Source organism: Streptomyces sp. GSL17-111 (genome assembly GCF_037911585.1).
Taxonomy (GTDB): domain Bacteria; phylum Actinomycetota; class Actinomycetes; order Streptomycetales; family Streptomycetaceae; genus Streptomyces.
The window spans coordinates 3,167,250-3,396,711 of the sequence record NZ_JBAJNS010000001.1 but is presented as its reverse complement, the minus strand read 5'-3'; the positions used below and the strand labels follow the sequence as shown (position 1 = coordinate 3,396,711).

At 72.8% G+C, this 229,462-nt stretch carries 199 protein-coding genes, 4 tRNA genes, 1 other RNA gene, 5 pseudogenes and 1 riboswitch (1 of these 210 running past the window's edge); of the genes and pseudogenes, 89 read left to right on the top strand and 120 right to left on the bottom strand.

What is annotated here, in order from left to right; genetic code table 11:
* Positions 1-68 precede the first annotated feature (68 nt).
* On the top strand, positions 69-1,232 hold the full coding sequence (locus tag V6D49_RS15185; protein ID WP_340560260.1) for an ABC transporter ATP-binding protein: 1,164 nt from the start codon (positions 69-71) through the stop codon (positions 1,230-1,232).
* Positions 1,233-1,284: 52 nt separating this feature from the next.
* The gene (locus V6D49_RS15180) at positions 1,285-1,899 is read left to right on the top strand and encodes a methylated-DNA--[protein]-cysteine S-methyltransferase (protein WP_340560259.1); all 615 of its coding nucleotides are present in this window, start codon (positions 1,285-1,287) and stop codon (positions 1,897-1,899) included.
* Here the strand turns inward: V6D49_RS15180 and V6D49_RS15175 are convergent.
* From V6D49_RS15175 to dacB, 12 genes are all read right to left on the bottom strand, one after another.
* On the bottom strand, positions 1,788-2,441 hold the full coding sequence (locus V6D49_RS15175) for a hypothetical protein (protein ID WP_340560258.1): 654 nt from the start codon (positions 2,439-2,441) through the stop codon (positions 1,788-1,790). The genes V6D49_RS15180 and V6D49_RS15175 overlap by 112 nt on opposite strands.
* Positions 2,442-2,492: 51 nt before the next feature.
* Positions 2,493-2,981 (bottom strand): DUF3180 domain-containing protein, encoded by a 489-nt coding sequence (locus tag V6D49_RS15170; protein WP_340560257.1) that lies wholly within the window; start codon positions 2,979-2,981, stop codon positions 2,493-2,495.
* Positions 2,982-3,003: 22 nt separating this feature from the next.
* Complete coding sequence (gene folK, locus V6D49_RS15165) at positions 3,004-3,600, bottom strand: 2-amino-4-hydroxy-6-hydroxymethyldihydropteridine diphosphokinase (RefSeq protein WP_340560256.1); 597 nt, start codon at positions 3,598-3,600, stop codon at positions 3,004-3,006.
* Positions 3,597-3,956 (bottom strand): dihydroneopterin aldolase, encoded by a 360-nt coding sequence (gene folB, locus V6D49_RS15160; RefSeq protein WP_191209452.1) that lies wholly within the window; start codon positions 3,954-3,956, stop codon positions 3,597-3,599. Before folB ends, folK begins: the two co-directional genes overlap by 4 nt.
* Positions 3,957-4,217: 261 nt before the next feature.
* Positions 4,218-4,733: a nuclear transport factor 2 family protein gene (locus V6D49_RS15155; protein WP_340560255.1), complete on the bottom strand. Its 516-nt coding sequence runs from the start codon at positions 4,731-4,733 to the stop codon at positions 4,218-4,220.
* Positions 4,730-5,599 carry a dihydropteroate synthase gene (gene folP / locus V6D49_RS15150; protein WP_340560254.1) on the bottom strand — a complete coding sequence of 290 codons (870 nt, stop codon included), beginning with the start codon at positions 5,597-5,599 and terminating at the stop codon, positions 4,730-4,732. Before folP ends, V6D49_RS15155 begins: the two co-directional genes overlap by 4 nt.
* 67 nt (positions 5,600-5,666) lie before the next feature.
* Positions 5,667-6,272, bottom strand: coding sequence for a GTP cyclohydrolase I FolE (folE, locus tag V6D49_RS15145; RefSeq protein WP_340560253.1), 606 nt, complete (start codon positions 6,270-6,272; stop codon positions 5,667-5,669).
* Positions 6,273-6,407: 135 nt separating this feature from the next.
* Positions 6,408-8,429 carry an ATP-dependent zinc metalloprotease FtsH gene (gene ftsH, locus V6D49_RS15140; protein WP_340560252.1) on the bottom strand — a complete coding sequence of 674 codons (2,022 nt, stop codon included), beginning with the start codon at positions 8,427-8,429 and terminating at the stop codon, positions 6,408-6,410.
* Between the two features lie 214 nt (positions 8,430-8,643).
* Positions 8,644-9,183 carry a hypoxanthine phosphoribosyltransferase gene (gene hpt, locus V6D49_RS15135; RefSeq protein ID WP_340564038.1) on the bottom strand — a complete coding sequence of 180 codons (540 nt, stop codon included), beginning with the start codon at positions 9,181-9,183 and terminating at the stop codon, positions 8,644-8,646.
* 98 nt (positions 9,184-9,281) lie between these two features.
* Complete coding sequence (gene tilS / locus V6D49_RS15130) at positions 9,282-10,382, bottom strand: tRNA lysidine(34) synthetase TilS (protein ID WP_340560251.1); 1,101 nt, start codon at positions 10,380-10,382, stop codon at positions 9,282-9,284.
* A 188-nt stretch (positions 10,383-10,570) separates the two neighbouring features.
* On the bottom strand, positions 10,571-11,707 hold the full coding sequence (locus tag V6D49_RS15125) for a zinc-dependent metalloprotease (protein WP_340564035.1): 1,137 nt from the start codon (positions 11,705-11,707) through the stop codon (positions 10,571-10,573).
* A 167-nt stretch (positions 11,708-11,874) separates the two neighbouring features.
* The gene (dacB, locus tag V6D49_RS15120; protein ID WP_340560250.1) at positions 11,875-13,401 is read right to left on the bottom strand and encodes a D-alanyl-D-alanine carboxypeptidase/D-alanyl-D-alanine endopeptidase; all 1,527 of its coding nucleotides are present in this window, start codon (positions 13,399-13,401) and stop codon (positions 11,875-11,877) included.
* Between the two features lie 86 nt (positions 13,402-13,487).
* Here dacB and V6D49_RS15115 point away from each other — a divergent pair, with 86 nt between their 5' ends.
* Positions 13,488-13,982, top strand: a complete 495-nt coding sequence (locus V6D49_RS15115) for an inorganic diphosphatase (RefSeq protein WP_340560249.1) — start codon at positions 13,488-13,490, stop codon at positions 13,980-13,982.
* 86 nt (positions 13,983-14,068) lie between these two features.
* On the opposite strand, the gene V6D49_RS15110 is transcribed toward V6D49_RS15115, so the two are convergent.
* The 5 genes from V6D49_RS15110 to V6D49_RS15090 form a co-directional block, all read right to left on the bottom strand.
* Positions 14,069-15,814, bottom strand: a complete 1,746-nt coding sequence (locus V6D49_RS15110; RefSeq protein ID WP_445330644.1) for a threonine/serine ThrE exporter family protein — start codon at positions 15,812-15,814, stop codon at positions 14,069-14,071.
* Positions 15,815-15,853: 39 nt separating this feature from the next.
* On the bottom strand, positions 15,854-16,639 hold the full coding sequence (locus tag V6D49_RS15105) for a MerR family transcriptional regulator (RefSeq protein ID WP_340560247.1): 786 nt from the start codon (positions 16,637-16,639) through the stop codon (positions 15,854-15,856).
* A gap of 77 nt (positions 16,640-16,716) precedes the next feature.
* Complete coding sequence (locus V6D49_RS15100; protein ID WP_340560246.1) at positions 16,717-17,304, bottom strand: DinB family protein; 588 nt, start codon at positions 17,302-17,304, stop codon at positions 16,717-16,719.
* A gap of 100 nt (positions 17,305-17,404) precedes the next feature.
* Positions 17,405-18,862, bottom strand: a complete 1,458-nt coding sequence (locus tag V6D49_RS15095; protein WP_340560245.1) for an aldehyde dehydrogenase family protein — start codon at positions 18,860-18,862, stop codon at positions 17,405-17,407.
* 74 nt (positions 18,863-18,936) lie between these two features.
* The gene (locus tag V6D49_RS15090) at positions 18,937-19,782 is read right to left on the bottom strand and encodes a helix-turn-helix domain-containing protein (RefSeq protein WP_340564033.1); all 846 of its coding nucleotides are present in this window, start codon (positions 19,780-19,782) and stop codon (positions 18,937-18,939) included.
* A 288-nt stretch (positions 19,783-20,070) separates the two neighbouring features.
* On the opposite strand from V6D49_RS15090, the gene V6D49_RS15085 reads away from it, so the two are divergent.
* Positions 20,071-20,580 (top strand): ATP-binding protein, encoded by a 510-nt coding sequence (locus V6D49_RS15085; protein WP_340560244.1) that lies wholly within the window; start codon positions 20,071-20,073, stop codon positions 20,578-20,580.
* Positions 20,581-20,704: 124 nt separating this feature from the next.
* Here V6D49_RS15085 and V6D49_RS15080 read toward each other — a convergent pair whose 3' ends face one another.
* From V6D49_RS15080 to rpmG, 5 genes are all read right to left on the bottom strand, one after another.
* Entirely contained in the window at positions 20,705-20,944 is a 240-nt protein-coding gene (locus tag V6D49_RS15080) for a DUF397 domain-containing protein (protein ID WP_340560243.1), read from the bottom strand.
* Between the two features lie 226 nt (positions 20,945-21,170).
* On the bottom strand, positions 21,171-21,407 hold the full coding sequence (gene rpsR, locus V6D49_RS15075) for a 30S ribosomal protein S18 (RefSeq protein ID WP_340560242.1): 237 nt from the start codon (positions 21,405-21,407) through the stop codon (positions 21,171-21,173).
* A 68-nt stretch (positions 21,408-21,475) separates the two neighbouring features.
* The gene (locus V6D49_RS15070; protein ID WP_340560241.1) at positions 21,476-22,657 is read right to left on the bottom strand and encodes a CobW family GTP-binding protein; all 1,182 of its coding nucleotides are present in this window, start codon (positions 22,655-22,657) and stop codon (positions 21,476-21,478) included.
* Positions 22,657-22,911, bottom strand: a complete 255-nt coding sequence (locus V6D49_RS15065; protein WP_340560240.1) for a type B 50S ribosomal protein L31 — start codon at positions 22,909-22,911, stop codon at positions 22,657-22,659. The genes V6D49_RS15070 and V6D49_RS15065 overlap by 1 nt, the downstream gene beginning before the upstream one ends.
* A gap of 75 nt (positions 22,912-22,986) precedes the next feature.
* Positions 22,987-23,151, bottom strand: coding sequence for a 50S ribosomal protein L33 (gene rpmG / locus V6D49_RS15060; RefSeq protein WP_340560239.1), 165 nt, complete (start codon positions 23,149-23,151; stop codon positions 22,987-22,989).
* Between the two features lie 58 nt (positions 23,152-23,209).
* Between rpmG and rpmB the strand changes: the two genes are divergently transcribed.
* The 4 genes from rpmB to V6D49_RS15040 all read left to right on the top strand — a co-directional run bounded on the left by rpmB (position 23,210) and on the right by V6D49_RS15040 (position 26,980).
* Entirely contained in the window at positions 23,210-23,446 is a 237-nt protein-coding gene (gene rpmB / locus V6D49_RS15055) for a 50S ribosomal protein L28 (protein ID WP_340560238.1), read from the top strand.
* A gap of 9 nt (positions 23,447-23,455) precedes the next feature.
* Positions 23,456-23,761, top strand: a complete 306-nt coding sequence (rpsN, locus tag V6D49_RS15050) for a 30S ribosomal protein S14 (protein ID WP_340560237.1) — start codon at positions 23,456-23,458, stop codon at positions 23,759-23,761.
* 147 nt (positions 23,762-23,908) lie between these two features.
* The gene (locus tag V6D49_RS15045) at positions 23,909-25,789 is read left to right on the top strand and encodes an ABC transporter ATP-binding protein (protein ID WP_340560235.1); all 1,881 of its coding nucleotides are present in this window, start codon (positions 23,909-23,911) and stop codon (positions 25,787-25,789) included.
* A gap of 147 nt (positions 25,790-25,936) precedes the next feature.
* On the top strand, positions 25,937-26,980 hold the full coding sequence (locus V6D49_RS15040) for a rod shape-determining protein (RefSeq protein WP_340560234.1): 1,044 nt from the start codon (positions 25,937-25,939) through the stop codon (positions 26,978-26,980).
* A gap of 80 nt (positions 26,981-27,060) precedes the next feature.
* Here the strand turns inward: V6D49_RS15040 and V6D49_RS15035 are convergent, their stop codons facing one another.
* The 6 genes from V6D49_RS15035 to V6D49_RS15010 all read right to left on the bottom strand — a co-directional run bounded on the left by V6D49_RS15035 (position 27,061) and on the right by V6D49_RS15010 (position 33,465).
* Entirely contained in the window at positions 27,061-27,639 is a 579-nt protein-coding gene (locus tag V6D49_RS15035; RefSeq protein WP_340560232.1) for an SRPBCC family protein, read from the bottom strand.
* Positions 27,640-27,903: 264 nt separating this feature from the next.
* The gene (gene egtD / locus V6D49_RS15030; protein WP_340560230.1) at positions 27,904-28,887 is read right to left on the bottom strand and encodes an L-histidine N(alpha)-methyltransferase; all 984 of its coding nucleotides are present in this window, start codon (positions 28,885-28,887) and stop codon (positions 27,904-27,906) included.
* Positions 28,884-29,729 carry an ergothioneine biosynthesis protein EgtC gene (gene egtC, locus V6D49_RS15025; protein ID WP_340560228.1) on the bottom strand — a complete coding sequence of 282 codons (846 nt, stop codon included), beginning with the start codon at positions 29,727-29,729 and terminating at the stop codon, positions 28,884-28,886. The genes egtD and egtC overlap by 4 nt, the downstream gene beginning before the upstream one ends.
* Positions 29,729-31,195, bottom strand: a complete 1,467-nt coding sequence (gene egtB, locus V6D49_RS15020) for an ergothioneine biosynthesis protein EgtB (protein WP_340560226.1) — start codon at positions 31,193-31,195, stop codon at positions 29,729-29,731. Before egtB ends, egtC begins: the two co-directional genes overlap by 1 nt.
* Positions 31,195-32,565: an ergothioneine biosynthesis glutamate--cysteine ligase EgtA gene (gene egtA, locus V6D49_RS15015; protein ID WP_340560224.1), complete on the bottom strand. Its 1,371-nt coding sequence runs from the start codon at positions 32,563-32,565 to the stop codon at positions 31,195-31,197. The genes egtB and egtA overlap by 1 nt, the downstream gene beginning before the upstream one ends.
* 126 nt (positions 32,566-32,691) lie before the next feature.
* Positions 32,692-33,465 (bottom strand): VOC family protein, encoded by a 774-nt coding sequence (locus V6D49_RS15010; protein WP_340560223.1) that lies wholly within the window; start codon positions 33,463-33,465, stop codon positions 32,692-32,694.
* A gap of 242 nt (positions 33,466-33,707) precedes the next feature.
* Between V6D49_RS15010 and V6D49_RS15005 the strand changes: the two genes are divergently transcribed.
* A complete protein-coding gene (locus V6D49_RS15005; RefSeq protein ID WP_445330643.1) occupies positions 33,708-34,604 on the top strand; it encodes a SigB/SigF/SigG family RNA polymerase sigma factor in 897 nt (298 codons plus the stop codon).
* Positions 34,605-34,680: 76 nt separating this feature from the next.
* On the opposite strand, the gene V6D49_RS15000 is transcribed toward V6D49_RS15005, so the two are convergent.
* Complete coding sequence (locus tag V6D49_RS15000) at positions 34,681-35,049, bottom strand: STAS domain-containing protein (RefSeq protein WP_340560221.1); 369 nt, start codon at positions 35,047-35,049, stop codon at positions 34,681-34,683.
* Between the two features lie 177 nt (positions 35,050-35,226).
* Here V6D49_RS15000 and V6D49_RS14995 point away from each other — a divergent pair, with 177 nt between their 5' ends.
* The 4 genes from V6D49_RS14995 to V6D49_RS14980 all read left to right on the top strand — a co-directional run bounded on the left by V6D49_RS14995 (position 35,227) and on the right by V6D49_RS14980 (position 40,592).
* Positions 35,227-37,377: a protein kinase domain-containing protein gene (locus V6D49_RS14995; RefSeq protein ID WP_340560219.1), complete on the top strand. Its 2,151-nt coding sequence runs from the start codon at positions 35,227-35,229 to the stop codon at positions 37,375-37,377.
* A gap of 175 nt (positions 37,378-37,552) precedes the next feature.
* Positions 37,553-39,817, top strand: a complete 2,265-nt coding sequence (locus V6D49_RS14990; RefSeq protein ID WP_340560218.1) for a heavy metal translocating P-type ATPase — start codon at positions 37,553-37,555, stop codon at positions 39,815-39,817.
* A 117-nt stretch (positions 39,818-39,934) separates the two neighbouring features.
* Entirely contained in the window at positions 39,935-40,345 is a 411-nt protein-coding gene (locus tag V6D49_RS14985; RefSeq protein WP_340560216.1) for a four-helix bundle copper-binding protein, read from the top strand.
* 118 nt (positions 40,346-40,463) lie between these two features.
* Positions 40,464-40,592, top strand: coding sequence for an LPFR motif small protein (locus V6D49_RS14980; protein ID WP_340560215.1), 129 nt, complete (start codon positions 40,464-40,466; stop codon positions 40,590-40,592).
* A gap of 66 nt (positions 40,593-40,658) precedes the next feature.
* Here the strand turns inward: V6D49_RS14980 and V6D49_RS14975 are convergent, their stop codons facing one another.
* Entirely contained in the window at positions 40,659-40,865 is a 207-nt protein-coding gene (locus tag V6D49_RS14975; protein ID WP_340560213.1) for a hypothetical protein, read from the bottom strand.
* Between the two features lie 461 nt (positions 40,866-41,326).
* Here V6D49_RS14975 and V6D49_RS14970 point away from each other — a divergent pair, with 461 nt between their 5' ends.
* Positions 41,327-41,590 (top strand): acyl carrier protein, encoded by a 264-nt coding sequence (locus V6D49_RS14970; RefSeq protein WP_340560212.1) that lies wholly within the window; start codon positions 41,327-41,329, stop codon positions 41,588-41,590.
* Positions 41,591-41,651: 61 nt separating this feature from the next.
* Here V6D49_RS14970 and V6D49_RS14965 read toward each other — a convergent pair whose 3' ends face one another.
* From V6D49_RS14965 to epsC, 6 genes are all read right to left on the bottom strand, one after another.
* Positions 41,652-42,464, bottom strand: coding sequence for a VOC family protein (locus tag V6D49_RS14965; RefSeq protein WP_340560210.1), 813 nt, complete (start codon positions 42,462-42,464; stop codon positions 41,652-41,654).
* Between the two features lie 74 nt (positions 42,465-42,538).
* Positions 42,539-43,864 (bottom strand): MDR family MFS transporter, encoded by a 1,326-nt coding sequence (locus tag V6D49_RS14960; protein WP_340560208.1) that lies wholly within the window; start codon positions 43,862-43,864, stop codon positions 42,539-42,541.
* Complete coding sequence (locus tag V6D49_RS14955; RefSeq protein ID WP_340560206.1) at positions 43,861-45,141, bottom strand: ATP-grasp domain-containing protein; 1,281 nt, start codon at positions 45,139-45,141, stop codon at positions 43,861-43,863. The genes V6D49_RS14960 and V6D49_RS14955 overlap by 4 nt, the downstream gene beginning before the upstream one ends.
* A complete protein-coding gene (locus V6D49_RS14950; RefSeq protein ID WP_340560204.1) occupies positions 45,138-46,436 on the bottom strand; it encodes an ATP-grasp domain-containing protein in 1,299 nt (432 codons plus the stop codon). The genes V6D49_RS14955 and V6D49_RS14950 overlap by 4 nt, the downstream gene beginning before the upstream one ends.
* Positions 46,433-47,422: a PLP-dependent cysteine synthase family protein gene (locus tag V6D49_RS14945; protein WP_340564027.1), complete on the bottom strand. Its 990-nt coding sequence runs from the start codon at positions 47,420-47,422 to the stop codon at positions 46,433-46,435. The genes V6D49_RS14950 and V6D49_RS14945 overlap by 4 nt, the downstream gene beginning before the upstream one ends.
* Before the next feature lie 74 nt (positions 47,423-47,496).
* Positions 47,497-48,135 (bottom strand): serine O-acetyltransferase EpsC, encoded by a 639-nt coding sequence (gene epsC / locus V6D49_RS14940; protein WP_445330526.1) that lies wholly within the window; start codon positions 48,133-48,135, stop codon positions 47,497-47,499.
* Positions 48,136-48,556: 421 nt separating this feature from the next.
* Here epsC and V6D49_RS14935 point away from each other — a divergent pair, with 421 nt between their 5' ends.
* The 7 genes from V6D49_RS14935 to V6D49_RS14905 all read left to right on the top strand — a co-directional run bounded on the left by V6D49_RS14935 (position 48,557) and on the right by V6D49_RS14905 (position 56,020).
* On the top strand, positions 48,557-48,961 hold the full coding sequence (locus tag V6D49_RS14935; RefSeq protein WP_340560202.1) for a DUF6875 domain-containing protein: 405 nt from the start codon (positions 48,557-48,559) through the stop codon (positions 48,959-48,961).
* Between the two features lie 152 nt (positions 48,962-49,113).
* Positions 49,114-49,923, top strand: coding sequence for a transposase family protein (locus V6D49_RS14930; protein ID WP_340560201.1), 810 nt, complete (start codon positions 49,114-49,116; stop codon positions 49,921-49,923).
* A 6-nt stretch (positions 49,924-49,929) separates the two neighbouring features.
* The gene (locus V6D49_RS14925; RefSeq protein WP_340564021.1) at positions 49,930-50,964 is read left to right on the top strand and encodes a tryptophan 2,3-dioxygenase; all 1,035 of its coding nucleotides are present in this window, start codon (positions 49,930-49,932) and stop codon (positions 50,962-50,964) included.
* 50 nt (positions 50,965-51,014) lie between these two features.
* Positions 51,015-52,457 carry an aspartate aminotransferase family protein gene (locus V6D49_RS14920; protein ID WP_340560200.1) on the top strand — a complete coding sequence of 481 codons (1,443 nt, stop codon included), beginning with the start codon at positions 51,015-51,017 and terminating at the stop codon, positions 52,455-52,457.
* Positions 52,454-53,851 (top strand): amidase family protein, encoded by a 1,398-nt coding sequence (locus V6D49_RS14915; protein WP_340560199.1) that lies wholly within the window; start codon positions 52,454-52,456, stop codon positions 53,849-53,851. Before V6D49_RS14920 ends, V6D49_RS14915 begins: the two co-directional genes overlap by 4 nt.
* Positions 53,848-54,738, top strand: a complete 891-nt coding sequence (locus tag V6D49_RS14910; protein WP_340560197.1) for an arylamine N-acetyltransferase family protein — start codon at positions 53,848-53,850, stop codon at positions 54,736-54,738. The genes V6D49_RS14915 and V6D49_RS14910 overlap by 4 nt, the downstream gene beginning before the upstream one ends.
* A gap of 4 nt (positions 54,739-54,742) precedes the next feature.
* Positions 54,743-56,020 carry a pyridoxal phosphate-dependent aminotransferase gene (locus V6D49_RS14905; protein ID WP_340560195.1) on the top strand — a complete coding sequence of 426 codons (1,278 nt, stop codon included), beginning with the start codon at positions 54,743-54,745 and terminating at the stop codon, positions 56,018-56,020.
* Positions 56,021-56,146: 126 nt separating this feature from the next.
* Here V6D49_RS14905 and V6D49_RS14900 read toward each other — a convergent pair.
* Positions 56,147-56,220 (bottom strand) — tRNA-Met (locus tag V6D49_RS14900).
* 118 nt (positions 56,221-56,338) lie between these two features.
* Between V6D49_RS14900 and V6D49_RS14895 the strand changes: the two genes are divergently transcribed.
* Both V6D49_RS14895 and V6D49_RS14890 read left to right on the top strand, forming a co-directional pair.
* A complete protein-coding gene (locus V6D49_RS14895) occupies positions 56,339-56,956 on the top strand; it encodes a TOPRIM nucleotidyl transferase/hydrolase domain-containing protein (protein ID WP_340560194.1) in 618 nt (205 codons plus the stop codon).
* 289 nt (positions 56,957-57,245) lie between these two features.
* Complete coding sequence (locus V6D49_RS14890) at positions 57,246-57,665, top strand: PIN domain nuclease (protein WP_340564019.1); 420 nt, start codon at positions 57,246-57,248, stop codon at positions 57,663-57,665.
* Between the two features lie 56 nt (positions 57,666-57,721).
* Here the strand turns inward: V6D49_RS14890 and V6D49_RS14885 are convergent, their stop codons facing one another.
* The 3 genes from V6D49_RS14885 to V6D49_RS14875 form a co-directional block, all read right to left on the bottom strand.
* The gene (locus tag V6D49_RS14885; RefSeq protein WP_340560192.1) at positions 57,722-58,972 is read right to left on the bottom strand and encodes a hypothetical protein; all 1,251 of its coding nucleotides are present in this window, start codon (positions 58,970-58,972) and stop codon (positions 57,722-57,724) included.
* A gap of 622 nt (positions 58,973-59,594) precedes the next feature.
* Entirely contained in the window at positions 59,595-60,152 is a 558-nt protein-coding gene (locus V6D49_RS14880) for an HNH endonuclease (protein ID WP_340564017.1), read from the bottom strand.
* Positions 60,153-60,626: 474 nt separating this feature from the next.
* A complete protein-coding gene (locus V6D49_RS14875) occupies positions 60,627-62,234 on the bottom strand; it encodes an IS1182 family transposase (RefSeq protein WP_340555948.1) in 1,608 nt (535 codons plus the stop codon).
* Positions 62,235-62,759: 525 nt separating this feature from the next.
* Here V6D49_RS14875 and V6D49_RS14870 point away from each other — a divergent pair.
* The 7 genes from V6D49_RS14870 (at position 62,760) to V6D49_RS14840 (ending at position 77,390) form a co-directional block, all read left to right on the top strand.
* A complete protein-coding gene (locus tag V6D49_RS14870; RefSeq protein ID WP_340560191.1) occupies positions 62,760-66,215 on the top strand; it encodes a helicase-related protein in 3,456 nt (1,151 codons plus the stop codon).
* On the top strand, positions 66,215-68,113 hold the full coding sequence (locus V6D49_RS14865) for a hypothetical protein (RefSeq protein WP_340560189.1): 1,899 nt from the start codon (positions 66,215-66,217) through the stop codon (positions 68,111-68,113). The genes V6D49_RS14870 and V6D49_RS14865 overlap by 1 nt, the downstream gene beginning before the upstream one ends.
* Before the next feature lie 998 nt (positions 68,114-69,111).
* Positions 69,112-69,765 carry a hypothetical protein gene (locus V6D49_RS14860; protein WP_340560188.1) on the top strand — a complete coding sequence of 218 codons (654 nt, stop codon included), beginning with the start codon at positions 69,112-69,114 and terminating at the stop codon, positions 69,763-69,765.
* A gap of 299 nt (positions 69,766-70,064) precedes the next feature.
* Positions 70,065-71,540 (top strand): ATP-binding protein, encoded by a 1,476-nt coding sequence (locus V6D49_RS14855; RefSeq protein ID WP_340560186.1) that lies wholly within the window; start codon positions 70,065-70,067, stop codon positions 71,538-71,540.
* A gap of 72 nt (positions 71,541-71,612) precedes the next feature.
* Complete coding sequence (locus V6D49_RS14850; protein ID WP_340560185.1) at positions 71,613-74,381, top strand: Z1 domain-containing protein; 2,769 nt, start codon at positions 71,613-71,615, stop codon at positions 74,379-74,381.
* Entirely contained in the window at positions 74,378-75,388 is a 1,011-nt protein-coding gene (locus V6D49_RS14845; protein WP_340560183.1) for a PD-(D/E)XK motif protein, read from the top strand. Before V6D49_RS14850 ends, V6D49_RS14845 begins: the two co-directional genes overlap by 4 nt.
* Positions 75,381-77,390, top strand: a complete 2,010-nt coding sequence (locus V6D49_RS14840; protein WP_340560182.1) for an AIPR family protein — start codon at positions 75,381-75,383, stop codon at positions 77,388-77,390. Before V6D49_RS14845 ends, V6D49_RS14840 begins: the two co-directional genes overlap by 8 nt.
* A 63-nt stretch (positions 77,391-77,453) precedes the next feature.
* Here the strand turns inward: V6D49_RS14840 and V6D49_RS14835 are convergent, their stop codons facing one another.
* The gene (locus tag V6D49_RS14835; protein ID WP_340560180.1) at positions 77,454-77,642 is read right to left on the bottom strand and encodes an AbrB/MazE/SpoVT family DNA-binding domain-containing protein; all 189 of its coding nucleotides are present in this window, start codon (positions 77,640-77,642) and stop codon (positions 77,454-77,456) included.
* A gap of 53 nt (positions 77,643-77,695) precedes the next feature.
* Between V6D49_RS14835 and V6D49_RS14830 the strand changes: the two are divergent.
* Positions 77,696-78,067: pseudogene (locus tag V6D49_RS14830) on the top strand (very short patch repair endonuclease); the annotation flags it as partial.
* Between the two features lie 94 nt (positions 78,068-78,161).
* Here V6D49_RS14830 and V6D49_RS14825 read toward each other — a convergent pair.
* Positions 78,162-80,111 (bottom strand): DNA cytosine methyltransferase, encoded by a 1,950-nt coding sequence (locus tag V6D49_RS14825; RefSeq protein WP_340560178.1) that lies wholly within the window; start codon positions 80,109-80,111, stop codon positions 78,162-78,164.
* A gap of 514 nt (positions 80,112-80,625) precedes the next feature.
* Between V6D49_RS14825 and V6D49_RS14820 the strand changes: the two genes are divergently transcribed.
* The 3 genes from V6D49_RS14820 to V6D49_RS14810 all read left to right on the top strand — a co-directional run bounded on the left by V6D49_RS14820 (position 80,626) and on the right by V6D49_RS14810 (position 83,360).
* Complete coding sequence (locus tag V6D49_RS14820) at positions 80,626-81,654, top strand: radical SAM protein (protein WP_340560177.1); 1,029 nt, start codon at positions 80,626-80,628, stop codon at positions 81,652-81,654.
* A complete protein-coding gene (locus V6D49_RS14815) occupies positions 81,651-82,556 on the top strand; it encodes a radical SAM protein (RefSeq protein WP_340560176.1) in 906 nt (301 codons plus the stop codon). The genes V6D49_RS14820 and V6D49_RS14815 overlap by 4 nt, the downstream gene beginning before the upstream one ends.
* A 207-nt stretch (positions 82,557-82,763) precedes the next feature.
* A complete protein-coding gene (locus V6D49_RS14810; protein WP_340560175.1) occupies positions 82,764-83,360 on the top strand; it encodes a hypothetical protein in 597 nt (198 codons plus the stop codon).
* 58 nt (positions 83,361-83,418) lie between these two features.
* Here the strand turns inward: V6D49_RS14810 and aspS are convergent.
* A pseudogene (aspS, locus tag V6D49_RS14805) lies at positions 83,419-84,729 on the bottom strand (aspartate--tRNA(Asn) ligase).
* Between the two features lie 340 nt (positions 84,730-85,069).
* Between aspS and V6D49_RS14800 the strand changes: the two are divergent.
* The 5 genes and pseudogenes from V6D49_RS14800 to V6D49_RS14780 form a co-directional block, all read left to right on the top strand.
* Positions 85,070-85,420, top strand: coding sequence for a hypothetical protein (locus tag V6D49_RS14800; RefSeq protein ID WP_340564356.1), 351 nt, complete (start codon positions 85,070-85,072; stop codon positions 85,418-85,420).
* Positions 85,345-85,554: a GNAT family N-acetyltransferase gene (locus V6D49_RS14795; protein WP_340564015.1), complete on the top strand. Its 210-nt coding sequence runs from the start codon at positions 85,345-85,347 to the stop codon at positions 85,552-85,554. The genes V6D49_RS14800 and V6D49_RS14795 overlap by 76 nt, the downstream gene beginning before the upstream one ends.
* A 92-nt stretch (positions 85,555-85,646) precedes the next feature.
* Positions 85,647-86,102 carry a hypothetical protein gene (locus V6D49_RS14790; RefSeq protein ID WP_340560174.1) on the top strand — a complete coding sequence of 152 codons (456 nt, stop codon included), beginning with the start codon at positions 85,647-85,649 and terminating at the stop codon, positions 86,100-86,102.
* A gap of 157 nt (positions 86,103-86,259) precedes the next feature.
* Positions 86,260-86,499, top strand: a complete 240-nt coding sequence (locus tag V6D49_RS14785; RefSeq protein ID WP_340560173.1) for a hypothetical protein — start codon at positions 86,260-86,262, stop codon at positions 86,497-86,499.
* 120 nt (positions 86,500-86,619) lie between these two features.
* Positions 86,620-87,397 (top strand): annotated as a pseudogene (locus V6D49_RS14780) (amino acid permease); the annotation flags it as partial.
* A gap of 55 nt (positions 87,398-87,452) precedes the next feature.
* Here the strand turns inward: V6D49_RS14780 and V6D49_RS14775 are convergent.
* Positions 87,453-88,190 carry a transposase gene (locus V6D49_RS14775; protein ID WP_340564012.1) on the bottom strand — a complete coding sequence of 246 codons (738 nt, stop codon included), beginning with the start codon at positions 88,188-88,190 and terminating at the stop codon, positions 87,453-87,455.
* Positions 88,191-88,269: 79 nt separating this feature from the next.
* Between V6D49_RS14775 and V6D49_RS14770 the strand changes: the two are divergent.
* Positions 88,270-89,343: pseudogene (locus V6D49_RS14770) on the top strand (tyrosine-type recombinase/integrase); the annotation flags it as partial.
* A 127-nt stretch (positions 89,344-89,470) separates the two neighbouring features.
* Here V6D49_RS14770 and V6D49_RS14765 read toward each other — a convergent pair.
* The 5 genes from V6D49_RS14765 to topA form a co-directional block, all read right to left on the bottom strand.
* Positions 89,471-89,544, bottom strand: a tRNA-Thr gene (locus V6D49_RS14765).
* A 58-nt stretch (positions 89,545-89,602) separates the two neighbouring features.
* Entirely contained in the window at positions 89,603-91,174 is a 1,572-nt protein-coding gene (locus V6D49_RS14760; RefSeq protein WP_340560172.1) for an alpha/beta hydrolase, read from the bottom strand.
* 58 nt (positions 91,175-91,232) lie between these two features.
* Positions 91,233-92,498 (bottom strand): DNA polymerase III subunit delta', encoded by a 1,266-nt coding sequence (locus V6D49_RS14755; RefSeq protein WP_340560171.1) that lies wholly within the window; start codon positions 92,496-92,498, stop codon positions 91,233-91,235.
* Between the two features lie 357 nt (positions 92,499-92,855).
* Positions 92,856-96,011, bottom strand: a complete 3,156-nt coding sequence (tmk, locus tag V6D49_RS14750) for a dTMP kinase (RefSeq protein ID WP_340560169.1) — start codon at positions 96,009-96,011, stop codon at positions 92,856-92,858.
* 127 nt (positions 96,012-96,138) lie between these two features.
* The gene (gene topA, locus V6D49_RS14745; protein WP_340560168.1) at positions 96,139-98,979 is read right to left on the bottom strand and encodes a type I DNA topoisomerase; all 2,841 of its coding nucleotides are present in this window, start codon (positions 98,977-98,979) and stop codon (positions 96,139-96,141) included.
* Positions 98,980-99,488: 509 nt separating this feature from the next.
* On the opposite strand from topA, the gene V6D49_RS14740 reads away from it, so the two are divergent.
* From V6D49_RS14740 to V6D49_RS14730, 3 genes are all read left to right on the top strand, one after another.
* The gene (locus tag V6D49_RS14740; protein WP_340560167.1) at positions 99,489-99,890 is read left to right on the top strand and encodes a TM2 domain-containing protein; all 402 of its coding nucleotides are present in this window, start codon (positions 99,489-99,491) and stop codon (positions 99,888-99,890) included.
* 7 nt (positions 99,891-99,897) lie between these two features.
* Positions 99,898-100,317: a DUF2752 domain-containing protein gene (locus tag V6D49_RS14735; protein ID WP_340560166.1), complete on the top strand. Its 420-nt coding sequence runs from the start codon at positions 99,898-99,900 to the stop codon at positions 100,315-100,317.
* A 242-nt stretch (positions 100,318-100,559) separates the two neighbouring features.
* Entirely contained in the window at positions 100,560-100,808 is a 249-nt protein-coding gene (locus tag V6D49_RS14730) for a TM2 domain-containing protein (protein WP_191209399.1), read from the top strand.
* Positions 100,809-100,950: 142 nt separating this feature from the next.
* On the opposite strand, the gene V6D49_RS14725 is transcribed toward V6D49_RS14730, so the two are convergent.
* The 6 genes from V6D49_RS14725 to V6D49_RS14700 all read right to left on the bottom strand — a co-directional run bounded on the left by V6D49_RS14725 (position 100,951) and on the right by V6D49_RS14700 (position 107,430).
* Positions 100,951-101,157 carry a hypothetical protein gene (locus V6D49_RS14725; RefSeq protein WP_340560165.1) on the bottom strand — a complete coding sequence of 69 codons (207 nt, stop codon included), beginning with the start codon at positions 101,155-101,157 and terminating at the stop codon, positions 100,951-100,953.
* A 156-nt stretch (positions 101,158-101,313) separates the two neighbouring features.
* Positions 101,314-102,846, bottom strand: a complete 1,533-nt coding sequence (locus tag V6D49_RS14720) for a DUF7059 domain-containing protein (protein ID WP_340560164.1) — start codon at positions 102,844-102,846, stop codon at positions 101,314-101,316.
* A gap of 170 nt (positions 102,847-103,016) precedes the next feature.
* A complete protein-coding gene (locus tag V6D49_RS14715) occupies positions 103,017-103,592 on the bottom strand; it encodes a small secreted protein (RefSeq protein WP_340560163.1) in 576 nt (191 codons plus the stop codon).
* Positions 103,593-103,789: 197 nt separating this feature from the next.
* A complete protein-coding gene (locus V6D49_RS14710; RefSeq protein WP_340560162.1) occupies positions 103,790-106,180 on the bottom strand; it encodes a sodium-translocating pyrophosphatase in 2,391 nt (796 codons plus the stop codon).
* Positions 106,181-106,529: 349 nt separating this feature from the next.
* Positions 106,530-106,970 (bottom strand): ATP-binding protein, encoded by a 441-nt coding sequence (locus V6D49_RS14705; protein WP_340560161.1) that lies wholly within the window; start codon positions 106,968-106,970, stop codon positions 106,530-106,532.
* Between the two features lie 118 nt (positions 106,971-107,088).
* Complete coding sequence (locus V6D49_RS14700) at positions 107,089-107,430, bottom strand: STAS domain-containing protein (RefSeq protein ID WP_191209393.1); 342 nt, start codon at positions 107,428-107,430, stop codon at positions 107,089-107,091.
* An 81-nt stretch (positions 107,431-107,511) separates the two neighbouring features.
* Here V6D49_RS14700 and V6D49_RS14695 point away from each other — a divergent pair, with 81 nt between their 5' ends.
* Entirely contained in the window at positions 107,512-109,995 is a 2,484-nt protein-coding gene (locus V6D49_RS14695; protein WP_340560160.1) for a DEAD/DEAH box helicase, read from the top strand.
* A gap of 108 nt (positions 109,996-110,103) precedes the next feature.
* On the opposite strand, the pseudogene V6D49_RS14690 reads toward V6D49_RS14695, so the two are convergent.
* The 7 genes and pseudogenes from V6D49_RS14690 to ssd all read right to left on the bottom strand — a co-directional run.
* Positions 110,104-110,400: pseudogene (locus tag V6D49_RS14690) on the bottom strand (Rv3654c family TadE-like protein); the annotation flags it as partial.
* The gene (locus V6D49_RS14685) at positions 110,384-110,725 is read right to left on the bottom strand and encodes a TadE family type IV pilus minor pilin (protein WP_340560159.1); all 342 of its coding nucleotides are present in this window, start codon (positions 110,723-110,725) and stop codon (positions 110,384-110,386) included. The pseudogene V6D49_RS14690 and the gene V6D49_RS14685, both read right to left, overlap by 17 nt.
* Positions 110,712-110,912 (bottom strand): DUF4244 domain-containing protein, encoded by a 201-nt coding sequence (locus tag V6D49_RS14680; protein ID WP_340560157.1) that lies wholly within the window; start codon positions 110,910-110,912, stop codon positions 110,712-110,714. Before V6D49_RS14680 ends, V6D49_RS14685 begins: the two co-directional genes overlap by 14 nt.
* A gap of 93 nt (positions 110,913-111,005) precedes the next feature.
* Positions 111,006-111,824, bottom strand: a complete 819-nt coding sequence (locus V6D49_RS14675; RefSeq protein WP_340560156.1) for a type II secretion system F family protein — start codon at positions 111,822-111,824, stop codon at positions 111,006-111,008.
* Positions 111,814-112,692, bottom strand: a complete 879-nt coding sequence (locus V6D49_RS14670) for a type II secretion system F family protein (RefSeq protein WP_340564010.1) — start codon at positions 112,690-112,692, stop codon at positions 111,814-111,816. The genes V6D49_RS14675 and V6D49_RS14670 overlap by 11 nt, the downstream gene beginning before the upstream one ends.
* 62 nt (positions 112,693-112,754) lie before the next feature.
* On the bottom strand, positions 112,755-113,963 hold the full coding sequence (locus V6D49_RS14665) for a TadA family conjugal transfer-associated ATPase (RefSeq protein ID WP_340560154.1): 1,209 nt from the start codon (positions 113,961-113,963) through the stop codon (positions 112,755-112,757).
* A complete protein-coding gene (gene ssd, locus V6D49_RS14660) occupies positions 113,960-115,081 on the bottom strand; it encodes a septum site-determining protein Ssd (protein ID WP_340560152.1) in 1,122 nt (373 codons plus the stop codon). The genes V6D49_RS14665 and ssd overlap by 4 nt, the downstream gene beginning before the upstream one ends.
* A gap of 475 nt (positions 115,082-115,556) precedes the next feature.
* Here ssd and V6D49_RS14655 point away from each other — a divergent pair, with 475 nt between their 5' ends.
* The gene (locus V6D49_RS14655) at positions 115,557-116,378 is read left to right on the top strand and encodes an HAD family hydrolase (RefSeq protein WP_340560150.1); all 822 of its coding nucleotides are present in this window, start codon (positions 115,557-115,559) and stop codon (positions 116,376-116,378) included.
* Positions 116,379-116,771: 393 nt separating this feature from the next.
* On the opposite strand, the gene V6D49_RS14650 is transcribed toward V6D49_RS14655, so the two are convergent.
* Complete coding sequence (locus V6D49_RS14650; RefSeq protein WP_340560148.1) at positions 116,772-117,593, bottom strand: oxidoreductase; 822 nt, start codon at positions 117,591-117,593, stop codon at positions 116,772-116,774.
* 113 nt (positions 117,594-117,706) lie between these two features.
* Here V6D49_RS14650 and V6D49_RS14645 point away from each other — a divergent pair, with 113 nt between their 5' ends.
* Positions 117,707-118,708 carry an ATP-binding protein gene (locus tag V6D49_RS14645; RefSeq protein ID WP_340560147.1) on the top strand — a complete coding sequence of 334 codons (1,002 nt, stop codon included), beginning with the start codon at positions 117,707-117,709 and terminating at the stop codon, positions 118,706-118,708.
* A gap of 100 nt (positions 118,709-118,808) precedes the next feature.
* Here the strand turns inward: V6D49_RS14645 and V6D49_RS14640 are convergent, their stop codons facing one another.
* Positions 118,809-120,065, bottom strand: coding sequence for a hypothetical protein (locus V6D49_RS14640; RefSeq protein ID WP_340560145.1), 1,257 nt, complete (start codon positions 120,063-120,065; stop codon positions 118,809-118,811).
* A 329-nt stretch (positions 120,066-120,394) separates the two neighbouring features.
* Between V6D49_RS14640 and V6D49_RS14635 the strand changes: the two genes are divergently transcribed.
* From V6D49_RS14635 to V6D49_RS14615, 5 genes are all read left to right on the top strand, one after another.
* Complete coding sequence (locus V6D49_RS14635; RefSeq protein ID WP_340560143.1) at positions 120,395-122,809, top strand: bifunctional SulP family inorganic anion transporter/carbonic anhydrase; 2,415 nt, start codon at positions 120,395-120,397, stop codon at positions 122,807-122,809.
* A gap of 221 nt (positions 122,810-123,030) precedes the next feature.
* A complete protein-coding gene (gene acs, locus V6D49_RS14630; protein ID WP_340560141.1) occupies positions 123,031-124,995 on the top strand; it encodes an acetate--CoA ligase in 1,965 nt (654 codons plus the stop codon).
* A gap of 294 nt (positions 124,996-125,289) precedes the next feature.
* Positions 125,290-125,796, top strand: a complete 507-nt coding sequence (locus tag V6D49_RS14625) for a phage holin family protein (protein ID WP_340560139.1) — start codon at positions 125,290-125,292, stop codon at positions 125,794-125,796.
* Positions 125,797-125,809: 13 nt separating this feature from the next.
* Positions 125,810-126,748: an alpha/beta fold hydrolase gene (locus V6D49_RS14620; RefSeq protein ID WP_340560137.1), complete on the top strand. Its 939-nt coding sequence runs from the start codon at positions 125,810-125,812 to the stop codon at positions 126,746-126,748.
* Positions 126,749-126,872: 124 nt separating this feature from the next.
* Positions 126,873-127,076, top strand: coding sequence for a hypothetical protein (locus V6D49_RS14615; protein WP_340560136.1), 204 nt, complete (start codon positions 126,873-126,875; stop codon positions 127,074-127,076).
* A gap of 110 nt (positions 127,077-127,186) precedes the next feature.
* Here V6D49_RS14615 and V6D49_RS14610 read toward each other — a convergent pair whose 3' ends face one another.
* The 3 genes from V6D49_RS14610 to nth form a co-directional block, all read right to left on the bottom strand.
* Positions 127,187-128,386, bottom strand: coding sequence for a MarP family serine protease (locus V6D49_RS14610; protein WP_340560135.1), 1,200 nt, complete (start codon positions 128,384-128,386; stop codon positions 127,187-127,189).
* A gap of 168 nt (positions 128,387-128,554) precedes the next feature.
* Positions 128,555-129,259 carry an NUDIX hydrolase gene (locus V6D49_RS14605; RefSeq protein ID WP_340560133.1) on the bottom strand — a complete coding sequence of 235 codons (705 nt, stop codon included), beginning with the start codon at positions 129,257-129,259 and terminating at the stop codon, positions 128,555-128,557.
* Positions 129,256-130,143, bottom strand: a complete 888-nt coding sequence (gene nth / locus V6D49_RS14600; protein WP_445330525.1) for an endonuclease III — start codon at positions 130,141-130,143, stop codon at positions 129,256-129,258. The genes V6D49_RS14605 and nth overlap by 4 nt, the downstream gene beginning before the upstream one ends.
* A gap of 226 nt (positions 130,144-130,369) precedes the next feature.
* Between nth and V6D49_RS14595 the strand changes: the two genes are divergently transcribed.
* Positions 130,370-131,044 carry a Crp/Fnr family transcriptional regulator gene (locus tag V6D49_RS14595; protein WP_191209374.1) on the top strand — a complete coding sequence of 225 codons (675 nt, stop codon included), beginning with the start codon at positions 130,370-130,372 and terminating at the stop codon, positions 131,042-131,044.
* A 55-nt stretch (positions 131,045-131,099) separates the two neighbouring features.
* Here the strand turns inward: V6D49_RS14595 and V6D49_RS14590 are convergent, their stop codons facing one another.
* A complete protein-coding gene (locus V6D49_RS14590) occupies positions 131,100-131,930 on the bottom strand; it encodes an MBL fold metallo-hydrolase (RefSeq protein WP_340560129.1) in 831 nt (276 codons plus the stop codon).
* On the bottom strand, positions 131,927-132,802 hold the full coding sequence (locus tag V6D49_RS14585) for an NUDIX hydrolase (RefSeq protein ID WP_340560127.1): 876 nt from the start codon (positions 132,800-132,802) through the stop codon (positions 131,927-131,929). Before V6D49_RS14585 ends, V6D49_RS14590 begins: the two co-directional genes overlap by 4 nt.
* A gap of 104 nt (positions 132,803-132,906) precedes the next feature.
* Between V6D49_RS14585 and V6D49_RS14580 the strand changes: the two genes are divergently transcribed.
* From V6D49_RS14580 to V6D49_RS14560, 5 genes are all read left to right on the top strand, one after another.
* On the top strand, positions 132,907-133,080 hold the full coding sequence (locus V6D49_RS14580; RefSeq protein ID WP_340560125.1) for a hypothetical protein: 174 nt from the start codon (positions 132,907-132,909) through the stop codon (positions 133,078-133,080).
* Between the two features lie 370 nt (positions 133,081-133,450).
* The gene (locus V6D49_RS14575; protein WP_340560124.1) at positions 133,451-134,911 is read left to right on the top strand and encodes a conjugal transfer protein; all 1,461 of its coding nucleotides are present in this window, start codon (positions 133,451-133,453) and stop codon (positions 134,909-134,911) included.
* A gap of 184 nt (positions 134,912-135,095) precedes the next feature.
* A complete protein-coding gene (locus tag V6D49_RS14570) occupies positions 135,096-135,404 on the top strand; it encodes a hypothetical protein (protein WP_340560122.1) in 309 nt (102 codons plus the stop codon).
* Positions 135,405-135,459: 55 nt separating this feature from the next.
* Positions 135,460-136,101 carry a hypothetical protein gene (locus V6D49_RS14565; RefSeq protein WP_340560120.1) on the top strand — a complete coding sequence of 214 codons (642 nt, stop codon included), beginning with the start codon at positions 135,460-135,462 and terminating at the stop codon, positions 136,099-136,101.
* Positions 136,102-136,104: 3 nt separating this feature from the next.
* The gene (locus V6D49_RS14560) at positions 136,105-138,792 is read left to right on the top strand and encodes an ATP-binding protein (protein ID WP_340560119.1); all 2,688 of its coding nucleotides are present in this window, start codon (positions 136,105-136,107) and stop codon (positions 138,790-138,792) included.
* Between the two features lie 37 nt (positions 138,793-138,829).
* Here V6D49_RS14560 and V6D49_RS14555 read toward each other — a convergent pair whose 3' ends face one another.
* Both V6D49_RS14555 and V6D49_RS14550 read right to left on the bottom strand, forming a co-directional pair.
* Positions 138,830-139,414: a hypothetical protein gene (locus tag V6D49_RS14555; RefSeq protein WP_340560117.1), complete on the bottom strand. Its 585-nt coding sequence runs from the start codon at positions 139,412-139,414 to the stop codon at positions 138,830-138,832.
* 52 nt (positions 139,415-139,466) lie between these two features.
* The gene (locus V6D49_RS14550) at positions 139,467-140,126 is read right to left on the bottom strand and encodes a hypothetical protein (protein ID WP_340560115.1); all 660 of its coding nucleotides are present in this window, start codon (positions 140,124-140,126) and stop codon (positions 139,467-139,469) included.
* Positions 140,127-140,308: 182 nt separating this feature from the next.
* Between V6D49_RS14550 and V6D49_RS14545 the strand changes: the two genes are divergently transcribed.
* The 3 genes from V6D49_RS14545 to V6D49_RS14535 are packed head-to-tail and all read left to right on the top strand — an operon-like array spanning position 140,309 to position 144,275.
* A complete protein-coding gene (locus tag V6D49_RS14545) occupies positions 140,309-143,179 on the top strand; it encodes a hypothetical protein (RefSeq protein ID WP_340560113.1) in 2,871 nt (956 codons plus the stop codon).
* Positions 143,176-143,775, top strand: coding sequence for a hypothetical protein (locus tag V6D49_RS14540; RefSeq protein ID WP_340560111.1), 600 nt, complete (start codon positions 143,176-143,178; stop codon positions 143,773-143,775). The genes V6D49_RS14545 and V6D49_RS14540 overlap by 4 nt, the downstream gene beginning before the upstream one ends.
* Positions 143,776-143,792: 17 nt before the next feature.
* Complete coding sequence (locus tag V6D49_RS14535; protein WP_340560109.1) at positions 143,793-144,275, top strand: hypothetical protein; 483 nt, start codon at positions 143,793-143,795, stop codon at positions 144,273-144,275.
* On the opposite strand, the gene V6D49_RS14530 is transcribed toward V6D49_RS14535, so the two are convergent.
* Positions 144,263-145,450, bottom strand: a complete 1,188-nt coding sequence (locus V6D49_RS14530) for a hypothetical protein (RefSeq protein WP_340560107.1) — start codon at positions 145,448-145,450, stop codon at positions 144,263-144,265. The two genes, V6D49_RS14535 and V6D49_RS14530, sit on opposite strands and share 13 nt — an antisense overlap.
* Positions 145,451-145,628: 178 nt before the next feature.
* Between V6D49_RS14530 and V6D49_RS14525 the strand changes: the two genes are divergently transcribed.
* From V6D49_RS14525 to V6D49_RS14510, 4 genes are all read left to right on the top strand, one after another.
* Positions 145,629-146,501, top strand: a complete 873-nt coding sequence (locus V6D49_RS14525) for a hypothetical protein (protein WP_340560106.1) — start codon at positions 145,629-145,631, stop codon at positions 146,499-146,501.
* 220 nt (positions 146,502-146,721) lie between these two features.
* Positions 146,722-147,258, top strand: a complete 537-nt coding sequence (locus V6D49_RS14520; protein ID WP_340560105.1) for a hypothetical protein — start codon at positions 146,722-146,724, stop codon at positions 147,256-147,258.
* 174 nt (positions 147,259-147,432) lie between these two features.
* Positions 147,433-147,855: a hypothetical protein gene (locus tag V6D49_RS14515; protein WP_340560104.1), complete on the top strand. Its 423-nt coding sequence runs from the start codon at positions 147,433-147,435 to the stop codon at positions 147,853-147,855.
* Between the two features lie 96 nt (positions 147,856-147,951).
* Positions 147,952-149,292, top strand: coding sequence for a MinD/ParA family ATP-binding protein (locus tag V6D49_RS14510; RefSeq protein ID WP_340560103.1), 1,341 nt, complete (start codon positions 147,952-147,954; stop codon positions 149,290-149,292).
* A gap of 56 nt (positions 149,293-149,348) precedes the next feature.
* Here the strand turns inward: V6D49_RS14510 and V6D49_RS14505 are convergent, their stop codons facing one another.
* Entirely contained in the window at positions 149,349-149,969 is a 621-nt protein-coding gene (locus tag V6D49_RS14505; RefSeq protein ID WP_340560101.1) for a hypothetical protein, read from the bottom strand.
* Positions 149,966-151,189: a C40 family peptidase gene (locus V6D49_RS14500; RefSeq protein ID WP_340560099.1), complete on the bottom strand. Its 1,224-nt coding sequence runs from the start codon at positions 151,187-151,189 to the stop codon at positions 149,966-149,968. Before V6D49_RS14500 ends, V6D49_RS14505 begins: the two co-directional genes overlap by 4 nt.
* A 169-nt stretch (positions 151,190-151,358) precedes the next feature.
* Between V6D49_RS14500 and V6D49_RS14495 the strand changes: the two genes are divergently transcribed.
* On the top strand, positions 151,359-152,048 hold the full coding sequence (locus tag V6D49_RS14495; protein ID WP_340560098.1) for a hypothetical protein: 690 nt from the start codon (positions 151,359-151,361) through the stop codon (positions 152,046-152,048).
* Between the two features lie 107 nt (positions 152,049-152,155).
* On the opposite strand, the gene valS is transcribed toward V6D49_RS14495, so the two are convergent.
* Positions 152,156-154,741 (bottom strand): valine--tRNA ligase, encoded by a 2,586-nt coding sequence (valS, locus tag V6D49_RS14490; RefSeq protein ID WP_340560096.1) that lies wholly within the window; start codon positions 154,739-154,741, stop codon positions 152,156-152,158.
* 333 nt (positions 154,742-155,074) lie between these two features.
* On the opposite strand from valS, the gene V6D49_RS14485 reads away from it, so the two are divergent.
* A complete protein-coding gene (locus tag V6D49_RS14485; RefSeq protein ID WP_340560095.1) occupies positions 155,075-155,725 on the top strand; it encodes a CBS domain-containing protein in 651 nt (216 codons plus the stop codon).
* Positions 155,726-155,760: 35 nt separating this feature from the next.
* Here V6D49_RS14485 and V6D49_RS14480 read toward each other — a convergent pair whose 3' ends face one another.
* The 3 genes from V6D49_RS14480 to V6D49_RS14470 are packed head-to-tail and all read right to left on the bottom strand — an operon-like array spanning position 155,761 to position 159,943.
* Positions 155,761-156,420 (bottom strand): potassium channel family protein, encoded by a 660-nt coding sequence (locus V6D49_RS14480; protein WP_340560093.1) that lies wholly within the window; start codon positions 156,418-156,420, stop codon positions 155,761-155,763.
* Positions 156,417-157,076, bottom strand: a complete 660-nt coding sequence (locus V6D49_RS14475; RefSeq protein WP_340560092.1) for a potassium channel family protein — start codon at positions 157,074-157,076, stop codon at positions 156,417-156,419. Before V6D49_RS14475 ends, V6D49_RS14480 begins: the two co-directional genes overlap by 4 nt.
* A complete protein-coding gene (locus V6D49_RS14470) occupies positions 157,073-159,943 on the bottom strand; it encodes a cation-translocating P-type ATPase (protein WP_340560090.1) in 2,871 nt (956 codons plus the stop codon). Before V6D49_RS14470 ends, V6D49_RS14475 begins: the two co-directional genes overlap by 4 nt.
* 344 nt (positions 159,944-160,287) lie before the next feature.
* Between V6D49_RS14470 and metG the strand changes: the two genes are divergently transcribed.
* Entirely contained in the window at positions 160,288-162,009 is a 1,722-nt protein-coding gene (metG, locus tag V6D49_RS14465; RefSeq protein ID WP_340560089.1) for a methionine--tRNA ligase, read from the top strand.
* A 40-nt stretch (positions 162,010-162,049) separates the two neighbouring features.
* Here metG and V6D49_RS14460 read toward each other — a convergent pair whose 3' ends face one another.
* Positions 162,050-162,754: a nucleotidyltransferase domain-containing protein gene (locus tag V6D49_RS14460; RefSeq protein WP_340560087.1), complete on the bottom strand. Its 705-nt coding sequence runs from the start codon at positions 162,752-162,754 to the stop codon at positions 162,050-162,052.
* A 122-nt stretch (positions 162,755-162,876) separates the two neighbouring features.
* On the opposite strand from V6D49_RS14460, the gene V6D49_RS14455 reads away from it, so the two are divergent.
* On the top strand, positions 162,877-163,479 hold the full coding sequence (locus tag V6D49_RS14455) for an isochorismatase family cysteine hydrolase (RefSeq protein WP_340560086.1): 603 nt from the start codon (positions 162,877-162,879) through the stop codon (positions 163,477-163,479).
* Positions 163,480-163,508: 29 nt separating this feature from the next.
* Here the strand turns inward: V6D49_RS14455 and V6D49_RS14450 are convergent, their stop codons facing one another.
* From V6D49_RS14450 to V6D49_RS14430, 5 genes are all read right to left on the bottom strand, one after another.
* Positions 163,509-163,910 (bottom strand): hypothetical protein, encoded by a 402-nt coding sequence (locus V6D49_RS14450; RefSeq protein ID WP_340560085.1) that lies wholly within the window; start codon positions 163,908-163,910, stop codon positions 163,509-163,511.
* Positions 163,911-164,382: 472 nt separating this feature from the next.
* Positions 164,383-164,456 (bottom strand) — tRNA-Pro (locus V6D49_RS14445).
* A gap of 61 nt (positions 164,457-164,517) precedes the next feature.
* Complete coding sequence (locus V6D49_RS14440) at positions 164,518-165,447, bottom strand: metallophosphoesterase (RefSeq protein WP_340560084.1); 930 nt, start codon at positions 165,445-165,447, stop codon at positions 164,518-164,520.
* A gap of 70 nt (positions 165,448-165,517) precedes the next feature.
* Entirely contained in the window at positions 165,518-166,213 is a 696-nt protein-coding gene (locus tag V6D49_RS14435) for a 4'-phosphopantetheinyl transferase family protein (RefSeq protein WP_340560083.1), read from the bottom strand.
* Positions 166,214-166,331: 118 nt separating this feature from the next.
* Positions 166,332-167,057, bottom strand: coding sequence for a dienelactone hydrolase family protein (locus V6D49_RS14430; protein ID WP_340560082.1), 726 nt, complete (start codon positions 167,055-167,057; stop codon positions 166,332-166,334).
* A 283-nt stretch (positions 167,058-167,340) separates the two neighbouring features.
* Here V6D49_RS14430 and V6D49_RS14425 point away from each other — a divergent pair, with 283 nt between their 5' ends.
* Positions 167,341-167,796, top strand: coding sequence for a GatB/YqeY domain-containing protein (locus V6D49_RS14425; protein ID WP_340560081.1), 456 nt, complete (start codon positions 167,341-167,343; stop codon positions 167,794-167,796).
* Positions 167,797-167,870: 74 nt separating this feature from the next.
* Here the strand turns inward: V6D49_RS14425 and V6D49_RS14420 are convergent, their stop codons facing one another.
* On the bottom strand, positions 167,871-170,255 hold the full coding sequence (locus V6D49_RS14420) for a transglycosylase domain-containing protein (protein WP_340560080.1): 2,385 nt from the start codon (positions 170,253-170,255) through the stop codon (positions 167,871-167,873).
* Positions 170,256-170,814: 559 nt separating this feature from the next.
* Between V6D49_RS14420 and V6D49_RS14415 the strand changes: the two genes are divergently transcribed.
* Positions 170,815-171,171 carry a WhiB family transcriptional regulator gene (locus tag V6D49_RS14415; RefSeq protein ID WP_340560079.1) on the top strand — a complete coding sequence of 119 codons (357 nt, stop codon included), beginning with the start codon at positions 170,815-170,817 and terminating at the stop codon, positions 171,169-171,171.
* A 45-nt stretch (positions 171,172-171,216) separates the two neighbouring features.
* Here the strand turns inward: V6D49_RS14415 and V6D49_RS14410 are convergent, their stop codons facing one another.
* Positions 171,217-172,410: an ArsA family ATPase gene (locus tag V6D49_RS14410; protein ID WP_340560078.1), complete on the bottom strand. Its 1,194-nt coding sequence runs from the start codon at positions 172,408-172,410 to the stop codon at positions 171,217-171,219.
* Entirely contained in the window at positions 172,407-173,456 is a 1,050-nt protein-coding gene (locus V6D49_RS14405) for an ArsA-related P-loop ATPase (protein WP_340560077.1), read from the bottom strand. Before V6D49_RS14405 ends, V6D49_RS14410 begins: the two co-directional genes overlap by 4 nt.
* 96 nt (positions 173,457-173,552) lie before the next feature.
* Here V6D49_RS14405 and V6D49_RS14400 point away from each other — a divergent pair, with 96 nt between their 5' ends.
* Together V6D49_RS14400 and V6D49_RS14395 are read left to right on the top strand one after the other, a co-directional pair.
* The gene (locus V6D49_RS14400) at positions 173,553-173,711 is read left to right on the top strand and encodes a DUF4177 domain-containing protein (RefSeq protein WP_003967454.1); all 159 of its coding nucleotides are present in this window, start codon (positions 173,553-173,555) and stop codon (positions 173,709-173,711) included.
* Complete coding sequence (locus V6D49_RS14395; RefSeq protein ID WP_340560076.1) at positions 173,708-174,184, top strand: RidA family protein; 477 nt, start codon at positions 173,708-173,710, stop codon at positions 174,182-174,184. The genes V6D49_RS14400 and V6D49_RS14395 overlap by 4 nt, the downstream gene beginning before the upstream one ends.
* Before the next feature lie 38 nt (positions 174,185-174,222).
* Here V6D49_RS14395 and V6D49_RS14390 read toward each other — a convergent pair whose 3' ends face one another.
* From V6D49_RS14390 to V6D49_RS14350, 9 genes are all read right to left on the bottom strand, one after another.
* Positions 174,223-174,852: a GPP34 family phosphoprotein gene (locus tag V6D49_RS14390; RefSeq protein WP_340560075.1), complete on the bottom strand. Its 630-nt coding sequence runs from the start codon at positions 174,850-174,852 to the stop codon at positions 174,223-174,225.
* Positions 174,849-176,501 carry a rhodanese-like domain-containing protein gene (locus tag V6D49_RS14385; RefSeq protein WP_340560074.1) on the bottom strand — a complete coding sequence of 551 codons (1,653 nt, stop codon included), beginning with the start codon at positions 176,499-176,501 and terminating at the stop codon, positions 174,849-174,851. Before V6D49_RS14385 ends, V6D49_RS14390 begins: the two co-directional genes overlap by 4 nt.
* Positions 176,498-177,841, bottom strand: a complete 1,344-nt coding sequence (ectB, locus tag V6D49_RS14380; RefSeq protein WP_340560073.1) for a diaminobutyrate--2-oxoglutarate transaminase — start codon at positions 177,839-177,841, stop codon at positions 176,498-176,500. Before ectB ends, V6D49_RS14385 begins: the two co-directional genes overlap by 4 nt.
* 6 nt (positions 177,842-177,847) lie before the next feature.
* Entirely contained in the window at positions 177,848-179,218 is a 1,371-nt protein-coding gene (gene purD, locus V6D49_RS14375) for a phosphoribosylamine--glycine ligase (RefSeq protein ID WP_340560072.1), read from the bottom strand.
* The gene (locus V6D49_RS14370) at positions 179,215-180,504 is read right to left on the bottom strand and encodes a fatty acid desaturase (protein ID WP_340560071.1); all 1,290 of its coding nucleotides are present in this window, start codon (positions 180,502-180,504) and stop codon (positions 179,215-179,217) included. Before V6D49_RS14370 ends, purD begins: the two co-directional genes overlap by 4 nt.
* Positions 180,497-181,282, bottom strand: a complete 786-nt coding sequence (locus tag V6D49_RS14365; RefSeq protein ID WP_340560070.1) for a HalD/BesD family halogenase — start codon at positions 181,280-181,282, stop codon at positions 180,497-180,499. Before V6D49_RS14365 ends, V6D49_RS14370 begins: the two co-directional genes overlap by 8 nt.
* 9 nt (positions 181,283-181,291) lie before the next feature.
* Positions 181,292-182,602, bottom strand: coding sequence for an ATP-grasp domain-containing protein (locus tag V6D49_RS14360; protein ID WP_340560069.1), 1,311 nt, complete (start codon positions 182,600-182,602; stop codon positions 181,292-181,294).
* Between the two features lie 12 nt (positions 182,603-182,614).
* On the bottom strand, positions 182,615-183,931 hold the full coding sequence (locus V6D49_RS14355) for an MFS transporter (protein ID WP_340560068.1): 1,317 nt from the start codon (positions 183,929-183,931) through the stop codon (positions 182,615-182,617).
* Positions 183,932-184,232: 301 nt separating this feature from the next.
* Complete coding sequence (locus V6D49_RS14350; RefSeq protein WP_340560067.1) at positions 184,233-184,415, bottom strand: hypothetical protein; 183 nt, start codon at positions 184,413-184,415, stop codon at positions 184,233-184,235.
* Positions 184,416-184,778: 363 nt separating this feature from the next.
* On the opposite strand from V6D49_RS14350, the gene V6D49_RS14345 reads away from it, so the two are divergent.
* Complete coding sequence (locus V6D49_RS14345) at positions 184,779-185,774, top strand: helix-turn-helix transcriptional regulator (RefSeq protein WP_340560066.1); 996 nt, start codon at positions 184,779-184,781, stop codon at positions 185,772-185,774.
* A 71-nt stretch (positions 185,775-185,845) separates the two neighbouring features.
* The gene (locus V6D49_RS14340; protein ID WP_340560065.1) at positions 185,846-187,723 is read left to right on the top strand and encodes a S9 family peptidase; all 1,878 of its coding nucleotides are present in this window, start codon (positions 185,846-185,848) and stop codon (positions 187,721-187,723) included.
* Here V6D49_RS14340 and V6D49_RS14335 read toward each other — a convergent pair.
* The 8 genes from V6D49_RS14335 to V6D49_RS14300 form a co-directional block, all read right to left on the bottom strand.
* Positions 187,605-188,459 carry an SURF1 family protein gene (locus tag V6D49_RS14335; RefSeq protein ID WP_340560064.1) on the bottom strand — a complete coding sequence of 285 codons (855 nt, stop codon included), beginning with the start codon at positions 188,457-188,459 and terminating at the stop codon, positions 187,605-187,607. The genes V6D49_RS14340 and V6D49_RS14335 overlap by 119 nt on opposite strands.
* Positions 188,460-188,551: 92 nt before the next feature.
* Positions 188,552-189,808, bottom strand: a complete 1,257-nt coding sequence (locus V6D49_RS14330; RefSeq protein ID WP_340560063.1) for a hypothetical protein — start codon at positions 189,806-189,808, stop codon at positions 188,552-188,554.
* Positions 189,805-190,437: a SigE family RNA polymerase sigma factor gene (locus V6D49_RS14325; RefSeq protein WP_445330642.1), complete on the bottom strand. Its 633-nt coding sequence runs from the start codon at positions 190,435-190,437 to the stop codon at positions 189,805-189,807. The genes V6D49_RS14330 and V6D49_RS14325 overlap by 4 nt, the downstream gene beginning before the upstream one ends.
* A gap of 434 nt (positions 190,438-190,871) precedes the next feature.
* Entirely contained in the window at positions 190,872-192,146 is a 1,275-nt protein-coding gene (locus tag V6D49_RS14320) for an aspartate kinase (RefSeq protein WP_191209323.1), read from the bottom strand.
* A 217-nt stretch (positions 192,147-192,363) separates the two neighbouring features.
* Positions 192,364-193,272, bottom strand: coding sequence for a hypothetical protein (locus tag V6D49_RS14315; protein WP_340560062.1), 909 nt, complete (start codon positions 193,270-193,272; stop codon positions 192,364-192,366).
* Entirely contained in the window at positions 193,269-194,156 is an 888-nt protein-coding gene (locus V6D49_RS14310) for a hypothetical protein (protein ID WP_340560061.1), read from the bottom strand. The genes V6D49_RS14315 and V6D49_RS14310 overlap by 4 nt, the downstream gene beginning before the upstream one ends.
* Entirely contained in the window at positions 194,153-194,926 is a 774-nt protein-coding gene (locus V6D49_RS14305) for a hypothetical protein (protein WP_340560060.1), read from the bottom strand. The genes V6D49_RS14310 and V6D49_RS14305 overlap by 4 nt, the downstream gene beginning before the upstream one ends.
* Before the next feature lie 131 nt (positions 194,927-195,057).
* Complete coding sequence (locus tag V6D49_RS14300; RefSeq protein WP_340560058.1) at positions 195,058-195,474, bottom strand: nuclear transport factor 2 family protein; 417 nt, start codon at positions 195,472-195,474, stop codon at positions 195,058-195,060.
* 218 nt (positions 195,475-195,692) lie between these two features.
* Between V6D49_RS14300 and V6D49_RS14295 the strand changes: the two genes are divergently transcribed.
* On the top strand, positions 195,693-195,920 hold the full coding sequence (locus V6D49_RS14295; RefSeq protein ID WP_340560056.1) for a DUF5133 domain-containing protein: 228 nt from the start codon (positions 195,693-195,695) through the stop codon (positions 195,918-195,920).
* Here the strand turns inward: V6D49_RS14295 and V6D49_RS14290 are convergent.
* A complete protein-coding gene (locus V6D49_RS14290) occupies positions 195,910-196,311 on the bottom strand; it encodes a hypothetical protein (protein ID WP_340560054.1) in 402 nt (133 codons plus the stop codon). The two genes, V6D49_RS14295 and V6D49_RS14290, sit on opposite strands and share 11 nt — an antisense overlap.
* A gap of 280 nt (positions 196,312-196,591) precedes the next feature.
* Complete coding sequence (locus V6D49_RS14285; protein WP_340560053.1) at positions 196,592-197,329, bottom strand: DUF4232 domain-containing protein; 738 nt, start codon at positions 197,327-197,329, stop codon at positions 196,592-196,594.
* 165 nt (positions 197,330-197,494) lie between these two features.
* Here V6D49_RS14285 and V6D49_RS14280 point away from each other — a divergent pair, with 165 nt between their 5' ends.
* Positions 197,495-197,860, top strand: a complete 366-nt coding sequence (locus V6D49_RS14280; protein WP_340560051.1) for a nuclear transport factor 2 family protein — start codon at positions 197,495-197,497, stop codon at positions 197,858-197,860.
* Positions 197,861-197,872: 12 nt separating this feature from the next.
* Here V6D49_RS14280 and V6D49_RS14275 read toward each other — a convergent pair whose 3' ends face one another.
* Positions 197,873-198,343 (bottom strand): ATP-binding protein, encoded by a 471-nt coding sequence (locus tag V6D49_RS14275; protein ID WP_340560048.1) that lies wholly within the window; start codon positions 198,341-198,343, stop codon positions 197,873-197,875.
* 175 nt (positions 198,344-198,518) lie between these two features.
* On the opposite strand from V6D49_RS14275, the gene V6D49_RS14270 reads away from it, so the two are divergent.
* Positions 198,519-201,371 (top strand): helix-turn-helix transcriptional regulator, encoded by a 2,853-nt coding sequence (locus V6D49_RS14270; protein WP_340560046.1) that lies wholly within the window; start codon positions 198,519-198,521, stop codon positions 201,369-201,371.
* A 399-nt stretch (positions 201,372-201,770) separates the two neighbouring features.
* Entirely contained in the window at positions 201,771-203,642 is a 1,872-nt protein-coding gene (locus tag V6D49_RS14265) for a S8 family serine peptidase (RefSeq protein ID WP_340560044.1), read from the top strand.
* 94 nt (positions 203,643-203,736) lie between these two features.
* Here the strand turns inward: V6D49_RS14265 and V6D49_RS14260 are convergent, their stop codons facing one another.
* From V6D49_RS14260 to ffs, 6 genes are all read right to left on the bottom strand, one after another.
* Positions 203,737-204,261: a pyridoxamine 5'-phosphate oxidase family protein gene (locus V6D49_RS14260; RefSeq protein WP_340560042.1), complete on the bottom strand. Its 525-nt coding sequence runs from the start codon at positions 204,259-204,261 to the stop codon at positions 203,737-203,739.
* Between the two features lie 159 nt (positions 204,262-204,420).
* Entirely contained in the window at positions 204,421-205,125 is a 705-nt protein-coding gene (locus V6D49_RS14255) for a DUF5063 domain-containing protein (protein WP_445330524.1), read from the bottom strand.
* Positions 205,118-205,717 (bottom strand): recombination mediator RecR, encoded by a 600-nt coding sequence (gene recR, locus V6D49_RS14250; protein ID WP_340560040.1) that lies wholly within the window; start codon positions 205,715-205,717, stop codon positions 205,118-205,120. Before recR ends, V6D49_RS14255 begins: the two co-directional genes overlap by 8 nt.
* Positions 205,718-205,748: 31 nt before the next feature.
* Positions 205,749-206,063 carry a YbaB/EbfC family nucleoid-associated protein gene (locus V6D49_RS14245; protein WP_445330641.1) on the bottom strand — a complete coding sequence of 105 codons (315 nt, stop codon included), beginning with the start codon at positions 206,061-206,063 and terminating at the stop codon, positions 205,749-205,751.
* 97 nt (positions 206,064-206,160) lie between these two features.
* Positions 206,161-208,353: a DNA polymerase III subunit gamma and tau gene (locus V6D49_RS14240; RefSeq protein ID WP_340560037.1), complete on the bottom strand. Its 2,193-nt coding sequence runs from the start codon at positions 208,351-208,353 to the stop codon at positions 206,161-206,163.
* A gap of 45 nt (positions 208,354-208,398) precedes the next feature.
* Positions 208,399-208,497, bottom strand: an RNA gene (ffs, locus tag V6D49_RS14235) — signal recognition particle sRNA small type.
* Between the two features lie 73 nt (positions 208,498-208,570).
* On the opposite strand from ffs, the gene V6D49_RS14230 reads away from it, so the two are divergent.
* Positions 208,571-208,655, top strand: a tRNA-Ser gene (locus V6D49_RS14230).
* A gap of 268 nt (positions 208,656-208,923) precedes the next feature.
* Here V6D49_RS14230 and V6D49_RS14225 read toward each other — a convergent pair.
* Positions 208,924-209,925, bottom strand: coding sequence for an asparaginase (locus tag V6D49_RS14225; RefSeq protein ID WP_340560035.1), 1,002 nt, complete (start codon positions 209,923-209,925; stop codon positions 208,924-208,926).
* Between the two features lie 407 nt (positions 209,926-210,332).
* Between V6D49_RS14225 and V6D49_RS14220 the strand changes: the two genes are divergently transcribed.
* A complete protein-coding gene (locus V6D49_RS14220) occupies positions 210,333-211,754 on the top strand; it encodes an ATP-binding protein (RefSeq protein ID WP_340560033.1) in 1,422 nt (473 codons plus the stop codon).
* Between the two features lie 150 nt (positions 211,755-211,904).
* Positions 211,905-212,813 (top strand): phosphorothioated DNA-binding restriction endonuclease, encoded by a 909-nt coding sequence (locus tag V6D49_RS14215; protein ID WP_340560032.1) that lies wholly within the window; start codon positions 211,905-211,907, stop codon positions 212,811-212,813.
* Between the two features lie 87 nt (positions 212,814-212,900).
* Here the strand turns inward: V6D49_RS14215 and V6D49_RS14210 are convergent, their stop codons facing one another.
* Positions 212,901-213,647: a restriction endonuclease gene (locus tag V6D49_RS14210; protein WP_340560030.1), complete on the bottom strand. Its 747-nt coding sequence runs from the start codon at positions 213,645-213,647 to the stop codon at positions 212,901-212,903.
* 180 nt (positions 213,648-213,827) lie between these two features.
* On the opposite strand from V6D49_RS14210, the gene V6D49_RS14205 reads away from it, so the two are divergent.
* Together V6D49_RS14205 and V6D49_RS14200 are read left to right on the top strand one after the other, a co-directional pair.
* A complete protein-coding gene (locus V6D49_RS14205) occupies positions 213,828-214,505 on the top strand; it encodes a dienelactone hydrolase family protein (RefSeq protein WP_340560028.1) in 678 nt (225 codons plus the stop codon).
* Complete coding sequence (locus V6D49_RS14200) at positions 214,502-215,200, top strand: phosphoribosyltransferase (protein ID WP_340560026.1); 699 nt, start codon at positions 214,502-214,504, stop codon at positions 215,198-215,200. The genes V6D49_RS14205 and V6D49_RS14200 overlap by 4 nt, the downstream gene beginning before the upstream one ends.
* A gap of 5 nt (positions 215,201-215,205) precedes the next feature.
* On the opposite strand, the gene V6D49_RS14195 is transcribed toward V6D49_RS14200, so the two are convergent.
* Together V6D49_RS14195 and V6D49_RS14190 are read right to left on the bottom strand one after the other, a co-directional pair.
* Positions 215,206-215,703, bottom strand: coding sequence for a hypothetical protein (locus V6D49_RS14195; RefSeq protein ID WP_340560024.1), 498 nt, complete (start codon positions 215,701-215,703; stop codon positions 215,206-215,208).
* Positions 215,704-215,801: 98 nt separating this feature from the next.
* Positions 215,802-217,886, bottom strand: coding sequence for an APC family permease (locus V6D49_RS14190; protein WP_340560022.1), 2,085 nt, complete (start codon positions 217,884-217,886; stop codon positions 215,802-215,804).
* Positions 217,887-218,070: 184 nt separating this feature from the next.
* Between V6D49_RS14190 and V6D49_RS14185 the strand changes: the two genes are divergently transcribed.
* Positions 218,071-218,562, top strand: a complete 492-nt coding sequence (locus V6D49_RS14185) for a hypothetical protein (protein ID WP_340560020.1) — start codon at positions 218,071-218,073, stop codon at positions 218,560-218,562.
* Between the two features lie 306 nt (positions 218,563-218,868).
* A complete protein-coding gene (locus V6D49_RS14180; RefSeq protein WP_340560018.1) occupies positions 218,869-219,813 on the top strand; it encodes a LuxR C-terminal-related transcriptional regulator in 945 nt (314 codons plus the stop codon).
* Between the two features lie 46 nt (positions 219,814-219,859).
* Here the strand turns inward: V6D49_RS14180 and V6D49_RS14175 are convergent, their stop codons facing one another.
* Positions 219,860-221,017, bottom strand: a complete 1,158-nt coding sequence (locus tag V6D49_RS14175; protein WP_340560016.1) for a winged helix DNA-binding domain-containing protein — start codon at positions 221,015-221,017, stop codon at positions 219,860-219,862.
* An 84-nt stretch (positions 221,018-221,101) separates the two neighbouring features.
* Positions 221,102-224,710, bottom strand: a complete 3,609-nt coding sequence (gene cobN / locus V6D49_RS14170) for a cobaltochelatase subunit CobN (protein ID WP_340564004.1) — start codon at positions 224,708-224,710, stop codon at positions 221,102-221,104.
* Positions 224,711-224,764: 54 nt separating this feature from the next.
* Positions 224,765-224,861: riboswitch (cobalamin riboswitch) on the bottom strand.
* Between the two features lie 106 nt (positions 224,862-224,967).
* Here cobN and cobG point away from each other — a divergent pair.
* From cobG to cobJ, 3 genes are all read left to right on the top strand, one after another.
* Positions 224,968-226,377 (top strand): precorrin-3B synthase, encoded by a 1,410-nt coding sequence (gene cobG / locus V6D49_RS14165; RefSeq protein ID WP_340560015.1) that lies wholly within the window; start codon positions 224,968-224,970, stop codon positions 226,375-226,377.
* Positions 226,378-226,388: 11 nt separating this feature from the next.
* Positions 226,389-227,015: a precorrin-8X methylmutase gene (locus V6D49_RS14160; protein ID WP_340564001.1), complete on the top strand. Its 627-nt coding sequence runs from the start codon at positions 226,389-226,391 to the stop codon at positions 227,013-227,015.
* A gap of 136 nt (positions 227,016-227,151) precedes the next feature.
* A complete protein-coding gene (gene cobJ, locus V6D49_RS14155; RefSeq protein WP_445330640.1) occupies positions 227,152-228,591 on the top strand; it encodes a precorrin-3B C(17)-methyltransferase in 1,440 nt (479 codons plus the stop codon).
* Here cobJ and V6D49_RS14150 read toward each other — a convergent pair.
* Positions 228,576-229,328, bottom strand: coding sequence for a cobalt-precorrin-6A reductase (locus tag V6D49_RS14150; RefSeq protein WP_340560010.1), 753 nt, complete (start codon positions 229,326-229,328; stop codon positions 228,576-228,578). The two genes, cobJ and V6D49_RS14150, sit on opposite strands and share 16 nt — an antisense overlap.
* Before the next feature lie 11 nt (positions 229,329-229,339).
* On the opposite strand from V6D49_RS14150, the gene V6D49_RS14145 reads away from it, so the two are divergent.
* A protein-coding gene (locus V6D49_RS14145) for a cobalt-precorrin-5B (C(1))-methyltransferase (RefSeq protein ID WP_340560009.1) crosses the window boundary here: on the top strand, positions 229,340-229,462 show its beginning. 990 nt of this gene lie beyond the right edge of the window; the window shows 123 of its 1,113 coding nt (coding positions 1-123); it begins with the start codon at positions 229,340-229,342; its stop codon lies off the right edge, out of view.

The window sequence follows — 229,462 nt, the reverse complement described above, 5'->3', positions numbered from 1 at the left end:
CCCGGCGACCCTAACGCGCACGAGTGACAGAATGTCCAGCCGACGAACCGGTCGGCGAAGGGGTGGTGATGATCCGATTCGAACGGGTGACCAAGCGGTACCCGGACGGCACGACCGCCGTGGACGACCTGTCCCTCGACGTGGCCGAGGGCGAGCTCGTCACCCTCGTCGGCCCGTCCGGGTGCGGCAAGACCACGACGATGAAGATGGTCAACCGCCTCGTCGAGCCCACCTCCGGACGCGTCCTGCTGAACGGCGAGGACGTCGCCGCGTCCGACCCGGTGCGACTGCGGCGGCGCATCGGCTACGTGATCCAGCAGGTCGGCCTCTTCCCGCACCGAACCGTCCTGGACAACACCGCGACGGTGCCCGCGCTGCTCGGTGCGTCCAGGACGGCCGCCCGGCGCCGGGCGGCCGAGCTCCTCGACCTCGTCGGCCTCGACCCGGCCGTGCACGGCGGGCGCTACCCCGACCAGCTCTCCGGCGGGCAGCGGCAACGCGTCGGCGTCGCCCGCGCGCTGGCCGCCGACCCGCCCGTGCTGCTGATGGACGAGCCGTTCGGGGCCGTGGACCCGGTGGTGCGCGAGCACCTCCAGAACGAGTTCCTCCGGCTGCAGTCGGAGGTGCGCAAGACGGTGCTCTTCGTCACCCACGACATCGAGGAGGCCGTCCGGCTGGGCGACCGCATCGCCGTCTACGGCGCGGGCCGCGTCGAGCAACTGGACTCCCCCGCCCGCATCCTCGGCGCGCCCGCCACGCCCTACGTCGCGGAGTTCGTCGGCGCCGACCGGGGGCTGAAGCGGCTCTCCGTCACGCCCATCGAACCCGCCGACCTGGAGCAGCCCCCCGTCGTCCACCTCGACGACCGGCTCGACCGGGCCGCCGCCCGGCTGCGCGCCGACGACGCCCGCTGGGCCGTCGTCCTCGACGACCGGGACGCGCTGCACGGCTGGGTCGCTGCCGAGGCCCTGGCGGACGCGGCGGACGGCACCGCGACCGTGCGCGCCCACGCCCGCCGCATGGACGCGTGGCTGCCGCTCGGGGCCTCGCTCAAGCAGGCGTTCGCGACCATGCTGCAGTACGACGCCGGCTGGGTCGCCGTCCTGGACGGCGAGCGGTTCGCCGGGGTGCTCACCCCGTCCCGGCTGCACGAGGCGCTGCGCCGCTCCGTGGCCACCGGGGACGGCGACCGGCCCCGGGACACCGTCACGCTGGACAGCGTCCACCCATGACGGTGTCCGAAACCCGCCGGTCCGCTCGCTCCGGCGGGCGCAGACTGGAGCCGTGAACACCTACGCGCACCGCACCCACACCGTCCTGGACAGCCCCGTCGGCCCGCTGACCCTGGTGGCCGAGGACGGCGTCCTGTGCGGGGTCTACATGGAGGACCAGCGGCACCGCCCGGCGCGGGCGAGCTTCGGCGTGCCCGACCCCTCGGGCTTCTCCCGGGCCGTCGAGCAGCTGGAGGAGTACTTCGCGGGCGGCCGGACGGCGTTCTCCCTGCCGCTCGCCCTGCACGGCACCCCGTTCCAGCGGACCGTCTGGGCGGCGCTGACCGAGATCCCCTACGGCGAGACGGTCTCCTACGGGGAGCTGGCGCGCCGCATCGGCCGCCCCGGCGCCTCCCGGGCCGTCGGCCTGGCCAACGGCCGGAACCCGGTCGGCATCATCGTGCCCTGCCACCGCGTCGTCGGCTCGTCCGGCGGTCTCACCGGCTACGGCGGCGGTCTGGAGCGCAAGCGCCACCTCCTCGACCACGAGCTCCGCACCGCCCTCGTCCGAGCCGGTCAGCCGGAGGCGGACGACAGCAGCGGGCGTACGTCCCGCGCCGACCGGCCGGGGACGGACAGGTGCTCGGCCACGGTGTCCTCGGCCGGCTGCTCCACGGCGTCCCGGTAGGCGTCCGGGGCGACGGTCCGGCCCTCGAACTCGCCGGCCCCCACCGTCCCGCCGTCGTACGGGACGACCGCGTCCACGCCCACCGGTTCGGCCGTCCGTCCCTTCACCACGAGGGCGACGACGTAGCGGTGACCGGGCTCGATCCGGGGCGCGGCCTCGACGCCGGCCTCCCGGCGTCCGTCGCCGTCGGTGCCGTCGGCGCCGTACCAGCCGTCCACCCGCATCGTGACGTCCTTGGGCAGGGCGGGAGCCCCCTCGCGGGCCCACAGCCCCTCCGCGACCCGCGCCGTGACCGAGCGCCCGAGGCAGCCGAACGCGTCCGGGCCACCGCGCGGCTCCTCGCCCGTGACGTCGAGGACGACGACGTGGTCGGCGTGCGCCACCCAGTCCGCCGCCGAGGCGGAGGCCCGGACGGGGTCGTACACCGCACGGGGGACGAGTCGCGGCCCGGTGTCCGGGGAGGGCAGGGCCACGTACGCGGTGGCGGCGACCGTGGCGGCGGAGGTGAGGCCCAACAGGAGGCGGGTGCGTGCAGGCTGCATGCCCCTACGACCGACGGACCGCCCGTGGGGTTGCCCCCGGGCGGGTGCGGGTCAGGAAACGGTCGCGGTGGAGGTCGGGTCCTCGTCCTCCGGCAGGCGGCAGATGTGCTGGAGCCACAGCGCGACGGCGACGACCCCGGCGGCGGTGACGACGGAGAGTCCGGCGTACAGGGCCTGGTCCCGGCGCGGGTCGACCTGGAAGAGGTCGGAGGTCAGCAGGAAGAGCCCCGTGCCGCCGTAGACCCCGGCGGCGAGCGCGCCGACGAGGGCGCTCGCCTGGCCGAAGAGCACGGCGCGGGCCGCCATCATCGGCTCCACACCCCGGGCGCCGGGCCGCCGTTCGCGCTGGGCCTTCAGCCGGGACCGCAGCGAGAGGGCCGTGGCCAGCAGCACGGCCGCGATGCCGCCGAGGACGACCGGGGCCAGTACCGGGACGGCGGGCAGCGAGCCCAGGTTGTGCCACAGGCGCGCACCGGCCCAGGCCGGCACCCCGCTCGCCAGGAAGACGCCGACGAGGGTGCGGAGACGAAGCTGCTTCACGGGGGTTCCGGCCTCCGGCGGGCTATTCGGGCAGGACGAGGGCGACGTCGGTGCGGACGGTGACGCCCTCCCGGGGGACACCGCGCAGCAGGTCGCCCACCCGTCCCACCCCCGGCACCTCGGCCTCCGGGTCGACGTCGTGCCACGGCACGAGCACGAAGGCGCGCTCGTGGGCGCGCGGGTGCGGCAGCGTCAGCCCCGGGTCGCCGGAGACGACGTCCTGGTAGGCGACGATGTCGACGTCGATGGTGCGCGGGCCCCAGTGCTCGGAGCGCTCGCGCTGGAACGCCTCCTCGATCGCGTGCCCGCGCTCCAGCAGCGACGCGGGGGGCAGCGTCGTCTTGATGAGGACCACGGCGTTGAAGTACGAGGGCTGCGACTGCGGGTCCACGCCCCAGGGCTGCGTCTCGTAGACCGGCGAGACGGCCTTGACCCGGACACCGGGGGTGTCCTCCAGGGCGTCGACGGCTCCCTGGAGGGTCTCCAGGCGGTTGCCGAGGTTGCTGCCGAGGGAGATCACGGCGCGCTGGGGGTTCGCCAGCGTGGAGTCGGCGGCGTCCACCTGCCGCACCACGGAGGCCGGTACCGGCTGCACGGTGGGGTCACTGTTCGGCGTCATGAGCGGCTCCGCTTGATGGTGATGGTCACGTCGTCGAAGGGCACGGTGATGGGGGCCTCCGGCTTGTGCACGACCACCTCCACCTCCCGCACCGCGTCGTGGCTGAGGCACTGGTCCGCGATCCGCTGGGCCAGCGTCTCGATGAGGTCCACCGGCTCCCCCGTGACGATCGCGTGGACCTCCTCGGCGACGACGCCGTAGTGCACGGTCTTCGCCAGTTCGTCCCCCGCGGCGGCGGCCCGGGTGTCCACGGCCATGTCCACGTCTACGACGAAGAGCTGGCCCTCGGCGCGTTCGTGCTCGAAGACCCCGTGATGCCCGCGCGCCCTCAGCCCGCGTACGGCTACCCGGTCCACGCGTGCGTCACCCCGTCCGCCTCTCTCGTCCTGCCGTCCGTGTCGTTCGTCCGGTGGTGCCGTGTCCGCCGCGGCGTGCCGGAGCACGGACGCCCAGCGGCACCGCGTCGAATCTACCCGCGCCGACCCCGCGCCCGTGCTCGCGGGGGCCCACAGCGAGGCCGACCGGGCGCGTCTACCCCTAACCGACCGCACGAACGCCGGTATTCCCCGCTTCCACCCCTGTGGGTGACGGCCGGAGCGTTTCCGACGACCCGGCCGTCAGTCCGCCGGGCCGCCGGAGTGCTCCGGCCCGTCGCCCCGGGCGTCCTCGTCCAGGCCGCCCTCGGCGTCGTCCTCGCCGGTGATGACCGGGGAGCCGTGGTGCGACCAGACGCGCCAGGCGCCGTCGGTGTCCCGGCGGAAGACGTTGGTGGCCACCACCAGACCGCCCACCAGCTCCCCCGCCGACCCGTCGGCCTCGGCCGGGCCGCCGCTGAGGATGTTCTCGGTGCACGTCACCAGCGCGGCGTCACCGACGACGGAGACCTCCACGTCGGTGAGGAAGAACTGGATGTAGTCCGTGTTGGCCATGATCAGCGCGTAGGACCGCAGCACCTCGCCCCGGCCGCGCAGCACCGGCCAGCCCGGGTGCACGACGCTGACGTCGCCCTCCAGCCACAGCTCGGCCAGCGCGTCGTAGTCGCCGCTCTCCACCGCGTCGTACAGGGCCGTGTTGGCCGCTTCCACCTCCTGGAGGACGGCCTCCGCGTCCTCCCCCGACAGCCCCTCGCTCACCGGGCGGCCCGCTCGACGGCGTGCGCCACCCGGACGGCGTCGGCGCTGGCCCGGACCTCGTGGACGCGGACGGCCCACGCGCCGTCCCGCGCCGCCAGGGCGGTCACGGCCGCCGTGGCGGCGTCCCGCTCCCGGGCGGGCGGCGGCGTCGCCCCCGGCTCACCGGCCAGCACGCGGCCGAGGAAGCGCTTGCGGGAGGCGGCGACCAGCAGCGGCCGTCCGAGCTCGGCGAGCTCCCCCAGCGCCGCGACGAGCGCGAGGTCGTGCTCGGCGTTCTTCGCGAAGCCCAGGCCCGGGTCCACGACGATGCGTTCGGCGGCGATGCCGCCCGCCACGGCCCCGTCGAGCGCGGCCCGCAGCTCATCGGACACCTCGCGCACGACGTCGCCGTAGACCGCGCGGTCGTTCATGTCGGCCGACTGTCCGCGCCAGTGCATGACGACGAACGGCACCCCGGCCTCGGCGACGACCGGCACCATGCGGGCGTCGGCACGGCCCCCGCTAACGTCGTTGACCAGCCGCGCCCCGGCCGCGACGGCCCGCTCCGCGACGGAGGCGCGCATCGTGTCGACGCTCACCAGCACGCCCTCGCCGACGAGGCCGCGCACGACGGGCAGCACCCGCCGCAGCTCCTCCTCCTCGTCCACGCGCTGCGCGCCGGGGCGGGTGGACTCGCCCCCGACGTCGACGAGGTCGGCGCCCTCGGCCGTCAGCTCCAGGCCGCGTTTGACGGCGGCGGCCGGGTCGAAGAAGCGGCCGCCGTCGGAGAAGGAGTCCGGGGTGACGTTGATCACGCCCATGACCGCGCAGCGGTCCCACCTCGGGAGGCCGGACACGCTTCTCCGTGGACGCCGGTTCGCACTCATGCGTCCAGCGTATGTGCTCCCCCGGAGCGGGCCGCCGCGCCGGGTGCGGCGGCGGCCGGCGCGCGGCTCAGCGGGCCATGATCAGGCTCATGGCCTCCGAGCGGGTCGCCGCGTCACGGAGCTGGCCGCGCACGGCGGAGGTCAGCGTCTTGGCGCCGGGCTTGCGCACCCCCCGCATCGTCATGCACATGTGCTCGCACTCGACGACGACGATGACGCCGCGCGGTTCGAGGATGCGCATCAGCGAGTCGGCGATCTGCGTCGTCAGCCGCTCCTGCACCTGCGGGCGGCGGGCGTAGACGTCCACCAGCCGGGCCAGCTTGGAGAGACCGGTGATCTTGCCCTCGGCCGACGGGATGTAGCCGACGTGCGCGAAGCCGACGAAGGGCACCAGGTGGTGCTCGCAGGAGCTGAGCACCTCGATGTCCTTGACCAGCACCATCTCGTCGTGCCCGAGGTCGAACGTCGTCGTCAGGACGTCCTCGGGGCGCTGCCACAGCCCGGCGAATATCTCCTGGTAGGCCCGGGCGACGCGGGCCGGCGTCTCGCGCAGGCCCTCCCGGTCCGGATCCTCGCCGACGGCGATGAGCAACTCGCGGACGGCGTTCTCCGCCCGCTTCTCGTCGAACTCACCGATCTCGCCGTCTCCTGCCAGCCTCACCGGGTCGGTCATGGGTCTGCCTCGTTCCTTGCCTGTGCGCGGTGCTCACGTCCGCACCGTTCGAATACACGCACGAAAGCGTCCGCGCCCCTCAGGGTAGAACCCGAGGGGCGCGGACGGCATTCCGGGGCGGCACGGCCCGCACACTCAGCTCTCCGTGCGGCGCTCCGCCTCGGAGGGGGCTTCGACGGGGCCGATCTCCTTGCCCTTCTCCAGCACCGGGGCGCTGCCGTTGGTGACGGCCAGCTCCTTCGGTGTGGACACCGGCGGGCGGCTCGACGGCGTGCGCCGGGTGGACCCCGTCCACGCCGGGCGGGCCGGACGCTTGACGATGTGCCGGAAGATCTCGGCGATCTCCTCCTTGCCCAGCGTCTCCTTCTCCAGGAGCGCGAGGACCAGGTTGTCGAGCACGTCGCGGTTCTCGACCAGGATCTCCCACGCCTCGTTGTGCGCGGTCTCGATCAGCTTCTTGACCTCTTCGTCGACGAGGCCCGCGACCTCTTCGGAGTAGTCCCGCTGGTGGGCCATCTCCTTGCCGAGGAAGGGCTCGGACTGGTCGGAGCCGAACTTGATGGCACCGAGACGTTCCGTCATGCCGTACTTCGTGACCATCGCACGGGCCGTCGCCGTCGCCTTCTCGATGTCGTTGGCGGCGCCGGTCGTCGGGTCGTGGAAGACCAGCTCCTCGGCGGCCCGGCCGCCGAGCATGTAGGCGAGCTGGTCGAGCATCTCGTTGCGCGTGGTCGAGTACTTGTCCTCGTCGGGCAGGACCATGGTGTAGCCCAGCGCCCGGCCCCGGGACAGGATGGTGATCTTGTGCACCGGGTCGGAGTTCGGCGAGGCCGCCGCGACCAGGGCGTGCCCGCCCTCGTGGTACGCGGTGATCTTCTTCTCCTTGTCGCTCATGATCCGGGTCCGCTTCTGCGGCCCGGCCACGACACGGTCGATCGCCTCGTCGAGGTACTTGTTGTCGATCATCTTCGCGTTGGAGCGGGCGGCGAGCAGCGCCGCCTCGTTCAGCACGTTGTTCAGGTCCGCACCGGTGAAGCCCGGGGTGCGACGGGCGACGGCGCCGAGATCGACGTCCTGGGCGACCGGCTTGCCCTTCTGGTGCACCTTCAGGATCTCCAGGCGGCCCTGCATGTCCGGGCGGTCGACCGCGATCTGGCGGTCGAAGCGGCCGGGGCGCAGGAGCGCCGGGTCCAGGATGTCGGGGCGGTTGGTGGCGGCGATGAGGATGACGCCGCCCTTGACGTCGAAGCCGTCCATCTCGACCAGGAGCTGGTTCAGCGTCTGCTCGCGCTCGTCGTGGCCGCCGCCCATGCCGGCGCCGCGGTGGCGACCGACGGCGTCGATCTCGTCGACGAAGACGATGGCCGGGGCGTTCGCCTTGGCCTGCTCGAAGAGGTCGCGCACCCGGCTGGCGCCGACACCGACGAACATCTCGACGAAGTCGGAGCCGGAGATCGAGTAGAAGGGCACGCCCGCCTCACCGGCGACGGCCCGGGCGAGCAGCGTCTTACCGGTACCGGGCGGGCCGTAGAGCAGCACGCCCTTGGGGATCTTCGCGCCGACGGCCTGGAACTTCGCCGGCTCCTGGAGGAACTCCTTGATCTCGTGGAGCTCCTCGACGGCCTCGTCCGACCCGGCCACGTCCGAGAACGTGGTCTTCGGCGTGTCCTTGGTGATGAGCTTGGCCTTCGACTTCCCGAAGTTCATCACCCGGGAGCCGCCGCCCTGCATCTGGTTCATCAGGAACAGGAAGATCACGATGATCAGCAGGAACGGCAGGAAGGAGAAGAGCATCCCGACGAACGGGCTCTGCTCCTTCGGCGAGACGGTGTAGCCCCCTTCGAGCTGACCGTCCTGGTACTTGGCCTGCAGGTCACGGGCCAGCTCGACGCCCTGGTCGTCGATGTAGCTGGCCTTGATCTTGTCGCTGTCCTCGACCTTGACGTCGTCCTTGAGCTCAAGCTCGACCGTCTGTTCGTCGCCGGTCGTCAGCTTGGCCGACTCGACCTGGTTCTCTCGGATCGCCTTGACCACTTGGCCGGTGTCAACGGTCTTGTAGCCCTCGGATGACCCGACGACCTGCATCAACACGACCACAGCGAGGACGGCCAGCACGATCCACATGACCGGCCCACGGAAGTATCGCTTCACGTCCATCCATACGAGGCGGTGACGCCCCGTCCCTCCTGCCATCGTGAGTTGAAAAGACCGACCTTCGGACGGTACCCCAGCATTGTCCCCCACCGCTCGCGGGCGTGGTAAAGAGAGCCGCCCTCGCCTGCTCCAACGGAGAGGGCGGCTCCGGTGTTCCCGGCGGCCCGCACGGCCTGCTCACGGCCCACCGGGAGCGCCCGCGCGGCGGCCGACGTTCTCAGCCGCCGTAGACGTGCGGGGCGAGCGTGCCCACGAACGGCAGGTTGCGGTACTTCTCCGCGTAGTCCAGGCCGTAGCCGACGACGAACTCGTTCGGGATGTCGAACCCGACCCACTTGACGTCGATCGCGACCTTCGCGGCGTCCGGCTTGCGCAGGAGCGTGCACACGTTGAGCGACGCGGGCTGGCGCGAACCGAGGTTCGACAGCAGCCAGGACAGCGTCAGCCCCGAGTCGATGATGTCCTCGACGATCAGGACGTGCTTGCCCTGGATGTCGGTGTCCAGGTCCTTCAGGATGCGCACCACACCGGACGACTGGGTGCCGGCACCGTAGGAGGACACCGCCATCCAGTCCATCGTGACGGGCGTCGACAGACACCGCGCCAGGTCCGCCATCACCATCACGGCGCCCTTGAGGACGCCGACGATGAGCAGGTCCTGCCCCGCGTACTCCCTGTCGATGAGCTCGGCCAGCTCGGCCAGCTTCGCGTCGATCTCTTCCTTGGTGACGAGTACCGACTTGAGGTCGGTGCCCATGTCCTTGTCGTCCACCCTGCTGCTCTCGCCTCGTGGTTCGCCGGACGCCCGGTCGCCCTGGGGGCGCCTCCCAGCACCGGCCGGGGAGACCGCGCGGCTCAGCTCTCGCTCTGCCGGATGACCAGTGTGCCACCCTGCCGCAGCGCCACCACGCGGCCGGGCAGGTTGATGGCGCGCTGACCGCGCCAGCCGGTGACGAGCCGGTCCGTCTCCTCCACGTGCCGTGCGAAGAGGGAACCCGAGGGGGCGCCGGCGTCCACGGCGGCCCGGCGCAGCACCCGGCGCCGGACGGCGGGCGGCAGCGCGCCCAGCGGTGTGACGTCCAGCACGACGGCGTGCGCCTGTCGCGTCGCGCCGCCGTGCTCGGGCCCCCCGGAGGGGGTGACACGGACGGTCCGTTCGGCCTGCGCGGCCCAGGCGTCCAGGGCGTCCGCGTCGTCCCGGGAGAGCTGGGCGGTGCGCGCCAGCGCCTCGATGACGCCCTTGCCCAGGGCCTTCTCCAGCGTGGGCATCGCCTCGTGACGTACCCGCGAACGGGTGAACGCCGGGTCGGCGTTGTGCGGGTCGTCCCAGACGGGAAGCGACTGGACCATGCACGCGCGGCGTGTCGTCTGCCGGTCGACGGCGAGGAACGGGCGGCGGTAGCGGCGCTCGGCCCCGGAGCCGCCCGCCGGTGAGGCGGAGACGGCGGCCATCCCGGCCAGCGAACGGGTGCCTGAGCCGCGGGCGAGGCCGAGCAGCACCGTCTCCGCCTGGTCGTCCCGGGTGTGCCCGAGGAGGACGCAGACGGCGCCGGAGCGGAGGGCGGCGGCGTCCAGCGCCGCGTAGCGGGCCTGCCGGGCGGCGGCCTCGGGCCCGGCGCCGCGCCCCACCGTGACGGCGACCGTCTCCACGGGCGCGAGACCGAGGGCGGTGAGGCGTTCGGCGACCTCGTCGGCCCGGACGTCCGAACCGTCCTGCAGCCCGTGGTCGACGGTCACGCCGCCGGCCCGCAGGCCGAGCCGGGGCGCCTCGAAGGCGAGGGCGGAGGCGAGTGCCATGGAGTCCGCACCGCCGGAGCAGGCCACCAGCACGAGGGGGGCGGGCGGGGGTGGGGACGCGGCGGGGACGGCCGTGCCGTCCGCCGTGTCGGCGAGCACGTCCTGAAGGGTGCGGCGGACCGCCAGGCGTATCGCGGCGACCGCGGGATGAGGACCCATGTCCGTTCACTTCCTCAAGGCTCTGGGAGCTGCGGAACAGCGAGACGCTGCCGTCAGCGGGGACGCCGCCCACCGACCCGGTCACTGATCACGCTGGGTGTGTCGATGGTGACAGAGGTGGACGGCGGCTCCGAGCATCGCACGCGGCCACACCCGCCCACGGTCCCTCGGACGGGTGATTTCCCGGCTCAGGAGTCCGCAGGCCGGTGCACCCGGGCCACCCAGGCGGCCGGTTCGGCGATCTCCGCGCGCGTCGGGAGCGTGTTGGGGGACGTCCACACCCGGTTGAGGCCGTCCATGCCGACCCGGTCCACGACGGCCCGCACGAAGCGGGCGCCGTCCCGGTACTGGCGCAGCTTGGCGTCCAGGCCGAGCAGCTTCCGCAGCACGAGGTCGAGGCGGCTCGCGCCCGTCTGGCGGCGCTTCTGGAACTTCTCGCGGATCTCCCCCACCGCCGGGACGACCGACGGCCCGACGCCGTCCATGACGTAGTCGGCGTGCCCCTCCAGCAGCGACATGACGGCGGTGAGGCGGTCCAGGACCTCCCGCTGGGCGGGCGTCTGCACGAGGTCGACGATGCCGCGACCGCCGTCGTCGTCGCGGAGCCCGCCGTCGCCGCCCTCGCCCGCGCCGTCGCCGCGGCCGCTCGCGAAGGCCTGGCCCACCTCCCGCAGCCGCTCCAGCAGCGTGGACGGGTCGATGTCGGCCTCGGACAGGAAGGCGTGGATCTCGCCCTCCAGGTGCTCCCGCAGCCAGGGCACCGCCGTGAACTGCGTGCGGTGGGTCTCCTCGTGCAGGCTCACCCACAGCCGGAAGTCGTGCGGCGGGACGTCCAGCTCGCGCTCGATGTGGACGATGTTCGGGGCGACGAGCAGCAGCCGCCCGCCGCCGCCGGGCGCCGAGGGCAGCTCGGCCGAGGGCGGCGCGAACGTCTCGTACTGGCCCAGCACTTTGGAGGCCATGAAGGAGAGCAGCATCCCGATCTCGACACCGGCGAGCTTGCCGCCGACCGCGCCGAGGACCATGCCGCCGGGGGCCTTGCTGCGGCGCTCGTGCATCTTCTCCAGCAGCGGGACGAGCAGCTGGCGGAAACCGGCCACGTTGGCCCGGATCCAGCCGGGCCGGTCGACGACGAGGACGGGGACGGGGGTGTCGGCCGCCGGCCCCTGCGGGGTCAGACCGGTGAAGGAGCGCACGTGCTCCTCCGACGCCTTGGCGTGCCGGCGCAGCTCCGCGACGACGGCCCGCGCCTCCTGGCGGCTCACCTCCGGGCCCGGCCGCACGAGGCGGGTCGCGGTCGCGGCCGCGAGGTTCCAGTCGACCATGCGGTCGGGGCTGTCGGGGCTGCTCAGCGGGTTCACGGGCTCTCCACCGTCCGGGGGCCGGGACTCGTCATGCCTTCACCGTACGGCGTCCGTGGTGCCGGGCACAGCCGATCAAGGGCGGCACCCCCCGGGGGGACGCCTCCGGAGCGGCCCCCCCCCGAGCGGCGTCAGCGGCAGCCGCAGGCGGCCACGGTGGCCGCGAGCCGGTCCAGCGCGGCGTGCGCGGCGGCACGCTCCTGGGAGCCGGTGGTGAGGAAGGCGAAGGACAGCAGCCGCCCGTCGGCGTCCACGACGGTGCCCGCCAGGGCGTTCACCCCCGTGAGGGTGCCCGTCTTGGCGCGGATCAGCCCGGCGGCGTCCCGGGTGGTCTCACCGGTGTACCGGCCGCCGAGGGTGCCGGTGAAGCCGGCGACGGGCAGGCCGGTGAGGACGGGACGCAGCTCGGGGTGGTCCGGGTGGGCGGCGGTGGCCAGCAGCGAGGCCAGGAACGTCGCCGTCAGCCGGCTGTCCCGGCTGAGCCCGCTGCCGTCCGCGAACCGCGCGCCGTCGACGGGCAGCTCCAGGCCGCCGAGGACGTCGGCGGTGGCCGCCCGGGCGCCGTCGAAGTCGGCGGACTCGCCGACGGCGGTGGCGGTGTGCCGGGCGAGGGCCTCGGCGAGGTCGTTGTCGCTGCGCGTGAGCATGCGCTCCACCAGGGCGGACAGCGGCGCCGAGCGGGAGACGGCCAGCTCCCGGGCGTCCCGGGGCGCCTTCGCTTTCGCCGTCGTGCGCGTGGTGACGTCCCGCTCGGCGAGCAGGGCGGCGAAGCGGTCGGCGGCCGCCTCGGCCGGGTCGGCGGCGCGGGGCGCCGGGCCGCTGGTCGAGTCGTCGGTGCGGGCGGCGTTGAGCATCAGCGGGCTCAGCGGCGCGATGTTGGTGTTGACGCCGATGGGGTGCCGGGCGGGGCCCGTCCAGCGGGAGACGTCGTAGGCGACGGCGCGTGGCTTCAGCCCGGCCTCCCGGACGGCCTCGGCCGTGGCGTCGGCCAGGGCGGCCAGGCGCTTCTCGTCCAGGGTCGGGTCGCCGCCGCCGACCAGGACGACGCGGCGCTCCTCCTCGTCCCACACCGTGCGGGTCGCCAGCCGGTGGTCGGGGCCGAGCGCCGTGAGCGCGGCGGTCGCGGTGGCCAGCTTGATGGTGGACGCCGGGACGACGGGCCGGTCGCCGCCGGACCGGAACAGCACCCGGCCGGTCGCCACGTCGACGACGGAGGCGGTCACCGTCTTCCCCAGGGCCTCGTCGTCGAGGCCGTCCTCCAGCGCCTCGGCCAGCCCCGCGCGGGTGGGCGGGGCGCCCTCCGGCCCCACCGGGCCCAGGACGGGGGCGGCGCTCGGGGCCGGTTCGGGGGCGTTCGCCCCGGCCCGGCCGGGCGGGCGGGCGTCGTCGGTGTGGCGCACGCCACTGTCCGGCTCCTGGCTGACCGCGCGGGAGCGTTCGGCCGTACGCTGACCCGAGTCCCACGGTCCCGCGGCGGCCACCGCGCCCAGGGACACCGCGAGGCCGACGGCGGCCGAACCCGCCGTCAGCCCGAGGGTCCGCCGCTCGGGCGGCACCGTCCGCCAGCGCCGTCGGACGCGCCGGGCCCACGCCGTACCGGCCCGCCAGGCCGTGCCACGGAACGTGCTGTTCGATCCGTCACCGGCCGTACCGCGCACCTCGGACCAGCCCCTTTCGCGAGCACACACCTGCGTGGGGGACACTTAATCACCAGAGAATGTGTTGATCACGGAGGAGCCTCCCAGTGGAGTTCGACGTCACCATCGAGATCCCGAAGGGTTCGCGGAACAAGTACGAGGTGGATCACGAGACCGGGCGCATCCGCCTGGACCGTCACCTGTTCACCTCGACCGTCTACCCGGCCGACTACGGGTTCGTCGACGGCACCCTGGGCGAGGACGGCGACCCCCTCGACGCGCTCGTGCTGCTGGACGAGCCGACGTTCCCGGGCTGCATCATCAAGTGCCGTGCCATCGGCATGTTCCGGATGACGGACGAGGCGGGCGGCGACGACAAGCTGCTCTGCGTCCCCGCGTCCGACCCGCGCATGGAGCACCTGCGCGACATCCACCACGTGTCGGAGTTCGACCGGCTGGAGATCCAGCACTTCTTCGAGGTCTACAAGGACCTGGAGCCCGGCAAGTCGGTGGAGGGCGCCAACTGGGTCGGCCGGACCGACGCGGAGGCCGAGGTCGAGGCGTCGGTGAAGCGGCTGGAGGCCAGCGGCGGCGCGCACTGACGCCACCGGCCAGCGCGGCCGGCCGAGGCGGCCGACGCGCGACGCGCACGGGCGCGTCCCCTCGCGGGGGCGCGCCCGTCGTCGCGTCAGAAGCCCCGGGTGCGCTTGGCGGCCCGGCGGCCCGGGAGCGGCGTCTCGACGCCGGGTGAGGTGATGAACAGCCGGGCCAGCTCGCCGCCGAGGTTCACCCCGATGGCGATGGCCAGCGCCAGTGCCGCCGCCGTGGAGAGGTACTGGACGCCGCCGTTGACGTTGCCCTGGGCGATGTTGAGCAGCCCGTAGTACGTGGCGCTACCGGGCAGCAGCGGACCGATCGCGGCCGTGACGTACGGCAGGGCGGACTCCCACTGGTAGCGGGACATCAGCTGGCCGAACAGCCCGACCAGCCCGGCCGCCGTGACGGTGGCGAAGACGGGGTCGAAGTCCGCCGTGTGCGCGAGCACGCCGTAGACCAGCCAGGCGACGCCGCCGTTGAGGGTGGCCCACACGACCGTGTCCCGCTGCTGCTGGAGCATCACGCAGAACGCCAGCGCCAGCAGGGTGGCCGCCATCAGCTGGACGCCGGGCCGTTCGACGCGGACCGAGTCGACCGGCGGGAAGTCGCCGCCGAACTGGTCGCCCACGTAGAGGATCATCAGGACGCCGCAGACGATGCCGACGACGAGGTACACCACTTCGAGCAGGCGGGCCGACGCGGTGATGTAGAAGCCGGTCAGCCCGTCGTGGACGGCGGCGACGAGTGCCCGCCCGGGGATGAGCGCGAACAGTCCACCGGTGACGACGGCCGCCGCCCGCGCGCCCTCCAGCAGGGGGTGCTGGACGAGCATGACCATGACGCCCATCGCGGCGGGCGGCATGGCCGCCGCCGCGAACTGGTAGAACTCCGGCAGACCCCGGCTGGAGCAGATCCAGGCCAGCCGGTCGCCGAGCATCGCCCCGATCGCCGCGAGCACGAACACCGTGGGGCCGCCGCCGACGAGCGTCGACGCCGCGCCGGCCAGGACTCCGCTGGCGAGGGTGAGGGCGTTCTTGGAGTACGGGTGCCGGTTGCGCCGCATGTCGGCCAGGCGCCGGTACGCCTCCTCCAGCGAGATCTCCTCGCTGGAGGAGGTGATGTCCGAGACCAGCCGGTAGACGGCCGCCAGCCGGGTGTAGTCGGTGCCGCGACGCCGCACCGTGCGGCTCAGCGTCACCGGGTCGTCCACCAGCGACGGCTGGTGGGTCATGGAGATGAGGGTGAAGGTGACGGTCGGCTCGCAGCGGTCGAGGCCGTAGGCGTGGGCGATGCCGAACATGGCGGCCTCCACGTCCTCGGCGCCCTCGCCCCCGGCGAGCAGCAGCTCGCCGATGCGGAGCGTGAGGTCGAGCACGCGGGGCACGGAGACGGCCGGCTCGTCCTCGCTCTTCGGCCGCCGCTCGGGGGGCGCGGGACGCTCGCCGAGCGGCAGCCGGACCATGGTGCGCATCCGGTCCTGCCAGGGCGCGTTCTGCTTCACGAGCGCGCCGAGGATCGGGATGCCGGTGGCGGGGGTGAAGTGGCCGTACTCGGCGGTGCGGAGGTCCCCCGGCTCGCGGAAGGCACTGCCCGGCTGCTCCTGGGCCGGCGGACGGAAACCCTCGGGCAGGGCGAACTCCGAGGTGGGGTGCTCACTCTCGGGGGGCGAGGGGGGCAGGGGGACGCCCAGCGGCGGGGTGAACGCGCTGTGTGCCTCGTCCGACTGCGGCTTGGTGTCCTCGGGCTCCTCACCGTTGCCGGGGTGCTGCTGCCTCCTGTGGTCCGCGGCCACGTCCCTTCGTCTCCCTCCTCTCTTCGGATCGTCCTCCAGCAGCATAGGCACGTGGCGTGCGGAACCGCCGGGCCGGTGGGGTGGTCAGCGCGAGGGCGCACCGGGGGGAGTGTGGCCGTGACGGACGGCGTTGGCCACGATGGCGTCGCGCACGTAGGCCGCCATCCCCGGGCGGATCGCCTCGTAGTAGGCGGTGAAACGCGGGTCGGCGACGTACATCTTTCCCAGCCCGGTGTGGATGTCGTAGGTGCAGTCGTAGCTGGTGCGGCACAGGAAGAGCCGGTGCTCCTCCGCGAGGTCCAGCACCTCCGCCGCGTCCGGGGGCGTTCCGGCGTCGAGGTGGGCGGCGATCCTTCCGTGGATGCCGTCGAACTCGGCCATGAAGGCCTTCCAGTCCTCCTTCGTGGAGGACGCCGCGCGGCGCTGCGACTCCGCCCAGGCGTCGGTGTCGCCCCAGCGCTGCTCGGCCTCCTCGGCGTACTGCTCGGGGTCGAAGTCCCCGAAGACCTCGAACTTCTCCTCGGGGGTGAGGTTGATGCCCATCTTCCGTGCCTCCATGGCGTGCTGGACGGCGTCGGCCATCTGCCGCAGCCTCTCGATGCGCCCGGTCAGCAGCGCGTGCTGCCGCCTCAGGTGCGCGCTCGGGTCGGCCCGCGGGTCGTCGAGCAGCACGGCGACCTCCTCCAGCGGGAAGCCGAGCTCCCGGTAGAAGAGGATCTGCTGCAGCCGGTCGAGGTCGGCGTCGCTGTACTTGCGGTGCCCGGCGCGGGTGCGCTCGCCGGGCACCAGCAGGCCGATCTCGTCGTAGTGGTGCAGCGTGCGTACGGTGACGCCGGCGAATCCGGCGACCTGCCCGATGGCGTAGCTCACAGCCGTCTCCTGGTGTGGTTGACGCCTCCACCGTGCCGCCTCACGTCGCGTGAGGTGCAAGCCCGGGCACGTCCGGATCAGCCGGCGGCCGCCTCCGAGCGCTCGGCGTGGGCCTCGCCCCGGGCCTCGGGCTGGGCCTCGGCGACCAGATCGAACGCGCTCTTGCCGTCGATCGTCTCCCGCACGACGTCGGCGTGGCCCGCGTGCCGGGCGACCTCCTCGATGAGGTGCAGCAGCGCCCAGCGCCACGAGCGGGGGCCGCCGGCGTCCCACGGCGCCTCGGGGAGCAGGAAGGTCTCGTCCATCGACGCCACCCCCCGCACCGCCTGCTCCGTGTCCGAGGCGATCCCGTCGTACAGGGCCAGCACCCCCGCGACGGTCTCGCCCTCCTCGCGCTGGAAGCTCCTCGACCACTCCGCCAGCACGGCGGGGTCGGTGTAGTCGACGGGCTCACCCGTCATCGTCCGCAGCCAGCCGCGCTCGCACAGGGCGACGTGCTTGATGAGCCCCGCCACCGAGCACGCGCTCGCCGAGGGGGCGGACCACGCCTGCTCCTCGGTCAGGCCGAGCACGGCCCGGCGGACGCCGCCGCGCTGGGCGTCCAGGTAGGACAGCAGGGCGCCGCGTTCGTCGCCGTGGGCCTCGGGAGCAACAGGGGTGGGCATAGCGCGTCACCTTTCGGAGGAAGTCGGGGGCCGCCCGGTGCGGGCGGCCCCTCCGACAGGAAGAACGCTACGGACCCTTGCGGTCAGCTCCTGTCCTCGATCAGAACGGGAAGGTGCTGCGGCCGTGCTGGACGCCGACCCACTTCTCCACGGTGAACGCGTGGACGAAGTGGTCGCCGTTGAGCCGTCCGAGACCGGAGCTCTTCTCGCCGCCGAACGGCACCACGGGCTCGTCGGCGACCGTCCCGTCGTTGACGTGGACCATCCCGGTGCGGATGCGGCGGGCGACGGCCACGCCCCGCTCGACGTCGGCCGTGTGCACCGCGCCGCTCAGCCCGTAGCGGCTGTCGTTGGCGACGCGGACGGCCTCGTCCTCGCCGTCCACCGGGATGATCACGGCCACCGGGCCGAACATCTCCTCGGTGAGCACGGGCGAGTCCGCCGGCACGTCGGTGAGGACGGTGGGGTGGACGAGGTTCCCCTCCACCCGGCCGCGCACGAGCGCGGTGGCGCCCGCTGCGACGGCCTGCTCGACGAGGGTGTTGAGCCGGTCCGCCTGCGAGGAGTTGATGAGCGGGCCGATGACGGTGCGCGGGTCGCTCGGGTCCCCGCAGGCGAGGGTGCGCACCTTGGCGGTGAACTTCTCGGTGAACGCGGCCGCCACGGACCGGTCGACGATGATCCGGTTGGCGGCCATGCAGACCTGGCCCTGGTGGACGTAGCGGCTGAAGACGGCAGCGTCCACGGCGTAGTCGAGGTCGGCGTCGTCCAGCACGACGAAGGCGCTGTTGCCGCCCAGCTCCAGGACGGCGTGCTTGAGGTGGGCGGCGGCGACGGTCGCCACGTGCCGGCCCACCCGGTCGGACCCGGTGAAGGAGATGACCTTCGGGACCGGGTGCTCCAGGAGGGCGTCGTCGATCTCGGCCAGGTCGGTGACGACGACGTTCAGCACGCCGCCCGGCAGGCCGGCGTCCTCGAAGATCCTGGCGAGCAGCGTGCCGCCGACGACGGGCGCGTCCTCGTGGGGCTTGAGGACGACCCCGTTGCCCAGGGCCAGCGCCGGGGCGACGGACTTCATGGCCAGGAAGAGCGGGAAGTTGAAGGGGGCGATGACCCCGACGACGCCGACGGGTTCGCGGTAGAGGCGGTTCTCCTTGCCGTCGACGGGCGAGGGGAGGATGCGGCCGTCCGCGCGCAGGGCGATGGCCATCGCCTCGCGCAGGGCTTCCTTGGTGAGGTGGAGCTCGAACGCCGCCTTGAGCCGGGTGCCGCCCAGCTCGGCGATGATCGCTTCGGTGATCTCCTCCTCGCGCTCCTCGATGAGGCGTACGGCCCGCTCGAAGACGAGACGCCTGGTGTAGGGGCTGATGCCGGCCCAGGTCACCTGGTGGCGTTCGGCGGCGCGGTACGCCTGGTCGATCTCCGCGGCCGTCGCCACGGTGATGGAACACAGCTTCTCGCCGTTGTAGGGGTTGAGGTCGATGACGTCCCAGGAACCGCTCCCGGACCGCCATTCACCGTCGATGTACTGCTGCGCCAGGTCCGTGAAGTAGGGCATGTCGTTCCTTCGTGGGGTTCCTTCATGCGTAAGGAGAGAGAACGCCTCTGATGCCACGTCATCGTACGTGCAGCTCAGGGGAGTTGGCGGACCTTGTGCAGATGTTCCCGGGTGTCGCGCGGGGAGAGACTGCCGTCCTCGATGAGCCGGTCGAGGACGGCGCCGTAGGCGGCCACCTCTTCCGGCTTGTCCAGATAGAGCGAGCCGGTGAGCTGCTCCAGGTAGACGAGGTCGGGGATCTCCGGCTCGGGAAAGCGCAGCACGGTGAAGGCGCCGGACTCGGCGGGGTGGCCGCCCAGGTCGAAGGTGACCACCTGGAGCTGGATGTTGGGCCGTTCGGAGAGGTCGATGAGGTGCTGGATCTGCTTGTCCATGACGGCCGGGCCACCGAAGGGCCGGCGCAGGACGGCCTCGTCGAGGACGCAGCGCAGGACGGTCGAGTTCTCCTGGAAGAGGATCTTCTGCCGCTCCATGCGCAGGGCGACGCGCCGCTCGATCTCGGCCTTCGACAGCCGCGTCGCCCTGTGGCCGCTGGACACGACGGCGTGGGCGTACTCCTCCGTCTGGAGCAGGCCGTGCACGAACTGGACCTCGTAGGTGTCGATCTGGGAGGTGGCGCCCTCCAGCCCGACGTAGGTCTGGAACCAGGACGGCAGGACGTCGTTGTAGCTGTGCCACCAGCCCGCGACGCTCGAGTCCTTCGCCAGGTTGAGCAGCGGTTCCCGTTCGGCGTCGTCCGTGACGCCGTAGAGCGTCAGCAGATCCGCGACGTCCCGTGCCTTGAAGCTCACCCGACCCAACTCCATCCGGCTGATCTTGGACTCGGAAGCGCGGATGGAGTACCCGGCGTCCTCCCTCGTGACGCCGCGACTCTCGCGCAGGCGCCGCAGCTGCGAGCCGAGCAGTATCCGGCGGACCATCGAGCCGTTGGACCCGCCTGCCCCATTTGATCCGCTTGCCACCGGAAAACTCCTTATCTGATCAGACAAGCACCCCCGCCCGGGGATCAGTCTGCCATCTTCGGGCTTCATTGCGTGCCCAAGTGGTTACACAGAATCGAAAGTTCTTCGTGCACGTGCATCTGCCCTTGCATCCGCCGCAAGCATTCGGAACCATGGACATTGCCCAAGTGCACTAAGTGCCAACAGATTTGGGTTCCCGCGCCATCCGGGGACGCAACAGCCGTCACAGTCAGGGGGACCTCGTTCATGGGGACTGAAGGAACGACGGTGCTCGATCCGTTATGGCGTAGCCTCCCTCCGCAGGACGCCGGAACCCTGTCCGGGTCGGCCTCCTGCGCCCTTCCCCCACACTTCGAAGCCGTACGCGCGGCGCGCGAGTTCACCCGCGTCACGCTGTCCGGATGGGGACTGGACGGGGAGTGCGACAACGTCACCCTGGCCGTCTCGGAGCTCGTGACGAACGCCCTGCGGCACGGCCTGCCGTGCGCGGCGGCCACCCCGACGGACCCGCCGGTGCGGCTGCACCTGATGCGGTGGGCGTCCCGGCTGGTGTGCGCCGTGCGCGACCCGAGCCGGGAGGCGCCCGTCTCCGGCAACCCGGACGCGGCGGGCTTCTCGGAGGGAACCGCCGAGTCGGGCCGGGGCCTCTTCCTGGTCGAGGCGTTCAGCGACAGCTGGGGCTGGCAGCCCCTGCACGGGACACTGCCGGGCAAGGTCGTCTGGGCCCTGTTCCGGGTGGCGTCCCCCGCGACGTAGCGGGCCGCCCGGAAGGGACCCGAGGCGACACGACAGCAACGGCACGCGGGAGGGGCCGGACGGCGGACGTCCGGCCCCTCCCGCGTGCAGCGATCCGCCCCCGGCCGGTCGGTCAGCCGACCGGTCAGTCGCGTATGAGGTGGTCGAACTCCCCGTCCTTGATGCCGAGCAGCATCGCCTCCACCTCGGCGGGCGTGTAGACGAGCGCCGGGCCCTCGGGGAAGCGGGAATTGCGCACCGCGACGTCACCGCTGGGCAGCTTGGCGAACTCCACGCACGTGCCCTGCGAGTTGCTGTGTCGGCTCTTCTGCCAGCTGACCCCGGACAGGTCCGCTGCGGCCATGCCGTTGTACGCCTGCTGCATAGGACTCTCCCGGGTAGGTCAATGCCGGTTGCGCGGTCAACTATGCGGGATCATAACGTCGTTCAATTGCATCTGCATGTGCCGATGCACGTGCACGACAGCGGGTTGCGGCCCGGCTACCGCCTGAGACCTGAGAAGGGCGCGCAGGGTCACCCGTGGGCCTACGCACCGGTAGACGCAGTGAGCGCGCGCCGGGTTCCCCCGTCGGCGGCCCGCAAACCGGCCGTCAGCGCGAGCCGTACGGCAACAGGGCCACCTCCCGGGCGTTCTTGATCGCGCGGGCCAACTGCCGCTGCTGCTGGGCCGTGACCCGCGTCACCCTGCGGCTGCGGATCTTGCCGCGGTCGGAGAGGAACCTCCGCAGCAGGTCGGTGTCCTTGTAGTCGATGTAGACGATGCCCGCCGCGTCCAGCGGGTTCGGACGCGGCCGGGCGGGCTTGCGGGGTTCGTGGCGACGGGGCACTGGGACGGTCCTTCGGTTCGGGTTCGCGGCCGGGAGGGGCCGTGCGGGGCGGGACGGTTCGGCCCCGGTCAGGAGACGGGGTCGAGGAGGGCGTCGAACGCGCGGGGCAGCGCCTGCCAGGCGGCGGGCCCGGCCGCGTACTCGGCGTCCGTCAGGAGGCAGGAGTCCAGGACGGCGACGAGATTCTCGCGGTCGAGGTCCGGTGAGGTGAACACCAGGTGCTGGCAGCGGTCACCGTGGACGGGGTGCCAGTCCAGGGCGGCGGCCGCGCGGCGGGTCGCGGGCACGAGCTCCCAGGCGGCGTCCGGCAGGGACGCCAGCCACGGCCCCGCGCTCTCCACGCACAGGGCTCCCCCGGCGGCGTCCCAACTCAGCAGCGTGTCGGGGCGGTCGGCCAGCCAGAACCGGCCGCGGCTGCGCGCCGCAGCACAGCACAGGTCCTCCAGCGCCGCGTACAGCCGCCCGGGGTGGAACGGCCGGGCCCGGCGCCAGACGAGCGTGCCGACGCCGCCGTCCCCGTCCTCGGCGCCGGTGCGCTCCGGGCCCTCCGTGTCGTGCGGCAGCAGGGCGGAGGCCGGGTGCTGGCGGGCCGCCGCCGCCTCGACGTCGAAGGGGCGTCCGGCCGAGGTGACGGCACCGGGGAACGCCGCGTCCTCGACGCGCACCCGCCGGGCGCCCGGGGTGAGCTGGGCCAGCAGCGCGTGGTCCTCCGCGTCGCCCGGCTCCGGCCCGTCGGCCAGCACGAGGAGCTCCGGGTACTCCAGCTGCCGGGCGAAGGTGTCCGCGACCGTGCGGCGGTCGCTCGCGGCGGCGGCGAGCCCGGCCTCGGCGAGGTCGTCGCCGTTGCCGAGGCACGGCAGCATCAGCGCCGGGTCGACGGCGGTGACGACGCCGGTCAGCCGGACGTCCGCGCAGCCGCAGCCCGCGACGACCTCCGCCATGGAGCGCGGCTCGACGGAGTCCCACAGCTCGACGACGGCCAGCCGGTGCGCGCCCGCGCGGGCGAGCCGCTCCAGCTCGGGGACGAGGTCCTCGCGCAGGGCGCAGCAGGCGCAGTCGCCGACGAGCGGTGTGTGCCCGGCGTCCAGCACGCCGCCGTGCTCGCGGACGGTGCGGCGCACCGTTCCCCCGGGGGCGTCGGTGAGGTCGTGGTGGAGGGCGACGCTGCCGGGGACGGTGGCGAGCATCCGGTCGACGGCGGCCCGGCGGGCGTCGGCGTGCATGCCGGCCACGATGACGACGGGCAGCATCAGCGGGCCTCGCGACGGGCGTAGCGGCGCTCGAAGCGCTCGACGCGGCCGGCGGTGTCCAGGACGCGGGCGGTGCCGGTGTAGAAGGGGTGGCTCGCGGAGGAGATCTCCACGTCCACCACCGGGTAGGTGGCGCCGTCCTCCCAGGTGACGGTCCGGTCGCTGGTGGCGGTGGACCGGGTCAGGAAGGCGAATCCGGCGGCGCGGTCGCGGAAGACGACGGGCCGGTACGGGGGGTGGATGCCGGGCTTCACGGGGGGGGGTGCTCCCTTCGGGAGGGCGGGCGGGACCGGCAACGCCGGTCGGGGTCGGTCGGGGTCGGGCGGGGATCAGCGCTCTTCGCGGAACTCGACGTGGCGCCGGGCGACGGGGTCGTACTTGCGCAGCCGGAGCCGGTCGGGGTCGTTCCGGCGGTTCTTGCGCGTCACGTACGTGTAGCCGGTGCCGGCGGTGGACCTGAGCTTGATGACGGGGCGGACGTCGGTGCGTGGCATGCGGGGTACTATACACAAACGAAAATCATGTTCATTAACGCTGCGAAGGAGCTCCGCCTTGTCCGCTCACTGCCAGCTCACCGGCCGCGCGCCGGTCTTCGGCCAGCAGATCTCCCACTCCCACCGGCGCTCGTCGCGCCGCTTCGACCCGAACATCCAGCGCAAGCGCTACTGGCTGCCCAGCGAGCGCCGCCACGTGCGGCTGACGCTCAGCACCAAGGGGCTGCGCACCGTGGACGCCATCGGCATCGAGGCCGCCGTCGCCCGCATCCGGGCCCGCGGCGGGAAGGTCTGAGGGAACACCGTGGCGAAGAAGAGCAAGATCGCGAAGAACGACCAGCGGCGGGCCGTCGTCGCCCGGTACGCCGCCCGGCGGGCCGAGCTGAAGCGCGTCCTCGCCGATCCGACGACCCCGGAGGAGGAGCGGACGGCCGCGCGGCGGGAGCTGCGGCGCCAGCCGCGTGACGCCAGCGCCACCCGTGTCCGCAACCGCGACTCCGTCGACGGCCGCCCGCGCGGCCACCTGCGGGCGTTCGGCCTCTCCCGGATCCGGCTGCGGCAGATGGCCCACGCCGGGGAGCTGCCCGGGGTCCGCAAGTCGAGCTGGTGACGGACCGCCCCGGGCCCGGCCTCCTCGCACGCCCGGGCCCCGGGGCGCCCGCGCCACGCCACGCCACACCGGAACACCTTGACCTGAAGTCCGGTTGAACTCCTAGCGTCGGGACCCCACTCACCACCCGCCGCGCCGGAGGCCCGGATGTCGATGCACATGACCGCGTGGAACGCCCTCTACAACGCCCGCCACGCCAGCGAGGACCGACGCCCCTTCTCCCGGGCCACCCTGCGGCGTATCGCGGTGTTCGCCCGGCCGCACCGGCGGCTCATCGGTTTCTTCCTGGTCTTCAGCACCGTCGCCGCCGTGTTCGCGGTGGCGACGCCCCTGCTGGCCGGCCGGGTGGTGAACGTCATCGTCGCCGGGGAGGACCGCCGCACCGTCGTCCTGCTCGCCGTCCTCATCGCCCTGATCGCCGTCGCGGAGGCGGCGACGGGGCTGCTGACGCGCTGGCTGTCCGCCCGCATCGGCGAGGGCCTGATCCTGGACCTGCGCGGCGCCGTCTACGACCACGTGCAGCGGATGCCCGTCGCCTTCTTCACCCGCACCCGCACCGGGGCCCTCGTCAGCCGTCTCAACAACGACGTGATCGGAGCCCAGCGGGCCTTCAGCGACACCCTCTCCGGGCTCGTCTCCAACCTCGTCACGCTGCTGCTGACGCTCGTGGTGATGCTCCAGCTGTCCTGGCGCGTCACGCTGTTCGCCCTCGTCCTGCTCCCGCTCTTCGTCCTCCCCGCGCGGCGTATGGGGACCCGGCTCGCCCGGCTGTCGCGGGAGGCCGCGAACCACAACTCCGTGATGAGCACCCGGATGACCGAGCGGTTCTCCGCCCCGGGCGCGACGCTCGTGAAGCTGTTCGGGCGGCCGGAGGAGGAGTCCGCCGAGTTCGCACGGCGGGCCGCGGAGGTGCGGGACATCGGTGTGCGCATCGCCATGCTCCAGATGTCGTTCGTCACGGCGCTCACCCTCGTCTCCGCCCTGGCCCTCGCCCTCGTCTACGGACTCGGCGGCTGGCTCGCCGTCGGGGGCGGGCTCGCCGCCGGCACCGTCGTCTCGCTCGCCCTCCTGCTCACCCGCCTCTACGCCCCGCTGACGGCGCTGGCCGGGGCCCGGGTCGAGGTGATGACCGCGCTGGTGAGCTTCCAGCGCGTCTTCGAGGTGCTGGACCTCAAGCCGCTGATCGAGGAGGCGCCTGACGCCGTCCCGGTCCCCCCGGGCCCGGCCTCGATGGAGTTCGACGCCGTCGACTTCGGCTACCCCGCCGCGACGGCGGTCTCCCTCGCCTCACTGGAGGAGGTCGCGACGCTGGACGCGCGCGGCGGTGAGCGGGTGCTGCACGGCGTCTCCTTCCACGCGCGGCCCGGGGAGATGGTCGCGCTCGTCGGTTCCTCCGGTGCGGGCAAGTCCACCGTCGCCCAGCTCGCCGCGCGGCTGTACGACGTCGACGGCGGCGCCGTCCGCGTCGGCGGAACGGACGTGCGCGACCTGACGGCCGAGTCCCTGCGGCGGACCGTCGGGATGGTCACCCAGGACGGCCACCTCTTCCACGACACGATCCGCGCCAACCTCCTCCTGCCCCGCCCCGACGCGAGCGAGGAGGAGATGTGGGACGCCCTGCGCCGCGCCCGGATCGACGCGCTGGTCGCCGCCCTGCCCGACGGCCTGGACACGGTCGTCGGCGAACGCGGCTACCGGCTCTCCGGCGGGGAGCGGCAGCGCCTGACGATCGCCCGGCTGCTGCTCGCCCGGCCCCGCGTCGTGATCCTGGACGAGGCCACCGCCCACCTCGACTCGACCTCCGAGGCGGCCGTGCAGGAGGCCCTGACCGAGGCGCTGAGCGGACGCACCGCCGTGGTGATCGCCCACCGGCTCTCGACGGTCCGTCAGGCCGACCAGATCCTCGTCCTGGAGGCCGGCCGCATCGTGGAACGCGGCACCCACGAGGAGCTGCTGGCCCGTGCCGGGCGCTACGCCGAACTGCACCGCACCCAGTTCGCCGCGTCCGCCCCCGCCGTAGGCGGGTGACGGCCCGCCACCCCGGCCCAGCGCCCCGGCCCAGCACCCCGGCGCGAGCGCCGGGGTGCTGGGCCGGACGGCGCAGCCGCGCGCGCGGGGTTGCGGGAACCGGCCGACGATGGTGGGACCTACAGCCTCGCGCGGGGAGAAAGCGCCGTGAACTTCAGCTACGAGCAACTACGCCGCTGCACCGTCGCCGTCGACCTGGGCGCGGACCGGACGCGGGTGTACCTCAAACACGCCGGGGTCGTCGTCGACGAACCGTCGGTCGTCGCCGTCAACACCAGGTCCGGCGCGCTCATCGCCGTCGGCACTCCGGCCCAGCGGATGTACGGGCGGACGCCGCCGCAGATCCGGGTCGTCCGGCCCGTCGCCGACGGAACCGTGCACGACGTCCAGATGGCCCAGCGCATGCTGCGCGCCATGGTCGGGGAGAAGGTCCGCCGGGCCTGGCGCCGCCGTCCGCTGCTGCGGGCGGCCGTGTGCGTCCCCCACGACGCCGACCCCCTCGCCCAGCGGGCCGCGGTGGCGACCCTCACCGGGCTCGGCTGCCGCCGGGTGGAGCTGGTCGACACGCTCTTCGCGGCGGCCGTGGGGTGCGGTCTGCCGGTGGAGCGTCCCGAGGCGACCATGGTCGTGCTCTGCGGGGCGGACACCACGCAGGTCGCCGTCCTCTCGCTGGGAGCGATCGTCGCCGCGGCACAGGTCGGCGTCGGCGGCGAGACCCTGTACGGCGCGGTCGGCCGTCACCTGCGCAACCGCTACGAGCTCTCCATCCCCTCCGAAGCCGTGCGCGGCCTGCACGCCGAGGTCACCGCCGGCGGCACGGGCGGGCTGCCCGGCGACCCCGGCGGCCTGGTCGTGCACGGTCGCGACGCGGCCACCGGGCTCGCCCGCACGGTGCAGATCGACGCCCACGAGGTGGACGCGGCGACGCACGGCCCGCTCATGGCGGTGCTGGACACCATCCGCGGCGTGCTGCACCGCTGCCCGCCCGACCTCGTGGCCGACCTCGCCGACCGGGGCGTCATGCTGGCCGGCGGCTACGCCGACCTTCCGGGGCTGGCGGACCGGTTGCACCGGGCGACGTCCATGGCGGTGCACGTCGCCGACGCCCCGGCGGCCGCGGCGGTCAGCGGCGTCACGGCGATGATCGAGGGCCGGGTGCGCCCCCTGCTCTCCCTCGACGCCCTGCCCTGACCCCGCGTGCGCCCGACGGAACGGGCCCGGTCGCCATGTCCGCATGGCGACCGGGCCCGCGCCGTGCCGAGGGCGGCCGGTCAGCGGGTCGCGGGGAGCCGGAAGCGGCGGGCCGGGCGGCGGGGGCGGTGCTGTGTGGGCCGCGGCGGCCGCGGGTGCTGGGGGCGGATGACGCCCGGTCCGGGGTCAAAGCCGATGTCGGCCGGCTCCTCGGATCCGGTCAGCACCTCGTGGAGCCGCTGGACGTCGTCCGGCAGGTCGCGGCGCCAGCCCACCGACACCACCGGCCACAGCGCGAGCATGCCGCCCGTGAGCCAGGACGTGACCTGCACCCCCACCCGGCAGCCCGGGCCCTGCGGCCACAGCCGGAAGTCGTAGCGCGGCACCTGGGTGCCCAGCGGGGTCCACATGCGCTGGCCCAGGAACCCGATCAGGCGGCCGGGCTCGAACGCGCAGCACTCCAGCCGGAAGTCGCGGTGCCGGCCCGGGAAGCGGTAGCGGTAGACGCACCCTTCACCGCACCGGGGGCCGAAGGGATCGGTGCCCCGGATCTCCATGACCCCGGAATGCCAGCGCGGCAGATTCCGTCCGTCGGCCAGGAAGCCGAAGACCTCGTCGACGGGCAGGGGGATAGAGACGTAGACCTGCACCTGCGGCATAGCGGCACCTCCTACGAGCGGGCCACGCGGCGATGCGCGCGCACCCGCTCCCCGGCCCGGGTGTACCTGTGTGCTTTCAGGCTGAGGTGATTTGTAAGCAATGTCCCGTCTGGTTGACCCATTCGGGCGATGACTCCCGGTTCGTATACCCCACCCGGCGGGACGCACGCGCCACAAACCGCGCGAATCGCCGCGACGCCGACACCGGGCGGGACCGGTGCCGGCGTCGCGGCGAACAGCTGAGGTGACGGGGGCTCAGGAGCCCTACGGAGCGGGGGTGGCGAGGAGGAGGGCGAAGCGCCCGCCCTCGTCCGTCCACCAGTGGCGGACGTCGAACCCCGCCCGTGCCAGCTCGGCGGTGAGGCCGTCGCGGCGGAACTTCACCGAGATCTCCGTGCGCAGCTCCTCCCCGCGTTCGAAGTCGACGGTGAGGTCGAGCGCGGGCACCGGCACCGTCTGCGCACGGCGGGAGCACAGCCGCATCTCGATCCGGGACTCCTGCGCGTTCCACAGGGCGCGGTGGTCGAACGCGTCGGGGTCGAAGCCCGCGTCCAGCTCCCGGTTGAGCACGTGCAGGACGTTCTTGTTGAACTCGGCGGTGACCCCCTGCGCGTCGTCGTAGGCGGGGACGAGGACGTCGGCCGGCTTCACGAGGTCCGCGCCCAGCAGCAGCCCGTCCCCGGGCCCGAGCTGCGGGCGCAGCGCGGCGTAGAAGGCACGGCGGCCCGCGTCGTCCAGGTTGCCGAGGGTGCCGCCGAGGAAGGCCACGAGCCGGGGCCCCTTCCCCGGCAGCGTGAGGTCCACCTCGTAGTCGGTGACGGCCGCCGCGACCGTGAGGCCGGGGTAGTCCGCCGTCAGGGCGCCGCCCGCCGCGACGAGCGCGTCCTCGCTGACGTCCAGTGGCGCGTACAGCCGCAGGGTGCCGCGCGCGGTGAGGGCGTCCAGCAGGAGCCGCGTCTTGCGGGAGGAGCCCGAACCGAGCTCGACGAGGGTGGCCGCCCCGGCCGCCCCGGCGATCTCGTCGGCCCGCTGCCGGAGGATCGCGTGCTCGGCGCGGGTGGGGTAGTACTCGGGCAACCGGGTGATGCGCTCGAAGAGTTCGCTGCCGCGCCCGTCGTAGAACCACTTGGGCGGCAGGGTCTTGGGCTGCCCGGTCAGGCCCTTGAGGACGTCGGAGCGCAGCGCCTCGGCCTGGTGGTCGGCGGGAAGGCGGCGGGTGAGGCTGAAGCGGTCGGAGCTGCTGGTCATGCCGAGGTGGTCCTCTCCGGGGCGGGGGCTGCGGGCTGCGGACGGCCGTCCGGCCGCCCGGCGGTTCCGGGCGGCGGCTCCGGCCGCCGCGCGGCGGCGTCGAGCGGAGCGGTGCGCACGGCCGTGGGCGTGGCCCGCAGCACGGACCCCTCCGGCACCTCCTGCCACCCGTCGCGCGCGTCCGGCTCGGAGGCGACGGTGACGCCGCCCTCGGCCGTCCGGTACCACAGCGTGTCGCCGTGCCGGGTGGCCGTGACGGTGCGGCCGTCGGTGACGAGGAGGTTGAGCCGCGCCCCGGGGCGGACCGCCGCGACGCGCAGCACCAGGTCGGCCAGGACGGCTCCGGCCGGCTCGCCCGCGCGCAACCGGGCCCGCGCCAGCGTCCACAGCAGCGCGGAGTCGCAGCGGGACTCCAGCGCGAGCAGCTCGGCGGCGGGCGGACGCACCGACGGCGCGAGGTCGTCCACGAGATGGGTCCAGTCGGGCACGGCACCGTTGTGGCTGTAGAGCCACGGGCCGTCCGCGTAGGGCGCTGCGGCGCTCTCGTCCTGCGTCGTGCCCGCCGTGGCGTCGCGGACGGCCGCGAGCACCGCGTGGCTGTAGACGGCGCGGCCCAGGTCCGGCAGGTTCCCGTCGGCCCATATCGGCACCGCACGCCGGTAGCGGGCGGGCCGCTCCCCCGCGCCGGGCGGGTACCAGCCGACGCCGAACCCGTCGGCGTTGACCGTGCCGTACCGCTGCCGGCGCGGCGCCCACGCCTGCTCGTACAGCCCGTGCCGGACGCCGGTGAGCAGCCGGGCCAGGGGAACGGGAGGCCCCAGGTAGGCGAGATGACGGCACATCAGGCACGCTCCGGCCGCCGGGCGGCGGTGGCGTCGGCGGTATCGGTGGCACGGGCCGTGCGGAAACCGGCGAAGATCTGCCGCCGGACCGGGTAGTCCCAGTTGCGGAACGTCGTCCGGCAGGCCACGTGCGCGGTACCGAACGAGCCGCCGCGCAGGACCTTGTAGTCAGCGGCCCCGGCGCTCCCGGCCGAACCCGCCCCCGCCGGGAAGAAGACCTCCGAGTACTCCGGGTACGGGTACGCCTCGAAGCCGGGGTAGGGCGTGAAGTCGGAGGCCGTCCACTCCCAGACGTCGCCGAGCAGCTGCCGCGCGCCGCAGGGCGCCTCGCCCAGCGGGTAGGCCCCGGCCGGCGCGGGCTCCAGGTGACGCTGGCCGAGGTTGGCGTGCTCGGGCCCCGGATCGGCCTCGCCCCAGGGGTAGCGGCGGGAACGGCCGGTGGCGGGGTCGTACCGGGCGGCCTTCTCCCACTCGGCCTCGGTGGGCAGCCGCCGCCCGGCCCAGCGGGCGTAGGCGTCGGCCTCGTACCAGCTGACGTGCAGCACCGGGCTGTCCGGCGGCACGGGCTCGACGCGGCCGAAGCGCCGACGCGTCCAGCCGTCGCCGTCGCGGCGCCAGAAGAGGGGCGCGCGCAGCCCGGTGCGAAGCACGTGGGCCCAGCCGTCCGGGTGCCACCAGCGCGGCTCGTCGTAGCCGCCGTCGTCGATGAACGCGGCGTAGGCGCCGGCGGTGACGGGCGTGGTGTCCAGCCAGAAGGCGGGGACGTCGACGCGGTGGGCCGAGCGCTCGTTGTCCAGGGCCCAGGGGTCGTCGTCGGTGCCCATGGTGAACGGGCCGCCGGGCACGAGGACCTCCGGCGGCGGGGTGCCGTCCGGCACGCCGGGCGGGGGCGGCGCGTGCAGCACGGCCGGGCCCCGGCGCAACTGGTGCGTGGCCAGCATCGTCTCGTCGTGCTGCTGCTCGTGCTGGGCGATCATGCCGAAGACGAACGCCGAGCGGGTGAGCCGTTCGGCGTCCGGCGGCGCCTTCTCCAGCACCTCCAGCGCCTGGGCGCGGACCTCGGCCACGTAGCGGCGGGCCTCCGTCGGCGGCAGCATCGGCAGCCCCGGCCGGTCGGCGCGCGGGGTGAGGAACGCGTCGTAGACGGGGTCGAGGTCCGGGCGGACGCCGGGACGGCCGCCCGCCCGGCGCAGCAGCCACAGGTCCTCCTGGTTGCCGATGTGGGCCAGGTCCCAGGCCAGGGGGGACATGAGAGGCGAGTGCTGGGCGGTGAGCCCGTCCTCGTCCAGGCAGTCGACGAGGCCGAGGGTGCGCGCCCGGGCCGCCTCCAGGGCCGCGAGCGCACGGGCGGCGCAGGCCTCGGGGGCGGTGTCCGGGTGCGGTGAGGGGACGACGGCGGGCGTGGCCACGGGCGCGCCCGCGACCGCGTCGGTCGGCGTCGCGTGGCGGGCGGGTACGGCGGACATCAGGCGGCTCCTCGGTGGACGTCGGCCGGGCAACGGCCACGATCGGCGTAACGTTCGGCGAACTCGGCGACGGCCCGGTGCGCGGTGCCGCCGTCCGCCGTGGTGGCGAGCGCGGACTCGGCGGCGGCCACGCAGGCCCGCACCGCCGGGCCGAGCAGCGGATCGGCGGGCCCGTAGCGGGCGGCGCGCAGCCACAGGGCCGGGCCGGGCGGTCGGGCGGCCAGGGGTTCGGTGGCCGCGAACGCGGCGGCGGCGGCGCGCGGATCGTCCAGCAGCGTCGCGGCGACCGCCGTGGCGGCGACCCAGCCGTCGCCCGGCTGGGCGTCCATCATGCGCAGCTCCAGCCAGCCGCGCGGGCGGACGGGCGGGAAGAGGGTGCTGAGGTGGTAGTCCAGGTCGGCCCGCGTGGGCGGCCGTTCGGCGCAGTCGCCGCGCAGCCAGTCGCGGAAGGTCAGCCGGGGTGGCGCCGTCCAGTCCGCGCCCGGGCCGTCGTGTTCGCGGCGCAGGCACAGCAGCGGGGCGTCGAGCGCGTAGCGGGCCCACTCGCTCCGCGGCGGGCCGCCCAGGCGCGGCGGACGGGTGCGTCCGGGGTCGGTGTGGTACCAGATGCGCTGCCGGGTGGAGGCCCAGCCGGTGCGGCGGCCGTTCCAGCGCGGCGAGTTGGCGAAGGCGGCGACCAGGACGGGGCCGAGCCGGTGGACGAGGTCCCAGCGCCGCCGGTAGCCGGTGGGGCCGTCACCCTCGTCCCCGGCGTCGAGGCTGACCTGCACGGCGGCGGTGCCGCGCATCATGGCCCGCCCCCAGGGGCCGAGCCGGTCGAAGTGGGCCTCCATGGCCCGGTACCGCGGGTGGTCGAGCACCCTGGGCGGTGTGCGGAAGGGGTTGAGCCCGTGGCCGTGCAGCCCGGCCCCGGCGGCGGCCAGCGCCTCGCGGACGACGGCGAGGTCGGTGGCGGCGAGGCTGAGGCAGGCGGCCAGCGAATCCCCCGGCGGGCTGCTCAGCTCCAGTTGGCCGCCCGGCTCCCGGGTGATGCGGCTGCCGCCGGGCAGCCGCCCGGGGGTGCCGCCCGGCAGGAACGGGGCGAGCGCGGCGTCGATCAGCCGGACGGGCACCGCGCGGGCGGGGTCCTCCCGGTCGCGGACGTGCCACTCCAGTTCCACCCCGACCCGTCGGGGCGGGCCGGTCTTGAAGCAGATGCCCCCGATGTACGACGCGGCCTGCGCCTCCGTCAGCCCGGCGGCGCCGGGGTCGGGTGCGGTCCGGACGGGCCCGGGGCGGGCGGCGTCGCCGGTGTCGGTATCGGTGGGGATGCGCGGTCCCTCGGAACGGGGATCGGGACCACTGTCGGCGTTCTGTACCACGGTGTCCACGGCAACTCCTCCCGGAACGGCGGACCACGGGACGGGGCACACAATCACCCTTACTGCCCGTCCCAGCTGTCCGGTGAAACCTGTGTCCGAAACCGGTCGCAGCAGGCGACCGGAGTGCGCCGGCGGCTACTCCGCCCGGCGCGCGGGGTCGATGACGGAGAAGGGCGAGCCCCACGGGTCGACGACGGCGGCCACCCGTCCGAAGGGGCTGTCGGCGGGGCCCGCCCGCACGTCCCCGCCGAGCCGCTCCACGACGGCGACGGCCTCGTCGCAATCGCGAACGCCGAAGTGCACGTCGACGTAGGCCGGGGGCTCGGCCGGCCGGTCAGCCGTCGTGCGGCGGCGGGCGGCGACCAACTCCCCGTCCGCCTCCCACCCGGCCACGTCGCCCCCGGCCTGTGGCAGCGGACGCGCCGTGAAGGGAAAGACGGCGGGGTAGAACGCGTCCGCCTCCTCGGGTTCGCCGGTGCGCACCTCGGCCCACGCGAACGCGCCGGGCACCCCGCGCTTGCCGAACCCCGGGTGCCGCCCGGCCTGCCACGCGCCGAACACGGCGCCGCCCGGGTCGCGGGCGACGCACATCCGGCCGATGTCGAAGATGCTGGTGGGCCCCATCACGACGGCGCCGCCCCCGGCGCGGACCCGCTCGGCCGTCGCGTCGGCGTCCCGGGAGGAGAAGTACAGCGTCCAGGTGGTCGGCCAGTCCTCCTGGCCCGGCAGCAGCGGTGCCAGCGCGGCGACGGCGGCCCCGTCCGAGCGGGCCTCCGTGTAGTTGCCCAGCGCGTCGCCACCGTCGACGAACGTCCAGTCGAGGAGCTCGCCGTAGAAGTGCTCGGCCGCGTCCAGGTCCGCCACCATCATGTCGGCCCAGCAGGGGACGCCCTCAGGTCGTGCGGGCATGACCTTGCCTTCCGCTCGCCGGCTCCTGGTCCGGAGCCCTCACCGGATCACGCTAGCGGCGAACCGGCCGCCCCGCAGGCCGGAAACCCCCGCCCGGGCGGCCCGCACGGCGGCACGGTCCGGTGCGGAGATTCTGTGATGCTTCCGTGAAGGTGGCCGCTCGGGGACGTGTGGTCATGGAAATGGCGGGTAGGCGGACCGCCGTCCACGGAACGAATCCAGGGAGGGCTCGCGTGAGCACCATGGCAACGGCCGGACAGTCGACGCACGCGGTCCAGGAGGGCACCGTCGCGGCGCCGGCCGCGCAGGACGAAAGCGTGGCGGCGGAGGCGGGTCTGCCGTGCGTCAGCGAGGCGCAGGCCGTCGCCCCCATGGACGCCCGGGACCTCACCCGGCTCTTCATCGACCGGCTCCAGACGCTGGAAGAGGGCACCCCCGAGTACCAGTACGCCAGGAACACGCTGATCGAGATCAACCTGTCCCTGGTCCGTTACGCCGCCCGCCGGTTCCGCAACCGCGCGGCCGAGACGGAGGACATGATCCAGGTCGGCACGATCGGGCTGATCAAGGCCATCGACCGGTTCGACCCGGCGCGCGAAGTGGAGTTCACCACCTTCGCCGTGCCCTACATCATGGGCGAGATCAAGCGCTTCTTCCGCGACACGAGCTGGTCGGTGCGCGTCCCCCGGCGGCTCCAGGAACTGCGCATCGACCTCGCCAAGGCCGGCGACCAGCTCTCGCAGCGCCTCGGCCGCGCCCCGACGACCGCCGAGCTGGCCCGGCACCTCGACCTGAGCGAGGAGGAGGTCATCGAGGGCGTCGTCGCGAGCAACGGCTACACGGCCGGCTCGCTGGACGCCGGCGGCGACGAGACCGGTGAGGCCGGCGGCGGCCCGAGCGTCGCCGAGCGCATCGGCGAGATCGACCCGGCCCTGGAGGGCGTGGAGAACTTCGAGTCGCTGCGGCCGCTGATGGCCGAGCTGGACGACCGCGAGCGCCGCATCCTGCAGATGCGCTTCGGCGACGAGATGACGCAGGCACAGATCGGTGCCGAGCTGGGCCTGTCCCAGATGCACATCTCCCGGCTGCTGTCCCGCACCCTCGGGAAGCTGCGCAAGGGGCTGCTCACGGAACGCTGACCCACCGCGCGGAGCGGCCGCCTCAGGTGGCCCGCGCACGGACCACCACCTGCGACGGCGGCGGCCGGGGCCCGTGTCAGCCCCCGGCCACCGCCGTCGCCACGTCCGGGTAGAGGCGCAGGACGGCGTCCGCGCCGGTCAGCTCCAGCAGCCGGGTGACGGACGGCGGCGGGCCGGCGATCCGCAGGTCCCCGCCGTGGTGGGCGCGGAGCAGCACGTTGAGCCCCGTGGAGTCGCAGAACGTCACCCGGCTGAAGTCGGCGACCACACAGGACGCCGGGCCCGCCAGCCCGTCCTCCAGCGCCCGGCCGAGCTCCTGGGCCGCGTCCAGGTCCACCTCACCGGTCACGACGACGACCAGAGCCCCGTCCCGCGGGTGTCCGTCCGCGACGACCTTCGCGGGGCTGGGCCCGCCGGCCGCCGAATTCTCGTGCGCGGTAGTCATGGCTCCCATGATCCCCGGTCGGTCCCCACAGCGGAAGACGGGGGTCTCCCCGACCGCCCCGGCCGGACGCGCCCCCGCCGGGCGCGCGGGTTCCACTACAGTGACCCCGCGCCGACAGGGGCTTACGGCCAGGGGGAGTTGGAGAGGCTCCGCCCTGAGATCAGCTACGGGGGAGAGTTGGACACCAGTCTCTACATCGGTCCTGAGTCAGCGCCGGACCGCTACCGCTTGCTGCGGTCCATCGGGCGGGGCGGCGAGGCCGTGCTGTACCTGGCGGAGATCCAGCTCGGGGGCGCGGCGGAGCCCGTCGTGGTCAAGGTGCTGGACACCCAGGAGACCATGCGGCCGCAGGAGTTCGCGAAGATCAGCGCGCGCTGGAGCGAGCAGGCGGAGCTGCTGCGCTTCGTCCACCGGCTCGGGGTCGTCGGCATCCGCGAGCACTTCGAGGGACTGCCCCCGCATCGGGCCGGGGAGGCCGGGAACCCACCCGGCCGGGCCCTGTGCCTGGTGATGAACCACGTCGAGGGGCTGGACCTGCGCGACTGGCGGGCCGAGCACACCCTGGAGACGGTCACCGAGCGCCGCGAGGCCCTGCGCTACCTGGAGCAGCTGGCCGAGGTGCTGGACTGGCTGCACCTGGGCAAGGGCACGCCCTCGGGGCGCGTCGTCGTACACGGCGACCTCTCCCCCGGCAACGTCATGATCGACGCCCACGGCCAGGCCACGCTCGTCGACTTCGGGCTGAGCAAGCTGACCGCCGAGCACCGGACGGCGGAGGTGTGGTTCACCCCGGGCTTCGCGGCGCCCGAGGTCTTCGAGGGCCGTCGGACGCCCGCCACCGACCGCTACGCCTTCGGGGCGATCGCCTACTTCCTGCTGGCGGGCGAGTCCCCGGCAAGCACCCCCGAGCAGGTGCGCGGCCAGTTCCGCGCGCTGCCCGCCCTGACGGCGCTGGACGAGGAGAGCCGGGAGGAGGTGCTGGCCGTCTTCGCGGCCGACCCGGCGGCGCGGCCGGATTCGCTGTCCTCCTGGGTCAAGCGGCTGCGGCAGGCGGTCTTCACCACGACGTCGTCCACCTCGCGGGCGGCGGACGCGGCGGGCGCGGCGGCCGGTGCGGCCGTCGCCGGTCAGGCCGCCGCGCCCGCGCGGCCCGACGCACCGCCGCCGCCGAACGCCGCCCCCGCGCCGGCCCGGCCCACCGCTCCCCCGACCCCGTCCCACGCCCCGGCACCCCAGGACGCCGGGCCCCAGGACGCCGGGCCGGTCGACGCGGGCCCCCAGGACGCGGCGCCGGTGGACGCGGCGCCGCAGGACGCCGGTCGTCCGGCCACGCCCCCGGCCATGCCGACGCCACAGGCGGGGCAGCCGGTGCCACCGGCGGGGCAGCCGGTGCCGACCTCGGCGCCGGGCCCCCAGCCCGATCACCCGACGTTCGCCCTCGGCGCCGCAGGGGGCCCACCCGCCCCCGCACACGTCGCCACCCAGGCGGCCTCTCCGTACGCCACAGGTACGGGGTACGGGTACCCGGGCGCGCCCGGCGGGCAGCAGCCGAACCCCTACGCGACCGCGCCGACGCCGGTCCCCGGCCCGGCGGGGCACGGCGCCCACCCCCCGGCCCCCGCGAAGAAGAAGTCCCGCCGGGCCCTGCTCGTCACCTCCGTCGTGCTCGCCGTGGCCCTCCTCGCCGGCGCGGGCACCTTCGCGGCGACGACGTACCTGGGCGACGACAAGGAGAACGCCGCAGCCTCCCAGGACGGCGAGGACACCACCTCCGACGGCGAGGACGCCACCGAGGAGACCGCCCCGGAGGAGACCGACGGCGCCGAGGACGTCCCGGCCGACGTGGCCCCGACGCCCTCGGGCCCGGAGGAGGACACCGAGGCGGAGAGCCCGGACCCCGCCGCCAGCTCGGAGCCGCCCGTCGTTCCCGAGGACCAGGACGAGATCCCGTTGACGCTCCTCCAGCCGATCGAGGAGAACGGCGGGTTCGAGCAGGCCACGGCCACGCTGGACACGACGTTCTACGCGGACGCGCTCCTGACCCGGCACAGCTGCGGTTCGGTCACCGAGTACGACCTCCAGCGCGGGTGGCGGAAGCTGACCTTCGTCGCGGGCGTCACCGACACCTCGACGGCGGGCAAGCAGCTGCAGCTGACGATCAGCAACGCGGAGGGCAAGCAGCTCGCCACCCGCGCCCTCACGCTGGGCCGCCCGCAGGAGATGAGCGTGGACGTCACCGACGTGCTGCGTGTCCGCATCGACATGGAGCCCAGCGGCTGCGACAACAACCTGGTCGGTGTCCTCGCCGAACCGACGCTGGAGAAGTAGCCCTCAGCCGTTCACCCCCGCGCCCGCCCGGTCGGCCCCGACCGGGCGGGCGTTCGCGTTCCCCGGCCGCCCCGGGCTCCCGTGCTTGCGTTTCATACCCCCTAGGGGTATGAATGAAGGACGGGTTACCCCTCCCGGGTACCCTGGACCTGTTCAGCCGACGTCCGGAGCCGTGATGACCACCGCCGCCTCCCGCACCGCCGAGGTCGAACTCGCCATCGGCGGCATGACCTGCGCCTCGTGCGCCGCGCGGATCGAGAAGAAGCTCAACCGCATGGACGGGGTCGAGGCCACCGTCAACTACGCCACCGAGAAGGCCAAGGTCACCTATGCGGGTGACGTGGCCGTGGCCGACCTCATCGCCACCGTCAAGGCCACCGGCTACACCGCAGCCGAGCCCCCACCCCGCAGTCCGGCCCCCGACACCGGCGGCCCCGACACCGGGGAGGCCCCGGGCGGCCCCGACGCACTGGCGGCGCTGCGTCAGCGGGTGATCGTCTCCGCCGTGCTGTCCGCCCCGGTCATCGCCCTGGCCATGATCCCGGCCCTGCAGTTCACGTACTGGCAGTGGCTGTCCCTGACGCTGGCCGCGCCCGTCGTCGTGTGGGGCGGGCTGCCGTTCCACCGGGCCGCCGTGACCAACGCCCGGCACCGGGCGGCCACGATGGACACCCTGGTCTCGGTGGGCACCTCGGCCGCGTTCCTCTGGTCGCTGTGGGCGCTGTTCCTCGGAACCGCGGGGACGCCGGGCATGACGCACCCCTTCGAGCTGTCGATCTCGCGCAGTGACGGGGCGGGGAACATCTATCTGGAGGCCGCCGCCGGCGTCACCACCTTCCTCCTGGCCGGCCGCTACTTCGAGGCCCGCTCCAAGCGGCGCGCCGGTGCGGCCCTCCGGGCGCTGCTGGAGATGGGCGCCAAGGAGGTCACCGTCCTGCGCGACGGCCGCGAGCACCGCGTCCCGACGGCGGAGCTCGCCGTCGGGGACCACTTCCTCGTCCGCCCCGGCGAGAAGATCGCCACCGACGGCGTCGTGGTGGAGGGCTCCTCCGCCGTGGACGCCTCGATGCTGACCGGCGAGTCCGTCCCGGTGGAGGTGTCCGTGGACGACGCCGTCACGGGCGCCACGCTCAACGCCGGGGGGCGGCTCGTCGTCCGGGCCACCCGCGTCGGCGCGGACACCCAGCTCGCGCGCATGGCCCACCTGGTGGAGGAGGCGCAGAACGGCAAGGCCGCCGCGCAGCGGCTGGCCGACCGCATCTCCGCCGTGTTCGTGCCCGTCGTCATCGTGCTCGCGGTGGGCACCCTCGGCTTCTGGCTGGGCAGCGGCGCCGGGCTGACGGCCGCCTTCACCGCCGCCGTCGCCGTGCTGATCATCGCCTGCCCCTGCGCGCTCGGCCTGGCCACGCCGACCGCCCTCATGGTCGGCACCGGGCGCGGCGCCCAGCTCGGCATCCTCATCAAGGGCCCCGAGGTCCTGGAGACGACCCGCAGGGCCGACACCGTCGTCCTGGACAAGACGGGCACCGTCACCACCGGCAGGATGACGCTGCTCGCCGTCCGCACCGCCGAGGGCGAGGACGAGGAGCGGGTGCTGCGGCTGGCCGGCGCTCTGGAGCACGCCTCCGAGCACCCCGTCGCCCGGGCCGTCGCCACGGCGGCGGCCGAGCGCGTCGGGGAGCTGCCCGCGCCCGAGGACTTCAGGAACGTCCCCGGCCTCGGCGTCCAGGGCGTCGTGGAGGGGCACGCCGTCCTCGTCGGCCGGGAGAAGCTGCTCACCGCGTGGTCGCTCGACCTGCCGGAACCGCTGGCCGCCGCGAAGGCCGAGGCCGAGGCGGGCGGCCGGACGGTGATCGCCGTGGCGTGGGACGGCGCGGTCCGGGCGTTGTTGGAGGTGGCCGACGCCGTCAAGCCCACCAGCGCCGAGGCCGTGCGGCGGCTGCGCGCGCTCGGCCTCACCCCCGTCCTGCTGACGGGCGACAACACCGCCGTCGCCCGCGCGGTCGCCGCGGAGGTGGGCATCGACGAGGTCATCGCCGAGGTCATGCCGCAGGACAAGGTCGACGTCGTTCGGCGACTCCAGAGCGAGGGACGCTCGGTGGCGATGGTGGGCGACGGGGTCAACGACGCCGCCGCCCTCGCCCAGGCCGATCTGGGGCTGGCCATGGGCACCGGCACCGACGCCGCCATCGAGGCGGGCGACCTCACCCTCGTCCGGGGCGACCTGCGGACCGCCGCCGACGCCGTCCGCCTCTCCCGCCGGACGCTGGCCACCATCAGGTCGAACCTCGTCTGGGCCTTCGGTTACAACGTCCTGGCCCTCCCGCTGGCCGCGGCCGGTCTGCTGAGCCCCATGATCGCCGGGGCCGCGATGGCGTTCTCCTCCGTCTCCGTCGTGGCCAACAGCATGCGGCTGCGCTCCTTCAGGGCGGAGCGCTGACGGGCGGATCCCGTCCGGCACGAGGGGGCGGTGCGAGGTGTCACGGACCGCCCCCTCGGTTACCCGCCCGGTGCGCCCCGGCGCCCGCCGGGGCCCGTACCGAAGGAGGCGATGATCATGGCCACCCCGGCGAAGGACATGCTGGAGACGTACCCCGCGTCGCTGGGCGAGGTCGACCGGGTGGCGCTCGCGCGCTGCATCGAGGAGTGCTTCGCCTGCACGGAGGCCTGTACCGCCTGCGCGGACGCCTGCCTCTCCGAGGACGAGGTCGCCCAACTGCGGAAGTGCATCCGCACCAACCTCGACTGCGCGGACATCTGCGACACGACGGGCCGGGTCCTCTCCCGCCACACCGAGTACGACGCGAACATCACCCGCGCCATGCTGGAGGCCTGTGCGACGGCCTGCGCGGCGTGCGCCGACGTGTGCGAGCGGCACGCCTCCGGCCACGCGCACTGCCGCGTGTGCGCCGACACCTGCCGTCGCTGCGAGTCGGCCTGCCGCGACCTGCTGGCCACGCTCGGGTAGGCGGCACGCTCGGGTAGGCGGCACGCTCGGGTAGGCGCCGCGCGAACGGGTTTCCGTGCGGCCGCGCCGGGCACGCGCTGTGCACGGACCCCTTGCGGACCAGGACGGAGGCACCATCATGCTGAGGGCCATCGCAGACGTTCTGCGCTCCATCGGCGGAGCGCTCGCGACCCTCGTCACCCTGCCCTTCCGGGCCGTCGCCCGGCTGTTCAGCGGAGCGTCGAGCAGCGCCCGCGGCCGGCACTGACCCGGAGACGAACGCGCGGCTGCCCCGGACCGTCCGGTCCGGGGCAGCCGCGTGGTGCGCGGTACGTCAGTCGAAGTCGACGCAGACGTTGCCGCCGGAGAGGTTGATCAGGCCGTACTGGTCGCCGTACGAGTTGCAGGCGTTCACGACGGTCGTGATCTCCGTCTCGTATTCGTCGCCGCCACGGTCGCAGGCGGCGGCGGTCCCCGCGCCGGCCATCACGCCGAAGGCGGCGATGGCGGTGGCGGCGGCCAGGGTACGGATGCGGGTCATGTCTCTCCTCCAGGTTGAGGGGGGTAAATGTGATCAACTGCAATTTCGCACCGAACCGCCCTTTTCACACCTGGAGTGAGCCATCTGCGCGAGCCGCCGCCCCACACCCCCGCACCGCTCGGACGGCCGAGGACGATAGACAACTCCACGCGGGAAAAGGGAAGTTCCACCCCCGTGCCCCGGGCCCGGACCGCCCGACCCGGGCCACTCGATTACCTCGGGAGGCGCACACGGGAGGACCCGACGCCCGCCCACCCGCAGCGCCCGCACCGTGACGGCGATCGCCGTCCCCGCTGCCGCGCGGAAGCCACCGGCCCGTGGCGGATGGCCCACGAGGGTGAAGACGGCGGGACGGGGACGGCACGCTACCGGGACGGCGGTGCGGCGGCCTGCATCGTGGACCCCGCGCGTCGGCCCACCGCCGTCGCGCCGCCGTCGGACCGTCCCGGAAGGGGAATGCGATGTCTGTGGCCCTGAACCTGCTCGTGGAGATCCTGCACGAGACCTTCGGCCTCCCGCGGATGAACCTGCATCCGCACGCGACGTTCGCCGAACTCGACATGGACTCCCTCGCCCTGACCGAACTGGGCACGATCATCGAGGAGCGCACCGGCCTGCGCATGGAGCGCTTCGCCGTCACCTGCAACCTGACGGAGGCCGCCGACCTCCTCGACCGCGCCGCCGACGCCTATCTCGACTCCCTCGCCACGGGCGAGACGGTCTGAGACGCGGGCGAGACGGTCCGAGGCGCGGGCGAGACGGTCCGCGGCGCGGGCGGGCGGCGCCTCACTGCGGCGGCTGCGGCTTCAGCAGTACGAAGTCCGCCCCCGCGCCGTCCACCACGACCGCCATGCGGCCGACGCCCTCGGCGTCGTCGGGCCCCGTCCGGAGCGTGCCGCCGTTCTCCTGGGCGCGGGCCACGGCGGCGTCGACGTCCTCCACCGCGAACACGGGGTGCCAGTAGGGCGTGCCGCCCATCTCCGCGAAGGCGTCGGCGGGCAGCTCCATCAGCCCGCCGTGCATCCGCTCCTCCGGCTGACCGGCCGGCGTCAGGCACGTGTAGGTGCCCTCCGCGTCCCCCGGGAGCGGCATGTCGTCGAAGCGCCAGCCGAAGACCTCGCCGTAGAAGCTCCGGGCCCCGGCGGCGTCCGTGGTCATCAGCTCCGTCCAGCACAGGCTGTTGGGGTCGTCCGTCATCTGCAGGCCGGAGGACCCGCTCGTCCCGGGCTGCCAGGCGGCGAACTGCCCGCCCTGCGGGTCGGTGTACTGGGCCATCCTGCCCTCGCCCGGTACCTCCATCGGAGGGACGCGGACCGTACCGCCGAGCCGCTCCACCGCCCGCGTCGTGACGTCGATGTCGTCGGTGCCGAAGTAGATCATCCAGGCCGGGCGGGTGCCCTGCTCCTCCAGCTTGCCGACGGCGCCGACGTACTTGCCGTCCTCCTGGAACATGGCGTACCCGATCTCGCCGTCCTCGCCCTCCATCGTTTCGGTGCCCCAGCCGAACACGGAACGGTAGAAGGCGGTGGCGGTGTTGATGTCCGGAGCACCCAGGTCCAGCCAGGACGGCGAGCCGGGCACGAAGTCGGTAGTGATCATGGCGATGTCCTTTCGCGTCGATCCCCTCCGCGTCAGGTTCGCACCCGCCTCTGACAGTCGCCTCCCGACACGGTTCAGGTCCGAACGCGCCGCTTCCTGCCCGCCGGAGGGCCCGGTGGTGCGGTGGGCGCCGGGACCGCCGAACCCGCCCGGTCTCCCGCCGGGGCCGCCGGCTCGGCGGGCGCCGGCACGTCCGGCCGCACCGCGTGCGCCGGCAGCCGGGGCTCCAGCCGCACCATCCCCACCGCCGAGACGGTCACCCCGGCCGCCAGCAGCAGCCACATGCCCGTCGGGGACAGCGTCAGCAGGGCCGTCAGCACCGCCGGGGCCAGCGCGATCGGCACCGCCCAGGAGAGCTGATAGACCGCCATGTGACGGCCGCGCGTCGCCTCCGGGGCCGCCTGGGCGACCAGCGCGGAGGCCGTCGCCCCGTGCATCAGCTCACCGGCGGTGAACGCCGCCGTCGCCACGAAGACGCCGACGATCAGCGTGGTGCCGTTCGACAAGGCGCCGAGCAGCGCGAAGCCGCCGAAGGAACCGGCGAACACGACCGCGCCGAGCGCCACCGCGCGCGTCCTGCGGTACCGCACGAGGAAGCGCGTCACCGGGATCTGGAGCAGCGCGATGCACACCGTGTTGACCGCGTACAGCACCCCCACGAGCGAGTGGGACGCGTCGAGTTCCTGCGTGATGTAGACGGGCAGGCTCACCGACAGCACCATGTAGCCGAACGCCGTCGGCACGTTCAGCGCCGTCAGCCCCATGAACGGCCGGTTCCGCATCACCGTGCGGAAGCCGCTGCCCGGCACGGGCGGGCGTCCGGCGGCCGACGCGGCCCTGCTCCCCGTCCCGATGGTGCGGATGAGCAGCGCCGCCGAGACGTACCCGGCGCTGACGACCAGCACGATCACCGTGTACGCCGAGTCGCTGCCGAGCGCCAGCAGCCCGCTGGCGACCAGCCCGCCCACGCCCAGCCCCGCGTTGCGCAGGCTGCGCTGCGCGGCGAGCAGCGTGTCGCGTTCCGTGCCGCGCGCGATCTCCGCCACGAAGGACTGCACGGCGGGCGGGAACGAGACGTCCCCGAGGCCGACGAGCAGCAACACCCCGAACATCGCGTACCCGTCGTCGACCAGCGGGTAGGCGCAGAAGCCGACCGCCCGCAGCAGGTAGCCGCCGACGAGGACGGCCCGCGCCCCGAAGCGGTCGATGAGGACGCCGGCCGCCGGGTTGCTCAGCAGCGCGAGGACGGCCGCGGCCGTCATGATGGTGCCGACCTGCGTCAGGGGCAGGTCGGTCACGTGGTGGAAGTACAGCAGCGACAGTGGCAGGAACATGCCACTGCCGGTGGCATCGACCACCATGCCCAGCATGTACCGGGCCCTGGTCGACGGCCGCTTCACGAGGCGCCCTCCAGGGCCGCTTCCACCACGGTTTCGGCCAGAACGCGTTCGCCCAGCGCCCGCAGCCGACGCTCGGCCTCGGCCCGTGACGGCCCCGAGGCCACCGCCGCCGACAGGAAGTCCGACGACGTGGCCGCCCGGGGAATCACCTGGCCCGGCCGGACGTACACCCAGAAGCCCTCCACCCACGGCTCGTCCGGCACGCCGGGTACCGCACGGACGCGGCCGGGCCGCTTCATCGTCAGCACCTGGCCCGCCATGGCGCGCGGCCGGGGCCGCTCACTGCCCGCCGGGCCCGTCAGGCCCGCCAGCGGCAGCCCCGCCTCGGCGCGGGAGGCGTACGCCCCCAGGTGCATGCCGAACAGCACCTCGAACACCTCCCGGATCTTCGCGCCCCCGGGGCGGCAGGCGATCTCGCACAGCACGAGCCGGTCGTCGGGAGTGTGGAAGATCTCGGCGTGGAACGCGTGGTCACGCAGCCGCGAGCCGCCGCCCGTGAGCGCCGCCAGCGTCCGGTCCGTCAGCTCCAGCAGCCGGGGCGTCAGCGGGTCGTCCTCATCGAGCGTCAGGTCGACGCGCGGGCCCGGGTCGGCGCCGAAGGAGGACAGGTCGTACTGGTACTGCGAAGGCCACGCCACCGCGACGCGGCCGTCCACGACGAGTCCGTCCACGTGGCACATCCGGCCGGGCACGAACGCCTCCAGCAGGACGTCCTCGCGCGGCGCGGCGCCGGTGAACAGCGCGGCCAGGCAGTCCGCCAGCTCCGCCTCCTCCCGGACGACGCGCAGCCCGATCGCGTTGAAGCCGTCGCGCTCCTTGAACACCAGCGGCAGCCCGTGCACGTCGGCGAACGCCCGGGCCGCCCCGGCCGTCGCGGGCACGGCGTGCGGGGCGACCTCCACCCCGTGCTCCGCCGCCAGCCGCTTCATCAGCAGCTTGTCCCGGAACGGCAGGACGTCCCGCGGCCACGCCCCGGCCAGCCCGAGGCGTTCGCGCAGCCACGCCGCCCGCGCGACGTCCGCCTCGTGGAAGGCGATCACCGAGGTGACGCGGTGCCGGACGGCCAGCTCCAGGGCCCGTTCCAGGACGTCGGGGGCGTCGAAGTCGTCGAAGACCTCCAGGCGCGCGTAGCCGAGGTCGCCCTCCGGGGGCTCCTCACCGGCCGCCAGGATCTTCCCCCGGTCGGCGAGCACGACGACGTCGCCCTCCAGCCCGGTCAGCCACTCCCGGTAGGGGAAGGGCTCCAGCGGATTGCGGTGCAGCACCAGGACGCTCACGCCGGGCTCACCGTCCGCTCCACGATCTCCGCCACCCGCGCCCGGCGGGAGACGCCGTCGGCCGCGCGCACCCGCACGTCGACGACCTCCTCGACGACCTCCGCCCCGCGCAGCACGGCGGCGGTCGTGTCCTCGGCGGTGACGGCCACCAGGCCCAGCCGGTCCCAGTTGTCGGCCACGTCCCGGACGGTCTGACCCGGCCGCGCGGTGAGCCGCACGTCCAGGACGTCGTCCCGGTGCAGCGCCTCCTCGACCCCGCCGACGGACTCCACCTCCCCCGGCTCGCCCACCACCGCCCGCACCGCCGCCCCGGCGTGCGCCTCGGGCCGGTCGGGCAGCTCCTGAACCAGCCGGAACGGCCAGCCGAGGGCCAGCGTGCCGAGGTCCACCCCGTACGCGGCCCGCACCAGCTCCGGAATGGCGTCACCGGCGATCCGGTTGTGGCTCTCGATGACCCGCACGCCCCGCTCACCGATCCGTATCTCGGTGTGGCAGACCCCGTCGCGGAAGCCCATCAGATCCAGGAAGCGGCCCACGTCGGCCCGGACGCGCTCCTCCGTCGCGGGCGCCAGCCGTGCGGGCAACGCGTGGCCCAGCTCGGCGAAGTGCGCCGGATGCGTGAACTTCTCCGTGATCGCGACCACGACGTGCCGGCCCGCGAAGCTGAACGACTCGACGCTGAACTCCGGCCCGTCGAGGTACTCCTCCATCAGGAAGTCCCGCAGCAGGAACAGCGACGTCACACGGTCGGTCCGGGTCCCCGACAGCGCGCGCACGCGGGCCCACACCCGGTCCGCGTCCTGCGGCCCGTCCACGCGCTGCACGCCGATGCTCGCCGTCGCGTCCGTCGGCTTCACGATGAACGGGTAGCCGCACCGCACACCGAACTCGTCCAGCTCCGCCCGGCTCCGCAGCGGCGCCGCCGCCACCGCCCCCGGGTCGACGGCCGCCAGGTGGGCCCGCATGACCTGCTTGTCGCGGAAGCGCAGGGCGACCTCGTGCCCCGTACCGCCCAGGCCGAACAGGTCGTTGACGCGGGCCGCGTTCTCCAGCCCCGGCTCGGTCAGCGAGGTGGCCGCCGCGAACCCCGGCGACGCGAACAGCTCGCGCACGACAGGCTCCACCAGCTCCCACCGCGTGTAGTCCACGACCGTCAACGACGCGGCCAGCCGCCGCTGCTCCTCGCTCGCCTTGGTCGGATGCTGGAGCAGCAGCACGTGCAGCCCCAGCTCCACCGCCTGACGCACGGTCTCGTCGGTCGCCCCGACGAGCAGCACGGTCCGTTCCGTCCTCACCGGCCCTCCCCCTCCGTCCGGCCCGCGCCGGGATCACCGGCGGCGTGCGACCAGATGCTCAGATACCGCTCGCCCGTGTCGGGCAGCACGGTCACGATCGTCCTGCCCGCGCTCTCCGGCCGACGGGCGACGCTCAGCGCCCCGCAGACGGCCGCCCCAGAGGAGATGCCCGCCAGGACCCCGACCCGCGCCGCCAACCACCGCGCCGTCGCCAGGGCGTCCTCGTCGGAGACGACCAGCACCTCGTCGATGAGGCCGACGTCCGTCGTCGGGGCGACGAAACCGCCGTTGAGCCCCGGAATGGCGTGCTCCCCGGCCCGCCCCCGCGTCAGCAGCGGCGACGAGGCCGGCTCCACCCCGATCGCCCGGACCCCCGGGTCGCGCTCCTTCAGGTACCCGGCGGTGCCGCACAGCGTCCCGCCCGTCCCGATCCCGGCCAGGAACACGTCCACCCGGCCCTCGGTGTCGGCCCAGACCTCCGGGCCCGTGCTCTCCCGGTGCGCCGCCACGTTCGCGGCGTTCTCGTGCTGCCGGGCGAACCACGAACCCCGCGTGCGCTGGTGCAACTCCCACGCCCGGTCGATGGCGCCCTGGTAGAGCAGCTCACGCGGCGTCAGCACGACCTCCGCGCCCAGCGCCTCCAGCAACGCGATCCGCTCCCGCGTGACGCTGTCGGGCAGCACGATCACGCACCGGTACCCGCGCACCGCGCTGAGCGCTGCCAGCGCGATCCCGGTGTTCCCCGACGTCGCCTCGATCACGGTCCCGCCGGGCGCGAGCCGCCCGGACTCCTCGGCGGCCCGCAGCATCCACAGCGCCGTCCGGTCCTTGACACTGGAGAGCGGGTTCGCCGCCTCCAGCTTGCCGAGCACCTGGACGCCGGGCGCCCCGTTCTCGACGGGGATCCTGAGCAGGGGGGTGTTGCCGATCAACTCGTCGATGCCGTCGACGACCCGTGGCGCGACGGTCAGCGGCTCCAGTGACATGCGGTGGGACACAGGCGGTCTCCGTTGCTGGTGGGGTGTGGACGAATGCGGCGCCGTGCGCGGACCCACCGGGGTCACCACGAGCCCATCGTTGCGGTCTGACGGAGCAGTTCGAGGCGGTGCCGGGGCACGTCCCGGTCGGCCAGGGAGGCGCCGGGGGCCTGCGTCGTCGCCCCGGGCGGCACGTCCCTCAGCACCATGGAGTGCGCGCCGATCAGCGCGCCGTCCCCCACGGTCACCGGGCCCAGGACGGAGGCGCCCGTGCCGAGGACGACACCGTCCCCGATCACCGGGTGACGGCGCTCCCCCGGCGCCCGCAGGTTGTCCTCCCACCAGCCCCGGGCGCCGAGCGTCACCTGGTGGTAGATCGTCACGTCGTCACCGACCACGGCCGTCTCACCGACCACCACGCCCGAACCGTGGTCGACGAACACCCGCCGCCCCAGCACGGCGCCCGGATGCACCTCCACCCCGGTGGCGAAGCGGGCCGGCAGGCTCACCAACCGCGCGGCGATCCGCCGTCCCCGCCGGTGCAGCCGGTGCGCGACACGATGGGACCACAGCGCCGGCAGCGCCGGATGCAGCAGCGCCTCCCGTCGGTTCCGGATCGCGGGGTCCCGCTCCACGACGGTCCGCAGATCCTCCGCCAGCGTGCGCCGCAAACCGAGCGGCGGGGGCGTTCCGGCGCCCCCGCGCACGCGCCGACCCGTCACACCTCTCGGCACATTCCTGACGTCCACATCCGGCACGACGGCTCCTCGCTCGCCTTCGGGGTAACGCCCCTCACGCTGCCACCCGCCGCCCGAGCCCCGCTCGAACCCGCCGCACGCCCCTCTTCCCCGAGGAGGCCCCAACGCCCGCCGTGCCGTGTCCGCACCGAAGCGTGGCCCTCTCCGCGCCACCGATCGATGCCGGATTCCGAGGGGCGTCGGGCCGCTCTGTTTTCCGCCACTCGACGTCCGCCCCGCAAACCTCTCCGGGATTCGCGGGGGCCCAGCGGGGCGCACGTGACCGAAAGAGCATCTCACGCGGCCCATTATTCCCGGTTTCACCCTGAACACCTGTCCGGAAAAAGCCCGTCCTTTCATGCCCAGGCCGGGTACCCGTCCGGCCCGACCGATCAGAAGGACCTCAGTGAGAAAGACATCAGACGCAGACTCCGCCGCCGTACCCACCGAAGTCGACGAGGTCCGGGAATGGCTTGCCGTATTCCTCTCGGAGCCGCACGAGGACCTCGGACGAAAGGGCAGCGTCTGCCCCTTCGTCGAGCCCGCCCTGCGAGCGGGGTCCCTGTGTATCGAGACGATCAGGTACGACACCGACAACCACTGGCACGGCATAGCGGATGCCATGCGAAGCCAAATGGACAACTACGCCGAGCGCACCTGGCCCGAGGGGAAGGAGTCGGTTTCCTCGCTGACGACCGTGCTGCTCGGCATGCCCGCGCATCACTGGCCCCTGCTCGACGAGGCACAGCGCCGAGTGAAGGGCGAAGCGGCGCGTCGTGGCTTGATGATCGGGCAGTTCCATCCCCACTGACGTTTTCTCAGCGAAATGATCTCCGCGAAGGGGTATGAATCCCCCGTGCGTGAGCAGGCCGGTCGGGCTGGGCCCGGCCGCAGGCAGACGTAAAGCCCCTGGTAGGACAGGTCTCACCACAAGATCATGTCCGCAACACCAGAGGCTTCACGTTGGTCACCTATGTTGCCACGCTCGACGTCCCACGCCATGTCGTGGCGTACCTGTCCCGTCTGCTGGCCGCGCGCCGACGGCGACTTGGCACTCCGCGTGGCAGCCGCGCGCTCGGCCCGTTCCGCCAGGCCGTGCTGGTGCTGCGCTGGTTCCGCGAGCGCGGCTGCGTGCACTGCCTGGCCCGCGACGCCGGGGTCTCCCAGGCCACCGGCTACCGCTACCTGCACGAGGGCATCGACGTCCTCGCCGACCAGGCCCCGGACCTCCACGAGGTCCTGGAACACAGTCAGCACGACGGCATGACCCATGTGATCCTCGACGGCACGCTCATCGAAACGGACCGCCTCACCGGCGTCCGGGACAACGGCAACGACCTCTGGTTCAGCCAGAAGAACAAGGCGTTCGGCGGGAACGTCCAGTTCCTCGCAGCACCCGACGGCACCCCGCTGTGGGTCTCCGACGCCGAGCCAGGGTCCACCCCCGACATCACCGCCGCCCGCATCCACGCTCTGCCCGCGCTGTACAAGGCGGCAGCCGACGGCCTGCCCACGCTCGCCGACAAGGGCTACCTCGGCTCCGGAATCGGCGTCCTCGTCCCGGTCCGGCGCCCGAAGGGCCGGTCCGAACAGGCCCTGGACGCCGACACGCGCACCACGAACAGCCTGATCACAGGCGTCCGAGCCCTCGGCGAACGCGCCGCAGCCGAACTCAAGCAACGCTGGCGCACCCTGCAACACGTCACCATCAGCACCAGCCGAATCGGCGACATCGCCCGCGCCGCCCTCGTCCTCAACAAGATCTGGAAATGATCAACGCTGAGAAAACGTCACTGCCCGGAGCCTTCGGTGTGGAACTCGTCGTTCACGGTGGCACGAGCGCCTCAGCCCACCTTCGCCATCCGCCGGATGGCGGTGCACGACATCCTATTCCTGCACGACGATCCGGCACTCTTCGCCGAGTATGATCGACGCTTCGGTGACCGCTACCGCACGAAACGTTCCGGTAGCCATCTCCCGCAACGTTTCGTCGATCTGTACGAGACCGCGGCGAAAGGTGTCGCACCGAAGTCGGAGTACATCGCCTACCAGAGCATTGACACGCTGCTCTCCCTGCAGCAACCCCACACCGACCACCCGGCCGAAATGACCTTCTACCTCGTCGGCCAGGCGAAGGAACTGCTCTTCAAGCTGGTGTACGAGGAGATCTGCGCAGCCCGCCTGTCCCTCGTCGTCGACGAGGCCGACAAGGCGGCATGGAACCTGCGGCGCGCCGCCAAGGCACTCGGACCGCTGACGACGACCTGGGACGTCCTCAGCGGAATATCACCTGCGGAGTTCAACGCCTTCCGCGATCAGCTGGGATCTGCTTCCGGAATCGACTCCTTCATGTACCGCATGCTGGAATTCACGCTCGGACGGAAGTCGGAGTCCATGGCACGTCGGCACGCGGACGTGGTCGGCGTGTCGGAGTCCGTCCACCGGGCCCTGCACCGAAGCAGCGTCTACGACGAGGCCCTGGAGCTGCTGCACCGGCGCGGCCTCCTCGCCGGCGCATCCGGCGACGGGGCGTGGGAGCCCGAAGCCGCACGACAGGCGTGGGCCCGCGTCTACCAGGAGCACGGCCCGGCGAGCGACCTGTTCCGGCTCGGCGAGACGCTCGTGGACCTCGCCCACGCGTTCAGCCGATGGCGTTCACTCCACCTGCTGCTGGTCGAACGCACCATCGGCAACAAACCCGGCACCGGGGGCACCACCGGAATCGACTGGCTGCGGCAGGCGGCCGAGCATCGCTTCTTCCCCGAGCTGTGGGAGGCGCGATCCGTGCTCCCGTCAGGCGCCCCTCCGTGGTGAGGCGCGGGGCGATCAGGAGAACCGGCGAACACACCCAGAGAGGCGACGGCATGACACCGGGCATCAAGGTGGCTCAGCGCATCACCGAACGCTACCGAACGCTGAGCCCCGCGTCCGCGCGGGCCTTCGACGCGGCGGCGAAGTCGCTGCCGGGGGGCGACACACGGACCATGACCACCTACGCGCCCTATCCGCTGTACTTCAGCCGCGGGGACGGCGCACGGGTCCAGGACCTCGACGGTCGCTGGTATCACGACATAGTGGCCAACTACGGCGCCCTCACCCATGGCCACAATCACCCCGCGCTGACGGAGTCCGTGCACCGGCAGATTCAGCGGGGCACCGCCCTGGGAGGGCCCAGCACCCTTCAGTACGAGCACGCCGACCTGCTGCGTGCCCGCGTACCGGCCCTCGAACGCCTGCGGTACTGCAATTCAGGCACCGAGGCCACGATGTGGGCCCTGCGGACGGCGCGCGCCCATACCGGCCGGGACGTCATCGTGAAGATCGACGGCGGATACCACGGTACGCACGACTGGGGCCACGTCAGCGCGTTCATGCCCGGCGGGACGACCCACCCGCAACTGCTTCCCGACCTCGCGCCCGCGGAGCTGGCGCCGGGAGTGCCCGACTCCGTCCTGCGGGCCGTGGTGACCGTTCCCTTCAACGACGCGGAGGCGGTCGCGGACGTGCTGTCCCGGCTCCGTGGTCGGGTGGCCGGCGTGATCGTGGAGCCGGTGCTCGGCGTGGGGGGCGGCGTCCCCGCCCACCCCGGGTATCTCGAGGAGGTGCGGCGGCTGACCGTACGTGACGGCGTTGTGCTGATCTTCGACGAATGTGCCACGTTCCGCCTGGGGCCCTGGCAGGTGAAGCACGGGGTGCGTCCGGACCTCAGCACGTTCAGCAAGGTCGTGGGAGGCGGTCTGCCCATCGGTGTGTTCGGTGGCCGGGCCGACATCATGTCCCTCTTCTCCCCCTCGCAACCGCAACCCGTTCATCACGCCAGTGCCTTCGGCGGGAACAGCCTGTCCCTGGCCGCCGGTACCGCCGCACTGAAGACCTTCGGCGACGCCGAGATCGCCCATCTCGACCGCCTCGGTGAAAGACTCCGCTCCGGCCTCGACGCGGCGGCCCGGAGCGCCGGAGTCGCAGGAAGGAGCGTCGGCGAGGGAGGCCTGAGCTACTTCCACTTCGGTACCGCGCCGCCTCAGGACGCCGCCGGTACCGCAGCGGCACGCCGGGGCAGGGGGCGTCTGCGCGCCCTCGTCCACCTCCACCTGCTCAACGAGGGGTTCCTGACGGCACGCCACGGCCTGATGTGCCAGCACATCGTGACCGGGACACCGGTCATCGACGCGTTCGTCGAGGCGTTCGCCCGCACGTTGCGTGTGCTACGTCCCTACGTGGCCGATCACCACCCCGAGCTCCTGAGGGACCGCCCGGTCGGTCCGCCCACCCCGCCGATGGAGCCGAACGGTGAGGCCGCCCGATGACAGCGCCTCACCTGTGGACCCTGCGGCGGACCCGCGCAGCCCTTCGCCGCGCCGAGATCTCCCCCGCCGAATACGCTGCGGAGCTCAGGAGTCGCCAGAAGCGGCTGGCCGACCTGTGCGCCTTCATGGACGACGCCGGGGCTTGGCCGCCCGTCGAGCCACGGCCGACGGGTCCGCTCGGAGGTGTGCCCCTCGCCGTGAAGGACAACATCGACGTGGCGGGCGTCCCCACGACGGCCTGCACGCCCGCCCTGCGCCACCACACTCCACTGCGACACTCCGCCGCCTGGCGACGCTGCGCGGAGGCGGGCGCGGAGCTGATGGGGAAGACGACGCTGCACGAACTGGCCTACGGGGTGACCGGTGCGCACGCCGAGCACCTCACCGCCCGCAACCCGGTGGACCTCAGCAGACTCGCGGGCGGCAGTAGCTCCGGCACGGCGGCGGCCGTGGCCGCCGCGATCGCACCGGCCGGGCTGGGCACGGACACCGGCGGATCCGTCCGCATCCCGGCCGCGCTCTGCGGTGTCGTCGGCTTCCGCCCCAGCACGGGCCGCTACCCGAGCGAGGGGGTCGTCCGCATCTCACCCACGCGTGACACGGTCGGTGTCCTGGCGCGCAGCGTCGACGACGTGCGCCTGCTCGACGCGGTACTCAGCGGTGAACGGCCATCTCCCCCGCCCCCGCCGCCTTCCCTACCTCCCGTCCTCGCGCTGCCCCGTGCGACGTCCTGGGCCGGACTCGATCCGGAGGTGGCCCGCGTGGCGGAGGAGGCGTGCGACACCCTGCGTGCTGTGGGGTGGTCCCTGCTGGAGCTCTCACAGCCGCTGTACGACTCGGCCGCGCTGCTGGAAGCCGCCACCACGGTGCCGTTGGCGGAGACGCGAACGGCCGTGACCGCGTACCTGCGTCAGCACGGTTCTTCGCTGACGTTCGACGCGGTGCTCCAAGCGATCGCCTCACCCGACGTACGCGGCGTCCTGGAGCCCCTCCTCGACGGCCCCGCCATCGACCCCGGCTCGTACCGCGCGGCCCGGCTCGTGGGATACGCAACGGCCGGTGCCGCCCTGCGGGCCCTTCGGCACAGCGGAGCCGCCGCGTTCCTGTCCCCCACCACGACCACACCCGCACCGCCCATCGGAACCGGTGAGTGGATGACGTCAGGAGGGCGCGAACGTCCGACCTTCACCACCTACATCCGCAACACCGCGCCGGCCGCCGTCTGGGGGTGGCCCTCGCTGACGGTGCCCGCCGGGTACACCTCCAGCGGCCTCCCCGTCGGGCTGCTGCTCGACGCCCCGCGCCACCATGACCAGCAGCTGCTCGACGTCGGTCACCGGTGCGCGCACCACCTGTCCGCCGTACGCCGTCCTCTGGATCCGGAGACCCCATGACACCCGTCAGCCGACAAGACGCCGTACCCGCTTCCGGCTGGGGAGCCGAGCGGCTGGATCTCAACGCCTACCTCCGTCGCGTGGGCCTGCGCGACCTCCCGGAGGCCGCCACCCCCGGGGCGTCCCAAGCCACCCTCCACACGGTGCACGCGCTGCACCGCGCCCACCTGGCCGCCATCCCCTTCGACAACATCGACCTCGTGCTGGGCGTCCCGGTGAGCCTGGAGCCCGGCGCGATCGTGGAGAAGCTGTGCCGACACCGACGCGGAGGGTGTTGCCACGAGCACAACCTGCTCTTCGCCCTTGTGCTCGAACGCCTGGGGCTGCCCGTCGAGCGCCTCGCGGCCCGCGTCCTGCTCGGCGGGGAGGGCCCGCGGCCGCGTACCCACATGCTGCTCAAGGCGCGGATCCAGGACGAGGAGTGGCTGTGCGACGTGGGTTTCGGATCGGACGGCTACCTCGACCCGCTGCCGGCCAGGGACGGGGCGGAGGTGAGGCAGTACGGCCGGAGATTCCGGGTCGTGGCCCACGACCGGTTCCGGTGGAGCGTCGATGCCTTGAAGCCCGACGGGTGGACGTGCCTGTACGAGTTCACGCACGAACCGCGACAGCCCATGGACGTCACCGTCGCCCACCACTTCCTGAGCACCCACCCGAGGTCCATGCTGCGCACGGCACCGCTGCTGCAACGGCTGACGGCCGACACCTGGCTCCACCTGCGGGGCGACCACCTCAGGCGCGTCACTCCGTCAGGGGAAGCGGCCGAACACGTCACCCGGGACACTCTCCCCGGCGTTCTCCGCGACTTCGGCATAGCGCTCAACCCGCGCGAACTCGCCGGCCTGAGGTGTCTTTTCCCAGAGCGTGCACCGAACGGAGCGGAGTAGCGGCATGGAACCCACACGGTCGGTCCTGGACAGCGGCAGGCTTCCCAACGACCACGAGGACACACACCTCATACGGCGCTACGAGGCGCACGGAGGAGACGCCCGCGACCTCGTCTACCTGAGCCTGGGTGAGACGTGGAAGGCCGTCGCACCCGGGCTGGCGGCGACGCTCGCCGAGCAGGTGCCCGCCCACGCGCACGGCTACACCTTGTCCCCCTACGGGCTGCCCGCCCTGCGCGAAGTGCTGCGGTCCTACATCACCCGGACACACCACCTGCCGCCGACCGGTGCCGCACCGTACGACGTGGCCGTGAGCCAGAGTGGCACGCGGGCCGCCATGTCGGACTTCGGCCGCCTGCTACTCCGTGGCACCCGGACGGCCGACGCGACGCCCACGGCTCTCGTTCCCTCCCCCGGCTGGGACTACGGCGGCGTACTCGCGCCACTCGGCTACCGGCTGCGTTCCTACTCCCTACGCCCCGACCAGGGGTGGCAGCCGGACGTCGAGGAGATCGAGGCGATGCTGGACCGGGCGGGGCGCGATGTTCTCCTCGTCCTCAACCCCCAGCACAACCCGACCGGCACCGACTGGGCGGCCGACCGGGTCAGGAGCATCATCAGAGCGGCCGCGACGCACCGCGCGGCCGTCCTGATCGATGACGCGTACTACGCGATCCACACCCCCGGCCATCCTCCCACCAATGCGCTGCGGATCCTGGTGGAGGAGATGCGGCGGACCACCGCTCCGTGGCTGGCCACCAGAACGCTGGGCAAGCAGTTCCACTGCAACGGCTGGGGTATCGGGGCCCTCACCGCCGCTCCGGCCACCCTGGTCGGTCTGGCGCGGATCGCGCAGGAGCGCTCGTACGGCTGTGCACTGCCCTTGCAGGCAGCCATGGCGGCCTGGCTGGAGAAGGACGCGGCGAACGCCTTCCTTCACCACCTGCGTGGGGCGTACGCCTCGGCACGCAGACAGGTCACGGACCGTCTCCACAGCGATCTCGGCTTTCCGCCGCAGGCCGTGCACGCCGGAACGTGCAGCGCCTACCTGCGGTTCCGGGTACCGGCTCGCTTCGTACGCGACGGCACGGAGGCGCACTACCGCCGGTTGTGCGTGGCCGCCGGAGTCATACCGGGTGCGGGCAGCATGACCGGTACGCCCAACACACCGCCCCGGGGGGCCGGTACGTCGAGCCCGTATGTGCGTCTGTTCGTGGGGCAGCCGGGGCACGTACTCGACGAAGCGCTGGACCGGCTCGCCCGGGCAGGGCTCGGCTGGTGAGCCTCCGCACGACCACGGTGGCCCGCCGACCGCACCGGCGCCGGCCCGGTACGACGCCGACACCGCCCGGCATGCACCGGAACAGCAAAATGGCCCGGCGCTGATGCGCCGGGCCATTTCGGCCAGTAGCGGGGACAGGATTTGAACCTGCGACCTCTGGGTTATGAGCCCAGCGAGCTACCGAGCTGCTCCACCCCGCGTCGGTGAACACCACCCTACGCCATTCCTGACCCTCCTCCGACCACGCCCCCGGGAGGCTCCCGCCACCTCCCGGAAATCCCCTACCGGTGGCGTCCGGAAAAGGCGGACACTCGTCTCATGACTGACATGGACGCGTTCCGGCAGGCGGTCACCGCCTGGGCCGCCGGAGGCCCCGGCGACCCGGCCCAGGAGCTGGCCGCACGGCTGCCCGTGCGGACGGTCGTCCTCCTCGAAGGCCCGAGCGACGCCGCGGCGGTCGGCGCGCTGGCCACCCGCCACGGCCGGGACCTCGCCGCCGAAGGCGTGTGCGTCCTGCCCATGGGCGGGGCCATGAGCGTCGGCCGCTACGCGACCCTCCTCGGGGCACCCGGCCTCGGCCTGCGGCTGACCGGCCTGTGCGACGAGGCGGAGCGCCCGTACTACGCGCGCGCCTGGCAACGCGCCGAGGCGCCCAAGCGCGACGTCTTCGTCTGCGCGGCCGACCTGGAGGACGAACTGATCCGCGCACTCGGCACCCGCCGGGTCACGGAGCTCGTCCGAGCCCAGGGCGACGACCGCGCCCTCCACACGTTCCTGCGCCAACCGGCGCAGCAGGGCCGCCCCGCGTCCCAGCAACTGCGGCGCTTCCTCGGCACGAAGAAGGGTCGCAAGATCCACTACGGCCGCGTCCTCGTCGAGGCCCTCGACCCCGACCGCACCCCCACCCCCCTCACCTCCCTCCTCACCACCCTCTGACCCATCCGGGCCTGCTCCTCCGCCCCTCCCGAACGTGACCAGGACCGTCATCGACCTCGACGAGGCGATGGTCACCGAAGCCATGCGCATCTTCGGCACGAAGACGAAGGCCAAGGCGGTGCGCCTCGCCATGGAGGACGCCGTCAAGCGCCACCTCCGGCAAAAGCTCTTCGACGCCATGGACGCCGACGATCTCGACTTCAGCGACATCCTCGCGGCGACCGGCCCCCGCAACGCCGACTGCACCCCTCAAGCGCGGCAACGGAGACGACGCGGGCCGCGCCGCCTGATGCAGGACCGCTACCTGATCGACAAGTCCGCGCTGGCCCGTTGGACGAAACCTGACGTGAGAGACGTCCTCACGCCACTGCACGAGCGCTCCCTGCTCGCGGTGTGCCAACCCACCGCGTACGAGATGATCCACTCGGCGCGGGACGGTGCCGAGGCGGTGCGCATCAGCACGTGGCTCCACGCCTTCGACTACCTGCGCTCGGACGACGACACCTGCATCCGCGCATTGGAGGTGCAGCGGCTTGCGCTCGCCGGGGGAGCCCACCGTGCACTCTCCCCGCCCGCCCTCCTCATCGCCGCCACCGCGAAGCTGAACCGGCTGACGCTCCTGCACTACGACGGGAACTTCGACATGATCGCGTCACTCACCGGCCAACCCGCCGAGTGGGGCGTCCCACCCGGCACCGCCGACCGGTGATGACCACAGCGCCCTGCTGGGCACGCGACCGCCTGATTCCGCCCGGTCGGTGAAGGTCAGCCTTCCTCGTCACGCCCCTGCGCCCCCCGGCGACGGCGCGCCCGCTCGGCGAGGCCGCCGGACAGCCTGCCCCCGACAGCACCGGCACGGTCCAGGGTCTCGATACCGAGACTTCTGGCGGCCCCGAAGCCCTTCGCTCCTGTTTCGAGTGCCCTGTCCCTCGCCTCCGACGCCGCGTCCACCCAACGTCTCGCCTCCGACGACCGACGACCGGACTCGATTCCGAGGCGCCCGTTGAACTCGTAGACGCAGGTCGCGACATCGTTGCTCGACCGGACGACCGCCGGGTACTTGGCCGGGTGCAGCAGCACCTTCGCGTTCGCCGTGCCGGCCGCCGCCTCCATCCTGGCGATCAGCCGCCCGGTGCACCGGGCGATGTGATCCAACCGGTCCCGCCGGGCGGCGTTCAGCCCCAGGCGATGTCCGTCCAGCCCCTCCGGGGAATCGTCCCGTACCCGGTCGAGTTCGAGCACGGCGACGGCGTCCTGCAGGTGCAAGCAGCGAGCCAGAACAGCGAGCCACTCCCGCACTGCGCGCCGAGCCTCCTCAGCCGTCGTGGCGAGCTCTCCGATCGTGGTCTCGCGCTCCATCTTCTCCGCGAGTGCGTCAAGTTGGCGCAACGCGTACGCCTGGGTATCCGCGATCGTAGTCGGCGCGAACTGCACCTTCGACCACGTGACCTCGTCCACCCCGCCCCGCGCCTCGCGCAGGGTCATGGCCTCCTCGACGACGTAGCCCACGCCGATCATGCGGGCCAGAACGGCGTCTTTCTGGGCCCGGAGCACGTCGTCGACCTTGGCGTCGATCGTGGCGAGGTAGTCGGCTATCTCGTCCATGGTCTGCTGCATCGCGATCTGCGCCATGAGCCGTGCGGCGTTGGCCAGCGTGGCCGGGTTGGGCAGCAGCGACCCCGGCCTCTTCACGAACTCGACGAATCCCTTGACCTGACCACCCGGCCCCTTCACGACGCCGGTGGCGAGACCGTTCTTCGCGTTCTCCCTCAGCCCGTAGGTCTTGACCTGCTCCGCCGACTCCCGCGTCAGCTTCACCCAGCGACCGGAGTGGGCAGCGGCCCCCGAGCCCGCCTCGGCGAGCACGGACCCCGCGCCTAGGGCGGACGTGAGCCGCTGCAGCCCGAGGTCCGTCGACGGCAGCCCTTCCGTGGCGAGGAAGCGCTCGACGTCCGCCGCGTCCCCGATCACCGCCAGTCCGTCACCGTCACTGATCAGCTGGATCTCGTTGTCCATCGCCCGCTCCCGGAGTGCCGTCCCACCCGCAGGGGAGAGTAGCGAAACTCAGCCCGACCCGGGTGCTGATGGGCATGGTTGCGCCGCTGCAGTCGGCCCGGAGGACGGTCGGCTCCCCCGGCCCTCTCCCGTGGGACGCTGCGCAACCGTTGACGGTCCGGCCGTGCAGGCCCCACATTCCAACGGGCCCCAGGCCAAAACGATGCGGCGACCGGCTCTCCACGAAGGGGCGCATGTTCTCCACTTCGGCCGGGATCGCCGCAGGCGACAGGACCGCCTGCGTCCCGGCCAGCTGACACAGGTACAGCGTTGGATCTCGCTCATCCGGAGCACCCGGGCGATGGAGTTCAGGACCTCCTCCGACACGTTCTCGGCCCGGCCCCGCCCGCCGGACGGGGTCACCGGCGGCGCTGATCCGCCGGGGCCGCAGGGGACGATTCAGCAGCAGGGTCCGGCTCAAGGGAATTCGAACCCTCGACCTACGCATTACGAGCCTGCAAGATCGTGACAGATGGTGATCCGTCATCATAGTCGGTCCGGTTTTGCCTGGTCAGAAGCTTGCCGGGATCTCACACGTGATGCCCGAGTCCAGCGAATGCCTACCCGTCCGCTCACGCATCGCTCACGCGCCGAGACCACCGGCGTCGCTTGGCTGAGGCCCCGTCGAGCAGTACGGCGCAGTGCCCGTCTGCCACGCCTGTGGTCGCCTGCTGAGCCAATGGGTATCGAGCCAGACCTCGTGTTCCGGTCGTAGCCGTACCGCCAGAGGCCGACCATGAAGCTGCGCGTAGTACGGAAAGTGGTCAAGACTCGAGGCGACATCCAGGGTTCCGGAGACCGTGTCCACTGCGATAAGGCCAAGGTCGAAGAGCCTGTGGATGTCACGGCGCAGTAGCAGTCCGCCATAGTCATGGTGCTCACCGCTCTCGGCATAGCTGTAGAGGTGAGCTGCTTCCAGGGCGGGAGGCGGTGTGGGGCCCGTGAAGGCGCATACTTCGCCCTGCTCTCGCAGCAGCCGTTTACGGAACGCCTCTTGGCCAACGCGTGTTCGCACAAGCGACTGCCTGTGGCCCCCTGCTATGGCCAGGCGAACGGCTGCGGCTATGTCCTTGACGTTGCTGGTCTGGCCGGTGGCGTCAAGAAGCGCCTGCCGCAGCCGCTCCCATCGGGCAGGACGCATACTCAGCTGCGACTTCGGAGCATCGCAAAGAGACCGAAGCTCTGGGCCCGAGAGCAGACCGCGACCGTTCATCCATCGCTTGCCATGCGCAGACCGGTAGGTGGTCACTGGCCTGGCGCTCTGACGCGGCGCGGGAAAGAGGTGACCGCATTTGCCGCAGCGGTACGCTGGCTTCTCCCGCTGACGCCGCTTGATGTCGGCCTTCCCGCACTGCGGACAGGAGTACAGCGTCTTCTCGGCAGTCGCGGTGTCGATAGCCTCTATCACCGAAACGCCGATGAGCTCTTTCCTGTCCCACAGGGCTATCACGTCCCCCACTGCCACACGGGAGTGGTTCTGAACAGTACTGTCCCAGCTGTAGTGCTGAGACGCACTGTCGTCATATCCGTCGTTCCCAGCGTGCTCTCGGCTGTCACCCAGCGCCAACATCAACCACGCAGTGAGCGACTCTGTCGGGGATCTTGTGCGGGCGGCTCATTTGCCTTGTCGCCACCAGCACTCCCAGGTCAGGCCGCGTGCGTCGAGGTACTGCTGAAAGCTCGTGGGGCCTCGGGGGCGGTGGGGGTGTCGGGTAGTGCGTGAGGCGAGGCGTTCAATGTTGATGGCGATGCCGGTCAGGACGTGCTGCACGTGTGTCTTGCGGTGGCCGTGGTAGCGGCTGCGGCGGGCCCGGTGTCCGTTGATGAACTCGCAGATGGTGCCTTCGACTCCGGACCGGGTGGCGTAGAGCCTTCTCCACTGGGAGTCTTGCTGGTCCGCGCGGTTCTGGGCTTGCAGTTCGTGCAGGTGGCGGGGGAGGAAGTTCACGGTGCGGGCGGCGGTGCCACGGGTGCAGGCGGGCCGGTCGGGGCACGAGTCGCACTGGTGTGGGTGGAACCGGGCCACGGTGTAGGGCGCCATGGCTGGTGGCTCGAGCCAGATGTGGCTGGTCTCGCCGTTGGGGCAGGTGACCTTGCGCTGGTCGAAGTCGATGGTGAAGTCGTCGCGGTTGAAGCCGGCCTGTCCCTTGTTCTGCCAGGCCCCGCTGGCCTTGACCGGGCCGACGAGTTCGACCTGGTGGTCGTGTAGGGAGCGGTGCAGCAGCGAGACGGAGAGGTAGCCGCCGTCGAGCAGGTGTTGCCGGGGCAGTAGCCGGCGGTCACTCAGTCGGGTGTGGATGCCGGGGAGGGCCTCGGTGTCCCGGGTCGGCCTGGTGGTGGCGATGTCCGTGATCAGGTTGGCCTGTGCATCGTCGGTCCCGCAGGTCTCGGTGACGTGGACCAGGTAGCCGCTCCAGCGGGTGTTGCCCCGGATGGCCCGGCGGGTCTCGCGGTCGTAGGGCGTGACGATCCGCATGGCGCCTTTGGGCTGTCCGTCCTTCTCGGTGCGCGGGCGTATCCCGCCACGGGCGTCGAGGAGGAAGTTCTGCACGACGATCTGTCGCAGCGTTTCCGCGCGAGGACCGCGCCGGTGCGGCGGTAGGCGCTCGAGGAGCCTCCGGGCGTCGGCTCCCGCCTGCTTGAGCCGGGTGGCAGGGTGACTGGGCTGGCTGGGGAGCCGGACCGGACGCCCGTAGCGGGTGGCCCACTCCGCATCCACCAGACCGTCGAGGATGTCAGGTGCCCGTTGGGTGGCTTCTTCCAGGGCCGCGCGTACTGCTTCGAGGACCAGCTCCAGACGGGACAGGTCCCGCGCGGCGGCCAGGACCTGGGTGGAGTCGGTGCGCTGCCTCCCGCGCTCAGTGACCATGCCGGCCTCCCGCATCCGCTCCAACGACAGGGAAAGGAGCTGGTCCGCGCGGTCGTCCTCGCACAGACGATCACGGAAGTCCGTCAGCACACTGTGGTGGAACCCGGGGTCATCCAGCTCCAGGGCCAGGGCGTACGTGAAGTCGATACGACACCGGACCGCCTCGGCCGCCTGCCGGTCGGAGAGGTTGAGCAGGAACTGCAGGACACAGACCGTGGCGAGCTGGGCCGGGGAGAGTCCGGGGCGGCCGTCGCGCGGGTACCAGGAGGCGAAGTCCCTGTCGTTCCAGAGTCCGTCGAGGTGATCACGTACCCACATCGCCGTGGTGCCACTGGGGTTGCTGGCCCGCGCCATCTGGGCTGTGAGCTCGGGAACTACCGCACCGGACCGGGGACGAACGGACACTGATCACCTCAGGAGGACGGAACTGCGCAGGACCGTCTGAAGTGTTCCAAGCGCAACCAACCCTCGTCCCGAGAACCTCAAGATCCCCGACAGAGTCGCTCGCTGCCCGTCCACGCTCTCCTGTCTTGCACTGCCGCGACCGATGAATGTCAGATCCAGGCATCGACGGATCGGATCCGGACAGATTCGATCAACCCGACGTATCCGCTTGCGACTTCGCGGGGTTGCGTTCGATGCTGCTGAGGCTCGAAGCAGCAGAAGGTGTCCGGCCATGGCGTCGTGCCATGGCGGCTTCTGACTCGCGAGCCTTGGAGATCCCGTGGACATTCATGTCCTGCGGGCCGGTTCGGCATGTCCGCCCGAACCGGCGCGCCCTTCTGAGCCATCGCGGCTCTCGCCTCGCCCTGCATGTGCGGGCACTCGCCCCCTTCCCCTGTTCTTGGCAGAGCCTGTCGGATCCGACAGGGGGGCGCGGTGACCATCCCCCCGTTCGAGCCGAGCGTCGCCCAGCAGACCGCTCTCGTAGACCACCTCGTCAACGCAGTGGTCAGCGATGCGACCGGCGAGGCCCAGGGAGACGTCTGTCTGGGCGAGCCCCCAAGTGCTCGGTACTTCATGGAGAGCCTCGGCCCGCACGCCGTCGAACCGGGCGGAGCCGCCCCGCGGTATGGCCGCACGACCCCGGACAGTCTCGGGTTCGAGTTCGAGGCCGAGAACGCCAGCTCCATCACCGTCAAGGCTCGGGCATCGTTCTACTACGCGGCGCTTCCGACCCGAGCGCAGCAGCTGGAGTGGGCCGGTGAGCGCGAGGAGCCGTACAGGCTGGCCCCTCTGTTCAAACGACTGACTGTGACCGTCGGGCCCGTGGACATCGTTCTGGGACACGAGGCCGGCCTGCGTCAGACCCTGGAAGCTGAGTTCCGGCGCGCCTTCACGGACGCCGTGAAGGTAGCCCTCCAAGATCCTCGGATCGACCGCCGTGTCGGGAACGACCGCCGAGAGCGGCTGGTCCCACCTGGCGCGATGGCAGACGACGGGGCCTTTGAACAGTGGCTGACCCGGGAGGTGGGCGGGGACCCCGTGGTGCCTTCTCCCGCCGCGCACGTCGTCGTCACGTCAAGGCCCGTCGCGTCCGGGCGGCTCCGCGTGACCGCCACTCTGCAGAACCTCGCCACCGATCCCGTCGTGACCGTCCAGGGACGAGGCAGCAACGCCGGCCGTACCCGTCGCGACGAGACCAGGGACAACGCCCTGTTCCGCGCGGAGCTGGAGATCCAGGGCGACCATCTCCTCCCCATCGTGATGGACCTCGGTGCCGACGCCTACCGCTACTCCGGAGAGCTCGGGGCGTACGCGAACAACTGCGGTGTCGAGCCCCGGTGGCACGAAGGCAGGCTCGTGGCCGTACGCAGCGTGCCCGTTCCTCAGCACGACACCCATCGGGCCGTGGCCAGAACCGATGAGCGCTGGAGTTACGCGACACTTTCGGCCGACCCGCTTCCCGTTCTCGACGAGCTCGCCGACGAGATGGAGGCGTACCTGGGGGCGCCTGCCTGGAGCACCGAGGATCTGCAAGACAGGCCGGAGTTGGCCCAGCGTAAGGAGGCAGACCGAAGGGCCGCGGCCCTGGAGGTCGCCCGCTTCCGTGACGGTGTCGCTTGGCTTCAAAAAGACAGGCGTCTCCTGACAGCGTTCCGGCTGGCCAACGAGTCCATGGTGGAGCTCAACAAGCGACGGAAGCAGCCCAGCCGTGGGTGGAGGCTCTTCCAACTGGTCGCCATCGTCAGCCAGCTCAGTTCCCTGGCCTGGCGGGAGCACCCCGAGGACCTCTTCACACCTGGCCTCTGGGGCGACGAACACGACGTGGATCCGACCGAGGCGGCGACCGTCGTCTGGTACCCCACCGGCGGCGGCAAGACCGAGGCGTATCTCGGCTTGGTGTTGGTCTGCATGTTCTACGACCGTGCGAGGGGTAAGTCAGTAGGGGTCTCGGCATGGTGTCGCTTCCCCCTGCGACTGCTGACCTTGCAGCAGACGCAACGCCAGCTCGACGTGGTCGCCGCCGCCGAGACGGTCCGCAGCGAGAACGCTGACCTGTTCAGGGAGGTTGGCGGCGCCCCGGGCTGGCCGTTCTTCATTGGCTTCTACGCCGGTGGCGGCAACACCCCCAACTCGCTGATCGCAGACCGCATGATCGACCGCCTTCGTTCAAGCGAGGAGGAACGGCATGCGTACCGCCTTGTCCATGACTGTCCCTACTGCGGTGAGCGGTCAGTACGCATCCCGGCGCCCGACCCACAGCGGCTCAGGCTCCAACACGTCTGCGGCAACGAGGCGTGCGGGAAGGTCCTGCCGATCCTCGTCGTCGACACCGAGATCTACCGGTACCTGCCGACCGTCGTGGTCGGAACCCTGGACAAGCTCGCCAATATCGGACTGTCGGACAAGTTCGGCGCCCTCTTCGGCGACGTGGACTGCTGGTGCCCTCCCCACGGTTTCGGTCGGGGTGGTAAGTGCCACGAGCGTCATGCGCCGGGTCATCCGAAGACCCCGCCCCAGCCCCTGGGAGAGCCTCTCTACGACCCCTCCCCGTCGCTGGAGATCATCGACGAGCTCCACATGGTCAACGAGGAACTCGGAGCCTTTTCCGGCCACTATGAGGGCCTCCTGGCCGAGGTGCAGCGCACTCTGTCGTCTCGGCAGCGTCCCGACGGTCGGGGTGTTCGGATGAAGGTGATCGCCACCACGGCCACCATCCGGGGTGAGGACCGCCAGAGTGAGCACCTCTTCGGTCTCAGGTCGGTGGTGGTGCCCCTCCCGGGGCCCAACCTCGACGAGAGCTTCTACTGGCGCCTCGACCGGAGCCTTCCGCTCCGTCGCTTCGTCGGAGTCATGCCAACACGCGGCACGGCGGAGATGACTCTGGTCAGGATCCTGACGTCCGCCCACCGGGCACTGTGGAAACTCGACCGGCGGAAGAATCTTCCCCCCGCCCTCGCGAGTTGGTCGGAGGACGAGCTCCGCGCAGTCGTCGACCTTTACCGCACGAGCCTCACGTACGCCACCACTCTGGTCGACTTCGGTCGTATCCGTCGTTCGCTGGACACTCAGGTCAACGAGGCCCTGCGCAGGGAGGGCTTTCCCGATCTCAGGGTGGCCGAGCTCAAGGGCGAAACGCGCCTGGACCAAGTGCGCGGCGTCCTCGACGACCTGGGAAGCACCAACGGCAACACGGGCATGGTCGTCGCCACCAGCATGGTCAGCCACGGAGTCGACGTGGACCGGTTGAACCTCATGCTGTTCAACGGCATGCCCCGGTCCATGGCGGAGTACATCCAGGCGTCGTCGAGGGTGGGCCGCGCCTACCACGGCCTCGTTTTCATGCTCTTCAACCCCGTGAGGGAGAGAGACCGGTCGCATTACCGCTATCACGGCAAGTTCCACGAGTACCTCGACCGCATGGTCGAACCGGTGGCCATCAACCGCTGGAGCAGGTTCGCGGTTCGCAAGACCCTGCCGGGGATACTGATGGGGCAACTTCTCCAGATCGCGAACCGTGACTGGTGGCGGGCGGGTAACGCCCCTGGCCACCTGCACGACCTCTCGAAGATGCAGGCCGCACTCCGTACCCCTTCCGGCGGGGGTCTGGAAGGAGTCCAACTCACCGAGCTGCTGGAGGTGCTGCACTCCGTCTTCCAGTCGGACCGACCGGAGGGGCAGGAACTCCGCACTGATCTCGAGGACATGGTGGAGCACGCCCTGGCGAGCCTCCGCTCCGCCGGTGCCTCCGCCGGTCTCACGGGCGGGAACAACCGGGGATACCGCGCGACTGGCGACTACCTGGGCCTCGAGTACCGGCCCATGACGAGCCTCCGCGACGTCTCCGAGGGCATCCCGTTCCACGTCGTGTCCGACAGCAGGAGGTCGTGATGGCGTTCAATCCCAGGAACGACGACATGGCCCGGGACCGGGGCCAGGTTCTCTACCGGTACCGCCCCGGCCAGACCTTCGACCACCGCGGCGGCTACACGGCCCAGGTAGTGCAGTTCGGGCGTGACGAGGAGTTCGACGGTCCCTCGCTCGACCGGGACCACCTGGTGCAGGAGGCGATGCGGTTCGTGCGCAGATGGCGGGCCGCCGGCCGTGCGCTCTCCGCCGGAGCTGACCGGGCGCCGGAGTTCCCCGGGGACGAGGACCGGCTTGCCGATCGCCACTACGAGGTCGTGGTCCCGGGCAAGGTCTTCTGCCGCATCTGGCCTCGGGTGGTGCGCTGCTCGAGCGGCGGGTGCGGACATGTCTGGACGTCCAGTGACCCACGGCCCGGAACGGACGACTGGCCACCGGCCTGCCCCACCTGTGGCAACGCAGTCGGGAATCGACAGCTTCAGTTCGTCTTCGCGCACAAGTGTGGCGAGATGTCGCCCATGTACCCACCGAGCAAGTGCCCCAGGGGACATACCCGGTTCAGGTTGGACGACCGCGCGAGTCGGTTCCGTGACTTCCGGTGGGAGTGCATGACCTGTGGCTTTCCACTGTCCGTACAGTGGAGTTGCAGCAACTCCTCGTGCAGCTACCCGGACAAGTTCATGCACCCGCTGCTCCACACCGCGGGCACGGCGCATGTCGGGCAGGGGTTGACGCTCGTGAACGTGACCACGGCAGAAGAGGCCACCCGGCAGAGCAACCCCCTGTACACGGCTGCCGTGCTCGGCTGGTGGCTCGGTGAGATCACCGAGGACGAGTTCCGGCGGCTCACGGACGGGCACACGGTGGACGTCCCCGACGAGGTCGTCGAGAGCATCCGTGCGATGGAGGAGGCCGGCCTGAACGATCAGGCACGCGCACTCCGGGCACGCTTCATGCCGGTCGAGGTGGACCATCTGCGGGACAGTGTGAGCAAAGCCCTCGGGCTGGACACCGAGAGCGACGACGCCCGCGGGCTTGCGGCCGAACTGCACACCTATCGTCGGGTCCTGAACCTGGAGCGCCTGGGTGTCCCCCGCCTGCAGCGGGAAGCCCGCAACCCCGAGCGCCGCGCCCTGTACGAGCGGTACCCCGGCGTACTGGGGGCTGCCGGACTCGGTCAGGAGACCTGCCTGATCAGTGATCTCCCGATCACCTACCTCGCGATCGGATACAGCCGGACGGGGTTCAGCCCCGAGGAGGCCGACCTGGTGCCCTATCGGGGACGTGCCGCACGAGGTGCACCCGAGAAGACCCTCCTCTACGCCCACCCCACAGAGGCGGAGGCTCTCCTCTTCCCCGTGGACCGGGAACGGGTAAGCCGGTGGCTGGTCCGCAACGAGCTCGTGAGCCGCAGCACCCTGGACGACGTAGGGGGCGTCACGAAGTGGTTGGTGCACCAGCTGGGCCCCAGCGACGGCCAAGCCCTCTCTCACGAGACCCGGCCGGAACCCGGGCACCCTGATCTCCCTGTTCACGAGCTGTTCGGCCTGCTTCACTCCCTGGCCCACCAGCTGCTCCGGGCTCTGGCGGTCGACAGCGGCTACAGCGAGACGAGCCTGTCCGAGTACCTCTTCCCGTACGACCTGGCATTCGCCATCTACCCCAACGGTGGGAGCGACTTCAGCCTCGGTGCCATGCGGACGGTACTCGAACAGAATCTGGACGCGGTCGTCAGCCGTGCCGTCGACAACGACGCGTGTCTGTACGACCCGAACTGCATGATCACCAACGAGGGTGCGGATCACGGCTGTCTCCAACTCCCCGAGACCGCCTGCCAGTCCTGGAACCGGAACCTCTCCCGTTGGCATCTGTTCGGATCTCCCGATGGTTCCAGGGTCGGGTACTGGGATCCGACCCTGTGAACCACCGGTGCTGGGGGCGGGAACTGAACCAGCACTCTCCCCCACCACATTCCGAGCGTGCGCGAAATTCCCAACCAACCGTCAGCCATGGACGATTCGGAGTCTCCGTGAAGCCCGAGCTGGATTTCCTGGAGGTAGTCTCCGACGCGCGTGCCCGCATAGGTGCGCACCCGGCTTGGCAGTCAGGGTCGGAAAGGATCTACGACCTGCTCCGCACGGCGATCAGGTTGCGAGCCATGGAGATCGCCTCAGGTGTCGAGTCCGATCTGCCGTGGGAAAGCGTCCTCTCCCAACTCGTCCAATGGCACCACGACTTCATGCTCGGCACGGGTCCGGGCTCTGAGTCCGCTGCCGGCGAGGTCACGGCGCGGCCGCCGCAGCCCAGCACTGGGACCGCCTGGAGACCGGTGTCCGAACTGGCGCCTACCAGGTACGTCTGGCTGGAGGGGGCTTCCGTGTGCGTCACAGCTGGAACCCCGCCGTCGAGGTCGCCGACGCGTTCCTCGCAGAAGCCTCGGTTCCGACGCAGTTGCCGAAACTGTCCGAGACAGAACGCCGGTGGATCTCCACGAGGAGCGCCAGCTCTCGGAAGGGGCCGCCAGGGGACGTGTTGGAGGCTGCCGTCAACCGCGCCACCGTGACCATCGAGGCTGACCGGAAGGCGGTGCCCTAGGGCCAGGTCTCCGACACCTTCCCCCTCGGCGAGGGGATGACCGCCGGAGACATGGTCCGCGTCCTGGCGGTGATCATGGGGCTCGCCTCGCTGTGCGAGGAGACCGCGCACCGGCTCTCAAGACTGGAGTCAACCCTCGCTCACATGCCGATTCCACGGCTGATGGCCCTCCTCGCGGACATGTGCCCAACCGTGTCCGAGACTCATCAGACCCTGGCAGTGGAGAGGCTCACCTACCGCACCGGGCGTTCGTGCAGGACGTCACCGCTAGTACCGTACGGGTGACGCCGCGATCATCTGTCCGCCCCTGATCACTCCCCGAGCGGTGGACCCGATCATGCTTCGTTCCGCTGCCTACGACTCCCGAGGGTTCGGCCGTATCGGACGTGAGCTGGGCAACCGTGCAACCGCATGGACCGAATGGCTACGCGCGACCCCAGGTGCCCTGGCCGCCGAGCGAGTGCCCGCGACGAGAACCGACGGCCGATCTGCCGACGACTTGGACGTGGTCGCCGTGGACCCGGCCAGACGTGTGGGCCTGTGCTTCGAGATCAAGTGGCCGATCGAGGCGCTGTCACTACCCGAGTCGATGAAGGTGGAGAACTGGGCCTCCTCTGCCGCCCGCCAGTTGGACCGGCTGAGAGATGAACTCCGCGCGGGAACGGCGACAGCCCTGCTGCCGAGCGGCTGGCCACCTTTCGATTCGATCGACTGGACCTGGTGCGTCGGCACCCCACAGCAGCTCTGCCTGCGCGCGCTCCCAGCGCAGGCCATGCATGTCACGTCCCTTCGCTATGTACAGGCTCTGGGAACGCCACCCGACCTGAGGACCTTGTCAGACGTGCTTGTGAGGCCCGACCTACCGACCGAAGGGGTGCATTTCAAGGTCGCCAAGAGATCCTTCCCCGTGGGAAGCCGTCAGGTCCATCTCGATGCGCTGGGGCTGGTTCCCGGCCACTGGCGCCCCCGATTCCAGTGAAGGGCGACGAAATGGACGGCCTGTCGGGATCACTGCGTGAGCAGGTCCGAAGCCGTTGCCGGGACGGACAGGAAGTCCCGACTCCAGCCCACCTCCCGAAACCACGGGTCCGGCGAACTCCGGCCAGCATGCGGTGCTGCTCCCGTAGCATCGACTGGTGGTGGGGTGTGTCGCCCTGAGCGGACGAACGCACGCAGTGATCCCTCTTCGCCGGGGGTCGCATCCGCCCGGTTTCACCGAGTCTCCGGGACGGTCACCCTCCGGAGAACAACGTCACGGGGAAGCAGAGCCGGGCACATATGAAGTACGACATTGCCGCCCCCGAGCCAGCGGGCATGGTGGCTTCGCTCAGCTCGCTGGGTTACTCGCTGCCAGCAGCCGTCGCGGACTTGGTGGACAACAGCATCTCGGTCGAGGCGAAGAACATTGACGTGGAGTTCACCTGGGCAGGAGCGGACTCGTGGATCGCCGTGGTCGACGACGGCTGGGGCATGACCGTCGAGGAGCTCATCACGGCCATGACCGTGGCTGCCCGCGGACCCGCGACCGCACGCGCGTCCGGCGACCTGGGACGTTTCGGGGTGGGCCTCAAGTCGGCCTCCTTCTCCCAGGCCAGGCAGCTGACCGTGACCACGGCCAGGGATGGGGAGTGGCACACTCGCACATGGGACCTCGACGTCGTCGAGGAGTCCGGCCAGTGGCGCCTTCTTCACGGGGCCGACGACGACACCACGGCCGTGCTCGACAGGCTTCGAAGCTCGTCCGCCTGCGGCACCATCGTGCTTTGGCGGCGGCTCAACGGATATCGCACCGACGGCGTCAGCACGGATGACGAGCGCACCCAGAAGCAGTTCTACGCGGAGGCGACGCGCACGGAGTCGCATCTCGGCATGGTCTTCGCCCGCTTCCTCACCGGGGCCCGCCGTCGGAGGCTGCAGGTTCGCGGCGCCCTCGTGGAGCCCTGGGACCCGTTCATGAGCAGTCACCCCTCCGTGCAGCGTCTGCCGGAGGAGGAACTCCCCCTGAACGGAAGCCTCGTGAGGGTCGAGGCTTTCGTCCTGCCCAGCGCGCAGAGGCTCACTCCGGAGGAGCACGACCGGGCTGCCGGCCCCGGAGGCTGGCTCGACCAACAGGGGTTCTACGTCTACCGCAGGAACCGGCTGATCCTCGCGGGAGACTGGCTGGGACAACGTGGCATGCGCAGGGAGGAGAAGTACAACCTGGCGCGCATAGCCGTCGACATCCCCGCCGAAACGGACACGGAGTGGGGCGTGGACGTGAGGAAGTCGAGCGTCGTCCCGCCCGTCGGCCTCAGGCCGCATCTCGACCGCATCGCACGCAAGGCGCGGTCCACAGCCGCCGACTCCCTGAGACACCGTGGCCAGGTGGCCGCACGGACGCATGGCGATCCCCTTTCGTACGCGTGGCTCGTACGTCGCCCCGATGGCAGGGTCGTCTGCAAGATCAACCGCAGCCATCCACTGGTGGAGGCGGCCCTGCGTCCTGGAGGTGCTAGCACCGCGGACGTGCGTGCCCTGGTCCGGCTCCTAGAAGAGACGATCCCGGTCACGGCTCTCCGGGTGATGCACGAGGCGGACAGCAGCGACGATCCCGAACCTTTCGGCGGCCCCGGTGTCGCGGATGCCGAGGCGATCGAGGTCGCACAGCGCATCTACGAGTCACTGGTCCGGGGCGGGCGTTCGCCGGCCGCCGCGCGGGAGAGGCTCCGAACGATGTCGCCCTTCGATCAGCTCCATGGCTTCTGGAGCAGGTGACCAGACTGTCAGGGGTCGCCCTTACTCTCCGTACGTACCGTCCGTGTCCTGCTGGAGGTCCCCGTGAGTGACGTGTCTGACGACTCGATGGCCAAGGCCAAGCGCCTGGTCCTCGGCTTCCTGCCACAGGACCGGCAGCCGGGGGCGGAGGAGGTACAGAACGCGGTCAATGCCATCTTCGGCCTGCTGGCTGCGCAGGGGGAAGAGGTCGACCGGGAGCTGCTGGTCAAGGAGATCCGGACCCTGGTCGCAGTCTTCCAGGAGCGTTCCCTCGCCCTCACGGACGCCAAGGGGCACGAGCCGTGGCTGCCCGAGGCGAAGATCGACCGCGACTGGGATTTCTGGGAGCGGTACCGCAGGTACCTTGAGGACGTGGTGAGTCTCCCGCCCTGGGTAGTGCGTCGCCTGGACCAGACCTCGGACGACGTGCTGAGCCAGCTGGAGGACCCGCGACGTCCCGGCCCGTGGCGGCGCCGGGGGCTCGTGATCGGGCAGGTGCAGTCCGGCAAGACCGGCCAGTACATCGGTCTCGCTGCGAAGGCCGTGGACGCCGGATATCGCTTCGTCGTGGTTCTCGCGGGCATCCACAACGACCTCCGTAGCCAGACTCAGCTCCGGATCGACGAGGGCCTCCTGGGTTTTGACACCCAGCACCAGAGCCGATCGGACCAGGACGGCCGGTCCCGTGCGATGGGTGTGGGCAAGATGCCCTCGCTGGTCAAGGAGTTCAAGATCGCGTCGCCGACCAACAGCGGGGAGAAGGGCGACTTCGGGCTTGCCACTGCCAAGGCGATCAACTTCCCCCTGGGCAGCTTCCCCGTCGTCCTAGTGGTCAAGAAGCACTACAAGATCCTTGAATACGTCCGCAAGTGGGTGCTGGACGTCCACGGGACCGAGAACGAGAACGGCGAGAAGACCGTCAAGGACCTTCCACTGTTCGTCATCGACGACGAGGCCGACAATGCCTCCATCAACACGGTGCGAGATCCCGAGGCGGATCCGACCAAGACGAACGCGGAAATCCGCAAGCTCATGAGGAGCTTCGACAAGTCCGCCTACGTCGGTTACACAGCGACCCCCTTCGCCAACATATACATCGACCCGGAAGCGGAGCACTCCGAGGCGGGAGAGGACCTCTTTCCTGCCAGCTTCATCCGCAGTCTTCCCTCGCCGACCAACTACCTCGGTCCCGAGAGGGTCTTCGGGCTCCAAGTGGACGACGAGGACGACGCCGACGTGGAACCTCTCCCACTCGTCCGGCACGTGAACGACGCGGACGCCTGGCTGCCGCCCAAACACAAGGCCGGTGATGGTCCGGGGGAGCCCCTCCCGGGATCCTTGCGCAAGGCGATCCTCTCGTTCGTGCTCTCCTGCGCCGCCCGGCGGGCCCGAGGGCAGACGAAGGTACACAACTCGATGCTGGTGCACGTCACCCGCTTCACCTCGGTACAGGCCCGAGTCCGAGACCAGGTCGACGACCACCTGCGACTTATCGTGGACACGATCCGTGACCGGTACGGGAAGGCTCCCGAGCTGCGCGCCGAGCTCCGAGCTCTCTGGGAAAGGGACTTCGAACCCACCACCGACTGCTTCCCCGCGGACCAGGCCGAGCGTGTCACCTGGGAGCAGGTCTCCGAACAGCTTCTGCCTGCCCTCAGGAAGATCCAGGTCAAGACCGTCAACGGAGCTTCAAAGGACGCCCTCGACTACTACGAGAACCGGAGGAACGGGCTCTCCGTGATTGCCGTCGGTGGGCAGAAACTCTCCCGTGGTCTCACGCTCGAGGGACTGACCGTCAGCTACTACCTGCGGACCTCGAAGACATACGACACACTGCTGCAGATGGGCCGGTGGTTCGGCTACCGTCCCCGTCACGAGGACCTGTGCCGCCTGTACACCACCCCTGCACTCGAGGACGCCTACGTGGAGGTCACCTCCGCGACGGACGAGCTGCGCAGGGAGGTCGAGGAGATGGCCACCCGTGGCCTCACCCCGACGGAGTTCGGCCTGAAGGTCCGCTCCTCCTCTCTGGGGCTCACCGTGACCGCGCCGAACAAGATGCGTCAGGGCACGAAGATCATGCTTAGTTACTCCGGTGAGGGACCGGAGACCGTGATCTTCAAACTCGCCGACAGGGCCGTCGACCACAACTTCGGGGCGCTGGAAGCCCTCGTCCGTCGCTTGGACGCGAGTGGTGACGCCGAGCAGCCCTCCACGAACGGCAACGTCAAGTGGGACGGTGTGCCAGCCGACGTCGTTGCCGAGTTCCTGACCTCGTACGAGGCCGACCGTATGGCGCAGCGTGTGCGTCCCCGGCTCATCGCCAAGTACATCGAGCAGTGCACGAAGGTCGGCGAGCTCGACAACTGGACCGTGGTCCTGGTCGGCAGCACGAAGTCGAAGGAGCTGAGGGATGTTGCGGGCCACACCATCGGCCTCGTTACGCGCAAGGCCCTCAACCCTGAGGGTTTCCGGGCCGAGGGCAGGTACACGATCCGCCGCGTGCTGAGCCCGCCGGACGAGCTGATCGACCTCGACGACGGTCAAAGGGAGGCAGCGGAGAAGGCTGCGGGGATCACGGCGAACGAGCAGGAGAAGAAGTCGAGGTCGAAAACCCCGGCCGGCCCGTACATCCGCCGGCAGCGCCGCACCGAAGAGGGCCTGCTGCTGATCTACCCCATCGCGGTCCCGGACGCCGACAGCGCGGGTACGAAGGCGCCCCTCGTCGGATTCCAGCTGAGCTTCCCGCACTCCGAGTACCAGTCCAAGACCGAGTACGTCGCCAACCCGATCTGGTTCCAGGAGGACGTCTACACCCTCGCAGAGGAGGACGACGAGTGAGCGTCACCGAGGATGACTGGCAGACGCTGGAGAGCCCGCAGGACACTCCGGGGCGGTCCAGCATCAGTCTGTACACGGACTCACCCCTCGACATCCACCTTGCTGTCTCCCACCCTGGCCGTCAGCGCATGCTGGTTCTTCGCACGGATGCCCGCTCGGCCGACCCGATCGTGCGGTCGGTCAGCCGCCTGCCCAAGGCCGCCGGGATCGAGATGAACCTGAGCGCGGTGTCGCGGATCGAGTACGAACTCCAGTTGGTCCTGACCACCAACGATCTCAATGAGGTGTTCAACCCGCTCGTCGCCGACGTCGCCGACGTCGCCAGGGACGCCCCCGACGCCGCTGGCGCCCTCTCCGCCGCGGTGCAGCGGTTCGGCAGGTGGCAGGAGCTCCTGAGCGCCGTGGGCAGGGACGGGCTGACAGTCGAGGCGCGTCGGGGGCTCTACGGAGAGCTGCTGGTACTGGGGAACGTGCTGCTCACCCAGCTGTCCCCGGCCGAGGCCGTAGCAGCATGGACCGGCCCCACTGGGACGAACCAGGACTTCGAGATGCCCGACGTCGCCGTGGAGACGAAGGCAAGCACCGCCAAGCGGCCTCGGAGCATCCGGATCGCCAGCGAGCGTCAGCTCGACGGAACGGGCACGGCAGCGCTCCTGCTCGGTCTCGTCCAGCTCGACGAGCGTCGGGGAGGAACGGGGGAGAGCCTGAACAGACGCGTGGACGACATACGCAGGCAGCTCACCGACCCCGCCGCCCGGACCCGCTTCGACGGCCTGCTCATCCAGGCCGGGTACCTGCCCGTGCAGCGGGACCTGTACAACGAGCCCCGCTACACGCTTCGTGACCTGAGGTTCTGGCACGTGCGGGACAACTTCCCGCGGTTGGTCGAGTCCGACCTCCCTGAGGGCGTCGGCGACTGCTCCTACCGCCTGGACGTGTCAGTACTGGACGCCTACAGGGCAGGGGCCGACGAGGTGAAGGAACTGATCGGGGGATCGGATGGCTGAGCTCGATCTCGCAGAGTTCTCCAGGAGCCTGCTGGCCGACGTCCAGGCAACGGCCGACGCCGAGGCGGCAACCACTCCCGAGACGTTCACCCGGCGTGTCTTCGAGGACCTGGAGGAGGCTGGCGTCGTTTCCAACGCCTTCACCGCCTACCACAAGGCACACGGCCTCCTCGTGCACGGTTACGGCATCGGGGAGTCGGGTGAGTCCCTGGACCTGTTCGTGACGGACTTCCACCTCGCTCCCCTGGACACCAGGCTCACCAAGGGACCGGTCGAGACGTACTTCAGGCGTCTTCTGTCGTTCGCCGTGCGGTGCCGGGACGGGCTCCAGAAGGACTTCGAGCCGTTCTCCGACGTGTACGACATGTGCTCGGCCGTCGCCAAGGCACTCACCGAGATCCACCGGGTCAGGCTCTTCCTGCTGAGCAACAGGGTGGCCACCCACACCGAGGTCTCCGCCACGGAACTCGACGGCCTGCCGGTGACCCACGAGGTGTGGGACCTGGCACGGCTGCACCGTCACGCGACCTCGGGAGCCCTCAGCGAGCCGATCGTTGTGCCGTTCTCCCCGCCGCTTCCCTGCGTCGCGGCTCCCAGCTCCGAGGAGGACCACTCGGTGGTCCTGGCAGTCGTTCCCGGGCAGATGCTCGCCGAGCTGTACGCGGAGTACGACACACGACTCCTGGAGCTGAACGTCCGTTCCTTCCTCCAGACCCGGGGTGCGGTCAACAAAGGCATCAGGGAAACCCTGCTCCACGCGCCGGGCCGGTTCCTCGCCTACAACAACGGGATCACGGCGACCGCGTCGCAGGTCGACCTCGTGCGGGGGCCGGATGGCATACCCACCCACATCTCCGGGGTGCACGGCCTCCAGATCGTGAACGGGGGGCAGACCACCGCCTCGCTCCACCATGCCCTCACGCGGGACAAGGCCGACCTGTCCGAGGTACGGGTCCAGATGAAGCTGACCGAGGTCGCCCCGGACCGGCTCGCGGAGATCGTGCCGAAGATCTCGGAGTACTCCAACACCCAGAACCGGGTGACCCAGGTCGACTTCAGCTCGAACCACGAGTACCACGTGGAGATGCAACGGATCACCCGTTCCCTGTGGGCACCCGCCATCGACGGCAGTGGCCAGGAGACCCACTGGTTCTACGAGAGGGCCCGCGGCCAGTACACGGATGCCCTGGCGAAGGCCCGGACCCCCGCTCGGCAGAAGCAGTTCAGGAGGCTCAACCCCTCGAAGCAGAAGTTCACGAAGGCAGATCTGGCCAAGTACGTCCACTCGTGGCACCGACTGCCCCACATGGTCAGCCGGGGTGCCCAGAAGAACTTCGTGGAGTTCATGCTGCATGTCGACGAGGCTCCGCCGCGTGTGGACCTCCGGTACTGCCAGCGGGTTATCGCCATGGCTGTCCTTTTCAAGGCCGTGGACCGCATCGCTGCGATCCACGGTGCCGGCAGCCACAAGAGCATGATCACCACATACACCGTGGCCCGGCTGTCCCTGGCGACCGACCGTCGGATCGACCTCGACCAGATCTGGCGGGAGCAGGCCCTCTCGCCAGTCGTGATGGCCGCGGTCCACGACCTCTGTCCCAGGGTCATGAGAGCGGTGACCACCCCGCTGGCGGGGAACCACGTCGGTGAGTGGGCCAAGAAGGTCGCCTGCTGGGACGCAGTGTCGAAGGTGCCCTGGACCGTCCCTCCCGCACTCTCGCACGAGCTGCGTGACAAGCCGCTGGACGAGGACGCTCTCGCGGGCGGCACCGGCAACGAGACGGGTGCGAGCGATGAGGCCGTGCTGGTTCCTGCCGATGAGTGGTACGCGATCGGGGACTGGGCCAAGGAGACTCGGGTCCTCGAACCGTGGCAGCGGCAGCTGGCTCACTTCGTGGGCAAGCGCCTCGAGCTCGGCGAGGACGTTCCCGAGGCACAGGCCGTGCAGGCGCTACGCACGCGCCATGAGGCTCTGGGGCTGGGGTTCACCCCGGCCCCGTAGGAAGAGGAGGGAACGCCCGCGACGAAGCCCGTACGCCTGTCGCGGGTCCACCACAGCAGAGGGTCAGGGATGCCCCTCCTCGATCAGGTCCCTGATCGAGTCCTCCGCTCGCCTGAGCACGATGCGGCCGTCACCGTTGCTGAAGGCGACGAGCTCGGCGCCCGGTGAGATGCCGGCTTCCGCCAGCAACCCGAGCGGCAACTCGACACGGCCGTGGTCGTCGACGCTGAGTTCGACGGGTTCCCGGAGCATGGGCAAAGTGTGGCACCCTCCGAATCGGGGCATGTCGACGGCTTACCAAGGTAATGATCATGGACGTGGGTGGCGGGCCGGGACGGCGGTGGGTCTCCACCGCCGCAGGCGATCACCTACGCGGGCGCCGGGCGCGGAACACGAGGCCGGAGATCCTTCTGCGGAAGGCCGTCCACCGGATGGGCCTCAGGTTCCGTCTCCAGCAGCGGGTGGCCCCCAGGTGCACGGCCGACTTCGTTCTGCCCCGCCACCACGTCGCCGTGTTCGTCGACGGCTGCTTCTGGCACGACTGTCCGGAGCACGGTCCCAGGGAGTTCCGGGGCCCGAACGCCTCTCTTTGGCGGGACAAGATCAACGCCAACAAGGACCGGGACCGGCGGAACACGGAGCAGGCCACGGCTGCCGGCTGGACCGTGGTCAGGGTCTGGGAGTGCGAGATCCGTCGGGACGCGGAGGCCGCTGCGAGACGTGTGGCGGAGGCCACAGGCAGGGGCGCCGCAGCTCCGCGTCAGACCTCGACTACTCCTGTGAGGCGGCCAGCGTCAGAAGGTCGTCCGGACGGGCCTTCCGGCCGGGGCAGTACGCGAGGAACGGGCACTCGGAGCAGACGGGCCCATCCTCCCGACACAGGTCGGCACCGATGAGCCGGATCGCCCCCATCCGCAGGGGGGCGTCCTTACCCGCGCCCATGAGCTTCACCAGGTTGACGCGTCCCTCGCTGAGCCGGTTCGGATGGTTCGTCTCGAGGCCGTTCATCCGGGCAGCGACCCGCAGTGTCCCCTGCCCGACGAGCATGAGGTCCTCACCGATCAGCAGAAGGTAGAGAGCCTTCTCGCCTGGCTTCATGCCCAGCTTCTCAGGAATGTCGAGCCGCTTTTGCCAGCGCCAGGCATACGGCTTGTCCACGAGCGGGGTCAGACGGTCGAGGCGGGACCGCGCCGGTGACGTGGGTGCCATCTCGAGCAACCTGACGAGCAACGTCGCGGTCAGCGTTTTCGCCCGCCGGACGATGCCCATCAGTTCGGCCATCTCGGCTGGCCTGACCTTCGCCCCGGACAGTATGGCGACCACCGCGGCGTGGAGCGAGACCTGCTCCACGTCCGGTTCGTCCGGGAGCTGGTACCAGTCGGCGCCGTCCCGGCGCTGCTTCGCCCACTCCGTGAGCGCGCCCCGGACCTCACGCCAATGAGGTTGAAGACCCTCGCGATCGTCAGAAGCGTCGTCGGCCGGCCTGAGAGCCTCGGCGGCGGCCTCGCCCAGCAAAGGAGGGACAGCGTTGCCGATCTGCCGGAACGCGTCACTGCGAGTGCCTGCGAACCGGAACCTGTCGGGAAACGTTTGCACACGTGCGGCCTCACGCACGGTGAGCGTGCGCAGCTGCTCCGGGTGGATGTACCAGTAGCCGTCCTTGGCGATGTGAGCGGTGATCGTGCGGCTCAGCTGCTGCCAGTCCAGCTTCTTGTACTTGTCCGTGTACTTGTCGGTGGCGTAACGCTGGTACTTCTTCTCTTCCTTAGTCTTCAGAAGCTTGCCCAGGTCCGAGTACTTGGTGCTGGATCCCATGAGCTCGAAGATCCGGTGGTCGTCCTTGCGGACCCTGCGGGTCATGTGGTCCCACACGCGCCCGCGAGGAGCGCCCGCGCGCATCTTCTCCGCGAACGGAGACAGGTTGCGCGGCTTACGGTAGGACATCTCCCGCTCGCCGACCCTCGCGGTGGGCACGACCTCCAGCTCGGGCAGGTCACCGATGGCGTCACGCAAGGTGGTGGGTTGCGCGTCGGGATCACGCCAGTCGAACTCGGCGACATCCCTCCGCGCCAGGAGGATGAGTCGCTTCCGGTGCTGCGGGACGCCGTAGTTCCACGCGTCGACGAGGCGTACCTGCGTCGCGTACCCGAGTTCCTCGAGCTTCTCCTCGATCGTCCGGATCACGAAGAAGTCATCGTGCAGGCCCATGTCGGGCACGTTCTCCATGAGGACCACGCGGGGCCGGACCCGCGTGACGATGTCCAGGTAGGCGCTCCAGAGCTGCTTCCTACGGTCCTCCGGATCACGCCCGTGGTTCTTGACAAGGTCGCGAATCTTGTTCCGCCCGGCCCGACTGAAGGGCTGGCACGGAGGGCCACCGGCCACGAGGTCGATGTTCGCCGAAGTAAGGAGCTCCACGAGCCTGTCGCGTTCGGCGGGGTCACCGAGGTCCATGTGCAGACTGAGGCCCGGGAAGTTCGCCCGGTGCGTCTCCAGTGCACGCTCGTCGAAGTCCACCGCTGCCGCAGTGGTCCATCCCGCCCGCTCCACACCAGCGCTGAGCCCCCCGGCGCCGGAGAAGAGATCGACGGCGAGCCGCTTGCCCTCGCCGAAGCCTTCCAGCCACTCCTGGAACGTCTCCGGGGTGCAGCTGTCGGAGTGCGGGGCCAGCTTGAGGTAGTCACTGCGTTCAAGAGGTACGCCGTAGCCGCTCCCCTTCACAGCACAACCCTCCATACGCACGACATGAACGAGCACCAGGAGATCACAGACCCACTGGTGGAAGCAAGGATTCCGGCACTCCGGACACCGGGATCGACGGAGGTACCGACAGCTCCCCAGCTCGGCTTACGCACCCCCGCGACCTACGAGCTCGAACCGGCGTTCCACGTGTCGAGATGATCGATCATAGTCGAGCCCGGCGCGTGATTCGGCGCAGTTGGCGGGAGTGATTGGTCACTGGTCCGACTAACGAGACCAGGACACAGAAGGCACGTTCGAGTTACCGCGGGAACGCCGAACACTATCGCGCATCAGCCCCCTTCAGCCACATGAGTTACGCGCCAACCAGCTTTCAAATCCGGCCAGTTCACGATGAACCGGTGGCATGGCGGCCGGAGTAGCACGAGAAACGGGGGCGCGGGTGGACTTCGAGAACACCATGTCTTGTCGGCGGCCTCAGGCCCGCCATCTCCGCTTCTTCGACGCTGCCCCTCGCCGCATCAGCGGCCTGCGCGTGGTCCTCACCGATCGCTGCAACATGGCCTGCACGTACTGCTTCGTCGACACGAACACCGGCAGGCCGGACATGACGAAGGAGGAGCTGACGGAGGGGCTGGAGTTCCTGTTCGAGCAGAACGCCGGGCAGGACGAGGTCTCCATCCAGTGGTTCGGTGGCGAGCCGACCATCCGATTCGACCTCATGCGGTACGGCGACCAGCTCGCCGACACTCTCGCCGACCGCTACGAGGTGGCGAGGGTGCGGCGCACAGTCGTCACCAACGGCGCCCGGCTGACGGACGAGGCCCTCGACCACTTCGTCGCGTACGAATACGGGGTCGGCATCTCCATCGACGGCCCTCCGGGCATCAACTCCGCGAACCACCTCCTGCTCGGCGGCCAGCCCGCCGACGACCGGATCCGCCGCAACGTCGCCCGGTTCGTCGAGGCAGACGGCCTGCACGTGGGCTGCAACCTCACCCCGACCGCCGCGAACATCAGGCGCCTCTCCGAGACCGTCCGGTGGATCATCGACGATCTCGGGCTGAAGTTCATCTATGTCAACACGCCCATCTCCACTGCGGGTCGCTGGCGCGTCAACGGCGCCGATCTGGCCCGCGAACTGTACGAGGCCCGCGTGGCCGCCCTGGGGCGGGGCGGCATGCTGTTCACCGTCCTGGACCGCGCCTTCCAAGCGCTCGACACCCGACGGCCGATGCTGTTCGACCACATGCAGGGCGACCGCAGCCTGAACGCGGCCCTGCTGCCCGGCAACCGGGTCAGCCTGTGCGACATCAACTTCGCCGAGCCGTCGTTCCTGCACACCCTCGACGAGCTCCGGGCCGATCCCGGCCTCTTAGCCGGCGTGGCGAAGAAGGTCGCGCCGATCCCGGAGTGCGGCGACTGCCCGGCGCTCGCCATCTGCGGCGGACCATCCCGCAACGAGCAGGCCCTCATCGGCGGCGGCACGCCGGACCCGGAGATGTGCGCGTTCTACACGAGCACCGTGGAGATCGCGGTGTGGGACAACACAGGGGTGCAATGAGTACCCGCGTCCGTACCGCGTTGATCTCCACGGCTGGGCACTGCAAGGTGGCCTGTGGGTTCTGCTTCCGTTCCGACCGTGCTCACGGATTCCTCGACACCGCGACCTACACCCGCCATCTGTCGCGGCTGAAGGAGGCGGGCGTGGAAGGGGTGCGCCTGAGCGGCGGCGAACCGACCCACCACCCGCAGCTCCGGCAGCTCGTACGGCTGGCCCACCCGTTCGGCATGGCGGTGTCGATGGTGACCTCGGCCCGCACCGTGGCCGAGGTCATCGCCCCTCTCCCAGGTGGCGCACCTGCTGGCCAATGTGACCGTCTCCGCCGACTCGCAGGGCGCCATGCTGCTGGGCCGCACCACCCGCACCGCGGCCTCCGGCCTCGACACACTGCGCGCGCCATCAGTACCGAGACGAAGATCCTGCACGTCACCTGCTGGGGCCTGCGTGACGAGGAGTGCCAGGACCTGGCCGGCCTTGTATCCGAGGTGGGGGTGGAGGTCCAGTTCAGTCCCGTTGTCCTTGACGAGCGTGCCCTTCGCCGCGACGGCAAGTCGGTTCAGGACTACCTGGTGCAGCAGCGGCTCGACGCCGACGTACTGAGCCGCCACTTCGATCTGTCCGACCGGTACCGGGCCTACCTCGACGAGCTGGGGGACTTGCAGTTCCCCACGGATGGGGGCGAGCGGTGGTCATGCCGCTCAGCGGCCGCGTACGTGTCCGCGGACGGCGACATCCGGCGCTGCCCCTACGGCCAGGCATCGGTCAGTGCCCATGCTCCCCGGGCTGCGATCAGACAGTTCCTGACCGCTCCGGCGCAGGACCGGGTGATGCCGGACTGGCGGCCATCTGCCGCTCCGCCCGTGCGTGCGTGCGACGACAGCGCGTCGTGCGCCGCAGCGTGAGGCCGGCTCGATGCCCCCCGACTCCATGGACCGCTCTATGACGATCACGACTCCCGACGACTTCGACCTCCGGTGGAGGCAGCCGCCGAACTCCCCGCTGGAGGTCTTCGACTACCTGTTCCTGCCGGCCATTGACGTCCTCGACCACCTCCGCAAGGACGACGAGGTTCGGTTCACGATCCTCGGAGACGATGACTGGCAGGTGCGTTGGACCGCACCGCCGCTTTCCGTACCGCACCGATCGAGGAGATCGCGGCCTGGCCGTTCCGGCTGGTGCACTTCAACCTCAGTCGCTTCTACGACGACCTCCTGCACGGCTTCCATGACGAGGTCATGATCCCCTGGCGCACCCATCTGTGCGAACGGGGATTCACCTGGCAGCGGCTGGCGCCGATCCTGTTCCTGTCCACCGAGGGTGCCGCCTCGACCTACCACAACGACAACTCACACGGCCTGGTCTGGCAGGTCCACGGCAGCAAGACCTTCCACAGCTACCGGGACCCCGACCAGCGCCTGTCGGCCGAGGCGGCGGTCATCGGCGAGACCACCGGCGAGGACCCGCCCGAGCACGATCCGGCCGACCGCCAGTCCGTCACCATGCTCCCCGGCGAACAGCTCTGGAGCCATGCGCTCACTCCGCACTGGGTGACCACTGAGTCGGGCCTCGCCATGAGCGTCACCCTCTCCCACGGCGGCCTGTGCCGCCAAGGCCATTACTCCGAGCGGGAGTTGGCGCTGCGGTCCTACTGGGACAAGAACCCGGACGAGGCGTGGACGCATGACCTGAGCAATGTCCGCTACTGAGACCGCGTCCCACGGCACGAGGCGCTGGCCCGTGCCGTGGGACGCAGCCCACTGCCGGTCACGGCGTGAGCCGGTTCGGACCGCGGAAGAGGAAGCTGGCCTCGCGGATCGAGTCCAGGCCGAGCATCACTATCAGCACCCGCCCCAGGCCCATGCCGAGCCCACCGTGCGGCGGACACCCGAACCGGAAGGCGTTCAGGTAGTCCTGCAGCGGCTCCGTTCTCATGCCCTTCTCGGCGGCCTGCTTCAGCAGCACGTCATAGCGGTGCTCACGCTGGGCGCCGGTGGTGACCTCCAGCCCCTTCCACAGCAGGTCGAAGCTCAGGGTAACGCTCGGGTCGTCGGCCGGCCGCATGTGGTAGAAGGGCCGGATGCCGGTCGGGTAGTGCGTGATGAACACGAACTCGTGGCCGGTGGCCTCCTTGATGTGAGCGGAGATGCTCCGCTCACCCTCCGGGTCCAGGTCCTCCTTGACGCCCTCGGGGCCCCCAGCCGCTCGTGCGCAGGATCTCGTGCGCCTCATCCATGGTGATGCGGGGGAAGGGCGTGGAGGGCACGGTGGCCTCGACACCGAAGTGCTCGGCGATCGCCTCACCGTGCGCGTCGGCTACCTTGCCGATGGCGTGGGCGAGCATCTGCTCCTCGAAGACCATCACGTCCTCGACGCCGTCGATCCAGGCCAGCTCCACGTCGACGCCGGTGAACTCGGTGGCGTGCCGGAGGTGAACGACGGCTCGGCGCGGAAGACCGGACCGATCTCAAAGCCCTTGTCGATGCCGACCGAGATCGCCATCTGCTTGTAGAACTGCGGGGACTGCGCCAGGTAGGCGTTGCGGTCGAAGTAGCCCAGCTTGAAGACCTCCGCGCCGGACTCCGAGGCGGTGCCCATGAGCTTCGGGGTGTGCATCTCCGTGGCGCCCTGCGCGTAGGCGTACTCGCGCATGCCCTGCTCCAGAGGGGTCTGCACGGCGAACATCAGCTGAGCGGCGGGACGACGGCGCACATCCAGGAACCGCCAGTCGAGGCGCTGCTCCAGACCAGTGTGCTCGTCGATCGGCAGCGGAGCGGCGGCGAGGTTCAGGACCTCGGCCGCCTCGGGGACGATCTCCAGACCGCCGAGTTTCACCTGAGCGGCGTCGACGACGCGGCCGGTGATCCGCACGGCGGACTCCGGGGTGAGTGCTTCGAGCTGGGCTTCCAGTGGCCCGTCGTCGCGCTTGTGGGTCACCTGCACCATGCCGGTGCTGTCCCGCACGATGACGAATTGCATCTTGCGCTGCAGGCGCAGGGTGTTCACCCACCCGCAGACGGAAACGGTACGGCCGACGTGGTCTCGCAGGTCGAAGACGTGTACGCGGCTTTGGATCATTGCGGTCCTCCGAAGGACATCGTCATGATCCCTTGGGAGTGCGGGCGAGAAGGGAACTCGCGGTACCACCGCACTTTCGCCGCCACCAGGTGGCGGCCTCATTCGGGCCCGGTGACGGGGGCCGGCCGGCGGGGCATTGAACCACGACGTGGTCGTTCCTCCCCGCGCTCGGGAGGGTCTTCACCCGGGGGGCGCGAGGCCGCCTTCCCAGCTTCCGGCGGCTCTCTCTGCTCGCGTGATCCCTGGCTACTCGTCTCCGTCAACGCGTTGCCCAGCAGGATACGGACCCCGCGGGCACCGCCGCTATCAAGAACGCACCCATGATCGGAAGGGGTCTGCTGTGACCGTGTTCGTGCGACGGGCGGTGGCCGACGACGCCGGGGAGCTGGCCCGCCTGCGACAGCTGGCGCTGACCTGCCCGGCTGAGCCGTGGACCGAGCCGAGGGTGGCGCCGGACGGGCCATGGGTCAAGGAGTGCCAGGAGGCCATCGCCGCCCTGCTACGCGACCAGGACACGGCCGCCGCGTTCGTGGTCGACGCCGGACCCGGCCGCGTGGCGGCCTGGGCGATGGGGTTGCTGCAGCCCCGGCTTCCGGGCCCCGACAGCGGCAAACCATTCAACGGCGCGATATCAGCACCGTCGCCACCTATCCAGAATTCCGCAGGCGCGGCTACGCGCGGGCCACGGTGACAGCGCTCATGGACTGGATGACCGCCGGCGGCTGCAAACGCATCAGTCTTGCCGCCAGCCCAGAGGGCGAGCCGCTGTACACGTCGCTCGGGTTCACGTACGGCGACCCGCGGATGTCCTGGCGGACCCGCTGATGGCGCGACACGGCCACGACCGCAGTCCTCCGCTCGAACAGCATCCGGCTCGCGACGACGCGGCGCTACGGCCAGTGGTCGAGGACGCGGCGATGGGACGGTGGGAGGGCGCCCGGGACCTGCTGACCGCGACGGGCCCGGACTGGGACCGCAGGATCTTCCGCCTCCAGATCCTGGCCGAAGCAGGGGCACGGCTCAGATTCGCCGACACCTGGGCCGAGGCCGAGCCCCGCTCTCCGCACGCCCTCGCTCTCCTCGCGAACGTGCAGGCCCTGCGCGCGATGATCGCCGGGCGCAGGGCCGGACGCCCTCTGATGGAGGAAGCCTGGTCAACCTGCCACTCCGCGCTAGACGCGTGGCCCCAGGACGTGGCGCCGCTGGTCGTCATGCTCGCGCTGCTGCGTACCCACGCCCCCGACCGGGACACGCTCGGCCGTGTCTGGGCGGAGATCAAGCAGCGCGACCCATGGAACCGCGAAGCACACCACGAGGTCGCCACCTACCTCTTCCCCCGCCATCACGGTGCCCACGGTGAGGCGGCCTGGTAGGCCGAGGAGCAGGCATCCATCGCCCCGCGGGCCTGCCCGTCGCCGTCCTTCCCCCCCTGGTCGTCATCGCGGAGGCACACCGGACCCGCCAGGAGCAGGACCATAGTGCCTACGGCCTGACAATCCACCCTGGGTCGAGTGCCCGCAGATCGACCTGGTGCTGGAGCGGTGGTGGCGCTACCGCGCGCCGCGTCCGCACGCCTGCTTCGCCGACGACGCCAACTACCTTGCCCACGCCTCGTCGTTCGCGAACCGGCATCACGAGGCCCTGGAGGTCTTCGACGCGATCGGCCCGTACGCCACCCAAGTCCCGTGGTCGTACTGCGGCCAGGCCGACGAACTGTTCCTGCGGCACCGCCGTTGGGCGTACAGCCCGCCAAGGCGCCGGCGCCGCTGAAACCCCTGAACCATCCATTCCCGTACGAAGGACGGATTCCCTGTGCCCCTCGATGTCTCACGCGTCTCCGACGAGGAACGCCTCAAGCAATTCGGCTACCAGCAGACCCTGTCTCGCTCGATGTCCGGCCGAGCGACTTCGGTGTCAGCTTCACGATCATCTCCATCCTGTCCGGCTGCATGACGCTCTACGGCTACGGCATGAACACCGGCGGCCCGGCGGTCATCATGTGGGGCTGGCTGTTCGTCGGCCTCGTGACGCTATTCGTCGCCCTGTCCATGGCGGAGGTCTGCTCCGCCTATCCGACTTCCGCGGGCCTGTACTTCTGGGCCCACCGCATGGCGCCCCGACGGTCGGCGGCCGCATGGGCGTGGTTCACCGGCTGGTTCAACACCCTCGGACAGGTAGCCGTGACAGCGGGGATCGACTTCGGCGCGGCCACCTTCCTCAACGCCTTACTGGACCTGCAGTTCGGCCTCGAGGCCACGCCCGGTCACACGATCACGCTGTTCGACGTCATCCTCGTGCTCCACGGCGTGCTGAACACCTTCGGCGTGCGCATCGTCGCCTTCCTCAACGAGGTGTCCATCTGGTGGCACATCCTCGGCGTCATCGTCATCTGCGGCGCCTTGGTGGTGATCCCCGAGCGCCACCAGCCGACGCACTTCGTGTTCGGCGAGTTCGTCAACAACACCAGCTTCTCGTCCAGCATCTACGTCGTGCTGCTCGGGCTGCTGATGGCGCAGTACACCTTCACCGGCTACGACGCCTCCGCCCACATGACCGAGGAGACCCATCGACGCCTCCACCACCGGCCCCAAGGGCATCGTCCGCTCTCCTCGTCTCCCTGGCAGCCGGATTCGTCCTCCTCTTCGGCTTCACCTACGCCATCCAGTCCTGACGGTGTCCCGTAAATCCTCAGGGACGTGTCGGCTGACCTGCTTGTTTGCTTGTCATCCGGCGAGGGCGAGGTTGTGTAGGCGGGCGATGCCGAGCATGGCGTGGTGGACGCCGTCGCCTCTGAGGCGGCAGTCGCGCAGGATCTTCCAGGTCTTCATGCGGGCGAAGGTGTGCTCGACGCGGGCGCGGACCCGGCGGTGGGATGCGTTGTGGCTCTCCTTCCAGGCGGGCAGGTCCTCGTCCCGGTGCCGGCGGTAGTGCGGGCTGGTCAGTCCGGTGCCGCGGTAGCCGCCGTCGGCGATCACTGTGGGGGTGGTGCCGACGGCGTCCTTGGCACCGGACTCCTCCCAGGCCCGGCAGTCGTTGCGGTTGCCCGGCAGCGGTTTGCCGACGGCGACGACGAGCCGGGTGTCGGCGTCGATGACGACCTGGTGGTTGGTGGAGTAGCGGTAGTTCTTGCTGGAGGCGGCCACGCTCCTGTCGCGGGTGGGCACCAGGGTGCCGTCCACGATGAGCACGGTGTCCGTGCGGTACCGCTTGCGGGGCTGGAGGGCGAGCGCCGGGCCGAGGTGGGCGATGATCCGGTCGGCGGCCGACTTGGAGACGCCGAACAGCGGGGCGAGCCGGCGCAGGGTGAGGTTGGTGCGCCAGTACGCGGCCACCAGCAGCACCCGGTCCTGAAGCGGCAGCGACCACGGCCGGCCCCGGCGCACCGGGTCGGCGCCCTCGCGTTGCAGCGCGGTGACGAGCTTGGCGAACTGCCGCGGGCTCAGCCCGGTGAATGGGGCTATCCAGGACGGCTCCGACGCCTGATCACACCAGCCACGCCAAGATCATCTCATCCGTGGCCAGCAGTTACGGGACACCGTCTACGACGGCGCCCTCGGCTCGGCCAACGGCGTACCCCCGGCGCAGATCCTGATGGATGCCCTCGGGGCGGCGGCCGGCAAGTGGCTGCTGCTGGTCATCATCGTGGCCCAGCTGTTCGTCAAGGCCACTCTTCGCGCGGCCCTGAACGACGCGATCGGGCAGCAGATCATCACGTTCAACCCCGCCGCCCACGTCGAGATCGACCCCGTGCGCAAGCCGAAGGCCCTGGTGTGGACGGACGAGCGGGTCGCCAAGTGGGAGCAGACCGGCGAGAAGCCGCCCCCGTGATGGTCTGGACGCCTCAGCAAACCGGCGCCTTCCTCGACTTCGTCGCCGAGGACCGGCTGTACGCCATGTGGCACCTGATTGCCTTCCGGGGCCTGCGCCATGGCGAAGCGTGCGGGCAGCCGTGGTCGGAGACGAATCTCGACACCCATTCCCTCACCGTCTCCTCCCAACTCGTCCAGGACGGCTGGGAGGTGGAGGCGTCGGACCCCAAGACCAACAGCGGCTCCCGCGTGGTCGCCCTCGACGAAGACACCGTCGACGTCCTGAAGCGACATCGCGAGCGGCAGGAAGAGGCCGGCGAGGAGTGGGGCACGGCCTGGGTCGAGACCGGCCGTCTTCACGCAGGAGGACGGTTCCTGGCTCCACCCCGGCAAGGTGACGGACCTCTTCGAGCGCTTGGTCGCCTCATCCGACCTCCCGCCGATCCGCCTGCACGACCTGCGCCACGGCGCGGCCACTCTCATGCTCGCCGCCGACATCGACATCAAGATCGTGTCGGACACACTCGGGCACAGTGACACTCGGATCACGCGCGACATCTACCAGAGCGTGCTTCCCCACGTGGGCAAGAGCGCCGCCGAGGCCACCGCGAAGCTTGTTCCCCTCCAGCGCAAGGCCGAGGCCGAGAAGGCCACGCGCAAGGCCGCGAAGAAGGAGAAGAAGAAGGCCAGGAAGGCTGAGGGCAAGAAGGCCGGCGAGGGCAACGGCGGCAAGCCGAAGAAGGGCAAGGCGAAGGCTCAGGCCAAGGCCGCCAAGAAGGCGACGCGCCGCAAGCTCAAGAAGTAGGTCCCGAGCGGCTCCGCTCACGCATCGCTCACGCAGGCAACGTCACGGCAACCCGGCCGTGTGACGCGTCATGCCCCGAGCAGCAGAAAGCCCCAGGTCACGCACTATGTGACTTGGGGCTTCTCTGAGCCGCCTAAGGGAATCGAACCCTTGACCTACGCATTACGAGTGCGTCGCTCTGGCCGACTGAGCTAAGGCGGCGTTGCTGCGGTGCAGCGCGGTTCAGTTTACACAGGTTGGCGGGGTGCTCGCGCCGGGGTCAGCATCGCTTGCCGTCGTCGGGGACGATGCCCTCTAGGAGGTAGGAGTTGACCGTGCCGTCGACGCAGGTGTCGCCCCGGCCGTAGGCGGTGTGGCCGTCGCCGTCGAAGGTGAGGAGGCTCGCGGAGTCGAGCTGGGCGGCGAGGCCCTCGGCCCAGACGTACGGGGTGGCCGGGTCGCGGGTCGTGCCGACGACGAGGATCGGGTCGGCGCCCTCGGCCTCGATGCGGTGGGCGCGGCCGGTGGGCTCGACGGGCCAGTCGGTGCAGATCAGCGCGGAGTAGGCGAAGTTCCGGCCGAAGACCGGGGAGGCCTCCTCGAAGTCCGGGACGGCGGCCTCGGCCGCCTCGGCGCCGTCGAAGGCGGCGGGCTGGTCGATGCAGTTGACGGCCGCGTTGGCGTACATGAGGTTGCCGTAGGAGCCGTCGGGGGCGCGTTCGTAGTAGCTGTCGGAGAGGGCGAGGAGGCCCGCTCCGTCGCCGTCCTGGGCATCGGCGAGGGCCTGACGCAGGCGCGGCCAGTACTGCTCGGTGTACATGGCGCTGATCACACCGGTGGTGGCGAGCGACTCGGTCAGCTCGCGGTCCCCGCCGGTGGGCAGGGGCTTCTCGTCGACGGAGGCGAGGAGGGACTCCAGCGTGGCGCCGGCGGCTTCCGGGTCCTCCCCGAGGGGGCAACCGGACTGCCCGGCGCAGTCCTCGGCGAAGGCGGTGAAGGCGGTGTTGAAGCCGGCGGTCTGGTCGCGGTTGAGCTTCTCGGCGGGCAGCGAGGGGTCCATCGCGCCGTCCAGGACGAGGCGGCCGGAGCGGGACGGGAAGAGGCCGGCGTAGGTCGCCCCGAGGAAGGTGCCGTAGGAGTAGCCGAGGTAGGTGAGCTTCTCGTCGCCGAGCACCTCGCGCAGGACGTCCAGGTCGCGGGCGGCCTCGACGGTGGAGACGTGGCCGAGGAGCTCGCCCGCGTCCTCCGCGCAGCCGGCGGCGAAGGCGTCGTTGGCCTCCTCCAGGGCGGCCGTCTCGGCGGCGTCGTCGGGCGTGACGTCCGTCTGCGTGTGGGCGTCCATCTTCTCGTCGGTCAGGCATTCGACGGGCTCGCTGCGGGAGACGCCGCGCGGGTCCATCCCCACGATGTCGTACGCGGCGCGGACGTCGGCCGGCAGGCCGACCCCCGCGAAGTTCTGCACGAAGTCGACGGCGGAGCCGCCCGGACCGCCGGGGTTGACCAGGAGGGAGCCGGCCGGGTCGCCGTCCTCCGTGGCGCGGGAGCGGACGACGCCGACCTCGATGTCCTCGGCGGCGTCGGGGGCGTCGTAGTCGAGCGGGACGGTCAGGTCGGCGCACTGGAAGCCCTCGGGACCGCAGTCGCGCCAGTCGAGCTCCTGATCGTAGTACGGGCGCAGGCTGCCGGGGATCTCCGCCGGGAGCGGCTCGAGGACGCGGTCGACCCCGCGGTCGACATCGCCCGCCGCCGGGGTGGGCGGGGCCGAGCTGTCCTGCGCCGTGCAGGCGGAGAGGAGCAGCGCGGCCGCGACCGTGAGCGTGCCGGAGGTGCGGAGCAGCCGCCTGGTTTCCATCGGGTCACCTTCGCCGGATCGGGGCCGTGGGCAGTTCCCCGGAGCGTATATCGCCCGGTCAGCCCGCGCGCAGCGCGAGGGTCATGGCTTCGACGGCGAGGAGCGGCGCGACGTTGCGTTCCAGCGCCTCCCGGCACTCCAGGATCGCCTCCATGCGTCGGAGTGTCTGCTCGGGCCGGGAGCCGGCCGCGACGCGGGCGACGCCCTCGGCGGCGGACAGGCCCTGGTCCGGCACGGGGTGGGCGGGGACCGCGCCGAGCTGGTGGGCGAGGACGTCGCGGTAGAAGCCGGCGAGGTCGGTGAGGGCGAGGTCCAGGGAGTCCCGCTGGGTGCGGGTGGCGCGCCGCTTCTGCCGGTCCTCCAGCTCCTTCATCGCGCCCGCCGTGCCGCGCGGCATGCGTTTGCCCTCGGTGCCGCCGAGCGCGGCGCGCAGGTCGTCCGTCTCGCGGGCGTCGAGCTCCTCGGCGACCTGCTTGGCGTCCTCGGTGGCGGCGTCGATGAGCTCCTGCGCGGCGGTGAGGCAGCCGCCGACCGTGTCGACGCGCAGCGGCAGCCGCAGGACGGCGGTGCGGCGGGCACGCGCCCGTTCGTCCGTGGCGAGGCGGCGGGCGCGGCCGATGTGGCCGCCGGTGGCGTGCGCGCAGGCGGCGGCGAGCGCGGGGTCGATGCCGTCCCGCCGGGCAAGGAGGTCGGCCACGGCCGCGCCGGGCGGGGTCCGCAGGCCCAGGTGGCGGCAGCGGGAGCGGATGGTGGGGAGCACGTCCTCCGTCGAGGGGGCGCACAGCAGCCAGACCGTGCGCGGTGCGGGCTCCTCGACGGCCTTCAGCAGGACGTTGCCGGCTCCTTCCGTGAGCCGGTCGGCGTCCTCCAGGACGATCACCTGCCAGCGGCCTCCGGCGGGGGACAGCTGGGCGCGCCGCACGAGTTCACGCGTCTCCTTGACGCCGATGGTCAGCTGCTCGGTCCGGACGACGTCCACGTCGGCGTGGGTGCCGACGAGCGCGGTGTGGCAGCCGTCGCAGAAGCCGCAGCCGGGGGCGCCGCCGAGGGCGCGGTCGGGGCTGACGCACTGCAGGGCGGCGGCGAAGGCGCGGGCGGCCGTGGACCGGCCGGAGCCGGGCGGCCCGGTGAACAGCCAGGCGTGCGTCATGGACGAACCGGCGGCGATGGCGGACTCGGCGGTGGTGTCGGCCGCGACGTGCGCCGCCGCCGCGTCGGCGCCGGCCCGGGCGTGTGCGGTGACGTAGGCGTCGGCGTCCCGGGCGGCGGCGGTGAGCTGGCTCGCCACCCTGTCCTGGCCGACCAGGTCGTCCCACACCGCCATGGTTGCCCTTTCGCTGCCGCCGACCGCTGCCACTGCCCCTGTCTGCCGTCCATTGTCGTGGATGGCGCTGACACCGGGTCCCACTACGCCGGACGGGCGAATCCGGGGCGTCCTCCCGGGACGGACACACCGGAATCCGACTAGTCATATGGCATGGTCGCCATGCAGCCACAGGTCCGGCTTCTCGCCGCGACCGGCTCCGCGACTCCCATCCTTGCCGGACTCCCAAGGACGCGAGGTCAGCCCGCGTGGCGTCCGCCTTCGACGGACCGCCCGCCGGGCACCGGTCGTCGGCGATCGGACCGGGCTGCGCATCGCGTCGTCCGGGCCGCGGGGGCGGCCCGGACGACGAACGGCTCAGCCCTTCCCGTCGCTCCCGGTACGCCCGCTTCCCCCACCGTCCTTGCCGCGGCCTTCCGTCGTGCTCCGGCCCTCGTCGGCCGGGGCGTCCCCGGCCGGGGCGTCGTGGGTCGGCGCATCGTGGGTCGGCGCGTCCTCGGCCGGGGCGTCGTCGGGGGCGCGGTGGGGGCCGAGCAGTTCGTCCGCCAGCGTCGGCAGGTCGTCCATAGGCGTCTCCTCGGCCCAGGCGGGACGCGGCCGGGCGCGTCCCTCGGTGTCGAGCCGCGGCAGTTCGCGGGTGACGTCCTCGGGCTCGCCCGCGGCGGGCGGCTGCGGCAGCTCGCGCGTCCGGTCAGCCGGGGCCGCCTCGGACTGCTCGTCGGCGGGCACCTGGGGCAGCACCCGCGTCTCGTCCTCACCGCTCGCGGCGTCCGGCACGCGTGGCACCTGCACGGTGTCCTCGTCGGGGGCGGCGGTCGGCGACCGCTCCGGCCGCCGCGCGGCGCGGCTCTGCTCCGACCGCAGCAGCGCCTCCTCCGCCTTGCGCTGCTTCTCCGCACGCCGGTCCGCCGCCTCCTGGCGCAGCCGCTTCTCCTCCTCGTGCTGCCGAGCCAGCCGCTCCTGCTCGGCGCGGCGCGCGGCCTCCTCGGCCTCCCGGCGCCTGCGCTCCTCCTCCGCCTGGGCGCGCATCTCCTCGGCCCGGCGGCGCGTCTCCTCGGCGATGCGGGCCTCGGCGGCACGTCGGGCGGCCTCCGCCTCCTGACGGCGCCGCTCCTGTTCCCTGGCCTCCTCCTCGGCGCGCTGCCGGGCCAGCTCGGCCTGACGCTCCCGCTCCTGCCGGGCCAGCTCCTCCTGACGCTCCCGTTCCAGCCGCGCGAGCTCCTCCTGACGCTCCCGCTCCAGGCGCTCCGCCTCGGCCTTGCGACGCTCCTCCTCGGCGCGGCGGGCGGCCTCCTCGGCCTCGCGGCGCTTGCGCTCCTCCTCCGCCTTGCGGCGCGCCTCCGCACGCTCCCGGATCTCCTGCTCGGACAGCGGGAGCACCTGGTCGAGGCGGTACCGGACGACACCGGTGACGGACTCGGCCTCCTGGCCGGCGTCCACGACGAGGTAGCGGGCCGGATCGGCCGCCGCCAGCGCCAGGAAGCCCGCACGTACGCGCTGGTGGAACTCGGAGGACTCCGACTCCAGGCGGTCGGGGGCCTCGGTGAAGCGCTCCCGCGCGGTCTCCGGGGAGATGTCCAGCAGGACGGTCAGATGCGGGACGAGACCGCCGGTCGCCCAGCGGGAGATGCGGGCGATCTCCGACGGCGACAGGTCCCGGCCCGCGCCCTGGTAGGCCACCGAGGAGTCGATGTAGCGGTCGGTGATGACGACCGCCCCGCGTTCGAGGGCCGGACGGACGACGGACTCGACGTGCTCGGCGCGGTCCGCCGCGTACAGCAGGGCCTCGGCCCGGTCCGACAGGCCGGCCGACGACACGTCCAGCACGATGGAGCGCAGCCGCTTGCCGAGCGGTGTGGCGCCCGGCTCACGGGTGACGACGACCTCGTGGCCCTTGCCGCGTATCCACTCCGCGAGCGCCTCGGCCTGGGTGGACTTGCCCGCGCCGTCCCCGCCCTCCAGGGCGATGAAGAACCCGGTGCCGGCCGGGGCCTGGGCCGGGTCGCCGCCGCGCAGCGCGTCGAGCAGGTCGCGGCGCAGCGGGACGCCCTGCCGGTCGTCGACCCGCGTCAGCACCAGGGCGGCGACGGGCAGCACCAGCGCACCGAGCAGCATCAGGACGAAGGCGGCGCCGCCGTGGGCGAACACGAACCTGCCGCTCTCCACCCGCTGGTCGCCGATGAGTGCGGCCAGCGTCGGGGCGGCGAGCGCGGCGAGCGCGACGGTGAGCCGGACGACGGCGCCGAGGTGCTCGGTCATCCGCGAGCGGCGCGCCTCCTCCGTCTCCTGGTCCAGCACGGTGTGCGCGGACCGGGCGGCCACACCGGCGGCCAGCCCGCTGAGAAGCGCGGCGGCGAGCATCGTCGCCGTGTCCGCGACCAGCCCGGTCAGCAGGAGCCCGGAGCCGGTGACGATGAGGGCGAGCGCCAGCACGCGCCGCCGGGGCAGACCGGGCAGCACGTGGCCGGCCCACCGGATGCCGCCCGTCGTGCCGCCCGTCAGGGCCAGGACGAGGAGGGCGTACGTCACCGGGCCGCCGCCGACGTCGAACGCCTGCAGCACGCCCACCGCGACGGCACCGGCCACCGCGGCGGCCACCGCGGCGGCCGCGATGACGAGCGGTGGGATCGAGCCGGTGCGCCCCTTGTCCGTACCGGCGGCCGTCCGGGGACGGCGCAGCCCCTCCAGCGGGGAACGCGGCCGGGGCGTCTGCGTGGCGGGCACCGTCATCATGACGAGCAGGGAGATCGACGCGGCGAACATCCCGGCCGCCACGTACGACGACAGGGCGGCCTGGTGCTCGCTGAACCAGGTGATGCCCGTGCCCAGCAGATTGCCGAGCAGGGTGACGGCCAGCAGGACGACGGCCGCTGCGGGGAAGGCCAGGAACGCGCTGCGGGCCCACAGGCGGCGCAGCGCCTCGTGCTGGTCCGGAAGCGGCCGTACGGCGGCGCCCTCGGGCGGCGGCTCGGGCAGCAGGGCGGGGGCCGCGCTGTCCTTGGCGACCGTCCACAGCCGCTCGGCCACACCGGCCAGGAAGACGGTGATGAGGAGGAAGGCGTAGGCGCTGTTCGGCGTCCAGGTGATCCACAGCGGTGCCACGATCAGCAGCGCGGCCCGGAGGCCGTCGGCTCCGACCATCGTCCAGCGACGGTCGAGCGCGCCGCCCGGCGTGACGAGGGAGGAGACCGGGCCGAGCAGGACGGCGCCGAAGAGCAGCGTGGCGAGGAGGCGGGTGGCGAACACGGCCGTGACGGCCAGGGCGGCACCCTGGTAGCCGCCGCCGAACACGGTTTCGCCGCCGGTCAGCTCGACGCGGACGGCCGCCTGGACGGCGAGGAGGGTCAGGACCAGCAACGCCAGGGCGTCCCCGATACCGCTGACATAGCTTGCGCTCCACAGCCGCCGCAGCGGGGCGTAGCGGACCAGAGCCCGTACGGCACGCTCGCGGGAGTCCGCGGCGAGGGCTTCGGAGGCGGAGTTGCCCGCCGTTGGCTGCTCTGCACGCGTCATACGGGCAGCGTATCGACTGCGGCCGACACGGTTGGCCCGGACCCGAACAAAGGGCCGTACGGCGACCGGTCCGCGCGGGCAGCCCCGCGGGTGCGGGGGTGCTCGCCTGGACCGGTCGCCGCGGGGGTCAGTCGCCGGCGGTGGTCTTCTTCGCCGCCGCCTTCGCGGCCGTGGTCTTCTTGGCGGTGGTCTTCTTGGCGGTGGTCTTCTTGGCCGCCGTCTTCTTCGCCGTGGTCTTCTTGGCGGCCGTCTTCTTGGGCGCCGCCTTCTTCGCGGGGGCCTTCTTCGCCGTCTTCTTCGCCGGGCCCTTCGCACGCTTCTCCGCGAGGAGTTCGAAGGCGCGCTCCTTGGTGATCGTCTCGACGTCGTCGTCCCGGCGCAGCGTGGCGTTCGTCTCGCCGTCCGTCACGTAGGGGCCGAAGCGGCCGTCCTTGACGACGACCGGGCGGTCGTTGAACGGGTCGTTGCCCAGCTCCTTCAGCGGCGGCTTGGCGGCGGCCCGGCCCCGCTGCTTGGGCTGGGCGTAGAGCGCCTGCGCCTGCTCCAGGGTGACCGTGAAGAGCTGCTCCTCGGTCTCCAGGGAACGGGAGTCCGTGCCCTTCTTCAGGTAGGGCCCGTACCGTCCGTTCTGCGCGGTGATCTCGTTGCCCGACTCCGGGTCGACGCCGACGACGCGGGGCAGCGACAGCAGCCGCAGGGCGTCCTCCAGCGTGACCGTGTCCAGGTCCATCGACTTGAACAGCGACGCCGTGCGGGGCTTGACGGCGTTCTTGCCCGTCTTCGGGGTGCCCTCGGGGAGCACCTCGGTGACGTAGGGGCCGTAGCGGCCGGACTTGGCGACGATCGGGTTGCCGCTCGCCGGGTCGGTGCCGAGCTCCCGCTCGCCGCTGGGCCTGGCGAACAGCTCCTCGGCCATCTCGACCGTCAGCTCGTCCGGCGGCAGGTCGTCGGGGACGTCGGCGCGCTGTCCCGTCTCGCCCTCGGGGCCGGGCTTCTCCACGTACGGGCCGTAGCGGCCGACGCGGAGCATGATGCCCTCGCCGACGGGGAAGGACGACACGCCCTTGGCGTCGATCGCGCCGAGGTCGGAGACCAGTTCCTTCAGGCCGCCCAGGTGGTCGCCGTCGCCGTTCCCGGCCTCGGCGGCACCACCCGTGGTCGTCTCGCCCTCGCCGAAGTAGAAGCGCCGCAGCCACGGCACCGACTCCGCGTCACCCCGGGCGATGCGGTCGAGGTCGTCCTCCATCTGCGCGGTGAAGTCGTAGTCGACGAGGCGCCCGAAGTGCTTCTCCAGCAGGCCGACGACGGCGAAGGAGAGGAAGGACGGCACCAGGGCCGTCCCCTTCTTGAACACGTACCGCCGGTCCAGGATGGTGCTGATGATCGACGCGTAGGTGGACGGACGGCCGATCTCCCGCTCCTCCAGCTCCTTCACCAGCGTCGCCTCGGTGTAGCGGGCGGGCGGCTTGGTGGAGTGGCCGTCGGCGGTGATCTCGTCGACGCCCAGGGCGTCGCCCTCGCTCACCTGCGGCAGTCGGCGCTCGCGGTCGTCGAGCTCGGCGTTCGGGTCGTCCGCGCCCTCGACGTACGCCTTGAGGAAGCCGTGGAAGGTGATGATCTTGCCCGTGGCGGAGAACTCGGCGTCCCGGCCGTCGGTGGCGCGTCCGGCGACCTTCACCGTGACGGACTGCCCGACGGCGTCCTTCATCTGCGAGGCGACGGTCCGCTTCCAGATGAGCTCGTACAGCCGGAACTGCTCGCCGGTCAGCCCCGTCTCGGCGGGGGTGCGGAACCGGTCGCCGGAGGGGCGGATCGCCTCGTGCGCCTCCTGCGCGTTCTTGACCTTGCCCGCGTACGAGCGCGGCTTGTCCGGCAGGTAGTCGGCGCCGTACAGCTGCGTGACCTGGGCACGGGCGGCGGAGACGGCCGTCTCGGACAGCGTGGTGCTGTCCGTACGCATGTAGGTGATGAAGCCGTTCTCGTACAGGCGCTGCGCCACCTGCATCGTCACCTTCGCGCCCATGCCGAGCTTGCGGGACGCCTCCTGCTGGAGGGTGGTGGTGCGGAAGGGTGCGTAGGGGGAGCGGCGGTACGGCTTGGACTCCACCGACCGGACGGCGAACGGCACGTCCGCGAGGGCGGCGGCCAGCGCGCGGGCGGTCTCCTCGTCCAGGTGCAGGACCTGGTCGGCACGCTTGAGCCGCCCGTCGGCGCCGAAGTCGCGGCCCTGGGCGATCCGGCGGCCGTCGACGGCGGTCAGCCGGGCCGTCAGCGTGCTCGGGTCGGACGCGTCACCGGTGCGGCCGGTGCCGAAGGTGCCGGTGAGGTCCCAGTACTCGGCGGCGCGGAACGCCATGCGCTCGCGCTCCCGCTCGACCACGAGCCGCGTCGCCACGGACTGCACCCGGCCCGCCGAGAGCCGTGGCATGACCTTCTTCCACAGCACCGGCGAGACCTCGTAGCCGTACAGGCGGTCGAGGATGCGGCGGGTCTCCTGGGCGTCGACGAGCTTCTGGTCCAGGTCGCGGGTGTTGTCGACGGCGGCGCGGATCGCGTCCTTGGTGATCTCGTTGAAGACCATCCGCCGCACCGGGACCTTGGGCTTCAGCACCTCCTGGAGGTGCCAGGCGATGGCCTCGCCCTCCCGGTCCTCATCCGTGGCGAGGTAGAGCTCGTCGGACTCGGCCAGCAACTCCTTGAGCTTCCTGACCTGGTCCTTCTTGTCGCTGTTGACGACGTAGAGCGGCTCGAAGTCGTGGTCCACGTTGACGCCGAGACGGGCCCACGGCTCGCCCTTGTACTTGGCCGGCACCTCTGCGGCGCCGTTCGGCAGGTCGCGGATGTGCCCGACGCTCGCCTCGACGACGTAGCCAGGGCCGAGGTAGCCCTTGATCGTCTTCGCCTTGGCGGGCGACTCGACGATCACGAGTCGACGACCGCCCGTTGCGGTATCGCTGGTCGGGGACAACTTCTCGCTCTTCTCTCCGGTCGGTGGTCAGCGGGTGCGCTGCGGGGGTGGTGCGGGGGTGGTGCGGGGCTGCGTCCGGCGTGACGCCATGCACGGGGGAAGGACTCAGTGCACGTCCCCCGTGTCCGACGTCGGCGCGGTGGGATGGTGCTGCGCCGCGCCGGTGGGTCGGAGTGTGACCGTACCTCCCGCTCTCCTGTCAAACGGGAAAAGTCAGCAACGCCACTCGAACGGTAACCCGACTAATCACCTCACCGCCGTTCGACAAGGCCAGGGCACCCTCGGCGGCCCGGCGCCCGTACGTGCTGAAACGTCCGGACACGTCCAAGAGTGCCCGACACCCACGGAATCCACCCGGGGGCGCCCCCCGAAGGCCACCTGCGTCTGTCGTGAACACCACACCCTGGGTGACCCCGGGCGCTCCGCCGACAACCCCGTTCCTGCGGGCCCGCAACGGCTGGCAGTATGGCGGCGTCACTACCCATACAACGCTCACTCGGGGGACGAACGTGTCAGACCCGCAGCAGAACCCCTACGGCCAGCAGGGCCCCTACGGCCAGCAGCCGGGCCAGCCCGGCCAGCACCCCGGCCAGCCCGGCTACGGCTACCCGCAGGCCCCGCCCGCCCCGGGCGGCGTCGCCCCCGGCCAGTACACCGGCGACCCGAACGCGCCGTACGGCTACGACCCCTACGGTCGTCCGTACTCCGACAAGTCCAAGATCGTTGCGGGTGTGCTCACGCTCCTCGTCGGCAGCCTCGGCATCGGCCGCTTCTACACCGGTCACGTCGGCATCGGCATCGCTCAGCTGCTCACCTGCGGCGGCCTCGGCATCTGGGCGCTCATCGACGGCATCATGACGCTGACCAAGAACGACGCGACCGACGCGCAGGGCCGCATCCTGCGGAGCTGACCCGCTCGTGCTCACGCGTACCGGACTCCCGGAACCGCGCACCCGCCGGCTTCACCCGGCCGTGACGCCGCTGGCCGCTCTGGCGGCCGGCGGCGCGGGCGCGGCGTACCTGTGGGGCACCAACCCGCACGAAGCGGGGCAACTGCTGCCGCGCTGCGCCTTCAACTGGGTGACCGGCCTGGACTGCCCGGCCTGCGGCGGCACCCGGATGGCGTACGACCTCATGCACGGTGACGTGGCCGCCGCGTTCGCCGACAACGCCGTCCTGCTCACCCTCGGCCTCCCGGGCGCCGCCTATCTCGGCGGGCGCTGGCTGATCGAGGGGCTGCGCGGACGGCGCTACCGGCCCGCCATCGGCACGCGGGGCATCCTCGCGATCGTGGGCGTCGCCGTCACCTGGACGGTGCTGCGCAACATCCTGGGCTGACCCGGGGTGTCCCGGCAGCCGACCCGGGCACCCGGCGCGGCTTTGTCAGCTTTCGACCGGGTCGGACCGGTTCACACCCGCACCCGTGATCACGCTTTGATCACGGGTTGCCCATTTGCACAACCGCACGCGGGCGAAGCATGTCCAGATCTTCGCCGCCTCACGCTCGTGTGTGTACCTGGGCGGCCGTGGGCGCTCAGGTTGTCGCGTCCCGATCAAACTGTTCAGAAGGAGCACCACCCATGGCGTACGCCGGCACCACGGCCCCCAACGGCCAGCCCTACTCCGACAAGTCCAAGATCACCGCGGGCATCCTGACCCTGCTCCTCGGCAGCCTGGGCATCGGCCGCTTCTACACCGGCCACACCGGCATGGCCATCGCGCAGCTGCTCACCTGCGGCGGCCTCGGCGTCTGGGCGCTCATCGACGGCATTCTCTTCCTCACCAGCAACGACCGCACCGACGCCCAGGGCCGCGTGCTGCACCCCTGACGTCTCGGCGCAGCCGTGAACGTGCCGGTGGCCCGGCGACCTCCGCGGTCGCCGGGCCACCGGCACGTCGCGGGTCCGGCGTGGCGGGTTCCGCCGGTGGCCCGGCCTCGCGGGCGCCCATCTCGGGTCCGGCGCCCGACCGTCACAGGCCGAGCAGCAGCCACCCGCCCGTCACGGTGAGCGCCAGCCCCGCGACGGCCGCGATCAGTGCGGCCCCGGACGGGGAGACGTGCTCCGTGGGGGCGACCACCGGACGACGCTGCCCCGTCCGTATCACCGTCCACAGCAACAGCGCCGCGCCGAACAGGGCGCAGACCAGACCGACGAAGGCCGCGGGTGCACTTTCCATGCGGGGAGCGTGCCACCGCGCGGCGGCCCGCGCCGGAACGCCTCGGGGGCGAACGGCTGAACGGCTGACAAACGGCGTCCGACCACCGACCGCCGCCCGTCCGTCCGGGCCGCACGAGCCGTCCCCCGGCGCCTGCGGCCGCCCGCCGCCCCTCGGTCAGTCCTCGGCGGGCAGCAGGAAGCCCTGCTCCACCAGGAGGCGGATCGCCTGCGGGGTGCGGTCGCGCAGCACCGCACGCTCCTCCCCCACCAACTGCGCGATGGCGTCCAGGATGCGTCCGGCCGGGAGCGTGCCGTCGCAGACCCCGGCGAATCCCGCGCCCACCGTGTCCACCTGCGAGGCCCGGCGCATGCCACGGCTCTGCCGCAGCACCACGTGTTCGGGGTCCTCCGCGCCGGGCGGGCCGATCTGCTCCTGCACGATCCCCTCGGCGAGCCGGAACCGCGTCGCCAGCAGGGCGGCGTCGTCGTGGGTCCGCAGGAAGTCCTGCTGAGCGAAGTGGCCCGCCACCGTGTGGCCGAGCGGCTGTTCCACCGGGTGCGACCACTCCTCGATCGTGACGGCCGGGTCGACGGCCCCCGAGTGGCGCAGCGTGATCCAGCCGAAGCCGACGGCCTCGGTACCGGTGCGCTCGAACTCGTCCAGCCAGGCGTCGTACCGCGCCGCGTACTCCCCGGCGCCCTCGGGCCCGGGCCGGTGGTCCCCGGCGTCACGCAGCCACAGCTCCGCGTACTGGGCGACGTCCTGCACCTCGCGCTGCACCACCCAGGCGTCGCAGCCGGACGGCAGCCAGGACCGCAGCCGCTCACGCCAGTCCTCCCCCCGCACGTGCTGCCAGTTGGCCAGCAGCTGGCAGTGGCCGCCCTCGGCGAGGTGGGCGGCGGCGTCGCGAACGAGGGTGCGGCAGACGTCGTCACCGCTCAGACCGCCCTCCCGGTACACCAGCCGCTCCTCCCCCCGGCGCGGCGGCGCGATGACGAAGGGGGGGTTGGAGACGATCAGGTCGAACGGTTCCGCGCCCTCGACCGGGGCGTACAGCGAGCCCTCCCGGAAGTCCGCCGCCCGCTCCCCGGAGAGCGCCAGCGTGAGCGCGGCGCAGCGCAGCGCGCGGGGGTTCACGTCCGTGGCCGTCACGTGCGACGCGTGGCGGGCCGCGTGCAGCGCCTGGATCCCGGACCCGGTCCCGAGGTCCAGGGCGCGGCGCACGGGCCTGCGGACGGTGATCCCGGCCAGCGTCGTCGACGCTCCGCCCACCCCGAGCACCACGTCCGCGTCCCGGTGACCGACGCCGCTGGCGCCGCCGACGGCACACCCCAGGTCGGAGACGATCCACCAGTCCTCGCCCTCCGGGCCGCCGTAGGGGCGCACGTCGACGGAGGCGCGCACGTCGTCGCCGTCACCGCCGGTCAGCCACCCGTCGGCCAGGGCGGGCGCCAGCGGCAGCACCGACTCCGCCCGGGCCCGCGCCACGGGTTCCTGGAGCAGGAACAGCCGCACTAGCACCTCCAGCGGGCTCCCGCCGCGCGTGGCCCGCAGCGCGGGAACGGTCTCGCTGCGGGCGAGAGCGGCGTAGGCCGGGGCGCCGAGGAGCTCCAGCAAGCCGTCCACGGTGAAGTCGGCGGTCAGGAACGCCTCGCGCAGGCGGTCGGAGGTCGCGTCGGTGACGGTGGGCAGGGGATGCGTACTCACCGCTCCATTGTGCTGCCTGCGCGCGGTGACGGGCGCTGCCCCGTCAGCACGGCGCGGCTCGCGGGCCTCTGACGCCGCAGCACCCACCGGCCTCCGACCGACGCCGCGCCGCCCGCCGCACCGTCCCATGCCGCCGTACGGGCCCCGGGCGCCGGGGACCGCCGTGCCCCCTACGCGTCGCCGGAGGCTTCCGGGGAGGCCGTCACGGGCCGCTGGCAGCCCTCCTGCTCGGAGATGGCCTGGCCCAGTTCACCGGACTGCAGCGTGTTCAGCGCCTCGTCACCGCTGCGGCCGAGCTGCTGCAGCTCCTCCGCGATCCCGGCCAGTCCGTCGGCGAACGCGGACTGGTCCTCCGTGTCGAGGCCGTCGATCCGCTCCTTCAGGCCCTCGTAGGCGGTGGAGATGTCGTTGAGCTCCTCCACCGCGTTCTCCCGCAGCTCGGCGCCGTCGTCCACCGGCGGGTCGCCCGCCTCGTCGATGGCGTCGGCCAGCGCGCCGTACGCCTCCGAGAGCTGCTGGAAGGCCGCCGAGTCCGCCTCCTGGACCTCGGCGGAGCTGGCGTCCGCCTCACTGGCCTCGGCGATCGTCTCGTTGGCGTTCTGGATCTTCTCGACCTGCGGCTCCACCTCGCCGCAGACCTTCTCCGCCCACGCGCGGGTCTCGGCGTCCGTGTCGTCACCGCAGCCGGTCATCGTCATCGCGAGGACCGCGCCGGTGCTGAGCACCAAGGCAAGCTTCTTGTTCACCGGTTGACCCATCCCTTCATGGCTACCGCGCCGGAAGATACACGTCGCGGCGGCTTCGACGGCGCGTGCGGGCACGGTTGATCCGCTTCCGGCCTTACCGCAGCCATTTTGTCCCACCCCCGGACGTGGCCCCGGCATGCCGAGGGCGGACGGCGCGCCCAGGGTGCGCCGTCCGCCCCCGCCCGCGGGTCAGCCCGTCACGGAGCCGTGACGGGATCCGCCGACGACGCCTGCCGCTCGGCCGCGCCGTCGCCCTCCATCACCGAGCCACGCCGCTTGGAGACGTAGACGGAGCCGATGATGACGGCCATGGCCAGCACCGCGACCACGGCCCGGACGCCGGGGCTCGCGTCGTCGCCGTAGGAGAGCGTCACGATCGCGGGGGCGATCAGCAGCGCCACCAGGTTCATGACCTTGAGCAGCGGGTTGATCGCCGGGCCGGCGGTGTCCTTGAACGGGTCGCCCACGGTGTCGCCGATGACGGTCGCCGCGTGCGCCTCGCTCCCCTTGCCACCGTGGTGCCCGTCCTCCACGAGCTTCTTCGCGTTGTCCCAGGCGCCCCCGGAGTTCGCCAGGAACACCGCCATGAGGATGCCGGTGCCGATCGCCCCGGCCAGGAACGAGGCCAGCGCGCCGACGCCGAGGGTGAAGCCCACGGCGATGGGCGCCATCACGGCCAGCAGACCCGGCGTGGCCAGCTCGCGCAGGGCGTCCTTCGTGCAGATGTCCACGACACGGCCGTACTCCGGCTTCTCCGTGTAGTCCATGATCCCGGGCCGCTCCCGGAACTGGCGGCGCACCTCGTAGACCACCGCGCCCGCCGAACGGGACACGGCGTTGATCGCGAGGCCGGAGAAGAGGAAGACCACGGAGGCGCCGAGGATCAGGCCCACGAGGTTGTTCGGCTGCGCGATGTCCAGGCTGAGTCCCAGTTCGTCGGCCGCCGCGCCCACCTTGGCCGCCTCCGTCTCGAAGGCCTCCCGGTAGGAGCCGAAGAGAGCGGCCGCCGCCAGCACGGCCGTCGCGATGGCGATGCCCTTGGTGATGGCCTTCGTGGTGTTGCCGACGGCGTCCAGGTCGGTGAGGACCTGCGCCCCCGGGCCCTCCACGTCACCGGACATCTCGGCGATGCCCTGGGCGTTGTCGGACACCGGGCCGAACGTGTCCATGGCCACGATGACGCCGACCGTGGTCAGCAGGCCGGTGCCCGCGAGCGCCACCGCGAACAGGGCGAGCATGATCGACGCACCGCCCAGGAGGAACGCGCCGTACACGCTGAGGCCGATGAGCAGCGCCGTGTAGACGGCCGACTCCAGGCCGAGGGAGATGCCGGAGAGCACGACGGTGGCCGGGCCCGTCAGCGACGAGCGGCCGACGTCCTTGACCGGCTTGCGGGTGGTCTCGGTGAAGTACCCGGTGAGCTGCTGGATGAGCGCGGCCAGCACGATGCCGATGGCCACCGCGACGAGCGCGATGAGCCGCGGGTCACCGCTGTGGGCGGCGATCTCGCTGTCCCCGACGTTGTCGAGCTCCGCGAAGGTCGCCGGCAGGTAGGCGTAGGACGCGGCGGCGACGAGCGCCAGGGAGATGACGGCCGAGATGAAGAAGCCGCGGTTGATGGCCGTCATGCCGCTGCGGTCCGTGCGCCGGGGAGCGACGACGAAGACGCCGATCATCGCGGTGATGACGCCGATGGCCGGGACGAGCAGCGGGAAGGCGAGGCCCGCGTCACCGAAGGCGACGGTGCCCAGGATGAGGCTGGCGACGAGTACGACGGCGTAGGACTCGAACAGGTCTGCCGCCATACCGGCGCAGTCGCCGACGTTGTCGCCCACGTTGTCCGCGATGGTGGCGGCGTTGCGCGGGTCGTCCTCGGGGATGCCCTGCTCGACCTTGCCCACCAGGTCGGCGCCGACGTCGGCGGCCTTGGTGAAGATGCCGCCGCCGACACGCATGAACATGGCGATCAGAGCGGCGCCCAGACCGAAGCCTTCCAGCACCTTGGGCGCGTCGGCGGTGTAGACGAGCACCACACAGGACGCCCCGAGCAGGCCCAGACCGACGGTGAACATGCCGACGACGCCACCGGTACGAAAAGCGATCTTCATCGCGTTGTGCGAAACGGCGACGAGATCCTTTTCCGGACCACCGGCGCTCGAACTCGCCTCCCGGGCCGCCGCCGCGACCCGGACGTTGCTCCGGACCGCGAGCCACATGCCGATATACCCGGTGGCCGCCGAGAAGAACGCACCGACCAGGAAGAACAGCGAACGGCCGACGCGCTGATTCATGTCGTCCGCGGGGAGCAGCATGAGCAGGAAGAACACGACGACGGCGAATACGCCGAGCGTGCGCAGCTGCCGGGCGAGATACGCGTTCGCGCCTTCCTGTACCGCGGCTGCGATCTTCTTCATGCCGTCCGTGCCCTCGCCGGCCGCGAGCACCTGGCGCAGCAGCACCACGGCGACGACGAGGGCGGCGGCGGCGATGACGGCGATCACCAGCACCAGGCTGCGGTTGCCGGAGGTGAGTACGGCGTCCGCGGCCAGCTGGTGATGGTTGTGAAGTGGGGGAAGTTGCCCCGCCATTCGTCCTCCTTGACGTGTGGCACGTGAGTGCGCTCATGGCGTGCGGGAAAGATGTGGCGGATTCTAGGGATCACCGGCGCCGGGAAACAGGGCGCGGTAACGGGAATTCGCCTGCATCAGCGAAGATCAATAGGCACGCCGCTTTGAGAATTCACTCACAAGGAGGACGGGGCGTCATTTACTGACACCGAGAAAATGATCTGTTTAACGATCTTCCGGTGAGAAATTCGACGCCCCGCACCCATCGCCACCACCGCACCGGAACGGGCGTGGCGGAAGGAGAAGCGGAGGTCACACGAAGAACGGCGCCGACCACAGGGGCGGGCGCCGCTTCGTGCAGGGTGTCGACTCAGGGGAGGACGGCCGCCGTGGTGGTGGGCCAGGACATCCGGATCAGGCCACCGCGCTCATCGGCGGTGACCTCGACGTCGTCCACCAGGCCGCTGATCACCGCGAGCCCCATGTCGCTGTCGGCATCGGCGGCTTCCGCCCGGGCGGGCGTCTCGGTGTCACGCGCTCCGGGGACGCGACCGGAGGCGGCGGAGGCGTCGTCCCCCACCTCGATGGAGAAGGCCTTCTCGTCCTCGATCAGCGCCACCCGGACGGGGGACTCCAGGCCCCCGCTCCGGTGCAGGCCCACGGCGCGACTGCACGCCTCGCCCACGGCCAGCCGGACCTCGTCGAGCACCGCCTCGTCCACTCCGGCACGGCGGGCGACGGCCGCAGCGACCAGCCGCGCGGTGCGCACATGCTCCGGAAGGGCGCTGAAACGCAGTTCGACGGTGGCCATGCCATCCCCCTGACGGTGGTACGGGTGCGTCGTCCAGGGGCGGGCGGTACGCGACCGGCCCCCGCTCCCTGGAGCGCTGCCCCCGGGCGTCCACCCGAGGGTCTTCGGTGAAGCGGCGTCAGTCGGTGGCCGCGACGGCCTCGTCGACTGAGTTGTGGATCGGGAACACCTTCGTGAGCCCGGTGATCCGGAAAATCTTCAGGATGCGCTCCTGGTTGCACACCAGACGCAGCGACCCCTCGTGGGCACGGACCCGCTTGAGCCCGCCCACCAGCACACCGAGGCCGGTGGAGTCGAGGAACTCGACACGCTCCATGTCCACCACGAGGTGGAAGTTTCCATCGTTCACCAGTTCCACGAGCTGCTCGCGCAGCTTTGGCGCGGTGTACACATCGATCTCGCCGCCAACGTCGACGATCGTGCGATCACCGACGGTCCGGGTCGACAAGGACAGGTCCACGGATCTCCTCCAGCACCTTGCAAGCGAGCGGTCGCCCCCCATGGATCGGCAGCCGCAGGGGCATTCAATCACTTCAGTGCGATGGTGCACGACGCCTTGCCGCCATTGTCGGCCGCGCCGGTGACACACTCGGTGCCGATGGCCCGGAACCCAGGTACCCCAGACGACCCCGAGAGCCCCGACGGGTTCGACGAACTCGGCGCCCGGCACCCGCGCGTCGCGGGCGCCCGCACCGACGCCGCGTCACCCCGGTCGGTGCTCGCACAACTCACCGCCGGGGGCACGCGCTCCGCACGCATCACCCATACGGAGCACCTGCCCGCACGAGCGGGTCGTCATGCGGACTGGCCTGCTCCGATTCGGCCGGAAGTGATCGCCGCCGTGCGGGCCGCCGGGATCGACCGGCCATGGGAGCACCAGGCACGTACCGTCGAGCGGGCCCTGCTCGGCGAGTCCGTCGTCGTCGCCACCGGGACGGCGTCCGGCAAGTCCCTCGCCTACACCGTCCCGGCGCTCAGCGCGCTCGTGGACGGCGCGAAGCGACCGGGCGGTCGCGGCGCCACCGCCCTGTACCTCGCGCCGACCAAGGCGCTCGCGGCGGACCAGCGCCGGGCACTGGCCGAGCTGGCCGCCCCGCTGGGCGATGCGGTCCGGCCGGCCGTCTACGACGGTGACACGCCGCCCGAGGAGCGGGAGTGGGTCCGGCAGTACGCGAACTACGTGCTCACCAATCCGGACATGCTCCACCGGGGCATCCTGCCCGGGCACGCCCGCTGGTCCTCCTTCCTGCGCGCGCTGCGCTACGTCGTCGTGGACGAGTGCCACACCTACCGGGGTGTCTTCGGCTCCCACGTGGCCCATGTCCTCCGGCGGCTGCGGCGGGTGGCCGCGCGCTACGGCGCCGAGCCGGCCTTCCTGCTGGCCTCCGCCACCGCCGCCGAGCCCGGGCGGGCCGCGTCCCGACTGACCGGCCTCCCCGTCACCGAGATCACCGAGGACGCCTCGCCCCGGGGCGAGCTGGTCTTCGCCCTGTGGGAGCCGCCCCTGACCGACCTGCGCGGCGAGCGGGGGGCACCGGTGCGACGCACGGCCACGGCCGAGACGGCCGAGCTGCTGACCGACCTCACCGTCGGCGGCGTCCGCACCGTCGCCTTCGTCCGTTCCCGGCGCGGCGCCGAGCTCATCTCGGTCCTGGCCAAGGAGCGGCTGGCCGACGTGGACCGCGCGCTGCCCGGGCGTGTCGCCGCCTACCGGGGCGGCTACCTCCCCGAGGAGCGACGCTCGCTCGAACGGGCGCTGCACAGCGGAGACCTCCTGGGACTCGCCGCCACGACGGCCCTGGAACTCGGCATGGACGTCTCGGGCCTGGACGCCGTCCTGCTCGCCGGCTACCCCGGCACCCGGGCCTCCCTGTGGCAGCAGGCCGGCCGCGCCGGGCGTCGCGGGCAGGGCGCACTCGCCGTCCTGGTCGCCCGCGACGACCCGCTGGACACGTACCTCGTGCACCACCCGGAGGCGATCTTCGCCCAGCCCGTCGAGACCACCGTCCTCGACCCGGACAACCCGTACGTCCTCGCCCCGCACCTGTGCGCCGCCGCCGCCGAGCTGCCGCTCACCGACACCGACCTCGCCCTCTTCTCCCCGGGCGCCGCCGCGCTGATGCCGCAGCTCGAACGGCGTCGGCTGCTGCGCCGGCGGGGCGCCGCCTGGTACTGGACGAGCCGAGGACGCGCCGCCGACCTGGCCGACATCCGGGGGCAGGGCGGGCGTCCCGTCCAGGTGGTCGAGAGCGGCACCGGGCGGCTGCTGGGCACCGTCGACGCCGCCGCCGCGCACACGACCGTGCACGAGGGCGCCGTCCATCTCCACCAGGGGCGCAGCTACGTGGTGCGGGAGCTGGACCTGGAGGAGCCCGACGGCTCGGTGGCCCTCGTGGAGGAGGCCAGCCCTCCGTGGACGACCATGGCCCGGGACACCACGGCGATCACCGTGCTGGAGACGGACACCGAGGTGCCGTGGGGCGGGGCGCGCCTGTGCTTCGGGTCGGTGGAGGTCACCAACCAGGTCGTCTCCTATCTGCGGCGCAAGCTGATCACCGGCGAGGTGCTGGGCGAGACCCGGCTGGACCTGCCCCCGCGCACGCTGCGCACCCGCGCGGTGTGGTGGACCGTCACCGAGGACCAGTTGGAGGCGGCGGGCATCGCGCCGGAGATCCTCGGCGGCGCGCTCCACGCCGCCGAGCACGCCTCGATCGGCATGTTGCCGCTGTTCGCCACGTGCGACCGCTGGGACATCGGCGGCGTCTCGGTGCCCCTGCATCCGGACACGCTGCTGCCCACCGTCTTCGTCTACGACGGGCACCCCGGCGGCGCGGGGTTCGCGGAGCGGGCCTTCCACACGGCGCGCGCATGGCTGACGGCCACCCGCGAAGCCATCGCGTCCTGCGAGTGCGCCAGCGGTTGCCCCTCCTGTATCCAGTCGCCGAAGTGCGGCAACGGGAACGATCCGCTGGACAAGCGGGGTGCTCTGCGGTTGCTGACGGAGCTGCTGCGGGAAGCCGGCTGACCCGGCCGGGGTGGACGCGTACGCCCCGGCGTCCGGGGCCGCTCGGCCGGGACCGGCCCGGGCGCGGATCCGTGGCGCGTACGGACCCCAGCGGACCTCGGCCGTGAGGTCGGCGACCAGGCCCCGCACCGCACACCGCACCACGCGGGCGCCCTGCGCCGAGGCGACCCGCCGGGCCATGGCGCACGCCCGGTCCTCCCCGAGCAGCGCGTGCTCGGCGGCGGCGAGGGCCGCGAGGTCGGCCGCCGCCGCGGCGCGGTGCCGGACGGAGACGGCCTGCCCCATGCCGAGCAGCCCGGTGAACAGGGTGCACAGCAGGGCCGTGCAGGTGACGGCCCACACCGTGGCAGCGCCCCGGTCCGCCCCGCGCGTGCGGTCCGGGCTCCGGTCAGCCACCCTCGACATGGGCCACCGCCTCCGCCTGGACACCGACGGTCAGGGGCCCGGGGCCGGGCGGCCGGGCGGTGACGCGGACCCGCAGCTCCTCCCCGCGCCGGGAAAGGCTCACCCGTGCGCCCTCCGGCGCCACGGCACGGGCGGCGGCGAGTGCCGTCGCCCGGGCTTCTCCCCGGGCGGCCGCCCGGGCACCGGCCCGGGCGGCGTCCACGCACTGGATCTGGGCGGCGGCCACGAGCAGGCCCCACATCATCATCGTGAGGAGCAGGGCGAGGCACGGGACCACGGCGGCCGTCTCAGCCGTGGCCTGCCCACGGTCGTCAGAAGCTCGCATCGAGGGCTCTCTCGACCAGTTGCTGCATCGCCGAGCTGACCGGCTCGCTGGTCACCACCGTGTAGAGGACCGCCGCGAAGCCGCAGGCGGCGATCGTCCCGACGGCGTACTCGGCGGTGCTCATGCCGCTGTCGCGGTTCCGGCCGCGCAGGGCGCGCCAGGCGGCGCGGAGTTTCGTGTCGCGCATGGGTCTCGTCCTTCTCGTGGGTCGTGTGGGGATCGGTCCGGGTGGTCGGGGTGGGTTCGGGTGGTCGGGGTGGGTTCGGGGCGCGGGGGCGGGTCACAGGAGGGCCCGGCCGAGCCCGACGACGACGGGTGCGACGCCCGCCAGGAGGAAGGCGGGGAGGAAACACAGCGCCAGGGGTCCGGTGACGAGGACACCGGCACGCCGGGCCCGGGCCTGAGCCGTCCGGGCCCGGCTCGCCCGGCACTCCTCGGCCAGTCGGCCGACGTGCGCGACGGCGGGGGCACCGGAGCGGTGGGCCCGCTCCAGGCAGCGGGCCAGCGACGCGGCTCCCGGCAGCCGCGCCACACCGGCCCAGGCGGTCGGTGGGTCGGCGCCGAGCCGCAGCTCGGCGCAGGTCCGGCTCAGCTGTTGGCCCAGGGGGCCTCCCACGCACTCGCCGACCGCTCGTGCCGCCGCCGTCGGCGCGGATCCCGCAGCCAGGCAGGCCGCCAGCAACTCGGCGGTGAGAGGGAGCTGCTCGGCCACCTCGTGTTCCCGCGCCCGGTGCGCCGCCTGCTCGGCCCGGGTGGTGCGCGTCCGCAGCCAGCGCCCGGTGCCGAAGGCGACGCACGCCGCCGCCAGCGCTCCACCGACACCGCCGACGGCCAGGAGGACGAGCGCTCCGCTCCCGGCAGCCAGCGCGGTGTACCGTGCGGGTCGGCGCATCCGGTCCCAGGGCCCCGCCCGGGGGCGACGCCTCCGCGACCGCACCGGTGCTCCGCCGGTGCCGAGCGACGCGGCCAGCCGACGGCGGACGCCCCTGGCACGGCGGCGCGCCGAGACCGCCGAGGCGGCCGGGGGCGCGAGGGTGAGGGCGGCGACCGCGACCGGCAGCGCGACCGTCCACAGGCTGTGCGCGGCGTCACCGTTCATGAGCGCGCCTTCCTGCCACCGACCGGGCGGAGCGCGCCGACCGGGCACCTTCGGCGACCTGAACGATCCGCCGTGTCCAGGCGAGGCCCGCGCACTCCAGAAGGACGGCGCCCGCGAGCAGGACCCACCCGGCCGGGGAGTGCAGCAGGAAGCGCAGGGGCTCCGCCCCCATGGCCGTCCCCAGCAGCACCCCGAAGACCGGGAGCAGGGCCAGGGTCACCGCGGTGGCACGTGGCCCGGCGAGCTGGGCCCGCAGCTCCTCCCGCTGGTCCCGTTCCGCGCGCAGGGCCCCGGCCACGCGGTCCAGCCCGTCGGCCAGGCCCGCGCCGCCGTCGACGGCCACCCGCCAGCACGCCGCGACACCGGCCAGCCCCCCGGCGCCGGGCAGCTCGGCCGCTCGGCGCAGGGCGGCCGGGACGTCGCCGCCGAACCGGACCGCCGCGAGGACGTCGGCCCCCGGCCCGCCGAGCGCGGCACCGCCGATCTCGATGACGGCCGGCAGCGCCTGCTCGGGCTGGCGACCGGCCCGCACCTCGGCGGCCAGCGCGGCGCACAGCTCGATCACGGCGGCCTCCCGCCGCTCCGCCACCCGGCGCCGCTCCCCGGCGCGCCTCCAGCGGCCGACGAGGGGCGTGGCCACGGCCCCGGCCAGCACCGGCAGGGCGGATTCGCCCAGGAGCCCCAGGCCCGCCCCCGCCAGCGGGCAGAGCCAGTGCGGGCCGGCCCGTGCTCGCAGCCGGGCCGCCGTCTCCGAGGCCCGGAGGGAGGACGGGAGCGCACGGCGCAGCAGGCCCGCCGCTCCCTCCGGACCACCTCCGGCGAACAGCAGCCGGGCGCGGCGGACCGACGGATCCGGTCCGCCGACCATCCAGACAGCGGCACCGACGCACAGCAGCGCCGCGTAGGCGGCCTCCGGACGGCCCGACCCCGTCACGGCGTGCCTCCGCCGCGCTCACACAGCTCGCGCAACCGGGTCCAGCCGACGGCCCGGGTGAAGCCCGCGGGTGCCCACAGCGCTGCGGGCACCGTGCCGACCAGCCCGTCCGGGCGTCGTTCGAGGACGTGGATCTCGGCGACGCGGCGCCGCCCGGAGCGGTCCCTGACGAGGTGCACCACCAGGGAGAGCGCCGCCGCCAGCTGACTGTGCAGGGCCGCCCGGTCGAGCCCGGCGGTCATGCCGAGCGCCTCCAGGCGGGCGGGTACGTCAGCGGCGGCGTTGGCGTGGACGGTGCACGCGGCTCCTTCGTGTCCGGTGTTCAGGGCGGCGAGGAGATCGAGCACCTCGCTGCCCCGGACCTCGCCGACGACCAGGCGATCGGGCCGCATCCGCAGGGCCTGGCGGACGAGGTCCCGCAGGTCCACCCGGCCCGCGCCCTCCTGGTTGGCCGGGCGGGCCTCCAGCCGCACGACGTGCGGATGGTCGGGGCGCAGCTCGGCCGAGTCCTCGGCGAGGACGATGCGTTCCCCGTGGCCGACCAGGCCGAGCAGCGCGCTCAGGAGGGTCGTCTTGCCCGTGCCGGTCCCTCCGGAGACGAGGAACGACAGCCGCGCGTCCAGCACCGCGCGCAGCAGCCCGTCACCCCCCGGCGGCAGCGTGCCGGCGGTGACCAGCTCGCTCAGGGCGAAGGCCCGTGGTCGGACGACCCGAAGCGAGAGACAGGGCGCGTCGACGGCGACGGGCGGCAGGACGGCGTGGAGCCTCGTCCCGTCGGGCAGCCGGGCGTCGGCCCAGGGGCGGGCGTCGTCCAGCCGACGGCCGGCGGCCGAGGCGAGCCGCTGGGCCAGGCGGCGGACGGCGGCGGCGTCCGGGAAGCGCACGGTCGTGCGCTCCAGACCGCTCCCCCGGTCGACCCAGACCGTGTCGGGCCCGTTGACGAGGACGTCGGTGACGGCGGGATCGGCGAGGAGCGGTTCGAGCGGGCCGCTGCCGATCAGCTCCGAACGCAGGGCGGTGACCACTGTGAGAACGGCGCTGTCCCCCAGCAGCCGCCCCTGTGCGCGCAGGGCGGCCGCCACGGCGGCGGGGCTGGGCTCCGCACCGGAGGCGGCGAGCCGCGTCCGCACGGCGTCGACGAGCTCGGGTGACGCGCCGTCGGGGCGTGTCCGCTGCGTCGTGGTCGGCAGGGCGGGCGTCGTCATGCCGTCACGCTCCCCCGCTGTCGGGCCGGCAGGGCGTGCTCCCAGAAGGCGACGCAGAAGCGGGCCAACGGCCCGGGGGTGCCGCCGGGCGGGACGCCGCGCTCGACCGCGAGGGGCAGCCCGTCCTCGGCGCTCAGCTCGCCGACCAGGGGAAGCCGCAGCAGCCGGGCGACCTCGCAGCCGTCCAACCCCGAGGTGGAGGGACGGAGCACGAGCGCGCGCAGATCGGTCAGTGCCGTGGTGAACTGCGCGGCCACCCGGCCGGAGGCGGCGACGGCGCGCAGTTCGGCGGGGACGACGAGCAGCCCCATGTCGAGTTGGGCGAGCGCCTCCGCGGTCGTGTCGTCGACCCGCCGCGGAAGATCCACGACGACCACACCGCCGCGCCGCCGCGCGGCGGCCAGGACGGAACGCAGGGCGTCGGAACGTACGGCGTCGGAGAGCGGTGCTCCCGTTTCGGTGCCGCCGCCGTCACCTCGGCCCTGGCTGAGGACGCGCACCCCGTGCAGCATCGGAAGGGACTCCTCCAGCGCGACGGCGCCTACCCGGCCACGCGACCGGCTGAACGCGGGCCAGCGTGATCCGTCCGCCGTCTCCCCGCCGAGCAGCACGTCGAGCCCGCCGCCGAGGGGGTCCGCGTCGATCAGGACGGAGCGGACGCCGGCTCGGGCGGCCGTCACGGCCAGGGCGCAGGCCAGGGTGGACGCGCCCGCACCGCCCCGGCCGCCGACGACCCCGAGGGTGAGTGCCGGCTCGGCCGTGCCCTCGGTGGCGTCGGCGATACGACCCGCCAGCCAGGCTTCGGAGTCGGGCAGGAAGACCACCTGCTCCGCACCGGCCCCGACGCCGCGCTCCCACACGCCCCGGTCCTTCGGGTCGCGGCTGACGAGCAGGACGCCCGGGCGGCGCGGTGGACGCCCGCCGGACGAGCGCAGCCGCTCGGCGCGGTCGTCGCCGACGAGGACGAGAGGCGCGGCGCGCCACGCCTCTTCGTTCACGGGTGCACCGTGCGCCACTTCCGCTTCAGCCCCGGCGGCGGCACACAAACGCAGCAGGTCGTCGAGAAGCTGTGCGTCCTCAGAGACGATCAGGATCGGTTCCACACGGGATTCGGCCATCGGGCCTTCTCCTTCCGGCTTCGCACTCTCGCATCCGCGAACACCCGCGGAGGCCGTGCGCAATCACCGTGCAGAACCTCGGAAAATTCCGGGGATCTTGGTCCAAATCTGTGGAGAACTCAACGGTTGTGAATAACTTCGCCACCCGTCCCGGTGACATCCGGAGAGCACATCAACGATTACGTTCGGTTACGTGTTTGATGGGTGGCGGCCGACTCGACCCGGTGACGGCCGGAGGCACGCCGACCCGCGGCAGGCCCGTGGCAGCACGCGAAAAAGCCCCCGGACATGCGACGACCCCCGCCGGGGGGGAGAGCGGGGGTCGTCTTCCTCGGTCGACTCGGGGGGGGGGAGGAGTCGAACCGGGTTAGCACGGTCGCGAACGATCCGTGACTTCCATGGTGTACCCGAGAGCCCTCTCAGGCAAACCCACGCGCCACAGCTTACGCCGAATGGCGGGCCTTATCCTCTCCTTGTGGAAAACGCCCCGCCGCCGCGCACCGCCGCCTTCTTCGACCTGGACAAGACGGTCATTGCGAAGTCCAGCACGCTTACCTTCGGTAAGTCCTTCTACCGGGGTGGCCTGATGAATCGCCGCGCCGTCCTGCGCACCGCGTACTCCCAGTTCATCTTGTCGATCGGCCGGGCCGATCACGACCAGATCGAGCGGATGCGGGAGTATCTGTCCGCCCTCTGCCGCGGCTGGAACGTGGAGCAGGTCAAGGAGATCGTCGCCGAAACCCTGCACGACATCATCGACCCGATCATCTACGACGAGGCCGCCTCGCTGATCGAGGAGCACCACCTCGCGGGCCGGGACGTCGTCATCGTCTCGACCTCGGGGGCCGAGGTCGTCGAGCCCATCGGTGACCTGCTGGGGGCCGACCGCGTCATCGCCACGCGGATGGTCGTCGACGAGGGCTGCTACACGGGCGAGGTCGCGTACTACGCCTACGGTCCGGCCAAGGCGGAGGCCCTCGCGGCACTGGCGGCATCGGAGGGCTACGACCTCTCGCGCTGCTACGCCTACTCCGACTCCGGAACCGACGTGCCGATGCTGGAGGCCGTCGGCCACCCGCACGCGGTGAACCCGGACCGGGCACTGCGCCGCGAGGCCGCCGCCCGCGACTGGCCGGTCCTCACCTTCACCCGTCCGGTGCGACTCAAGCAACGGCTGCCGGCGCTCTCGATGCCGCCCCCACCACTGCTGGCCGCCGCCGCGGTGGGCGCTGCGGCGGCGACGGCCGGGCTGGTCTGGTACTCCAGCCGACGCCGCACGCGGCTCGGGGCGCGGTGACGCACGGCCGGGCGGAGTAAGCGGGCGTGGAGGAAGCGGGCGGAGGAAACGGAACGCGCCCGGACACAGATGTGCGGCGGCACCACTCCGCAGAGCCGTGCCGCCGCTGGCATGTCCACCGGGGTACCAGTGCGTGCTCGAGTAGCCGCTCAGGGCGGAGTCTTTGCCCGTCCCTGGTGCGGTAGGCCCGTAATCGACGGGTCGGCGTCGCGTGGGTTCCCGGTGTTCATGCTCGGTCCGTGGGGCCGTGATGCATACGGTGATCCGTCTCGGATGCCGTTGGTCTCGCGGGCCGTAAGTCCTTTGTACCCCTGAAGGGGACGAAGCGGAAGCCGAGGTGCGGAACTTTACTTTCCGGTTCAACCTCCGGAAGGGTGCATCTCCGGCATCGACTCAGGCCGCGCCGCGCTGGAGGGCCTCACAGACCGCGGTCGATTCGCGGGCTCCGAGCTCCGCCGCGCGGCCGCAGTGCGCGATCCATGCGGCCATGCCGGCGGGCGTCCCGGCCAGGTATCCGTCCAGGGCCTCGCGGTAGGCGTCCGGGCCGGCCTCGGCGTGGCCGACCTCCGCCGGGCAGATCGACTTCGGGTCCAGCCCGCTGCCGACCAGGACGACGCGTTCCGCCGCGCGCGCGACCAGGGCGTTGTGCGAGACGAAGGGGCGCAGCGCCAGCAGTTCGCCGTGCACCACGGCGGCGGTGACCAGCGCGGGGGCGGAGGAACCGGTCACGACGACCTGCGCCAGTCCGTCGAGGCGTGCGGCCACCTCCTCGGCGTCCGGCAGCGGCGCGGCCACGGCCGGTTCGTCGACGGCCTCGCCCGCCAGCCGGGGACGTCCGACGGTCTCGTCGGAGTCCGTCCCGCCCGCCGCGACGAGGTGGAGCCGGGCCAGCACGCGCAGCGGGGACTGGCGCCAGACGGAGAGCAGGTGGCCCGCCTCGGCGGTGACCCGCAGGGCGGCACTGACCGTCCGTGCCTGCGGGTCACCGCTGAAGTCGGTACGGCGGCGCACCTCTTCGAGCGCCCAGTCGGCACCGGCCAGAGCGGCCGAGGCGCGAGCGCCGCGCAGCACCGCCTCGGAGGTGACCTCGGCGCTGCGGCGCCGCATGACCCGGTGCCCGTAGACGCGGTCCACGGCCTTGCGCATCGCCTCGACGGAGTCGTCGACGCCGGGCAGCGCGCCGAGCGGGGCCAGCGCGTCAGGCTTCGTACTCATGTGCACGACCCTACGCACCGCGCCCGGTGCCCAAGGCCCACGTTCGAGTGGTCTTGTTCACTCGATCACCCGCTTTCCCCTGGGACCCGGCCGCGCGGCCTACTCTGTTGAACATGAAGATCGCTTTCGTTGGGAAGGGCGGCAGCGGCAAGACGACGCTGTCCTCCCTCTTCATCCGCCACCTCGCCGCCCGGCACACGCCCGTCGTGGCCGTGGACGCCGACATCAACCAGCACCTCGGAGCCGCTCTCGGCCTCCCGGAGGACGAGGCCGCGGCCCTTCCCGCCATGGGCGCCCGGCTGCCGCTCATCAAGGACTACCTGCGCGGCTCGAACCCCCGCATCACCGACGCGCAGTCGATGATCAAGACGACGCCCCCGGGGGCGGGTTCACGTCTGCTGCGCGTCACCGAGGACAACCCCGTGTACGACGCCTGCGCCCGCGAGGTCGTGTTGGACGGCGGGGCGGGCGGCACGGTCCGGCTGCTGGTCACGGGCCCGTTCACCGAGGCCGATCTCGGCGTGGCCTGCTACCACTCCAAGGTCGGGGCCGTGGAGCTGTGCCTCAACCATCTGGTGGACGGGCGCGACGAGTTCGTCGTCGTCGACATGACGGCCGGTTCGGACTCCTTCGCCTCGGGCATGTTCACCCGCTTCGACATGACGTTCCTCGTCGCCGAGCCGACCCGCAAGGGCGTCGCGGTGTACCGGCAGTACCGCAGCTACGCGCGGGACTACGGGGTCGCGCTGAAGGTCGTCGGCAACAAGGTGCAGGGGCCGGACGACCTGGCCTTCCTCCGGGACGAGGTCGGGGACGACCTGCTCGTGACGGTCGGGCACTCCGGGTGGGTGCGGGCGATGGAGAAGGGGCGACAGCGGCCGCTGTCCGAACTGGAGGACGTCAACCGGGAGGCTCTGGACACCCTCCTCGGGACGGCCGACGCGGCCTACGCGCACCGCGACTGGGAGCGCTACACCCGTCAGATGGTCCACTTCCACCTGCGCAACGCCGAGAGCTGGGGCAACGCGCGCGCGGGCGTCGATCTCGCGGAGCAGGTCGACCCCGACTTCGTCCTGCGCGAGGACGCGCTGACGACGACCGCGCAGCCCGCCTGACGCGCCGGGGACGGCGCTCCGGCCGTCGCCGCCCGTCGCCGCCCTCACCGCAGGACGCGGCGGGGGCGGCGAGGCGGTGACGGGCGGAGCGGCCCGTCCGTCAGGACTTCCGCGTGCCCGGGGTGTCCTCGTCCGGGGCCGCGATCGGCGTCGTGAACGCCTTCCACCCCTTCGCCGGGGTCTCGCCCACGCCGAGCGTGCGCAGCTGTTCCAGCACGGCGGGGTCCTGGGCGTCCAGCCAGTCGACGAGCTGCTCGAACGACACGCAGCGCACGTCGTCCTTCACGCACACCGTGCTGATGACGTCCTCGACGGCGTCCATGTAGATGCCGCCGTTCCAGTTGTTGAAGTGGTTGCCGATGACGAGCGGCGCCCGGTTGCCGTCGTAGGCCCGCTCGAAGCCCTGGAGCAGCCCGTCGCGCATCTGCTTCCGCCAGTACGGGCGCTTGGCCGGGTCGCCGCTGCCGGGCCCGGACTGATTGACCATGAAGTTGTAGTCCATCGACAGTGTTTCGAACTTACGCCCGGGCATGGGAACGAGCTGGAGCGGGATGTCCCACAGCCCGCCGGCCCGCTGCGGCCAGACCTGGCGCCCGATGCCGCTGGAGTCGTAGCGGAAGCCGGCCTCGCGCGCGGCCTCGACGAGCTTCTCCCGCCCTTCCAGGCAGGGAGTGCGGCCGCCGATGAGCTCCCGCTCGTAGTCGAAGGGCAGCGCCTCGACGTCCTTCCATCCCGTCGTCGTGCGCCAGTTCTTGACGAACCACTTGGCCTGCCGGATCTCGCTCCGCCAGTCCGCCTTCGACCACGTGTCGACGCCGGTGGGGCCGCAGAAGTGACCGTTGTAATGGGTGCCGATCTCGCTGCCGTCGAGCCAGGCTCCGCGGATCTGCTCCAGCGTGGCCCGGACGTTCTCGTCCTTGAGGTAGCCGATGTCGGACGCGCCGGGCGCGCGCCCCGGCGGCCGGTAGCGCGTGGCCTTGTCCTCCGGCAACAGGTAGATGCCGCTGAGGAAGTAGGTCATGTGCGCGTCGTACTTCCGGCCGACCTCGCGGAAGTGCGAGAACAGCTTCTTGTCGTCCTCCCCGGCCCCGTCCCACGAGAAGACCACGAACTGGGGCGGCCGCTCCCCGTGCTTCAACCGCGCCACCTCGGGCTGGTTCGGCTGGGCGCCCGTGAAGGACGTCGAACCGTCCCCGATCATCCGGGGCAACTGCTTCTCGTTCGCCTGCTTCTCCGTGCGGCTCTTGCCGCTCAGCTCGCCGGTCTCCTCGGTCGCGCCGCCTCCGCAGCCCGCCACCAGCACCGTCATCGCCATCATCGCCACGGCTCCGCCGCGACGGCCACGAGCGCCCGCCATCCGTCACCTCGTCACATCGACGTCCTGTCGCGGTGCGCCACCGGTCCGGCGCGGACCTCCACACCGCGTGCCTTGAAAATCGCACAATGTGACTTGTATGCCGGTATGACAAACCGACTTAGCGAGGGCCATTCACCCTTACGAGGGAAAGCGACGGCCGAACGCCGGTGCTCGCTTTCGTCGCTCTTTACCCGGCATTACGCTTCGTTTACTCAACCTTGGTAGTAGTCAGACCAGCACGCACCGTGACCCACGTCTGTGCTGCACGACCGGGCTGCCCGCTGACCGGCACCCGGCGCGCCGCCGCGACCGAAGACGGAGAGGGATCGATGTCCGACCGCACCCCCACGCCCGGCGCCGGAGCGCTCACCGCACCGCCACCCGACCCCCCGCCCACCACCTCCGCGGCCCCCACCCCGGCTCCGGCCCCCGGACCACGGCAACGGCACCGGGCCGATCTGTCGGCGTCCATCACCGTCTTCCTGGTGGCCCTGCCGCTCTCCCTCGGCATCGCGCTGGCCACCGGCGCCCCCCTCCAGGCGGGCCTGGTGGCCGCCGCCGTCGGCGGCATCGTCGTCGGACGGCTGGGCGGCGCGCCGTTGCAGGTCAGCGGCCCGGCCGCCGGGCTGACGGTCGTCACCGCCGAGCTGATCCAGGTCTACGGCTGGCGGACGACGTGCGCGATCACCGTGCTCGCCGGGCTGACCCAGTTCGCCCTGGCCCACCTGCGGGTCGCCCGGTCCGCGCTCATGGTCAGCCCCGCGATCGTGCACGGCATGCTGGCCGGCATCGGGGTCACCATCGCCATCGCCCAGCTGCACATCGTGCTGGGCGGCAGCCCGGAGAGCTCCGTCATCGCCAACGTCCGGGAACTGCCGCAGCAGTTGTCCGACCCGCACCCGGCGGCGCTGTCGGTGAGCGCGCTCACCGTGGCCGTCCTCCTGCTCTGGCCCCGGCTGCGCGGCCGGTTCGGCGCGGCGCTGCGCCTCGTACCGGGGCCGCTCGCCGCCGTCGTCCTGTCCACGGGCCTGGCCGCGCTCGCCGCCTTCCAGCTGCCCCGGGTGGACCTGCCGACGTGGAGCAGCCACGCGCTGCCGGGCATGCCGGAGGGCCCGGTGCTGGGCCTGATCGCCGCCGTCCTCACGGTGATGCTGGTGGCGAGCGTCGAGTCGCTGCTGTCGGCCTGCGCCATCGACAAGCTCGCCGCCGCACGGGCCAAGCAGACCGGTGAGATCCCCGTCCCCCGCGCCGACCTCGACCGCGAGCTGCGTGGCCAGGGCGCGGCGAACATGGTCTCCGGCGCCCTGGGAGGCCTTCCCGTCACCGGTGTCGCCGTGCGCAGCTCGGCCAACGTCCGGGCCGGCGCCGTCAGCCGCAACTCCGCCATCTGGCACGGCTGCTGGCTGGCCCTGGCCACCGTCCTCCTCGTCGGCGTGCTGGAGCTGATCCCCCTCGCCTCGCTGGCCGCCCTGGTCATGGTCGTCGGAGTGCAGATGGTGAACATCACGCACATCCGCACGGTCACCCGCCACCGCGAGGTGGTCGTCTACATCCCGACGGCGGCGGGCGTCGTGCTGCTCGGTGTGCTGGAGGGTGTGGGGATCGGTATCGCCGTGGCCATCGCCGTCGCCCTGCACCGGCTGGCGCACACCCGCGTCGTGCACACCGTGACGTCCGCCACCGCCCTTGACCCGGAGGCCGAAGGCGGTGGCGGTGGCGGTGGCGGTGGCGGCGAGGGCGTGCACCGGATCGTCGTCCGCGGCCAGCTCACCTTCCTCGCGGTGCCCCGGCTGAGCCGGGCCCTCAACCGGGTCCCGGCCGGCAGCCCCGTCGTGGTGGAGCTGGACGGCTCGTTCATGGACCACGCCGCGTACGAGACCCTGCAGGACTGGCGCGCGGCCCACGAGGCGCACGGCGGCACCGTGCGCCTCGCGGGCCGGGCCGGGGCGCGCATCGCCGAGCCGTCGGCCGTGCACCACTGCACGCCGTGGACGCCGTGGCGGAACCACCAGTGCACCCGTCCCGACACGGAGAACCCCTCCGGGAGCGAGCAGCCGGAGCGGCGGGGACAACTGGTCGGCGGGGTGCGGAACTTCCAGCGGACCACGGCACCGCTCGTGCGCGAGGAGCTGGCCCGGCTCGCGCGGGACGGGCAGAAGCCGTCGCACCTCTTCCTCACCTGCGCCGACTCGCGCCTCGTCACCAGCATGATCACCTCCAGCGGCCCGGGGGACCTGTTCACCGTGCGCAACGTCGGGAACCTCGTGCCGCTGCCGGCCGATCCGGGGGCCGAGCGGGGCGACGACTCGGTGGCCGCGGCCATCGAGTACGCGGTACACGTCCTGCGCGTCGGTTCCATCACGGTGTGCGGCCACTCCGGGTGCGGTGCCATGCAGGCGCTGCACGCCGGCGGGAGCGCACCCGACGCGCTGCCCGAATCGCTGGCGCGCTGGCTCCGGCACGGGCGGCCGAGTCTCGACCGGTTCGCCGCGCGGGACGGCGCGGAGCCCCGCCTCGCGGACCGGCCGGTCAGCGACGAGGTGGAGGCGCTGTGCCTGACGAACGTCGTCCAGCAGATCCGGCACCTGCGGGCGCACGAGTGTGTGGCGAAGCGGGTCGTGGAGGGCTCGCTGGAGCTGCACGGGATGTACTTCCACGTGGGCGACGCGCAGGCGTACGTCCTGGACGCGACGGACGGCGCCACGGGTCGTGCGGCGGTCTTCACTCCGGTGCGGGCGGAGTGAGGCGGCCGCTCCCCCGCCGCCCACGGGCCACCTGTGGGCCGCTCGGCCCGGCGTTCGACCACTTGGCGCAAGAGGTCTAAACCAATCCTCGGGAAACCCTTGTCACACCCCCCGGCAAGCTGCTGAGGTATGAGCTGGGACACAGCGCACACCCTGGGAAAGGGAGATGTCGTGAGCAACGAAAGCCTGGCCAACCTGCTCAAGAAGGAGAGGATGGGACAGTGAGCGAGCGTTCTTCCCTCTCCAACCTGCTCAAGGAGGAGCGGAGGTTCGAGCCGCCGGCCGAGCTGGCCGCCGCCGCCAACGTGACCGCCGACGCCTACGAGCAGGCGCGCGCCGACCGGCTGGGCTTCTGGGCGGAGCAGGCCCGCAGGCTGGACTGGGCCACCGAGCCCACCGAGACCCTCGACTGGTCGAACCCGCCGTTCGCCAAGTGGTTCCAGGACGGCGAGCTGAACGTCGCCCACAACTGCGTGGACCGCCACGTCCAGGCCGGGCACGGCAGCCGGGTCGCCATCCACTTCGAGGGCGAGCCGGGCGACAGCCGCACCATCACCTACGCCGACCTCCAGCGCGAGGTCTCCAGGGCGGCCAACGCGCTCACCGAGCTGGGCGTCCGGGCCGGGGACCGGGTGGCCATCTACCTGCCGATGATCCCCGAGGCCGTGTTCGCGATGCTGGCCTGCGCCCGCCTCGGCGCGCCCCACTCCGTGGTCTTCGGCGGCTTCTCGGCCGACGCGCTGGCGACCCGCATCCAGGACGCCGACGCCCGCGTCGTCATCACCTCCGACGGCGGCTACCGCAAGGGCGGGGCCAGCCCGCTGAAGCCCGCCGTGGACGAGGCGCTGACGCGCCCCGGCACGGAGGACGTCCGCAACGTCGTCGTCGTGCGCCGCACCGGCCAGGACGTCGACTGGACCGAGGGCCGGGACGTGTGGTGGCACGACCTGGTGGACCGGCAGAGCGAGGAGCACACGCCGCAGGCGTTCGGCGCGGAGCAGCCGCTGTTCATCCTCTACACCTCCGGCACTACCGGGAAGCCCAAGGGCATCCTGCACACCAGCGGGGGGTACCTGACCCAGGCCGCCTACACCCACCACGCCGTCTTCGACCTCAAGCCGGAGTCGGACGTCTTCTGGTGCACCGCCGACATCGGCTGGGTGACGGGCCACTCGTACATCGTCTACGGCCCGCTGGCCAACGGGGCGACGCAGGTCATGTACGAGGGCACGCCCGACTCCCCGCACAAGGGCCGCTGGTGGGAGATCGCCCAGAAGTACGGCGTCACGATCTTCTACACGGCGCCCACGGCGATCCGCGCCTGCATGAAGTGGGGCGACGACATCCCGGCGAAGTACGACCTGTCCGCGCTGCGGATCCTCGGCTCGGTGGGCGAGCCGATCAACCCCGAGGCGTGGGTCTGGTACCGCGAGCACATCGGCGGCGGCCGCACCCCGGTCGTCGACACCTGGTGGCAGACGGAGACGGGCAGCATCATGATCAGCCCGCTGCCCGGCGTCACCGCCACCAAGCCCGGCTCCGCCCAGGTGCCGCTGCCCGGCATCGCGGCGACGGTCGTGGACGACGAGGCGCGCGAGGTGCCCGACGGCAGCGGCGGCTACCTGGTGCTGACCGAGCCGTGGCCGTCGATGCTGCGCACCATCTGGGGTGACGACCAGCGCTACCTGGACACCTACTGGGCACGCTTCGAGAACCGCTACTTCGCCGGTGACGGCGCGAAGAAGGACGACGACGGCGACATCTGGCTGCTGGGCCGCGTCGACGACGTCATGCTCGTCTCGGGGCACAACATCTCCACCACGGAGGTGGAGTCGGCCCTGGTCTCGCACCCGTCGGTCGCCGAGGCGGCCGTCGTCGGCGCGGCGGACCCGCAGACGACGCAGTCGATCTGCGCGTTCGTCATCCTGCGCGGGACGGCGGCCGAGAGCGAGGGGCTGGTGGACGAGCTGCGGGCGCACGTGGCCCAGCATCTGGGGCCGATCGCCAAGCCCAAGCGCGTCCTGGCGGTCGCGGAGCTGCCGAAGACGCGGTCCGGGAAGATCATGCGCCGCCTCCTGCGGGACATCGCCGAGGACCGCCAGCTCGGAGACGTCACCACCCTGACCGACCCCTCCGTCATGGGGTTGATCCAGGAGAAGCTGCCCAGCACTCCCAGCGAGGACTGACGGCGGGCGGGCCCGGTACGTCCGGGGCGCGGGCCGAGAAGGTGCCGGGACGCGTGGGCGTCCCGGCACCTTCGCCGTTCCGCTCCGTGCACCGTGGTGCCGCTTATCGGGCGGTACGCAGGGGTACGCGCGGCCACGGGAGGCCCCTGCGGGCACAGCGGCGGACCGAAACGCGGAGCCGGACGCGGCGGCGGGCGGGCCCGTCCGGCATGCTGATACCCCGGGTACCCGTGGTAGCGGTGTGACCCGACCGACGGAACGACACGCTGAGAGAAGTCAGCCAAGGAGTGAGCGATGAGCGATGCCCAGGAGGGGCGCAGCCTCGGCCAGTTGGTCGCCTCGGCGACGTCCGAGTTGTCGGCGCTGGTGCACGAGGAGATCGCGCTGGCGAAGACGGAGATGCGGCAGTCCGTCTCGCGCGGCGTCGCGGGCAGCGGCGCGATCATCGTCGCGGGCGTGCTGGCGCTCTTCTCCCTGCCGGTCTTCAGCTTCGCGCTGGCCTACTGGCTGGAGGCGTGGTGGAAGATCCCGCTCGCGGTCGCGCTGGCGATCGTCGGCGCCCTGATGCTGCTGTTCGCGGTGGTGTGCGGGCTGGCGGCGAAGTCGCTGCTGAAGAAGATCCAGGCGCCGAAGCGGTCCATCGCCTCGGCGAAGGAGTCGGCGGCCGTGCTGTCGAACGCCAAGCCGCACCCGCGCCCCGGGGCCGGGGAGCGTCCGGCGCCGGGGCCGGTCTCGATGTCCTCGGCCGACCGGGAAACCGCCGTGGGGGCCGGGTCGGGCGGCGCGACGCTGGAGAAGTGACACACTCCTCGCTATGACCGACCCCGCCTCACCCGGCCCCTCCGTCCCGTCGCTCGACGGCCCCTGGACGCACCGGGACGTCGCCGCCAACGGCGCCCGCTTCCACATCGCCGAGTTGGGCGACGGCCCGCTGGTCCTGCTCGTGCACGGCTTTCCGCAGTTCTGGTGGACCTGGCGCCACCAGCTGACGGCGCTGGCCGACGCGGGCTACCGGGCCGTGGCGATGGACCTGCGGGGCGTGGGCGGCAGCGACCGGACGCCGCGCGGCTACGACCCGGCGAACCTCGCGCTGGACATCACCGGTGTGGTGCGCTCGCTGGGCGAGCCGGACGCGGCGCTGGTCGGCCACGACCTCGGCGGTTACCTGGGCTGGACGGCCGCCGTGATGCGTCCGAAGCTGATCCGGCGGCTCGCCGTCGTCTCGATGCCCCACCCCCGGCGCTGGCGTGCGTCGATGCTGCGTGACGTCAAGCAGAGCGCCGCCGGTTCGCACATCTGGGGCTTCCAGCGGCCGTGGGTGCCGGAGCGGCAGCTCGTGGCGGACGAGGGCGCGCTCGTGGGCCGCCTGGTGCGGGAGTGGGCGGGGCCGCGGGTGTCCGCCGCGTTCGACGACGAGGTGCTCGACGTCTACCGGCGGGCCATGTGCATCCCGTCGACCGCCCACTGCTCGGTCGAGCCCTACCGGTGGCTGGTGCGCTCGCTCGCGCGTCCGGACGGCCTCCAGTACTACCGCCGGATGAAGCGCCTGGTCCGGGTGCCGACGCTGCACCTGCACGGCTCCCTCGACCCGGTGCTGCGGACGCGCAGTGCGGCCGGGTCCGGGCAGTACGTCGAGGCGCCCTACCGGTGGCGGCTGTTCGACGGGCTGGGGCACTTCCCGCACGAGGAGGACCCGGTGGCGTTCAACACGGAGCTGATCGACTGGCTGAAGGACCCCGAGCCGGACCGCTGACCCGGTCGACCGGCCGGGGCCTTCGGGCGGCCCGCCGCCCGGGCCGACACGTGACCGCCGCATAGGCCGATCGGGTGGAACTTTTCGCGGTTACCCACACCACTCGGCGGGCACAGTCGGAGGTATGGGCTGGACGCACGACCAACGTGACGTGTCTCGCAACATCCGTGGCAGGGGGGCCGGTTCGTACCCGGCCGGACGAGCGGTGCATCATCCCCGCGTCCTGCGCGCACCGCGCGAGGGGGGCGATCCCGGGATCGGCATTCCCCGCATCCTGGGCCGCCGCGCCCGCTGGGTGGGCGCCCGGTTGCGCCATCCGCGCGGCTGACCTCGCCACGGGCTTCTCGCCACGGCCCCTCGTACGCTCCCTGACGTTCGCGGCCCCACGCGGACCCCGGGCGGCGGGCGGCGTCTGCCTCGCGTGCGCCCTCGGCGGTCTCACATCGCGCAGCCCTGGCTGTCCACCGGACGCTGGGCGGCGCGGCCCCGGGTGACGTTCTCGCGGACCTCGTCGAGCGTCAGGGCGTAGCCGGTCTGCGGGTCGTCGAGGGACTTGGCGAAGACGACGCCGTACACCTCGCCCTGCGGCGTGAGCAGCGGCCCGCCGGAGTTCCCCTGCCGGACGACGGTGCGCAGGGAGTAGACGTCGCGCCGGACGGTGCCGCGGTGGTAGATGTCGGGGCCGTTGGCCTGGACGCGGCCGCGGACCCGGGCCGAACGGGCGTCGAAGCCGCCGTTCTCGGGGAAGCCGGCGACGACGGCGCCGTCGCCGGTGGTCGCGTCGCCGTCGGAGAGTTCCAGGGCGGGCGCGTCGAGGCCCGGGACGTCGAGCACGGCGACGTCGCGCTCCCAGTCGTAGAGGACGACGCGCGCGTCGTAGAGCCGTCCCTCCCCGCCGATCTGCACCGTCGGCTCGTCGACACCGCCGACGACGTGGGCGTTGGTCATGACGCGCTCGGGGTGGAAGACGAAGCCCGTGCCCTCCAGCGCCTTGGCGCAGCTGGGAGCGGTGCCGGTGATCTTGACGATCGACTCCCTGGCCCTGGTCACGGCGGAACTCGTGGCGAGCTCCGGGTCGGGCTCGGGGACGTCGGTGATCGGTTCGTTGGCGAACGGGGAGAACACCTGGGGGAAGCCGTTCTGCCCGAGGACGGTGCTGAACCCGGTGAACCAGGTGTTCGCCTGGCGTGGCATCGCCTGCGACACGCTGTGCAGCACGACGGAGCCACGCACCTCCCGGCCGAGCGTGGGCAACGACGTCTTCGCCAGCTCGGAGCCGATCAGCCAGGCGACGAACAGCAGGGCCACGACGTTCACCAGCGCCCCGCCGGAGGCGTCCAGGGCCCGGGCGGGCGACCAGGTGATGTGGCGGCGTACCCGGTTCCCCAGGTGCGTGGTGAAGGCCTGTCCGACGGAGGCGCACACGATGACGATGACGACGGCGGCGACCGCCTGCCAGGTTCCGGCCGCCGCACCGCCGCTCAGCTCGCTCCACAGCGGCGGCAGCAGCATGACGGCGACCAGCCCGCCGCCGAGGAAGCCGGCGACGGAGAGCACGCCGACGACGAAGCCCTGCCGGTAGCCGATGACGGCGAACCACAGGGCCGCGAGCACCAGCAGGATGTCCAGCACGTTCACCGTGTCAGCCTCGCCTCGTTCGCCGTCTCACGTCGTGCGCGCGCGTCGCCGAGGGCCGTCGTCGACGTGCGCTGTCTCTTCGTCATCCGCATCAGCAGCACCGTATGCACCATCCGCCCCGGCCGCACTGCGGACCTCCGCGCGGCGGACCTCCGCGCGGCGGGGGGCTCAGGAGGACCGGTCCAGCGGTATGCGCCGCCCGGTGTCCCACGGCCGCTCCCAGCCGGCGTAGTGCAGGATGCGGTCGATCACGCCGGCCGTGAAGCCCCACACGAGACTGCCGCGTACCTGGAAGCACGGGCCTCGATAGCCGCTGGGGTGGACCACGGTGCCGCGGTTGTCCGGTTCGGCCAGCTCGCGCACGGGGACGGTGAACACCCGCGCCGTCTCCCCGACGTCCACGACCTGCACGGGTGTGCGGTCCCGCCACCAGCCCAGCACGGGCGTGACGACGAATCCGCTCACCGGGATGTAGAGCTTGGGCAGGACGCCGAACACCTGGACGCCCGCCGGGTCGAGCGCCGTCTCCTCCTGGGCCTCCCGCAGCGCGGCCCGCAGCGGTCCGTCGCCCTGCGGGTCGCCGTCCTCCGGGTCGAGGGCGCCGCCGGGGAAGGAGGGCTGACCGGCGTGCGACCGCAGGGTGCTGGACCGCTCCATGAGCAGCAGGTCGGGGCCTGGGTCGCCGTCGGGTCCCGCCACCTCGCCGAAGAGCACGAGTACGGCCGACTGCCGTCCGCCCGTGGCCGGGGGCAGGAAGCGGCTCAGCTGCTCGGGGCGGACCGTCGCGGCGGCCTCGGCGACCGGTTCCAGCCAGGCGGGGATGCCGTCCGCGCTGACGAGGACGGGCGCGCCGTCCGTCTCGGGGACCCTCACCGGGCCACCCCCGGATCGGCGGGCTGGTCGGCGGACGGGCCGGGCGCGGGTTCGCCGGGGTAGTCGGCCGGGGGCCGCAGCCGCTGGCCGGGCTGCCCGCCCATCTCGTACTTGAGCAGCTTCCGCGCCTTCTCCGGGTCCGTCTCGCCCTCCCCGTAGGCGGGGCACAGCTCGGCGATCGGGCAGGCGCCGCAGGCCGGCTTGCGGGAGTGGCAGACGCGGCGGCCGTGGAAGATGGTGCGGTGCGAGAAGTCCGTCCACTCCTTCTTCGGGATGATCTCCGCGATCTCCGTCTCGACGCGGTCGGGGTCGGTCTGGTCGGTGAGCCCCCAGCGGCGCACGAGCCGGCCGAAGTGGGTGTCGACGGTCAGCCCGGGGACGCCGAAGGCGTTGCCGAGGACGACGAACGCCGTCTTGCGGCCGACGCCGGGGAGCTTCACGAGCTCCTCCAGCGTCGCGGGCACCTCGCCCGCGAAGTCGTCGCGCAGCGCCGCCGAGAGCCCGATCAGCGACTTCGTCTTGTTGCGGAAGAAGCCGGTGGGGCGGATCAGCTGCTCCAGCAGCTCCGGGTCGGCCGCCGCCATGTCCTCGGGGGTCGGGTAGGCGGCGAAGAGGGCGGGCGTCGTCTGGTTGACCCGCAGGTCCGTCGTCTGGGCCGACAGGACGGTGGCGACGAGGAGCTGGAAGGGGTTCTCGAAGTCCAGCTCGGGGTGCGCGTAGTAGTAGACGTCGGCCAGCTCGCGGTTGATGCGACGCGCCCGGCGAACCATGCCCAGGCGGGTCTCGGGCTTCGCGCGGGCTCCCTTCCGCCCTCCGGGGCTCGCCGCCTTCGACCGGTTGGCGGAACCACGTTCGCCCCGGGCGGAATCACCGGAAGCGCTCACCCGTCCGGCCCCCTCTCCTGTGCTCTCACTGGGCTATCGACCACCCGGCCAGCGTACGGGGGCGGGCCGACATTCGCCGTTGACCCGAGCCAATCCCTGCCCGTTCGCACCCCTGCCTCACACTGTGAGGGCCCGGTGCGTCAAACTTGTGATTGATCGCACTGTTTCAGACGTCCGGCATCATGGGCCCCGTACCCTCATGCGCAGGTCGACAAGGAGAACATTCGTGGACGACGTTCTGCGGCGCGCCCCGCTGTTCGCGGCGCTGGATGAGGAGCAGGCGGCTGAGCTGCGTGCCTCCATGTCAGAGACGACGCTGGCCCGAGGCGAGGCCCTTTTCCACGAGGGCGACCCCGGCGACCGGCTCTACGTCGTCACCGAGGGGAAGGTGAAGCTGCACCGCAGCTCCCCCGACGGCCGGGAGAACATGCTCGCCGTCCTCGGCCCCGGCGAGCTCATCGGTGAGCTGTCCCTCTTCGACCCGGGCCCGCGCACGGCCACGGCCAGCGCGCTGACCGAGGTGAAGCTGCTGGGCCTGGGGCACGGCGATCTCCAGCCGTGGCTGAACGTGCGCCCCGAGGTGGCCTCCGCGCTGCTGCGGGCCGTGGCCCGCCGGCTGCGCCGCACCAACGACTCCATGTCGGACCTGGTCTTCTCCGACGTGCCGGGCCGCGTGGCCAAGGCCCTGCTGGACCTCTCCCGCCGGTTCGGCGTGCAGTCCGAGGAGGGCATCCACGTCGTCCACGACCTCACCCAGGAGGAGCTGGCGCAGCTCGTCGGCGCCTCCCGGGAGACGGTCAACAAGGCGCTCGCCGACTTCGCCAGCCGCGGCTGGCTGCGGCTGGAGGCACGCGCGGTGATCCTGCTCGACGTCGAGCGGCTGGCCAAGCGCTCCCGCTGACGTCCGCCGGGCCACCGCACGTCGCGCCACCGCCCGCCGAACCGCCGAGGCCGGGTCAGACGAGGCCGTGTTCCTCCAGGTAGTCGAGCTGGGCCAGCACGGACAGCTCGGCGGCGGGCCACAGGCCCCGGTCGACGTCCGCGTAGACGTGGGCGACGACCTCGGCGGCGGTGCGCAGGCCGTTCTCCACCGCCGTCTCCACCTGCGCCAGCCGCTTCGCGCGGTGCACGAGGTAGTAGTCGATGGCGCCCTGGGCGTCGGCGAGGACGGGCCCGTGGCCGGGGAGGATCGTCGACACGCCGTCGTCGACGGCGAGGGAGCGCAGCCGCCGCAGCGAGTCCAGGTAGTCGCCGAGCCGGCCGTCGGGGTGGGCGACGACCGTCGTGCCGCGCCCGAGGACGGTGTCCCCGGTGATGACGGCGGCGTCGGCCGGGAGGTGGAAGCTCAGCGAGTCCCGGGTGTGGCCGGGTGTCGGGACGACGTGCAGCTCCAGGCCGCCGGTCGTCACCACGTCCCCGACGCCGAGCCCCTCGTCGCCCAGGCGCAGGGCGGGGTCGAGCGCCCGGACGTTCGACCCGGTCAGCTCGGCGAACCGGGCGGCGCCCTCGGCGTGGTCGGGGTGGCCGTGGGTGAGCAGGGTGGTCGCCACCCGCCTCCCGTCGCGTTCCACCGTGGCGACGACCTCGCGCAGGTGGCCCTCGTCGAGCGGCCCGGGGTCGATGACGACGGCCTCGCGGGCGTCCGGCTCGGCGACGATCCAGGTGTTCGTGCCGTCCAGCGTCATCGCGGACGGGTTGGGGGCCAGGACGCAGCGGGCCCGTCGCGTGGCCGGACCGCTGACCACGGCTCCGCGCGGCTGCCCCGGGAGCTCGGCGGCGTTCGTCATCGGGGCAGGATCCTCTTCTCGAACTCCTCGTGCCCGGGCCAGCTGAGCACGATCTCCTCACCCTCCAGTGTGACCTCCGCCAGGACCGGCGTCAGGTCGCGTCCGGCGGACGCGGTGAGGGCCTCGCCCGCCGAGTCGAGCGCCGCCAGGTCGCGGAGGGTGGCGATGGTGGGCGGCATCATCAGCAGCTCGCCCCGGTCGTACCCGGCGGCCGCGTCGGCGGGGGCGGTCCACACCGTACGGTCGGCCTCGGTGGAGGCGTTGCGGGTGCGCTGGCCCGGGGGCAGGGCGGCGACGAAGAACCAGGTGTCGTAGCGGCGCTCCTCGAACTCCGGCGTGATCCAGCGGGCCCAGGCGCCGAGCAGGTCGCTGCGCAGGACGAGGTCGCGGCGGGCGAGGAACGCGGCGAAGGACAGCTCGCGCTCGACGAGGGCCCGGCGGTCGGCCTCCCAGTCCTCGCCGGTGGTGTCCGCGACGACGGTCCGCGCGTCCGGGCCGGCGAGCAGGACGCCCGCCTCCTCGAAGGTCTCCCGCACCGCCGCGCAGACGACGGCCTGCGCCTCGGCGGGGCCGACCCCGAGCCGGTGCGCCCACGCGGTGCGGTCCGGGCCGCCCCAGCGCACCTCCGCCTCGTCGCGCGGATCGACGGCGCCGCCGGGGTAGGCGTAGGCGCCGCCCGCGAAGGCCATCGACGCCCGGCGCCGGATCATGTGCACCTCGGGCCCGGCGTCCGTCCCGGCGCCGTCGCGCAGCAGCATGACGGTGGCGGCCCGCCGGGGCGCCACGGGGGTGAGCTCGCCGCGCCGGTGGGCGCGGATGCGGTCCGGCCACGTCGGCGGGTACCACTGACCGTTCCGGCCGTTGTTCGCCATGGCCGGATCGTACGGCCCCGGGGTGCGGAGGGGCGAGGGGCCGCCCGAGATGCCGGATTGCTCCGTTCGGGCGACAGTGGAGGGACGACGAGGAGGGGCAGGCCATGTCCAAGAAGCACCGGCAGAACCGTGGCGGCTTCGCCGAGCAGGAGAACTCGAAGAACGCCGCCTTCCAGCAGCGCACCCGGCAGGCGATGCGTGAGGCGTGGGGCGGCGGCAACGCCAAGCACCACGGCAAGACGCAGAAGGCGACCGTCAAGCACCGCGGCACCCGCTGACCGGCCGCACGGGCGCGGTCCGCTCCCCGTTCGGCGGCGCGGTGGTGAGCTTCGCGCTGGCGGACGTCCAGCCGTCGGCCCGCACCTGAGGCACGCGGCGACGCAGGGGCGTCCCGGCCCGCCGGGTCACCGACCGGGCGGTGCGGCTTTGCCGAACCACGCTGTCGCACAGGAGTTCTGAAAGCGTCTCAGTCCTGCTGCAGGCCCTGGGCACGGGGCGGCCGACCGGGGACGATGTCGGTGCCGCGCCCTATACTGGCCAGTGTATAGACAGAAAAGCTCGGGGGGCCCACGCTGACCAGCGCGCGGACACCGCCCGCGACCGCTCGTGCGTTCCGTGCCGGAGCGCGGTGGCAGTGAAGGGGACACCGTGACCACGCCGCCTCGGGGCAGCACGCAGCCGCCGGAGGAACCCCGCCCGCCCGGCGGCGCCCCCGCCGGGCAGGACGGCCGTGCGCAGGCGCACCTGCCGCCCCTGACCGAGGACATGGTCATCCGCGCGCAGCCCGGCCCGTCCGAGCGGATGCGGGGGCTGATGGGTCGACAGAAGCAGCCGTCGGAGCCGGCCCCGCCGGGCGACACCTGGACGCGGACGGACGGCGCCGACCCCGGCCCCGCCCCCTCGCTCCCGGAGCCCGGGGGTAAGGGCCGTAAGGAGCGCGGCCAGCGCGGACGCAGGGCCGTGGGCGGCCGGGGAAGGCAGGACCGGGAGCAGGCACCGGGGAAGGCCGACGCCACGGGCGACACCGGAACGACAGGGAAGCCGGGGAAGCGGGGAAAGGCGGGAAAGGCCCCCAAGGGCCGCGTCGTCTCGCCCGCCCAGAAGTGGGCGGGCGCGCGCCGGGCGGTGATAGCGCGCCGGTTCCTGGGCGTCCTGGCCGTCCTGACGCTGTTCTTCCTGGCCGTCACCGTGAACGGCAAGGCCACCCCCGCCGACGTGCGGGCGATCCTGGACCGGCAGGCCGAGCCGGAGAAGGACACCTTCCCCGACGGAGCGGCGCAGCTGTGGGCCGCCCCGGTCGTCAAGGCCTTCGCCACCTACGACGCGGAACTCGCCGAGCAGCGCGCCCAGGCTCTGGCCCCGTACGCGATCAACGGCCTGGATCCGCAGCTCGGCTGGAACGGCTCGGGACGGCAGAGCGTGCTCGACATGGTGATCGGCCGGGACGTCCAGCGCACCGGGGAGGACCGGGGGACCGTGCACGCGACCGTGCAGATCCAGGACGGCTCGTGGCGGTGCGTCGCCGTCCCGCTGTACATGGTGCGGCGCGAGGGCACGACGTCCTTCGGGCTCACCGGAGCACCCGTCTACACGTCGTGCTCGGGCATCACCACGCCGCCGGAGCGCCAGGGCGGGGCGGACAACGACACCGAGCTCGCCGCGACGTTCGCCACCGAGCTGCTGCCGCCCTTCATGGCCGCGTGGCAGCAGGGCGACAAGACGAACCTCAAGCGCTACCTGCTGCCCGGGGTCACGTCGTTCGGTCTCGGCGGCGCCTTCACCGGCTCGGGGACGGGCGGCCGTCCCACCGTCGACGACGTCTTCGTGCCGGTGCCGAAGAAGGGCGACGCGGGCGACCGCCGCACGGTGACGTTCACCGTGACGATGCTGGGCCTCGACGGCGAGGCGGCGCAGACCTCGCGGTACTCGGTCGCGGCGCAGCGGAGGGACGGCCAGTGGTACTTCGCCGGTGACCCGACGCCGCCGGTGGGCGGCACGGTGAACGGCGGCGGGGGCGTGCCCGAGGTCCGGCCCACGGAGGGCCCCACGGACCTGTTCTCGCCGAGCCAGTCGCCGACGCCCGACCCGGACACGGATCCCGCCGATTGACCGGCGATCACCGCATCCGGAGATCACTTCTCAACGTCTATACACAAGAACCGGAACGCCGGCCCGTTCCCACGCGGGCCGTGCGGTTCGTCGCGCCGGCCGGGGCGGCCCGCACCGACAGGGTGCCCGGCCAACCGAAGGGGCGGCTCCGGCGCACGCCCCACAGGAGAGGACTCAAGGACACATGCTCCAGCAGACGATGAACGGCATACCGGCCAGCGCGCACACGGTCCTGGCCGCACCGGGCGGCGTGGTCACCACGGCGGAGACCTACGGCAAGGCGATCCTCGCCATCACCGTGATCCTCGCCCTGGTCACCGCCTTCTTCAGCCAGAGCCAGCGCAAGTGGGTCGTCGTGGGCAGCATCGTGCTCATCGGCGGCTTCACCTTCATGATCGTCGGCGCGCCCGAGGAGACGCTCGGCGACATCGGCGGCTTCATCAAGACCAACGTCTGGGACCCGATGCTCGGGACCGGGGACGCCGCGGTGTGACCCGGGTGACGGGGACGGGACCGGTGGCGTAGGCAGTGACGGGGAAGGAGGGGTGATGGAGGACGAGCGGATCACCCTGCGCGACTACACCGAGGCCTTCAAGGTCAAGAAGGCGCTGCGCAGGGTCGGCAAGGCGAACGTCCCCCTCAAGGAGGGGCTGTTCGTCGACGACATCAAGGTCTTCGGCGTCACCCTGGTCGTCTGGCTCCTGACCTACACCATGGTCCTCGCCCCGCCGATCCGGGCGGCGGCGGCCTTCCTCGGGACGAGCCCGCCCGTCGGCCTGCCGTACTTCCTCATCCTGTTCACCCCTCCGCTGGTCGCGGCCATGGCGTCCCGCCGGCCCGTCCGGCACAACCTGGGCATCTTCGGGCTCGTCCGCGCCCTGTGGCGGGACCTGCTCGACGACCCGGTGCACCGCCGGGGCGTACCCGTCCGCAAGGGGCACGGCGCGCCGCGCCACCACGTCACGGTGTGGCGCGCCCACCCGGACGTCCTGCCGAAGCTGGCGTCCCGGCTACCGCTGCCGAACGGCTACAGCGCCGGCACCGCGCCCGTGCGGACCCCGGAGGAGACGCACGCGCGGGCACGTCCGGAACGCCCGGCCGCCCCGCCCACCGGGCCGGCGGCGGCCCCCGGCCCCCCGGACCACCGGGCACCGGCGGAGGACTTCCTGATCACGGCGCGGAGGGCCTGACCCATGAAGAACGTGATGTCCCGGCTGCAGCCGGAGGGCTACCAGGCCCCGTCGCGGATCGGGTACCGGTACCTGGACGACCGGATCATGCTCGACCGCGACGGCGCCTACACGCTCGTCAGCGTGCCGACGCGCAGCTGGGAGCTGATGAGCCCGCTCGACAAGCGGGCCGCCCTCGCCCAGATGTACGCCATGCTCTCCGGGCTGCCGCGCGGCGCCGCGCACCACACGCGGCTGATCACCACGGAGTTCCCGTTCAACGCCGACCTGTGGGCCGAGCGGCTGGACGAGCGGACGCAGCGGCACGGCATCCCGGCCAAGGGCTGGCCGCTGCTGCTCGCCGACGTCCGCGAGCGCATCAACGCGGCGGACTGGCCGATCAAGCGCGTCTACCTCGTCATCCGCCTGGGCGACCGGGCGTCCTACGACGGCGCCTGGGGCCGCGTCCAACGCCTGCTCGACCAGGTGCGCAAGCCCCTGGACCTCGACGACGAGATGCCGCCGCCGGCGGAGGTCGCCGTCTGGCACGACGCCGCGGACGACGTCCGCAACACGCTGCGCGGCTCGCCGCTGCGCTGCCAGCCCGTGGGGCGCCAGGAGGCGGAGATGCTGCTCCTCCACCTCACCCACCCCGGCCTGCCCGCGCCCGACCCGTCCGCCGTGCCGCCCCAGCGCTACGGGCCCGGCGAGCTCCAGGCCCTGTGCGGCGGCGAGGTCACCCGCGAGCCGCTGGGCCGCGTCGGCAAGTACCAGTACAAGTGCCTGCGCCACGAGACGGTCACCGGCACCTCCTACCAGCTGTGGTTCGCGCTCTCCATCGGGCCGGACGAGGTCAACTTCCCCGGCACGCTCTGGCTCAACGGCACCGAGGCGCTGCCGTTCCCCGTCGTCCAGTCGGTCGGTTTCGAGATCCAGGAGCTGTCCGACACCCGCAAGGACGCCGACCGGGCCCTGCGCAACATCGAGGAGCAGTTCTTCAACGACGAGGAGGCCGGGGTCGCCACCGACCTCACGTACCACCAGAAGAAGGAGATGGTCACCCAGATGAAGTTCCTGGTGGACCAGCACCGCACGCCGTTCCTGCGGATGCGGGCCCTCTTCGGCGTCTCCGCGACCGACAAGGAGCTCCTGCGCGACCGCGCCCGCGACCTCGTCCGCGCCATGCGGGAGAGCGGCTACACGATGGACGCGCCGCCCACGCACCAGAAGTTCTTCTTCTACGAGTCGCTGCCCGGGGGCCGCACCCGGGACTCCGACTACATCCGCCGCGTGCCGCTGGACTACCTGGCCGCCGGCATGCCGCACATCTCCCCCTCCGTCGGGGACGGCGAGGGGCTCTACCAGGGCTACACGATCGGCCCCGGCGGCCAGCCGGCCGAGCCCGTCTTCCTGGATCACATGCTGTACGCGACGGCCTCCCAACTCGCGCCCACCGAGGGCGTGCCGGGCGACCCGGGCGGCGGCAAGACCGTCAGCCGGGGCCTGAAGCCGGTGTGGGAGGACGCGCTGCGCGGGATCACCCAGATCGTCTGGGACCCCAAGGGCGACTACCTGGTGCTCAAGAAGTACGCGGAGGAGCTCGGCCTCAACCCGGACAAGGTCCTCTGCATCAACATCTACGACGCCGAGCCCGGCGTCCTGGACCCGGCGGCCCAGGCGGAGACGCCGGAGGAGGCCGCGCAGCTGATGCGCGAGACGCTGCTGCGGCTCATCCCCGACCTGCTCGCCGGGCAGAACGGCAGCGACTTCGGCGACGTCGTGCGGCAGGCCGTCGGCGCGGCCATCGCCGAGGGGAACGGCACCACCTACCTCATGCGCGTCGTGGAGATCCTGGAGGCGTGGGAGAAGCTGCCGCCGTCGCCGACCAACATCAACCAGGAGCGGTGCCGCCAGTTCTCCGGCTCGCCGGGGCGCCGCTTCCGCGAGGTCTCGGGCACCCGGCTCGGGCAGCTCGTCTTCGGGCGGGCGACGCGGCCCTTCCGCATCCCGGTCGGCTACACGGTCATCTTCTGCACGCTCGGTCTCCAGATGCCCGACCCCGGCAAGACGCCGGAGAGCATGTCCGAGCGGGAGCTGCTGTCCGACGTGATCGCCGGTCTGATGGCCGACAACACCTGGAACATCATGGCCACGCTCGACCCGGCCATCCCGAAGGCCATCACCTGGGACGAGTGGCACACCAGCAAGGACAACCCCCGGGCGCGCACGCTCGTCGACCGCATCAAGCGGCTCGGCCGGTCCCGGAACACCTTCCTGCGCCTCATCTCGCAGTCCGCGGCCGACTTCGACTCCAGCTTCGTCACGGGCGTGTGGGCCTTCGGCACCACGTCGAAGGAGGAGGCGGCGAAGACGTGCGCGTTCCTGGGCGTGGAGCCGGACGACGACAACACGGGCGTGGTCCTCGCACTCGGCAGCGGCGAGAAGGGCGTGTGCGTCGTCAAGGACCGCACGGGCAAACTCGCCCGCGTGAAGGTCGAGTTCATCTACGACTTCGTGCTCGACATCTTCGACACGAACCCGGAGAAGGACCCGGACAAGATGGCCCGCATCATCGCCGAGATCTTCGGCGACGAGGCCGCGGCCGCCCGGCAGCGGATCGACCGTCCGAAGGACGAGGACGCCGTCTCGCTGGAGAAGGACGGGCAGGACGACGATCCGGTGCCGACGGCGGCCTTGTTCGACCGGGGGTGAGCCACGGCGGAAGGGCGTCCCGGCGCGGCTCCCGCGCCTACCGGGGGAGGTCGTAGGTGAGCCGGGTGATCGCCCCCTCCTCCGGCGTGCCGCTGTGCGCGCCGGTGGCCGTGCCGGTCAGCTCCTGCCCGTCGGTCGTGCGCACGGTGAAGGTGAACGTGTAGTCGCTGTCGCTCGGTCCGGGGTTCCAGGGCCGTTCGACGGCCAGGCTCTCCGGGACGACGGTGCCGTCCCGGGTGAGGGCGGCGAAGAACGCCTCCCTCTCGTCCGGTGTGAACCGGTTGGGGACGACCGACACCGCGCCGTCCTCGTCGCGCTCGTCGCCGTCGGGGTCGCGGGTGTCCCGGGGGGTGTAGACGAAGGAGTCCAGGTACGCGGGGTCGTCCCGGAGCCAGGCCCGGTAGCCGCCGTCCTCGGGGGAGGCCAGGGAGTCGAGGAAGGCGACCACCTGGAGGCGGTAGTACGCGTCGTCGTGAGGGCGGCCGGTGGACTGCGGCGCCGAGGGGGACGGCCCACGGCCGTCCGGGTTCCCGCCACCGGAGCCGGGCCCGTCCCCGCAGCCGCTCAGCGCGAGGAGCGCGAGCAGCGCCGTGGTGAGCCCCGCCGTGCGCAGCCGTTCCATGCCGTTCCCCTTCCGTCGGACCGCGTGCCGGACGCCATGCTGCCCCCGGTGGTCACTTCTCGTACGCCAGACGCAGCAGGACGGCCTGCCCGGACGGCGTGAGGTACCCGACCGCGCGGCCCTGCCGCCAAACGTCGTCCCCGGCGCGCACCACGAAGCGCAGGCTCCACCCCGCGTCGCTGCCGGAGGAGCCGGAGACGGCGAGCGTGCCGGGGTCGACGGCGCCGTCCCCGGAGACGGCGTCGAGCACCGCGCGGACGTCGGACTCGGACAGCCCGGTGTGCCGCACCTGGGCCGTGCCGTCGCCCTGCCGTTCGCCGGGGTCGCCGGGCCCGCGCGGGGTGTAGGCGAAGCGGTCCGTCGCGTCGGCGGCGCCGGGGAACCAGCGGGCGGCGTCCGCTCCCCCGGGGTCGTCGGCCGTCGTGAGGAAGGCCGTGACCGCCTCCTGCCAGGCGGCGGGATCGGCGCTGTGCGCGGCGTCCGGCCCCGCGTCGGCGCCCCCTTCGGCGGGACCGTCCGTACCCCGGCCCGCCGCGGGAGGCGTCGGGACGCTCCGGTGGGCGACGAGCACGCCTCCGCCGACGAAGAGGGCCAGCACGGCGAGGAGCGTCAGGAGGAAGAACCCGGCGGGCCTCCCGGCGCGTCTGAGGTCTGCGAGGGCGTCCCGGTGGATCGAGTGCCCGACGGACCGGCCCCTGCGCGTGCTGCTCACCCTCGCTCCCGCTCCGGTCGGCGGCTCGAACGCCGCGCGTCCGGTCACCACCGGCCGCTGACGGCTCCTCAACTCTGCCCGCACCCTGCGTGCTACCGTACTCAGTGTATAGACACTAGGCGGGAATGCGGGCCTCTGGCCCCGGAAGAGCGGGCCCCTGGCCCCAGCAGTGAGGGATCCGCATGGCCAACGCCTCGACGACTGCGCCCCGCACCAGGCTGACCTCGTTCCGCGACGCCCCCGCGCCCTCGGGCGGGCGTCCGGACCGGGGAGCGGGGAGCAGCGGCTCGCGGCGAGTGGCCCGACGCGTCGGCGCCGTCTTCCTGATGGTCGTCTCCGCCTTCACGTTGTGGTTCACCATGGCCACGCCGTCGATGGCCATCACCGACGACATCGAGGCGGCCTGCGGGCCCGTCAACGTACCGATACCCGAGGCCAGGTCCTCCGGGCTGGAGGCCTTCTTCGCACTGGACCGGGCCGAGGGCTTCGTCGAGAACGCCGGGACGTACGTCCCCGCGGGCGGCGAACGCTACGACGGCCCGGAGGCGTCCTACCACCGCTACGGCATGGCCGGCCTCACCTGGCACGTGTACGGCTGGGACCCGGGTTGCTTCTCGGTGAACCGGTACATCAACTTCGTACCGAACATGATCTTCAACGCCTCGAAGACCTTCGCGACGTTCACCATGGCGCTGGTGGGCTGGTCCTTCGGCGAGGACCCCTTCTCCTTCCTGAACGAACCCGTGGGCCACGTCGCCGGGGCCGTGTCCGACATCGCTGGGGCCTATCTGGGACTGGTCGGCGTACTCGGCGCCGTGTACCTGGGGGTCAAACACTGGGGCCCGGCCGGGCGGGTGTCGGCGGTGCTCAAGGGCGTCGGCTGGATGGGCCTCATCGCCGGTCTCTTCTTCTGGTTCGCGGCCAACCCCACCCTGCTCGGAACCAAGATCAACGGGCTCGTCGGGGACATCACGGCCACCGGCTACCAATCCCTGGCGAACATCCCCGTGACCGGCGGCGCGGACCAGACGTCCGTCTGCAACGGCTCCTCCCTCTCCCCCCGCGAGGAGGGCCCGGGCTCCGACGCGCCACAACGCGACGGCCCTTCCGCCAACGCCGCGGCGGCCTGTGTGCAGGACGCCCTGTGGGTGCCGCTGGTGTACCAGCCCTGGCTGTACGGCCAGGTGGGGAACAACGGCGCGGCGGCCGACAAGTGGGGCCCGCAGATGCTCAACGCCCAGTTCGTCGGGACCGACGAGGACGGCTCCCTCGACGAGGAGGGCGCCCTGCTCATGCGGCGCATAGCTCAGTGGAACGGCGACGGCGACGAGGTGGGCGGCGAGTCGAAGTCCGGCAGCAAGCCCTGGGACGGGAAGTTCGTCGACGACATCCCGTACCTGAAGCTGTGGGCCAACGACCTCTGCCACGCCGACGAGAACAAGAACTTCCGGGTCTGCTGGGGGCCGGACACCGGCTTCTTCTCCGACGACCAGCGGATGGTCAAGGCCGACGACGAGACGACCCTCAAGATCGCGAGCGGCGGTGACTTCTCGGCCCGCCTGTCCGCCGCCGCCATGAGCATCATGGGCGGGCTGGTCATCAACAGCGCCGTCTACTTCATCTGCGCCATGCTGCTCGCCGCCAAGCTGGGCGTGTTCGTCCTGATGATCTTCGCCCCCTTCTACCTCCTGATGGGCATCTTCCCCGGGCCGTCCCGGGTGGCGGCGATCAAGCTGGGTGAGCTGATCCTCGCCAACCTCTTCCGGCAGGTCGGCTGGAGCCTCGGCCTGGTGATCATCACCTACATGTACACGCTGATCCTGGCACCGGGCGGCGAGCAGAACTGGGTGCTCAAGATCCTCACCTGCGCCCTGATGACCGTGATGTTCGGCGTCTACGCCCGGCCCACGCTGCGCGCCCTCTCCGGCATGGCCGTGGGCGACAAGGAGGCGGGCGGCGCCATCGAGGGCGTCGCGTCCGACTTCGCCAGGAAGACGGCGCAGGGTGCGGCGACGGTCGGCATGGCCGTGGCCACCGGCGGCGCCAGCGCCGCCATGGCCGTCGGCGGCGCGGCGAGCACGGCCGCCGCCTCCGGCCAGCGGCTCTCCGCCGCCGACGGGTTCAAGGCCGCCGGCCTGGGGCTGGCCCAGACCTTCCCCGACGTCGGCCGACGCACCCGCACCGCGCTCGCGGGCCGGCAGACCGGCGTCGACTCCTTCAACGCCTCCGAGGAGCGGCGGGAACGGCGGGAGCGCACCGACGCCCTGCGCGACGACCCGGCGGCCCGCGAGGGGCTCGCCCACCGGCGCCGGCGCCGCGTCCACGACGACGTCGACGCCGCCGCCCGGGAAGGCGTCGACGAACGCCGGGCACGCGGCGACGGGGCCGGGGCGGACCGGCTGGAACGGCAGCACTTCGACCGGCTCCGCGACCCGCGCACCGGTTGGATCCACCCGGACGACCCGCAGCACCCGGACAACGTCCGCAGCCGCAACCTCGGCGTCGTCAACCCCGAGCGCGGGGTACGGGCCACGACGCAGGGGCCGGAGCTCATGGCGCAGCACGGGCTGGCGGACCACCAGGCCGCCGCCGCCAACCTCGACCGCGTCCTCGGCATGTACGACAACGCCGCGCACATCGACGACAACCACCACGCCGGCTTCGCGCTGCGGGCCCTCGCGCTCCAGGTGGCGTCCGGCGACCCCAACACGGCGGTCGCCCGGCAGGAGGCGGCCCGCGCGGTGTCCGTCCACGGCATCCCCGACCGCATCGACGTGGTGGGGCTGCCGTCCAGCGAACCGTCCCGCGTCCGGGTCGACGTCGCGAGCGAGCTGGGCCGGGGCTCCCTCACGCCCGACTCCTCGCCCCGCGACCGCATGCAGTACCTGATGCGCGTCGAACAGCTCGCGCGGCAGGTCCCGGTGGGCACGACGATGTCCACCGCCCTGAACGACCTGCGCGGCGTCGTGGCCAACATGAGGGCGCCGCAGGAACAGCTCACGCAGGCCCTGGAGGCGGTACGCAGGGCCCAGAACACGGGGAGCCCGTCATGACCCACCGCGGACGGCTCATCGCCAAGCTCATCATGGCCCTGGTCCTGCTCGGCTTCGGCCTGAACATCGTCGCCACCCAGAACCGCCCCACGCCCGCCGCCCCGCCCGGGCCCGGCGAGGAGGGCGGACCGCCACCGCCGCCGGTGGCCCCCGTCTACGTGCCGCGTCCGAACGACGTGCTCTACCGCGAACTCGCCGCCGACTCCGCGCCGCACACGGTGGCCCGGGCGTTCGCGACCGGGTTCGCCGGGCTCGACCCGCGGGAGGTCTGGACCCGGGGCTTCGGCACGGACCTGCCACGCGTCCTTCCGGGCGAACGTGACACCATCGTCGAGCACTTCGCCGCCGAGTGGAGCGACGCGGGCGGCGGGCGGCCTTTCACGGCCCCGCGCGTGACGCGCGTCGAGACGCTCGACGGCCCGGCGGCGGACGGGGGCTCCGAGGGCTCCGACAGGGCGACGGTCGAGGTGACCTTCGCCGCGACCGGCGCGGGCGCGGCCGACGGCACCGAGCGGCGCGTCCTCGTCCACCTCGTGCGGGGCGACGCGGAGGGCTGGCTGGTCGCGTCCGTGGAGACCGGCGAGCAGACGCCGTAGGACGGAGAGGACCCCACATGTCCCGGCACGACGACCGGCGGAGCGGCGCGCGGACGGCCCGTACCCGCGCCGTCGCGAGCCTGCGCGGCACCGAGCGCGGCGCCGGGCACGACAGGGGGCGCGGCAGGGGGCGGAGCCTGGGGGCGCATCTGAAGGTGGCGTGCGCCTTCGTCGCGTGGATCGCCCTGCTGCGCGAGCAGGCGCGGCTGCTGGGGGAATGGCCGCAGTACTACGCCCAGGCCCTCGTCGCCTCGGCCGGGATCGCCGTGTGCGCCCTCCTCGCCGTCCACCTCTACCCGCCCCGGACGGCCCGCTGGCGCACCCTCGCCTGGACGTTCCTCGCCTCCACCGTCGTAGGGGCGCTGGCCGAGGCGGGCCTCGGCGGGCGGGCCGGGCTCGCGGGAGCCCTGCTCGCCGCCGCCGTCGTGCTGTGGGCGCGCGGTGAGGAGCGCGGCCGACGGGCCGTCCGGCACCTGCGCGCCCGGCGTCAGGCCGGGTAGCGCGCGACGAGGTCCCGGCCGCGCGGCGTGTCCGGCTCGGGCGACTGGCGGGCGAGGTCCACGAGTTCGTCGAGGTTCAGCACCCGCCCCGCACCGTCGACGATCGCGCGGTCGCGCAGGGCCAGCAGACAGGACGTCCGGTAGGCGCGGGACCAGGCACGGTCGATGTTGCGCCAGACGACCACCGAGCCGTCCTCCCACAGCGGGGCGGCGGCGGCCGGCGGCGGCGCGGGCACGGACGGGGCCGCCGCCTCGGCCCGCTCCTCGGGCGCGGGCGGGGCCGCCCGTTCCGCCCGCTCGCCCTCGGCCGGCAGCGGAGCCGGGCGCGGGGGCGGCGCGAGCGGCCGGGCGGGCTCCGGCGCTGGTTCCGGCGCGGGCTCCGGCGCGGGCTGCCGCTCGGGCTCCGGGAGTTGACGTTCGGCGGGTGCGGCGGCCGGTGCGGCGGCGGCCGAGCGGGCGGCCCGGGCACGCTCCCGCAGGGCGGCTGCGGGCAGGATCATCGTGGACGGCTCCACGGTCGGCGACGCGGCGGGCTCCCGCTCAGGCTCGGTGGCGGGCTCGGCGGGGCGGTGCGGCGCCTCGGCGGCAGGGGGTTCCGCAGGGGTCGCGGGCGTCGCGGCGGTCTCGTACCCGTCGGCGTGACCCGCCTCGACCGGTTCGGGCGCACGCGGCGCCTCCTCGGGCTCGGGCTCCCGCGCCTGCGGTGCCGCGCCGACCGTGCGCTCGTCCGGGGTCTCGGCAGGGATCTCATCCGGGATCCCGGCCGGGCCGTCCCCCGTCACGTACAGGACCCGGCGCTCGTCCTCCGGGGCGTCCTCGACGAGCAGGCGTATCCACCGGCCCACGCTCGACCGGGCGGTCCGCAGCGTCTCCTGGCCCCGGCGCAGGGTCAGCGGCTCGGTGTGCAGGACGCGTTCGCCGGGCTCGCCGGTGGACGGGTCCGGCACCCGCACGACGAGGCGGCCGCACTCGCCGTCCACCCCGGCGTGCAGCAGGACGCCCTCGACCGGGAGGCAGTCGGCGAGGTCGGCCGCGTGCCCGGCGAACGCCTTCCCCGCAGCGGCCTTCACCCTCAGGTCGAGCGCCAGGCGATCGACCTCCGCGAGCCACTCGGCGTACTCCCGGCCGTGCAGGGGCCCCACCGCGCGCACTGCGAGTTCGAGCCAAATCGCCATGTCTGACCAGCCGTTCGTACTCATCGTCCCCCTCGTTCTTCCCGCACAGTGTACGGAAGCCGCCCTCCCCGGCCGTGGCCTCAGCCTCCCGTCCCCTCCCCCGACCAGGCCGTTAGGCTGGGCAGCGCCGCCCCCGCCGAACCCGGCCGGGGCAGCCGTGGACCAAGGAGAAGACGCCATGACCGCCGGCCTCCGCCCCGACCCCCCGCGCTACGCGCCGCTCTCCATCGTCCTGCGGGCGGACGGCACGGCCGACGTGGCGGGCGTACCGGTGGAGGTGCCGGACGCCGCCGGCACGGCGGGCCTGCGGGCGGCGGCCGTGCACACGGCGATGGAGATCGTCAGCGTGCTGTCGCACCCGGTCCGGGCGACCGCCGTCGAGCCGGACGGCACCGGTTGGGCCGTCGTCATGTACCCGGACGGACGGGTGGAGGAGGCCGCCGGGCCGCTGCCCTTCCTCCCGCCGACGGGTGTGCGGTGGCCCGAGGCCGAGGACGGCCCGGAACTCCTCCCGGCGGACGGCACGTTCGCCGATCTGGCGGATCCGGCCGGGCCCGGCCACGCCGACGGGCTCGCCCTCGACCCCGACGTGCAGAGCCCTCCCCCGCCCGCCTGGCTGCGGGACGTCCTGCTGCTCGTCCGCGAGGCCGCCGAGGCCGGACGGCTCACGAAGGCGGCCGAACTCGCGGCCGGGCTGGAGCAGTCGGTGGCGTCGCAGCAGGGCGAGTCGCACCCGCACACGCTTCAGGTGCGCGGCATACAGGGCCATCTCGCCGTCCTTTCCGAGGACTGGGCGCAGGCGGCCGAGATCCACGTCGACGTCGCCGCGCAGTGGCTGCGCACCGCCGGTGCCCACCACTCGCTCACCTGGCAGAACGCCGCCAACGCCCACGTGTGCTGGCGGCGGGTGCGCGGCGGCCCGGACGCCGTCCGCATAGGGGAGAAGCTCGTGGAGCTGTGGTCCCGGACGGCGGCGGAGGGGCTGGGCGAGAAGTACCTGAAGCTGGCCGAGCGTCGGCTGGCGCAGCTGCGTGCCGCGACGGCGTCCTGACGTCAGGAGCTCGGCACGCTCCCCACCGTGGTACAGAGCGGTGACACGCCCGTCGCACGGCGGTGGCCCACGCGCAGGTGTGCGGTTCTATAGTCGCCCGGCGTGCGGAAATACCTTGACCGGCAACAGGGTTGACGTAGCGCTACGCAGCCGCGCGCCGCATTCGGGCACGCCCGGCACGGGGGGCGCGCAGGGGCCGGCACGACACGGGGGAAGTGCGATGGAAGAGCGTTTCTGGACGTCCGGGACGACCGGTCTACCGCTGCTCGGGATACCCGAGGAGGCGTGGTCGGTCCGGGTCTGCGGAGGGACGACGGGCGGCGGCGAGCCGATGCTCCTGCTGGCGCTCCCACACGGCCTGTTCACCGCGCAGGACGTCGCCATGGCCGCGCTCGGCGCTCGGCCGGGGCCCGTGGCACCCCGTGACGACGTGCGGTTCCTCACCGACGTCTGGGGCTTCACCGCCGCCGGGACGGAGGAGGAGGTCCTGGAGATCGCGGACACCGCGCTCGTACGCCCCTGGGTGAGCGCGTCGGGTGTCACGGTGACGGTGGCGGGGGCGCCCTGGCTGGTGCGCGGCACCCCGGTGCCGGGCGCCGACGCCTGGGGCTCCGTCTCCGGTGAGGAGGGCGGGCTCCTGGGCGTCTGCTTCGACCTGGACCTCGACGCCCCGGACGCGGAGGAACGATTCTTCAGCGCGTTCCTCGACCAGGAGGCGGTGCTGGGCCACGTGTGCGTGGACCGCGTGCGGGTATGACGGGGTTCCGACGGCGTGGGCCGGGCGGCGGGGGCTGGGGTACTGTCTACACATTGCGCCAGATGTGCGGAGGAATGGAAACGGTCTGAGCCGGACCCGCCGACCGAGATGCTGGAGATGTTGCCCATGGGTGCTGCCGACACCCCCGCCAACCCTCGCTCTCAGCGACGCCGGATGCTGTCCACGAAGGCGGCCGCGGCGCCCGCGGCGTCGCCGGACGTGGACGAGGCCGAAGCGCTCCCCGGTGAGTTGGAGCCCCTGGAGTGGACCGCGAAGCGTGGTCCGGTCACCGAGGAGGAGGCCCTCGGCGTCCTGCGCAGGCGCCGCCGCAGCGAACTGGCGCAGGCGCCGAAGCGGGAAGGGGCGAAGCGCGCGGAAGTGCCCTCCGAACTGCCCCCGGAGGACGCCCGGAAGGTGCCCGTCGTCAACCGGTTCCCGCCCCGCTATCTGGCGATCGCCCACGCGCGCGCCGAGCTGGAGGGGACCAACCTGACGGCCATCCTCGAGGAGATGCTCGTCAAGTACGCCACGGGTGCGCCCACGCGTCCGGAGGCGGTCAGCCGCCGTCTGATGGGGTTGTACTCTCGCAGCAAGTGACAGCACGGCAGTACGCCAGGCCGGTCCCGGTGTGCGCGGTGACGCGGCGGGAGGCGCCGCCCGCGCGGACCGCCGCCGGAACGCATGGGGGAAGCGATGCGGGAAGCGGGCCGCCCGGACGTCTGGGACGCGGCGCAGCCGCCCCCCTCGCAGGACTCCACCCTGGCGCTGCGGCTGGACAGCGCCCGCGTCCCCGAACCCGAACCGGACGACGACGAACTGCCGCCCGCCTACGCCCGTCAGCTGCCCGCCGCCGCCCCGCACGCGGACGTCCCGCCCGCCGACCTCCGGCACCCCGCCGTCCCGAACCCCGACCTTCGGCACCCCGCCGTCCCGCCCGACGTCCCGCCCACCGGTGTCCCGCTGCCGCCGCCACCGCCCCGGCCGGCACCGCTCCCGGGCACCCCGCCCGTGCCCGCGCCCGCACCGGCCCCCGCGCCCGCACCGCTCGATCCGCGCGGGCGGGCGGACGGGCGCGCCCCGGCCGCCGCACCGGCTCCCCCAAGCTCCGAGGTCTCCGAGCTCTCCGAAGCGGCCCGCACGTCCGGCACGTCCTCGCCCCGCTCCCCCTGGCGCCGGATCGGCGGGCTCGGCGCGCGCGCCGTCGGCTCGGCCGAGCGGAGGCGCCTGGAACGGCTGACCACCCCCGCCCGGCGCCCGTACCGGCTGAGTGTGACCAGCATCAAGGGCGGTGTCGGCAAGACGACCACCTCGGCGATGCTGGGCCTGACGCTCGCCCGGTACCGCGACGACCGCGTCGTCACGGTGGACGCCAACCCCCACGCGGGCACGCTCGCCGACCGTCTCCTCGGGGAACGCGTCATGCCCACCGTCCGGGATCTCGTCGACGCGGAGCTGCGCGAGCGGCGGCTCGGCTCCCGGGGGCTGACGGAGCCGGGCCACATCGGCCAGTACCTCGGGCAGGCGGGGCGGCTCATGGTGGCGGCCGGTGAGCAGAGTTCGGACCTCAGCGAGACCCTGGACGAGGAGCGGTACCGGGTCTGCCAGGACGTCCTGGAGCGGGCCTTCGACGTCATCATCACCGACAGCGGCACCGGCATGCGGCACTCGGCCATGCGCGGGACGCTCGCGGCCACCGACCGGCTGCTCGTCGTGGCCGCGCCCCGGTTCGACGCCGCCCGCCGCGCCGCGAAGACGCTGGACGAGGTGCACGCACGGGGCTACCCCCACCTCGTCCGGGACGCCGTCGTGGTGATCACCATGGACGCGCCGAAGACCACGGGCATCAACGTCAGGACGCTCGTGGACTACTTCCGGCAGCTGTGCACGTACGTGGTGCGGATCCCCTACGACCAGCACCTCTACGCGGGCGGCACCATCCACTACGACCGGGTCTCCCCGGCCACCCGGGGCGCCTACATGGACCTCGCGGCCGCCCTGGCCGAGGGGTTCGCCGACCCGCCGCCGGGGCGCTGACGCCGCGCGCCGCGCCCGACGCCCGCTCGCCGGGGGTGGTCAGCCGGGGGGGGTGGTCAGCCGGCCGTCGTCCGCCGGTCCACCCGCCATGTCCCGTCCGCCCTGACCAGCTTGAGCGAGGTGCCGGCCGGCATCGAGTCCCCGCCGCCCGGCCAGCTCCACGCCATCTCGTAGGTCACCTGCACCCACACCTCGTCCTCGGTGCGCGGGGCCTCGGCGGAGATCGCGGGGGTGATCGCGTCGGCGCTCACCCGCACCCCGCGTTCCCGCTCCTCCCGGCAGGATCGGTCGCACCACTCCTCGGTCGACTCACGCAGCTCGGTCAGCAGCCGTTCGGTGGTGAACGGCTCGATGAGGCGGAGGTACTCCCGGACGGTGGGGTCGTCCGGGGCACGGTGGACGAACCCGAGGACGAAGGCGGCCGCCACCTGCTCCGGGTCGGTCCGGTCGACGTCGGGGAGGTCGGGTCCGGCGTCCCGTGCCGGGGAGGGCTCCGGCGTGCTCGGCCCGGGTGCTCCGGAGGCGTCCTGCCCGGTGGACGGTGCGGGCCCGGGGGCCGCCCCGCCGTCCTGGGAACAGCCGGCCAGCACCAGCGCGCAGCACAGCGCGCCGACCGCCCAGGCGCCAGCCAGCGGGTGCCGGGCGACGCGGCGCCGCCTCACACCGGGCGCGTTCATGCCGACCTCCGGGCCCGCGCCACGGCCCGCTCACCGCGCGGGGCCGCCCACGGGACGGGGTCCGCGAGGACGGGCGCGCCGTCCCCGCCGGGCCCGGGTGTCGCCGCCCCGGGCCGGACGGACGCCTCCGCGGTGTCGCCGCCGTCCTCGATGAGGCGCGAGCCGCCGATGAAGGTGGCCATGTAGAAGCTCTCGCTGACGTCGGACACGATCTCCACCGGCTTGCCCGTGCGCGGCGCGTGGATCATCTGGTCATCACCCAGGTACATGCTCACATGGTGGATGTAGTCGGTGCCCTTGTTCCGGTAGAACATCAGGTCGCCCGGCCGCAGGTCCTCGTAGGTCCGCACGCGCTTCCCGGCGTTCCACTGGAGGCCGGTGTAGTGGCCGAGCGTGATGCCCACCTGGGCGTAGGCGTACAACGTCAGGCCGGAGCAGTCGAACCCCTCCGTGACGCCGGGCGGGCAGTCCGGCGTGTACGTCGGGCCGTTCGCGTCGCCGCCACCCCAGCAGTACTGGACCCCGAGCTGGCTCCTGGCGGCCTGGATGACCTTCCCCACGTCCCCGCCGACGCCCACCCCGTCGCACTCGATGTCCTGGGCACGGCCGACGATCTTGCCGGATATGCTCTGCCACTTGTCGTACGCCCGGGGGAACCCGGACAGCTGCACGGCCTGCGCCGCGTCGCCGTGCGCCATCTGCTCCCAGCCGGGGGTGTCCAACAGGCCGGGCGGGCTGGGCGGTTCGGGCCCGCCGAAGAAGGCACCGGCGGCGTAGGCGGGGTCGGTGACCTGGGCCTCCGAACCCCAGCCCATCGAGGGGCGCTGCTGGAAGAGGCCGAGGCTGTCGCGGTCGCCGTAGTCCAGGTTGTCCAGCTTGCTCTCCTGGAGGGCCGTCATGATGGCGACGACGAGGCCCTTCTCCGGTACGTCCTTCTCCTCGCCGACGTGGACGATCGTGGCGGCGTACCCCATCTGTTCGGGGGTGACCACGTAGTAGCCGTATCCGGGGACGTACTCGGCGATGCTCTCCCCGCCGGGGTCGCAGACCGTGCCGGGAGGGAGGGGCCCGGTCTCCTCGTCCTGCGCGTCCTCGTCCCAGAACGCGTTGACCGATCCGGCCATCCCCGCGACGATCCCGATCCCCACGACGAGGATGCCGCCCCCGCTGAAGAGGAACGCGAGCAGCAGGACACCGACCACGATCAGCTTCTTGTCCACCGGTCGGCGGGCCCCCTCACCGGACGACTGTGTCTATACATAGGCGGTAAGCGCCCAGACTATCAGCCGACTTCGGGACGGACGGGCGGCGGAGCGCCGCGTCTATACACTGGCACGACTCGCCGACGCAGCGCCCTGCCCGGGGGCGGACCGACAGAAGGACGACGCCGTGACCGAGCAGCCCGACCCCGCCCCCGAACCCACCTACCACGCCCTCACCGTGGTGCTGCGCGATTACCTCTCCTACGGGGAGAGCGGCATGGCGGACCTGCGGCGGGACGTCCACGCGCGGGTGCGCAAACCGGTCATCGCCTCGTTCTGCCGGGAGTTGGGGCGCGTCCTCGGCGGGGAGGTCCCCGTACCGACGGCCGTCGTCAACACGGAGTTCCGGCGCCGCGCCGAGGAGCACATGGCGGCCGGCGGCGAGGAGGTCGACCTCGACGCGCTCGCCTACGACGACCAGCAGGCCTACGAGGCACTGGCCGACCTGTGGGAGTACCTCGAACTCACCTCGGACGGCGAGCCGGACAACGCCCTGGGCCACCTGCGCGGTTCCGTGCGCACCGGCCGCTCACAGGTCCTGTGGGTGTCGGGGGACCCGGTGGAGGCCCTGCGGACCTGGATGTCCTGGCGCTCCCTCGCCCTCTTCCTCGCGGGCACCGTCGTCTGCGTCGCGAGCTGGGCCGGATACCGCCACGTGGACGTCGACGTCCTGCGCCCGCTCCTCCTCCTGCTGACGCTGGCGGGCTTCGCCGGCGCGACCGTCGGAGGCGGCACCCTGTGGCTGCGCCGGGTCCGCTACGTCAACCCGGACGCGTTCCTCCCCGCCGAGGACCAGCGCAGGAACTCCCGCCGCTGAGCGCGCCCCGGGCCTTCGGTGCGGGGCCCGACGACGAACGGCGGAGCCCCGGCGCCGCAGGGGCACCGGCACTCCGCCGTCGACACCGCCGGACGACCCCGGGGGGGTCAGGCCTCGGGGCGCTCCGAGAGCTCCACCTCGACCGCCAGCTCACTGTCCTCGTCGGCCCGGAACTCGAATTCGGCGACCTTGCCGGCCGCCTTGAGGTCCTCGCTCACCAGCCGGACGTCCGCCAGCACCGCGTCCGGCGCCCGGACGACGAGCCGCGCGACCTCCGCCCGCATCGACACCTTGGCGGTCGACTTGGCCTTGCGGACGACGGCGATCGCCGACGCGGCGACGTCGGCCAGCTCCGGCCGCCCCTCCCCGGCGCCCGGGCCGAGCTCGGCGACCGTCGGCCAGGCGGCGAGGTGGACGGTGGCGTCATGCGTCCACGACCACGTCTCCTCCGCCGTGTAGGGCAGGACGGGCGCCAGCAGCCGGGTCACGACGTCCAGCGCGCGCCGCAGCGTGACGCGGGCCGACTCGGCACCCGCCACGTCACCCTTGCCGTAGGCGCGCTCCTTGACGAGCTCCAGGTAGTTGTCGCAGAAGAACCAGAAGAACCGCTCGATCCCGTCCAGCGCCGAGGTGTAGTCGAAGCCCTCGAGGGCGGCCGTGGCGTCCTCCACCGCCTGGGCGAGCTTGGCCAGCAGCGCGCGGTCCAGCGGGTCCGTCGTCGCCGCGTCCGGACCCGGGGCGGGCAGCGACAGCACGAAGCGGCTCGCGTTGAGCAGCTTCATGGCCAGCCGCCGGCCGATCTTCATCTGCTGCGGGTCGAACGCCGTGTCCGTCCCGGGACGGCCGCTGGCCGCCCAGTAGCGGACGGCGTCCGCGCCGTACTCGTCGAGCAGGTGCCCCGGCGTGACGACGTTGCCCTGCGACTTCGACATCTTCTTGCGGTCGGGGTCGAGGATCCAGCCGGAGAGCGCGGCGTGCCTCCACGGCGTGGTGCCCGCCTCCAGGTGGGAGCGGACCACGGTGGTGAACAGCCACGTCCGGATGATGTCGTGCGCCTGCGGACGCAGGTCCATCGGGTAGACCTGCGCGAACAGCTCCGGGTCCGCGAGCCAGCCGCAGGCGAGCTGCGGGCTCAGCGAGGACGTCGCCCAGGTGTCCATGACGTCCGGCTCGCCCATGAAGCCGTTCGGCTTGTCGCGCTGGTCCTCGGTGTACCCGGGCGGGCAGTCGCTGGACGGGTCGACGGGCAGCATCGACTCGTCCGGCACGATCGGCTCGCCCCGGTCCGGCTCACCGGCCGCGTCCAGCGCGTACCAGACGGGGAACGGCACCCCGAAGAAACGCTGACGGCTGACGAGCCAGTCGATGTTGACGCCCTTCACCCAGTCGCTGTATCGCGACTGCATGTGCGGCGGGTGCCACGCGATCTCGTCACCGCGCGCCAGCAGCGCCTCGCGGTGTTCCACCGTCTTGATGAACCACTGCCGGCTGCTGACGATCTCCAGGGGCTTGTCGCCCTTCTCGAAGAACTTCACCGCCCGCGTGGTGGGCCGCAGCTCCCCGATCAGACTGCCGTCCTGGCGCAGCTCCTCGACCAGCAGCTCCCGCGCGGTGTGCACGGTCTTGCCCACGAGCTTCTCGTAGACGCCCTGGGCCCGCTCGGCGTCCTGCGTCGGCAGCGCCTGGAAGTCGACCGGCAGCAGCCGCCCGTTGCGGCCCACGACCGTCCGGCTCGGCAGCCGGAACTCCCGCCACCACATGACGTCCGTCATGTCGCCGAAGGTGCAGATCATGGCGATGCCGCTGCCCTTCTCCGGGTCGGCCGCCTCGTGTGCCACGACCGGCACCCGGACGCCGAAGAGCGGCGAGACGACCTCCTGGCCGAACAGCGGCTGGTACCGCTCGTCGTCCGGGTGCGCCACCAGCGCGACACAGGCCGGGAGCAGCTCCGGGCGCGTCGTCTCGATGCAGACGTCCTCCGTACCGTGCTTGAACGCGATGCGGTGGTAGGCGCCCGCGACCTCCTTGTCGACGACCTCGGCGTTGGCGACGGCGGTCTGGAACGAGACGTCCCACATCGTGGGCGCCTCGGCCTGGTAGGCCTCGCCGTGGGCCAGCAGCCGCAGGAAGGCCGCCTGGGAGACCCGCTGGGCCTCCTTGCCGATCGTCGTGTACGTCGTCGACCAGTCCACCGAGAGCCCCAGCTTGCGCCAGAGCTCCTCGAAGACCTGCTCGTCCTCCGTCGTCAGCTTCTCGCACAGCTCCACGAAGTTCTGCCGGGAGATGCTGACCGCGGGGGCCTTCTTGTCCTTGCCCGTCCGCTCGGACACCGGCGTCGGCGGCGTGAAGTCGGCGTCGTAGGGCAGCGAGGGGTCGCAGCGCACGCCGTAGTAGTTCTGCACCCGGCGCTCGGTCGGCAGCCCGTTGTCGTCCCACCCCATCGGGTAGAAGACGTGCTTGCCGCGCATGCGCTGGAAGCGCGCGACGATGTCCGTGTGCGTGTACGAGAACACGTGCCCGACGTGCAGCGAACCGCTGACCGTGGGCGGCGGGGTGTCGATGGAGAAGACGGCGTCACGGCTGCCCGGACGGTCGAAGCGGTATACCTCCGCCTCGCTCCAGAAACTCGACCACTTCGCTTCCAGTCCGTCGAGTGAGGGCTTCTCCGGGAGCGGAGACCCATAGCGCGTCACGCCGACACACCCTTCCCAGTCAGTTCTACACGTCGGGGCGGCCGGGCCACGGGCCCGCCGACGGCAACCACTGCGACGGCGGCCACCGCGACAGCGGCCACCGCGCGGCCGGAGGAACCGGCACGCCGAGGAGTCGAGACTCCACCCCAGGGTCAGTGTAGAGGGGCCCGGCGAGGGGCCCGCGTCTGCCGATCGCCGGTCTGAGCGCGCGTGATCCCCGTCCCTTTCCGACAATGCCGGTAGGGCGCACGCGCCGGGCCGCCCCGCCGCCGCGACCCACCCGGCCCACCGGATCCAGGAACGACGGTCCCCACCACGAACGAAAGAGGCGAGATGCACCACCGTACGGTCGCAGAGCTCATGACCCGGGACGTCGTGCGGGCGGCGCGGGACCTGCCGTTCAAGGAGATCGTCCGGCTGCTCGCGGAGAACGAGGTCACCGCCGTGCCCGTCGTCGACGACCTCGACCGCCCCATGGGCGTGGTCTCCGAGGCGGACCTGCTGCGCAAGGCCGCCGCCGACGCCGACCGGTCGAGCCCCGTCCCGGTGGTCCACCGGGAGGAGTGGGAGCGCGCCGAGACCGAGGGCGCCAGGGCGGAGGAGGTGATGTCCGCCCCGGCGGTCTGTGCCCGCCCGGAGTGGACGGCGGCCGAGGCCGCCCGCCTCATGGCCGCCCACGGCGTCAAGCGGCTGCCCGTGGTGGACGAGGCCGACCGGCTGCGGGGCGTCGTCAGCCGGGGCGACCTGCTGCGCGTCTACCTGCGCCGCGACGACGCCGTCCGCGACGAGATCGTCGGCGACGTCCTGCGGGGGACGCTCGGGGACGCCGCGTCAGAGGTGACCGCCGAGGTCCGCGAGGGCCGGGTCGTCCTCGGCGGCTCCGTCGGGAACCGCGCCCTGATCCCGGTGATCGAACGGCTGTGCCTGAGCGTGGACGGCGTCGTCTCCGTCACCGGCCACATCACCGCCCGGCCGGACGCCTGACGGGCCCGCCCCGGCGCGGGCCGACCGGCGCGGGCTCACTGGAAGGCGGCGTGGATCTCCTCCTCCGTCGCCGCGTGCGAGACGAGCAGGACCTCGTCCCCGGCCCGCAGCCGGACCGTCGGCCCCGGCACCGTCGGCCGCCCGTCCCGGACGATCGTGGCCACGACCGTCCCCTCGGGCAGCGGGACCTCGCCCAGAGGACGGCCCACCGCCCGGGACCGCGCCGTGAGGGCCGTCTCGATGATGTCCACCCCGGCCTTGCCGAGCCGCAGCAGGGCCACGGTGTCGGCGGCCCCGGTGGCCTCCTCGATGAGGGAGATCAGCGGGGTGTCGGCGGGCACCGCGACGTCCACCCCCCAGCGTTCGTCGAACAGCCAGGCGTTGTCGTCGTCGTTGACCCGGGCCGCCACGCGGGGCACCGCGAACCGGCGCTTGGCGAGCAGGCCCACGACGAGGTTGTCCTCGTCCGCGCCGGTCGTGGCGATGACGAGGTCGGCCGTCAGGGCTCCGGCGTGCTCCAGCAGGGCCGGCTCGCAGGCGTCCCCCGCCAGGAGCCGCACGCCCGGCATGCGTCCCGCCAGCTCCGCCACCCGCTCGTCGTCCGCGTCGACGAGCGTCACCTCGTTGCGCGCGGCGGTGAGGACGCGGGCGATGTGCGCGCCCAGCCGTCCCGCTCCGGCGATGATCACCTTCACGTGCCCAGCTCCTTCCCCAGGAAACCGCTCAGCCGGTTCAGCGCCGTGGCGGCGACGGCGAACGTCACCACGTCGCCCGGCTGTGCGGCCGTCCCGTGCGCGGGGATCAGGGAACGGCCCGCCCGGGTGACCTCCACGACGCGGATCTCCCCGTCGACGTCGAACGCCGTCAGCCGCCGCCCGGTGAGATAGCCGGGCAGCTCGGCGCGGACGAGCAGCGTCTCCCCGTTCCCGAAACCCCGCTCCGGGGTCAGATGGCGGTGAAGCAGCAGCTGGTGGAACCGGTGCACGGTCCAGCGCACCCCGGCGACGGTGGGGATCCCCAGCTCGTGGAAGAGATCCGCGCGCCGGGGGTCCTCGACGCGGGCCAGCACGATCGGCACCCGGTAGGTCTCCCTGGCCGTCCGCGCGCAGACGAGGTTGCCGCTGTCCCGCGAGGTGACGGCGACGAACGCGTCCGCCGTCCCGATCCCCGCCGCTCCCAAGGCGGCGCGGCTGAACCCGTTGCCCTCGTGGAACCGGACGCGGGGGCTCTCGGGCAGCCGCCGGGCCGCTCCCCGACGCCGGTCGACGACCCGCACGTCGTGTCCCTCCGCGGCGAGGAGCCCGGCGAGCGCCCGGCCGACCTGACCACAGCCGACGATGATCACCTTCACAGCGGCACTCCTTCCCGGCGTTCCCGGCGTTCCCGGCGTTCCCGGCGTTCCCGGCGGCCCGCGCGGCGGCGCAGCCACCCCTTGCGGCACTCGTCCGCGAGCAGGGGCAGGCTGCCCAGCCCGGCAAGGACCGCCCAGTCGGCGGCGTCGAGCGGGGCCGTGTTGAAGACCGCCTGCAACGGCGGCGCGTAGCTGATGGCGACCATCAGGGCGACCCCGAGGCCGCCGGCCGCCAGGAGGGCCGGGTTGGACAGCAGCCCGGCCCGCAGGACGCTCTCACGGTCCGTGCGCACCGCGAGGGCCACGAAGAACTGGCTGAGCACGATGCCGCCCTGCGCCAGGGTGACGGCCTCCCGGTAGACGGGGTGGTCCTCGGTGAAGTCGCCGTACGGGACGCCGGAGGCCTGGACGTGCCAGAAGAAGACGGCGCACACCCCGAGCGCCTGGATGCCGCCGAGGAACAGGATGCGCCCCACCACGGCCCGGGAGAACAGGCGCTCGCGCGGGGAGCGGGGCGGGCGGTCCATCACGTCCGGCTCGGGCCGTTCCGCGCCCAGCGCCGAGGCCGGCAGCACGTCCGAGCCCAGGTCGATGGCCAGGATCTGCACCGCGCTGACGGGCACCAGCGGGAACCCGGCGAACGTCGCGGCCAGGATCGGGCCCAGCTCACCGACGTTGCTGCTGAAGACGTAGATCAGGAACCGGCGGATGTTCTGGTAGACGGACCGGCCCAGCCGCACCGCCGCCGCGATGGAGGCGAACGAGTCGTCCAGCAGCACCATCGAGGACGCCTGCCGGGCCACGTCCGTCCCGGTGGCGCCCATCGCCACCCCGATGTCCGCGTGCTTGAGCGCGGGGGCGTCGTTCGCCCCGTCCCCCGTGACCGCCACCACGTCCCCGCGCCGCTGGAACGCGGTGACCACCCGCGTCTTGTGCTCCGGGGCGACCCGGCACAGCAGGAGTTCCGCCGGCTCGGCGAGCAGCGCGGCCAGCCCCGCGTCGTCCAGCGCGTCGAGCCGGGCCCCCGTCACCACCACCGGGTCGGGCCCGCGCACGATCCCCACCCGGCGCGCCACGGCCTCGGCGGTCAGCGGGTGGTCCCCGGTGACCATGACGATCCGGACGCCCGCCCGTCGGCACGCGGAGACCGCTTCGGTGACCTCGGGGCGCGGCGGGTCCAGCATCCCCACCAGGCCCAGCAGCGTGAGGCCGGACTCGGCGTCCTCCCGCGCGGGGCGGGGGCCCCGCGTCGCCCGCCGGGCCACGGCCAGCACCCGCAGCCCCTGCCGCGCCAGACCGTCACCCGCCGCGACGACCGCCGCCCGGTCCCGCGTGGTCAGCGGCCCGCGTCGGCCCTCCCACTCCGCCTCGGTGCACCGCGCCAGCAGCTCCACGGGCGCCCCCTTGACGCAGACCTGATAGCCGGTGGCACCCGCCTGCACCGTGGACATCAGCTTGCGCCGCGGGTCGAAGGGGAACTCCGTCACCCGCGGCGCCGCCCCCTCCTCCGCGTCGACGTCGAGCCCGGCCTTGGCGGCGGCCACGAGCAGCGCCCCCTCGGTCGTGTCGCCGAGCACGCGCGGGCGTCCCCCCGGCCCCGGACCACCGGGCGCGACCAACCGGGCGTCACAGCACAGGGCCGCCACCCGCAGCAGCTCCCGCACCGCCGGCACGTCGGGCACCTCACCGCGCGGGACGTAGCCGACGCCGCCCACCGCGTACGGCTCGCCGCCGACCCAGACGCGCGTCACCGTCATCTCCGCCTGGGTGAGCGTCCCGGTCTTGTCCGTGCACACCACCGTCGTCGACCCCAGGGCCTCCACCGCCAGCAGCCGCTTGACCAGCGCGTGGCGGCGCGCCATCCGCCGCACCCCGATCACCAGGGACACCGAGAGCGTCGCGGGCAGCCCCTCCGGCACCAGCGCCACCATCACCCCGAGGGCGAACACGAACAGCGAGACCACCGACTCCCCGGTCGGCAGCCGGACGGCGAACATCAGAGCGCCGATCGCCAGCGCCGCCCCGGCGACCCGCCGCGCCATCGAGGCCACCTGCCGCTGCAACGGCGTGCGCTGCCGGGGCGCGGCGGCCGCCAGCCGGTAGATCCGGCCGAACTCCGTGGCCGCACCCGTCGCGAAGACCACGGCCCGTCCGGACCCGGCGACGACGTCCGTCCCCGTGAACACGCAGTTCCGGGCCTCCAGGCCCGGCCCCGGCGCCACCGGGTCGGCCGTCCTGCCCACGGGGTCGCTCTCCCCGGTCAGCGGCGCGTTGTTCACCGTGAGCTCGTGCGCCTCCACCACCCGGCAGTCCGCCGACAGGGCGTCGCCCGCCTCCAGCACCACCACGTCCCCCGGCACCAGCTCCCGCGCGGGCACCTCCAGCCGCTCACCGTCCCGCAGCACCCGGCACGCGTGGGGGACCATCGCCTCCAGCGCCTCGGACGTCCGCTCAGCCGAGTACTCCTGGACGGACCCGATGACGGCGTTCAGCACGACGACGCCCAGGATCGCCACCGCCAGCTGGAACGTGCCCGCGTCGTGCCCCGGCTCCAGCGCGTACACCAGGAAGGTGATCCCCGACGCGACGATCAGCACCACCGCGAAGAGGTCGGTGAACTGCGCCGCCAGCCGCCGCCACCCGGCCCGCCGCCGGGACCGGGGCAGCACGTTGGCGCCGTAACGCGCCAGCCGGTCCCGCGCCTGCTCCGCCGACAGCCCGCGCCGGGACGTCCCGAGCACCGCGAAGACCTCACCGGGGACGACCGCCCGCACCCGGCCGTCCGGGCCGGAGGCGGGCGGGGCGGCCGGTTGCGGGGGGTCGTCCCGCCCGCCGCCCGGCGCCCGTCGTCCCGTACCGGTACGCATCCCCTCCAGGCTGCCCCCTCCGCCCCGGGCCCGCCACGGCTGCGGGGCGCCCGCGGGTCCTGCTCCAGGGGGCCGTGAACAGGCCGTGGTCAGGCTGGTGGCAGGCCGTGGGCGGCTGGTGGCAGGCCGTGGGACGGGGCCCGCCCCGGGCGTCCGAGGAACGAACGGTTCGGGGTGCCCCCCGCCCGGTGCCCTACGATTGCGGCGGCTCCGCAGGCGCCGGTCCGCACCCCGCGTGCACCGGCCGAGCGACCTGACGGGTCGCGCCTGCCGACCCTCCCCCGACCTGGGCCCCGCCGGAGCACCGCCGCCGGCCCCCGACGCACGAAACGGAGCATCCGAGGATGGCTCGACACCTGATCACCAGCGCGCTGCCCTACATCAACGGGATCAAGCACCTGGGCAACATGGTCGGGTCGATGCTTCCGGCGGACGTGTACGCCCGGTACCTCCGCCAGCGGGGCCACGACGTCCTCTCCATCTGCGCCACCGACGAGCACGGCACCCCGGCCGAGCTCGCCGCCAAGGAGGCGGGCCTCTCCGTCGCCGCGTTCTGCGCCCAGGCCCACGACGCCCAGAAGGCGGTCTACGACGGCTTCGGCCTGGCCTTCGACCACTTCGGCCGCAGCTCCGCCCAGCAGAACGTCGAGATCACGCAGCACTTCGCACGTCGACTCCACGAGAACGGGTTCATCGAGGAGCGGGCCGTCCGGCAGGTGTACTCACCGGTCGACGGCCGCTTCCTGCCCGACCGGTACGTCGAGGGCACCTGCCCGCACTGCGGCTACGAGCGGGCCCGGGGCGACCAGTGCGAACACTGCACCCGCGTCCTCGACCCGACCGACCTGCTGCACCCCCGCTCGGCGATCAGCGGCTCCACGGAGCTGGAGGTGCGCGAGACGACGCACCTGTTCCTCCTCCAGTCGAAGCTCCAGCCCGAGGTCGAGGCCTGGGTGGCGCGGCACGAGGAGCAGTGGCCCCAGCTCTCCTCCTCCATCGCCCGCAAGTGGCTGACGGAGGGCCTGCACGACCGGGCGATCACCCGTGACCTGGACTGGGGCGTGCCCGTCCCGGCCGACACCTGGCCTCGGCTCGCGGCCGAGGGCAAGGTCTTCTACGTCTGGTTCGACGCCCCGATCGCCTACATCGGCGCGACGAAGGAGTGGTCGGACGCCGCTCCGGAGGGCGAGAGCCGCGACTGGAGGGCGTGGTGGTACGACGCCGACACCACCGTGCGCTACACCCAGTTCATGGCCAAGGACAACGTCCCCTTCCACACCGTCATGTTCCCGGCCACCGAGCTCGGAGTGCGCGAGCCCTGGAAGAAGGTCGACGTCGTCAAGGGCTTCAACTGGCTGACGTACTACGGCGGGAAGTTCTCGACGTCGCAGCAACGCGGCGTCTTCACCGACGCCGCCCTGGAGCTCCTCCCGGCCGACTACTGGCGCTACTTCCTCATCGCCAACGCGCCCGAGTCCGACGACTCCTCCTTCACCTGGGAGCACTTCACCGCCACGGTCAACAAGGACCTGGCCGACACCCTCGGCAACTTCGTCAACCGGGTGCTGTCCTTCAGCCGCAAGCGCTTCGGCGACGCCGTCCCGGCCGGGCACGCGGCGGGCGCGGCGGAGGAGCGGCTGGGCGAGGAGATCGCGCGCCTGCTGGCCGAGTACGAGGAGCACCTGGAGGCACTCCAGTTCCGCCGGGCCGCCGCCGCGCTGCGCGCCCTGTGGTCCGCGGGCAACGCCTACCTGGAGGAGAAGGCGCCCTGGCTGGAGATCAAGACGGACGCCGAGGGCGCCGCCCTGACCCTCCGCACGGCGATGAACCTCATCCACCTCTACGCCGTCGTCTCCGAACCGTTCATCCCGGCCACGGCCGCCGCGATGCGCGGGGCGTTCGCCCTGCCCGCCGACACCGCGACGTGGGTGACGGCCGAGCAGGCGACGTCCCTGGACACCCTCCCGGCCGACACGCCGTTCACCGTGCCGCCGGTGCTGTTCGCGAAGATCACGGAGGAGGACCTGGAGTCCTACCGCGACCGCTTCGGCGGCGCCGAGGCCTGAGCCCGGCGTCCCGCGCCCGGGCGTGCCGGCCCGGGCGCCGTCAGCCGACGCCGTCCCGCCGGTAACCGGCCCGGAGCCGTCCGCCCGCCTGCTCGACCACCCCGTTCACGACCCGCACGAGGGGCGCCACCCGCCCGTCCAGGACCTCCCGCAGACCGTCGTGCAGACGCCCGCCGAGCCCGGGGGCGGCCGTCTCCAGGCGCCGCGCCAGCCACTTCCCGCCACCGTGCCAGGAGCCCCCCAGCGCCAGCGCCAACTCCCCCGTCCTCCGCACCAGTTCAGTGGCGATGAACAGGCGCTCGCCCTGGTCGTCGCAGCCGACGAGGTCGTCGAGGAGATCGGTCAGCGCGTACCGGCGGTCGTCGACCTCCTCGGCCGACACCGGCGGCGGCCCGGTCACCACCAGCCTCCGGGCCGTCGCGGCCAGACGCGCGCCGAGCCCGTCCGTGTCGCGCAGCAGCAGCCCCTCCGCACACATCCACACCAACGGCGACCGGCGCCCGCGCACCTCCCGCTCGACGTAGGCGTGCCAGGTCGCCTCGGTGTGCACGAACAACTCCACCGGCCAGTCGGCGTACCGCAGGCTCTCCCGGTAGGGGGCCGGCGCACCGTGGAGCAGCACCACGACGTCGAGGTCCGATGTCGCCGTGCGACGCCCGGTCGCGGCGCTACCCCCCAGAAACGCCGCCCTGGCCCCCGGGTGACGCTCCTCCACCACCGCCCGCGCGGCCCCGATCGCCTCCATCCCCCCACTATCCCCACCCACCCCACCCGCCCGCACCCGGTTTCCCGGGCGCGGCCGCGCTCACCACAGGGTGCTGTACGTGAGAGCGTCGGTTGAGGGCTGGGGCAGGAGGGAGACACGGCATGGACATCGGTAGCGCGGCGCTGGTCGTGATCGACGTGCAGAACGGCTTCGTGAACCACCACAGCCGCCACGCCGTGCCCGCCATCGTCGACCTCGCCGCCCGGTGGTCCGCCGCAGGACGGCCCGTGATCTTCACCCGCTACGTCAACCACCCGGGCAGCCCCTTCGAGCGCTTCTTCCAGTGGAACCGGCTCCGGGAGGCGCCCGAGACCGACATCGTCCGCGAGCTTCTCGACGCCGCCGCCCGCGCGCACGCGGTCGTCGACAAGGCCGGGTACACGCTCTTCACGCCCGAGACCACCCAGCTGATGCGCGAGGTCGGCTGGACCGACCTCGTCTTCTGCGGGATCGCCACCGAGAGCTGCGTCCTCAAGTCCGCCGCGGACGCCTTCGAGTACGGCTACGCCCCCTGGATCGTCACCGACGCCTCCGCGAGCGACGCCGGACCGGACGTCCACGACGCCGGCCTCGTCGTCGCCCGCCGCCTCATCGGCACCGGCCAACTCGTCACCACCGAGCACGTCATGGGGCAGCTCGCCACATACGCAGGATTCACCGACTCGTGGGACGGGAGACTTCGCGGCGGACGGACTCCACGCTGAAGTCGCCAGTGACCGAGGCTCAGACGCACTCAGCCGGTCGGCAGCCCCAAGGCCCTCAGCGTTCCCGGGGCGACGTTCGCGCCTTCGAGGGCGTCCACGAGACGGAGTGTCCGCTCGGCGATCACCAGATCCTTCGGTACGTCCGGAACCGGGTCGCCGGTGGCCCGCAGGAACGCGGCGATCTGGTCCCAGGGATAGAGCACCGTTCCCTCGCCGGATTCGGGTTGGGGAAAACGGGGATCATGGGACAGGTCGGCCAACTCCCGCGCACCGCGCCCGCTGCGCCAGGCCGCTTCGTCGAGCGTCACACTTGCGGGCAGGGTCGTGCCAACCGCCTGGAGGCCGTCGACGAGCCGGATGCGCTGCACGGCCTCGGCGACCGCTTCCAGGAGGGTCGGGGCCTCGATGTCGCACGTCAGCTCGCGCAGCACATGTGAGTCCGCGAGCTGAGGGTAGGCGTCAGGATCTTCGGGACCCAGCGTTTACGAGATCGCCCCGTCTGCGAGGGCGTCGCAATGATCGAACACGTCAGCCTGCTCACGGCTACGGGATCAGGCCGCCACCGTGTCACAGGCAGGTAGGTGCTGCCCGAGCGAAGAAGCCGTTTCGCCAAGGCTTCGACTACCGTCGCCGAACAGGGGTACCGCTCGGCAGCGGCTCCATCAGCAGAGTCACTTCGCGCGGGGAGTAACTCATGGGTGCACAGATGCGCCTCAAGGCTGTCGCCCACCGGTATCGGCTCGACGGTTCGAAGGGCCGAGGGGGCGCGGGCGCAGGCCACGGGAGAGCGCCGGAGAGAGCCCGCAAGGCCGCGTCACGGAGCTGGCTGCCGGGTGCGGCCCCGCACGCGTCAGGCCCGGTGCTGATTTCTCAGTACCGGGCCTGACCTGGTGTTCCTTCAAGTCGGGGTGGCGGGATTTGAACCCACGACCTCTTCGTCCCGAACGAAGCGCGCTGCCAAGCTGCGCCACACCCCGAAGCAACGGGGACTACTTTAGCCCACCGTCGCGTGGACGCGAAATCCGGTTTCGCGGGTGGTCACCGGGGCTGTGGGGTGAGGGTGAGGAGGGTGGCTTCGGGGGGGCAGGCGAAGCGGGCGGGGGTGTAGCGGCCCGCGCCGCAGCCGGCGGAGACGTGGAGGTAGGCGCGGTGGCCGGGGGTGGTGTGGGCGGAGAGGCCGCTGGCGCGGGCGGTGTCGAGGTCGCAGTTGGTGACGAGGGCGCCGTAGCCGGGGATGCGGAGCTGGCCGCCGTGGGTGTGACCGGCCAGGATGAGGGGGTAGCCGTCGGCGGTGAACGCGTCGAGGGCGCGGAGGTAGGGGGCGTGGACGACGGCGAGGGAGACGTCGGCGTCCGGGTCCGGACCGCCGGCGACCTCGCTGTAGCGGTCGCGCTTGATGTGCGGGTCGTCGAGGCCGGTGAGGCCGAGGTCGCAGCCGTCGAGCTTGACGCGGCCCCGGGTGTTGGTCAGCCCGGCCCACCCGGCGGCGTCGAAGGCGTCGCGCATGGGTTCCCACGGGATGTGGACGGCGTTCTTGACGGGCGGGTTGCCGTTGAGGCCGTGGCGTCCGCTGGCCTTCTCCAGGAGGTAGCGGGCCGGGTTGCGCAGTCGGGGGCCGTAGTAGTCGTTGGAGCCGAAGACGTAGGCGCCGGGGTACTCCATGAGGGGGCCGAGGGCGTCGAGGAGTTCGGGGACGGCCTCGGGGTCGGAGAGGTTGTCGCCGGTGTTGACGACGAGGTCGGGGCGCAGGCCCGCGAGGGACTGGAGCCAGCGCTGCTTGCGGCGCTGGCCGCTGACCATGTGGATGTCGGACACCTGGAGCAGCCGCAGGGGGCGCATGCCGGGGGGCAGCACCGGGACGGTGACCCGCCGCAGCCGGAAGGCGCGGGGCTCGATGGCCACCGCGTAGCCGACGCAGGCTGCTCCGAAGGCGGCCAGACCGAGGGGGACTCCGTATCGCGCGCGCATCGTTCCATCGTCTCAGAGGGCGCGGAACGGCACAGCGGGGGCCGGGCCCGGGGCGCGGGGCCGGCCGGGGTCAGTGGGTGGCGAGGGCGACGGCGGCGCCGTAGCCGGTGGGGGTGTGGACGTCGGTGACGGTCCAGCCGGCGAGGGGTGCGGCGGTGGGGCCGGAGCCGAGGTAGTCGAGCGACGGGTCGCGGGCCAGGCCGATGCCGAGGCCCTTGAGGTAGGCCTCCTTGCGGGTCCAGGCGCGGGTGAACGCGGTCGGGGCCTCGTGCGGTGGGAGGGTGCTCAGCTCGGCGGTTTCGCGGGGGTGCAGGGAGCGGGCGACGGTGGCGACGGTGTCGGGGTTCGGGACCGTCTCGACGTCGGCGCCCACGGGCGCGGTGGCGACGGCGACCAGGGCCAGGTCGCCGGTGTGGGACAGCGAGAAGTGCAGGGGGGTGCCGGCGACGGCGGGGCGGCCGTGGGGTTTGCCGCATCCGGGGCAGGCCAGCCGGGTGAGGGGGAGCGTGGCGGGCGACCGGTCGAGGTAGGCGGCGAGCAGGAGCCGCAGGGCGACGTGCGAGGTGACGTAGAGGTCGCGGTCGGCGGCGCGGCGGAAGGCGTCGGCGTGGGTGCGCTCGTCCTGGTCGAGGAGGTGCGGGGCGAGCCGTGCGGCGTCCGCCCTGTGGTCGGCGACGCGCACGGTCCACAGGGCGGGCGTGCCGTCGACGAGCGGGGCGGGCCTCAACGCGGCTTCGCTGACGGTGAGTTCTGACGGCTTGTACACAGGTTTCCCCTCCCGTGGCGATGGGCCGTACGTGATCGTACGGCCCATCGCCGTCGGAGGGGGCTCAGGTGCGGGGTCGGGTTCAGCGGCCTGGCCCGGTCGCGTGGGCGGGATCGGATCATTCCGTGACGGGCACGCACTCGGCGAGCAGGGCGACGATGTCACGCCAGGCCCGCTGTGCGTGCCGTGGGTGGTGACCGACGCCGGGAAGCACGGTGTGGTCGACCGGTGGGTGGTGGAAGGCGTGCAGGGCTCCCCCGTAGACCACGAGGCGCCAGTCGACGCCCGCGGCCTCCATCTCCGCGGTGAACGCGTCCCGTTGCGCGGCGGGCATGATCGGGTCCTGCGACCCGACCCCGGCCCATACCGGGCAGCGCATGCGTGACGCCTCGCCCGGTCGGCCCGTGGTCAGTGCGTTGACCGTCGCGATCGCGCGCAGGTCGACGCCGGCACGACCGAGTTCCAGCGCGACCGCGCCCCCGGTGCCGTAGCCGACGGCGGCGGTCCGGTCGGGATCGGCCCGTGGTTCGGCACGCAACACGTCGAGCGCGGCGTGACCGATTCCTCGCATCCGGTCGGGGTCGGCGAGCAAGGGCAGGCAACGGGCCAACATCTCCTCCGGGTCTTCCAGATAGCGTCCGCCGTGGAGGTCGAAGGCCAGCGCCACGTACCCCAGCTCGGCCAGAGCCTCGGCCCGGCGGCGCTCGACGTCGCTGAGCCCCGTCCCCTCGGGTCCGATCAGGACGGCGGGCCGGCGCTCGACACCGGCCGGGAGCGCGAGGTACCCGCTCATCATCAGATCGTCGGCCGGGTATGCGACCGTACGGGTGGTGACCGTCGTCATGCGACTGGACGGTAGTGACCGTCGCGCCCGCTCTGGGTGGTGTTCACCTACGGCAGACAGCAGTCTGTCCCGACTGCTTCACGAGTACCGCTTCAGCACACTCGCTCCGGTCGGACCATGACCGAGCTCGGCGCCACCCGCAGCACCGGTGGCCCCGAGGTCGCGCGGGCTGCTCGTGCCCAGGCACGAGTCGGTCGATTCGCGGCGGTGGGCGTGACGGCCGGGGTCCTCGGGGGGGCATATGGAGACGCGTGGCCGGTGCCTTCCTGGCACACTGACCGGCATGACCACGCTCAAGGCCCGGCTGCAGGGCGACCTGACCGCAGCGATCAAGGAGCGCGACGCGCTGCGCTCCTCCACCCTCCGGATGGCCCTCACCGAGATCAGCAAGGAGGAGGTCGCGGGCAAGACGGCCCGCGAGCTCTCCGACGACGAGGTCCTGAAGGTCCTGACGCGCGAGACGAAGAAGCGCCGTGAGGCGGCCGAGGCGTTCGAGCAGGGCGGCCGCGCGGAGTCGGCCGAGCAGGAGCGCGCTGAGGGGCGCGTACTCGCCGAGTACCTGCCCGCGCAGCTGACCGACGCCGAGCTGGACGCGCTCGTCGCCGAGGCGGTCGCGGAGACGGGTGCGGCCGGGCCGAAGGCGATGGGCCAGGTCATGAAGGCCGTGAACCCGAAGGTCGCGGGCCGGGCGGAGGGCGGCCGCGTGGCCGCCGCCGTCAAGAAGGCCCTCGCGGGCTGACGCCCGGCAGCGCGCACGGCACGAGGGCCCTTCCCCGCAGTGGGGAAGGGCCCTCGTGCCGTGCGACTCATGCGCTACCGCGGGGTGGGCGGGTACTCGGGGTCGCCGGTGCCGCCGTTCCAGCCGCCGTCGCCGCCGATGTCGCCGCCGACGTCACCGCCGCCGATGTCGCCGCCACCGACGTCACCGCCGCCGTCGCCCCCACCGGGGCCACCACCGCCCGGTCCGCCGTTGCCGCCGCCGGGGCCGCCCGTCTGGCCACCGGCGGTGGGGTCCCAGGGGAAGCCGGGCCACTCGGGGTCGCCGGGGGGCGGGGTGTCGCCGGGACGGCTGTCGTCGCGGTCGTCCTCCCGGTCGTCGTCCTCGTCCTTGTCCTCGTCCTCGGGCTTGCCGCGCGGGACGTCGATCGGGTTGAACTCGGTGGCCTGCACGCCCTTCAGGGCGCCGGTCATGGCCGCCTTCCAGATCGGTCCGGGCAGGCAGCCGCCGCAGACCTTGTCGTAGAACTGGCCGCCGATGGTGATGTTGAACATCTCCGGCTGCTCCGCCCCGTCGCCGCCGACCCAGACGGCCGTCGACAGCTGCGGGGTGTAGCCGACGAACCAGGCGTGCTTGCGGCCGTCCGTCGTACCGGTCTTGCCCGCGTTCTGCCGGTCGGTGAGGCCCGCCGAGGTGCCGGTGCCGTCCTGGACGACGCCCTTGAGCATCTGGTTGATCGTGTCGGCGGTGCGCTGGGACATCGCGCGGGTGCAGTCCGGGCCGGGCGGTCGCAGCTCGTTGCCCTCCGCGTCGGTCACGGACTCGATCGCCATCGGCGCGCAGTACGTGCCGCGGTTGGCGAACGTGGCGTAGGCGGCGGCCATCGTCAGCGGGCTGCTCCCCTGGGAGCCGAGCACCATCGAGGGGCTGATGTCGAGCGGCTTGCCCGAACCCTGCCGGATCCCCATGGCCTTGGCCATCTTGGCCGCCTCGCACATGCCCGTCTTCTGGAGCAGGTCGATGGAGTAGGTGTTGATGGACTTGCCGAGCGCGCTCGTCATGTCCCAGGTACCGCGCTCGGTCTCCAGCTCGTTCTGCACCTCGTACTCGGCCTCTGAATACGGCGTTCCGTCGCAGGTGAGGAACTTGCTCTGGTCGAACGTGTGCTTGTACCCGCTCTTGAAGGTGTGCGCCGGGCTGATGCCGTTCTCCAGGGCGGCGGCGGCCACGACGGGCTTGAAGGTGGAGCCCACCTGGAAGCCGTAGGCCGAGCCGCCCATGTCGTTGTCGACGGAGAGGTTGAGCACGGTCTGGTGCTCTTCGGGGTTCGTCCCGTACGGCCGGGACTGGGCCATCGCCGTGATCTTGCCGGTGCCGGGTTCGACCGAGACGACGGCGGCGGCCACCGGGTCGTCCTGGTTCACCTTGCTCTTCGCCGCCTCGGCGGCCGCCTTCTGCGCCTCGGGCCGCAGGGTGGTGCGGATGGTGAGCCCACCGCGGTTCCACCGGGCCTGGCGCTCCTTGTCGGTCTCGCCGAAGGCGGGATCGCCGAGGAAGGCCTCCTCGACGTAGTCGCAGAAGAAGCCGGCGTCCTTGGTGGCGGTGATGCAGCCCTGCCGGGCCTGGCTCACGTTCAGGCCGAGGTCCCTGGCCTGCGCGGCGTCGGCCTCCTCCGGGGTGATGTCGCCGACCTCGGCCATCCGCTGCAGCACGACGTCGCGCCGCTTCTTGGCGGTCGGCCCGTCGTTGATCGGGTTGTAGCGGCTCGGGGACTGGACGATCCCGGCGAGCAGGGCGGCCTCGTGCAGCTCCAGGTCCTTCGCGGACTTCGAGAAGTACCGCTTGGACGCGGCCTCGACGCCGTAGGACTGCTCGGAGAAGAACGTGATGTTGAGGTAGTTCTCCAGGATCTGGTCCTTGGTCAGCTCCTGCTCCAGCGCGATGGCGTACTTCAGCTCGGTGATCTTGCGGCCGACCGTCTGGCGGGTGGCGTACTCGAACGCCTCCTCCTCGTTGCCGGCCTCCTCCACGAACACGTTCTTCACGTACTGCTGGGTCAGGGTGGACCCGCCCTGGGTGACGGTGCCGCTCTGGGCGTTCTCGCTGAGCGCACGGAGCATGCCCTTGAGGTCGACGGCGCCGTGCTCGTAGAAACGGGAGTCCTCGATGGCGACGATCGCCTTCCGCATCCACGGGGAGATCTCGTCGAGCCCGACGACGACGCGGTTGCGCGAGTAGACGTCGGCGATCACCCCGCCCTCGGAGTCGAGGATCTGCGTCTTCTGACTCAGCGGGGGCCGCTTGAGGTCGATGGGCAGTTCGTCGAAGCCCTGCGCCGTCTCCTTGGCGGTCAGCCCCGCGATGCCCACGGCCGGCAACGCGATGCCGGCCATGACGGCTCCGGCGAGGACGCTGACGCCGAGGAACTTGGCGGCCTGCTGCGTCGCGGACAGCCCACCGCCCGAGCGTTTGTTTGCCATGCGGGCAAGGGTAGCCCGACGCGTCGCCGCCCCCGTGGTGCCGGTGCCGCGGACGCCGCCCGCCGCCCGCCGGACGGAGGGCGTGGCCGGGCCGCCGCCGGAGTCACGTCGCGGGGAAAGCGCTGCGGAAGGAACGCTGCGCGGAGGACGTCGCAGGACGCCGGGGGGACGTCCGGACGGCCGCCGTTCAACTCAGGGGCGAGCCGGGCCGCACCGAACAGAGGTGTGGATCGTGCGAACAAGGGGGTCGGTGTTCGATCAGGTCACGCCCCGCGACGGCCATATCGCCCCGATTCTCACTCTTGTGAGTGATGAGACCCGTCCCTTTGGGCGGAATATGCCAGCGAACTGCGCACCACGGCACCTGACAACCCGTCCGACGTGGGGTCACTCCGTTGGGTGATCTGGCGCGCACGCATAGTCCGTTCGGGCCATTCAAGATTGGGCCCGACGGGGGTGTTGCCGTCTGCTCGCCTTCCGTAACGTCCCAACTGGCGACGGCGCATATGCCGTTTGTCGTCGTGGGGGAGCCTCGATTTCGGGAGAGGACGGCGCCAGCATGAGCAGCTGGGCAACCGACTGGAGTACGCAGGCCGCCTGCCGTACGACGGATCCGGACGAATTGTTCGTACAAGGAGCGGCCCAGAACAGGGCCAAGGCGGTGTGCACCGGATGTCCGGTACGCACCGAATGTCTCGCCGATGCCCTCGACAACCGCGTGGAGTTCGGCGTGTGGGGCGGCATGACGGAGCGGGAGCGCAGGGCGCTGCTGCGCCGGCGCCCCATGGTCAGCTCCTGGCGTCGGCTGCTGGAGACGGCCAGGGCGGAGTACGAGTCCTTCGGGCGTGAGTACGCCGAGGCCTCGGCGGACGTGGACGCGCACGAGCGCGGCGGCGTACCGGTGGCCGCGGGCTGACCGGTACGGGCCCGGCGACCGGCCGTGGGGGACGGCCGGTCGCTGCTAGCTCCGCTGCGGGTCGGGCGGCTGCGCGGCGAGCAGTTCGCCGATGTCGCGCAGCCCGGCCAGGTCGTGGACGTCGCCGGGCAGGGCGGCGACCTCGGCCACCGGCACCTCCGGGTGGAGGGCGGTGAAGCGGTCCCGCATCCGGCGCTCGCGGGCGATGACCCGCATGCGTTCGGCGTGCAGCGTCAGCAGCCCGGCCGCGAGCCGGTGCGGACCTCCGGCACCGTCCGCGCCCTCCTCCAGCGTCTCGGCGGCGGCCAGGGCCCGCTCGGCGCTGAGCGCCCCGGCGCTGCTGCCGTGGACGCGGTTGAGCAGCAGCCCGGCCAGCGGCATGCGGTCGGCGTGCAGCCGCTCCACGAAGTACGCCGCTTCCCGCAGCGCGTCCCGCTCGGGCGCGGCGACGACGAGGAACGCCGTGCCCGGGGCCTGGAGCAGCCGGTAGGTGGCGTCGGCCCGGGTGCGGAAGCCGCCGAACAGCGTGTCCATGGCGGCGACGAACGTCTGCACGTCGCGCAGCATCCCGGTGCCGAGCAGCTTGCCCAGCGTCCCCGTCACCATCGACACCCCGGTCATGCCGAGGCTGAACATCTTGAGCCCGGCCCTGCCGCCCGCCTTCGCGGGCGCGGCGAGCAGCCGGATGAAGCGGCCGTCGAGGAACGAGCCGAGGCGGCCGGGAGCGTCCAGGAAGTCCAGCGCGGAGCGGCTCGGCGGGGTGTCGACGATGATGAGGTCCCACGCGTCGCGGGCGCGGAGCTGGCCGAGCTTCTCCATCGCCATGTACTCCTGCGTGCCCGCGAATCCGGCCGACAGGGACTGGTAGAAGGGGTTGTCCAGGATCGCGCGGGCCCGGTCGGCGTCCGCGTGCGCCTCGACGATCTCGTCGAACGTGCGCTTCATGTCCAGCATCATCGCGTGCAGTTCACCGCCCTGGGCGGTGTCGATGCCGGGCACCCGCCGGGGGGTGTTGTCCAGCTCGGTCAGGCCCATGGACTGGGCGAGCCGGCGGGCCGGGTCGATGGTCAGCACGACGACCTTTCGGCCGCGCTCGGCCGCGCGGAGGCCGAGGGCCGCCGCCGAGGTCGTCTTCCCGACGCCGCCCGCGCCGCAGCAGACGACGATGCGGGTGGCCGGGTCGTCCAGCAGCGGGTCGGTCTCCAGCACGGGAACGTCCCGCAGTACCTCCGGGCTCATGCCCCGGCTCCTTCCCGCTCGTCGCCCTCGCCGCCCGGGTCACCCGACGGGCCGCCCGGGTCGCCCGTCACCGCGTGCCCGTCCTGGGCGCGCAGGGCGGCGGCGAGCGTGTAGAGGCCGGCGAGGTCGACGCCGTCCCACAGCAGCGGCAGTTCCAGCGTGGGCAGGTCCAGCGCGGCGATCTCCGCCCGCTGCCGCTCCTCCAGGGTGACCCGCTCGGCGTGCTCGCGGGCCTGCCGGAGCAGCGGGTCCACGAGCCGCTGCGCCTTGCCGCCGCGCCGCGCGCCGCCGAGCCCGGCGGTCGCGAAGGCCTCGGCCAGCTCCGCGCGGACGCCGTCCGCCGCCGTGACCTCCGCCGCGTCCAGCACCGCCGGGCGGACGAGGTTCACGACGGCCGCGCCGACCGGCAGTCCGGCCCCGCGCAGCTCGGCGACGCCGTCCACGGTCTCCTGCACCGGCATCTCCTCCAGCAGCGTGACCAGGTGCACGGCCGTCTCCGGCGACTTCAGCACCCGCATGACGGCCTGCGCCTGGTGGTGCACAGGCCCGACCCGGGCGAGTCCGGCGACCTCGTCGTTGACCCCCAGGAACCGGGTGATGCGGCCGGTCGGCGGGGCGTCCATGACCACGGCGTCGTAGACGAACGCGCCCGCGCGGTCGCGTCGCCGCACCGCCTCGCACGCCTTGCCGGTCAGCAGGACGTCCCGGACGCCGGGGGCGATGGTGGTCGCGAAGTCGATCGCGCCGATCCTGCGCAGGGCGCGGCCCGCGCTGCCGAGTTTGTAGAACATCTGGAGGTAGTCCAGTAGGGCGCGCTCGGCGTCGATGGCCAGCGCGAAGACCTCGCCCCCGCCCGGCGCCACCGCGATCTTGCGCTCCTCGTAGGGGAGCGCCTCGGTCTCGAAGAGCTGGGCGATGCCCTGTCGTCCCTCCACCTCCACGAGGAGTGTGCGCTTCCCGGCGTCCGCCAGGGCGAGCGCGAGTGCGGCGGCGACCGTCGTCTTGCCCGTGCCGCCCTTGCCGGTGACCACATGCAGCCTGCTCACGGCCAGGAGCCTAGTTCCTGGCCCCCGGGCGGGCGACGCCGCCCGCCTCCGGGGCACGGCCCGTCGGGCCCCGCCGCAGCCGTTACGCTCGGGCCCATGACGAAATGGGAATACGCGACGGTGCCGCTCCTCGTGCACGCGACCAAGCAGATCCTGGACACCTGGGGCGAGGACGGGTGGGAGCTCGTCCAGGTCGTGCCCGGCCCGAACAACCCCGAGCAGCTGGTGGCCTACCTCAAGCGGGAGAAGGCGTGAGCGCCCCGGCGGGCCGGGTCGAGGCGAAACTCGCCGAGCTGGGCCTGAAGCTGCCCGAGGTGACGCCGCCGCTGGCCGCGTACGTCCCCGCCGTGCAGACCGGCCGCTACGTGTACACCTCGGGCCAGGTGCCCCTGGTGGACGGCTCGCTGCCGGTGGCGGGCAAGGTGGGCAGCGAGGTCTCACCCGAGCAGGCGAAGGAGCTGGCGGCCGTGTGCGCGCTCAACGCCCTGGCGGCCGTGAAGTCGGTCGCCGGTGACCTCGACCGGATCGCGCGTGTGGTGAAGGTCGTCGGCTTCGTCGCCTCGGCCCCGCACTTCACCGGGCAGCCCGGCGTCGTCAACGGCGCCAGCGAGCTGCTGGGCAACGTCCTCGGCGACGCCGGGGTGCACGCCCGCAGCGCGGTCGGCGTCTCCGTCCTGCCGATCGACGCGCCCGTGGAGGTCGAGATCCAGGTGGAGCTGCGGGACTGACGCCGGGTCCCGGCCGTTCCGGCCCGGCGCACGTCGGGTCAGAACGGACAGGTGAGGGTCTGGGCCGCCGAGCGCAGCGCGGCGGTGACGGCGGCGCAGACCGTACCGGCCGGCTCGGGCGGCGTCGGCGCGCCCGGCGGCGTCCGCTCCCGGCGGGTCGCCCGCACCAGCGCCGCGAGGGCGTCGGCGTGCGGCCCGGGGGGCGGTGCCGCGAGCGGCCGGGCGGGCAGGTGGCGTCCGCCGCGCCGGGCGGCGAACCCGGCGAACCGTCCGGGCCGGCCGGACCCGCCGGACGCCCCGGGGACGCCGGGCCCGCCGGGGACGAACACGAGACGCCGCTCCTCCAACAGCCGGGCCAGCACCGCCTCGTACACACGCGGTGCGAGGTGTTCGAGGCGGCCCTCCAGACAGCGCCGCCGGTCGGCGAGGAGCAGGGCGCCCAGGACCTCGTCCGCGACGGGGTCCTCGACGCGGTCGGCGCACCGGACGGTGACGTGGCCGGGGCGCACGGCGACGCGCCCGGCCAGCGCCAGGTCGACGAGGACGGCCCCCGCCGTCCCCAGCCCGAGCTCCACGCGCCACCGGTCGGGGCGTCCCCCCGACGCGGCGGCGACGTGCAGCAGCAGGGCGTCGGCGAGCCGACCGGGGTGGGGCCGGGGCGGCGTCACGCCGGGTCGTCCCCCTGCGTCGGGTAGCCGCCGCGCCGGTAGTACTCCAGCCCGCCGATCATCTCCTTGACCTGGAAGCCGAGCGCCGCGAGCTTCGCGGCGGCGCGCGTCCCGCCGTTGCAGGCGGGCCCCCAGCCGTAGGTGACGCACGGGACGTCCCGGTCGAGCCCGGCGGTCGTCTCGGCGGTGATGTCCTGGTGCGGGAGGCTGACGGCGCCCGGTAGGTGCTCGCGCGCGTACGCCTCGGGCCGCCGGGCGTCGATGAGGACGAAGCCGCCGGTTCCGGCTTGCAGGTCGTGGTGGACGTCGTAGGGGTCGGTCTCGCACGCCAGCCGCGTCTGCTGGAAGTACGCGACCGCGCGCTCCGGCGCGGCGGGCGGAGTGCCCAGCGTCCGGCTCGCCGTGCGGTAGCGGATCGGCCGGTAGTCGGCGAGCCGGCGGAAGTCGCGGTAGGCGGCCTCGTAGTCCTTGTTCAGCACGAGGAAGGTGCCGCCGTTGGCCAGGAGCGAGTTGCTCTGCTCGATCTCCTCCCCCACCCGCACCGTCCACGTCATCTCGACGTCGCTCTCCAGCTCCGGCTCGACCAGTTCGCAGACGACGCCGTGGCTCTTGGGCACCACGCCGTCGTAGCAGTAGACCTGTTCGCCGTCGTAGGGGCGGCTGCGCACACCGCTCTCGATCTGGAAGGCCAGGTTGATGAAGGCGGTCGCGTAGTTGCGCTGCATGGCGGCGAGTCCGGCCATGCCCTTGAAGCGGGCGGCGACCTCCAGGAAGACCAGCTCGTCGTCGGCGGTGTGGAACAGCTCCAGGTGGGAGCCCCCGTCCGGGCGGCCCAGGGCGTCCAGGGCCCGCTCGCCGAAGGCGACCATGCGCGCCACGCGCGGGTCGGAGTCGATCAGGTTGATGTCGGCGTTGACCTTGCCGCCGGGGATCTCCATCGAGTTGACGAGGTACTCGGTCACCCCGCCGAAGACGGTGCGCCCGGCCTCGGAGACGATGTTGACGCTGTACATCGTCCCCTCGACGAACTCCTCGTACTCGTAGGGCCGGCCGAGGTCGTCGGGCAGCGCCTCGAAGCCGGCCCGGTCGGTGATCTTCAGGACGCCCTCGGAGCCCGCCGAGTCGGTGGGCTTGAGGATGAACGGCAGGCCCACCTCGCCGACGATCTCCTTGAAGTAGCCGGGCGCGTCGAGGGCGAACCGCTCGGGGGCGAAGAGCCCGAACAGCGGGACCCGCACGCCCGCTTCGCGCAGCCGCTCCTTCATGAGGATCTTGTCGCGGAACGGCGCGATGTCGTCCGTCCCCGGCCCGCGCAGGCCGAAGTGGGTGCGGAGGTTCGCCGCGACCATCATGTCCTGCTCGTCGTAGCAGTGGACCGTGACGTCCTCCCGCGGCGTCTCCCGCAGGATCTCGGCCACGACGGCGCGCGCCGCGTCCTCGTCGACGAGGGAGTACAGCATGGGGCTCGGGTCCGCCAGCCCGCACGGGACGACGTGGACGCGGTGGAACCGGGCGCGCTGCTCCTCGCTCAGGTTCTCCACGTCCAGGTCGGAGAAGATCCCGACGAACCGCACGGAGTCGGGGTCCTCCAGCAGGTCGTGGCGGAACGCGGCGAAGCCGCGGGTGGAGATGATGACGGCTGTTCTCATCCGGCCGGCACTCCGTTCGTGGTCAGTTCGTACGGCGCTGCGGCTTCGGCGGACCCGGGGGTCGCGTGGTCCCGGTACAGCTCCGTCAGGGTGTCGATGAGGATGGTCAGCCCCGCCGACAGGTTGACCTGGCTGACGGTGAGCGGGGGCAGGATCTTGAGCACCTCGTCGCGTCGGCCGCAGGTCTCGATGACGAGCCCCTTGGCGAAGCACCGCCGGGAGACCTCGGCGGCGTCGAGCCCGGGCACCCCGCCGACGTCCACGGCCTGCATGAGCCCGAGGCCGCGCACGTGGACGCCGAGGGGCCCGGCCACGCGGCGCATGAGCAGTTCGGTGACGAGTTCGCCCTTCGTCCGCACCTGGCGGCTGAACGCGTCGTCGCCCCAGAAGTGCCGCAGGGCCGCGCTCGCCGCGACGAAGGCGAGCTGGTTGCCCCGGAAGGTGCCGTTGTGCTGGCCGGGCTGCCAGATGTCCAGCTCGGGCTTGAGGAGGAGCACCGCCAGCGGCAGCCCGTACCCGCCGAGCGACTTGGACAGGGTGACGAGGTCGGGGACGATGCCCGCCCGTTCGAAGGAGAAGAACGTCCCCGTCCGGCCGCAGCCCGCCTGGATGTCGTCGACGACGAGCAGGATGCCGTGCTCGTCGCACAGCTCCCGCAGCCCCTGGAGGAACGCGACGGGCGCCACCCACACGCCGCCCTCGCCCTGGACGGTCTCCAGCACCACGGCCGCCGGCTTCTCGACGCCCGAGCTCGGGTCCTCGACCATCCGGCGCAGCAGGCCGAGGCTGTCGAACTCCCCGAGCGGGGAGTCCGGGTAGGGCACGTGCGTGACGTGCGAGAGCGTGGCGTGCAGCCCCTGCCGGAAGTAGCCGGAGGCCGTCGCCGCGAGCGAGCCCGCGCTGACGCCGTGGAAGCCGCCGCTGAACGCGACCACGGTGGTCCGGCCGGTGACCAGCCGGGCCAGCTTCAGCGCCGCCTCGACCGCGTTGGTGCCCGAGGGCGAGGTGAACTGCACCCGGTAGTCCAGCCCGCGCGGCTGGAGGACGAAGGTGCGCAGCGCGTCGAGGAAGTCGGCCTTGGCCGTCGTGGACAGGTCCAGGCCGTGCATCAGCCCGTCGCGGTCCAGGTAGTCGATCAGCTCCTGCTTGACGCAGTCGGGGCTGTGGCCGTAGTTCAGCGTGCCCGCGCCGGAGAGGAAGTCGATGTACCGCTCCCCCGACTCGGTGAACAGCAGGTCGCCCTTGGCGCTGGTGAAGACGCCCGGGAAGGACCGGGAGTAGGAACGGACGGCCGACTCGGTGGTCTCGAACAGCGTCGGTGTGACGGTGTCAGTGGTCATGTGCCCTCACCTTCCGCTGTCCGCGACGGCCAGTTCCCCGCGCGCGCCGGTGGCGTCGGGGGCGGGCGCCGCCGTCTCGAAGACGGCTCCGATGTCGGAGCGGTACCGCATGCCCGGGAACGAGATCCGCCCGACGCGTGCGTAGGCGGCGCTCCGGGCGTCGGCGAGGGTGATCCCCGTGCCCACGACGTGCAGCACCCGGCCACCGCTGGAGACCGTGGAACCACCCTCGGCGGCCCGGACGTTCGCGTAGAACACCTGGCTGGCGTCCGGCGCGTCCGTCGTGTGCTCAATGACGGGCTGGCCCGTCTCGAACGCGCCGAACGGCCAGCCGGGCGCCGTCGCCGGGTCGGCGAGGTCCAGGCAGCCCTGGGTCAGGGCGACGCTGCACCGCACCAGCCCGTCGGTGACGAGCGGGTGCGAGGCGACGTCCTGGTCGAGCACCGCGCGGCACAGCCGGGTGAAGTTGCTGTGCACGCCCGGCAGGACGGCCTCGGCCTCCGAGTCGCCGAACCGGGTGTTGATCTCGATCACCCGCAGCCCCGTGCTGGTGATCATCGCGCCGATGTAGACGAACCCCGAATAGGTGAGCCGCTCCGCCCGCAGGCCCCGGACCAGGGGGTCCACGAGCGTCCGCCGGATCTCCTCCATCAGCAGCGGGGACGCCTGCGGGTGCGGGGCGATGGAGCCCATCCCGTCGCAGTTCTTGCCGGCGTCCCGCTCCAGGGTGCGCTTGAAGTCCAGCGCGGTGGGGAAGAGCAGGTAGTCGCTGCCGTCCAGCAGGGCGAAGACGGAGATCTCGCGCCCGTACAGGCGCTCCTCCACCACCACCTGGAACGCCTCGCCCTGCGCCGTGGCGAACGCGTCGAGCGCCACCTCGGCCTCGGCGGCCGTGTCGCACACCACGGAGCCGTCGCCGTCCGGCGTCAGCCCGTCGGTCTTCACGACGCAGGCGTACGGCAGGGCGCGGACGTACGCGCGGGCGGCGGCTGGGTCGGTGAACGCCGCGTACCGCGCGGTGGGCAGCCCGTGGTCGTCGCAGAACCGCTTGCCCCGCTCCTTGCTGGCCTCCAGCCGGGCGGCCTCCTTCGAGGGGCCGATCACCCGGTGGCCGTGCGCGGCGAGCACGTCCGCGTACCCGAGGGACAGCGCGTCGATGTTGGAGACGAAGACGAAGTCCACCGGGTGGTCCGCCAGGAACGCGAGGGCGCTCTCCGGCGCGTCGAGCCGGACCGAGGGCACCGGCACGATGCGCTCGGCCACCAGGGCGTCGCACCCGGGGCCGTAGTAGACGGTCGTGTCGGGGTCCGTCCGCACGAAGAGGTCGCAGATCGCGTGTCCGCGCCCCGTGCCGTCGACGACCAGTACGTCAGTCACCGCGTCTCCCCCGCGCTCGTGCTGTCGCCGCCGCCGGGGACCACGCCCGTCAGGACGGGCACGGACTCCTTCCACGGTGTCGGCTCGGTGTCCTCCGGCAGCCCGGTACGGGCGTCGTCGACCTGGCCGGCCGCGCGCAGGTGGTCGGCGAGCGACCCCCACACCTCGGTGTAGCGCTCCGGCCGGTTGCCCTGGTCGTCCGCCCTGATCCAGGGCGAGTTGGCCCAGTCGCAGGCGGGCATGACGTGGTGCAGGTCGTGCTGCACCGTGTCGCCGACCAGGACGAACATCCGGTACGACGAGTGCACGACGAGCATCCGGAACGTCCACCGGGACCAGGCCCCGGCCCTGCGCAGACCGGTCAGCGAGGCGTCCGGCACCGGCTCGCCGCAGAAGCGGCCGAAGGTGAGCAGATCGCGCTTGTCGCGGCTGAGACGCTCCTGGTTGCCGAACAGCCACCAGCGGTGCTCGGTCATGGTGTAGAGGAACGTGCAGTTCTGGAAGACCACGGAGACGGGGACGACCCACAGGACGAGCCACTCCACCCACCAGCCGGTGAGGGCGAGGAACGTCGCGGTGGCGGCGGCGTAGCCGAGCGACATCCACAGCCGGTAGCGCGGCTTGACACCGATGAAGTTGCCCTTCACCCGGCCGAAGAAGCCCAGCAGGTGGTGGCGGGGCGAGACCAGCGCCTTCCACAGGTAGCGGCGGAACTGCGAGCGCGTCATCCCCGGCCGCATGCCGGTGTTGAGCAGGTACAGCGTGTCGCTGTCCTTCATGGAGCACGGGTAGGCGTGGTGGGCCAGGTGCTCCTCGCGGTTCTTGTCGTACGGGGTGCGCCAGAACGCGGTGGTGATGATCTCGCCCACCACCCGGTTCACGCGCGCGGACTTGGCGAACATGCGGTGCAGCGTCTGGTGGACGACCACCACGTCAAGCCGGCGCATGCCACCGCTGGTGAACAGCCAGCCCAGCACGAGCAGGGGTATGGACCAGGCGGTGAAGGGGTGCAGCGCGAACGCGCCGAGCGCGATGCCGCCCGCCATCTGGACCAGGCCCAGCAGGCCCGCCTTCACCGGGCTCCAGGGGATCAGCTGCTTGCCGCCCTCCAGCGGCACGCCGGTGATCCAGGTGAGGTAGGGCTGGACGAAGCCGGGCAGGGACCGCATGGTCTCGCGCGGAGGCGTCTCCCGCCGGGACGGCTCACGCTCGGCGGCCGCCGCGTCCTGGGCGTCGCGCTCCGGGCCTCTGCGCGCCGGGCTCTGCTGCTGTCGTGACTCAGGCACCGTCGCCTCCGAACAGCGCGTCGTTGGTCTCGTGGGTGATCTCGCGCGTCAGGTCGGCGCCGCTGGCGAGCGTCATGTTGACGATCGTGCGGCTCGTCTCGCCCCGGATCGGGTAGACGCGGTGCATGGTGGTGTCCGTCTTGACGACGTACGCGTCGCCCGCCTCCAGGTGGTAGGAGCGCACCTGGCTCTTGAGCAGCGCCCCGTGCACGTCGGGGTTCTTCTTGTCCCAGGAGGTGTGCGGGACGGCCTGGACGAAGCCACCGTCCCGGTAGCCGGGGGCCTGGAGGACGAGGATGAACCCGTAGGTGTAGTCGTCCCAGTGCCAGCCGTGCGTGTCCCCGTTCTTGCCGAGCCGGCTGATGACGTAGTGCTCACCGGCGTAGGGGCACGTGTACACGTTCTCGCCGACGACCGAGCCGAGCAGGCTCTTGACGGCCGGGGAGAAGTACGTGGCGTGGATGAGGGGGCCGTGGTCCTTGATGACGGGCTGGCCGACCGTGGTCATCTGACGCGGGGTGCCGTCGGTGATCTCGAAGGAGAACTTGCGGTCGACACCGTGCTCGTCCATGATCCCGAACGCCTCCCGCTGGAGCTCGGCCAGCAGGTCCGGCGGACAGAACCCGCGGATGGGGACGATGTGTTCGGCGCGGAACCGCTCCTGCAACCCGCCGAGGGCCTCCCCGGTGAAGCGGGTGGCGAAGTGCTCCTCGTAACGGGCGTCGACTTCCTGCATCTCGCGGGTCAGCGCTGGTGCACCGGACTCGGTAACCGTCATGTTCGACTCCTAGGCAAGGGTTGCGGAGTGGTGGAATCTGGGGAACAGGAGCTGGTTGTTGGGGTTGTCGCCCAGCGGCCGGCCGTCGAAGAGGGTGTTCCGGCGGACGGCCAGGGCCGCGTCGTGCAGTTCCGCGACGGTGTCGGCGGTGACGATCACCATGCCGACGACGTCGAGCTGGTCGGCGCGACCGGACAGTGGCTGCCCGATCGCCTTCATGTGCCGCCCGTACTCGGTGCCTTCGGGGAAGACGATCTCCCGCATCTCGGTGGCCTCCGGCGGGGGCAGGAGGAGCAGGTCGGCCGAGGCCCGCACGGGGTGCCCGAGGAAGGCCAGGTCGGGGGCGGTACCGCAGGCGAGGTCGGTGAGTGGACGCGCGTAGTCGATGCCGAAGGCGTTGCCCATGCAGACGACCATCGCCAGCCCGGCCGTCCGGACGTTGAAGTCGATCAGCTCGATCGGTCCCTCGTCGGGGACCATGACCTCCAGGTGCGTCGGGCCGTGCACGATGCCCAGGGCCGCGTGGAACTCCCGCGTCACGGCCTCGATCTCGGCCCGGCGCGGATGCGGGTAGGGGAAGACGAGACCCTGCTCGACGACCGGGTCCAGGGCCGACACGTAGCGCCCGGTCAGTCCGACGACGTGCACCTCGCCGCGGTCCACGAGCGACTCCACGGAGAGCAGCTCGCCCTCGGCCCGCTCCTCCAGGACGAACTCGCCGTGCGCGAGGATGTAGTCCTTCATCATCGGGTTCACCACGGCCCCGGAGGCCGCCTGGTCGGCGGCGGCGCGCAGCTCCTCCAGGGAGCCCACCATGAAGCACAGCGCGCTTCCGGTGCCGTTGGCGGGCTTGAGCACGGCGGGGCGTTCGAACTCCCAGGTCTCCCAGGTCAGCGCCTCGGTCAGGGACACCGAGCGCAGGGTGGACAGCTCCCCGGCGTACAGCTCGCGGCGCACGTGCGCCTTGTCGAGGGCCCGGCCGACGGCGTCGGGTCCGCTCGTCGGCAGGCCGGCCCTGGCCCGCAGCTCCGCCTCGAACCGCAGCGTCGGCTCGAAGGCGGCGTAGGTACCGACGACGTCGTGGGCGGTGTGGACGGCGTCGACGAGCTTCCCGACGTGCTCGGCGTCCGACCAGGACGCCACCGGGACGACCTCGTCCACCACCCCGTCGGGCACCGCGAACGGGCCCTGGTCCTGCAGCGGCCCGTGGTTCAGGGCGATGACGTGGAATCCGCGCCGCTTGGCCTCCCGCGCGATGAGCAGCATGTGGTTCATCAGTTCCAGCAGGACGAAGGCCTGCTTCTTCTCCGGCGCCGTCATGGCGTGCTCCCCTTACTGCGCGGTGCTCTTGGCGGGCGTCTCGGGCGTCTCGGGCCGCTCGGCGGTGGCGTCGGTGACGCCGGCGGCCGCCTGCCGTTCGCGTCGCTGGATCTTCTTGCGGACCAGCTCCCAGCCGATGACGAGAGCCACCGTGAGAGCGATGTTGAGATAGACGGTGGTGTCGACGCCGATGCTGTCGAGGCCGCGGGCGAAGACGAAGGCGAAGACCGCCATGAGGCTGTATCCGATGGCGGTCTGCAGACCCACCACCGAGGACACCCGGGCCCCCGGGGTGTGGGCGATCATCAGCTTGAAGTGGTGGACCCAGATGATCTCCCCGCCGAGCACCATGAGGGAGAACATGACGACCGCGAGGACGATGTTGTCGCTCGCGCTGGGCATCGCCAGGTACAGCACCGTGATCGCCGCCACCACGGCGAGGTTGACCTTCTCCTTGTTGGAGTCGTTGATGAGGTCGCGGCGGCTGAAGTACTGGTAGATGAACGCGCCCGCCATGATGCTGATGGACTCGAAGGTGAAGAACAGCGCGATCCCGGACTCGCCGTAGCCGAACCAGATCTCGGGGATGACGGTGATCAGCGACTCGTAGGTGGCCTGGAAGGCGGTGACGGAGAGGACGATGTAGAAGACCGCCGTCCCGATCGTGTCGTTGCGGGCCATCAGCGTGGCCGCGTCCCGCACCCCCGAGAGGCTGCTGCGCCGTCCCTCGCCGCGCGAGGAGTGCAGCGACGCCGCCAGCCGCGCCTCGTTGGGGCGGACCAGCATCATCAGCCAGGCGGCCACCAGGAAGCAGGCGGCGTCGATCAGCACCACGACCGCCATGCCGACGAAGTTGAGCAGGAACACCCCGACCGCTCCGGCCAGCGCCATCGCGATGGGCAGCGCCGAGTTGAACAGGGGCGAGAAGGTGTTGGTCTCCTTCTCGTCGAAGAACTGCACGAGTGCCTTCACCCGCGCGTTCTGCACCGCGCTCTTCAACAGGGCCCGCACGAAGATGATGACGACGGCGTACACGTACAGGTCCGGGTCGGTGAAGCCCAGGAACAGCAGCGTGACGGCGGCGGTCACCAGGTTGAGCCAGATCAGCAGCTTCTTGGCGTCCTGCCGGTCGATGTACTGGGCGCCCAGAACGCCGATGAAGAGGTTGGCCATCCAGTCCGCCGCGAAGACGATCGCGGCCAGGGTGGCGCTGCCGCTCTCGGTGAAGACGAACGCCACGTACGAGATCATCAGCAGCTTCGAGCCGAAGAGCGAGATGAAGGAGGCCAGGAAACTGAGCAGGAAGTTGCGGTGCAGGTAGACACGCATGTCAGGGGTTTCTTTCTGTTCGCGAGGCGTCACGGTCGCTGGTCACACGCCTGGAGCCCGCTCGGACGTCGCCCCGGTGAGAAGGCCGGCCCGGCCGGTGGGAAGCGACGGTGGCCGGGCACGCCACCGGGCCGGGCGCACGCCGTCGCCCGGAGGCGCACGGCACCCGACGGATGTCGGTGGGCGGGGCGCTCAGGGTGACGCCGGGCACCGTCCGTCCCGGTCCGCCGGACCGAGGCGGGGGCGCACCACGGTCCGGCCGTCGGCGGGCGCGGGGCGCCGCGCCGTCCCGTCGCCGGGCTCAGCCCCAGCCGGTGTCGTCGGCTCCGGCCCGGGCGAGCCGCGGTGCCACGTCCCCGCCGCGTTCGCGGGCCGAGTGGAGTCCGTCGGACGATTCCGCGTGGTCACGCAGAAGTCCCCCGCTCAGCACCATGCCCACCGCGAGCGCCGAAACCGTCGCGGCACGTGCTGCCTTCTTCGTCATTCCCCGTTGTCCAATCCTGTGAAGATTGTTCGCCGAAGGAGTGCGCCGGTGGTGGTGACGCGCCTCCTCGTCCAAGAGACTGCCCCGCTCCGCAGTGGGACGGCAACACGCAGTGGTTGTCGTGTTCCGGACATGCGCGTGTAGGACAGCCCGGCGGACCTCGGCGTTGTCCTCCACACCCCCGCGCATCCGCCGTCGGGCCGGGTCGGGTCGGGGTGCGGGTGCCCGTGCGGGATCGGCCGCGACGGCGGGCCGGCGCCGGGGAGACGTCACGCAGCCTTCTCGGGCCCCACACGTCGCATTATCCTGTGGCACGTTCGTCGTGACGTCGTAATCGTGACAGTCTCAAGAAGGACAGCACCGATGACCAGCGAAGACGCACGGTCTCTACCGCCCGTCCTGAGTCCTGCCGCGATCCGGCTCTACCGCCACGTCGTCCAGCACACCGTCCTCTCCCTCGAGGAGGCCTCGCGGATGGCCGCCGAGGACGGGACGACCGCCGGGGAGACCGTCGACGCCCTGCTGCGACTCGGGCTGCTGCGCACCGTCGGGCGGCACCGCATCGCCGCCGTCGACCCGGCCGCGGCCTCCACGGCGGTGCTGCACGCGCACGAGGAACGCCTCGCCGAGCAGCGACGCCGGATCGCCACCCTGCGGGACCAACTGCACCTGCTGGACGCGGTCCACCGGGAGCACGGCGAGCTGGACGCGCCGTCCCAGGAGCGGCTGACGTCCACCCGCGCGGTGCGGGAGGTCCTGGCCCAACTCGCCACGACGTGCACGAAGGAGGTCCTGGCCGCCCAGCCCGGCGGCCCCCGCCCGGCCGCCGTCCTCGCCGAGGCCGTCGACCGCGACCTGGACCTGCTGAGCCGGGGCGTCCAACTCCGCTCCCTCTACCAGCACTCGGCACGCTTCGACAGCGCGACCGTGCGGCACGCCACGCGGCTCACCGCGCACGGCGCCGAGATCCGCACGCTGAGCGCCGGGCTCACACGGTTCCTCGTCTTCGACCGGGAGACGGTGGTCCTGCCCCTGCCGGACGCCCCCGAGGGCGCGCTCGTCCTGCGGGACCCCGCCCTGAGCTCCTTCGCCGCCGACCTCTTCGAGGTGCTGTGGGCGCAGGGCCGGCCGATGGGACGCTGCCAGGACAAGGTCCCGGAGGGTATCGGCGAGCAGCCCAAGCAGGCCATCCTGCGCCTGCTCGCCCAGGGCTCCGACGACCGCGGGGTGGCACGCACTCTCGGCATCTCGGTCCGCACCTGCCAGCGCCACGTCTCGGAGATCATGTCCCGCCTCGGCGCCCGGAGCCGTCTGGAGCTCGGCTACCTCCTGGCCGAGCAGGACCTCCTGGACCGCTGAGCGCCACCCGCCGGGGTGGTGTCGTCGACCCCGGCGGGCACCGTCCGCGCGGGCGGCGACACCATGGGCCCATGACGGACGCACAGGACGCACACGACGCACAGCGCACGGAGCACATGCCGGACTGGGAGGCGCGCTTCCGGGCGCCCCGGGTGGGGCTGCCGGAGTGGGCGCACGACGCCCCGGACCGGTCGCTGTTCGTCTCCAACGCGACGGGCACCTTCGAGCTGTACGCCTGGGACCGGTCGAGCGGTGACCAGCGGCAGGTCACCGACCGGCCCAACGGCACGACGGACGGCACGCTCACGCCGGACGGCGCGTGGATCTGGTGGTTCTCCGACACCGACGGCGACGAGTTCGGCGTCTGGATGCGGCAGCCGTTCGGCGGCGGCGAGGACACCCCGGCCGTCCCCGGGCTGGCCCCCGCCTACCCGGCGGGCCTGGCGCTCGGCCGGGACGGGACGGCCGTCGTGGGGCGCTCCACCGACGAGGAGGGCACGACCGTGCACGTCGTCCCGCCGGGCGGGGAGCCGGCCGAGATCTACCGGCACCGGGAGTCGGCCGGGGTGGCCGACCTCAGCCACGACGGGCACCTGATCGTCATCGAGCACACCGAGCACGGCGATGCGATGCACTCCGCCCTGCGCGTCGTGCGCCCGGACGGGACGACCGTCGCCGAGCTGGACGACAGCGAGGGCGGCACGAAGGAACTGGGCCTGACCGTCCTCGGCTTCGCACCCGCAGCCGGGGACGCGCGGCTGCTCGTCGCCCACCAGCGGCGCGGCCGGTGGGAGCCCATGGTGTGGGACACGGCGACCGGGGCGACGCACGACCTCGGGCTCGACCTGCCCGGCGACGTCGGCGCCGAGTGGTATCCGGACGGCAGCGGGCTCCTCGTCGTCCACAGCCACCACGCCCGCAGCGAGCTGTGGCGGTACGACCTCGCCGACGGCCGGACGACCCGCGTGGAGACGCCGCCGGGCACGGTGTCCGGCGCGACGGCGCGCCCCGACGGGAGCGTGGAGTACATGTGGTCCTCGGCGGCCGAGCCGCCGGCGCTGCGCTCCACGACCGGCGCCGTCGTCCTGGACCCGCCGGGGCGCAGGGCACCGGGCTCGGCCCCGGTGGAGGACGTCTGGGTGGAGGGCCCCGGGGGCCGCGTGCACGCCCTGGTGCAGCGGCCGGCCGGCCAGGGCCCGTTCCCGACGGTCTTCGACATCCACGGCGGCCCGACCTGGCACGACTCCGACGCCTTCGCCGCGCAGCCGGCCGCCTGGCTGGACCACGGGTTCGCCGTGGTGCGGGTCAACTACCGGGGCTCCACCGGCTACGGGCGGGCCTGGACGGACGCGCTCAAGCACCGGGTGGGCCTCATCGAGCTGGAGGACATCGCGGCCGTGCGCCGCTGGGCCGTGGAATCGGGCCTGGCCGACGCGGACCGGCTCGTCCTCACCGGCGGGTCCTGGGGCGGCTACCTCACGCTGCTGGGCCTCGGCACGCAGCCCGAGGCGTGGGCGCTGGGCCTGGCGGCCGTCCCGGTGGCCGACTACGTCACGGCGTACCACGACGAGATGGAGGCGCTGAAGGCCCTGGACCGCACCCTGCTCGGCGGGACGCCGGAGGAGGTTCCCGAGCGGTACGCGGCGTCGTCACCGCTCACCTACGTGGACGCCGTGCGGGCCCCGGTGTACATCTCCGCCGGGGTCAACGACCCGCGCTGCCCGATCCGCCAGGTGGAGAACTACATCGACCGGCTGTCCGCCCGCGACCACCCGCACGAGGTCTACCGGTACGACGCCGGGCACGGCTCGCTCGTGGTGGAGGAGCGGATCAAGCAGGTGGGCCTGGAGCTGCGCTTCGCTCTGCGGCACCTCGGGATGCCGGACGCTCCTCGCGGTCCCGGGGGCGCTCCTCGGGGTCCCGGGGGCTCGGCGGACTCTCGGGGATGAGGCCCAGCTCGGCGTCGCGGGCGACCTCCACCTCGCGGCGGAAGAAGCGGAACCACATGAACACCACGAAGCCCGCGAAGACGAACCACTCGGCGGTGTAGCCGAGGTTCTGGAACGCCTTCATGTCCAGCCCGCTGCCCTTCGCGGCGGCGGGCGGGACGGGCTTCAGCGGCGCCCGCGCGTCCTGCACGGTGATCCACACGTCCTGGACGTCGTACGGCACGAGGTTCACCAGCGCGGCGGCGCTGATCGTGCCGAGCTGCCCGGCCGGGAGACCCGTCGCACCGCCGTGCTCGGACGCCTGGAGGGCCCCCGTGACGCGGACCTCGCCCGTCGGCGCGGGCGGCACCTCGGCCGGGTCGGGCGTGCCCGGCAGCCAGCCGCGCACCACGGGCAGGGCGGACCCGTCGTCGGTCCGCAGCATCGTCAGGACGTAGGAGCCCCGGTCGTCGCCGAGCGAGCGGTCCGGCACCAGGAACTCGTGGCCCGGGTCGTACCGGCCCTCGGCCTCCGCCATCCGACCCGAGGTCTCCCTGGTGACCGGCAGCAGCGCGGCCAGCGGCTCGGCGTCCTCCCGGGCGCCCTGCTCGGCCAGCCGGTCGTACCGGCGCTGCGTGTCGACGCGGTCCTCGAAGCGGCTCAGCTGCCAGCTGCCCATGACGAGGCAGAACGGCACCGAGAGCGCGAGGAAGATGTTGAGCCCCCACCAGCGGGGCGTCAGCAGGAACCGGTACACGCGTCCCACGGTACGGGGGCGAATCCGGCGCCCCGGAGCCGCCCCCGTACCGTGGCGCGGTCGGCGGACGGTGCGGTCGGCGGACGGTGCCGTCAGCCGACGGGCAGGGGCGCCGTCCGGTACACCGTTCCGGCACAGACGCCGTCGAGGTGGGCGCGGGGCACGGTCGGTTCCCCGGCGGCCGGGGTGTAGCGCAGCACGACGGCGGTGGCCGCGCCCGCGCCGTCGTCACCGCCGCTCGTCCCCGTCCCGGTGTCGGAGAGCGTGCTCATGCCGGACGGCTCGCTCGTGTCGGGCCCGGAGTCACCGGAGGGCGGAGTCTGCTCGCCGCCCCCGGAGCCGCCGTCGCTCCCGGCGCCGCCGCCCGTGACCTGGTCGCCGCCCTCCGTACCGCCGTCACCGCCGGAGCCGCCGCCCGTGACCTGGCCGCCGTCCCCGCCGTCACTGCCCTCGCTGCCGTCGCCCCCGCCGGAGCCGCCGTCGCCGCCCGAGGCCCCGGAGCCGTCCGTGCCGCCCTCCGACGGCTCGGGCTCCGGCTCGGGCACCGGGCAGCCCGCCGGGCCGCGCGCGGTGTCCGGCAGCCACGCGAACCGCACCTCGTAGGACTCGCCCGGCCGCAGGATCAGCGCCCCGTCCGACTCCGAGGGGCTCGGCAGGCCCGTGGCCCGGCCGCCGTCGGTGTGGTCGAGCACGGTGACGGCCTCGGCGTCGGCCTCGCCCTGCGCCGTCGCCGTCAGCTGGTCGTCGCCGTCCACCCGGCAGCTGTCGCCGGAGACGTTCGTGAGCCGGAAGGAGCCGTGGACGACCCCTCCCCCGTCCGGGTCGCCCACCTGGGCGGCGGCCTCGCCGAGCTGGTCGCGCAGGCAGCGCGGCGAGGACGAGCCGAGGCCCGGGTCGTCCGGGGACCGCGTGGTGCCCTCGGTCGGCGCCGCCGAGAGGCCGTCCTCCGGGTGCGCGGCGTCGGCGGCCGCGTCCGGGGAGCCGTCGGCCCCCGCGCTGTCCCGGCCGCCGTAGGGCTTGCCGCCCCCGGCGTCGGTGCTGTGCGCGGCGTTGGTCCGCTCGTCGGCCCCGAGGGGCCCGGGGACGACGCCGGTGGTCATCAGGGGCACGCTCACCGCCGTCACCAGGACGGCCGCCGTCGCGCCGACCATGATCTGCCGCTTGCGGGCGCGGCGGGCGGGCACGGCGTGGCGCAGGTGCTCCAGCGCGTCGCGGGACGGCTCGACGTCGCGCACGGCGTCCCGCAGGAGCCGCCGCAGCTCCGGCTCGTCCTCGGGCCCCCCACGGGGGAGCCCCTCGGGGCCGTCCGCGGCGGGGGACTCGTCACGTCGTTCTGGGCCCGAGCTCATGCCGGTGTCTCCATCGCCACCCGGAGCGCGGCGATGCCGCGCGAACCGTACGCCTTGACCGACCCCTTGGAGATGCCCAGCGTCTGGGCCACCTGTTCCTCGGTCATGTCCGCGAAGTATCGCAGAACCAGCACCTCCCGCTGACGGCGCTGCAGCCCGCGCAGCGCCCGCTTCAGTTCGTCGCGCTCCAGCGCCTCGTACGCGCCCTCCTCCGCGCTCGCGGCGTCCGGCATGGGCTTGGCGAGCAGCTTCAGCCCGAGGATGCGCCGGCGCAGCGTGGAGCGGGAGAGGTTCACGACCGTCTGGCGGAGGTAGGCCAGCGTCTTGTCCGGGTCCTTCACCCGGCGGCGCGCGGAGTGCACGCGGATGAACGCCTCCTGCACGACGTCCTCGCACGAGGCGGTGTCGTCCAGCAGGAGCGCGGCGAGGCCCAGCAAGGAGCGGTAGTGGGTGCGGTAGGTCTCGGTCAGGTGGTCGACGGTGGTCCCCACGACGGCGGCGTCGTCAGTATCGGCGCGGTCGCCCGGCGTCGGCCCGGGACGCTCCGCCGCCGGGGCGGGGACGGATGCGGGCCGACCGGTCGGCGCCGGGCGCCGCGGTGCGGTCGACCAGGGCGCCGTCACCGGCATGCCACCGAGGGGCGCCGCCGTTTGCACGAGTACCTCTGCCACTGCCACGCCTGTATGACACGCTGCCCCCCGTCAGGGTTGTACGCGTCGGGCGTGGTTCTCGACGACGCCACGAACGCCCCCATGCGTACTCGCCTCTTTCGCCCTGCCCCTCCACCGACGCTGAAGGCCGCGGTGGTAGCCGCGAAGACGCGCCGGGGCGCTCCCTGGTTCCGGGCGCCGCGAAAATCTTCGGCCACAGGATCACGGTGAGCAAGTCCGGCCCACCACAGGTTGATCACAACTGCTCCACATACGCCGTCAATCCCGGCCACAAGGGACACGGAACGCGGCGGCGCTCCCCGGCACGGCCGAGGGGGCGCCGGAACCGGGTCCCGGCGCCCCCTCGGGCGCGCGCTGACGGCCCGCCGAGGGGCGGGCCGGGGGCGGCTGTCTCAGCGGCCGGTGCCGCCGTAGACGACCGCCTCCTCCGAGTCGCTGTCCAGGCCGAACGCCGTGTGCACGACGCGCACGGCCTCGTTGACGTCGTCCTGACGCGTGACGACCGAGATGCGAATCTCCGAGGTGGAGATCAGCTCGATGTTCACGCCCGCGTTGGACAGGGCCTCGAAGAAGGTGGCCGTGACGCCCGGGTTCGTCTTCATGCCGGCGCCGACGAGGGAGATCTTCGCGACCTGGTCGTCGTAGCGCAGCGAGTCGAAGCCGATCTGCGCCTTGCGCCGCTCCAGCGCCTCGATCGCCTTCTTGCCGTCCGTCCGGGGCAACGTGAAGGAGATGTCGGTCAGACCCGTCGAAGCGGCCGAGACGTTCTGCACCACCATGTCGATGTTCAGCTCGGCGTCCGCGACGGTACGGAAGATCGCGGCGGCCTCGCCCGGCTTGTCGGGCACGCCGACGATCGTCACCTTGGCCTCGGAGGTGTCGTGCGCGACACCCGAGATGAGCGCCTGCTCCATCGCGTCGTCCCCTACTCGCGGTTCGTTGCTGACCCAGGTGCCCGGCAGGCCAGAGAACGACGACCGGACATGGATCGGGATGTTGTATCGGCGTGCGTACTCCACGCACCGGTGGAGCAGCACCTTGGAGCCGGAGCTCGCCAGCTCCAGCATGTCACCGAAGGAGATCCAGTCGATCTTCCGGGCCTTCTTGACGACCCGCGGGTCGGCGGTGAAGACGCCGTCGACGTCGGTGTAGATCTCGCAGACCTCGGCGTTCAGCGCGGCGGCCAGGGCGACCGCCGTCGTGTCCGAGCCGCCGCGGCCGAGCGTGGTGATGTCCTTGCTGTCCTGGGACACGCCCTGGAAGCCCGCCACGATGGCGATGTTGCCCTCGTCCAGCGCGGCCTGGATGCGTCCGGGCGTCACGTCGATGATCCGGGCCTTGTTGTGCACGGAGTCGGTGATCACCCCGGCCTGGCTTCCGGTGAACGACTGCGCCTCGTGCCCCAGGGATTTGATGGACATCGCCAGCAGGGCCATGGAGATACGCTCTCCGGCGGTCAGCAGCATGTCGTACTCGCGGCCGGAGGTGATGGGAGACACCTCACTGGCGAGATCGATCAACTCATCCGTCGTGTCGCCCATCGCCGAGACCACGACGACCACCTGGTGGCCGCGCTTCTTCGCCTCGACGATCCGCTTGGCGACGCGCTTGATGCCCTCTGCGTCGGCAACGGAGGAGCCGCCGTACTTCTGCACGACTAGGCTCACGTGCGCTCCTCGTTTCTCAGTCTCACCGGACCCTTTCGCCGGGGCCCTCGGTCGGCTCATTTTATCGACCGGGCGCCTTTCGGCCTCCCGGCGAGCCGCATCATGAGACGCGGCCAGGGCGTCCCCTGCCCGCTTCGCGCGCCCCCACACGGGAACGTGCGGTACCTCACACCGGTCCTCCGCATCCGCCGCGTCCGCCGCGCGCCGCAGGCCGCCGTCAGCCCAGCAGCTGGCTCTGCAGGACGACCGTCTGGTCGAACGGCACGGCGGGCGCCCCGCCCGCGCGCTCCTGGACGATCACCGCGACAACGTCGCCCGCCGTGATCTGGGCCATCCGGGTGTGGGTGCCGCCGCGCGGCCGCTGCTCGTCGTAGACGTGGACCTTGACGTCGTCCGCCGCCGTCCGCTCCTCCCACTCCGGGTCGAGCCGCAGGTCCGGCGTCCCGGCCAGGTCGGCCGCGAGGCGGGTGTCGCCGCCGAGCGCGTCGACGCGGAACCGGGACGCCGGGGCACCGGTGTTGAACCGCAGCAGGTGGACGCTGGTCCGGGTGCCGTCCGGCATGACCCAGCCGCGCGCCGCCGTGTGCCGCACGGCGTGGTCGAAGAGCAGCAGGCGCAGCCGCGGGCGGTCCTCCTCCGCGTACGCGGCGAGGAACGCGTCCTCCGTCGACCAGCCGCCCTCCGGGCCCGGCAGCCCCTCGGCCGCCTCCGCGCCCTCGGGTGCGGGCAGCACCAGGTCCCGCAGGTCGGCGTGGTGCGACTCGGTGAGGTTCGCGTCGCTGAACGGGCGCGGCGACCCGTACGGCAGCGCCGGCAGGCTCAGCTCCGGGTAGTCCCAGCGTCCGTCGTGCTGCCGGGCCAGGCCCGGCAGCTCCTCCCGATCCAGCCGCGTGAGGCCGTACCCGACGCCGGCCGCGAGCGTCGCGAAGACGGCGACCGCCGCGCCCCAGCGCAGCGCAGTCGCCCGCACCGCCCGGCCCCGCGTGGACGCGGGCGCGTCGGGGACTTCGGAGGCGTCGGAGACGTCGGGGGCGTCCGGGGCCTCGGTGGGTGCGGTGGGGGCGTCCGGCGCGGCCCCGTCGGCGCGCTCCTCGCCGTCCGGCGCCGTGGTGGCCGTCCCGCTCATGCCTGCTTCCCCTCGGTGTCCAGGTGGACGAGCTGCTCGTTCAGCAGAGCGCCCAGCGCTTCGTAGTCCGGCAGCGGCACGTCGCCGGGGCCGAACCCGCCACCGAACGCGACGACGAGCAGGTGCAGCTCACCCCGGGGCACCGTGCACAGCGCGACCTCCGGACCGATCTCCTCGTCGCCGGGCATCCGTACGCACCGCACGTGCTCCCACAGGGCGACGTCCTCGGGGCTGGAGTGGGCGGCGCGTCCGGGCGCGGGCGACGGAAGGCCGCCGGACGCCTCCAGCGTCTCGAAGAGGAAGTCGTGGTATTCCCGCGCCGCCTCCGCGTCCCCGAAGCGGTTGAGCCGGAACTCCGCGACCATGCCCGAGTAGGACTCGTACGTGCGCAGCGCCGCGCCCTGGAGGCCCAACTCGGTCAAGATCGCCTTGGACATGCCACGGACCCCGACCGGTGTGCTCACCAGGCCGAAGACACCCTCCTTCCGGGCCTCCTCGGCGCCGAGCTCCACGTCGTTGCTGTCGAAGCCCGGTAGGTCGGGACCCAGCCGGTCCGGGGCGGGCAGCAGACGCTCCGTCAGGGGGCTGTCCGAGCGGCCGAAGCTGACGTCGGGCGCGGGATCGGCCGCGCGCGCCTCCTTCTCCGCCTCCGAGGGCTCGTGTCGCAGCACGGTCGGCGCGCTGCGGTCGGCCCCGGCGACGGTCGCGAACGTGTACCCGACGCCCCCGACCGTCCCACCGACGACGACGAGGCCCGCCAGAGCGGTCGTCACCACGCGGCGGAGCCGGGAGCGGCGCGCGCGGGCCGCCGCGTCCTCGGCGGGGTCCGTCCCGGCGGGGTTCGTCCCGGCGGTCGTCATGTCCAGGGTGGGCGGCTCGATCACAGTCGCTCCACCTGCTTCTCCGCTAGCTCCAGCACGGTGTCCTCATCGATCGGGTCGGGTGAGGTGTAGAAGAGCTCCATGACGATGTCCCCCCGGCGGGCCAGGCAGCGCGCCTCGTACACGGGCACGGAGCCCTCCTCCCCGTAGGGCTCGTCGTACACCCAGACGCGGCCGTTGCCGCTGCCCGGCAGGGGAATGCCCTGGTTGCCGACCCCGTGCGGGCTGCTCAGGAAGTCCTGCTGCGTCTCCAGGTGGTCGATCGAGCCGACGGCCGTGTCGTCGCGGAACTGGACGAGGGAGATCGTCACGTAGGCGTTCTCCTCCTCCCAGCGCGTCACGACCGCGCGGCGGAAGGAGTACTCCAGCATGGCGCTGAACGCGCCCCGGGGATCGGTGTAGTTCATGACGTAGTCCGCGAGCGGAACCCAGCTCTGGTGGAAGCCGCGCGCCCGGTCGTACTCGGCCCCGCTCGGCTTGCGGAGCAGGAGGCGGCGCAGGTCGCCCTCCGTCCGCACCCGGGGGTCCTCCTCGGCCGTCAGGGGCTCGGGCTCCTCGTCCTTCGGCAGCGGCTCGGCAGGGTAAGACAGGCCCGGTTGCGAGAGCGGCGGCGTCGCGGCCGGTTCCCGATCGGCCTGGACGGTGTAGCCGCCCGCGACGCCGGCGACCACGCCCAGCAGCGCCGCGCAGGCGATGAGCAGCGGCGTGCGGCCCCGCCGTGGAGGCGGGGAGGACGGGGGAGGGTGCGCCGGTACGGGCGGCGGGCTCTGCACTCGGACTCCTTGGGATCACGGTGTGTCGAAGCGCTGACCGGCCATGCCCCCATGACGTTGCACGCAGCCGCATCACGATCCGGTGACGCCGGGGCGGAACGTGCGGCCAGGGACCGTGCCGCCGGGCGGAGTCAGTCCCCGGCCACCGGGGTGAGGTGGGTCAGGACGCAGCGCCAGCGGCCGTCGCGGCGCACGAAGACGTCGGTGGTCCACTCGTCGGCGTCGTGGCGTTCCCCGGCGTAGTGGGCGGTGTTCGTCACCCGTCCGGTGACGAGGGCGGTGTCGCCGTGGACGCGCACCCGGGGTTCGCCCACGAGCTCCATGGCCGAGTGCGTCAGCGCGCCCGAGGCCACCAGGGCGAGGAACCGCTCGCCGGGCGCCACCCCCGTGCCGGAGACCATGACCCACTCCTCCGCCGTGAACCGCCGGATCGCCTCGGCGTCGTTCGCCACGACGGCCGCCGCCCACGCCGCGCTCACCGCCCGCACCTCCGCCTCGGCGTTCTCCGTACCGTCCGCCGCTGTGCCGTCCGTCCCTGTGCCGTCCACGCCCCGCATGGTGGCCGCCCCCGGTCGTGCGGCGCCGCGCCGCACCGAGCGCGTCCCTCCCCCGAGTGACGGGATGAACGCTGCGGAAACGATCCGTGAGACGTCCGTTCGTCACGCATACGTGGTGCGGCCCCGGGTAGCCGGGCTGCGGAGCAACCGGTCGCCGGGTGTGCCGACACGCCGTAGACCACCATGGACACCGCAGAAGGAGATCCGCCGTGCTGATGGCCCATTCCGCAGTCCTGGGCAAGCTCGTCGCCGAGTACGAGGCCCTGACGGCGCTGCACGCCGAGGAGGGAGGGGCCGAGGTCCGCCAGCGGCTGGAGGACCTGGCCTACTCCCTGTGCACCGCGACCGGCACCGGCGATGTGGACAGCGCCCTCGTCGCCGCGCGGCACCGGCTGCCCGGCGCGCGCGTCGAGGACGACTCGCTGCTCAGCGCGTAGTGCAGCGCCGGCGCAGCACCTGCCGCGCGGTGCGGAGCGTTCCGGCGTCGGCGCGCGGCTCGACGGTCACCCTCGGCCGCCGTCCGACGCCCCAGACCCCGCCCGCGTCGGACAGCCGCTCGTTGAGCCGCTCCGCGAACGGCTGCCCGGAACGGCGCAGACAGAGCACCTCGTACCGGTCCGGGTGGCCCGTTCCGGTGTGCTGAAGCCCGAGCCGCAGCCGCGCGTACCGTCCCACCGTGGCGTGCGCCGAGACCGACACGATGGCCTCGTACGGAATCCGGGTCACCGCCTTGCGGTCCTGCCACTCGATGCCGTCCGCCCCCAGCCGTACGGTGACCCCGCCCGACCGCAGAACGGGCCCGGCCGTCGCTCTGGTTGCTGCCTCCATGGTCGTCCCCCTTCCCCTGTCCCACGACCATGCCGCACGCACGTCGTGCTCCGCCAGTCGGAAAGCGGGCCGTCTGCCGACGGCCGGGATTGCCGGATGACGGCAACGGGGCGCGACCGCGGGTGGATTCACCCGCGACGTCACGCGTGATGCTGGGGGAGCACATGGACTGGGGGACGCTGATCGCGACGGTGAGCGGTGGCTCCATCGCGATCACCGGCACCCGTGCTGGCCGACCACCTGAAGCGGAGCGGACGACCGCGTGGTTCAGGAGGGGGTCTCACGGGGTGGTGGGGGTGCGGACGGGGGTGTCGCCGGGGGTGCCGGGCTGCCAGGGGCCGAGGGCCAGCTCGCCGGTGGTGCCGAGGTCGAGGCCGCCGTCGGGGACGGTGGTCTGCCAGGCGGCGCCCTCGGCGGGGGCGACGTCGAGGTAGGGGGCGTTGACCGGCTCCCCGAACTCCGTGGTGTTGCGCCACACGACGCTCGTGTGGGCCGAGTCGCCCGGCTGGACGGTCACCGACCGGACCCGCTGGTCGCCCACCCCGCCGGCGGTGACGTGCTCGGTGCCGTCGAGCACCCGGACGTGCAGCGGCTCGCGCTCCGCGTCCAGGGCCCGGGCCTCGGGGTAGCCGTGCAGGGTGTAGGGGGCGTCGCCGCAGTTGGTGAGGTGGACGGTCAGGGCGCGCAGCCCCATGGCGGGGTTGACCACTCCGGCCGTGATCCGCACGCCGTCGTCGGGGCACGGGCCGGTGGTCGGCTGGGGGGCGGGGGCGCCGGTGGGGTCGGGCACGCCGTACCGGTGGTCGTCGTCCTCGTCGAGCTCCTCGACGTCGACGAGTCCGTCGGCGTCCGGCAGCTCGTCGGCCTCGACGCTGTACGGGCCGGGCGGGACGCCGTCGGCCGCCGCGGACGTGCCCGCCGGTGTGCCGCAGCCGGTGAGCACCAGCGCAGCGGCCGCCAGCAGGACCGTCATGCGTCGCGCCGTCCGGTGGCCGCCCCCGGCGGCGTTCGTCCCCATCGGCCGATCATCACACGGCCCGCGCGCGGGCGGGCAGGCCGGGCCGGTTGTCCCCGGGGCGGAAGGCGCGCACGCTGGAAACAGGAGCCGTTCCGTCGCGTCGTACGGCGGTCGGGGGCCCGGAGCCGGAGTGCGGCGCGGCACCCGCTCGAAGAGGTGAGAGACGTGGGAACCATGGCAGGTCCGTCCTTCGACACGGACGCGCTCAAGCGAGCCGTCGAGGGACGGGACGCGCAGACACTGGTCGGGCTCTACGCGGACGACGCGGAGTTCCGCATGGTGGACCGCAACACACAGCCGAGCCGCCCGATGGTCATGCACGGGCGGGAGGAGATCCGCGGGCTCCTGGAGGAGGTGACCTCGCGGGAGATGACGCACACGCTGGAGGAGTGCGTCGTGCAGGGTGACCACCTCGCGTACGTGGAGTCCTGCCAGTACCCGGACGGCACGCGGGTGCTCGCCAGCTCGATGGCGTCCCTCAAGGACGGCCGGATCGCGCGGCAGACCACCGTCCAGGCCTGGGACGAGTGAGGTTCCGCGCGGTCAGCCGAGAGGAAGATCGGCGCGCACCGTCGTGCCGTCGGGGGTGAGGCGGACGGCGGTGCGCAGCGCGCACGCCTCGACGATGGCCAGGCCCCGCCCGCGTTCGGCGCACCCCTCGGCGGAGTCGAGCGGCCCCGCCGGGTCGGGGCGGGCGGGCCGGGGGTGCCAGTGCCCCGCGTCCCGCACCTCGACGCGCACGGCGCGCTGCGCGGGCAGCAGGTGCAGCCGCAGGGTGACGTCCGCGCTGCCGCTGTGCAGGACGACGTTGGCGACCAGCTCGGTGACGACCAGGGCCAGGGCGTCGCGCACGTCGTCGCCCAGCCCCCAGCCGCGTGCGGACGTCGTGGCGAAGTGACGGAGGGCGGGAGCCGCGGCAGGGGTGACCGGCAGGGTGCACACCGCCTGCTCGGCGGAGGTGGCGCGGTCGGGGGGCGGCACGGAGGTGAGGTGGCGCTGCTGTGCGGTGATCATGCGGCTCTCCTGCACACTCGGTCCGCTGTCCGTAGTCTGCGCCCGGGAGTCGGCGGGCTGGACTACTCGTGAATTCCACGCTGACGGCCGTTCCCCGTCCGAACAATCAGTGCAAACTGAAGTACGGATACGTAAAGAAAGCCGGGAGCCCGGACGAGCAGCGGTCAGGAGCGGCGTGGTCACGGTACGTGAGGAATTCTGGGTGCGGCGGCTGCGGCGAACGCTCACCGGGGAGAGCTCAGAGCCGACGCTGGTCCTGATCGAGGGGCGGGCCGGGACGGGCAAGAGCCGACTCGCGGCACGGCTGGCCGAACTGCCGGAGGCCGCCCGGGCGACGACGGTCCTGTGGCGCTGCGGCGACCGGCGGCCGGCGCAGCCGCCGGTGGACGGGGAGGGGCCCGTCCTCCTCCTCGTCGACGACGTCCACCGGGCCGACGCGGCGGAGCTCGACCGGCTCCGGGGCCTCCTGGAGACCCCCCGTCCCTGGCTGGCGGCCGTCGTCACCTACCGGCCCGAGGAACTGGCCGACCCCGGCCTGCCGCTGGGCGCCCCTCCCCCGCGCTACGCGGCGGAGCTGACGGTGCTGCGGCACCGCGTGGAGCCGTGGAGCCGCGAGCAGGTACGGCAGGCGGCCGTGGAGACGCTCGGCGAGACGTGCGCGCCGGACGCGGTGGCACGGCTGCACGAACGCACCGGCGGAGTGGCCCGGTTCGTGGTGGACGTACTGGCCGCGCTCCGGGACGGCGGCCGCCCGTCGTGCACGGCCGCCGACGTGGACGCCGCCGGGGTGCCCGTGCGGCTGGCGGACCTCGTGCTGGGCCGCACGGCACAGCTCCCCGAACCGGCGCGCCGGGTGGTGTGGGCGGCGGCCGTCCTGGACGAACCGGTGGGCGCCGCCGACCTGTTGACGGTGGCGGGGCTCGCCGACGCCGATACCGACACGGGCTCCGACGCCGACCACGCCGGGCGCGACGCCCTCGTCACCGCGTTGACCGGTGCCGCGCTGCGGCAGGACGCCGACCACCGGTACACGCTGCCCGTCCCGCTGGCCGCCACCGCCGTCTACGACACGCTGCCCGGCCCCGTCCGGCAGGATCTGCACGCCCGGGCCGCCGACGTCCTGCAACGCCGACAGCCCGTCCCCTGGGCCGCGCTCGCCCACCACCGCCGGGCCAGCGGCCGGATCGGCGGCTGGCTGCGCGCCGTGGAGCGCGCGGCGCGGCAGGCCGCCGAGGCGGGGAAGCACCAGGAGGCGATCGGCCTGCTGGAGCGCACGCTCGCCTCCCCCCTCGTCCCGCACGCGGCCCGGGCCCGGCTGGCGCCGGTGCTGGCGGCCAGCGCCGTCGTGGGTCTGCGCTCGGACCAGACGGTGGACGTGCTCGCGCAGATCGTCGAGGACGAGACGCTGCCCGCCGCCATGCGGGGCGAGATGCGGCTGGACCTGGGGCTGCTGTTGTGCAACCAGGTGGGCATGGGCGTGCAGGGGTGGGCGGAGTTGGAGCGCGCCGCCGCCGAACTGCGCGAGCTGCGCCCCGCCCTGGCCGCGCGGGCGATGTCCTCGCTCGCCATGCCGTACTGGCCCGGCCACACGCTCGCCATCCACCTGCGCTGGATGGCGGCGGCGGAGGAGGCGGCGGCCGACAGCAAGGACGAGGTGATCCGCACCGCCGTCGCCGTCAACCGCTCCAGTGTGTCGCTGTGTTACGGCGACCCGCAGGGCTGGGAGCAGGTGCGGGCGCTGCCCGTCGACAGCCCGGACCTGCGCCAGCGGCAGCAGGCGGCGCGCGGGTTGTGCAACGCGGCCGACGCCGCCATCTGGCTCGGCTACTACGGGCGGGCGGAGCGGCTGCTGTCCGAGGGGCTGGAGATGTCGGCGAAGAGCGGCGCCCCGTACGCCGAGCAGACCGCTCTCGGCGCCCGGCTGCTGCTGGAGTGGACGACGGGCCGGTGGGCCGGGCTGCCCGAGCGGTGCGAGGCGTTCCTCGCCAAGACCTCGGCCATGCCCGTCGTCGCCGCCGACGCGCGAATGGTGCTCGGGCTGCTGCACCTCGCCCAGGGCGACTGGGGGCGGGCGCTGTCGTGGCTGTCGGGCAAGGACGCGGCCGCCCGGGAGCACGCCTCCGCTCCGCTGGCCGCCGCCACGTCGGGGGCGCTGATCCGGCTCGCGCTGGCCCGGCAGGACCTGCCCACGGCCGTCGCGGAGGCGCGGTCCGGGTGGGCGACGCTGACCGAGAAGGGCGTGTGGGTGTGGGGCGCCGAGCTCGCGCCGTGGGCCGTGGAGGCGATGGCCCTCGCGGGCGAGGTGCGGACGGCGCGCCGGATGGCGGACCGGTTCGCCGCCGAACTGGCCGACCGCGACGCGCCGATGGCCTCGGCGGCGGCGGTGTGGACGCACGCGGTGCTGGCGGAGACGACGGGCCGCCCGGCGGAGGCCGCCGCGCTGTACGAGGAGGCGGAGGCGGCCTTCGCGGCGCTCCCCCGCCCGTACGCCGCGACGCTGTGCGCGGAGGGCGCGGGGCGCTGCGTGCTGAAGGCCGCCGCCGGTGACGCGGGGGGCGCGGGGGACGGGGCCGGTGATGCCGGGGCCGCGTCCGCGTCCGGCCCGGCCGACGCCACCGCGCCCGCCGACGCCGCCGCGCTGCCGGACGCCGACGCGCTGCCCGAGGACGTCAAGGCGCGGGCGGGGGCCGTGCTGACCTCGTGCGCCCAGCGGTTCGCGGACCTCGGGGCGACCTGGGACGCGGCGCGGGCCCGCGCCGTGCTGCGCACCTACCAGCCCGCCGAGGGCCGCCGTCCGCCCGGCCGTCCGTCCTACGGCGACCAGCTCTCGCCCCGCGAACGCGAGGTGGCGGAGCTGGCGTCCTCCGGCCTGACCAACCGTGAGATCGCCACGACGCTGCACCTCTCGCCGCGCACCGTCGAGCAGCACGTGGCGCGGGCCATGCGGAAGCTGGGCACGGCCTCGCGGCAGGAGCTCGCCGAGTCCCGTGAGGCCCTCGTGGACGGGGAAACCGCAGGTCAGGACTAGACCAACGCCTCGGTGAAGCCGGGGTTAATTGCGTATCCGTAGGTTCCGGTCCCCGGATAGTCCCGTCCGCCGTGCGCCCGTAGGTTCCTGGCACCGGTTGGTCGAACGTTCTTCCGCTGCGGGGGATTCGCTGCGACCGCGCTCGGCCAACCGGTGTCGTGCAAGGGCACCCCGGAGGGAGCGGGCGTGCGGGGCGGGGCCGTCGAACACGACGGCACGCACCGGCACCCTGCGGTCCCGGCACCGCGTACGGACGCACGCACCCCGTGCACCCGTGCCGGCGCTCCCTCCGCTGCCCGCGCCCCCCTCGGCCGCCACCCCCCACCCCAACCCCCCAACCCTCACCGGACGGCCGGCACCGCGCGACTTGTCATGAACCGCACCATTTGCCGGTTCCCCATGCCCGGAGACCGGCCTGTGAAAGGCAGCACCACCGTGAACGGTTCCAGACACCTCCGCATATCCCTCCTGGCGGTGACGACGGCAGCGCTCCTGGGCACGGGAGTGACGACGTCGATCGCGGCGCCCAGCAGCCAGCCCACCGCGGCCGGCGCGGAGACCTCCGCCGACGAGCGCACCCAGCGCCTCATCGTCGGCTACACGACGCAGGCGGCCGAAGCCACATCCGACGCCGAGGCCGAGAAGGACGCCAGGGCCAAGGGCAAGAAGGCGGGCGAGTCCCTGGACTTCGACCGCAGGCTGGGGACGGGCGCCGCCCTCGTCGACCTCGGCGGCGAGCTCGACGAGCGCTCCGTCGACGAGGTCGTCGAGACCTTCTCGGCCGACCCGGACGTGGCCTACGTCGTCCCGGACACCCGCATGTTCGCCATGGCCGACCCGAACGACCCCTACTACGCGCAGCAGTGGGACCTCTTCGAGTCGCGCGCCGGCATGAACGTCGAGAACGCCTGGACGAGCGGGGCCACCGGTGAGGGCGTCAACGTCGCCGTCATCGACACCGGCTACGTCCCCCACTCCGACCTCGCCGCCAACGTCATCGACGGCTACGACTTCATCTCCGACCCGTGGATGGCCCAGGACGGCGACGGCCGCGACGGCGACGCCTCCGACCCGGGCGACTGGATGAACCGCGGCGAGTGCGGCACCGACGCGAACGGCCAGCCCGTCCCCGCCCGCGACACCAACAACTCCTGGCACGGGACGCACGTCGCCGGCACCATCGCCGCCAGCGCCGACAACGGCAAGGGCATCGCCGGCATCGCGCACCAGGCGACCGTCCAGCCCGTCCGCGTCCTCGGCAAGTGCGGCGGCACCACCGCCGACATCATCGACGCCATCACCTGGTCCTCCGGCGGCTCCGTGCAGGGCGTGCCGAACAACCCGAACCCCGCCGACGTCATCAACATGAGCCTCGGCGGCGGCGGAAGCTGCGACCAGGGCACCCAGAACGCCATCAACGGCGCCGTCAGCCGCGGCACGACGGTCGTCGTCGCCGCCGGCAACAGCAACGCCAACGCCGCGGGCTTCAACCCGGCGAGCTGCAACAACGTCATCAGCGTCGCCGCCAGCGACCGCGAGGGCAACCGGGCCAGCTACTCCAACTACGGCAGCGTCGTCGACATCGCCGCGCCCGGCGGTGAGACGGCCGTCTCCTCCGCGAACGGCATCTGGTCCACGCTCAACAACGGCACCCGCAGCGTCGGCAGCGAGAACTACGCCTCCTACCAGGGCACCAGCATGGCCGCCCCGCACATCGCCGGCCTCGCCGCGCTGATGTACGAGACGAGCCCCTCGCTCACCCCGAGCGGCGTCGAGTCCGCCATCAAGAACAACGCGCGCGGCCTGCCCGGCTCGTGCAGCGGCGGCTGCGGCTCCGGCCTCGCCGACGCGGCGGCCACCCTCACCGCCGTCGGCGGCGACCCGACCGACCCGGGCCCCGAGCCCGAGCCGGAGCCCGGTGACGGCGTGTACACCAACGGGGACAACGTCACCATCCCGGACAACAACGGCTACGCCGCCACCTCGTCGATCGACGTGACCGGCCTCAGCGGCGCCGCCCCGGCCGACCTCAGGATCGGCGTCGACATCAAGCACACCTACCGGGGCGACCTGAAGATCGAGATCGTCGCTCCCAACGGCGCCTCCGCCGTGCTGAAGAGCACCGCCTCCTACGACAGCGCCGACAACGTCAACGCCACGTACACGGTCAACGCCTCCTCGGTCGCGGCCGCGGGCACCTGGAAGCTCCGGGTGACCGACGTCTACTCCGGCGACACCGGATACATCGACTCCTGGAGCCTGACCTTCTAAACGGTCGCTTCCGCTCCAGGCCACGACCAGGGCCTGCCGGTGCCGAGGGGGCACCGGCAGGCCCTGCTCCCGTTCCCCGCCGGGCCGGGACGCGTCACCCGGCGCCGTCGAACCGCCACCGCGTCTGGCCGAACGGCTCCCCCTTCGCGAACCCGAAGGCCCGCACCGGCGCCACCGCGAAGACCAGCGCCCGGCCGCCCTGACCGGTGAACGCGCCGTCGTGGACGTCGAAGCGCCACTCCTCGCCGTACTTCACGACGTAGGCCTCGGCCAGCGTCCGCAGCCGGTCCTCGTCCGTCACCTCGGCGGCCTCGCCCTCCACCACCAGGTCCTCACCGGCGTCCAGGGCGCTCGTGCCCGTCGTCAGGACGCAGTGCGGGTTCGCCGCCAGGTTCCGCGCCTTCTGCTCGACCGGGCCCGTGCAGAAGTGCAGGGCGCCGTCCAGCCACACCGCGATCAGCGGCGTGACGTGCGGACGGCCGTCGGCCCGCACGGTGGAGAGCCAGAACACCTCCGCCCGCTCCAGCCGCTCGGCCGCGTCCGACCACGCCGTCGCCGCCGCCGACGGTGAGCTGAACCGCCCGTCCAGACGCGTCGCCGGCTCCTTCATCCCCGTCATACCGTCCACCTCCGTCGTCCCGAGGGTCGTGCGGGCTCCTCCCACCCCTCACCCGGACCGACGGCCGCAGGGCCGGAAACTCATCGCCACCGTCGTCTTCCCGTGAGCCGCGTGAGCCGCGGGGGCGGCGGGGGCGGCGGGGGCGGCGAGCGGTGGACGTCAGGCCCCGCCGTGCGGCTTCATCCCCAGCGGGACGCCGATCTCCGCCGCCATGACGGCCCCGGCCTCACGCTCCAGCTCGCCGTCGTCGCCGTCCGCACCCGAGTCGGTGTCCAGCCCGTCCAGCTCGCCCAGCGGCGTGTCCAGCCGGACGTGCGCCACCAACGACTGCAGCGCCCGCAGCGCCGCCGACGCCGTCGAACCCCAGTTGGACAGGTACGAGAACTGCCACCACCACAGCGCCTCCGACGTGCGGCCGGCGCGGTAGTGCGCCATGCCGTGCCGCAGATCGGTGATGACGTCCGCCATGTCGTCGGAGATGCGGGAGGTGACCGGAGCGTTGCGCGGGACGTAGGGGTCGAAGACCTCCGCGTAGACGTCGACCGGGTCCAGCAGCCTCGCCAGCCCCTCCCGCAGGGCGTCGACGTCGTCCGGCTCGGGACCCGTGTCCGGCTCGTACCGCTCGTCCGGAACGATGTCCTCGTGCGCGCCGAGGCGTCCACCGGCCAGCAGCAGTTGGGAGACCTCCAGCAGCAGGTAGGGCACCGCGCTGCTCGGCTCGTCCCCCTTCGCGACCTCGGTCACGGCGAGGATGAAGCTCTCGACCTGGTCGGCGATCTGGACCGCGAAGTCGTCCGGATCGGCGGCGTCGTCACTCAGTCGTGCGGCGACGTACGCCGTACCGGTCTGCGTCGTCTCAGACATCGAGCAACCTTCTCCCCTCGAAGGCCCGCCCCAGCGTGACCTCATCGGCGTACTCCAAGTCTCCCCCGACAGGGAGACCGCTGGCCAGCCGCGTGACCTTCAGACCCATGGACGACACCATCCGGGCCAGGTACGTCGCGGTGGCCTCACCCTCCAGGTTCGGGTCCGTGGCCAGGATCAGCTCCGTGACGGCGCCGTCCGCGAGCCGCGCCAGCAGCTCCCTTATCCGCAGATCGTCCGGGCCGACGCCCTCGATCGGGCTGATCGCGCCGCCCAGCACGTGGTAGCGGCCCCGGAACTCCCGCGTCCGCTCGATCGCGACGACGTCCTTCGGCTCCTCCACCACGCAGATCACCGACGGGTCGCGGCGCGGATCACGGCAGACCCGGCACTGCTCCTCCTCGGCGACGTTCCCGCACACCTCGCAGAACCGGACCTTCGCCTTGACCTCCGCCAGCGCGTTCGCCAGCCGCCGCACGTCGGCCGGCTCGGCCTGCAGGATGTGGAACGCGATCCGCTGGGCGCTCTTCGGCCCCACGCCGGGCAGCCGCCCCAGCTCGTCGATGAGGTCCTGGACGACGCCCTCGTACACCGCTGCTCCTCGTACCGCTCGCTCGTACCGGCTAGAAGGGGAGGCCGGGCATGCCGCCGCCGCCCAGACCCTGCGCGAGCGGGCCCAGCTTGTCCTGCTGGAGCTGCTGCGCCGCCGCGTTCGCGTCGCGCACGGCCGCCAGCACCAGGTCCGCCAGCGTCTCGGTGTCCTCCGGGTCCACCGCCTTCGGGTCGATGACCAGGGACGTCAGCTCCCCGGCACCCGTCACCGTCGCCTTCACCAGACCACCGCCCGCAGAGCCCTCCACGGGCGTCTCGGCCAGCTCCTGCTGGGCCGCCGCGAGGTCCTGCTGCATCTTCTGGGCCTGCTGCAGCAGCTGCTGCATGTCGGCCTGGCCGCCACCACCGGGAAACACGGGCTCGCTCCTTCAGCACATCGGGTCGTGTGCCGAGCCTACGTGCTTGACGGCGGTCCCGTCCGGCTCACTCGTGGTTGATCTCCTCGACCACCGTGGCACCCAGTTCCCGCACGATCAGGTCGTGGCCCGACAGGGCCGACTCGTCCAGGTCCGGATCGTCGTCCTCGGGGATGTCCTCCTCGACCGGGACGGGCGGCGGCTCCGGCGGCCGCACCTCCGGAGCGCGCGGTGCCTCGGGCTCCGGCCGGACGGGCCGCTCCCGGGCCGGTGCCGCCGCCTGCGCGCCCTGGGCGCCGTGCGCGCCCTGGGGACCGGCGGGCCGGGCGGACGCCGGGGCCTGCACCGCCGCCGCGCCGAACGCCGACGCGGCGGGCCCCGCGTAGCCCGCCCCGGGCTGCTGCCCGTAGGGCTGCTGGTGACCGGACGGCTGCGGCGGCTGCTGCGCCGAAGGCTGCTGGGCGTAGGGCGGCCTGCCCGGGGACGCCGGGCCCCCGCCAGCCGCTCCCCCGCCGCCACCGCTGTCGACCACGGCCTCGATCTTCCACTGCACCCGGAACTGCTCGGCCAGGACCGCGCGCAGCACCTCCTCGTGGCCGCTCCCGGCGAAGCTGTCCCGCGCCCCGGCGTTCGGGAAGGCGAGCTGCAGCGTCGTCCCGTCGAACCCGCTGACCCGGGCGAACTCGGTGAGCCGCATCCAGGTCACCTTCCGCCGGTTCTTCACGGCGTCCAGCACCTGCGGCCACATCTGCTGCACCTGCGCCACGTCCCCACCCCCCGGCGCGGCGGGCGGCGGGGCGGACGGCGGGGCGGACGGCGCGGGGGACGGAGCCGCCGCCGACGACGCGGGCGCGGGGGACGACGCCCCCGCCGCCGTGGGCCAGGCACCCGGCCGACGGCCCCCCTCGGCCGCCCGCACCGGCGGCCCGGCCTCCGCCTCGGGCGCGGGGGACGGCGCGGCGTGCGCGGGCGGCCCGGCGTGCGCGGGCGGGGCGGCGTGCGGTGCGGGCGTCGGCGCGGGGGGCTCCGCCGGGGTCGGGTAGGCGGCGGCCTGCGGCGCCGGAGCCCCACCCGCCGCAGGGACGGCACCGGGTGCCGCCGCGACGCCCCGTTCCAGCCGGTCCAGCCGGGCCTGCACGGACCGCTCGTCCCCGTACCCGGCGGGCAGCAGCACGCGGGCGCAGATCAACTCCAACTGCAACCGGGGCGACGTGGCCCCGCGCATCTCCGTCAGCCCGGTGTTCACCAGGTCCGCCGCACGGCTCAGCTCCGCCGCCCCGTACACCTCGGCCTGGGCCCGCATGCGCTCCAGCACGTCGTCGGGCGCCTCGATGAGCCCCTTCTCCGCCGCGTCCGGCACAGCGGCGAGGATCACCAGGTCCCGCAGCCGCTCCAGCAGGTCCGTCACGAAGCGGCGCGGGTCGTGACCGCCCTCGATCACCCGGTCCACCACGCCGAAGGCGGCGGCCCCGTCACCCGCCGCGAAGGCGTCGACCACCTCGTCCAGCAGCGCCGCGTCGGTGTAGCCCAGCAGCCCGGTGGCCATGGCGTACGTCACACCCGCCTCACCGGCACCGGCCAGCAACTGGTCCATCACGGACATCGAGTCACGCACCGACCCGGCGCCGGCCCGCACCACCAGCGGCAGCACGGCCTCCTCGACCGGGATGCTCTCCCGGCCGCACACCTCGCTCAGGTAGTCACGCAGCGTCCCCGGCGGCACCAGGCGGAACGGGTAGTGGTGGGTCCGCGACCGGATGGTGCCGATCACCTTCTCCGGCTCCGTCGTGGCGAAGATGAACTTCAGGTGCTCCGGCGGCTCCTCGACGACCTTCAGCAGGGCGTTGAACCCCGCCGGCGTCACCATGTGCGCCTCGTCGATGATGTAGATCTTGTAGCGACTGGCGGCGGGCCCGAAGAAGGCCTTCTCCCGCAACTCACGGGCGTCGTCGACGCCACCGTGCGAGGCGGCGTCGATCTCGATCACGTCGATGGAGCCCGAGCCCCCGCGCGCCAGGTCCACACACGACCGGCAGGTCCCGCACGGCGTCGGCGTCGGGCCCTGCTCGCAGTTCAGGCAGCGCGCCAGGATGCGCGCACTGGTCGTCTTTCCGCACCCGCGCGGCCCACTGAACAGGTAGGCGTGGTTGACCCGGTTGTTCCGCAGCGCCTGCTGCAGCGGGGCGGTCACATGCTCCTGCCCGATGACCTCGGCGAAGGTCTCGGGGCGGTAGCGGCGGTACAGCGCGAGGGACGACACGCATACGACGGTATCGGAGCCCACCGACAGGCGAGCCGCACCGGGGACGACAACGCCCCTCACGCACCCGCCAGAGCCAACCTACCCTTGCTGCCTTCCGGCCCTGGGGGAGTTCAGTCAGATAGCGCCACGTGAGGGGCTGGCGCCAACCCTACCCGATCCCCCGACCTGGGATCGAGTTCGCAAGCACCCCCTCCGGTTGTGTACAGTTCTCGGCGGAGGATTCGCCTAGTGGCCTAGGGCGCACGCTTGGAAAGCGTGTTGGGGGCAACCCCTCACGAGTTCGAATCTCGTATCCTCCGCCCAGCTCTCACCGGGCTGAACGAAGGTCCCGACCGCGCAAGCGGCCGGGACCTTCGTCGTTGGTGCGGTGAGACCGCCGACCCGCCGCCAGTCCTGACCTCCGCCCCCTGGGTCACGGGGCGTAAGGGCGGGTGATGGGGCGAAGTGCCGGGGCGCTGGGCGCCGGAAGGCGAAGGCGACCCGGCACCAGGACGAGACCGACGTCGAAGCGGTAGTGCCGCTGCTCGCCGCTCCGGCACGCGCCTGGCCGACGGACGCGAAGGTGCGTCAGCGGGCGGAAGCGGTGGTGAAGGTCTCTCGGACCGTCGCCCCGTCGGCGCCATGGGCGAGCAGGGCGTGCAGCAGGAGCCTCGCCTGGTACGGGCCGAGGTCTCCGGCGCCGATCAGCCCTCGACAGAGGAGGTCCTTCTCGGAGCCGGAAAAGCCGTACGTGTCGGACAGGACGGGTCCGTTGCCGATGCGGGAGGCGAGGATCACGGGCATGCGGGACGCGAGCTCGGTGAGCCCCTCGACGAGGCGCTCCGGGACGTGGCCGACGCCGAAGGCCGCGACCACGAGTCCGTCGCAGTTGCCGTCCCACAGGTCGAGCAGCGTGCCGTCGTCGCCGAGGGTGACGGTGTACAGCCCGACGCGCGCCTCGCGGTCGGGGACAGGGACCAGCGGCCCGCGGCGCGGCAACCCGCCCACCCTCCGAACGCGGTTCTCCGCGATCCGCCCGATCGGGCCGCACGCCGGTGAGGTGAAGGCGGCGGGGCTGGTGGTGTGGGACTTGCGGACGGTCCGGGCCGAGTGGATCTCGTCGCCGAGTACGACCAGACAGCCGGCGCCGCTGAGCCCGGGGTCGGCGGCGGCCAGAACGGCGGAGTGGAGGTTGGCCGGGCCGTCGGCGCCGGGCAGGGTGGGGTTGCGCATGGCGCCGGTGACGACGAGAGGCTGCGCGTGGCCGTGGTAGAGGTCGAGGAGGAAGGCGGTCTCCTCGATGGTGTCCGTGCCCTGGGTGACGACGACGCCGTCGACCTCTCCGGTCTCCAGCTCCGCCGCGATCGCGGCTGACAGTGCGGTGAGGTCCTCGAAGGTCAGGGAGGCGCCCGGCAGACGACGGAAGTCCTGCGCCTTGAGGCCGATGCCGCTCGTGGCCAGCGCGGGTACCGCCGCGAGGAGTTCGTGGGCCGAAAGCGCCGGTACGACGCCTCCGGCGGTGGGGTCGGTGGTCATGGCGATCGTGCCGCCGAGGGAGAAGACGGCCACGTTCCTGACCGACTCCGTCATGCCCACGCTCCCCTGTCCGGAGGCCGCCGAGCCGCGACCTCACGCGTTCATGCAGGCTATCGGGTCGGCGCCGTCCGGGTATGCGGAATGATCACCATCAAGGTCGCCGATATCGGCAAGGACGAGGCTCGTCAGGCCCGCCGGCCCCTGGCCGACCGCCAAGCCGCACGGTCACAAGTACGCCATCGACGCGGTGCTCGCCGTCATCGCGCGGCAGCGGAAGGGCCTGGCCACGTCTTCACCTCGGACGTGGACGCCGGGGAGAAGCTGGTCCCGGACCATCTCCGTCGAGAGGGTGTGACGGACCGACCCGTTCCGACCCGCCCCGACCCGGGCCGATGCGCTCCTTCACTTGGTATCGTCATGGATACTATCTCTGCCGATACTATTGTTCGTGGGAGTATTGCGTGCGGCGTTTCATCGGACGGGACCGCGAGCTGAAGATGCTCGGCGACGCTCTGCGATCGGTGCAGGACGCCACCGGCTCGGCGAAGCCGGGACAGTGCATCCTCATGCGCGGGCGGAGGCGGGTCGGCAAGTCCAGCCTCGTCGAGGAGTTCCTCCGGCGCACGGAGGTGCCGCATCTCTTCTTCACCGCAGCGGGCGGCACGGCGGAGGACGAGCTGACGGAACTGCTCGACACCGTCGCCCGATCCACCATGCCCGATCGGGAACTGTTCTCGGAGGAGACTCCCGACCAGTGGAACGCGGCCTTCAGGCTGCTCGCGGAGATTCTTCCGGACGACAGCCCGAGCGTGGTCGTCATGGACGAGGTTCCGTACCTCATGCACCGCATCGACGCGTTCGAGGGCATGCTCCAGCGGGCGTGGGACCGTCTGCTCAGCCGTAAGCCCGTACTGCTCCTCCTGGTCGGCTCCGACCTGTCGATGATGGAGGCGTTGAACAGCTACGACCGCCCGTTCCACCAGCGGGGCCGGGAGATGGTCGTGGGGCCGCTGAACCCCGCCGACATCGGCGAGATGCTCGGCCTGGCACCGGCCGCCGCCTTCGACGCCGCGCTGGTCACCGGAGGTCTTCCGCTGATCTGCGCGGAGTGGCGGCCCGGAGCGGACGTCTGGGAGTTCCTCGGCGACTCGCTCGACAACCCGATCTCGGCGCTGCTGGTCTCCGCCGAACGCTCACTCGCAGCGGAGTTCCCACCACAGGCGCTGAGCAGAGAAGTCCTACGGGCCATCGGAAGCGGCGAGAGAACCTTCACCAACATCGCCCGCGCGGCCGGCGGCATCGCCCACACCACGCTCACCCGAGCCACTGACCTCCTGACCGAGAAGCGGGTGGTGGCGGCCGAACTCCCCCTCTCTCTGCGACCGTCGAAGGAACGCCGCTACCGCGTGGCCGACCCGTACCTACGGTTCTGGCTCGCGTTTCTGGATCCCCACATGGCGGAGATCGAGCGGATGCGGGGCGATCTCACGTTGAGCCGGATCAAGGAGCGGTGGACGAGCTGGCGGGGGCGTGCGGTCGAGCCCCTCGTCCGGGAGTCCCTCGCCCGCCTCCTGCCGGACGGGCTCCTGCCCGCCGCTCCGGCGATCGGTGGCTACTGGACCCGCAGCAATGACGTCGAGATCGACCTGGTCGGCGCCGACCAGCAGCCGGTGGCCCACGAGTTGCTCTTCCTCGGTTCGGTCAAGTGGCTGGAGAACTCCGCGTTCGACGCCCACGACCTGGCCGCGCTCCACAAGCACCGGGCCGCGATCACCGACGAGCCGGTACCGCTCGTGGCGGTCTCCCGCAACGGGATCACCTGTTCCGGCATCCAGGCGGCGTACGGCCCCGAAGAACTGCTCGGCGCCTGGCGCAGGACCTGATCAGGCGGCTGACATCGCCTGTCGTCCCGAACCGCCGGCCGAGCCCGAGACGGACGACCCGGGCGGATCAGTCACGGGCCGCAGCCGTCCGGGTCCGGGGCCGGGGCCCTGCCTGCGGGGTCCGGTGCGGCGACGCTACGCTCGCCCGTCATGGACTGGCTGGGGCGGATCGCGGCGTTGAGACAGTGGACCAGGGACGGGGCCCGCGCTCCCCACAAGCCGCTCCTCCTGCTCTACGCCCTGGGCCGGTTCCAGGAGGACGCCGACGGCGGGCTGTCCTACAGCGTGGTGGAGGAGGACCTGAAGCGGCTGCTGTCCGAGTACGGTCCCCCTCACAGGTCGACACCCGCCTACCCCTTTCACCACCTGGTCAGCGACGGTGTGTGGGAGGTGCGCACCGATCGCGGCACCGGCAGCCCCGGGACCGCGGTACGGGAGCTGCGGGCGTCCGGGGCCGTCGGGCGGCTCGTGCCGGAGCTGCGGGCCGCGCTGCGGCGGGAGCCGGAGCTGCTGGGCCGGATGACCCGCCTCCTGCTGGACCTGCACTTCCCGACCTCGCTCCACGGAGACCTCTGCGCGACGATCGGTCTGGATCTGGAGCCCCCGGAGTCCGGAGGGGTGGCGTCAGCGCGACGCCGGAGGGACCGGCGTATGCGGGAACTGGTCCTGACGGCCTACGCGTACCAGTGCGCCTTCTGTGGATACGACGGGGCGCTGGGGGCGGCACCGGTCGGGCTGGAGGCCGCGCACGTGCGCTGGTGGGCGTTCGGTGGGCCGGATGACGTCGAGAACGGTCTCTGTCTGTGCTCGCTGCACCACAAGCTCTTCGACAAGGGCGTTCTCGGAGTCGGCGACGACCACCGCATCCTCGTCTCGCGGCACTTCGTCGGACGTGGCGCGGCGGCCCGCAAGCACGTCACTGGCCTCGCGGGCCGTTCGCTCACCGGACCGCAGCCGGGCGTCCGCCCCGTGGCGGCGCAGCACCGCTCCTGGCACACCAGCCAGGTCTTCCACGGCCCCTCGCGGACCGGGGCGGATCTGCAGACCGCCGGAACGTGAGCGCGTGGGCCCGCCGCCCGGCCGTCACGGCGACGTCCCGACGCGGTGCGCGGCGAGGCGCGCGCAGCGCCCGGGGCGCGGCCGGGGTCAGGTGGGGCGCTTGCTTCCGGGCTTGCGGCGGGTGGTTCCGTAGGTCTGCTTCCAGCGGGCCCGGTGGCGGACGTCCCCCTGGCCGGAGCCGTTGACCTCGATCAGGGAGGTCAGCGAGGCTCCGCTGTTCCACAGGCCGAGGAGGTCGCGATGGACGGCGATGATGCCGTTCTGCACCGCGAACGATCCCGAGGGACCGCTGAAGCGGGTCGTGGTCACGAAGACGGCCACGTCGGCGTGGAAGTGCACCGCCGATCCCAGAAGATCCCGCACGTCCCGGCTCCTGATGGTGCTGGTGGGCACGAAGCGCTTGCACTGGACGACCATGGTCCGGCCGTCCGGAAGGCGGCCGACGACGTCGGCGCCGTTGTCATGGGAGCCGCCCACCCGGCGGACCTCCGTACAGCCGTCCCGCCGGCACAACGCGGCGACCAGTTCCTCGAACTCCGTCCCGGTCATCGCGTCCACCTCGGCCAGCGTGCGGTGGCCGGCCCGCACCGCCTCCTCCTGCCGCCAGCGGCGGTCGCCGCCGCGCAGGGCGCGGTCCGTCCGCCACCACCACCAGGCGACGGCGCCCAGGCCGCACAGACACGCGGCTCCGACGACGTAGGGCCACAACGTGGACCAGGAGGCGGCCAGGAGGATCAGCAGGAGTACGGCGCCCGCCGACGCCGCGCCGAGCCGCCTTCGCCGTTGCCTCCGCGCGGCTGCCCTCCGTCCGCGCGCAGCCGTTCCCGCCGCCATGGCGCTCCCTCCGGTCACGCTCCGGAGTCAGTGTGGAAGAGGGGGCGAGCGGCCGGAAGAGCGACCTTTCGGCCATGTCTGAAAAGGCGGGAGGGCGACGGCGGGGGTCGTCGGGGCGAAGCCGTTTGGACGGGTGGTGCGGGGTACTGCGGAGGGTGGGCGTCGCGGGAGGTGGTCGCGGTGGACGCCGAGAGCGTGAACATGCCGGTGGACGGGGTCGTGCTGGCCGGGGATCTGGCGGTGCCGGACGGAGCGTCGTGCGTGGTGGTGTTCGCGCACGGGAGCGGGAGCTCCCGGCACAGTCCGCGCAACCGGGCCGTCGCGGAGGCCCTGCGGGAGGCGGGGCTGGGCACACTGCTCGTCGACCTGCTGACGGCGGACGAGGAGCGGGCGGACGCGACGACGCGTCGGCACCGGTTCGACGTCCCGATGCTGGCGCGGCGGCTCGTCGGCCTCGTGGACCGGCTCGATGAGCGGCCCGGGACGGCGGGGGTAGCGGTGGGCCTCTTCGGAGCGAGTACGGGGGCGGGTGCGGCCCTGGTCGCGGCGGCCGCGCGACCGGAACGGGTGCGGGCCGTGGTCTCCCGGGGCGGTCGCCCGGATCTGGCCGGGGAGGCGCTGGCGCGGGTGCGGGCTCCGGTGCTGCTGATCGTCGGTGGTGCGGACACGGACGTGCTGCGGCTGAACCGGGAGGCGGCGCGGGCGTTGCGGGCGCCGCACCGCGAGCGCGTCGTGCCCGGCGCCACGCACCTCTTCGCCGAGCCCGGCGCGTTGGCGGAGGTCGCGGAGGCGGCGCGGGCGTGGTTCCTGCACCCGGGCGGGCCGGACGGCACGGACGGTGCGGAGGTGCCGGAATGAACGGCGAGCGGTTCCGTGACCACCGGGACGCCGGGCGGCGGCTGGCCGGGCGGCTCAGCGCGTGGGCGGCCGGTCACGGGGTCACCGAGCCGGTCGTCCTGGCGCTGCCGCGCGGCGGCGTCCCGGTCGCGGCGGAGGTCGCCGAGGAGCTGGGGGCGCCGCTCGACGTGGTCGTGGTCCGGAAGATCGGGGCGCCCGGGCACGCGGAGATGGGGGTGGGCGCGATCGCCGGGGACGGCGAGCCGCTCTTCGACGGGCGCACGCTGGAACTGCTGGGGCTCACGCCGGAGTCAATGGCCCCGGTCGTGGCCCGGGAGCGGGCGGAGCTGCGGCGGCGGGAGGAGCTGTACCGGCGGGGCGGCGGGCCGCCGGACGTCGCGGGGCGCACGGTGATCGTCGTCGACGACGGTCTGGCCACGGGCGTCACCGCGCGCGCCGCCCTGCGTCACCTGCGCACGCTGGGGCCGGCCCGGCTCGTGCTGGCCGTGCCGGTCTGCGCACCGCAGGCGGCCGGGCCGGTGGGGCGGGAGGCCGACGACCTGGTGTGCCTGCGGCGGCCTCCGTCCTTCCGCGCGGTGGGCCAGTGGTACGAGGAGTTCGCGCAGGTCACCGACGAGGAGGTGCTCGCCGAGCTGCGCCACGCGGACGCCGTCCGGCCGACGCCGCGACGCCCCGCCCCACCGGAGCCGGGCTGAGGACGTCACGGGTAGGTGCGGCCCAGGCGGTGGTAGCGGCGGTGGGCGCGGTGCCGGCCGAGCCACTGGGCGGCCAGGACACCGGGGACGATGAGGCTCAGTCCGACGCAGATCGACGCGGCCTCGACGAGCGTGCCCGCCGTGTCGTAGGCCAGGCCGCTGTCGGCGTGCACGGTGTCCCCGGCCGTGAGGCCGTGGCCGCGCACGACGCGTCCGTGGCCGGTGCCGCCGTCGGGGAAGCGCCAGGAGGCGGAGCAGTCCGCCGCCGTGAGGGAGGGCGGCTCGGCGGGGCAGCCGTGGACCTGCGTGACGACCGCTTCGCGCGCGCCGGGCACCCGCAACGGCGCCCACTCGAAGAGGGTGTGGACGGCCAGGGTGACCAGGGCGCCGAAGAGCACCATGGTCAGGACGTACAACCCCCTGCGGGGTGCCCTGAGCGGCACCACCACCGGTTCCCCGGCGGCGTCCTCGGCCCCCGACCGCTGCACCGTGCCGTCCGTCATGCCCCGCCCTTCCGGCCCGCCACCCCCGGTGCTCCACGCTAGGAAGTCGGCGGACCGCTCACAAGACGGCCTCCACCCGGTGCGGGTGGGCCCGGTCGTCAGCCGCGTGGTGTTCCGTCCTCGCCGGGCGGCTCCGACGGTGCGGGGGGCGCAGCCGGTGCGGGGGGTTCGACGGGGCCACGGCGTACGGCACCCGGCGCGGCCCAGCGCTCGCGGCGGCGGGCGCGCTGCTTGGCCGCCTCAGAGGACTCCAGTTGGTACGGCACCGAGGTGACCATGACCCCGGGCGTGAACAGCAGTCGGCCCTTGAGCCGCAAGGCGCTCTGGTTGTGCAGGAGTTGCTCGTACCAGTGGCCCACGACGTACTCGGGGATGTAGACGCTGACCGCGTCGCGCGGGCTCTCCCGCCGGATGCTCCGGACGTGGTCGACGACGGGCCGGGTGATCTCGCGGTAGGGCGAGTCGAGGATCTTCAGCGGGATCTCGATGCCGCGCCGTTCCCACTCGGCCCGCAACTCCCGCGTCTCCTGCGGGTCGACGTCGACGGTCAGCGCCTCCACGTGGCCCGAGCGCAGCAACCGGGCGTAGGCGAGGGCGCGCAGGGTGGGCCGGTGCAGCCGGGAGACGAGGACGACGGAGTGCACGCGGGACGGGAGGTTCGCCTCGTCGCCCGGCTCCTCGGGGGCGGCGATCTCCGCCGCGACGCGGTCGTAGTGCCGCCGGACCGCCGTCATCAGCAGGAAGAAGAGGGCCATGCCCAGCAGGGCGACCCAGGCGCCGTGGGTGAACTTGGAGACGAGCACGACGAGGAGGACGAGGCCGGTGAAGCAGGCCCCGAAGGCGTTGACGGCGCGGGAGCGGAGCATGCGGCGCCGGGCGGCCGGGGAGGTCTCCGTCGCCAGGTGACGGTTCCAGTGGCGCACCATGCCGGTCTGGCTGAGGGTGAAGGAGACGAAGACGCCGACGATGTAGAGCTGGATCAGCTGCGTCGTGTCGGCGCCGTAGATCCAGACCAGCAGTGCGGCGGCCGTCGCCAGGAGCACGATGCCGTTGGAGAACGCGAGCCGGTCGCCCCGGGTGTGCAACTGCCGCGGCAGGTAGCGGTCCTGGGCCAGGATCGAGCCGAGCAGCGGGAAGCCGTTGTAGGCGGTGCTGGCGGCGAGGAACAGGACGAGCGCGGTGGCGGCGGCGAGCAGCGTGAACATGAGCGTCGCGTCGCCGAAGACGGCGGCGGCGACCTGGGTGATCACCGGGTCCTGGACGTACTCGGCGCCGACGGGGGCGCCGTCCCGCAGCAGGTCGTGCGCCGGGTCCTCGGCCATCTTGACGTCCGTGGCCAGGGCCAGGCCGATGATGCCGCAGAACATGGTGACGGCCAGGGCGCCCATGAGGAGCAGGGTGGTGGCGGCGTTGCGGCTCTTGGGCCTGCGGAAGGCGGGCACGCCGTTGCTGATGGCCTCGACGCCGGTGAGGGCGGCGCAGCCGGAGGAGAAGGCCCGCAGCAGGAGGAGGACGAGGGCGAGCCCGGCGAGTCCGGTGTGCTCGGCGCGGATCTCCAACCCGGCCGTGGGGGCGCGCATCTCCTCGCCGAGGACGCCGGCCCGGTAGGCGCCCCAGGCGATCATGGCGAGGACGGCGGTGACGAAGACGTAGGTCGGTATCGCGAAGAGCTTCCCCGACTCCCGGACGCCGCGCAGGTTCATGACCGTGAGGAGCGCGATGACGCCGACGGCGCACAGCACCTTGTGCTCGACGACGAAGGGCACGGCCGAGCCGATGTTCTCCACCCCCGCCGAGATCGACACCGCGACGGTGAGGACGTAGTCGACGAGCAGGGCACTGGCCACCGTCAGCCCGGCCCGGGGGCCGAGGTTGGTGTGGGCGACCTCGTAGTCGCCGCCGCCGCTCGGGTAGGCGCGCACGTTCTGCCGGTAGGAGGCGACGACCGTCACCATCAGGACGACGACGGCCGCGGCGATCCAGGGGCTGTAACCGTAGGCGGCGACGCCGGCGATCGACAGCATGATCAGGACCTCGCCGGGCGCGTACGCCACGGACGAGAGCGGGTCCGAGGCGAAGACGGGCAGCGCGATCCGCTTGGGGATGAGCGTCTGGCCGAGTTGCGTGCTGCGGAGCGCCCGCCCGAGGAGTATGCGTTTCGGCAGGTCCGAGAGTTTCTGCACGCGCGCGATCGTATGCACGCGGAACGCTGCGGGCGCCGTCCGGCGGCGGATCTTGCCACAGCCTTAGCGGGTGCGGGGATACTGCGGCCATGGACACACGAGAGAGAGCGGGCACCCGCGGACGGGCCCGGGCGTCGTCCGCCGCCGGTCTGGTGCTCGCCCCGCCGGTCACCGTGGGGCGCCCGTGAACGCGCGCAGGCCACCGCTCGGCCAGTGGCTGGCCGGACGTCGCTGGGCGGTACCGGCCGTGGTCTGCGGGCTCGTCCTGGCCGCCCCCGTGCTCACCTGGTGGGCCGTCGGGGATCTGGGCGGCGACGGCGGGCCGGACGGCGGTACGCGGTTCGTCGAACCGCTCGTGCGGAGTTCGGCCGCCCAACACGCACTGGGCGCAGCGGCGTTGGTCGTGATGCTGCTCGCGCTGCTGCTGCGGGGCGCGGTGGTGCGGTGGCGCGGGTACGACCCGTGCTGGTGGAGCGTGGTCGGGCCGCTCCTGGTGGCCGGGCTGGTCTCGGGCGCCGCGTGGCGGGTGCTGACGGACGTGACCCTGGGCATCGACCTGGCGGTGGTCGGCGTCGTGTTCCTCGTCGGCCCGTTCGTGGGGCTGCTGGTGCTGTGGTCGGCGGGTCGCGCAGCCTGGATCGTCCGTCGACGCACCACCCGGCGCGAGGCCGCCTGAGGCCGGACGTGGTGAGGGGCCGGGCGTCGCGCACGACGCCCGGCGCGGCACCAACGGGCTCTTCGGCCGCCACGGACGTCCCGCCGACCGGGACGGGTCCGTGGCGCCGACCTCGTCACAGGCTTGCGCGTTGGTGCGGCGCCAGGGACTCCCCCGTCGCACGGCCACGTCCCCCGTGGTGTGCGTGGCCACGGGACCCATCATGTCGGGCCCGCGCGGAGAGCCGGGCCGATGAGAGGATGCGAGATCTCGCATTGCCGAAACACGCAGGGGACGGAAATGTGCCGAGAACAGGACGAACCGATCGTGGCCGAACCTGAGCCCCCCTGCGACAGGGGCCTGGCCGTGTACCGGGACGCGCTCACGCACGGCGCGGTCTCGGGCGAGATCCCCGGGTGCCTGCTGGACCTGCGGCTGCTGCGGCAGCGCGACGACCGGCCGGGGGTCTTCACCCCGGTGCCGCCGAGCCTGGCGTCGCACCGGCTGGCCCACCCCGTCGAGGAGGCGATCCAGGAGGGACGGCAACGGCTGGGCGTCCTGCGCGACGCCTTCGCGACCGTGCAGGGCTTATGGGACGAGGGGCTGCGGGAGAGCCTCGCCCCGGTGCGGCGGCTGGAGGGGCGGGAGGTGATCGTGGCGGCGGTCCGTCAGAAGGGGGAGGAGTGCCGCACGGAGTTCCGGTACGCGCAGCCGCAGGCGCCGCGCCCACCGGAACTGCTGCGTCGCAACCTGCCCCGCGTCCTCGGCCTGCTCGCCCGTGGCGTGCGGGTGCGGGCGCTGTACCAGCACTCGGTGCGCGCACATGAGCCGGTGGTGGAGTTCATGGCCGAAGTGCACGCGCACGGAGGGGAGTTCCGCACCCTGGACGAGCTGTTCGACCGGGTCTTCCTCTACGACCGGAGCTTCGCCCTCATCCCCGACCACAGCGCCGAACGCGGCGACCAGGCCCTGGCGATCGAACACCCGGGCGTCGTCGGCTTCGTCGCCGACGTCTTCGACCACGCCTGGCAGCGCGCGGAGCCCGTCGACTTCCACACGCCGCACGGCCGACCCGCGCCGCTGACGGACGAGAAGCGGCTGACCGTGCTGCGGCTGATGGTCGAGGGGCACACGGACGCGGCCATCGCCGCCCGGCTGGGCATGAGCACCCGGACCGTGGCCAACCACGTCCGGCGGGCTGCGGAGATGTTCGGCAGCCGCAGCCGGGCCCAGCTCGCCTACCTGCTCGCCCGCTCCGGCGAGCTCGACTGAGCCCGGCCCGCCCGACCCCGGCCCGACGGTTCGCGCCGGGCCGGGGCTAGGGGGTGAGCAGCCGGGGCCGGGCCTCCGGCAGCTTGGCCCACCAGTGGTCGTAGCGGCGGTAGGGGCGGGGATCGCGGTCGGCGAGCAGCGCCGCCAGGGCGCGGGCCTCCGCGGCGAGGGCGTCCCACTCCTCGGGCGGCAGGGGGTGGAAGGCCGTGGCCTCGATGCCGCCCTCGACCGGGCGCCACACCCCGGCGACGTGGCCGTCGACGAGCAGGGTGGGCAGCACGTCGCCGTTGCTGCGTATCACCAGGCGGCGGTAGGCGGGAGGAAGGACGCGGGCCCGGTCGGCGTAGGCGAGCAGGGTGCTGTCCCACATGGCCATGAGCCGGGGCGGGGCCGGGGTGTCGGCGGGCGGGCGCGGAGCTCCGGGGACGTCGAACAGGGTGGCGCCGTCGGGGCCTTCGAGCTGCTCGACGGCGTCGCCGAGGTCGCGCAGTGCCTGCCGGACGGCGGTGCGCCGCACGGTGGCGAACTGGGCGACGTCCGCCACGGAGGCCGGGCCGAAGCCGGTCAGGTAGCGCAGGGTGAGCGCCTCCAGCGCCCGCGCCGCCGCGTCCGGACCGACGTCGGCCCCGTCCGGCGCGGGGAGGGGCGCGGCCGGCGCCGCGACGTAGGACGGGCGGAAGCCGAACGACCACGGGCCGCCGGTGGGCGCGTGGTGCAGGGGCGCGTAGGCCCGTAGTCCCCACCAGGCCCCGGCCGTCTGCTCCGCGCCCAGCCGCTCCCCCAGCCATGCCTGCAACTCGGCGGAGGTCCGGGGGCGGTCGGCGAAGGCGAGCAGCTGCGGCACCAGCCGTTCGGCGTCGGCGGGGGTGAGCCCCGCGTCGGCGAAGCGGTCGCCCAGCCGCGCGGCGCGCAGCGTCGGCCGCATCGCCGCGCGGAACACCGGGTCGTCGTCGGCGTGGACGGCGTGCAGGGTGAGGCGCAGCAGGGTGGCCTTGACGACGGCGCGGTCGGTGAAGGCGGCGTCGACCTCGGCGAGCGACAGGTCGCTGACCCGGTTCCACAGCGCGAGGTACGGCGAGGCGGGCTGCTGGGCCTGGACGGCGACGATGCGGCGCACCGCGTCGGGGACGGCCAGCGCCTCACGTCGCAGCAGGAGTTGACGGTCGAGGGTGGCCCGGTTGAGCTCGCGCGCGGTGATCTTCACCAGCGGATTGTGTCCCGGCGGGTCCGTCACCGCCAGCGGTTTCGGGCTCAGTCGGGCTACGGACTCAGGCGGGCTCAGTCGGGCTCAGTCGGATTCGAGGTCGCCCTCCGCTTCGAGGAACGCGGCGCGCAGCGCCTCCAGGGTGTCCGCGTCCGGCTTGGCCCACAGCCCGCGCGACTCGGCCTCCAGCAGCCGCTCGGCGATGCCGTGCAGGGCCCAGGGGTTGGCCTCCTGGAGGAAGGCGCGGTTCTCGGGGTCCAGCACGTACGTCTGGGCCAGCTTGTCGTACATCCAGTCGGCGACGACGCCGGTGGTGGCGTCGTAGCCGAACAGGTAGTCGACGGTCGCGGCCAGTTCGAAGGCGCCCTTGTACCCGTGGCGGCGCATCGCCTCGATCCACTTGGGGTTGACGACGCGGGCGCGGAAGACGCGGGAGGTCTCCTCGACCAGGGTGCGGGTGCGGACCGTCTCGGGCCGCGTGGAGTCGCCGATGTACGCCTCGGGGGCGGTGCCCTTCAGCGCCCGGACCGTGGCGACCATGCCGCCGTGGTACTGGAAGTAGTCGTCGGAGTCGGCGATGTCGTGCTCGCGGGTGTCGGTGTTCTTCGCGGCGACCTCGATGCGCCGGTAGGCGGTCTCCATCTCCTCCCGTGCCGGACGGCCGTCCAGTCCCCGGCCGTAGGCGTAGCCGCCCCAGACGGTGTAGACCTCGGCGAGGTCGGCGTCGGTGCGCCAGTCGCGGGAGTCGATGAGCTGGAGCAGGCCCGCGCCGTAGGTGCCGGGGCGGGAGCCGAAGATCCGGGTGGTGGCACGGCGTTCGTCGCCGTGCTCGGCGAGGTCGGCCTGGGCGTGGGCGCGCACGTGGTTGCTCGTCGGCGGCTCCTCCAGGGCGGCCGCGAGCCGGACGGCGTCGTCGAGCAGCCCGACGACGTGCGGGAACGCGTCGCGGAAGAAGCCGGAGATGCGCAGGGTGACGTCGATGCGCGGGCGGCCCAGCTCCTCCAGCGGCACCGGCTCCAGGCCGGTGACGCGGCGGGAGGCGTCGTCCCACACGGGCCGGACGCCGAGGAGGGCCAGCGCCTCGGCGATGTCGTCGCCCGCCGTGCGCATGGCGCTGGTGCCCCACAGGGACAGGCCGACGGAGGTGGGCCACTCGCCGTTGTCGTCCCGGTAGCGATTGGCCAGCGACTCGGCGAGCGCCTGCCCGGTCTCCCAGGCGAGCCGGGAGGGGACGGCCTTGGGGTCGACGGAGTAGAAGTTCCGGCCGGTCGGCAGGACGTTGACCAGGCCGCGCAGGGGTGAGCCGGAGGGCCCGGCGGGGACGAAGCCACCGGCCAGGGCGTGCACGGCGTGGTCCAGCTCGGCGGTGGTCCCGGCCAGCCGGGGCACGACCTCGCGGGCGGCGAACTCCAGGATGTCGGCGACCTGTTCGGGCTGTCCGGCGGCCACGGTGGGCACCGCCGCCAGGTCCCAGCCGGCGTCCTCCATGGCCTCCACGAGGGCGCGGGCGCGGGCCTCGACGGTGTCGGCGGCGACGCGGGTGGCCGCCGACTCGTCCAGGCCGAGTGCCTCCCGCAGCCCCGGCAGGGCGGTCGTGCCGCCCCAGATCTGCCGGGCGCGCAGGACGGCGAGGACGAGGTTGACGCGCTCGGGGCCGGTCGGGGCGCCGCCGAGGACGTGCAGGCCGTCGCGGATCTGGGCGTCCTTGACCTCACACAGCCAGCCGTCGACGTGCAGCAGGAAGTCGTCGAAGCCGTCGTCGTCGGGGCGCGCCTCCAGGCCGAGGTCGTGGTCGAGCCGGGCGGCCTGGATGAGCGTCCAGATCTGGGCGCGGATCGCGGGCAGCTTGGCCGGGTCCATGGCGGAGATCTGCGCGTACTCGTCCAGGAGCTGTTCGAGCCGCGCGATGTCGCCGTAGGAGTCGGCGCGGGCCATGGGCGGCACGAGGTGGTCGATGAGCGTGGCGTGGACGCGGCGCTTGGCCTGGGTGCCCTCGCCCGGGTCGTTGACGAGGAACGGGTAGATCAGCGGCAGGTCGCCGAGGGCGGCGTCGGGGCCGCAGGCGGCGGACAGCCCGGCGTTCTTGCCCGGCAGCCACTCCAGGTTGCCGTGCTTGCCGAGGTGGATCATGGCGTCGGCGCCGAAGCCGCCGTCCTCGGCGCGGCTCGCCATCCAGCGGTAGGCGGCGAGGTAGTGGTGCGAGGGCGGGAGGTCCGGGTCGTGGTAGATCGCGATGGGGTTCTCGCCGAAGCCGCGCGGCGGCTGGATGGCGATGAGCAGGTTCCCCCGGCGCAGGGCGGCGAGGACGATGTCGCCGTCCGGGTCGCCGTCGGCGGCGCGGCTGTGGTCGACGAACATCGTGCCCGGCGCCGGGCCCCAGTGCTCCTCGACGGCCTCGCGCAGCTCGGCGGGAAGGGTGGCGAACCAGCGGCGGTAGTCGGCGGCCGGGATGCGCACGGGGTTGCGGGCCAGTTGCTCCTCGGTGAGCCAGTCCTGGTCGTGGCCGCCGGCCTCGATGAGGGCGCGGATCAGCTCGTCGCCGTCGCCGGACTCCAGGCCGGGGATCTCCTCGGTGCCGAAGTCGTAGCCCTCGGAGCGCAGTCGGCGCAGCAACTCCACGGCGCTGGCCGGGGTGTCGAGGCCGACCGCGTTGCCGATGCGGGAGTGCTTGGTCGGGTAGGCGGAGAGCACGAGCGCGATGCGCTTCTCCGCCGCCGGGACGTGCCGCAGCCGGGCGTGCCGGACGGCGATCCCGGCGACGCGGGCGGCCCGTTCGGGGTCGGGGACGTAGGCGGGCAGGCCGTCGGCGTCGATCTCCTTGAAGGAGAAGGGGACGGTGATGAGACGGCCGTCGAACTCGGGCACGGCGATCTGCGTGGCCGCGTCCAGCGGGGAGACGCCCTCGTCGTTCTCCTCCCAGGCGGTGCGGGAGCCGGTGAGGCACAGCGCCTGGAGGACGGGGACGTCGAGCCGGGTGAGGGCGCCGGCGTCCCAGGACTCGTCGTCGCCGCCCGCCGAGGCCTCGGCGGGCTTGGTGCCACCGGCGGCGAGGACGGTGGTGACGACGGCGTCGGCCGCGCCCAGGGCCTCGATCAGCTCGGGCTCGGGCGCGCGGAGGGAGGCCACGTACAGCGGGAGGGGCCGGCCGCCGGCGTCCTCGATCGCCCCGCACAGGGCGTCGACGAAGGCGGTGTTGCCGCTCATGTGGTGGGCGCGGTAGTAGAGCACCGCGACGGTGGGCCCGGTCACGTCGGCGCGGGCCGTGCGCTCCAGCGGGCCCCAGGTCGGCGCGGCGGCGGGCGGGTCGAAGCCGTGGCCGGTGAGCAGCACCGTGTCGGACAGGAAGCGGGCGAGCTGGTCCAGGTTCTGCGGGCCGCCGTGCGCGAGGTAGGCGTGCGCCTCGGCGGCGATGCCGACGGGCACCGTGGAGGAGGCCATGAGCTGGGCGTCGGGGGCCTGTTCACCGCTGAGGACGACGACGGGCCGCCCCTCGGCGAGCAGCAGGTCCAGCCCCTCCTGCCAGGCCCGGACGCCGCCGAGCAGCCGGACGACGACGAGGTCGACGCCGTCGAGCAGTGCGGGCAGTTCGCCGAGGTCGAGGCGGGCCGGGTTGGCGTACCGGTAGGGGACCGGGCCGTCGGCCGCGCGGGCGCTGAGCAGATCGGTGTCGGACGTCGACAGGAGCAGGATCATGCGGCGTCTGGCCTTCCTCGGGGTGTCCGCGCCCCGGGCGGTGTCGGACGGCGGGAGTTCCTGGCTCACCCGGCCCGTGTGGCCGGATTCACAGTGGCGGGACCGCGCCGGATTCGCACCGGGCTTCCTCCCCTGTCGCCGTCTTCGGCGATGGCGGACCGGGCGGTCCGCCGAGGAGCATAGTAAGCGCCGCCGCAGGTCCCCGGGCAGGCCGTGGGCCCCGGGAGGGCCGACAACCGGTCGGTATGCTCCCCGGCATGTCCACGCCCCCCGCCCCGCCCCCGTCCCCGGACGGGCCCCCTCCCCCGGAGGGCGGTGACGCCTGCCCGGGTTCGTTGCGGCCGCACACGGCCGACGACGGCCTGCTGGTGCGCGTGCGGATACCGGGCGGCGTCCTCACGACGCGGCAGGCGCAGGTCGCGGCGGACGCGGCGGAGCGGCTCGGCGACGGCACGCTGCACCTCACCTCGCGCGGCAACGTCCAACTGCGCGGCCTGCGTTCGGACGGCGTCCGGGAGCTCGCCGGGCTTCTGACGGCGGCCGGACTGCTGCCGTCGGCCCGGCACGAACGGGTCCGCAACGTGGTGGCCTCACCGCTGTCCGGCCGGGACGGCCACGGCCACCGGGACGTGCGGCCGTGGCTGCGGGAGCTGGACGCACGACTGTGCGCGAGCAACGCCGCGTCGGAGCTCTCCGGACGTTTCCTCCTCGCCCTCGACGACGGCCGGGGCGACGTCCTCGCCCTCGGCGCCGATGTGACACTCCTCGCATCCCCGGCGGGCGACGCGGTGCTGTACGTCGCGGACACCGCCGCCGCCCGCGTCCCGGCCGCCGAGGCCCCCCGGGCCGCCCTGCTGGCCGCCGAGACGTTCCTCACCGCCGCCCGGGAGTGCGGCACCCGCACCTGGCGGGTCACCGAACTGCCCGGCGGGCCAGGCGCGCTGGCCCGCGCCCTGCCGCAGCGACTGCGCGACGCCGGTGTGACCGCCGCGCCCCCGCCCGCACCCCGCACGGCGCCCCCGGCCGCACCGCCCGCCGCGCCGCCCGACCCCGGCATCCTCGCCGGTGCCGCCCCGGACCGGCCGGTCACCCTCTCCGTCCACGCCCCCTTCGGCGCGCTGAGCACCGCACAGTGGCGGGCCCTGACCGACGCCGCCCGGCTCGGCGACGCGGACGAACTGACCCTCACCCCCTGGCGCGGCGTCCTCGTGCCCGGCCTGTCCCGCCCGCGCGCCGAGGAGGCCGCCGCCCACCTCGCGGCGGCCGGGCTGGTGACGGACCCGGCCTCGCCGTGGCCCGGGGTCGGCGCCTGCGTCGGCCGACCCGGCTGCGCCAAGGCGCTGGCCGACGTCCGCGCCGACGCGGCCGCCGCCCTGCCCGCCGCAGGGGCCGCACCCGTCGCCGGAGCCGGAACGTTGCCGGTGTACTGGTCGGGCTGCGCGCGCCGGTGCGGTCACCCGCGCGGCGAGCACGTCGACGTGCTGGCGACGGGCGACGGCTACCGCGTCACCGCCCCCGACGGCCACACCGTCCATCTGCCCGCCCCCGCCTCCGGCGGCACCCCACCGCCCGACCGGACGGCCGCCGCCCTCGCGGCGGCCCGAGCCGCCACCCGAGCCGCCACCCGAGCCACCGGCGGTTCCGCGACGAGAACCGCCACGAGATGAGCGAGAACACCGTGTTCGACTACGAGAAGGACGGCGCCGAGATCTACCGGCAGTCCTTTGCCACCATCCGCGCCGAGGCGGACCTCGCGGCCCTGCCCGCCGACGTCAGCCGCGTCGCGGTGCGGATGATCCACGCCTGCGGCATGGTCGACCTCGTCCGGGACCTCGCCTACAGCACCGACGCGGTGGCCGCCGCCCGCGCCGCACTGCGCGCCGGGGCGCCGATCCTGTGCGACGCGCGGATGGTGGCCAGCGGCGTCACCCGCAAGCGGCTGCCCGCCGACAACGAGGTCGTCTGCACGCTGTCCGACCCGGCCGTCCCGGAGCTGGCGGCACAGCTCGGCACGACGCGCAGCGCCGCCGCCCTGGAGCTGTGGCGCGACCGGCTGGAGGGCGCCGTCGTCGCCGTCGGCAACGCGCCCACCGCGCTGTTCCGGCTGCTGGAGATGATCGAGGAGGGCGCACCGCGCCCGGCGGCCGTCATCGGGGTGCCCGTGGGGTTCATCGGCGCCGCCGAGTCCAAGGAGGCGCTGGCCGGGCACGCCTCCCGGCTGCCGTACCTGATCGTGCGCGGACGTCGGGGCGGCAGCGCCATGGCCGCCGCCGCGCTCAACGCCGTCGCGAGCGAGGAAGAGTAGGGCAGTGAGCGAGAACGAGCGCCACGAACGCGGGCACGCACACGGAACCGAGCACGGGACCGAGCACGGGCACGCGCACCAGGACACCCGGGGGCGGCTCTACGGCGTCGGGCTCGGCCCCGGCGACCCCGCCCTGATGACCGTGCGGGCCGTGCAGGTCATCGCCGAGGCCGACGTGATCGCCTATCACAGCGCCCGGCACGGCCGGTCCATCGCCCGCTCCATCGCCGCCGAGCACCTGCGCCCCGACCACATCGAGGAGGCGCTGGTCTACCCCGTCACCACGGAGACCACCGACCATCCCGGCGGCTACCGGGGCGCGATCGACGAGTTCTACGAGCAGGCCGCCGCCCGCCTGGCGGCCCATCTCGACGCGGGCCGCACCGTGGCCGTCCTCGCCGAGGGCGACCCGCTGTTCTACGGCTCCTACATGCACATGCACAAGCGGCTCGCCGACCGCTACCCGACGGAGGTCATCCCCGGCGTGACGTCGGTGAGCGCCGCCGCCGCCCGGCTCGGCACCCCCCTCGCGGAGGCCGAGGAGGTGCTGACGATTCTTCCCGGCACCCTGCCCGAGGAGGAGCTGACCGCCCGCCTGGCCGGGACGGACGCCGCAGTCGTCATGAAGCTCGGCCGCACCTTTCCCACCGTCCGCCGCGCCTTCGAGCGCTCCGGGCGGCTCCCGGAGGCGCACTTCGTCGAGCGCGCGACGATGGCCGGGGAGCGGACGGCGGCCCTGGCCGACGTCGACGCCGACAGCGTCCCGTACTTCTCGCTGGCCGTGCTGCCCAGCCGCATCGGCAACCCGCAGCCGCCGGTGGAGTCCGGCGGGGTCGTCGTCGTCGGCACCGGACCGGCCGGCCCGCTGTGGCTGACCCCGGAGACACGGGGCGCGCTCGCCGCCGCCACCGACCTCGTCGGCTACACCACCTACCTGGACCGGGTGCCCGTGCGGCCCGGCCAGCGGCGGCACGGCTCCGACAACAAGGTGGAGGCGGAGCGCGCCGAGTTCGCGCTGGACCTGGCGCTGCGCGGCCACCGCGTCGCCGTCGTCTCCGGCGGGGACCCCGGCGTCTTCGCCATGGCCACCGCCGTCCTGGAGGCCGCCTCCCAGGCGGAGTACGCGGACGTCCCCGTGCGCGTCCTGCCCGGCGTGACGGCCGCCAACGCCGCCGCCGCCCGCGCCGGTGCGCCCCTCGGCCACGACTACGCCGCCCTCTCCCTCTCCGACCGGCTCAAGCCCTGGGAGGTCATCGCGGAACGGCTGCACGCCGCCGCCTCCGCCGACCTCGTGCTCGCGCTCTACAACCCCGGCTCGCGCAGCCGCACCTGGCAGGTCGGCAAGGCCCGCGAGCTGCTGCTGGAACACCGCGCCCCCGACACCCCCGTCGTCCTGGCCCGGGACATCGGCGGCCCGGAGGAGAGCGTCCGCGTCGTGCGGCTGGCCGACCTCGATCCGGCCGCCGTGGACATGCGCACGCTCCTGATCGTCGGCTCCTCCCAGACCCGCACCGTGCGGCGCGGGGACGGCGGCGAGGAGGTCGTCTGGACGCCGCGCCGCTACCCGGAGGAGTGAATCCGCGCCAGCCACGCGACGGCGGCCTCCGGGCCCTGCGCCACCGGCACGCCCTGCGGCACCGGCGGCCTGCGCACCACGACGACGGGCAGCCCCAGCTCCCGGGCGGCGGCCAGCTTCGGCGCGGTCGCCGCCCCGCCGCTGTCCTTCGTCACCAGGACGTCGACGCGGTGGCGGCGCATCAACTCCCGCTCCCCGTCGAGCGTGTACGGGCCCCGGTCCAGCAGCACCTCCGAGCGCGGCGGGAGCGGCGGCTCGGGCGGGTCCACGCACCGCACCAGGAACCACGGCTCCGCGCACCCGGCGAACGCGGCCAGCCCCATGCGTCCCGTGGTGAGGAACACCCGGCTCCCCAACACCGGCACCGTGCGGGCGGCCTGCTCCAGCGACTCGACGCCGTGCCAGTCGTCCCCCTCGACCGCCACCCAGCCGGGACGGCGCACCGCCAGCAGGGGAACATGGGTGAGGGCGGCGGCCTCCGCCGCGTGGAAACTGATCGTCCGGGCGAAGGGATGAGTGGCGTCGATGAGCGCGTCAACGTGGTGCTCGCGCAGCCAGTCCGCAAGGCCGTCCACCCCGCCGAACCCGCCGAGACGGACCTCGCCCGGCGGCCGCCTCGGCCGCTCCACCCGCCCGGCCAGCGAGGACGTCACCCGCACGCCGGGCACCGCCCCGGCGACCAGCGTCTCCGCGAGCCGGCGGGCCTCCGTCGTCCCGCCGAGGATGAGCACGTGCATCAGGACCGTCCATGAGTGAGGCGAGCGGGGGGCGCGAGGCCCAACTCAAGCACACCGGCCTACGGCCCGGGTGGACGACCGGCGCCTGCGCCACGGCCGCCACCACCGCCGCCTACACCGCCCTCCTCACCGGC

Excerpts from the sequence above, each read along its gene's own strand:
- V6D49_RS14505 (WP_340560101.1), bottom strand. The coding sequence starts at position 149,969 with ATGAACGCGCCCGGTGTGAGGCGGCGCCGCGTCGCCCGGCACCCGCTG.
- V6D49_RS14910 (WP_340560197.1), top strand. The coding sequence starts at position 53,848 with ATGACACCCGTCAGCCGACAAGACGCCGTACCCGCTTCCGGCTGGGGA.
- V6D49_RS14525 (WP_340560106.1), top strand. The coding sequence starts at position 145,629 with ATGACCGCCGGCCTCCGCCCCGACCCCCCGCGCTACGCGCCGCTCTCC.
- rpmG (WP_340560239.1), bottom strand. The coding sequence starts at position 23,151 with ATGCCACGCACCGACGTCCGCCCCGTCATCAAGCTCAGGTCCACCGCC.
- V6D49_RS14425 (WP_340560081.1), top strand. The coding sequence starts at position 167,341 with ATGACCACGCTCAAGGCCCGGCTGCAGGGCGACCTGACCGCAGCGATC.
- V6D49_RS14440 (WP_340560084.1), bottom strand. The coding sequence starts at position 165,447 with ATGCGCGCGCGATACGGAGTCCCCCTCGGTCTGGCCGCCTTCGGAGCA.
- V6D49_RS15175 (WP_340560258.1), bottom strand. The coding sequence starts at position 2,441 with ATGCAGCCTGCACGCACCCGCCTCCTGTTGGGCCTCACCTCCGCCGCC.
- V6D49_RS14365 (WP_340560070.1), bottom strand. The coding sequence starts at position 181,282 with ATGACGGTTACCGAGTCCGGTGCACCAGCGCTGACCCGCGAGATGCAG.
- V6D49_RS14760 (WP_340560172.1), bottom strand. The coding sequence starts at position 91,174 with ATGGAAACCAGGCGGCTGCTCCGCACCTCCGGCACGCTCACGGTCGCG.
- V6D49_RS14990 (WP_340560218.1), top strand. The coding sequence starts at position 37,553 with ATGACCACCGCCGCCTCCCGCACCGCCGAGGTCGAACTCGCCATCGGC.
- V6D49_RS14665 (WP_340560154.1), bottom strand. The coding sequence starts at position 113,963 with ATGACGACGCCCGCCCTGCCGACCACGACGCAGCGGACACGCCCCGAC.
- V6D49_RS14410 (WP_340560078.1), bottom strand. The coding sequence starts at position 172,410 with ATGAGCCCGGAGGTACTGCGGGACGTTCCCGTGCTGGAGACCGACCCG.
- V6D49_RS14400 (WP_003967454.1), top strand. The coding sequence starts at position 173,553 with ATGACGAAATGGGAATACGCGACGGTGCCGCTCCTCGTGCACGCGACC.
- V6D49_RS14685 (WP_340560159.1), bottom strand. The coding sequence starts at position 110,725 with ATGCGAGCTTCTGACGACCGTGGGCAGGCCACGGCTGAGACGGCCGCC.
- V6D49_RS14645 (WP_340560147.1), top strand. The coding sequence starts at position 117,707 with ATGAAGATCGCTTTCGTTGGGAAGGGCGGCAGCGGCAAGACGACGCTG.
- V6D49_RS14560 (WP_340560119.1), top strand. The coding sequence starts at position 136,105 with ATGAAGAACGTGATGTCCCGGCTGCAGCCGGAGGGCTACCAGGCCCCG.
- tmk (WP_340560169.1), bottom strand. The coding sequence starts at position 96,011 with ATGACGCGTGCAGAGCAGCCAACGGCGGGCAACTCCGCCTCCGAAGCC.
- V6D49_RS15110 (WP_445330644.1), bottom strand. The coding sequence starts at position 15,814 with ATGCTGCTGGAGGACGATCCGAAGAGAGGAGGGAGACGAAGGGACGTG.
- V6D49_RS14875 (WP_340555948.1), bottom strand. The coding sequence starts at position 62,234 with ATGGCGCGGGCCAGCAACCCCAGTGGCACCACGGCGATGTGGGTACGT.
- V6D49_RS14195 (WP_340560024.1), bottom strand. The coding sequence starts at position 215,703 with ATGACGGACGGCACGGTGCAGCGGTCGGGGGCCGAGGACGCCGCCGGG.
- V6D49_RS14880 (WP_340564017.1), bottom strand. The coding sequence starts at position 60,152 with ATGCGTCCTGCCCGATGGGAGCGGCTGCGGCAGGCGCTTCTTGACGCC.
- V6D49_RS14915 (WP_340560199.1), top strand. The coding sequence starts at position 52,454 with ATGACAGCGCCTCACCTGTGGACCCTGCGGCGGACCCGCGCAGCCCTT.
- V6D49_RS14815 (WP_340560176.1), top strand. The coding sequence starts at position 81,651 with ATGAGTACCCGCGTCCGTACCGCGTTGATCTCCACGGCTGGGCACTGC.
- V6D49_RS14565 (WP_340560120.1), top strand. The coding sequence starts at position 135,460 with ATGGAGGACGAGCGGATCACCCTGCGCGACTACACCGAGGCCTTCAAG.
- V6D49_RS14975 (WP_340560213.1), bottom strand. The coding sequence starts at position 40,865 with ATGACCCGCATCCGTACCCTGGCCGCCGCCACCGCCATCGCCGCCTTC.
- V6D49_RS14840 (WP_340560182.1), top strand. The coding sequence starts at position 75,381 with ATGGCTGAGCTCGATCTCGCAGAGTTCTCCAGGAGCCTGCTGGCCGAC.
- V6D49_RS14360 (WP_340560069.1), bottom strand. The coding sequence starts at position 182,602 with ATGACGGCGCCGGAGAAGAAGCAGGCCTTCGTCCTGCTGGAACTGATG.
- V6D49_RS14210 (WP_340560030.1), bottom strand. The coding sequence starts at position 213,647 with ATGGCGGCGGGAACGGCTGCGCGCGGACGGAGGGCAGCCGCGCGGAGG.
- V6D49_RS14675 (WP_340560156.1), bottom strand. The coding sequence starts at position 111,824 with ATGAACGGTGACGCCGCGCACAGCCTGTGGACGGTCGCGCTGCCGGTC.
- V6D49_RS14615 (WP_340560136.1), top strand. The coding sequence starts at position 126,873 with ATGGGCTGGACGCACGACCAACGTGACGTGTCTCGCAACATCCGTGGC.
- V6D49_RS15185 (WP_340560260.1), top strand. The coding sequence starts at position 69 with ATGATCCGATTCGAACGGGTGACCAAGCGGTACCCGGACGGCACGACC.
- V6D49_RS14415 (WP_340560079.1), top strand. The coding sequence starts at position 170,815 with ATGAGCAGCTGGGCAACCGACTGGAGTACGCAGGCCGCCTGCCGTACG.
- V6D49_RS15000 (WP_340560221.1), bottom strand. The coding sequence starts at position 35,049 with ATGACTACCGCGCACGAGAATTCGGCGGCCGGCGGGCCCAGCCCCGCG.
- V6D49_RS14255 (WP_445330524.1), bottom strand. The coding sequence starts at position 205,125 with ATGTCTGAGACGACGCAGACCGGTACGGCGTACGTCGCCGCACGACTG.
- V6D49_RS14895 (WP_340560194.1), top strand. The coding sequence starts at position 56,339 with ATGACTGACATGGACGCGTTCCGGCAGGCGGTCACCGCCTGGGCCGCC.
- V6D49_RS14545 (WP_340560113.1), top strand. The coding sequence starts at position 140,309 with ATGGCCAACGCCTCGACGACTGCGCCCCGCACCAGGCTGACCTCGTTC.
- V6D49_RS14730 (WP_191209399.1), top strand. The coding sequence starts at position 100,560 with ATGGCGTACGCCGGCACCACGGCCCCCAACGGCCAGCCCTACTCCGAC.
- V6D49_RS15125 (WP_340564035.1), bottom strand. The coding sequence starts at position 11,707 with ATGGTCGACTGGAACCTCGCGGCCGCGACCGCGACCCGCCTCGTGCGG.
- V6D49_RS14535 (WP_340560109.1), top strand. The coding sequence starts at position 143,793 with ATGTCCCGGCACGACGACCGGCGGAGCGGCGCGCGGACGGCCCGTACC.
- V6D49_RS14620 (WP_340560137.1), top strand. The coding sequence starts at position 125,810 with ATGACCGACCCCGCCTCACCCGGCCCCTCCGTCCCGTCGCTCGACGGC.
- V6D49_RS14905 (WP_340560195.1), top strand. The coding sequence starts at position 54,743 with ATGGAACCCACACGGTCGGTCCTGGACAGCGGCAGGCTTCCCAACGAC.
- V6D49_RS14290 (WP_340560054.1), bottom strand. The coding sequence starts at position 196,311 with ATGGAGGCAGCAACCAGAGCGACGGCCGGGCCCGTTCTGCGGTCGGGC.
- folP (WP_340560254.1), bottom strand. The coding sequence starts at position 5,599 with ATGAGTGCGAACCGGCGTCCACGGAGAAGCGTGTCCGGCCTCCCGAGG.
- cobN (WP_340564004.1), bottom strand. The coding sequence starts at position 224,710 with ATGATCCTGCTCCTGTCGACGTCCGACACCGATCTGCTCAGCGCCCGC.
- ectB (WP_340560073.1), bottom strand. The coding sequence starts at position 177,841 with ATGACCACTGACACCGTCACACCGACGCTGTTCGAGACCACCGAGTCG.
- V6D49_RS14285 (WP_340560053.1), bottom strand. The coding sequence starts at position 197,329 with ATGGGGACGAACGCCGCCGGGGGCGGCCACCGGACGGCGCGACGCATG.
- V6D49_RS14350 (WP_340560067.1), bottom strand. The coding sequence starts at position 184,415 with ATGACGAAGAAGGCAGCACGTGCCGCGACGGTTTCGGCGCTCGCGGTG.
- V6D49_RS14580 (WP_340560125.1), top strand. The coding sequence starts at position 132,907 with ATGTCCAAGAAGCACCGGCAGAACCGTGGCGGCTTCGCCGAGCAGGAG.
- folE (WP_340560253.1), bottom strand. The coding sequence starts at position 6,272 with ATGACCGACCCGGTGAGGCTGGCAGGAGACGGCGAGATCGGTGAGTTC.
- V6D49_RS14640 (WP_340560145.1), bottom strand. The coding sequence starts at position 120,065 with ATGGCGGGCGCTCGTGGCCGTCGCGGCGGAGCCGTGGCGATGATGGCG.
- V6D49_RS14515 (WP_340560104.1), top strand. The coding sequence starts at position 147,433 with ATGCTGTCCACGAAGGCGGCCGCGGCGCCCGCGGCGTCGCCGGACGTG.
- V6D49_RS14330 (WP_340560063.1), bottom strand. The coding sequence starts at position 189,808 with ATGAGCTCGGGCCCAGAACGACGTGACGAGTCCCCCGCCGCGGACGGC.
- V6D49_RS14345 (WP_340560066.1), top strand. The coding sequence starts at position 184,779 with ATGACCAGCGAAGACGCACGGTCTCTACCGCCCGTCCTGAGTCCTGCC.
- egtD (WP_340560230.1), bottom strand. The coding sequence starts at position 28,887 with ATGACCAGCAGCTCCGACCGCTTCAGCCTCACCCGCCGCCTTCCCGCC.
- V6D49_RS14325 (WP_445330642.1), bottom strand. The coding sequence starts at position 190,437 with ATGCCGGTGACGGCGCCCTGGTCGACCGCACCGCGGCGCCCGGCGCCG.
- V6D49_RS14945 (WP_340564027.1), bottom strand. The coding sequence starts at position 47,422 with ATGTCACTGGAGCCGCTGACCGTCGCGCCACGGGTCGTCGACGGCATC.
- V6D49_RS14540 (WP_340560111.1), top strand. The coding sequence starts at position 143,176 with ATGACCCACCGCGGACGGCTCATCGCCAAGCTCATCATGGCCCTGGTC.
- V6D49_RS15095 (WP_340560245.1), bottom strand. The coding sequence starts at position 18,862 with ATGCCCTACTTCACGGACCTGGCGCAGCAGTACATCGACGGTGAATGG.
- V6D49_RS14260 (WP_340560042.1), bottom strand. The coding sequence starts at position 204,261 with ATGACGGGGATGAAGGAGCCGGCGACGCGTCTGGACGGGCGGTTCAGC.
- V6D49_RS14315 (WP_340560062.1), bottom strand. The coding sequence starts at position 193,272 with ATGAGCGGGACGGCCACCACGGCGCCGGACGGCGAGGAGCGCGCCGAC.
- V6D49_RS14510 (WP_340560103.1), top strand. The coding sequence starts at position 147,952 with ATGCGGGAAGCGGGCCGCCCGGACGTCTGGGACGCGGCGCAGCCGCCC.
- V6D49_RS14725 (WP_340560165.1), bottom strand. The coding sequence starts at position 101,157 with ATGGAAAGTGCACCCGCGGCCTTCGTCGGTCTGGTCTGCGCCCTGTTC.
- V6D49_RS14470 (WP_340560090.1), bottom strand. The coding sequence starts at position 159,943 with ATGCGTACCGGTACGGGACGACGGGCGCCGGGCGGCGGGCGGGACGAC.
- V6D49_RS14790 (WP_340560174.1), top strand. The coding sequence starts at position 85,647 with ATGGGACGGTGGGAGGGCGCCCGGGACCTGCTGACCGCGACGGGCCCG.
- ftsH (WP_340560252.1), bottom strand. The coding sequence starts at position 8,429 with ATGGACGTGAAGCGATACTTCCGTGGGCCGGTCATGTGGATCGTGCTG.
- cobG (WP_340560015.1), top strand. The coding sequence starts at position 224,968 with ATGTCCACGCCCCCCGCCCCGCCCCCGTCCCCGGACGGGCCCCCTCCC.
- V6D49_RS15080 (WP_340560243.1), bottom strand. The coding sequence starts at position 20,944 with ATGCAGCAGGCGTACAACGGCATGGCCGCAGCGGACCTGTCCGGGGTC.
- V6D49_RS14835 (WP_340560180.1), bottom strand. The coding sequence starts at position 77,642 with ATGCTCCGGGAACCCGTCGAACTCAGCGTCGACGACCACGGCCGTGTC.
- V6D49_RS15010 (WP_340560223.1), bottom strand. The coding sequence starts at position 33,465 with ATGCCCGCACGACCTGAGGGCGTCCCCTGCTGGGCCGACATGATGGTG.
- V6D49_RS14920 (WP_340560200.1), top strand. The coding sequence starts at position 51,015 with ATGACACCGGGCATCAAGGTGGCTCAGCGCATCACCGAACGCTACCGA.
- V6D49_RS14885 (WP_340560192.1), bottom strand. The coding sequence starts at position 58,972 with ATGGACAACGAGATCCAGCTGATCAGTGACGGTGACGGACTGGCGGTG.
- V6D49_RS14530 (WP_340560107.1), bottom strand. The coding sequence starts at position 145,450 with ATGGCGATTTGGCTCGAACTCGCAGTGCGCGCGGTGGGGCCCCTGCAC.
- V6D49_RS14695 (WP_340560160.1), top strand. The coding sequence starts at position 107,512 with ATGGTGCACGACGCCTTGCCGCCATTGTCGGCCGCGCCGGTGACACAC.
- V6D49_RS14890 (WP_340564019.1), top strand. The coding sequence starts at position 57,246 with ATGCAGGACCGCTACCTGATCGACAAGTCCGCGCTGGCCCGTTGGACG.
- ssd (WP_340560152.1), bottom strand. The coding sequence starts at position 115,081 with ATGGCCGAATCCCGTGTGGAACCGATCCTGATCGTCTCTGAGGACGCA.
- V6D49_RS14455 (WP_340560086.1), top strand. The coding sequence starts at position 162,877 with ATGGACATCGGTAGCGCGGCGCTGGTCGTGATCGACGTGCAGAACGGC.
- V6D49_RS14705 (WP_340560161.1), bottom strand. The coding sequence starts at position 106,970 with ATGGCCACCGTCGAACTGCGTTTCAGCGCCCTTCCGGAGCATGTGCGC.
- V6D49_RS14855 (WP_340560186.1), top strand. The coding sequence starts at position 70,065 with ATGAAGTACGACATTGCCGCCCCCGAGCCAGCGGGCATGGTGGCTTCG.
- V6D49_RS14340 (WP_340560065.1), top strand. The coding sequence starts at position 185,846 with ATGACGGACGCACAGGACGCACACGACGCACAGCGCACGGAGCACATG.
- V6D49_RS14225 (WP_340560035.1), bottom strand. The coding sequence starts at position 209,925 with ATGACGGAGTCGGTCAGGAACGTGGCCGTCTTCTCCCTCGGCGGCACG.
- tilS (WP_340560251.1), bottom strand. The coding sequence starts at position 10,382 with ATGGGTCCTCATCCCGCGGTCGCCGCGATACGCCTGGCGGTCCGCCGC.
- V6D49_RS14555 (WP_340560117.1), bottom strand. The coding sequence starts at position 139,414 with ATGGAACGGCTGCGCACGGCGGGGCTCACCACGGCGCTGCTCGCGCTC.
- V6D49_RS15085 (WP_340560244.1), top strand. The coding sequence starts at position 20,071 with ATGGGGACTGAAGGAACGACGGTGCTCGATCCGTTATGGCGTAGCCTC.
- V6D49_RS14625 (WP_340560139.1), top strand. The coding sequence starts at position 125,290 with ATGAGCGATGCCCAGGAGGGGCGCAGCCTCGGCCAGTTGGTCGCCTCG.
- V6D49_RS14670 (WP_340564010.1), bottom strand. The coding sequence starts at position 112,692 with ATGGTCGGCGGACCGGATCCGTCGGTCCGCCGCGCCCGGCTGCTGTTC.
- metG (WP_340560089.1), top strand. The coding sequence starts at position 160,288 with ATGGCTCGACACCTGATCACCAGCGCGCTGCCCTACATCAACGGGATC.
- V6D49_RS14420 (WP_340560080.1), bottom strand. The coding sequence starts at position 170,255 with ATGGCAAACAAACGCTCGGGCGGTGGGCTGTCCGCGACGCAGCAGGCC.
- V6D49_RS14355 (WP_340560068.1), bottom strand. The coding sequence starts at position 183,931 with ATGCGTGTCTACCTGCACCGCAACTTCCTGCTCAGTTTCCTGGCCTCC.
- egtB (WP_340560226.1), bottom strand. The coding sequence starts at position 31,195 with ATGTCCGCCGTACCCGCCCGCCACGCGACGCCGACCGACGCGGTCGCG.
- V6D49_RS14635 (WP_340560143.1), top strand. The coding sequence starts at position 120,395 with ATGTCCGACCGCACCCCCACGCCCGGCGCCGGAGCGCTCACCGCACCG.
- V6D49_RS15035 (WP_340560232.1), bottom strand. The coding sequence starts at position 27,639 with ATGCCGCAGGTGCAGGTCTACGTCTCTATCCCCCTGCCCGTCGACGAG.
- V6D49_RS14865 (WP_340560189.1), top strand. The coding sequence starts at position 66,215 with ATGGCGTTCAATCCCAGGAACGACGACATGGCCCGGGACCGGGGCCAG.
- V6D49_RS15045 (WP_340560235.1), top strand. The coding sequence starts at position 23,909 with ATGTCGATGCACATGACCGCGTGGAACGCCCTCTACAACGCCCGCCAC.
- V6D49_RS14430 (WP_340560082.1), bottom strand. The coding sequence starts at position 167,057 with ATGACGACGGTCACCACCCGTACGGTCGCATACCCGGCCGACGATCTG.
- V6D49_RS14150 (WP_340560010.1), bottom strand. The coding sequence starts at position 229,328 with ATGCACGTGCTCATCCTCGGCGGGACGACGGAGGCCCGCCGGCTCGCG.
- V6D49_RS15090 (WP_340564033.1), bottom strand. The coding sequence starts at position 19,782 with ATGGTCCGCCGGATACTGCTCGGCTCGCAGCTGCGGCGCCTGCGCGAG.
- V6D49_RS15005 (WP_445330643.1), top strand. The coding sequence starts at position 33,708 with ATGGCAACGGCCGGACAGTCGACGCACGCGGTCCAGGAGGGCACCGTC.
- V6D49_RS14985 (WP_340560216.1), top strand. The coding sequence starts at position 39,935 with ATGGCCACCCCGGCGAAGGACATGCTGGAGACGTACCCCGCGTCGCTG.
- V6D49_RS14650 (WP_340560148.1), bottom strand. The coding sequence starts at position 117,593 with ATGAGTACGAAGCCTGACGCGCTGGCCCCGCTCGGCGCGCTGCCCGGC.
- V6D49_RS14980 (WP_340560215.1), top strand. The coding sequence starts at position 40,464 with ATGCTGAGGGCCATCGCAGACGTTCTGCGCTCCATCGGCGGAGCGCTC.
- folK (WP_340560256.1), bottom strand. The coding sequence starts at position 3,600 with ATGACGCCGAACAGTGACCCCACCGTGCAGCCGGTACCGGCCTCCGTG.
- V6D49_RS14710 (WP_340560162.1), bottom strand. The coding sequence starts at position 106,180 with ATGGCGGGGCAACTTCCCCCACTTCACAACCATCACCAGCTGGCCGCG.
- cobJ (WP_445330640.1), top strand. The coding sequence starts at position 227,152 with ATGACCGTGCGGGCCGTGCAGGTCATCGCCGAGGCCGACGTGATCGCC.
- V6D49_RS14680 (WP_340560157.1), bottom strand. The coding sequence starts at position 110,912 with ATGCGCGACACGAAACTCCGCGCCGCCTGGCGCGCCCTGCGCGGCCGG.
- V6D49_RS15100 (WP_340560246.1), bottom strand. The coding sequence starts at position 17,304 with ATGCCCACCCCTGTTGCTCCCGAGGCCCACGGCGACGAACGCGGCGCC.
- V6D49_RS14485 (WP_340560095.1), top strand. The coding sequence starts at position 155,075 with ATGCACCACCGTACGGTCGCAGAGCTCATGACCCGGGACGTCGTGCGG.
- V6D49_RS14460 (WP_340560087.1), bottom strand. The coding sequence starts at position 162,754 with ATGGAGGCGATCGGGGCCGCGCGGGCGGTGGTGGAGGAGCGTCACCCG.
- V6D49_RS14590 (WP_340560129.1), bottom strand. The coding sequence starts at position 131,930 with ATGACGAACGCCGCCGAGCTCCCGGGGCAGCCGCGCGGAGCCGTGGTC.
- V6D49_RS14585 (WP_340560127.1), bottom strand. The coding sequence starts at position 132,802 with ATGGCGAACAACGGCCGGAACGGTCAGTGGTACCCGCCGACGTGGCCG.
- V6D49_RS14265 (WP_340560044.1), top strand. The coding sequence starts at position 201,771 with ATGCCCGGAGACCGGCCTGTGAAAGGCAGCACCACCGTGAACGGTTCC.
- V6D49_RS14570 (WP_340560122.1), top strand. The coding sequence starts at position 135,096 with ATGCTCCAGCAGACGATGAACGGCATACCGGCCAGCGCGCACACGGTC.
- V6D49_RS14755 (WP_340560171.1), bottom strand. The coding sequence starts at position 92,498 with ATGGCGGTGTGGGACGACCTGGTCGGCCAGGACAGGGTGGCGAGCCAG.
- V6D49_RS14215 (WP_340560032.1), top strand. The coding sequence starts at position 211,905 with ATGGACTGGCTGGGGCGGATCGCGGCGTTGAGACAGTGGACCAGGGAC.
- V6D49_RS14275 (WP_340560048.1), bottom strand. The coding sequence starts at position 198,343 with ATGATCACCGCACAGCAGCGCCACCTCACCTCCGTGCCGCCCCCCGAC.
- V6D49_RS14245 (WP_445330641.1), bottom strand. The coding sequence starts at position 206,063 with ATGCAGCAGCTGCTGCAGCAGGCCCAGAAGATGCAGCAGGACCTCGCG.
- egtC (WP_340560228.1), bottom strand. The coding sequence starts at position 29,729 with ATGTGCCGTCATCTCGCCTACCTGGGGCCTCCCGTTCCCCTGGCCCGG.
- hpt (WP_340564038.1), bottom strand. The coding sequence starts at position 9,183 with ATGGGCACCGACCTCAAGTCGGTACTCGTCACCAAGGAAGAGATCGAC.
- V6D49_RS14520 (WP_340560105.1), top strand. The coding sequence starts at position 146,722 with ATGGAAGAGCGTTTCTGGACGTCCGGGACGACCGGTCTACCGCTGCTC.
- V6D49_RS14200 (WP_340560026.1), top strand. The coding sequence starts at position 214,502 with ATGAACGGCGAGCGGTTCCGTGACCACCGGGACGCCGGGCGGCGGCTG.
- V6D49_RS14965 (WP_340560210.1), bottom strand. The coding sequence starts at position 42,464 with ATGATCACTACCGACTTCGTGCCCGGCTCGCCGTCCTGGCTGGACCTG.
- V6D49_RS14970 (WP_340560212.1), top strand. The coding sequence starts at position 41,327 with ATGTCTGTGGCCCTGAACCTGCTCGTGGAGATCCTGCACGAGACCTTC.
- V6D49_RS14385 (WP_340560074.1), bottom strand. The coding sequence starts at position 176,501 with ATGAGAACAGCCGTCATCATCTCCACCCGCGGCTTCGCCGCGTTCCGC.
- V6D49_RS15070 (WP_340560241.1), bottom strand. The coding sequence starts at position 22,657 with ATGCTGCCCGTCGTCATCGTGGCCGGCATGCACGCCGACGCCCGCCGG.